This is a genomic window from Pyrobaculum islandicum DSM 4184 (assembly GCF_000015205.1).
In the GTDB taxonomy this organism is placed as follows: Archaea; Thermoproteota; Thermoprotei; order Thermoproteales; family Thermoproteaceae; genus Pyrobaculum; species Pyrobaculum islandicum.
In genome coordinates, this window is sequence record NC_008701.1 from 166262 (window position 1) to 391997 (window position 225736).

General features: G+C 51.0%; 237 protein-coding genes, 2 tRNA genes and 9 pseudogenes (1 of these 248 only partly in view). 117 read left to right on the plus strand and 131 right to left on the minus strand.

Going from position 1 to position 225736, the window contains the following annotated elements; genetic code table 11:
- Positions 1-294: 294 nt before the first annotated feature.
- The gene (locus PISL_RS00900) at positions 295-1710 is read left to right on the plus strand and encodes a (Fe-S)-binding protein (RefSeq protein WP_011761933.1); all 1416 of its coding nucleotides are present in this window, start codon (positions 295-297) and stop codon (positions 1708-1710) included.
- Positions 1711-1801: 91 nt separating this feature from the next.
- Positions 1802-2404, plus strand: a complete 603-nt coding sequence (locus PISL_RS00905) for a hypothetical protein (RefSeq protein ID WP_011761934.1) — start codon at positions 1802-1804, stop codon at positions 2402-2404.
- On the opposite strand, the gene PISL_RS00910 is transcribed toward PISL_RS00905, so the two are convergent.
- Together PISL_RS00910 and PISL_RS00915 are read right to left on the minus strand one after the other, a co-directional pair.
- Positions 2401-4005: a (Fe-S)-binding protein gene (locus PISL_RS00910; RefSeq protein WP_011761935.1), complete on the minus strand. Its 1605-nt coding sequence runs from the start codon at positions 4003-4005 to the stop codon at positions 2401-2403. The genes PISL_RS00905 and PISL_RS00910 overlap by 4 nt on opposite strands.
- Positions 4002-4910, minus strand: a complete 909-nt coding sequence (locus PISL_RS00915; RefSeq protein ID WP_011761936.1) for a respiratory nitrate reductase subunit gamma — start codon at positions 4908-4910, stop codon at positions 4002-4004. Before PISL_RS00915 ends, PISL_RS00910 begins: the two co-directional genes overlap by 4 nt.
- A 108-nt stretch (positions 4911-5018) precedes the next feature.
- Between PISL_RS00915 and PISL_RS00920 the strand changes: the two genes are divergently transcribed.
- The 4 genes from PISL_RS00920 (at position 5019) to PISL_RS00930 (ending at position 9294) form a co-directional block, all read left to right on the plus strand.
- Positions 5019-6362 (plus strand): cobyrinic acid a,c-diamide synthase CobB, encoded by a 1344-nt coding sequence (locus PISL_RS00920; RefSeq protein WP_011761937.1) that lies wholly within the window; start codon positions 5019-5021, stop codon positions 6360-6362.
- Complete coding sequence (locus PISL_RS00925; RefSeq protein WP_011761938.1) at positions 6347-7015, plus strand: SAM-dependent methyltransferase; 669 nt, start codon at positions 6347-6349, stop codon at positions 7013-7015. Before PISL_RS00920 ends, PISL_RS00925 begins: the two co-directional genes overlap by 16 nt.
- A 489-nt stretch (positions 7016-7504) precedes the next feature.
- Positions 7505-7672, plus strand: coding sequence for a hypothetical protein (locus PISL_RS10460; RefSeq protein WP_167827589.1), 168 nt, complete (start codon positions 7505-7507; stop codon positions 7670-7672).
- A 380-nt stretch (positions 7673-8052) separates the two neighbouring features.
- Positions 8053-9294 (plus strand): ATP-binding protein, encoded by a 1242-nt coding sequence (locus tag PISL_RS00930; RefSeq protein WP_011761939.1) that lies wholly within the window; start codon positions 8053-8055, stop codon positions 9292-9294.
- A 26-nt stretch (positions 9295-9320) separates the two neighbouring features.
- Here PISL_RS00930 and PISL_RS00935 read toward each other — a convergent pair whose 3' ends face one another.
- Both PISL_RS00935 and PISL_RS00940 read right to left on the minus strand, forming a co-directional pair.
- On the minus strand, positions 9321-10169 hold the full coding sequence (locus tag PISL_RS00935; RefSeq protein ID WP_011761940.1) for a hypothetical protein: 849 nt from the start codon (positions 10167-10169) through the stop codon (positions 9321-9323).
- Positions 10170-10171: 2 nt separating this feature from the next.
- Positions 10172-10939 (minus strand): ATP-binding cassette domain-containing protein, encoded by a 768-nt coding sequence (locus tag PISL_RS00940; RefSeq protein ID WP_011761941.1) that lies wholly within the window; start codon positions 10937-10939, stop codon positions 10172-10174.
- Positions 10940-11030: 91 nt separating this feature from the next.
- On the opposite strand from PISL_RS00940, the gene PISL_RS00945 reads away from it, so the two are divergent.
- The 3 genes from PISL_RS00945 (at position 11031) to PISL_RS00955 (ending at position 13193) form a co-directional block, all read left to right on the plus strand.
- Positions 11031-11600 (plus strand): hypothetical protein, encoded by a 570-nt coding sequence (locus PISL_RS00945; RefSeq protein ID WP_053240240.1) that lies wholly within the window; start codon positions 11031-11033, stop codon positions 11598-11600.
- The gene (locus PISL_RS00950) at positions 11597-11920 is read left to right on the plus strand and encodes a transcriptional regulator (RefSeq protein WP_011761943.1); all 324 of its coding nucleotides are present in this window, start codon (positions 11597-11599) and stop codon (positions 11918-11920) included. The genes PISL_RS00945 and PISL_RS00950 overlap by 4 nt, the downstream gene beginning before the upstream one ends.
- Before the next feature lie 511 nt (positions 11921-12431).
- Positions 12432-13193 (plus strand): hypothetical protein, encoded by a 762-nt coding sequence (locus PISL_RS00955; protein ID WP_011761944.1) that lies wholly within the window; start codon positions 12432-12434, stop codon positions 13191-13193.
- A 7-nt stretch (positions 13194-13200) separates the two neighbouring features.
- Here PISL_RS00955 and PISL_RS00960 read toward each other — a convergent pair whose 3' ends face one another.
- Positions 13201-13563, minus strand: a complete 363-nt coding sequence (locus PISL_RS00960; protein ID WP_011761945.1) for a hypothetical protein — start codon at positions 13561-13563, stop codon at positions 13201-13203.
- A gap of 10 nt (positions 13564-13573) precedes the next feature.
- Positions 13574-14155 (minus strand): annotated as a pseudogene (locus tag PISL_RS11240) (zinc ribbon domain-containing protein); the annotation flags it as partial.
- Positions 14156-14307: 152 nt separating this feature from the next.
- On the opposite strand from PISL_RS11240, the gene PISL_RS00970 reads away from it, so the two are divergent.
- Complete coding sequence (locus PISL_RS00970; RefSeq protein WP_011761946.1) at positions 14308-14547, plus strand: hypothetical protein; 240 nt, start codon at positions 14308-14310, stop codon at positions 14545-14547.
- Between the two features lie 51 nt (positions 14548-14598).
- Entirely contained in the window at positions 14599-14859 is a 261-nt protein-coding gene (locus PISL_RS00975; protein ID WP_011761947.1) for a winged helix-turn-helix domain-containing protein, read from the plus strand.
- A 69-nt stretch (positions 14860-14928) separates the two neighbouring features.
- Here PISL_RS00975 and PISL_RS00980 read toward each other — a convergent pair whose 3' ends face one another.
- From PISL_RS00980 to PISL_RS01045, 14 genes are all read right to left on the minus strand, one after another.
- The gene (locus tag PISL_RS00980) at positions 14929-15990 is read right to left on the minus strand and encodes a radical SAM protein (RefSeq protein WP_011761948.1); all 1062 of its coding nucleotides are present in this window, start codon (positions 15988-15990) and stop codon (positions 14929-14931) included.
- Positions 15991-16572: 582 nt separating this feature from the next.
- Positions 16573-17169 (minus strand): hypothetical protein, encoded by a 597-nt coding sequence (locus tag PISL_RS00985; RefSeq protein ID WP_011761949.1) that lies wholly within the window; start codon positions 17167-17169, stop codon positions 16573-16575.
- The gene (locus PISL_RS00990; RefSeq protein ID WP_011761950.1) at positions 17166-17891 is read right to left on the minus strand and encodes a P-loop NTPase; all 726 of its coding nucleotides are present in this window, start codon (positions 17889-17891) and stop codon (positions 17166-17168) included. The genes PISL_RS00985 and PISL_RS00990 overlap by 4 nt, the downstream gene beginning before the upstream one ends.
- Positions 17888-18298 carry a hydrogenase maturation nickel metallochaperone HypA/HybF gene (locus PISL_RS00995; RefSeq protein WP_011761951.1) on the minus strand — a complete coding sequence of 137 codons (411 nt, stop codon included), beginning with the start codon at positions 18296-18298 and terminating at the stop codon, positions 17888-17890. Before PISL_RS00995 ends, PISL_RS00990 begins: the two co-directional genes overlap by 4 nt.
- A gap of 29 nt (positions 18299-18327) precedes the next feature.
- Positions 18328-18726, minus strand: a complete 399-nt coding sequence (locus PISL_RS01000; protein ID WP_011761952.1) for a CopG family ribbon-helix-helix protein — start codon at positions 18724-18726, stop codon at positions 18328-18330.
- A complete protein-coding gene (locus tag PISL_RS01005) occupies positions 18719-19039 on the minus strand; it encodes a hypothetical protein (RefSeq protein WP_011761953.1) in 321 nt (106 codons plus the stop codon). Before PISL_RS01005 ends, PISL_RS01000 begins: the two co-directional genes overlap by 8 nt.
- Positions 19036-19290 carry a hypothetical protein gene (locus PISL_RS01010; RefSeq protein ID WP_011761954.1) on the minus strand — a complete coding sequence of 85 codons (255 nt, stop codon included), beginning with the start codon at positions 19288-19290 and terminating at the stop codon, positions 19036-19038. Before PISL_RS01010 ends, PISL_RS01005 begins: the two co-directional genes overlap by 4 nt.
- Positions 19277-19792, minus strand: a complete 516-nt coding sequence (locus PISL_RS01015) for a hydrogenase maturation protease (protein ID WP_011761955.1) — start codon at positions 19790-19792, stop codon at positions 19277-19279. Before PISL_RS01015 ends, PISL_RS01010 begins: the two co-directional genes overlap by 14 nt.
- The gene (locus tag PISL_RS01020; RefSeq protein WP_011761956.1) at positions 19792-21708 is read right to left on the minus strand and encodes a nickel-dependent hydrogenase large subunit; all 1917 of its coding nucleotides are present in this window, start codon (positions 21706-21708) and stop codon (positions 19792-19794) included. Before PISL_RS01020 ends, PISL_RS01015 begins: the two co-directional genes overlap by 1 nt.
- A 61-nt stretch (positions 21709-21769) precedes the next feature.
- Positions 21770-23065, minus strand: a complete 1296-nt coding sequence (locus PISL_RS01025) for a (Fe-S)-binding protein (protein WP_011761957.1) — start codon at positions 23063-23065, stop codon at positions 21770-21772.
- A 49-nt stretch (positions 23066-23114) separates the two neighbouring features.
- Positions 23115-23888 (minus strand): hypothetical protein, encoded by a 774-nt coding sequence (locus PISL_RS01030; RefSeq protein ID WP_011761958.1) that lies wholly within the window; start codon positions 23886-23888, stop codon positions 23115-23117.
- A complete protein-coding gene (locus tag PISL_RS01035) occupies positions 23885-25201 on the minus strand; it encodes an NADH-quinone oxidoreductase subunit B family protein (RefSeq protein WP_011761959.1) in 1317 nt (438 codons plus the stop codon). Before PISL_RS01035 ends, PISL_RS01030 begins: the two co-directional genes overlap by 4 nt.
- Positions 25188-25811 (minus strand): hypothetical protein, encoded by a 624-nt coding sequence (locus PISL_RS01040; RefSeq protein WP_011761960.1) that lies wholly within the window; start codon positions 25809-25811, stop codon positions 25188-25190. Before PISL_RS01040 ends, PISL_RS01035 begins: the two co-directional genes overlap by 14 nt.
- Entirely contained in the window at positions 25798-26265 is a 468-nt protein-coding gene (locus tag PISL_RS01045) for a Ni,Fe-hydrogenase maturation factor (protein ID WP_053240525.1), read from the minus strand. The genes PISL_RS01040 and PISL_RS01045 overlap by 14 nt, the downstream gene beginning before the upstream one ends.
- An 83-nt stretch (positions 26266-26348) precedes the next feature.
- On the opposite strand from PISL_RS01045, the gene hypE reads away from it, so the two are divergent.
- Genes hypE through PISL_RS01080 form a run of 7 tightly spaced genes read left to right on the plus strand, consistent with a single transcriptional unit; the run spans position 26349 to position 32824 of the window.
- Positions 26349-27380: a hydrogenase expression/formation protein HypE gene (gene hypE, locus PISL_RS01050; protein WP_011761962.1), complete on the plus strand. Its 1032-nt coding sequence runs from the start codon at positions 26349-26351 to the stop codon at positions 27378-27380.
- The gene (locus PISL_RS01055; protein ID WP_011761963.1) at positions 27374-27946 is read left to right on the plus strand and encodes an MBL fold metallo-hydrolase; all 573 of its coding nucleotides are present in this window, start codon (positions 27374-27376) and stop codon (positions 27944-27946) included. The genes hypE and PISL_RS01055 overlap by 7 nt, the downstream gene beginning before the upstream one ends.
- A 20-nt stretch (positions 27947-27966) precedes the next feature.
- Positions 27967-29247, plus strand: a complete 1281-nt coding sequence (hypD, locus tag PISL_RS01060; RefSeq protein WP_053240243.1) for a hydrogenase formation protein HypD — start codon at positions 27967-27969, stop codon at positions 29245-29247.
- A 1-nt stretch (position 29248) separates the two neighbouring features.
- Positions 29249-29596, plus strand: a complete 348-nt coding sequence (locus PISL_RS01065) for a HypC/HybG/HupF family hydrogenase formation chaperone (protein ID WP_011761965.1) — start codon at positions 29249-29251, stop codon at positions 29594-29596.
- Positions 29589-31835 (plus strand): carbamoyltransferase HypF, encoded by a 2247-nt coding sequence (hypF, locus tag PISL_RS01070; RefSeq protein ID WP_011761966.1) that lies wholly within the window; start codon positions 29589-29591, stop codon positions 31833-31835. The genes PISL_RS01065 and hypF overlap by 8 nt, the downstream gene beginning before the upstream one ends.
- A complete protein-coding gene (locus PISL_RS01075) occupies positions 31825-32523 on the plus strand; it encodes a hypothetical protein (protein WP_167827590.1) in 699 nt (232 codons plus the stop codon). The genes hypF and PISL_RS01075 overlap by 11 nt, the downstream gene beginning before the upstream one ends.
- A 4-nt stretch (positions 32524-32527) precedes the next feature.
- On the plus strand, positions 32528-32824 hold the full coding sequence (locus PISL_RS01080) for a hypothetical protein (protein WP_011761968.1): 297 nt from the start codon (positions 32528-32530) through the stop codon (positions 32822-32824).
- Here PISL_RS01080 and PISL_RS01085 read toward each other — a convergent pair.
- The 9 genes from PISL_RS01085 to PISL_RS01125 all read right to left on the minus strand — a co-directional run bounded on the left by PISL_RS01085 (position 32816) and on the right by PISL_RS01125 (position 40455).
- A complete protein-coding gene (locus PISL_RS01085) occupies positions 32816-33487 on the minus strand; it encodes an ABC transporter ATP-binding protein (RefSeq protein ID WP_011761969.1) in 672 nt (223 codons plus the stop codon). The two genes, PISL_RS01080 and PISL_RS01085, sit on opposite strands and share 9 nt — an antisense overlap.
- Positions 33468-34052 carry a hypothetical protein gene (locus PISL_RS01090; protein WP_011761970.1) on the minus strand — a complete coding sequence of 195 codons (585 nt, stop codon included), beginning with the start codon at positions 34050-34052 and terminating at the stop codon, positions 33468-33470. Before PISL_RS01090 ends, PISL_RS01085 begins: the two co-directional genes overlap by 20 nt.
- Positions 34033-34344 carry a PDGLE domain-containing protein gene (locus tag PISL_RS01095; protein WP_011761971.1) on the minus strand — a complete coding sequence of 104 codons (312 nt, stop codon included), beginning with the start codon at positions 34342-34344 and terminating at the stop codon, positions 34033-34035. Before PISL_RS01095 ends, PISL_RS01090 begins: the two co-directional genes overlap by 20 nt.
- Positions 34341-34949 carry an energy-coupling factor ABC transporter permease gene (locus PISL_RS01100; protein ID WP_011761972.1) on the minus strand — a complete coding sequence of 203 codons (609 nt, stop codon included), beginning with the start codon at positions 34947-34949 and terminating at the stop codon, positions 34341-34343. The genes PISL_RS01095 and PISL_RS01100 overlap by 4 nt, the downstream gene beginning before the upstream one ends.
- A gap of 72 nt (positions 34950-35021) precedes the next feature.
- Positions 35022-35774 (minus strand): ABC transporter ATP-binding protein, encoded by a 753-nt coding sequence (locus PISL_RS01105; protein WP_011761973.1) that lies wholly within the window; start codon positions 35772-35774, stop codon positions 35022-35024.
- Positions 35761-36777: a FecCD family ABC transporter permease gene (locus PISL_RS01110; protein ID WP_011761974.1), complete on the minus strand. Its 1017-nt coding sequence runs from the start codon at positions 36775-36777 to the stop codon at positions 35761-35763. The genes PISL_RS01105 and PISL_RS01110 overlap by 14 nt, the downstream gene beginning before the upstream one ends.
- Entirely contained in the window at positions 36765-37946 is a 1182-nt protein-coding gene (locus tag PISL_RS01115; protein WP_011761975.1) for an iron ABC transporter substrate-binding protein, read from the minus strand. The genes PISL_RS01110 and PISL_RS01115 overlap by 13 nt, the downstream gene beginning before the upstream one ends.
- A 22-nt stretch (positions 37947-37968) precedes the next feature.
- Complete coding sequence (locus PISL_RS01120) at positions 37969-38694, minus strand: Rossmann-like domain-containing protein (protein ID WP_011761976.1); 726 nt, start codon at positions 38692-38694, stop codon at positions 37969-37971.
- Between the two features lie 42 nt (positions 38695-38736).
- Positions 38737-40455, minus strand: coding sequence for an AMP-binding protein (locus tag PISL_RS01125; protein ID WP_011761977.1), 1719 nt, complete (start codon positions 40453-40455; stop codon positions 38737-38739).
- Between the two features lie 75 nt (positions 40456-40530).
- Between PISL_RS01125 and PISL_RS01130 the strand changes: the two genes are divergently transcribed.
- Positions 40531-41247, plus strand: a complete 717-nt coding sequence (locus PISL_RS01130) for an FmdE family protein (protein ID WP_011761978.1) — start codon at positions 40531-40533, stop codon at positions 41245-41247.
- Here PISL_RS01130 and PISL_RS01135 read toward each other — a convergent pair.
- The 4 genes from PISL_RS01135 to PISL_RS01150 all read right to left on the minus strand — a co-directional run bounded on the left by PISL_RS01135 (position 41207) and on the right by PISL_RS01150 (position 43179).
- On the minus strand, positions 41207-41479 hold the full coding sequence (locus tag PISL_RS01135) for a hypothetical protein (RefSeq protein WP_053240244.1): 273 nt from the start codon (positions 41477-41479) through the stop codon (positions 41207-41209). The genes PISL_RS01130 and PISL_RS01135 overlap by 41 nt on opposite strands.
- Positions 41480-41506: 27 nt before the next feature.
- On the minus strand, positions 41507-42286 hold the full coding sequence (locus PISL_RS01140; protein ID WP_053240245.1) for a hypothetical protein: 780 nt from the start codon (positions 42284-42286) through the stop codon (positions 41507-41509).
- A gap of 297 nt (positions 42287-42583) precedes the next feature.
- Complete coding sequence (locus PISL_RS01145; protein ID WP_167827591.1) at positions 42584-42820, minus strand: hypothetical protein; 237 nt, start codon at positions 42818-42820, stop codon at positions 42584-42586.
- 92 nt (positions 42821-42912) lie between these two features.
- Complete coding sequence (locus tag PISL_RS01150; protein ID WP_209319997.1) at positions 42913-43179, minus strand: ATP-binding protein; 267 nt, start codon at positions 43177-43179, stop codon at positions 42913-42915.
- A gap of 175 nt (positions 43180-43354) precedes the next feature.
- Between PISL_RS01150 and PISL_RS01155 the strand changes: the two genes are divergently transcribed.
- From PISL_RS01155 to PISL_RS10470, 3 genes and pseudogenes are all read left to right on the plus strand, one after another.
- Positions 43355-43837: a PaREP1 family protein gene (locus PISL_RS01155; RefSeq protein WP_011761981.1), complete on the plus strand. Its 483-nt coding sequence runs from the start codon at positions 43355-43357 to the stop codon at positions 43835-43837.
- Between the two features lie 335 nt (positions 43838-44172).
- On the plus strand, positions 44173-44307 hold the full coding sequence (locus PISL_RS11490; protein ID WP_280531768.1) for a hypothetical protein: 135 nt from the start codon (positions 44173-44175) through the stop codon (positions 44305-44307).
- Positions 44288-44413, plus strand: a pseudogene (locus PISL_RS10470) (ATP-binding protein); the annotation flags it as partial. The gene PISL_RS11490 and the pseudogene PISL_RS10470, both read left to right, overlap by 20 nt.
- 21 nt (positions 44414-44434) lie before the next feature.
- Here PISL_RS10470 and PISL_RS01160 read toward each other — a convergent pair.
- The 8 genes from PISL_RS01160 to PISL_RS11500 all read right to left on the minus strand — a co-directional run bounded on the left by PISL_RS01160 (position 44435) and on the right by PISL_RS11500 (position 59171).
- Positions 44435-44992 carry a hypothetical protein gene (locus tag PISL_RS01160; protein WP_245218411.1) on the minus strand — a complete coding sequence of 186 codons (558 nt, stop codon included), beginning with the start codon at positions 44990-44992 and terminating at the stop codon, positions 44435-44437.
- A 78-nt stretch (positions 44993-45070) separates the two neighbouring features.
- Positions 45071-45877 carry an anaerobic ribonucleoside-triphosphate reductase activating protein gene (locus PISL_RS01165; RefSeq protein ID WP_245218413.1) on the minus strand — a complete coding sequence of 269 codons (807 nt, stop codon included), beginning with the start codon at positions 45875-45877 and terminating at the stop codon, positions 45071-45073.
- A complete protein-coding gene (locus tag PISL_RS01170; RefSeq protein ID WP_011761984.1) occupies positions 45790-47610 on the minus strand; it encodes an anaerobic ribonucleoside triphosphate reductase in 1821 nt (606 codons plus the stop codon). Before PISL_RS01170 ends, PISL_RS01165 begins: the two co-directional genes overlap by 88 nt.
- A gap of 111 nt (positions 47611-47721) precedes the next feature.
- Positions 47722-49770: an ABC transporter substrate-binding protein gene (locus PISL_RS01175; protein ID WP_011761985.1), complete on the minus strand. Its 2049-nt coding sequence runs from the start codon at positions 49768-49770 to the stop codon at positions 47722-47724.
- 29 nt (positions 49771-49799) lie between these two features.
- Entirely contained in the window at positions 49800-53363 is a 3564-nt protein-coding gene (gene bchH / locus PISL_RS01180; protein ID WP_011761986.1) for a magnesium chelatase subunit H, read from the minus strand.
- Complete coding sequence (locus PISL_RS01185; RefSeq protein WP_011761987.1) at positions 53360-55273, minus strand: ATP-binding protein; 1914 nt, start codon at positions 55271-55273, stop codon at positions 53360-53362. The genes bchH and PISL_RS01185 overlap by 4 nt, the downstream gene beginning before the upstream one ends.
- Positions 55273-56784, minus strand: coding sequence for a cobaltochelatase subunit CobN (locus PISL_RS11495; protein WP_167827592.1), 1512 nt, complete (start codon positions 56782-56784; stop codon positions 55273-55275). The genes PISL_RS01185 and PISL_RS11495 overlap by 1 nt, the downstream gene beginning before the upstream one ends.
- Positions 56781-59171 (minus strand): cobaltochelatase subunit CobN, encoded by a 2391-nt coding sequence (locus PISL_RS11500; protein ID WP_167827593.1) that lies wholly within the window; start codon positions 59169-59171, stop codon positions 56781-56783. The genes PISL_RS11495 and PISL_RS11500 overlap by 4 nt, the downstream gene beginning before the upstream one ends.
- A 99-nt stretch (positions 59172-59270) precedes the next feature.
- On the opposite strand from PISL_RS11500, the gene PISL_RS01195 reads away from it, so the two are divergent.
- The 6 genes from PISL_RS01195 to PISL_RS01220 are packed head-to-tail and all read left to right on the plus strand — an operon-like array spanning position 59271 to position 65761.
- A complete protein-coding gene (locus PISL_RS01195; protein WP_011761988.1) occupies positions 59271-61442 on the plus strand; it encodes an ABC transporter substrate-binding protein in 2172 nt (723 codons plus the stop codon).
- Positions 61433-62473: a FecCD family ABC transporter permease gene (locus PISL_RS01200; RefSeq protein ID WP_011761989.1), complete on the plus strand. Its 1041-nt coding sequence runs from the start codon at positions 61433-61435 to the stop codon at positions 62471-62473. The genes PISL_RS01195 and PISL_RS01200 overlap by 10 nt, the downstream gene beginning before the upstream one ends.
- Positions 62466-63227, plus strand: a complete 762-nt coding sequence (locus PISL_RS01205) for an ABC transporter ATP-binding protein (protein WP_011761990.1) — start codon at positions 62466-62468, stop codon at positions 63225-63227. The genes PISL_RS01200 and PISL_RS01205 overlap by 8 nt, the downstream gene beginning before the upstream one ends.
- A complete protein-coding gene (locus PISL_RS01210; RefSeq protein WP_011761991.1) occupies positions 63220-64116 on the plus strand; it encodes a nucleoside recognition protein in 897 nt (298 codons plus the stop codon). The genes PISL_RS01205 and PISL_RS01210 overlap by 8 nt, the downstream gene beginning before the upstream one ends.
- Positions 64107-64871, plus strand: coding sequence for a class I SAM-dependent methyltransferase (locus PISL_RS01215; protein WP_011761992.1), 765 nt, complete (start codon positions 64107-64109; stop codon positions 64869-64871). Before PISL_RS01210 ends, PISL_RS01215 begins: the two co-directional genes overlap by 10 nt.
- Positions 64853-65761: a nucleoside recognition protein gene (locus tag PISL_RS01220; protein ID WP_011761993.1), complete on the plus strand. Its 909-nt coding sequence runs from the start codon at positions 64853-64855 to the stop codon at positions 65759-65761. The genes PISL_RS01215 and PISL_RS01220 overlap by 19 nt, the downstream gene beginning before the upstream one ends.
- A gap of 238 nt (positions 65762-65999) precedes the next feature.
- Here the strand turns inward: PISL_RS01220 and PISL_RS01225 are convergent, their stop codons facing one another.
- Entirely contained in the window at positions 66000-66659 is a 660-nt protein-coding gene (locus tag PISL_RS01225) for a DUF4143 domain-containing protein (protein ID WP_011761994.1), read from the minus strand.
- Positions 66660-66951: 292 nt separating this feature from the next.
- Entirely contained in the window at positions 66952-67110 is a 159-nt protein-coding gene (locus PISL_RS11155; protein WP_209319999.1) for a hypothetical protein, read from the minus strand.
- 354 nt (positions 67111-67464) lie between these two features.
- Between PISL_RS11155 and PISL_RS01230 the strand changes: the two genes are divergently transcribed.
- Together PISL_RS01230 and PISL_RS01235 are read left to right on the plus strand one after the other, a co-directional pair.
- Positions 67465-67746, plus strand: a complete 282-nt coding sequence (locus tag PISL_RS01230; RefSeq protein WP_053240527.1) for an AbrB/MazE/SpoVT family DNA-binding domain-containing protein — start codon at positions 67465-67467, stop codon at positions 67744-67746.
- Entirely contained in the window at positions 67718-68173 is a 456-nt protein-coding gene (locus tag PISL_RS01235) for a type II toxin-antitoxin system VapC family toxin (protein WP_011761996.1), read from the plus strand. Before PISL_RS01230 ends, PISL_RS01235 begins: the two co-directional genes overlap by 29 nt.
- A 547-nt stretch (positions 68174-68720) precedes the next feature.
- Here the strand turns inward: PISL_RS01235 and PISL_RS01245 are convergent.
- The 4 genes from PISL_RS01245 to PISL_RS01265 form a co-directional block, all read right to left on the minus strand.
- The gene (locus PISL_RS01245; RefSeq protein WP_011761997.1) at positions 68721-68996 is read right to left on the minus strand and encodes a hypothetical protein; all 276 of its coding nucleotides are present in this window, start codon (positions 68994-68996) and stop codon (positions 68721-68723) included.
- A 385-nt stretch (positions 68997-69381) separates the two neighbouring features.
- Positions 69382-69924, minus strand: coding sequence for a nucleotidyltransferase (locus PISL_RS01250; protein WP_011761998.1), 543 nt, complete (start codon positions 69922-69924; stop codon positions 69382-69384).
- Positions 69902-70090 carry a hypothetical protein gene (locus PISL_RS01255; RefSeq protein ID WP_053240249.1) on the minus strand — a complete coding sequence of 63 codons (189 nt, stop codon included), beginning with the start codon at positions 70088-70090 and terminating at the stop codon, positions 69902-69904. Before PISL_RS01255 ends, PISL_RS01250 begins: the two co-directional genes overlap by 23 nt.
- Before the next feature lie 250 nt (positions 70091-70340).
- Positions 70341-71591, minus strand: a complete 1251-nt coding sequence (locus tag PISL_RS01265; protein ID WP_053240251.1) for a zinc ribbon domain-containing protein — start codon at positions 71589-71591, stop codon at positions 70341-70343.
- Positions 71592-71796: 205 nt separating this feature from the next.
- On the opposite strand from PISL_RS01265, the gene PISL_RS01270 reads away from it, so the two are divergent.
- On the plus strand, positions 71797-72363 hold the full coding sequence (locus PISL_RS01270) for a DUF1122 family protein (RefSeq protein ID WP_245218415.1): 567 nt from the start codon (positions 71797-71799) through the stop codon (positions 72361-72363).
- On the opposite strand, the gene PISL_RS01275 is transcribed toward PISL_RS01270, so the two are convergent.
- The 4 genes from PISL_RS01275 to PISL_RS01290 form a co-directional block, all read right to left on the minus strand.
- On the minus strand, positions 72339-73667 hold the full coding sequence (locus PISL_RS01275; protein ID WP_011762002.1) for an FAD-dependent oxidoreductase: 1329 nt from the start codon (positions 73665-73667) through the stop codon (positions 72339-72341). The genes PISL_RS01270 and PISL_RS01275 overlap by 25 nt on opposite strands.
- A 42-nt stretch (positions 73668-73709) precedes the next feature.
- On the minus strand, positions 73710-74012 hold the full coding sequence (locus PISL_RS01280) for a 2Fe-2S iron-sulfur cluster-binding protein (protein WP_011762003.1): 303 nt from the start codon (positions 74010-74012) through the stop codon (positions 73710-73712).
- Complete coding sequence (locus PISL_RS01285; RefSeq protein WP_011762004.1) at positions 74012-75739, minus strand: succinate dehydrogenase/fumarate reductase flavoprotein subunit; 1728 nt, start codon at positions 75737-75739, stop codon at positions 74012-74014. Before PISL_RS01285 ends, PISL_RS01280 begins: the two co-directional genes overlap by 1 nt.
- An 83-nt stretch (positions 75740-75822) precedes the next feature.
- On the minus strand, positions 75823-77319 hold the full coding sequence (locus tag PISL_RS01290) for a 4-hydroxyphenylacetate 3-hydroxylase family protein (protein ID WP_011762005.1): 1497 nt from the start codon (positions 77317-77319) through the stop codon (positions 75823-75825).
- 123 nt (positions 77320-77442) lie between these two features.
- On the opposite strand from PISL_RS01290, the gene PISL_RS01295 reads away from it, so the two are divergent.
- Positions 77443-78864, plus strand: a complete 1422-nt coding sequence (locus PISL_RS01295) for an aldehyde dehydrogenase family protein (protein ID WP_011762006.1) — start codon at positions 77443-77445, stop codon at positions 78862-78864.
- Between the two features lies 1 nt (position 78865).
- Positions 78866-80755, plus strand: a complete 1890-nt coding sequence (locus tag PISL_RS01300; protein ID WP_011762007.1) for an acetate--CoA ligase — start codon at positions 78866-78868, stop codon at positions 80753-80755.
- A gap of 125 nt (positions 80756-80880) precedes the next feature.
- Here the strand turns inward: PISL_RS01300 and PISL_RS01305 are convergent, their stop codons facing one another.
- Positions 80881-81969 carry a zinc-binding dehydrogenase gene (locus tag PISL_RS01305; protein WP_011762008.1) on the minus strand — a complete coding sequence of 363 codons (1089 nt, stop codon included), beginning with the start codon at positions 81967-81969 and terminating at the stop codon, positions 80881-80883.
- Between the two features lie 101 nt (positions 81970-82070).
- Here PISL_RS01305 and ppcA point away from each other — a divergent pair, with 101 nt between their 5' ends.
- Genes ppcA through PISL_RS01320 form a run of 3 tightly spaced genes read left to right on the plus strand, consistent with a single transcriptional unit; the run spans position 82071 to position 84267 of the window.
- The gene (gene ppcA, locus PISL_RS01310; RefSeq protein WP_011762009.1) at positions 82071-83456 is read left to right on the plus strand and encodes a phosphoenolpyruvate carboxylase; all 1386 of its coding nucleotides are present in this window, start codon (positions 82071-82073) and stop codon (positions 83454-83456) included.
- 2 nt (positions 83457-83458) lie between these two features.
- The gene (locus PISL_RS01315; RefSeq protein WP_011762010.1) at positions 83459-83881 is read left to right on the plus strand and encodes a CBS domain-containing protein; all 423 of its coding nucleotides are present in this window, start codon (positions 83459-83461) and stop codon (positions 83879-83881) included.
- Positions 83857-84267: a CBS domain-containing protein gene (locus tag PISL_RS01320; protein ID WP_011762011.1), complete on the plus strand. Its 411-nt coding sequence runs from the start codon at positions 83857-83859 to the stop codon at positions 84265-84267. The genes PISL_RS01315 and PISL_RS01320 overlap by 25 nt, the downstream gene beginning before the upstream one ends.
- Before the next feature lie 87 nt (positions 84268-84354).
- Here the strand turns inward: PISL_RS01320 and PISL_RS01325 are convergent, their stop codons facing one another.
- The 6 genes from PISL_RS01325 to pstS all read right to left on the minus strand — a co-directional run bounded on the left by PISL_RS01325 (position 84355) and on the right by pstS (position 89080).
- Positions 84355-84783 carry a CBS domain-containing protein gene (locus PISL_RS01325; RefSeq protein WP_011762012.1) on the minus strand — a complete coding sequence of 143 codons (429 nt, stop codon included), beginning with the start codon at positions 84781-84783 and terminating at the stop codon, positions 84355-84357.
- A 59-nt stretch (positions 84784-84842) separates the two neighbouring features.
- Positions 84843-85394 carry a carbonic anhydrase gene (locus PISL_RS01330; protein ID WP_011762013.1) on the minus strand — a complete coding sequence of 184 codons (552 nt, stop codon included), beginning with the start codon at positions 85392-85394 and terminating at the stop codon, positions 84843-84845.
- A 123-nt stretch (positions 85395-85517) separates the two neighbouring features.
- Positions 85518-86072 (minus strand): pyrimidine dimer DNA glycosylase/endonuclease V, encoded by a 555-nt coding sequence (locus tag PISL_RS01335; protein WP_011762014.1) that lies wholly within the window; start codon positions 86070-86072, stop codon positions 85518-85520.
- A 22-nt stretch (positions 86073-86094) separates the two neighbouring features.
- Positions 86095-86937, minus strand: coding sequence for an ABC transporter permease family protein (locus tag PISL_RS01340; RefSeq protein WP_011762015.1), 843 nt, complete (start codon positions 86935-86937; stop codon positions 86095-86097).
- The gene (gene pstC / locus PISL_RS01345) at positions 86934-87812 is read right to left on the minus strand and encodes a phosphate ABC transporter permease subunit PstC (RefSeq protein ID WP_011762016.1); all 879 of its coding nucleotides are present in this window, start codon (positions 87810-87812) and stop codon (positions 86934-86936) included. Before pstC ends, PISL_RS01340 begins: the two co-directional genes overlap by 4 nt.
- Positions 87809-89080 carry a phosphate ABC transporter substrate-binding protein PstS gene (gene pstS / locus PISL_RS01350; RefSeq protein ID WP_011762017.1) on the minus strand — a complete coding sequence of 424 codons (1272 nt, stop codon included), beginning with the start codon at positions 89078-89080 and terminating at the stop codon, positions 87809-87811. The genes pstC and pstS overlap by 4 nt, the downstream gene beginning before the upstream one ends.
- A gap of 144 nt (positions 89081-89224) precedes the next feature.
- On the opposite strand from pstS, the gene PISL_RS01355 reads away from it, so the two are divergent.
- Positions 89225-89722 (plus strand): hypothetical protein, encoded by a 498-nt coding sequence (locus PISL_RS01355; RefSeq protein WP_167827594.1) that lies wholly within the window; start codon positions 89225-89227, stop codon positions 89720-89722.
- 30 nt (positions 89723-89752) lie between these two features.
- Positions 89753-90064 carry a hypothetical protein gene (locus PISL_RS01360; protein WP_053240253.1) on the plus strand — a complete coding sequence of 104 codons (312 nt, stop codon included), beginning with the start codon at positions 89753-89755 and terminating at the stop codon, positions 90062-90064.
- Here PISL_RS01360 and PISL_RS01365 read toward each other — a convergent pair.
- The 7 genes and pseudogenes from PISL_RS01365 to PISL_RS01390 all read right to left on the minus strand — a co-directional run bounded on the left by PISL_RS01365 (position 90029) and on the right by PISL_RS01390 (position 100642).
- Positions 90029-91741 carry a ferrous iron transporter B gene (locus tag PISL_RS01365; protein WP_011762018.1) on the minus strand — a complete coding sequence of 571 codons (1713 nt, stop codon included), beginning with the start codon at positions 91739-91741 and terminating at the stop codon, positions 90029-90031. The genes PISL_RS01360 and PISL_RS01365 overlap by 36 nt on opposite strands.
- 297 nt (positions 91742-92038) lie before the next feature.
- Positions 92039-92155: pseudogene (locus tag PISL_RS10490) on the minus strand (aldo/keto reductase); the annotation flags it as partial.
- A 419-nt stretch (positions 92156-92574) separates the two neighbouring features.
- Positions 92575-94209 (minus strand): acyl CoA:acetate/3-ketoacid CoA transferase, encoded by a 1635-nt coding sequence (locus PISL_RS01370; RefSeq protein WP_011762019.1) that lies wholly within the window; start codon positions 94207-94209, stop codon positions 92575-92577.
- A 518-nt stretch (positions 94210-94727) separates the two neighbouring features.
- Entirely contained in the window at positions 94728-95861 is a 1134-nt protein-coding gene (nrfD, locus tag PISL_RS01375; protein ID WP_011762020.1) for an NrfD/PsrC family molybdoenzyme membrane anchor subunit, read from the minus strand.
- Positions 95858-96556, minus strand: coding sequence for a 4Fe-4S dicluster domain-containing protein (locus tag PISL_RS01380; protein ID WP_011762021.1), 699 nt, complete (start codon positions 96554-96556; stop codon positions 95858-95860). The genes nrfD and PISL_RS01380 overlap by 4 nt, the downstream gene beginning before the upstream one ends.
- Entirely contained in the window at positions 96553-99729 is a 3177-nt protein-coding gene (locus PISL_RS01385; RefSeq protein WP_053240254.1) for a molybdopterin-containing oxidoreductase family protein, read from the minus strand. Before PISL_RS01385 ends, PISL_RS01380 begins: the two co-directional genes overlap by 4 nt.
- A gap of 100 nt (positions 99730-99829) precedes the next feature.
- Complete coding sequence (locus tag PISL_RS01390; protein WP_011762023.1) at positions 99830-100642, minus strand: hypothetical protein; 813 nt, start codon at positions 100640-100642, stop codon at positions 99830-99832.
- 26 nt (positions 100643-100668) lie between these two features.
- On the opposite strand from PISL_RS01390, the gene PISL_RS01395 reads away from it, so the two are divergent.
- On the plus strand, positions 100669-101724 hold the full coding sequence (locus PISL_RS01395; RefSeq protein ID WP_011762024.1) for an anthranilate synthase component I family protein: 1056 nt from the start codon (positions 100669-100671) through the stop codon (positions 101722-101724).
- Positions 101725-101931: 207 nt separating this feature from the next.
- Here the strand turns inward: PISL_RS01395 and PISL_RS01400 are convergent, their stop codons facing one another.
- The 6 genes from PISL_RS01400 to thrC form a co-directional block, all read right to left on the minus strand.
- Complete coding sequence (locus PISL_RS01400; RefSeq protein ID WP_011762025.1) at positions 101932-103998, minus strand: MFS transporter; 2067 nt, start codon at positions 103996-103998, stop codon at positions 101932-101934.
- Positions 103995-105998: an acetate--CoA ligase gene (gene acs, locus PISL_RS01405; protein WP_011762026.1), complete on the minus strand. Its 2004-nt coding sequence runs from the start codon at positions 105996-105998 to the stop codon at positions 103995-103997. Before acs ends, PISL_RS01400 begins: the two co-directional genes overlap by 4 nt.
- 86 nt (positions 105999-106084) lie before the next feature.
- Positions 106085-106996 (minus strand): homoserine dehydrogenase, encoded by a 912-nt coding sequence (locus tag PISL_RS01410; protein WP_011762027.1) that lies wholly within the window; start codon positions 106994-106996, stop codon positions 106085-106087.
- 28 nt (positions 106997-107024) lie between these two features.
- Positions 107025-108041, minus strand: coding sequence for an aspartate-semialdehyde dehydrogenase (gene asd / locus PISL_RS01415; RefSeq protein ID WP_011762028.1), 1017 nt, complete (start codon positions 108039-108041; stop codon positions 107025-107027).
- Positions 108029-109036, minus strand: a complete 1008-nt coding sequence (locus PISL_RS01420; protein ID WP_011762029.1) for an amino acid kinase family protein — start codon at positions 109034-109036, stop codon at positions 108029-108031. Before PISL_RS01420 ends, asd begins: the two co-directional genes overlap by 13 nt.
- The gene (thrC, locus tag PISL_RS01425) at positions 109033-110028 is read right to left on the minus strand and encodes a threonine synthase (RefSeq protein ID WP_245218416.1); all 996 of its coding nucleotides are present in this window, start codon (positions 110026-110028) and stop codon (positions 109033-109035) included. Before thrC ends, PISL_RS01420 begins: the two co-directional genes overlap by 4 nt.
- A 327-nt stretch (positions 110029-110355) precedes the next feature.
- On the opposite strand from thrC, the gene PISL_RS01430 reads away from it, so the two are divergent.
- The 8 genes and pseudogenes from PISL_RS01430 to PISL_RS01460 form a co-directional block, all read left to right on the plus strand.
- Positions 110356-111033, plus strand: a complete 678-nt coding sequence (locus tag PISL_RS01430; protein WP_245218417.1) for a hypothetical protein — start codon at positions 110356-110358, stop codon at positions 111031-111033.
- Complete coding sequence (gene argC, locus PISL_RS01435; RefSeq protein WP_011762032.1) at positions 111030-112088, plus strand: N-acetyl-gamma-glutamyl-phosphate reductase; 1059 nt, start codon at positions 111030-111032, stop codon at positions 112086-112088. The genes PISL_RS01430 and argC overlap by 4 nt, the downstream gene beginning before the upstream one ends.
- A complete protein-coding gene (locus PISL_RS01440; protein ID WP_011762033.1) occupies positions 112085-112870 on the plus strand; it encodes a [LysW]-aminoadipate/[LysW]-glutamate kinase in 786 nt (261 codons plus the stop codon). The genes argC and PISL_RS01440 overlap by 4 nt, the downstream gene beginning before the upstream one ends.
- Positions 112871-112939: 69 nt before the next feature.
- Positions 112940-113125 carry an alpha-aminoadipate/glutamate carrier protein LysW gene (locus PISL_RS01445; protein WP_011762034.1) on the plus strand — a complete coding sequence of 62 codons (186 nt, stop codon included), beginning with the start codon at positions 112940-112942 and terminating at the stop codon, positions 113123-113125.
- Positions 113126-114328, plus strand: coding sequence for an argininosuccinate synthase (locus tag PISL_RS01450; protein WP_167827706.1), 1203 nt, complete (start codon positions 113126-113128; stop codon positions 114326-114328).
- Between the two features lie 57 nt (positions 114329-114385).
- A complete protein-coding gene (locus PISL_RS10495; protein WP_167827596.1) occupies positions 114386-114544 on the plus strand; it encodes a hypothetical protein in 159 nt (52 codons plus the stop codon).
- Positions 114545-114555: 11 nt separating this feature from the next.
- Positions 114556-115845 carry an argininosuccinate lyase gene (argH, locus tag PISL_RS01455; RefSeq protein WP_011762037.1) on the plus strand — a complete coding sequence of 430 codons (1290 nt, stop codon included), beginning with the start codon at positions 114556-114558 and terminating at the stop codon, positions 115843-115845.
- 792 nt (positions 115846-116637) lie between these two features.
- A pseudogene (locus PISL_RS01460) lies at positions 116638-117000 on the plus strand (transposase family protein); the annotation flags it as partial.
- Between the two features lie 270 nt (positions 117001-117270).
- On the opposite strand, the gene PISL_RS01465 reads toward PISL_RS01460, so the two are convergent.
- Both PISL_RS01465 and PISL_RS01470 read right to left on the minus strand, forming a co-directional pair.
- Positions 117271-117567 (minus strand): hypothetical protein, encoded by a 297-nt coding sequence (locus tag PISL_RS01465; RefSeq protein ID WP_011762039.1) that lies wholly within the window; start codon positions 117565-117567, stop codon positions 117271-117273.
- The gene (locus PISL_RS01470; protein WP_011762040.1) at positions 117539-118081 is read right to left on the minus strand and encodes a DUF998 domain-containing protein; all 543 of its coding nucleotides are present in this window, start codon (positions 118079-118081) and stop codon (positions 117539-117541) included. Before PISL_RS01470 ends, PISL_RS01465 begins: the two co-directional genes overlap by 29 nt.
- A gap of 84 nt (positions 118082-118165) precedes the next feature.
- On the opposite strand from PISL_RS01470, the gene PISL_RS01475 reads away from it, so the two are divergent.
- Genes PISL_RS01475 through PISL_RS01485 form a run of 3 tightly spaced genes read left to right on the plus strand, consistent with a single transcriptional unit; the run spans position 118166 to position 120647 of the window.
- Entirely contained in the window at positions 118166-119152 is a 987-nt protein-coding gene (locus PISL_RS01475) for an ABC transporter ATP-binding protein (protein ID WP_053240255.1), read from the plus strand.
- Positions 119149-119880: an ABC transporter permease gene (locus PISL_RS01480; protein ID WP_011762042.1), complete on the plus strand. Its 732-nt coding sequence runs from the start codon at positions 119149-119151 to the stop codon at positions 119878-119880. Before PISL_RS01475 ends, PISL_RS01480 begins: the two co-directional genes overlap by 4 nt.
- Positions 119877-120647 carry an ABC transporter permease gene (locus PISL_RS01485; RefSeq protein WP_011762043.1) on the plus strand — a complete coding sequence of 257 codons (771 nt, stop codon included), beginning with the start codon at positions 119877-119879 and terminating at the stop codon, positions 120645-120647. The genes PISL_RS01480 and PISL_RS01485 overlap by 4 nt, the downstream gene beginning before the upstream one ends.
- A gap of 164 nt (positions 120648-120811) precedes the next feature.
- Here the strand turns inward: PISL_RS01485 and PISL_RS01490 are convergent, their stop codons facing one another.
- Entirely contained in the window at positions 120812-122074 is a 1263-nt protein-coding gene (locus PISL_RS01490) for a zinc ribbon domain-containing protein (protein WP_011762044.1), read from the minus strand.
- Positions 122075-122142: 68 nt separating this feature from the next.
- The gene (locus PISL_RS01495) at positions 122143-122346 is read right to left on the minus strand and encodes a hypothetical protein (RefSeq protein WP_209320001.1); all 204 of its coding nucleotides are present in this window, start codon (positions 122344-122346) and stop codon (positions 122143-122145) included.
- 140 nt (positions 122347-122486) lie between these two features.
- Here PISL_RS01495 and PISL_RS10500 point away from each other — a divergent pair.
- A pseudogene (locus PISL_RS10500) lies at positions 122487-122967 on the plus strand (zinc ribbon domain-containing protein); the annotation flags it as partial.
- Here the strand turns inward: PISL_RS10500 and PISL_RS01500 are convergent.
- The 4 genes from PISL_RS01500 to PISL_RS01515 all read right to left on the minus strand — a co-directional run bounded on the left by PISL_RS01500 (position 122953) and on the right by PISL_RS01515 (position 126532).
- Positions 122953-124338: an acetate--CoA ligase family protein gene (locus PISL_RS01500; RefSeq protein WP_011762046.1), complete on the minus strand. Its 1386-nt coding sequence runs from the start codon at positions 124336-124338 to the stop codon at positions 122953-122955. The pseudogene PISL_RS10500 and the gene PISL_RS01500 sit on opposite strands and share 15 nt — an antisense overlap.
- Before the next feature lie 103 nt (positions 124339-124441).
- Complete coding sequence (locus PISL_RS01505) at positions 124442-124690, minus strand: hypothetical protein (RefSeq protein ID WP_011762047.1); 249 nt, start codon at positions 124688-124690, stop codon at positions 124442-124444.
- Between the two features lie 41 nt (positions 124691-124731).
- Positions 124732-125184, minus strand: coding sequence for a hypothetical protein (locus tag PISL_RS01510; protein WP_011762048.1), 453 nt, complete (start codon positions 125182-125184; stop codon positions 124732-124734).
- A gap of 100 nt (positions 125185-125284) precedes the next feature.
- Positions 125285-126532, minus strand: a complete 1248-nt coding sequence (locus PISL_RS01515; protein WP_011762049.1) for a DsbA family protein — start codon at positions 126530-126532, stop codon at positions 125285-125287.
- Between the two features lie 35 nt (positions 126533-126567).
- On the opposite strand from PISL_RS01515, the pseudogene PISL_RS01520 reads away from it, so the two are divergent.
- Positions 126568-126876, plus strand: a pseudogene (locus tag PISL_RS01520) (S8 family serine peptidase); the annotation flags it as partial.
- Between the two features lie 238 nt (positions 126877-127114).
- Positions 127115-127322: pseudogene (locus tag PISL_RS10505) on the plus strand (zinc ribbon domain-containing protein); the annotation flags it as partial.
- Between the two features lie 83 nt (positions 127323-127405).
- Here the strand turns inward: PISL_RS10505 and PISL_RS01525 are convergent.
- From PISL_RS01525 to PISL_RS10510, 4 genes and pseudogenes are all read right to left on the minus strand, one after another.
- Positions 127406-127825: a CBS domain-containing protein gene (locus tag PISL_RS01525; protein ID WP_011762050.1), complete on the minus strand. Its 420-nt coding sequence runs from the start codon at positions 127823-127825 to the stop codon at positions 127406-127408.
- Between the two features lie 20 nt (positions 127826-127845).
- Entirely contained in the window at positions 127846-129135 is a 1290-nt protein-coding gene (locus PISL_RS01530) for a vWA domain-containing protein (RefSeq protein WP_011762051.1), read from the minus strand.
- A complete protein-coding gene (locus tag PISL_RS01535) occupies positions 129135-130241 on the minus strand; it encodes an AAA family ATPase (RefSeq protein ID WP_011762052.1) in 1107 nt (368 codons plus the stop codon). The genes PISL_RS01530 and PISL_RS01535 overlap by 1 nt, the downstream gene beginning before the upstream one ends.
- Before the next feature lie 213 nt (positions 130242-130454).
- Positions 130455-130996: pseudogene (locus PISL_RS10510) on the minus strand (zinc ribbon domain-containing protein); the annotation flags it as partial.
- A gap of 416 nt (positions 130997-131412) precedes the next feature.
- On the opposite strand from PISL_RS10510, the gene PISL_RS01545 reads away from it, so the two are divergent.
- From PISL_RS01545 to PISL_RS01560, 4 genes are read left to right on the plus strand one after another with little or no spacing between them, the layout of a single operon-like run.
- Complete coding sequence (locus PISL_RS01545) at positions 131413-132684, plus strand: DNA double-strand break repair nuclease NurA (RefSeq protein WP_011762054.1); 1272 nt, start codon at positions 131413-131415, stop codon at positions 132682-132684.
- Positions 132681-134507, plus strand: coding sequence for a helicase HerA domain-containing protein (locus tag PISL_RS01550; protein ID WP_053240260.1), 1827 nt, complete (start codon positions 132681-132683; stop codon positions 134505-134507). The genes PISL_RS01545 and PISL_RS01550 overlap by 4 nt, the downstream gene beginning before the upstream one ends.
- A complete protein-coding gene (locus PISL_RS01555) occupies positions 134504-135664 on the plus strand; it encodes a DNA repair exonuclease (RefSeq protein WP_011762056.1) in 1161 nt (386 codons plus the stop codon). Before PISL_RS01550 ends, PISL_RS01555 begins: the two co-directional genes overlap by 4 nt.
- A complete protein-coding gene (locus PISL_RS01560) occupies positions 135657-137765 on the plus strand; it encodes an AAA family ATPase (RefSeq protein WP_011762057.1) in 2109 nt (702 codons plus the stop codon). The genes PISL_RS01555 and PISL_RS01560 overlap by 8 nt, the downstream gene beginning before the upstream one ends.
- Positions 137766-137768: 3 nt before the next feature.
- Here the strand turns inward: PISL_RS01560 and prf1 are convergent, their stop codons facing one another.
- Positions 137769-138926, minus strand: a complete 1158-nt coding sequence (gene prf1, locus PISL_RS01565; RefSeq protein ID WP_011762058.1) for a peptide chain release factor aRF-1 — start codon at positions 138924-138926, stop codon at positions 137769-137771.
- A 73-nt stretch (positions 138927-138999) separates the two neighbouring features.
- Between prf1 and rpsJ the strand changes: the two genes are divergently transcribed.
- Together rpsJ and surE are read left to right on the plus strand one after the other, a co-directional pair.
- On the plus strand, positions 139000-139320 hold the full coding sequence (gene rpsJ, locus PISL_RS01570; RefSeq protein ID WP_011762059.1) for a 30S ribosomal protein S10: 321 nt from the start codon (positions 139000-139002) through the stop codon (positions 139318-139320).
- A 29-nt stretch (positions 139321-139349) separates the two neighbouring features.
- Positions 139350-140147: a 5'/3'-nucleotidase SurE gene (gene surE / locus PISL_RS01575; protein ID WP_011762060.1), complete on the plus strand. Its 798-nt coding sequence runs from the start codon at positions 139350-139352 to the stop codon at positions 140145-140147.
- A gap of 13 nt (positions 140148-140160) precedes the next feature.
- Here the strand turns inward: surE and PISL_RS11255 are convergent, their stop codons facing one another.
- Positions 140161-140343 (minus strand): hypothetical protein, encoded by a 183-nt coding sequence (locus tag PISL_RS11255; protein ID WP_245218421.1) that lies wholly within the window; start codon positions 140341-140343, stop codon positions 140161-140163.
- 34 nt (positions 140344-140377) lie between these two features.
- Between PISL_RS11255 and PISL_RS01580 the strand changes: the two genes are divergently transcribed.
- On the plus strand, positions 140378-140935 hold the full coding sequence (locus PISL_RS01580; RefSeq protein WP_245218433.1) for a hypothetical protein: 558 nt from the start codon (positions 140378-140380) through the stop codon (positions 140933-140935).
- Here the strand turns inward: PISL_RS01580 and PISL_RS01585 are convergent.
- Genes PISL_RS01585 through PISL_RS01595 form a run of 3 tightly spaced genes read right to left on the minus strand, consistent with a single transcriptional unit; the run spans position 140913 to position 142757 of the window.
- Positions 140913-141155, minus strand: coding sequence for an ArsR/SmtB family transcription factor (locus PISL_RS01585; RefSeq protein WP_011762062.1), 243 nt, complete (start codon positions 141153-141155; stop codon positions 140913-140915). The two genes, PISL_RS01580 and PISL_RS01585, sit on opposite strands and share 23 nt — an antisense overlap.
- Before the next feature lie 43 nt (positions 141156-141198).
- Complete coding sequence (locus PISL_RS01590; RefSeq protein WP_011762063.1) at positions 141199-141852, minus strand: tRNA(Phe) 7-((3-amino-3-carboxypropyl)-4-demethylwyosine(37)-N(4))-methyltransferase; 654 nt, start codon at positions 141850-141852, stop codon at positions 141199-141201.
- Complete coding sequence (locus PISL_RS01595) at positions 141852-142757, minus strand: dihydrodipicolinate synthase family protein (RefSeq protein WP_053240262.1); 906 nt, start codon at positions 142755-142757, stop codon at positions 141852-141854. The genes PISL_RS01590 and PISL_RS01595 overlap by 1 nt, the downstream gene beginning before the upstream one ends.
- A 79-nt stretch (positions 142758-142836) precedes the next feature.
- Between PISL_RS01595 and cyoE the strand changes: the two genes are divergently transcribed.
- On the plus strand, positions 142837-143673 hold the full coding sequence (gene cyoE, locus PISL_RS01600; RefSeq protein WP_011762065.1) for a heme o synthase: 837 nt from the start codon (positions 142837-142839) through the stop codon (positions 143671-143673).
- Here cyoE and PISL_RS01605 read toward each other — a convergent pair.
- Positions 143668-144618, minus strand: a complete 951-nt coding sequence (locus PISL_RS01605) for a hypothetical protein (RefSeq protein ID WP_053240263.1) — start codon at positions 144616-144618, stop codon at positions 143668-143670. The two genes, cyoE and PISL_RS01605, sit on opposite strands and share 6 nt — an antisense overlap.
- A gap of 43 nt (positions 144619-144661) precedes the next feature.
- Between PISL_RS01605 and PISL_RS01610 the strand changes: the two genes are divergently transcribed.
- Together PISL_RS01610 and PISL_RS01615 are read left to right on the plus strand one after the other, a co-directional pair.
- Positions 144662-146035 (plus strand): TldD/PmbA family protein, encoded by a 1374-nt coding sequence (locus PISL_RS01610; protein ID WP_011762067.1) that lies wholly within the window; start codon positions 144662-144664, stop codon positions 146033-146035.
- Positions 146032-147318, plus strand: a complete 1287-nt coding sequence (locus PISL_RS01615; protein WP_011762068.1) for a TldD/PmbA family protein — start codon at positions 146032-146034, stop codon at positions 147316-147318. Before PISL_RS01610 ends, PISL_RS01615 begins: the two co-directional genes overlap by 4 nt.
- Here the strand turns inward: PISL_RS01615 and PISL_RS01620 are convergent.
- The 3 genes from PISL_RS01620 to PISL_RS01630 are packed head-to-tail and all read right to left on the minus strand — an operon-like array spanning position 147311 to position 150076.
- Positions 147311-148015, minus strand: a complete 705-nt coding sequence (locus PISL_RS01620; protein WP_011762069.1) for a branched-chain amino acid ABC transporter ATP-binding protein — start codon at positions 148013-148015, stop codon at positions 147311-147313. The genes PISL_RS01615 and PISL_RS01620 overlap by 8 nt on opposite strands.
- Entirely contained in the window at positions 148012-148752 is a 741-nt protein-coding gene (locus tag PISL_RS01625) for an ABC transporter ATP-binding protein (protein ID WP_011762070.1), read from the minus strand. The genes PISL_RS01620 and PISL_RS01625 overlap by 4 nt, the downstream gene beginning before the upstream one ends.
- Positions 148724-150076 carry an ABC transporter substrate-binding protein gene (locus tag PISL_RS01630; protein WP_053240264.1) on the minus strand — a complete coding sequence of 451 codons (1353 nt, stop codon included), beginning with the start codon at positions 150074-150076 and terminating at the stop codon, positions 148724-148726. The genes PISL_RS01625 and PISL_RS01630 overlap by 29 nt, the downstream gene beginning before the upstream one ends.
- 50 nt (positions 150077-150126) lie before the next feature.
- On the opposite strand from PISL_RS01630, the gene PISL_RS01635 reads away from it, so the two are divergent.
- Both PISL_RS01635 and PISL_RS10515 read left to right on the plus strand, forming a co-directional pair.
- Positions 150127-151098: a branched-chain amino acid ABC transporter permease gene (locus PISL_RS01635; protein ID WP_011762072.1), complete on the plus strand. Its 972-nt coding sequence runs from the start codon at positions 150127-150129 to the stop codon at positions 151096-151098.
- Positions 151095-152219: a branched-chain amino acid ABC transporter permease gene (locus PISL_RS10515; RefSeq protein ID WP_011762073.1), complete on the plus strand. Its 1125-nt coding sequence runs from the start codon at positions 151095-151097 to the stop codon at positions 152217-152219. Before PISL_RS01635 ends, PISL_RS10515 begins: the two co-directional genes overlap by 4 nt.
- Here PISL_RS10515 and PISL_RS01640 read toward each other — a convergent pair.
- A tRNA-Phe gene (locus PISL_RS01640) sits at positions 152198-152290 on the minus strand. The genes PISL_RS10515 and PISL_RS01640 overlap by 22 nt on opposite strands.
- A gap of 207 nt (positions 152291-152497) precedes the next feature.
- Between PISL_RS01640 and PISL_RS01645 the strand changes: the two genes are divergently transcribed.
- The 14 genes from PISL_RS01645 to PISL_RS01710 all read left to right on the plus strand — a co-directional run bounded on the left by PISL_RS01645 (position 152498) and on the right by PISL_RS01710 (position 164121).
- Positions 152498-152908, plus strand: a complete 411-nt coding sequence (locus tag PISL_RS01645) for a hypothetical protein (protein WP_167827598.1) — start codon at positions 152498-152500, stop codon at positions 152906-152908.
- The gene (locus PISL_RS01650; protein WP_011762075.1) at positions 152901-153137 is read left to right on the plus strand and encodes a hypothetical protein; all 237 of its coding nucleotides are present in this window, start codon (positions 152901-152903) and stop codon (positions 153135-153137) included. Before PISL_RS01645 ends, PISL_RS01650 begins: the two co-directional genes overlap by 8 nt.
- Positions 153130-154407, plus strand: a complete 1278-nt coding sequence (locus PISL_RS01655) for a complex I subunit 5 family protein (RefSeq protein ID WP_011762076.1) — start codon at positions 153130-153132, stop codon at positions 154405-154407. The genes PISL_RS01650 and PISL_RS01655 overlap by 8 nt, the downstream gene beginning before the upstream one ends.
- A complete protein-coding gene (locus tag PISL_RS01660) occupies positions 154395-156011 on the plus strand; it encodes a proton-conducting transporter transmembrane domain-containing protein (RefSeq protein ID WP_011762077.1) in 1617 nt (538 codons plus the stop codon). The genes PISL_RS01655 and PISL_RS01660 overlap by 13 nt, the downstream gene beginning before the upstream one ends.
- Positions 155999-157099, plus strand: coding sequence for a proton-conducting transporter transmembrane domain-containing protein (locus PISL_RS01665; RefSeq protein WP_011762078.1), 1101 nt, complete (start codon positions 155999-156001; stop codon positions 157097-157099). The genes PISL_RS01660 and PISL_RS01665 overlap by 13 nt, the downstream gene beginning before the upstream one ends.
- A gap of 82 nt (positions 157100-157181) precedes the next feature.
- Positions 157182-158120 (plus strand): 2-oxoacid:acceptor oxidoreductase family protein, encoded by a 939-nt coding sequence (locus PISL_RS01670; protein WP_011762079.1) that lies wholly within the window; start codon positions 157182-157184, stop codon positions 158118-158120.
- Positions 158117-159325 (plus strand): transketolase C-terminal domain-containing protein, encoded by a 1209-nt coding sequence (locus PISL_RS01675; RefSeq protein ID WP_011762080.1) that lies wholly within the window; start codon positions 158117-158119, stop codon positions 159323-159325. The genes PISL_RS01670 and PISL_RS01675 overlap by 4 nt, the downstream gene beginning before the upstream one ends.
- Positions 159326-159371: 46 nt before the next feature.
- Complete coding sequence (locus PISL_RS01680) at positions 159372-160382, plus strand: thiamine pyrophosphate-dependent enzyme (RefSeq protein WP_011762081.1); 1011 nt, start codon at positions 159372-159374, stop codon at positions 160380-160382.
- Positions 160379-160777 (plus strand): NADH-quinone oxidoreductase subunit I, encoded by a 399-nt coding sequence (locus PISL_RS01685; protein WP_011762082.1) that lies wholly within the window; start codon positions 160379-160381, stop codon positions 160775-160777. Before PISL_RS01680 ends, PISL_RS01685 begins: the two co-directional genes overlap by 4 nt.
- Position 160778: 1 nt before the next feature.
- Positions 160779-161741 carry an NADH-quinone oxidoreductase subunit NuoH gene (gene nuoH, locus PISL_RS01690; RefSeq protein ID WP_011762083.1) on the plus strand — a complete coding sequence of 321 codons (963 nt, stop codon included), beginning with the start codon at positions 160779-160781 and terminating at the stop codon, positions 161739-161741.
- Entirely contained in the window at positions 161729-162076 is a 348-nt protein-coding gene (gene ndhC / locus PISL_RS01695; RefSeq protein ID WP_011762084.1) for an NADH-quinone oxidoreductase subunit A, read from the plus strand. Before nuoH ends, ndhC begins: the two co-directional genes overlap by 13 nt.
- 120 nt (positions 162077-162196) lie before the next feature.
- Positions 162197-162640 carry an NADH-quinone oxidoreductase subunit B gene (locus PISL_RS01700; protein WP_011762085.1) on the plus strand — a complete coding sequence of 148 codons (444 nt, stop codon included), beginning with the start codon at positions 162197-162199 and terminating at the stop codon, positions 162638-162640.
- Complete coding sequence (locus PISL_RS01705) at positions 162627-163850, plus strand: NADH-quinone oxidoreductase subunit D (RefSeq protein WP_011762086.1); 1224 nt, start codon at positions 162627-162629, stop codon at positions 163848-163850. Before PISL_RS01700 ends, PISL_RS01705 begins: the two co-directional genes overlap by 14 nt.
- Position 163851: 1 nt before the next feature.
- Entirely contained in the window at positions 163852-164121 is a 270-nt protein-coding gene (locus PISL_RS01710; RefSeq protein ID WP_011762087.1) for a hypothetical protein, read from the plus strand.
- Positions 164122-164290: 169 nt separating this feature from the next.
- Here PISL_RS01710 and PISL_RS01715 read toward each other — a convergent pair whose 3' ends face one another.
- On the minus strand, positions 164291-165547 hold the full coding sequence (locus tag PISL_RS01715; RefSeq protein WP_011762088.1) for a zinc ribbon domain-containing protein: 1257 nt from the start codon (positions 165545-165547) through the stop codon (positions 164291-164293).
- 48 nt (positions 165548-165595) lie between these two features.
- Between PISL_RS01715 and PISL_RS10520 the strand changes: the two genes are divergently transcribed.
- Both PISL_RS10520 and PISL_RS10525 read left to right on the plus strand, forming a co-directional pair.
- Positions 165596-165754 (plus strand): hypothetical protein, encoded by a 159-nt coding sequence (locus PISL_RS10520; RefSeq protein WP_167827599.1) that lies wholly within the window; start codon positions 165596-165598, stop codon positions 165752-165754.
- A gap of 386 nt (positions 165755-166140) precedes the next feature.
- A pseudogene (locus PISL_RS10525) lies at positions 166141-166516 on the plus strand (zinc ribbon domain-containing protein); the annotation flags it as partial.
- A 429-nt stretch (positions 166517-166945) separates the two neighbouring features.
- Here the strand turns inward: PISL_RS10525 and PISL_RS01725 are convergent.
- From PISL_RS01725 to PISL_RS10530, 3 genes are all read right to left on the minus strand, one after another.
- Complete coding sequence (locus PISL_RS01725) at positions 166946-167479, minus strand: NADH-quinone oxidoreductase subunit C (protein ID WP_011762090.1); 534 nt, start codon at positions 167477-167479, stop codon at positions 166946-166948.
- A 1-nt stretch (position 167480) separates the two neighbouring features.
- On the minus strand, positions 167481-168032 hold the full coding sequence (locus tag PISL_RS01730; RefSeq protein ID WP_011762091.1) for an NADH-quinone oxidoreductase subunit B: 552 nt from the start codon (positions 168030-168032) through the stop codon (positions 167481-167483).
- Positions 168033-168355: 323 nt separating this feature from the next.
- Positions 168356-168616 (minus strand): hypothetical protein, encoded by a 261-nt coding sequence (locus PISL_RS10530; RefSeq protein WP_011762092.1) that lies wholly within the window; start codon positions 168614-168616, stop codon positions 168356-168358.
- A 334-nt stretch (positions 168617-168950) separates the two neighbouring features.
- Between PISL_RS10530 and PISL_RS01735 the strand changes: the two genes are divergently transcribed.
- A tRNA-Gly gene (locus PISL_RS01735) sits at positions 168951-169042 on the plus strand.
- A 3-nt stretch (positions 169043-169045) separates the two neighbouring features.
- On the opposite strand, the gene PISL_RS01740 is transcribed toward PISL_RS01735, so the two are convergent.
- From PISL_RS01740 to PISL_RS01750, 3 genes are all read right to left on the minus strand, one after another.
- Positions 169046-170101, minus strand: coding sequence for an alcohol dehydrogenase catalytic domain-containing protein (locus PISL_RS01740; protein ID WP_011762093.1), 1056 nt, complete (start codon positions 170099-170101; stop codon positions 169046-169048).
- On the minus strand, positions 170098-170514 hold the full coding sequence (locus PISL_RS01745; RefSeq protein WP_053240265.1) for an SCP2 sterol-binding domain-containing protein: 417 nt from the start codon (positions 170512-170514) through the stop codon (positions 170098-170100). Before PISL_RS01745 ends, PISL_RS01740 begins: the two co-directional genes overlap by 4 nt.
- A gap of 323 nt (positions 170515-170837) precedes the next feature.
- On the minus strand, positions 170838-171596 hold the full coding sequence (locus PISL_RS01750; protein ID WP_011762095.1) for a hypothetical protein: 759 nt from the start codon (positions 171594-171596) through the stop codon (positions 170838-170840).
- Between the two features lie 56 nt (positions 171597-171652).
- Here PISL_RS01750 and PISL_RS01755 point away from each other — a divergent pair, with 56 nt between their 5' ends.
- Positions 171653-172177 (plus strand): THUMP domain-containing protein, encoded by a 525-nt coding sequence (locus PISL_RS01755; protein WP_053240266.1) that lies wholly within the window; start codon positions 171653-171655, stop codon positions 172175-172177.
- Positions 172174-172761 carry an alpha/beta fold hydrolase gene (locus PISL_RS01760; RefSeq protein ID WP_011762097.1) on the plus strand — a complete coding sequence of 196 codons (588 nt, stop codon included), beginning with the start codon at positions 172174-172176 and terminating at the stop codon, positions 172759-172761. The genes PISL_RS01755 and PISL_RS01760 overlap by 4 nt, the downstream gene beginning before the upstream one ends.
- On the opposite strand, the gene PISL_RS01765 is transcribed toward PISL_RS01760, so the two are convergent.
- Positions 172735-173634, minus strand: a complete 900-nt coding sequence (locus PISL_RS01765) for a dihydropteroate synthase (protein ID WP_011762098.1) — start codon at positions 173632-173634, stop codon at positions 172735-172737. The genes PISL_RS01760 and PISL_RS01765 overlap by 27 nt on opposite strands.
- Before the next feature lie 31 nt (positions 173635-173665).
- Here PISL_RS01765 and PISL_RS01770 point away from each other — a divergent pair, with 31 nt between their 5' ends.
- Together PISL_RS01770 and PISL_RS01775 are read left to right on the plus strand one after the other, a co-directional pair.
- A complete protein-coding gene (locus PISL_RS01770) occupies positions 173666-173968 on the plus strand; it encodes a hypothetical protein (RefSeq protein ID WP_011762099.1) in 303 nt (100 codons plus the stop codon).
- 23 nt (positions 173969-173991) lie between these two features.
- Positions 173992-175239, plus strand: a complete 1248-nt coding sequence (locus PISL_RS01775; protein WP_011762100.1) for a tRNA (N(6)-L-threonylcarbamoyladenosine(37)-C(2))-methylthiotransferase — start codon at positions 173992-173994, stop codon at positions 175237-175239.
- Here PISL_RS01775 and metG (PISL_RS01780) read toward each other — a convergent pair.
- Genes metG (PISL_RS01780) through PISL_RS01805 form a run of 6 tightly spaced genes read right to left on the minus strand, consistent with a single transcriptional unit; the run spans position 175236 to position 181448 of the window.
- A complete protein-coding gene (gene metG, locus PISL_RS01780) occupies positions 175236-176939 on the minus strand; it encodes a methionine--tRNA ligase (RefSeq protein WP_011762101.1) in 1704 nt (567 codons plus the stop codon). The two genes, PISL_RS01775 and metG (PISL_RS01780), sit on opposite strands and share 4 nt — an antisense overlap.
- A gap of 25 nt (positions 176940-176964) precedes the next feature.
- Positions 176965-177585 carry a DedA family protein gene (locus PISL_RS01785; protein ID WP_011762102.1) on the minus strand — a complete coding sequence of 207 codons (621 nt, stop codon included), beginning with the start codon at positions 177583-177585 and terminating at the stop codon, positions 176965-176967.
- Positions 177586-177591: 6 nt separating this feature from the next.
- On the minus strand, positions 177592-178308 hold the full coding sequence (gene uppS, locus PISL_RS01790) for a polyprenyl diphosphate synthase (RefSeq protein WP_011762103.1): 717 nt from the start codon (positions 178306-178308) through the stop codon (positions 177592-177594).
- Complete coding sequence (metG, locus tag PISL_RS01795) at positions 178286-178612, minus strand: methionine--tRNA ligase subunit beta (RefSeq protein ID WP_011762104.1); 327 nt, start codon at positions 178610-178612, stop codon at positions 178286-178288. Before metG (PISL_RS01795) ends, uppS begins: the two co-directional genes overlap by 23 nt.
- A gap of 23 nt (positions 178613-178635) precedes the next feature.
- Entirely contained in the window at positions 178636-179031 is a 396-nt protein-coding gene (locus PISL_RS01800) for a hypothetical protein (RefSeq protein WP_011762105.1), read from the minus strand.
- A gap of 5 nt (positions 179032-179036) precedes the next feature.
- Positions 179037-181448 (minus strand): hypothetical protein, encoded by a 2412-nt coding sequence (locus PISL_RS01805; protein WP_011762106.1) that lies wholly within the window; start codon positions 181446-181448, stop codon positions 179037-179039.
- A 61-nt stretch (positions 181449-181509) separates the two neighbouring features.
- Here PISL_RS01805 and PISL_RS01810 point away from each other — a divergent pair, with 61 nt between their 5' ends.
- On the plus strand, positions 181510-182262 hold the full coding sequence (locus PISL_RS01810) for an HAD family hydrolase (protein WP_011762107.1): 753 nt from the start codon (positions 181510-181512) through the stop codon (positions 182260-182262).
- On the opposite strand, the gene PISL_RS01815 is transcribed toward PISL_RS01810, so the two are convergent.
- Genes PISL_RS01815 through PISL_RS01825 form a run of 3 tightly spaced genes read right to left on the minus strand, consistent with a single transcriptional unit; the run spans position 182249 to position 183558 of the window.
- Positions 182249-183013: a CpaE/TadZ family protein gene (locus tag PISL_RS01815; RefSeq protein WP_011762108.1), complete on the minus strand. Its 765-nt coding sequence runs from the start codon at positions 183011-183013 to the stop codon at positions 182249-182251. The genes PISL_RS01810 and PISL_RS01815 overlap by 14 nt on opposite strands.
- Positions 183010-183222 (minus strand): hypothetical protein, encoded by a 213-nt coding sequence (locus tag PISL_RS01820; RefSeq protein WP_167827600.1) that lies wholly within the window; start codon positions 183220-183222, stop codon positions 183010-183012. Before PISL_RS01820 ends, PISL_RS01815 begins: the two co-directional genes overlap by 4 nt.
- Positions 183223-183249: 27 nt before the next feature.
- Complete coding sequence (locus tag PISL_RS01825) at positions 183250-183558, minus strand: hypothetical protein (RefSeq protein WP_011762110.1); 309 nt, start codon at positions 183556-183558, stop codon at positions 183250-183252.
- Positions 183559-183610: 52 nt separating this feature from the next.
- Between PISL_RS01825 and PISL_RS01830 the strand changes: the two genes are divergently transcribed.
- Entirely contained in the window at positions 183611-184747 is a 1137-nt protein-coding gene (locus PISL_RS01830; RefSeq protein WP_011762111.1) for a hypothetical protein, read from the plus strand.
- Here the strand turns inward: PISL_RS01830 and PISL_RS01835 are convergent.
- Positions 184710-184904, minus strand: coding sequence for a hypothetical protein (locus PISL_RS01835; RefSeq protein ID WP_053240268.1), 195 nt, complete (start codon positions 184902-184904; stop codon positions 184710-184712). The two genes, PISL_RS01830 and PISL_RS01835, sit on opposite strands and share 38 nt — an antisense overlap.
- Before the next feature lie 251 nt (positions 184905-185155).
- Between PISL_RS01835 and PISL_RS01840 the strand changes: the two genes are divergently transcribed.
- The 6 genes from PISL_RS01840 (at position 185156) to cobB (ending at position 189533) form a co-directional block, all read left to right on the plus strand.
- Positions 185156-185968, plus strand: coding sequence for an ABC transporter substrate-binding protein (locus PISL_RS01840; protein ID WP_011762112.1), 813 nt, complete (start codon positions 185156-185158; stop codon positions 185966-185968).
- The gene (locus tag PISL_RS01845) at positions 185953-186339 is read left to right on the plus strand and encodes a DUF192 domain-containing protein (protein WP_011762113.1); all 387 of its coding nucleotides are present in this window, start codon (positions 185953-185955) and stop codon (positions 186337-186339) included. Before PISL_RS01840 ends, PISL_RS01845 begins: the two co-directional genes overlap by 16 nt.
- Positions 186340-186829: 490 nt before the next feature.
- A complete protein-coding gene (locus PISL_RS01850) occupies positions 186830-187420 on the plus strand; it encodes a hypothetical protein (RefSeq protein ID WP_053240269.1) in 591 nt (196 codons plus the stop codon).
- Between the two features lie 84 nt (positions 187421-187504).
- The gene (locus tag PISL_RS10535) at positions 187505-187741 is read left to right on the plus strand and encodes a hypothetical protein (protein WP_011762115.1); all 237 of its coding nucleotides are present in this window, start codon (positions 187505-187507) and stop codon (positions 187739-187741) included.
- Positions 187742-188226: 485 nt separating this feature from the next.
- Complete coding sequence (locus PISL_RS01855; RefSeq protein WP_245218436.1) at positions 188227-188838, plus strand: hypothetical protein; 612 nt, start codon at positions 188227-188229, stop codon at positions 188836-188838.
- Positions 188769-189533, plus strand: coding sequence for an NAD-dependent protein deacetylase (gene cobB / locus PISL_RS01860; RefSeq protein ID WP_053240270.1), 765 nt, complete (start codon positions 188769-188771; stop codon positions 189531-189533). The genes PISL_RS01855 and cobB overlap by 70 nt, the downstream gene beginning before the upstream one ends.
- Here cobB and PISL_RS01865 read toward each other — a convergent pair.
- The 7 genes from PISL_RS01865 to PISL_RS01890 form a co-directional block, all read right to left on the minus strand.
- Positions 189514-190032, minus strand: a complete 519-nt coding sequence (locus tag PISL_RS01865; protein ID WP_011762118.1) for a DUF309 domain-containing protein — start codon at positions 190030-190032, stop codon at positions 189514-189516. The two genes, cobB and PISL_RS01865, sit on opposite strands and share 20 nt — an antisense overlap.
- Positions 190029-190448, minus strand: coding sequence for a CBS domain-containing protein (locus PISL_RS01870; protein ID WP_011762119.1), 420 nt, complete (start codon positions 190446-190448; stop codon positions 190029-190031). The genes PISL_RS01865 and PISL_RS01870 overlap by 4 nt, the downstream gene beginning before the upstream one ends.
- A gap of 27 nt (positions 190449-190475) precedes the next feature.
- Positions 190476-190805, minus strand: coding sequence for a hypothetical protein (locus PISL_RS01875; RefSeq protein WP_011762120.1), 330 nt, complete (start codon positions 190803-190805; stop codon positions 190476-190478).
- Positions 190802-191227, minus strand: a complete 426-nt coding sequence (locus tag PISL_RS01880; protein WP_011762121.1) for a hypothetical protein — start codon at positions 191225-191227, stop codon at positions 190802-190804. Before PISL_RS01880 ends, PISL_RS01875 begins: the two co-directional genes overlap by 4 nt.
- Positions 191224-191361: a hypothetical protein gene (locus tag PISL_RS10540; RefSeq protein WP_011762122.1), complete on the minus strand. Its 138-nt coding sequence runs from the start codon at positions 191359-191361 to the stop codon at positions 191224-191226. The genes PISL_RS01880 and PISL_RS10540 overlap by 4 nt, the downstream gene beginning before the upstream one ends.
- Positions 191358-191570, minus strand: a complete 213-nt coding sequence (locus PISL_RS01885; RefSeq protein WP_011762123.1) for a hypothetical protein — start codon at positions 191568-191570, stop codon at positions 191358-191360. The genes PISL_RS10540 and PISL_RS01885 overlap by 4 nt, the downstream gene beginning before the upstream one ends.
- Before the next feature lie 314 nt (positions 191571-191884).
- A complete protein-coding gene (locus PISL_RS01890) occupies positions 191885-192328 on the minus strand; it encodes a transposase (RefSeq protein ID WP_209320003.1) in 444 nt (147 codons plus the stop codon).
- Positions 192329-192594: 266 nt separating this feature from the next.
- Between PISL_RS01890 and PISL_RS01895 the strand changes: the two genes are divergently transcribed.
- Genes PISL_RS01895 through PISL_RS01910 form a run of 4 tightly spaced genes read left to right on the plus strand, consistent with a single transcriptional unit; the run spans position 192595 to position 196387 of the window.
- Positions 192595-193278 (plus strand): nucleotidyltransferase family protein, encoded by a 684-nt coding sequence (locus tag PISL_RS01895; RefSeq protein WP_011762125.1) that lies wholly within the window; start codon positions 192595-192597, stop codon positions 193276-193278.
- The gene (locus PISL_RS01900) at positions 193268-194980 is read left to right on the plus strand and encodes a glutamate--tRNA ligase (RefSeq protein WP_011762126.1); all 1713 of its coding nucleotides are present in this window, start codon (positions 193268-193270) and stop codon (positions 194978-194980) included. The genes PISL_RS01895 and PISL_RS01900 overlap by 11 nt, the downstream gene beginning before the upstream one ends.
- The gene (locus PISL_RS01905; RefSeq protein WP_011762127.1) at positions 194973-195974 is read left to right on the plus strand and encodes a DUF354 domain-containing protein; all 1002 of its coding nucleotides are present in this window, start codon (positions 194973-194975) and stop codon (positions 195972-195974) included. Before PISL_RS01900 ends, PISL_RS01905 begins: the two co-directional genes overlap by 8 nt.
- 29 nt (positions 195975-196003) lie before the next feature.
- Entirely contained in the window at positions 196004-196387 is a 384-nt protein-coding gene (locus PISL_RS01910) for a hypothetical protein (RefSeq protein ID WP_011762128.1), read from the plus strand.
- On the opposite strand, the gene PISL_RS01915 is transcribed toward PISL_RS01910, so the two are convergent.
- Genes PISL_RS01915 through PISL_RS01930 form a run of 4 tightly spaced genes read right to left on the minus strand, consistent with a single transcriptional unit; the run spans position 196365 to position 199264 of the window.
- A complete protein-coding gene (locus PISL_RS01915; RefSeq protein WP_053240271.1) occupies positions 196365-196937 on the minus strand; it encodes an adenylate kinase family protein in 573 nt (190 codons plus the stop codon). The genes PISL_RS01910 and PISL_RS01915 overlap by 23 nt on opposite strands.
- Positions 196912-198207 carry an asparagine--tRNA ligase gene (gene asnS, locus PISL_RS01920; RefSeq protein ID WP_011762130.1) on the minus strand — a complete coding sequence of 432 codons (1296 nt, stop codon included), beginning with the start codon at positions 198205-198207 and terminating at the stop codon, positions 196912-196914. The genes PISL_RS01915 and asnS overlap by 26 nt, the downstream gene beginning before the upstream one ends.
- A complete protein-coding gene (locus PISL_RS01925; protein WP_011762131.1) occupies positions 198207-198461 on the minus strand; it encodes a hypothetical protein in 255 nt (84 codons plus the stop codon). The genes asnS and PISL_RS01925 overlap by 1 nt, the downstream gene beginning before the upstream one ends.
- Positions 198458-199264 (minus strand): NAD(P)-dependent oxidoreductase, encoded by an 807-nt coding sequence (locus tag PISL_RS01930; protein ID WP_011762132.1) that lies wholly within the window; start codon positions 199262-199264, stop codon positions 198458-198460. Before PISL_RS01930 ends, PISL_RS01925 begins: the two co-directional genes overlap by 4 nt.
- A 46-nt stretch (positions 199265-199310) precedes the next feature.
- Between PISL_RS01930 and PISL_RS01935 the strand changes: the two genes are divergently transcribed.
- Genes PISL_RS01935 through PISL_RS01945 form a run of 3 tightly spaced genes read left to right on the plus strand, consistent with a single transcriptional unit; the run spans position 199311 to position 201994 of the window.
- Positions 199311-200360, plus strand: a complete 1050-nt coding sequence (locus PISL_RS01935) for an L-threonylcarbamoyladenylate synthase (protein WP_011762133.1) — start codon at positions 199311-199313, stop codon at positions 200358-200360.
- Positions 200335-201108: a class I SAM-dependent methyltransferase gene (locus tag PISL_RS01940; protein ID WP_011762134.1), complete on the plus strand. Its 774-nt coding sequence runs from the start codon at positions 200335-200337 to the stop codon at positions 201106-201108. Before PISL_RS01935 ends, PISL_RS01940 begins: the two co-directional genes overlap by 26 nt.
- 28 nt (positions 201109-201136) lie before the next feature.
- Positions 201137-201994, plus strand: coding sequence for a ribose-phosphate diphosphokinase (locus PISL_RS01945; RefSeq protein ID WP_011762135.1), 858 nt, complete (start codon positions 201137-201139; stop codon positions 201992-201994).
- On the opposite strand, the gene PISL_RS01950 is transcribed toward PISL_RS01945, so the two are convergent.
- Entirely contained in the window at positions 201989-202999 is a 1011-nt protein-coding gene (locus PISL_RS01950; RefSeq protein WP_011762136.1) for a histone deacetylase family protein, read from the minus strand. The two genes, PISL_RS01945 and PISL_RS01950, sit on opposite strands and share 6 nt — an antisense overlap.
- Positions 203000-203058: 59 nt before the next feature.
- Between PISL_RS01950 and PISL_RS01955 the strand changes: the two genes are divergently transcribed.
- Positions 203059-203244 (plus strand): hypothetical protein, encoded by a 186-nt coding sequence (locus tag PISL_RS01955; protein WP_011762137.1) that lies wholly within the window; start codon positions 203059-203061, stop codon positions 203242-203244.
- Here the strand turns inward: PISL_RS01955 and PISL_RS01960 are convergent.
- Positions 203241-203861, minus strand: a complete 621-nt coding sequence (locus PISL_RS01960) for a creatininase family protein (protein ID WP_011762138.1) — start codon at positions 203859-203861, stop codon at positions 203241-203243. The two genes, PISL_RS01955 and PISL_RS01960, sit on opposite strands and share 4 nt — an antisense overlap.
- Positions 203862-203949: 88 nt before the next feature.
- Here PISL_RS01960 and PISL_RS01965 point away from each other — a divergent pair, with 88 nt between their 5' ends.
- The 3 genes from PISL_RS01965 to PISL_RS01975 are packed head-to-tail and all read left to right on the plus strand — an operon-like array spanning position 203950 to position 205946.
- Positions 203950-204615 (plus strand): GTP cyclohydrolase IIa, encoded by a 666-nt coding sequence (locus PISL_RS01965; protein WP_011762139.1) that lies wholly within the window; start codon positions 203950-203952, stop codon positions 204613-204615.
- The gene (locus PISL_RS01970; RefSeq protein WP_011762140.1) at positions 204612-205265 is read left to right on the plus strand and encodes a 2,5-diamino-6-(ribosylamino)-4(3H)-pyrimidinone 5'-phosphate reductase; all 654 of its coding nucleotides are present in this window, start codon (positions 204612-204614) and stop codon (positions 205263-205265) included. The genes PISL_RS01965 and PISL_RS01970 overlap by 4 nt, the downstream gene beginning before the upstream one ends.
- 39 nt (positions 205266-205304) lie before the next feature.
- The gene (locus PISL_RS01975) at positions 205305-205946 is read left to right on the plus strand and encodes a 3,4-dihydroxy-2-butanone-4-phosphate synthase (RefSeq protein WP_011762141.1); all 642 of its coding nucleotides are present in this window, start codon (positions 205305-205307) and stop codon (positions 205944-205946) included.
- Positions 205947-206268: 322 nt separating this feature from the next.
- On the opposite strand, the gene PISL_RS01980 is transcribed toward PISL_RS01975, so the two are convergent.
- A complete protein-coding gene (locus PISL_RS01980; protein WP_011762142.1) occupies positions 206269-206694 on the minus strand; it encodes a YkgJ family cysteine cluster protein in 426 nt (141 codons plus the stop codon).
- 60 nt (positions 206695-206754) lie between these two features.
- Between PISL_RS01980 and PISL_RS01985 the strand changes: the two genes are divergently transcribed.
- Entirely contained in the window at positions 206755-207840 is a 1086-nt protein-coding gene (locus tag PISL_RS01985; protein WP_053240531.1) for a geranylgeranyl reductase family protein, read from the plus strand.
- On the opposite strand, the gene PISL_RS01990 is transcribed toward PISL_RS01985, so the two are convergent.
- Positions 207829-208989 carry a nicotinate phosphoribosyltransferase gene (locus PISL_RS01990; protein ID WP_011762144.1) on the minus strand — a complete coding sequence of 387 codons (1161 nt, stop codon included), beginning with the start codon at positions 208987-208989 and terminating at the stop codon, positions 207829-207831. The genes PISL_RS01985 and PISL_RS01990 overlap by 12 nt on opposite strands.
- 32 nt (positions 208990-209021) lie before the next feature.
- Between PISL_RS01990 and PISL_RS01995 the strand changes: the two genes are divergently transcribed.
- Positions 209022-210764 carry an ATP-dependent DNA helicase gene (locus PISL_RS01995; RefSeq protein WP_011762145.1) on the plus strand — a complete coding sequence of 581 codons (1743 nt, stop codon included), beginning with the start codon at positions 209022-209024 and terminating at the stop codon, positions 210762-210764.
- Here PISL_RS01995 and PISL_RS02000 read toward each other — a convergent pair.
- Positions 210736-211194: a hypothetical protein gene (locus PISL_RS02000; protein WP_011762146.1), complete on the minus strand. Its 459-nt coding sequence runs from the start codon at positions 211192-211194 to the stop codon at positions 210736-210738. The two genes, PISL_RS01995 and PISL_RS02000, sit on opposite strands and share 29 nt — an antisense overlap.
- A 68-nt stretch (positions 211195-211262) precedes the next feature.
- Between PISL_RS02000 and PISL_RS02005 the strand changes: the two genes are divergently transcribed.
- The 5 genes from PISL_RS02005 (at position 211263) to PISL_RS11610 (ending at position 216999) form a co-directional block, all read left to right on the plus strand.
- Positions 211263-213077: a DNA topoisomerase gene (locus PISL_RS02005; RefSeq protein WP_011762147.1), complete on the plus strand. Its 1815-nt coding sequence runs from the start codon at positions 211263-211265 to the stop codon at positions 213075-213077.
- Positions 213064-213975 (plus strand): diphthamide biosynthesis enzyme Dph2, encoded by a 912-nt coding sequence (dph2, locus tag PISL_RS02010; protein ID WP_011762148.1) that lies wholly within the window; start codon positions 213064-213066, stop codon positions 213973-213975. The genes PISL_RS02005 and dph2 overlap by 14 nt, the downstream gene beginning before the upstream one ends.
- A 64-nt stretch (positions 213976-214039) precedes the next feature.
- The gene (locus PISL_RS02015; protein ID WP_011762149.1) at positions 214040-214342 is read left to right on the plus strand and encodes a hypothetical protein; all 303 of its coding nucleotides are present in this window, start codon (positions 214040-214042) and stop codon (positions 214340-214342) included.
- A 476-nt stretch (positions 214343-214818) separates the two neighbouring features.
- On the plus strand, positions 214819-216390 hold the full coding sequence (locus PISL_RS02020; RefSeq protein ID WP_011762150.1) for a helicase HerA domain-containing protein: 1572 nt from the start codon (positions 214819-214821) through the stop codon (positions 216388-216390).
- A gap of 216 nt (positions 216391-216606) precedes the next feature.
- Positions 216607-216999: a hypothetical protein gene (locus PISL_RS11610; RefSeq protein ID WP_011762151.1), complete on the plus strand. Its 393-nt coding sequence runs from the start codon at positions 216607-216609 to the stop codon at positions 216997-216999.
- A gap of 28 nt (positions 217000-217027) precedes the next feature.
- Here the strand turns inward: PISL_RS11610 and tuf are convergent, their stop codons facing one another.
- Entirely contained in the window at positions 217028-218362 is a 1335-nt protein-coding gene (gene tuf, locus PISL_RS02030) for a translation elongation factor EF-1 subunit alpha (protein WP_011762152.1), read from the minus strand.
- A 79-nt stretch (positions 218363-218441) separates the two neighbouring features.
- Between tuf and PISL_RS02035 the strand changes: the two genes are divergently transcribed.
- Genes PISL_RS02035 through PISL_RS02045 form a run of 3 tightly spaced genes read left to right on the plus strand, consistent with a single transcriptional unit; the run spans position 218442 to position 220359 of the window.
- Positions 218442-218696: a 50S ribosomal protein L34e gene (locus PISL_RS02035; protein WP_011762153.1), complete on the plus strand. Its 255-nt coding sequence runs from the start codon at positions 218442-218444 to the stop codon at positions 218694-218696.
- A gap of 6 nt (positions 218697-218702) precedes the next feature.
- Positions 218703-219257, plus strand: coding sequence for a (d)CMP kinase (gene cmk / locus PISL_RS02040; RefSeq protein WP_011762154.1), 555 nt, complete (start codon positions 218703-218705; stop codon positions 219255-219257).
- Between the two features lie 52 nt (positions 219258-219309).
- Positions 219310-220359 carry an FAD-dependent oxidoreductase gene (locus PISL_RS02045; protein WP_011762155.1) on the plus strand — a complete coding sequence of 350 codons (1050 nt, stop codon included), beginning with the start codon at positions 219310-219312 and terminating at the stop codon, positions 220357-220359.
- Here PISL_RS02045 and PISL_RS02050 read toward each other — a convergent pair whose 3' ends face one another.
- From PISL_RS02050 to gatE, 3 genes are read right to left on the minus strand one after another with little or no spacing between them, the layout of a single operon-like run.
- The gene (locus tag PISL_RS02050; protein ID WP_011762156.1) at positions 220360-221067 is read right to left on the minus strand and encodes a fibrillarin-like rRNA/tRNA 2'-O-methyltransferase; all 708 of its coding nucleotides are present in this window, start codon (positions 221065-221067) and stop codon (positions 220360-220362) included.
- Positions 221068-221119: 52 nt separating this feature from the next.
- Complete coding sequence (locus PISL_RS02055) at positions 221120-222382, minus strand: Pre-mRNA processing ribonucleoprotein,-binding region (protein WP_011762157.1); 1263 nt, start codon at positions 222380-222382, stop codon at positions 221120-221122.
- A gap of 21 nt (positions 222383-222403) precedes the next feature.
- Entirely contained in the window at positions 222404-224227 is a 1824-nt protein-coding gene (gatE, locus tag PISL_RS02060; RefSeq protein ID WP_011762158.1) for a Glu-tRNA(Gln) amidotransferase subunit GatE, read from the minus strand.
- A gap of 32 nt (positions 224228-224259) precedes the next feature.
- Between gatE and rsmA the strand changes: the two genes are divergently transcribed.
- Both rsmA and PISL_RS02070 read left to right on the plus strand, forming a co-directional pair.
- Positions 224260-224967, plus strand: a complete 708-nt coding sequence (gene rsmA, locus PISL_RS02065) for a 16S rRNA (adenine(1518)-N(6)/adenine(1519)-N(6))-dimethyltransferase RsmA (protein WP_011762159.1) — start codon at positions 224260-224262, stop codon at positions 224965-224967.
- On the plus strand, positions 224955-225736 hold the 5' portion of the coding sequence (locus PISL_RS02070) for an MBL fold metallo-hydrolase (protein WP_011762160.1). 82 nt of this gene lie beyond the right edge of the window; the window shows 782 of its 864 coding nt (coding positions 1-782); the start codon lies at positions 224955-224957; the stop codon falls past the right edge of the window. Before rsmA ends, PISL_RS02070 begins: the two co-directional genes overlap by 13 nt.

The window sequence follows — 225736 nt, forward strand, 5'->3', positions numbered from 1 at the left end:
AACCGCCGTAAACCCGTTTTTAACTCACTTCCCCTAGGTCTGTACAAATCAAAACGCCTCACCTGAGTTTCACGTTGAAACCCAGGTGTGTCGCACCGTTTCACCTTTCACACACCGTCAACACAACACTGGCTTTTCTCTCCCACGCCACATACGCCTATGAACACATACAGACTTCTGTACCAAGGTGCCGAGGGGCGAGGTTTTCAATTGTAATCTGCCCCCGTCCTGATGGGCGGTAAATTTCTCATAGTTGAATAAGAAGAGAGAAATAATAAATAAGTAGCTTCAGTTATGCATGCGGCAGAGTTTAAGTTGGGAGATACTTCGGCTATTAAGCCTCTTAAAGCCCCGGAGTCTTTAGTTAAGAAGCTTCACGAGCGTATCGGGCTTAAAATCCCTGAGGACAAGTATAAATACTTCCTAGATAGACTTAGAGAGGAGTATAAGAAAAATAGAAATATCAAAATCGCAGTAGATACATGTGTACACTGTGGTGCATGTATAGACGCCTGCCCAACCTATCTGACTACTAAAGATCTAAAGAACTCACCTGTGGGACGTGCTGAGCTTATTAGACGTGTATTGAAGAAAGGCTCTGTTACAGACGCCGAGCTTGAAGAGATATACACCTACTACTGGCAGTGTCTCACCTGTAGGAGGTGCGGTTATGTCTGTCCCTTCGGCATCGATCAAGCGGATATTACTAGGTTTGTCCGTGGCGTGTTGTATGAAATTGGGATGGTAAACAGATTTGCGGCTATGACAATAGACGCTCACGAGACTACTGGTAATGCTATGAGGATAACGCCGGCGGCTGCAATAAATATATTAAACTACTTTGCAGAAGAGATAAAGTCTGAGAAAGGCGTCGAGGTTACTTACTATGTATACCGCCATGACCAGAAGAAGATGATTAAGTTTGTTGGTAAAAATGCAGTTGGCGAAATAGCTAGAGACAGCCCTGAGTGGCCTGAAGCAATTCTCTTCCTTTCTTCTGCAGATCTTTTCCTCAACACAGAGACTCTCAAAGGTTATCTCACATTTCTAAACGCTGTAAAAATAAGATTTGCCGTCCACACTGGATGTAGCGAGGTGGCGAACTTCGGATTGTGGACTCACGAAAAACATATGGAGTATATTGGGAACATATATTACAACGCTGCGAAAGAGCTCGGAGTAAAATATGCGATATTTGGTGAATGTGGACACGGCTGGAGGGCGTTTAAAAACGTGGTAGCTCCAAGACTTGAAAAAGAGGGTATCAAAGTCTACCACATACACCACCTTGTGGTCAAGGCAATTAAAGAGGGTAAAATAAAGCTGAATCCTGAGGCTAATGGAGATAAGGTATATATGTATCAAGACCCGTGTCAATACAGTAGAGGCGGCGATCTTTACGAAGAGCCACGGTTTATTATGAACCACGTAGTAAAGAAGTGGGTTGAATGTCCACAAAACCGTCAGCTCAACTGGTGTTGTGGCGGCCAAGCAGGCATGCTTGCAGATGAAATGAAGCCTTTGAGACTTCAGTACGCAAAGCTATGGTATGAATGCGCCATTAACGCAGGCGCACAACACGTCGTAAGACCGTGTTCAAAGTGTAAAGGTACTCTAAATGGTATAATTGGCGATCTTAACAAAATATATGGACGTAATATAACATACGGCGGGCTGATGGATCTGGTATATAGAGCACTTGTAATTTAGTATACATTTTGTACACAACAAATACTTTTTTATCTTTCTCAACAAGCAATATAAGAATAAGATATTTACAGCTCAATTATTTAACGACATTATGGCATATGAAACTCTCGACCATTTTACAATTAAAATTTTAGACACTGTACTTAGCGAGGAGCTTAGGGGAGAGCCGGGTTTAACGCCATATCAAATAATGCGGAAACTTGGAGTGTACCCCTCCTTCCTCTATAAAAATATCAAAGTCTTAGAAAGACGTAACTATCTAGTCTGTAAAGAGGCGGGGAGAGGTAAAATATGTTCAACAACAGTTGGCGGGTTGTTAGCTTTTCTAAAAGTTGTAAAAGACTACGACAAGTATGTGTATCTATTCTTTAGAAAGCTGGGTTTTGGCTCTCCTCCTATGGATTTGAGAGATGCAAAAACACTCCTCTCACTTATTATAGACGGTGGTACAACTCCAAAAGATATTTACGATTTGTTTGTATGGAGTCTTCTACATTGTGAAAATAGTGTTGTAGCTAAATTTTTAAAAGCGCTCTCGGGCGTTTTGGGTATTACGTTAGTAATGACGCCGCATATGGTGTATGTAAAAAGGAATGGCACGGAGATTTGTACATGTAGGTATAGTAACTGTGGACTTGAAATGTGTAAGTTAAAATTGGCGGTGAGAGAATTTTTGGAGATTCAAAAAAGCTAAGATTTCTTTTCTTTAAGAAAGTCTAGATAGGGCTCTTTTAAGTCAACCATGGCGTTTACTATTAGTTCTACTAAGCCTCCGTAATGGATATTATAGAGCTCGGTGGCTCTGTAGTGAGCTAATACGTCTCTGATAGCGCCTTTACAATTGGAACAAGGCGCACATACATACTTCGGTATTTTTGGATCTAATACATCTTTGAATGCTTCTAGTATCTGTTTAAACTTCATCCTGCTGGCAACTTTATTTCTCCATTCGGGGAAGTTTAACGACTGCATTATCGCAAACCCACTTCCACCGCCACAACAATAGTTATACACGCCATGTGGCACCATCTCTCTAAACATAGGTGCTATTTTCCTTAAGATCTCTCTCTGCGGCTCTACAATACCTGAAAGCCTCACTATGTTACATGGGTCGTGTAGAGTCACAGGAAAGTTGTTTTTCGAGGGGTCTAAGTTCAGCTTGTTGCTCATGACGATATCTCTCAACAGTGGCAGAGCGCTTTCCCGCGGTATTCTGTTCTCGTCTGTGAGTATTCTGTCTGCAACCACAACGAGAGCTTTAGTGGCGTGTCCACACTCTCCTACTACTATCTTCTTAACTTCAAGCTTGCGGGCGATTTCTATATGTTTTAGAGCTATTCTAGCTAACTGTACGTCGTCGTACCATGCGCCGTAGTTAACTACGTCGTATCCCAGAGGCTCGCTACTTAACGTCCAGCTTAAGCCCGCCTCTTCGAATATTATGGCGAAGGCAGCGACGTTCTCAGGCCAGGATAGAAATTCGCCGGCGTTGTGGATTAATAATATGTCTGCACCTTTCTGGTCGACGGGTATTTTTATCCTCTTGCCGGTTTTTTCGTATATGAAGTCTTCTATGTATTTCACCATTTTTAACAACGCCTTGGGTGTCATTCCTGTTGATGAGCCTACTTTTAGGTGTTGTACTGTGCCTTTTTCGTGGAGATTTTTCGGAGCTATGCCAAGTTCTTGGGAGAATAATTTTCTTATCTCTCTTGCGATCAAGCCGTTGTCTATGCCAAGCGGACACACTTGGACACAACGTCTACATAAGGTACATCTATATGCCAGTTCAGCAAGTCTCATCAAGGTGAATATATTTAGTTCTATATCTCCTCCGGGTTTTTTAGCTATGTACTTATTGTATATCCTCCGCAGAACCTCTGCTCTATATGTCGGCCTATAGATATCTTTCCTGCCGCTGGCTATATATATGGGGCATGCCTCTGCACAGTTTTGACATTTTGCACAGTATTCTAGTGATAGGAGTAGCGGTTGGAGAAACGTCCAGTTGCTCTCTCTAGAAGTCAGCTTTTTCAGCCCTTCGAGAAACTTCTGTATAAGTCTCTCCTCTTCTTCTTTAGTCTTCGGCTTCCACGGCAGATCTATAGCAATATAGCCGTCAAGCTCTGTTACATAGGTTTCTTCCCACTCTGGCTTTGGCGTTGTTAAGGGGGGCTCTGAGCCTGACTTGTCGTAGGGCGGCGGGAGGGGCATTAAATCTTCTAGCTTTAGTTGAACTAGCCTTTTGACCGGTTTGCTTATATCGTTGATCTTAACTACTTCCTTACGGCTCATAGCCCTGCTGCGTTTTTCTCCCATGTTTCTCCTGACCTTATGTGAGGCGCCGACCACCTCAATGGGAGTTTTAAAAGTTCACTTACTCTGCCGTCTAACTGGCCTGTGTTAGGCTCATCGTCCCAAAGAATTTTGTGATATGTGAAGTATTTTCCTATGAAGTGTGTTATTTTAGAGAACGGTATATATACGAGAAGTAGTTGTATTAGTGCTATATTCACCGTTGTTATAGTGGGTAGGGGCGGGGGTTGTGAAAATGTAACTAGGCTTAGCATAAACTTTCTAGCTAAGTCAAAGGCAGGGTCGTAAATCCAAGCGGCTAGGCCTGTGGCTACAGTTATTAACACTAGGACTGTGTTTAAATAATCGGGCCAAGTTGTATAGTCTCTCAGCACGGGATCTGACAGTCTTCTAATGAGAAGCCCTATGCCACCTATTATTGTCATTATGGCGCCTAGACCGCCGGTTATCAACGTGACATAGTATAAGAAGTACGCCCAGGGGTTGCTTGAAGGTATTTGCACACCTAGTGACATAATTATCGCACTGAGGAAAAGCGCAAGGAACCACACTAATATTAAGTATATTCCGAAATGGAAAAACCATGATAAAAACCATAGTCTCTTATTCATTAGGTATATTCTTTTTATAAAGAGCATTTCTTCTAACATTTCTTTTAGCTCTCCTATTTTTGTAACTTCGCGTGTTTTTTTAGCCCAGTCGACTTCTTCTAGGTAGCTACCGCCGTATTCAGCTTTTTTCTCATGTGGAACTGGATATAGCTCCCATCTGAGATGGATAGGCATAGAGGCCCAACGACTCCATTTATATATGATGCCTATTATAAATATTGTAAATGTTATATATGATGTGTAAAATATTATTGATTCTATATTATATGACATTACGGACTCTCTTTATTTAAAGATAAAAATATTATTACACAAATTTATGAAACTGTTGTTACTGCAGTCAGTGTAACAAATTCTTATAATAGAAGACTCGAAGTTTATGTGATCCCGCGTGTAGTTATCTCATCTTTCAGAGGTATGTCTGGGAAGACTATTATCTCTCTTGCATTGATATATGGTCTCTTTAGGCAGGGGCTTAGAGTTGCCCCCTTTAAGGTTGGGCCTGACTATATCGACCCGAGCTACCACACAGCGGCGGCGGGGAGGCCCAGCAGAAACCTCGACGTGGTGTTGATGGGAGAGAGGGGGGTGGTGGAGCGTTTTGTAAAATTTTCAAGAGGCGCAGACATTGCCGTTGTGGAGGGCGTGTTAGGCCTCTACGACTCCTTCGACGGCGTTTCTGAGCTCGGCTCCACGGCGCAGGTGGCTAAGCTGTTGAAAGCTCCTGTTTTGTTAGTGTTAAACGGGGAGAGAGTAAATAGAACTCTTAGGGCTATCGTTAGGGGGTTAAGGCAGTTTGACCCCGAGATTAAAATCCCGGGAGTAGTTTTAACAAACGTCACTAGGAGTCAGGCGGAGAAGCTGAAGAAGTCCCTCCCCGAGGAGGGGGTGGAGGTGTTGGGCGCAGTGCCTAAGAGTGAGAAGTTGGCAGAGGTATTTTCCTATAGACATCTCGGCCTTACGCCAGTGGGCGAAAGAGGGGATGTCCCCCGTATTTTTGAAGTTGTTGAAAAATATGTGTTGCCGTATATAGATTTAGATGGCGTTATTGCTATTGCCAAATCTGCCGGCGATTTTGCAGTAGATATTAAAGAAGAAGATCCTGGGGGCTTGGGCGGGTGTAGAATTGGGATTGTGTTTGATAGAGCTTTTACCTTCTACTACCCCGAGGTCTTCGAGGAGGCTAAGTCGCTGGGAGAGGTGGTGTTTTTAGACTCGCTGAAGATGCAAGAGTTGCCTCAAGTAGACGTGGTTTTTATAGGCGGGGGCTTTCCTGAATCTCTAGCAGAAGAGTTAGAACGTAACAAACCGTTTAAATCCTCGTTGTTGAAATTTATAGAGCGGGGGGGCAAGGTATATGCCGAATGCGGTGGCCTTATGTATCTTACCTCTTCTATAGTGGTAGAGGGCTCGGAGTACGAGATGGTTGGCGCGATAGACGGCATAACAGTTATGATGAAGAGACCGGTAGGGAAGGGATACGCTTGGGGCGTGGTGGAGAGGAGGACGCCTATAGCCCCTCCGGGGACTAGGCTTGTGGGACACGAGTTTCATTACTCCAAGATTATCCTCAGGGAGGAGGTAGAGACCGCTATAAGGCTGGAGAGGGGGGTTGGAATCGGCGGCGGTAGAGACGGCATTGTAAAGGGCAATATGCACGCACAATATCTCCATATACATCCCTACACCTACAGCGTGTTGAGGACGCTATGCCGCTCTACGTAGTGGGGGCAGGCCCTGGCGACCCTAAGTTATTGACTATTAGAGCTAGAGAGCTACTTGAGGAAGCCGACGTGGTGGCATATGGCGACCTCGTGCCAGAGGAGGTGGTGAAAATCGCCAAGAAGGCGCGTGTTGTAAAAATTGGCCATAGGAGAGTGGAACACGACGCCGCTATAGAAGCTCTAATTGAAGAAGCGCGGTGGAGAAACGTAGTGATTTTAAAAAACGGCGATCCCACAATATTTGGGAGGGGGGTCAAGGTGTGTAAAATGGCAAGAGAGAGGGGGGTGCCCTGCGAAATTGTGCCTGGCGTCAGCTCTTTTACAGCCGCGGCCGCCCTCTTCCAGATAGAGCTTACAGACGGCGAAAATCTTAGACATATAGCTCTGTTGTCATATCCACATTTCTCAGCTGACATACTTAGAGAAATAAAGGCAGACACTCTGGTTATATTTATGATGGGAGATAAACTACAAGAGGTGAGCCAGGTGTTAGCTCAGGTCTGTAACCCAGAGAGAGTATACCTCTGCGTCGGAGTGTCCCTAGGCGGCTATTGCGAAGAAGTCTCCCCTGAGGTTTTAGGAGAAAAGAAAGGCCTACGACCAACTCTTGTCATAGTACAGAGATGTACATCTTCAAAGAGTATAAAAATGTAACCCTCACAGAGTTAGGCAAATTGCCTAGAGACGGTCTATAGCCCTCTGTCCCTAGGTGCTTATCGCCAATGACACGCCTAGGAACTTCCTCCTCGCTCACGCAGTCATGAGCACCCAGGGTGTCTTGGGCGTGGGGCCGGGCGGCACACTGCCCTCCGCGGGCGCCCTCTTTTTGATGATTATCATGGCGGCTGTGTTATTTTAGAGAACGGTATATATACGAGAAGTAGTTGTATTAGTGCTATAAACTTTACAAACTGTTTCACAGTGAGGTATTGGGTTTGGCCCATGTCCACACGTGACGCGGAGGAGAAAAGTTAGAAACATACTTTCAACTACTTCGGTTCACCTGCCTGACAGCGACGACGTGAGACAGGTGAGTCGAAAGAGTGGATGGCGCTGACTCTATCATACTCTCCGCCAAACTTGGCTGAATTCGGTGAATTCGAGACTGTTTTGTGTCTGCTACCGCTTTTCATTTCGCCTTTTGTGCCCATCGTTGCGTTCGATATACTTGCGCTACCCTTTGCCACAATTTTAGAAATTGACCAAACCAACGACGCTAGAGTGGCAATCATGGGTCTGATGGCCATCACAAGCGTCTCTGTGGTCAGCAACCTCAGAGCGCATAGAGACATCACATTTTTAACCTCGTAAGTACTTCTCACCCATGAACGGCATCTACTTGGCCCCTGGGGCGGCTGACGGGGCGCGCAAAGTGATACGGAACAAACGACCAGCGGCCGGCCCCCGGTGAGCCGCCCCCTCGCCCCGGTGTACCGGGGGCGGGCCCTTAAGTCCCCCGGGGAGGGGCCAAGAGAGAGATAGGGGGACAACCTACTCCACCCGCACCACAGGCAAGTGGTGTAGTTTGCCGCCAGTTAACCATGTCAAGATAGCGCCGAGACGGAGTTAAACCTTATATGTTGCAAGACTTGTGGTATGTTTCGGCGTCTTTTTGTTTCCTATAGGAAACAGTTTCTGCAGAATGTTGTTTCTCGCGAGAAACAAATTTTAATTAGAGTATATACTACTTTGTGGAGCGCGTCTTTAGAGAGGTTATTGAAGAGTGGCTTAGCTGGAAGCCTCCTCCCATGGTAGAGAGGGAGCTGGAGGTACCTCTGGAGACCGGCTTGGCTACAGCCGTAATTGGGCCGAGACGCGCGGGGAAGACGTACCTCTTGTATCAACTGGCAGTGAGACACGGAAGGTCGCTCTATATTAACTTCGAGGATGTGAGATTTGTAGGCTTGAGACCAAGGGACTTCAGTGTGTTTTTAAAGACGTTGGCAGAGCATGGGGACTTCAATTTATTGCTCTTAGACGAGGTACAGAACGTCCCTCACTGGGGGAGGTGGATTAGATCTCTGCTGGACAGAGGCTACCTGGTGGCTGTGGCCGGCTCGACGTCGAAACTAGGCGCTAGGGAGGTGCCGACGGAACTGAGGGGGAGGTATCTATCCCGCCTCCTCCTGCCCTTCTCCTTCAGGGAGTATCTAAAGGCCGTGGGGATCCCGGCGTTGGCGGGACACGCCCCGGCCTCCCGAGGCAGACTGCTGGGCGCGCTGAGGGAGTACCTGGAACGGGGTGGCTACCCCGAGGCCGTCCTAAGGCCTCAGCTGGCGCGGGAGCTCTTGAGGACATACCGCGACACCGTGGTCTACCGCGACGTCGTGGAGAGACACAGGGTCAGAGACGCCAGGGGGTTCGAGGTCTTTCTCTCCATGGTGGAGTCCAGCTTCTGCAACGTCTTCTCCATATCCTCAGCCCACAGGAGGCTGGCCTCCCTGGGGCTGGAGAAGAGCAAGAAGACACTGGCCAACTACCTAAAGTACCTCGAGGAGGCCTTCTACGTGGTGGCCGTCCCTAAGTGGGGGCCCGGCAAGACGCCGCTGACGCAACCCCACAAGATCTACCCAGTGGATCCCGGCTACATACCCGAGGGGCAGATCGGCAGAAAGATGGAAGCGGCGGTGGCTGTGGAGCTCCTCCGGAGGGGCGCGAAGTTCTACTACTACAGGGGGAGGAGGGAGGTGGACTTCGTGGTGGAGGGCGAGCCGCCCCTCTTGATTCAGGTGACCTACGCCTCGGCGCCCGACGAGGTCGACAGAAGAGAGCTTGACGCGCTCTCGGAGGCCGCGGCCGCCGTTGGGGGAAGGCCGCTGTTGATCACCTGGGACCTAGAGGGCCAGATCGCGCGGAGCGGCCTTAGAGTCGACGCGGTGCCGCTCTGGCAGTGGCTGTTAGGCGGCTGGGCCAAGTCGCCGGCCTCTACCTAGCGACTAGGCCGCCAGGCGGCGGAGGGTCAGATCCCTTCTCTCAACAGCTCGGGAGGGGCGTATCTCACCTTCGAGACCAAAAGCGCCGCGGCTAGGCTCAACGCGGCGGCCCACCCCGAGATGCTTGTCGCCAGCGCCCAGGCGGGCACATCCAGGGTGTTTGAACTCGCAATGGCGGCGTACGGCCTTTCTAGCCCGGCGTATGCCGTGATAATAAGGGCCTGGGCCGCCGTGAATGGGTTGGCCGCAAGAGATAGAGGACTCTGCTCCACATAGAGGTAGCTGAAGTAGAAGAGCATGTTGAAGATCAGCGGGGTGAAGGGGAGCCAGCTGGCCGCCTTAACAGCCTTCAACGCGAGGAGAGATAGGAGGAACAGAAGAGCCGCCGCAAACGCGGTAAACACAGCCACCGCCCCGGCCGTATGGAGCAGAGCCAGCGCGTCCTTTGGAGCGGCGTCGGCTAGAGAGACCGAGATCCCGCTGTCGTTTAAGCCGCGCCACATGAGCAACCAGTTGGCCGCCCCAACCGCCGCCACTAAGATGAGGCTTGTGGTAAACATCGCGCCGTAGTATGAGGCAACGTATTTCAAAGGCCTCAGTCTCCCGAAGCGGAGCAGATAGGGCACAGCCGCAGTGCTGTAGATCATGGAGTACAACAGGGCTACGGACACAGCGGCGACCACCGTGATCACAACGCCGTCGAGCCAGCCTGCGACATAGGACCTGGCGTACTGAGCGGCGTAGGGCGACTTGGCGAAGCCCTTGGTGAAGATAAACGCGCCCATCGCCACCCAGAACAGAGGCCAGAGACCTCCCCACAGCAACACCCACCTGTTCTTCAACGTCCTGACCACTAGATATCTGGCGAGGCCCATGGCTATTCCACCAGGCCGTAGATCTTGTTCACCGTGCCCATCTCGCTGAACTTAACCCCGGCGCCCTTGACTACCGAGTACTCCACGCCGCCGACCTTAAGCGTTAGAAGAGCGCCGCCGGCCCTCCCTCTGACCAGCCCCGAGGCCAGCAGATCGTCGACTAGGACGGGGCCGTAGAGTCTGCCCTCCAGCATGAAGTAGGCGTCCCAGCCCCTCATGGCCTTGAGGGCGTCGAGGTCGTGGGTGGCGACGATTCCAGACTCCCCGCGCTCCACTAGAAGCTTCAACACAGCGCCTCTCCTTGCGGGATCCACGTTCTCGAAGGGCTCGTCCACCAAGATGGTCTTCGGCCTAGAGGACAGGGCGAGGGCGAGCCTCACAAGAGACCACTGGCCGGCCGAGAGGGCGTGCACCGGCCTCCTCATGACCTCGCGCCCCAGCCCCAACCGCCCCATGAGGGCCTCGAACTCGCCCCGGTCAACGCCCTTCAAGTCCTCAAACACCTCCAGGAGCCCTGCCACGTCGTAGGCAATACGGTATATCTCGGGGAGATTCGACGAAACTGTGAGGAGCCCCCTGGCGGAGTCCACCTCAACGCCGTCGATCTTGATGCTACCCTCGTAGGGGATCACCCCGCTTACAGCCCTCAACAAGGTGGTTTTCCCAGAGCCGTTGGGCCCCAGAAGCACCGCCTTTCCCACCACCTCAGCCCCATCCGCGAGGACCTCGAAGGTCCCCGCCCTCACCTTCACACCCCTAATCTCAATCATGTGTGGTGAGAACAAGGCGATATAAACAGCTCTCGGAAGTTCAGAATTATGAACTGGCGAGACGCTTATAAATAGAGCTCTACCTGGAGAGGTGGATGCCACAAGAGCAATTCTGGAGGAGAGCCTGGCGGTGTCGAGGGAGATCCTCAGAAGGGAGCTGAGGAAGGCGTTGGGGCTTTACTATGCGGCGTGGGGCACCTACCCAATGGCCGCAGTGGTCCTCTACTACGTCGTGGAGAATCTAGTCGCTGGAGCTCCCAAATCCGCAGTTGCGCTCTCCGCCGCCGTCCCCTACATTGTCCTCACGGGGAGGATCTTTGCGTCCTTTTTCAAGGCCATGAGACTCCCATCGAGACGCCGCAAGGGGGGGATCGCGTGGTCGATCATGATCCTAGCCTACTTCGCCGTCCTGCTCTTCGCCATGGCGTTCATAAAAACGCTGGCCTTCGCAACCACAGCCGCATACGCCGCCAGCGTAACCCTCCTCACGTATCTCCTCTTCCGGAGCAACGCCACGGAGCCCAGGTGGTACGACCACCTAGCCCTCATATCCTTCTCGGTGCTTCTCCCACTCGGCGTATACGTCGTGGCGCTCTACTACGTCATCGGAATTATTTGGGTCTACGCCGGCATTAAGTCCCTCCTCGACGCGATGGAATGACCGAGTTCGACGAGCTGATGAGGCTCCTGGGGACAAGGGCGCTCTCCAGCGGCGTGAGGCTGGGAATACTGATCGCTCTGTACGTGGTAGACGGCTACATAACCTTCGCCGACTTCCAGAGGGCGCTTGACATCCCCAAGAGCACTCTCCACGAACACCTCCAGATCCTCGCCAGAGAGGGCTACATAGAGTACAAGAGGGCGATCACCGAGAGGGGAGTTAGAGCCGTAGCGAAGATCACCGACAAGGGGAGGGGCATCGTAAGGCGCTACCTAGACCTACTAAGGCGCATATACCAGAAGCAGGGGGAGCCCCCATAGCAGTATGTACCTCGCCACCGCGCCCAAGCCCCCCTCGCACACGTCCCCACAGCAAGATACCCCAGTCGGGGTTTTGGCCGGCGGCACACGGCCCGCCTCTAACCATGCCGAGGTGCCTCGTGAGGCGCCCCCACCACGTCGGTAAATGCGCACATCTACATCTAAACCGCCTGCGTCGAAAGCGCAGGGCTTTGCTCGCCGAGTACGCCCCACCGACCGCCCCCGGCGGCTCTCTACACGCTGGAGACGCCCTTGCTGAGGGCAGAGGGAGCCCCTTGAGATCTGACTTTCCGCCGTGTATCTCCGCAATCCGGCGCAATACCCCTACACCACAATTCACTCGCCGCCACCGCCTACACTACTCTTCTAGGAGTTGGGGGCGAAGCCAGCCGTCTGGGGCCAGGAGCTTGACCTGGGCGCCTCGGGCAAGCTGCCCCCAAGGGCGCCTTTGGGCACAATGCCGTAGAGGGTAGGGAAAACAATTTATTTAGTGAACCAACACCAAAGTGTGATGTCCGTTGACCGCGACGCCTTGAAGAGAGTGGTGTTAGATCTGCTGAGGAGCGATGAGGAGTTTAGGCTAGCTGTCGCCGGCTTGATCGGGCTAGGCGCAGTCCTTGAAGAGCTTAGGAAGCTGAGGGAGGACTTCAATAGGTTTGCCAAAGAGCAAGCAACGAGGTGGGAAGAAAACGACAGAAGATGGGAGGAGAACAACAAAAGGTGGGAAGAAAACAACAAGCGGTGGGAAGAGACATATAGAAGGTTCGAGACGATCGAACTAGAACTAAAGAAACTAAGAGAAGACTTCAACAAGTTCGTAAAAATAGAAGAGAAAAGGTGGGAGGAGGCTGAAAATAAGTTTAGGTGGCTCATAAGCGCCCTTGACGACATCCGGAGGGCTTTGGGCGGCGGCTTTGAGTACTACACGGCGAGGGTCGTCAGCCTACTGCTTAGGGAGAGGGGGATTGAGTGCGACGTCAGAGTCAACGTGACGTTGCCTATCGACGGCTTTAAGGAGGTGGATCTGATATGCTACGACCCGTTGGTGGTCGGCGAGGTGACCATCGCGGTGAGGAACATCGAAGAGGCAGATAGGGAGATTGGAAAACTGCTCGAGGCAGAGAGGGCGGCAGAGAGGTTCACCGGCAGAAAGACCTACATGAGGGTCTTAGCAGTTGAGTTCGCGAGCCAAGACGTCGCTGAGTACCTACGCAAAAAGGCCCAGGAGATGGGCATACTGTTGCTCCTGGGTAGAGAGTACGAAAAGCTCTAAGACATTATCACACGAGGCTGGAGTTTTTTATCTGCATCCTCAATAAACATAAACACATTCTCAGATTATATAATTTTTTAAACTCCACAACCTTCGCGCCTCTCGAGACGATCGAGACCCCTATAGTGAATTCTCTCACATCGAGACAGAGGAAGAAGTAGGGAAGTAAGATCAACTTATAAGTGATTGAGACAATTACGTTATTGTAAGTGAGCGCCTCAACTACAGCTAGCAATAAGTAGTAGGCTGAGACGAGTGACAAGTTGCATAAGAGATCCGCCTTAACTCTAGGCAGGAGAATAAAACCAAGTAGCTCGACGATGCTTAATATTAGCGTGAGCGAGCCGAGCACAGAACTTATGCTGAACATGGCATTAGCAGCGCCTCAGTTGTCCGAGGCCGTCTAGGAGGTGTTTCCTCATGCCGTTTCCGTTACACTCTTTCAGTTCTCTGTGACTCTCGTCCTCCACCGTGTCTACGACTATGGCGGCTTGATGCTCTCTGGCCAGCTTTATGATTTCGCGGCGGCGTTTATAACGATGTCGCAGATACGAGGCCGACCTTTATGTAGTGGTCAAGGCGGTTCACGTCGACGACGGTGGCCTTGGGCTCCGTTGGCTTGACTTCTCTAGCGAACACCAGGGCGATATATAGGCCGCCGTAGGTAGGATCCTCCTTATCGTCTCTCTTCTCTACGCCAAAAAACGCCAACTTCAATTTGGCTCCCTCCTATAGTCTCTCTCTTATCCAAGAGATACCGCCCTTTTTCAACTCGACGGCAAAAGGCGGTATGCCCAACTTCCACACTCTGACAATTCCGCTCTTTAAAAAGCGGCCCTACTCACGTCTCTCTCATTTTCCACTCTCAATCGAGCGTTTAACGGAACCGCCCTGTAGAACACTGCGTCGCGCTAAAACACCTTAGCTTGCTTTACGAAGTACCTCCCCAACCCGACTTGGGGAACACCTCATCTCGAGGGCTGTGCCAATGACCGCCACTGCGATACCCACGGCATAGATCAACAAGTTCTGCACAGGCCATACAAGCTTCTCTCTCCCTACACCACGCCGAGACACGAGACTATGGCTCTTGCCTCTTCTTTACTTCGTAGTCGTGATAGTGCTGATATCTCTCCTTAGGAATCTATTGCTTATTTTGGCAGCTACCTACGCCGCCGGTGTGGCCTACTTCACCTACCAGTTCTTTAGAATTGCTGAGGCAAAGGCCAAGTGGTTCGACCACCTAGCTCTAATCTCCTTCTCCCCGGCCCTCCTCGCCGAGGTGCTTTTCTACGTCCTCTCGCTGATTTGGATATACGCCGGAGTCAAATCCCTCCTAGAGGTCGTCTCATGACAGACCTCGACAGACTAGGAGATCCTTAGAGATAGAGCTCTTTCAAACGGCGTGAGACTCGGTATCTTAATCGCTCTGTACGTGGTAGACGGCTACATAACCTTCGCCGACTTCCAGAGGGCGTTTGACATCCCCAAGAGCACTCTCCACGAACACCTCCAGATCCTAGCCGAGGAGGGCTACATAGAGTACAAGAGGGCGATCACCGAGAGGGGAGTTAGAGCCGTAGCGAAGATCACCGACAAAGGAAAAGGCATCATAAGACAATACATAGTAAAATGTATATATCAGCCGCAGGAAGAGTTGTCATAGTTCTGAACGACCAAAACTCATCATCTTTTAATTTAACTGGCTGGATATATTTGTGATGAGGTGACCCGTTTACGACAGATGACGTGCTTTCCCCTGGCTGACCACCGGCACTCTGAGGGCTTGTTCCAGGAAGATCTTATCCCCCCGCTTCAGCCTTACCTTAACCACGACCCGCCGGCCGTCGAAGTGGGGGTCGGCCCCCCTGTAGCCCCGGTACTCTAGGAAGTCTCGCACGTCTTCCACGTCTACCTCTGGGACGCCGCCGCATGGGCCCCAGCTACAGAGGGCGCATTTCTGGCCATGGGCGAGGATGTTGGAGGCGCAAGAGGCGGGAAGCACCTCGAAGCCCCACTTCCTCGCTGTCTCCACCAGTCTCTCCTTCGGGTACTTTATTGGGACCTGCCTCCCCTCCTCTAGCCTGCGTATATACGGCGTGATATCTACGCCGAAGGATCTAAGTCTGGCGGCAATAGCCGGTGTAGCCCGTAGCGTGCCGAACACCACACGCCTAATGCCTGCGTCCCATGCCAAGGCCAGAAGCCGCTCTAGGTCGCGGTCGGTCACCCCCGGCACTATCGGCCTCACGAAGAGAGTGGCCGAGCCGCCCCTTTTGACGAGCTCCCCGGCGCCTCTGATCCTCTCCACAGGCTTAGGCGCCTTCGGCTCCAGCCTCCCCTCCACGTCTGTCACGCTGATTAAGACATCTGCCCTATACTTGGCGAGCTCCAGTGGAGGGGGGTACTTCGTCGCCACCTGGACGGGGTTGCCTAGATGTTCCACGACGGCTGCGATGTAGCCCAGGGCCAGCTCCCTGGTCTCGGGGAGGAAGGGCTCTGTGACGGAGCCCACAGCCACTAGAGTGCCCCGCTCCCCCACGGCGACATGGGGGTTTGCGGCTATGGCGTAGGCCATCTCCAGCGGCGTGAGGGGGTATGGCCTCACGGAGCCGGGGAAGCCCATGTCGTAGATGTAGCAGTAGGCGCAGGCCAAGGGACAGCCCACCCCCGTGTGGATGGTGATCCCGCAAGGCCTGGGCAGCCTTTTGGCATGGTGATCACGCTCTACCCTCTTTATATCTACCATTGTCCTCAGCTTCTCGACAACCCCTAGCTTCCTACGCCACGCCTCCATAAAAAGACCCTACATAAGTCTTTAAGTAGTTTTGAAAGTAAATATGATGTCTGCGGAGGTTCTCGAGAGACCTCTCCCAAAGCACACCAACGAAGGCTATATCACATGCCGCGTTGATGAGACTTGAGCTAGAGAGACTCAATGCCGTCGCCAGAAGGAGTAGCTTGCGCCAAGGGCCGTGCCTAGGGTGCCGACAGAGAGTATGAAGAGACTTTTACAGATGCTTGAGGACGTAGGGCTGGTCTCTCTTTGCGATAGCTCTGGATCTCTACGACTATTAGTACCACGGGCCTGACCCTTGCGGCAAGTATTCAAAAATATCAAGAGAAAGAAGCGGCGAGAGACATGGCGATGTTATTCGCCGAGTTGGCTAAGCTGGTTTTAAAACAGCGTATCAAGGTCAGACGAACTTGAGGAGGCTCTATAAGAGGTTAGAAAGGCGTCGAATTTTTGATGAAAAGTCTCGCCATTTAGGGCGGGGTGTCATACTCCGGCTGAAAGAAAGGCTAAGATATAGACATAGCTACGCGCCGCTTGGCCTTGGATATCGGTGGGGTGTGGACGGAGAAAAGACGTGGGTTATTAATTACATGATGTGAAAAAGTGTATGGCGCCGTTGATAATATCTCCTATTCTTTTTGCATACGTCACGACGTAGCTCCAGCTTCCGCCTACAATTATATAGGCTATATATCTTCCGCCTCCTGTAGGTGTGATAGCTATATAAATCCCCTCTCCTCCCTGTGGTTGGCCAGTCGTAAGTATATAGCCGTCTACCGCCATTTCCACATCGCCAATTTTTACAGTTTGTCTTCTACAATTTTCAGCTTTTAGCCCTATGGATGTGTGAAACTCCGCCCTGGGAGGCTCTGGAAAAGACAGCTCTATAAAAGCCCTGGAGATATCGGCAACGCCTCTCATAGTGAGTTGGTAATTATCGCCAGACGTGCCCACAGCCCACCTCGCCGTGTCTATATAAATTTTGACCTCCCCCTCTTCATATACTCTCCGGGCCGCATAGCCGCCGGGCAACGGCTCCACTTGGATAGAACCAGATCTATAATACGCCTTCCCCACCTCGTATCCAAGCCCCACAAGCTTGTTTAAAAAAGCCGGTATGTCTACCTCAGAGCCGTATATAGCCCAGAAGAGATACGACGAACTATATACAAGGCTCATAGCCTAACTTTCTGAAGCTCTCTATATATGGGCCCTCTATACTCATGTATTTTTCCAACATAATTTTCGAAGTCGGGGTCTATTGGTAGTTCCACTATGGTAGAGCCGAGGCGCTCTGCGAGTTGTCTAGCCTCCTCTCCCCGGCCAAATGGGTAGACCTTGACCCCGCCACATTCGACATATGCCATATTTAAAACAAAGAGGGGGGGCTTGACCCCTCTTTCAGATAGATAATCTGCGAGGTGTCCGACGACTTTTATAGACATTTTTGAAGGCGTCGACACAAGGACAGGCTTAAACTTGGCGACTCTCTCTAGGGCTAGGAGAGCCTCCCCCATGCCCGGCGGCATATCTATAACGACTCTCTTCACGCCGTCTAAGTCGGCAAAGGCGAGGAGAGCCTCTACAACCCCTCCCTCATTGGCGCCGGGGAGCACTACATATCTATCGCCTACTATGCCGCCGAGACTAAACAGTTTTACACCGCCTATTTCAAAAGGCTTAATACCCTCTTTCTCAACCTCGTGTAATCTACCCACAACGCCGAAGAGCCTTGGGATAGACATGCCAAATATGTCTAGGTCTATCAAGGCGGTGTCCTTATGGAGGAACGCTAGGAGTGTAGCTACTGTAGACTTCCCAACGCCCCCCTTCCCACTCATTACAGCTACTACCTCTTTGTCACGTAGATTGTCCCTGGCCCTCTCCAAAAGAGGCCTCATACCGTCTCAATCTGTTCTACTTGTATTGAGAGGTCTGCCTCAATATCATGCGAGCCGCATTTTGGGCATTTTACAAACGCGGGGAGCAACTCGGGCACGAGATGTAGGGGGTACTCCTCGCCATATTTCCCAACTAAAGCCTCTATCTGAGAGGCCACCTCCTCATGACCAAACATATAGCCACATGCCCTACATCTATATCTGGGAGTCCTAACTTTTACCTCCAGCTCTGCTTTTTCAAGTCTAGACTCTTTCTTAAGCATGTCAAAAGCCTCTCTCAATATGGAGATGTCTAGTTGTGACACTATGGGCACAGAAAGAGAGATCTTTCTAACCTCTACATTGTGTTCTCTCGCCCATTTATCTACAGTTTGAATTACAGAAAGCGCAAGTGACCATTCGTGCATGGGAAAGAGACGTTTCCTATATTAAAGTATTATAGAGCCTCCCTCGGGATATTTACCACTTTGAGATAGCGAATCCCCCTGCCGATTCTAGAGATTCTCGAGGTGAGCTCTCTGATTCTCTGCGCATCTCCAACGGCGTGTATCACCTCTAGACAATTTCTCTCGTCTAGGTGAACGTGCGTCGCTACTCTAATAATATCGTTAAAGTCGTGCTGAACCTCAGTTAAGTGCTTCGCCACATCTCCAACTTCATGGTCGTAGACAATAGCTATAAGCGAGGCGACAGGCGTTTTAGCCGCCTCCCCCACCTTCTCGGCTATGAGCGAAGCTATAAAACGGGAGCGGTTCACTTCGCCAATTTCAGTCATATATCTCTCCATCTCTTTATAAAGCTCGTCGTCTAAAACTATCGAAATTCTCCTAACCATACTTCAACAACACTTGGACGGCTTTCCCAATTTCCAAAGTGACATATTTACCAGTTTCTGCGTCATAGGCAAGTAAAACGCCGTCTGTCCCCCTCAAGACGAAATACCTAAGCTCTTGGTCGTGCCAAACGTTTGGAAGTAGAGAGCCAAACATAGATATTAATTCGCCAGCCGCCTTGGCGTAACATATCCCAGGCTTACTCCGTGAAATACATTCAACATACATCTTTCTAATCTCCCTAAGGCCCTCTGTAATAATGTCAATTTTTAAATCCCGAGGCGCAACGCCGTCGTCCATTTTAAACACAGTCATACCCTCAACTGGCGTTTTACAGTCTCAAGCAATTTAGCCGGGTCGACATTTGAATCAAGTTTATGAGCCTCGCCGAAGGTAGTTAACTGTCTATATACCACTTCGCCTATTGTGTCTCTAAGGGCGTCTTCCAAAGGCTTTGTAAATATAGAAAACAGTTCTTGGGCAGGCTTGAGGATTTCTTCTACAGGGCCTAAGAGATCTTTCTTCAAGACGCCAAGAGCCTTGCCAATTTCTTTAAACTCGCTCATACCTCAATGCTCTGCGGTAGCAGTTTTTAAACTCTTCTACCACATTCTCTCCAATTTTAAGTTCGACGCCAAATTGAGCAAGCAATTTTTTTAACTCCTCTACTGCAATAGGTACAGCCTTTATAACCTCTTGCGACGGCGGAGAAAACGGCTCGAGTGTCTTAGGCCCCACCGCGATTATATAGGCCTTGGGATCTCGCCCCATCGCCCTGAGATAACCGACAAGTAAAGAAGGCGGCGTCCTGTGGGCATCTATAAGCCTAGTCTCTTGGAGAGTAAGAGAGCCCTCGACTCTCTCTATAGCTACAGCACCAGGGGGCAATCTAACGTCTATGTCTAGAAAAACTAAGATGTCGTAATCCGCTAAGGTTCCTAAAACGCCTATGCCGTGGGCATTTCCATCAAAAACAAAATCGTTGTAATGTGAGAGGACTTGAGCTAGACAACTACCAAAACCGTCGTCTCCGTAGACTACGTTGCCCAGCCCGACGACTAGTAGCATTAAATGGCGCAAGCATTCCAGATCACCTTCTCGATTACGTTCATAACTCTGCCCCCTTCGCCCTTGGCCTCAAAATGTACAGCACACGCCAGACAGGGGTCGAAGCTCCTGATCGCCCTCACTTGGTCAAGGCCAGTCCACTGGTCAGGCGGGAGCTCCTCCGTCACTACGCTGTTCCGTACAGACATTTCGAACGGCCCGGCGCACTGGCCCTTCCACGGGTCGGTACAACGGTTGTTAGACGGGCTGACGTTGGGCGTCGTCGGAGCCTCGTACTGGTAGTTCACGATCCTCCCGCCCTTCTGCACGAGCCAGTGCATACAATTGCCGCGCGGCACTTGCCACCAGCCGAAGCTATAGCTAAAGTCGGGCCACTTGCCGTAGCTCCACGGCCTAGAGGTCTGCACCTTCCCGGCGTTTACCAACTGGAGGCCATACAGCAGGTTGGCCCAGGCTATGGCGTTCACCACGGCGAGGTGAACCGCGCGGGCCAGCAGACGTTCAAACGTCGTCGAGTACTTGGGCAAATTCCACGTAATGACAAGCTCGTCCTTTGTGCCAGGCGGCAAGTCAGGCGCCACAGTCCCGCCGGGGAGATAGATCTTCATCTGACTGCCGTTGGACTCCCAGGCCTTAAAGCCAGCTAGCTCAAACTTTGTGGCGTGTAGCGTGTCAAGCCACAGTTGCGATATGGGGCCGGTCTCGATAGGCGCGATGCGGCCGTCCTTAAGCACAAGCCTAGGCTCAGCCGCCCAGCTGTACTTCTCGGCGAAGTTAATGGCGCCAGGCTTCGGGATAGTGGTCCTATTCCACATGTGGTACTTGAAGAGCTCTGTTCCATTTACCAACGGCCGGCCGATGGGATCTTCCTTTATCCAGCCGGTGGGCGGCGCCACGTTGCTCTTCACCCAGTCCTCATAGAAAGAGGAGTCTGCAAACTCCACATAGCCGAGCTGGATCTCCGTCGGGTTCTTGCTGTATATATCGTGGCCGATGGCAAAGCCCGGCTTCTCGCCCCTCGCGTTGTAGGCCTGGTCAAGCCTCGCATAGAGCTCTCTCCAGTTGCCCCTCGCCTCGTCGGTGATGTTGCTGTATACCTCGGGATCGTCTGCGAAACCACCGGCGAGCATCACCGGTGGGTCGTGGGTCTTGCCTTGGGTAGTGGCGTAGGGCTTCCCGTCCGGCGTAGTTACGTGGTCACGGTAGAACTCATAAAGGTCTTGCCAGACGGCCCAGACGAACTTAACCCAGGCAGTCAGTTGTGAAAGTCTGGCGTAGTACTCCTGTAGCAGGGAGGGCAAGTTAGTAATATCTGTAGAGATTCCGCCGGGGATAAGGGTAGATGGGTGGGCATGTCTGCCGTAAATTAATGCGCCAGCTTCTCTCGCAATTCTTTGATATTTTACCGTTAATTGCCAAATTTTGCCTGTGATAGGGTTGAGATCTTTCATTATGTCAGCAATTGTGCGGTAACCGTGAATCGCCGTGTAATTGGCCGGCGTTTCCTGGGCAACCTTCCACACAGATGGAGTAAGCTTGCTTATAATCACCTCGCTGTAGTCCGGCCCCTCCAACATGTTTAAAATCAATGGGTGGTCATAGATGTAGTCTGTCATGGAATAGGCAAGAGTCCTCAATACACTCCCCATTGGATACGGTGTCATACCTGCGGCGATATCACAGGCAATCACAGAGGCGTTAGCATGAGCTGCGCCACAGACTCCACATGTACGAGAAACTATGTGGGGGGCGTCCTCGGGAGGTCTACCCCTTAGGAATACCTCAAAGCCACGGAATGCCATCACTGTGGTTCTAGCAGTTTTCACAGCTCTGGTGCCGGTATCTATTTCTGCATACAAAGCTAGATGTCCCTCAATACGCGTAATGGGGTCAATCCAGATCTTTACCGTAGACATAGGACAATCCAGAGGGGGCTTTAAAAAATCTAGTTTTCTCAACTGTGAAAAATTAAGGGCCTTACTCCAGGGCCTCAGCGACTAGGTCTACGATGTGTACTACCTTGGCATTTACGCCGTAGAGCTGTGTGCCCAACCTAATAGTTTCTATACCGACTGGGCAAGCAGTGACGACAACCTCCGCACCGCTCTTCTTCACGTCGTCCATCTTCCTCCTTATGGCCTTCTTATAGGCATCTTCACTCTTCTCTACAAATTCCTTCTCCCGGGCGCTCAACATCCCCCATATGTCCATCCCCAGGAGCTTGCCCATGGCCATGTGCATCTCCTTCGTGAGACAGTTTATGCCATCTCCGCCGCCACAACAAAGGCTGTTAGCTCTGTTGTGAGGAAGATCGCGGTAGTCGGTAAACGCCTTCAGCACCTCCCTCGGCTCTTCAAACACGCCGGCTCTCCTACCCAACTGACACGGGTCATGCCAAGTGACTTTGGCACCTGTCTTCTTAAGCTTCAACTTGCCCTCCCTGAGATACTCGGCGAGGAGCTCTGTGATGTGATAAACCTTGAAGCTGAACTTCCTCCTCAGTAGGTTTGTAGCCTCGAACCTGAGGTTGGGGTAGACGAAGCCCCCATCTATTGTGACGAGGATCTGCGGCGAAATAGACTCGGCGTATTTAACTACGTCTTCTATAGCTGTCTTCTGTGCCGCCGGGTCTCCCACCACTGCCCCAATGGGCGGCCTAACGCCTAGTGGCCGTGACGGAATCGTAAAATCTTCGCCAACCTTCTTTAAAATCTTTATAGTGTTCAAAACAGTGTCCTTCAGCAACACCACGTCCATAACTGAAATCATGAGGAGTACCCGGGCGCCCTTCTTGTCAACGGGAGCCCCAAGCTTGGCGACCTCGGTCATGAAGGCTTCCCACATAGCTTTTACAGACGGGTGCTGTAGATACTGGCCGCTTCCCTCGAAGCCCGCAAATTGCTTCATTAAAGTTGGCGCTATTCCGGTCGAGTAAAGCGCCTGCCTTAGCAAGCGCACCATCGCGCCGCTATCTATGCCAAAAGGACATGTCACATAGCAGTGGCCGCAGTTGGTGCATCTATAGGCAAACTCCAAGATCTTCCACATCTCGTCCTCGCTCTTGGGCATCCTCGCGCCGACGAAACGGCCGAAAAGCCTCCCAGCTAACGTATACTTCGCCCTAAGCATCTCTCTTAGGAACTCAGCCTTCTCCACGGGGCTGTACCTCTCGTCTACGTAGAAGTAGGGGCAAGAGGGGGCACATGCGGCGCACCCTACACAGTTTTCAAAATAGTGGAGTGTGACCGAGTTCAGCTTAGGCACCGTAAGCATGGGTAGAAGTGGCAGGAGTTAAAAAAATATAGTTTTCAAAAAAGCGAAATTAGTGAGCCCCCCGCTTTATAACAACGTCGTACCACTCGTGGAGCTTCCCGTACCAGTAGCCCCACAGGAAGTGGAAGAACTTGGTAAACGGCCACACGGCCACGAACAAGGCAGAGGCGGCAATGTGGAGACCGAGCACTAGCCTGTAGTTCTCGATGCCAGGCGGGTAGTGGTGAGCCGCAAGCCATCCAGTCACTACGATGGTAAAGAGGAGCGGCCAAATGAGTAGATCACCGACACGGACATTCTTAGCGCCATGTGCCTTCTCCCAAAGCTTCTCGACGATCTTGTAGCCAATGCCGATCAGCGAGAAGATAGTGAGGATGTCGCCGTTTAATACTATAGTCAGCGGGCCCCATATGGGGCTAACTCTGATCTCCCCCCCTATGGGAGATGTCACAGTTAGAGTTCCAGTGATCGAGCTTATTGGAAGCGCGAAGGGCCAGAGCAAGGAGTAGAACGGTATAATCGCCGATAGATACGCCACGTGTTGCGCCAGTAGAAATATCAGGAGGATGAGACCTACGAAGTGAAGCGCCAACAGCCCAGCAAAGAAGTCGATTGGCTTTGTCCTAATGTTGAATATTATGGGGTTGAGGAAAGACATAATAAGCCCCTTGATCTTCGCCCCAGCGCCGGTCTTCCTATGTATATAGACGCCCTTCTGATAGAGAAAGACGTACCGCAGTATTCTATAGGTAGCTCCGAAGGCGAAAATCACCAACGCGGCAGGGAGAAAGACCCAGAGCGAGAGCTCAAGTAGCTCCTTCATTTCTTCTCCTCCTTAGGCTTAGCCGCCTTTGAGGCTAGGTATGCGCCTGCGACGCCAAGCAAGGCGGCGCCTCCCAGCGCAACCCCCAGCGTCTCTAAAGTGGGTAGCCTAGGCGCATTCAACGGCGCGTAGAATGGCTCAAAGGCGTCGGTAAAGCCCGGCATGGTGCAACCAATACAGACACCGCCTGTCCTAGTCGGCCCGCCGACACCGTTGACCCAACCCACTTTATTCCACGGGCAGTTAGCTATCGGCCCCTTGCAACCCACGGCAAATAGACATCTGTAGTCGCCGGCGCCGGGGTACGGCCTTAGGTCGCCAGCGGCGTAGGAACCGGCGCGTGGGCATTGTTCATGAACTGTGTTTTCAAATATAAAGCGCGGCCTGGCGTACTGGTCTAGGAAGGCCTTCCTCTCCAGGACGTCCGGCTTAAGCAATCCGGCGGCGACTAAAGTCAGAAGCGCAAGCGTCCGCAGTATGCCGTTGCCATTCGCTGGGCAACCGGGCACGGCGACGGCCGGCTTCATTGTCTTGAAGTCGGGCACGCCGCCCTCGTCTATGTACTTCCTAAACGGCTCTACCTCTGGCTGGAAGTAACTGATGTGTATCATGCCCTTTGTTCCCCTCACCGGATCGTCGAACATGCCAACGGCGCCCGTCGGCGAGGGGGACCAGCTGGGGTATTTGAAGCCTGGCGGCGGCTCCAACACCTTGTTCGCCACGAGACCGCCATAGGATGAACAGTTGCCAACTGTAACTACGGCAATGGCATTCTTAAAGAGAAGCTTTGCCCACTCTGTACAGGTCCTATGGCCTACGTGACAGTAGTAGCCGCCCTTCTGCTCGATGTTTGTGCCAGGTATTCCGTACTCCTGTGGGAAGCTACCCTCTAGAACCAACACGTAGGGGCCGTATTTGCCCTCTGCTATCTCCTCGAGGAGCTTCATGGCGTCACCGGGAGGTGGTTGCTTTGTTACATAATTCTCAAGGATTTTATGATCCGCAACGTCTGTAGTCTCTTTTATATGGTAAGTGCCCCACTGCGGCATAACTGCTTCGTGGAATATTAGACGTACCATGCCAGGCCCTACTAGCGGCGTTGTACCCAGCAAAACGTCTAACAGCGAGGGGTCTGTGGCCTGGATTATAGAGACCGTGTCGCCCGTGCAACTCTGCGCTTCGAACCAGACGATGTTTACCAACCCTTCCTTTACGGCTTCGCCTGCGGCTTTTACAAGCGCCGGCCAGTTTAAAGCTGAGAGAGCTGCCGCTAGAGAGCCAGCTCTAATTAGATCGCGTCTAGTTATCTTCATGGCTCTTTCCACCGCCCTTGTTAATAAATACTTTTTTCACATTGGAGAAAATTTCCGCCACATGGGGGCAGTCAGGTAGAAGCTCATAAGTCCCCCCATTGCATAGTTTACAGTAGGCCGCCACGATGAAGCCGTTGCCGAGGACGTAAGACCCCTTCTCTGTTTCTATACGGCAGGGCTTGCAAAACTCTAGCATCAGCTTTGCCGCGAGCCGCTCAGCTACTGTGTTTTTATAACGGTATAGATTGCCTATGTCTAAAAGCTTGACCACATCTGAAAACTTCTCCAGCGGGATGTATTCGAGAGCCACTGCGTTACATATTTCGTCTATTACATATTTCACAGCCTCTGGCGGTTCGCCATAGCGCCGTGCTAACTCGCTTAAAGCTACCGAATCGCCAGCATATGCGAGCGCTATTAAACCCTTATCTGTTATATAGAGTTGGCTTTCTCTCTCAGTAAGAAACCCAAGCATAACCAGTTTATTTGTCCTCCTCCAGGCGGTAGCTAGAGGAAGTCTAACCTCTTTATATATACCGTAGAACTTAGCCCCCCTCTTGTAGAAGGCAACTCTCAGGATTTCAACGTCCTTCTCTTCAAGCTTGCACATAGAGCTCCTCCGCCCTCTTCGCCAGCTCCTCCGCGCATTTCTCCCCCTCGGGCGAGAGGCCGATGACGGGGTCGGGCCTCGGCGGTTCGCACTCCACGACGTATATCTCGTCGGTGGGCCTCCCCAAGACGCTGAGGCCGATGAGGAGGTCCTCCAGCGAGATCCTCCCCTCTAGCGAGGGCCTCAGGGCGTCGTTTATCTCCAGGGGGCTGCCGAAGCTTCTCGGCGTGAACTTGTAGACTTCCACAGTGCCTGGCCTGCGGCCTCTCTGTACTGCGCCGATTAAAATCAATTTGTCTGGCTTCAGCTTCATAAGCTCGTCTACCATGGTAAATACATCGCCTGACAGCTCCACAGCCTCCACCCCCTTGCTACGGAGTAACTCCCCAGCCCTTAAACCCACGGCGCAATCTCCTTTAAAAAGATATCCTATGTAGCCGACCAAAACACGCATATATCTCAACTTAACCGTATATATATACATTCTCCCCTATTTTGCCATAGGTAAATATTTTAGCTCTATAGTTCATACGTTTGATGATTAAGCTTTCCCACGGATCTGGAGGAGTTGAGACAGCCGAGATAATTGAAAAGCTTTTCTTAAAGCGTTTACCAGAGAGTCTTAAAAAGGTGGCCGGGGGGCTTGGGCTTGATTTTCCTGATGATGCGGCAGCTATACCTATGGGAGATGGCCGGTATCTCGTAGTGACTATTGACGCATATACAGTCAACCCGCCCTTTTTCCCCGGGGGCGACATCGGGGTGCTCGCCGCCTCGGGCTCTATAAACGACGTGTTAATGCTCGGCGGTAGGCCCGTCGCCATGTTAGATTCGATTATAGCAGAAGAGGGACTCCCCTACGAGACGCTCGACAGAGTAGTCAAGTCCTTCCTCTCTGTCCTAGAGACGGAGGGCGTGGCCCTTATCGGCGGAGATTTCAAAGTAATGCCCAAGGGCCAGCTCGATAAGATTGTGATCACGACCGTGGGGATAGGGGTCGCGGAGAGAGTCATCGTGGATAGGCCGAGACACGGTGACAAGATCGTGGTGAGCGACTTCGTGGGAGATCACGGCGCTGTGATCCTTATGTTGCAGATGGGGGACGTGGATAAGCCAGAGCAACTCAAACTAAAGAGTGACGTGAAGCCGCTTACCAAGCTCATGGTGCCGCTGGTGGAGAAATACGGCGAGTATATCCATGCGGCTAGAGACCCCACGAGGGGGGGCCTCGCCATGGTGTTGAACGACTGGGCTAAGGCTGGCGGCGGCGTAATAGTGGTAGAGGAGGAGAGTCTCCCTGTGAGACCAGAGGTGGCGTCATACGCCGGGATGCTCGGCATAGACCCGCTTTATTTAGCAAGCGAGGGTGTTGCAGTCCTCGCTATTGATCCCTCTGTCGCAGAGGAAGTGGTGAAGTTCGTGAGGGGGCTGGGCTTTCAAAACGCGAGAATTGTCGGCGAGTTTAGAGAGGCGAAACAACACAGAGGGTATGTCTTGCTTAAAACTCTCGCAGGCGGGCTTAGGATTCTGGAGCCTCCCAGAGGCGACATAGTGCCGAGGATATGCTGAGACTAGTCTTTAGAGACGTGAGAATCGTGCGGTGGGACTACGCTGGGGTTGAGATATCGGCAGGCGGGGAGTCACTCTGTATAGACGTGTTGAAGCCGCCCTGTAGACATGTCCTCTACACCCACATCCACCCGAGACACTACGGCGGCGTCGGGGGCTTGGCACCTCCTGCGGTAAAGCCCGGAGATAGGCTTGAGCTCGGGCCCTTTGCCGTATCTGTTGTGGAGGCTTATAACATGACTAAATTAATAAATGGAGCTCCAGTACATCCAAAGGGGTTCGGCGTCGGCTATCTGGTAGAGGTGGGCGGCGTATCCCTATACCACCCGGGAGATACTGATTTAATAGGGGAGATGGCAAAAATTAAGACAGACATCTTTCTAGCCCCCATCGGGGGGGATGGCACTATGACAGCAGAAGAAGCCGCCGAGGCTGTTAAACTCATCCGTCCAAAGATCGCAATACCCATCCACTTCGGGGAGATGCGGCCCTACGTTAAGTTTAGAGACATTTCCCAGCCCTATACCCAAGTGGTGTACCTAGATGCCTCCCCCTCAAATATATAAATGACAAATATCTCTAGCTCATGTCTTGTCTATCTCTGAGCGAGTTTCCTGGCCCCGCCCCCTCTCCCGATTGTTTCAACTGTTCTATGATGCGTAAGGAGATGGCCGCCCTCGAGCTGGCCTTTAGGCGGAAGAGCAAGATCACGGGCATGTTGATCCAGTATATTAAGAAATACGCCAAAGAACTCAAGAAGAGAGATGGGGACTACGTATATAAGGTCATGGACTTCTGCGGCACCCACGAGTGGACTATTGTCCACTTCGGCCTTAGGAGCGTCCTAGAGATGGCTGGGGTGGACAACGTAGAGCTTGTGGCTGGGCCAGGATGCCCCGTCTGCGTCACCCCATCCTACTACCTAGAGGAGGCGATCAAACTGGCCTTTGAAGGAGTAGTGATATATACATATGGAGACGTCTTCAGGCTCCCGGCTCTCCAGAGGGTGAGGGGGGCCAGGTCGCTGGCTGAGGCTAAGGCGATGGGTGCCGACGTGAGACTTATACACACCTTCCTCCACGCGGCTATAGACGCCAAGAGGCACAACAAGCCCTCCCTCTTCCTGGGCATTGGGTTTGAGACAGTGGCGCCGGGCTACTCCGAGGCCATCTTGAGGGGGCTTGTGCCTCCTAACCTCAAGCTGATGTCTCTAGTCAAACTGACCCCGCCGGCGATGTTCTACGCCCTTGACATGGTTAAAGAAAAGCCTACCGACTATCCCATCTCTGGCGTCATCGCGCCGGGCCACGTCTCAACAATAATAGGGGGCAAGGCCTGGGCCCCCGTGGCTGAGCAATACCGTGTACCTGTAGTTGTGGCGGGGTTTGAGCCTAACGACGTCCTTACGGCAATTGCCGAAATTTTAAGACAGTTAAAAAATGGCGAACATAAAGTCGTAATTGAGTATGTAAGAGCCGTAAAGTGGGAGGGAGATTTAAAGGCGCAGTCTTCAATACATACAGTGTTTGAAACTGTAGATACGGCGTGGCGAGGCATAGGCTATATCCCAAAGAGCGGCCTCGCGCTTAGGGAGGAGTTCAAGCAGTACGACGCCTTTGAATACTTCGGAATCCCAGACCTAACGCCGGAGAGATGGCGCTACGACTTGCCGCCTGGTTGTAAATGTGCAGAAGTCAACCTTGGCAAAGCCAAGCCTACCGACTGCCCGCTCTTTATGAAAGCTTGCACGCCGGATCACCCCGTCGGCCCCTGTATGGTTTCTGTAGAGGGGACGTGTGCCATATGGGCGAGATTTGGAGGCGGAGGTCTCGCCGTGGAGGTTGCAAAAGAGATAGGCCTGGCGTAATATGTGTTGGGCAGTCCCCTCAGTAGTTAAAAAAATAGAGGGGGGCATCGCCTTTGTAGATCCTGGAGATGGCGTAGAGAGGCCGGCGGTGATAGGCATAGAGGAGGGACAACTACAAGTGGGCGACCTCGTAATGGTTCACGCCGGCGTTATAATTGCGAAAGTAGATCTAGAGACTCTAAAAGAAAGTATGGAGATGTGGAAACAGATGGCTAGAGAACTGGCAGCTTCAACAGGGGAGGACCCCGAGGCGGCTGAAAAAATTATCGAAGAGGAGATGTGGCGTGTGTTAAAAATCGCAGAGGAGGTACGGCAAGGGAGGAGCCAGGCTTTGAGAGAACTTGCCTAAGGCCTACCTAATACATATAATCGGCATTGTCCAAGGAGTAGGCTTTAGGCCATATGTCAAAATTCTGGCAGATCAACTGGGCCTCAGCGGCTATGTAAAAAACTTGGGGGGTGGAGAGGTGGAGATATACGTCGAGGGGGAGAGAAGCAGAGAGTTTTTAGATAGTCTTCTAAACGGGCGGCCAAAGGCGATATATATAGAAGATATAAGAGTTATAGAGGTGGCCCCCAGGGGAGTGCGCGGCTTTACTATTGAAAAAAGCTCGCAGGAGGTGGAGACTGTATCTATGATCCCCCCAGATTTAGCCATATGTGATGAATGTCTCAGAGAGGTTCTCGAAGGAGATGAGAGGAGGAGACGTTACCCCTTTAACTCCTGTAGCTTCTGTGGGCCGAGGTTCTCCATAATTAAAAAACTCCCCTACGACCGGGAAAACACAAGTTGGACTGCCTTCCCCCTATGTGATAAATGCACAAGGGAATATAACGACCCTAAAGTAGGCGGCATTAGGCGTTTCTACTACCAGGGTATATCTTGTAAAAATGATGGGCCTCAAGTCAAATTATTAGACTCAACTGGGGAACCTATAGATGTGGGAGATCCCATCTCCGAGGCCTCTAGGCTAATAAACGAGGGCTATATAGTGGCGGTAAAGGGGGTTGGGGGTTTCCACATATTTGCTCTCGCCTCAGACGACGACGTAGTGGCTAAGCTTAGGAAGAGAAAGAAGAGACCTACCCAGCCCTTTGCTATAATGGCGCTTGACCTTGAGACGGCGGGGCGGCTGGCAGTAGTTAATAAAACTGCAGCCGAGCTTCTAACATCGCCTCAAAGGCCAATAGTTCTACTCTTCAAGAGAGAGGATAGCCCGGCGTCTCCTCTAGTGTCGCCTGGGTTGGACAAAGAGGGCATATTTCTCCCCTACACGGCGCTTCAATATCTCCTCTTGTCTGAAATAAGGGATAAATTCGCCATTGCCACAAGCGGGAATATACACGGCGAGCCGATGTGTACAGATTGGCGGTGTGTTGCGAAGTTGGGCGTGGCAGATTATATCCTAGACCACACCCTGGAGATTGTTCACAGAGTAGACGACAGCGTAGTCAGATTCACAGCCGGTAGACCCACGCTACTGAGGAGAGGGAGGGGCTACGCCCCTGTGTGGATAAAAACGCCTTTACGCTTGGGCAGAGCCGCAGTGGCCTTTGGGGCAGATCTTCAAACAGCAGGCGGCGTGGGCATAGGCGATAAGGCTATTTTAACTCAATACATAGGCGATTTAGATAGCTTCAAGGCACTTGAAGATCTAGACCGAGAGCTCCGTTGGCTAGTCCAGACGTATAGACTAAGAGAGTTTGTCCTCGTCTGTGACCTCAACCAAACTTATAACTCACATAGGTTGTGCCGCGAGTGGGCCGAAGAGTTTAACGCAGAGATTTACATGGTACAACACCACCACGCCCACGCCTTGGCGACTGCTGCAGATGTAGGAGTCGCCGAGCCTTTCGTAGCCGTGGCTATAGACGGCGTGGGGCTTGGAGAAGATGGCGCCGCGTGGGGCGGCGAGGTTTTATATGTAGACGGGGCGAGATATGAGAGAGTCCGTCACCTCGCCTACGTCCCCATGCCGGGGGGCGACCTCGCCGCCCTGAGGCCAGCTCGAATGGCGTTGGCCTATTTATTTAAATACTTTGGCGAAGACTGGGATCTCGTAGAGAGACTGAAACTTGCCGAAAGACTCCCTGGCGGTTTGTCAGAAGCTCAAATCGTAGCAAGAGAAGTGAAAAAGTCTCGGCTCTACACCTCTAGCGTAGGGAGGTTTCTAGACGCCGTGGCGGCAGCACTCGGCGTGGCTTGGGAGAGGACGTATGAAGGAGAGCCAGCCATTAGGCTTGAAGCTACGGCGGCTGGCGGGAGGCTAATTGAGCTAGAGGCTGAAGACCAAGTGGAGTTGTTTGGGCAACTCATAGAGCTGTATCTAAAAGGCGCCGATGTAAAAGATCTTGCATATACAGCCCAGTATAAGTTGGGGCAGATCCTCGGCAAGTGGGCTTGTGAGACGGCGGAGAGGAAGGGCGTAAGACATATAGTGGTTGGAGGCGGAGCTGCCGTAAATGATTACATAATCGCCGGGCTGGAGTCGGTGTGTGGAAGAGCGGCTCTCCCGTCGAAGACGCCGCCTGGCGACGGAGGCATAGCCCTCGGCCAGCTGTACTACCTTGCCCACCTTGGAGTATAAACTTCTCTGTGGCAATAGCCCCCTCCGCTACGAGGGCGGAGACGGCGAGGTTAAAAACGGCACATATAGATTAACTAAGAGTGGGGGGACGGTGGAAGTTGAAATAGACGGGGCAGTGGTCAGCTTGAAAGAGGCAGTGGTAATATGCGGAGTGAGAGATAGTCGCGTGAGACCCGGCATCTACCTAATCGACGTAGCACGTAGATGGAGGCTCCCCAAGTTGTTAGGCAAGCTCTTGAGGCGGGGCATTCCGCCGGACAGAGCCATAGATAGAATAGATAGAAAGCTGGCGGCCACAGCCGCGTTGAACCAAGAGCCGCTTTCAAAAATTAGGCTAGGCGGCGACGAGCCCCATGTCGCGTACTATTCAGCGAAGTGGGTAGCCGGGGCGTTAGAGGGGGTTCTCTTCTTCGGATGGAGGGGAGACGGCGGCATTTATGAATACGAGCCCCTGTATTTTAGATATAGAGACGGCGAGGTGAAAGAGGTATATATCAGGCTCCACTACATACCTGCAAGAATTCCCCCTGCCGTAATTGCTTTAAGAGATCCCTTCGACCCCAAGAACCACTTCTTATTTCCAGCTCCCGGCGACAAGCCAATAGATAGATTTAATGTCTCTTTTGGCTTGCCTAGAGAGCCGCCGGAGAAAAAAGTAGTGGGTTATATATTTAAAATTCCGATGTAAAAACATGGCGCTCCACCTTTTAGCCCAGAAGGGGGGCAAAATATATACATACGGCGAGAAGATATATATATACGTAGAAGAGACTTGGCTCTCTTTAAATTTACGACTGCTTATATGGAGAGTTGGCGAGAGGCCGCCGCCTAGGGCAGAGCTTATTGCAGAGGGAGAAGAGGCAAAGGCTATAGCAACAGAATTTGCACAACTTCTTGAAAGATATACGGAGGCGAAAGTTATGAAAGGCACTGCGAAAGAGGCGCTTATGAGGAGTATTAAGGAGAAGACTCTCTATGTCTTAACATAGCTTTCTACGCGGCGTATATGGAGTGAGCTTCCCCTCGCGTAGTTTATAAACAGAGTCTGCAAGTCTGACAGCAAGTTCTTCGTCGTGTGTGGCAATTACTGCAGAGACGCCGCCGGCTTTAAGTTTCGCAAGATAGTTAACTACAACTTCATACGCGTCTTCGTCTAGATAAGTCGTCGGCTCGTCCAACAGGAGTAGCCTAGGCCTGTGGACAGTGGCAGCCGCCAGGGTGACAAGCCTCTTCTGCCCTCCGCTGAGTTTGTAGGGGGGCCTATCTAGGAGACCCTCTATGCCAAGGGCCTTGGCCGCCTCCTCGGCGAGCTTAAGCCCCTCCTCTCTGCCGTAGATCCTCACGGCTGTGTAGGCGATTTCGTCTCTCACTGTGTGGTTGAAAAACATGTCGTCTGGGTTCTGGAACACCACCCCCATCAGCCTCCTAGCCGCTGGGAGTTGCCCCTCCAGGGGCTCCCCCATGAAGTACACCTCCCCCCTCCGCGGCTTGAGGAGACCCGCCAGCACCAGGAGGAGGGTGGTCTTGCCCGAGCCCGTAGGCCCCATCACCGCCATGAACTGCCCCTCCCCAACCGATAGGCTAACTCCCTTCAGCACGTCCTCTGAATAGCCGAAGTAGACGTCGACGGCCTTAAGCACTTCGCGCCTCATATGCCATCCTCAAGCTTACCCCCCTCTGTATGCCGTATATCAAAACGTCTCCTATAGCCGCCGCCACAGCCCTCTTGTCCTCCCCCCTAGCCTCCTTAGCCGCCGCTATGACCACCGCCGCCTGGCCAATGGCCATAACAGAAAGCGGCATAAGCTCAAACATACGCCTCAAGTCCCCCCTCAGCCTGAGGGATCTCACGAAGCCCCACCAGCCGGTGAGGAGAAGGCCTCCCGTGGCAACCGACGCCGCGGAGACCGTCCTCGCCACGAAGAGGAGAGGGTCTGTCTTGTTGGGGAGAAGACCTAGGGCGGCCGGGAGGGAGACCAGTCCCGAGAAGAAAAGGGAGAAGAAAGCCACTAGAGCCCACGGCTTCACCTCCCTAGCCGCGGCGGCGAAGAGAAGGCCCAGGGCGAAAAACGCCGCGGCGATGTAGACAGAGGGGGAGAAGGAGGCCGCCGCGGTGGAGACGAGGAGGAGTATAGAAAAGGGGGTGTTTTCCACTCTGGGGATCCGCTCAAACGCCGCGACGGCCTCAGTAATATCTTCAACGAGTTTTCTTAACACGTCTAGCTACCAGCCAGAGGGCTATAAATATTGCGAGGCCTATATACGCCGATATGATGTAGCCAAGCCAATCAGGTAGCCCCGGCACCGTGTAGTCCTTCAGCGGGGTCCAGTTCATCTGGTCGCTGACGTCCTGCAGTATTACCTTGTGCAACGTCTCGTTAGCCACTTCGTTTATCATGTCCGCGGCCACGTCAAGCGGCTCGTGGTAGCCCACCAAGTTGGCTAGCCACACGCCGAACACCGGCGACACAAGCGCCATCAACGCCAGGAATATGTACAGCTTCTTCATACCCTCACGTACTGGGGAGCCCTCTTGAGCAGATACTCCACCACGGCCGCCGTTATAACCCCCTCTACTATGCCCAACAGCGCGTGCCACGTAGTCATCACAGGCACGCTGATCGTCCAGGCATAGGGGAAGTAGGGGCTTACCCCGATCTCAAACCCCGCCGCCATCCCCGCCACAGTGATGCTAGCCCACCCAGCCACAGCCGCCGCAAGCGGCTTGTTGTATCTGGAGAGTAGCCTCCACGCCGCCCAGCCCACAAGCGGCGCGACCACGCCCATGTTTATCACGTTGGCCCCAAGCGTTGTAATCCCCCCGTCGTGAAAAACCAACGTCTGCACGAGGAGGACGAGGAGCAATACGAAAAACGCCTCGAAGGGCCCCAGCATAATAGCGGCGAGCGCCCCGCCGACGAGGTGAAGAGAGGTCCCGCCGGGGATAGGCCAGTTAAACATCTGCGCTATAAAAATCGCGGCAGCTAGCCCAACCACAACCTCCAGGTTTTTCCCAAGCGCCGCCTTCTTGTACGCAAAAAAGCCGTAGATTAACATTATCGCCCAGGTCACGCCAGCCGAGATGGGGTCTAGATACCCGTCCGGTATGTGCATAAGAGGGAGATTTCACACCTATAAATACTTTCACTGTAATAAATACATCTTGGTCATGTATTACGGTATATGTTATCCCGGCGGCTGCTGGGGGATGACGGCGGGGATTTCCCAAAGTATTTTCGTCTTGACGCCGTAGACGTCGTATATGACGTCTTCTCTAAAGACGGCTTTTGTAGGCCCCGCGGCGTATACCTCCCCGCGGGACATAAATATGGCGTAGTCGGCGTACCTCAGTGCCATGTTTAAATCGTGTAGAACAGCCACCACAGTGACGTCGCTAGAGAGCTTCCTCAACAGCGAGGCCACCTCCAGCTGGTGTCTCAGATCTAGGTTGTTGAAGGGCTCATCCAGCAGGAGGACCCTCGGCTCCACCGCAAGTGCCCTAGCCAGGAGGACCAGCTGGAACTCGCCGCCGCTCAGCTCCTCCAGAAACCTATCCCTCAGGTGGCTGACTCCAACGCGCTTGAGGGCCTCCTCGGCGGCTTTGTAGTCCCTGGCGGTGGGGAAGAAGCGGAAGTAGGGCTTCCTAGAGCTCACCACTAGGTCGATAACCCTCAGCCGGCCCCCCGGGGTGGCCCTCTGCGGGACATAGCCCACCATCTTATACAGCTCCTCCCTCCGCGGAATCCTCCCGTCGAAGTACACTGCCCCCCTCCTGGGCTTTAGCACAGACGCCATGATCTTCATGAGGGTGCTTTTCCCAGCCCCGTTTGGCCCAAGCACTGCCGTAAAAGACCGCGGCGGGATCTCCACAGTGACCCCCCTAAGCGCCGGCCGCGAGGGGTAGCTGAACTCAACCCCCTCTATCCTAATACTCACCATACCTCCTCAGCCTAAAGAGCAGAGCCAATATGAAGGCAGCCCCCACGAAGCTCAAGGTGATCCCCACCGGAATTATCACGGGAGGCTTCGCCAGCCTCCCCACGATGTCTGCCCCCAGCACAAGGGCGGCGCCGGCCGCCGCGGAGGCGGGGATAAGCCTCGTGTGGTTTCCCCCCACCAAGAGCCTCGCTATATGCGGAGCCGCCAGGCCCACGAAGCCGATGACCCCCGTGAAGGACACCAACACCGCCACCGCCAGCGTCACGGCCACGAGGGTGGTCAACCTCAGCCTGGCGGGGTCCACCCCCGAGGTCTTCGCCACCTCCTCCCCCACGGCCACCAGGTTGTACCCCGCCGAGTTGGCGAGGAAGTAGAGAGCTGAGGCGGCCGCCACGGCGAGAAGCATAAAGCTCTCCCAGTAGCCGGGCCTCCCCACGTCTCCAAAAGTCCAGAAGACCACAGCCGCCGTCTGTATATCGTTGAGGTAGAGGTACTGGAGGAGGGCCAGCGCCGCCTGATACACAGAGGAGACCACCACCATCGCCAGAACCACAGAAGCCACGCTGAAGCCGGTCAACGAGGCGAGGAAGAGCACGAGGAGGCCGTTCAAGAGAGCCGAGAGGAAGGCCAACCCCACGACGAGGTAGGGGTTGGATATGTCCAACAGGCCGCGCGTGACTGTCCCCGCCCCCGCCACCATCACCGCCACAGCCACGCCCAAGGCCGCCGCCTGGGGGATCCCGAGGGTGAAGGGCGAGGCGAGGGGGTTCCTCAAAACCGCCTGTAGAGCAGCCCCCGCCACAGCGAGGGCGGCCCCCACCGCCACAGACGCCACAGCCCTCGCCAGACGCATCTTCGCCACAAGCGCCTCAGGCCCAGACCCCCACAACGCCGCCTTAAGCACATCCAGAGGGCCGTAGCTGTACGCTCCAACAGAAAGCGAGTAGAGGAAAAGCGCCGCCAACACCCCAACCAACAGGAGATACGACGCTAAGACCCGCATTTGAACTCTGTCAGCTGTCTAAATCCTCCTTTGAAATCCTTGGCTATTGCCGTGTAGAGGGGCGTGCCGAGGAACTCCCTATAGATCTCGTCAGCCTTAGCCACAGGATCCACATCCCTAAACGCCTCCGGATAAAGCACCTTACCCATAAAGTAGGCATCAGCAAAAAGCGTAGCGATGTTGCTCCAGTAGTGGTTAAAGGGCAGTATCCCGTATATCCTCCCCTCTTTGAATGCCTTAAGAGCGCAGTACTTATCCCGGCTCTTGTTAAAGTCCTGCGCCACCAGGGCGTAGTTCCCCAAGTCGATGAAGATCACGTCAGGCTGCTCCTTCAAGAGCGCCTCCCAGTCGATCTTGGCCCCCGGCTGTATGCCGTATCTATCTGCGACCCCCGGCGTGTTTAACAAAACCAGCGGCGGGAACTTCGACATGGTGCTCTCGAAGGGCTGGCCGCCCTTGTAGGAGATTGCGCCTACGTACACCTTCGGCTTTTGGGTTATGTTGGCGGTGCGTCTCTTGAGATCCTGGATCAAACCCTCCATGTATCTAACCAGCTCCTCAGCCCTCTCCTCTCTACCCAATACGACGCCTAACGTCCTCAGCGACTGGAAGAGAGTGGTAAAGTTTACCCCGCCCACGGCGTTGCTATACGAGACCACCACCACGGATATGCCAGTTTTCTCCTGTACTTGGTCGGGAGAGTTGGCCAGCACTGGAGACATAACGATTACGTCGGGGCCCACCTTCATAATAGCCTCAAAGTTGACGGGGCTGTCGGGGCCGCCCTGGCCAATCACCGGGAGCGAGGTGAGGTTTTTTGTCCAGAGGATGTAGCCGTAGTCTCTACCCCGCGGTGGCCTCTTCTCTATCTCTTCTATCCCGGCTAGTTTGTCTGTGGCGTTGAGATATACCACGAGCCTAAGCGCCCCCGGCCCCAAAGCCACAACTCTAGACACAGGCGCCTTCACAGACACCCGCCGCCCCAACACATCCACCACCTCCACAGCACCGGCGGTGGAAGGCGGCGTAGTCGTCGTGGTTGCGGCGGCCGTGGTTTGTGCTGTGGGGACTGTAGTTTGTGGAACAGCCCCCGGCTGTTGGGAGAGGTAGTAGGCTGAAAGAGCTAGGATTACAAATACGGCGATTCCCAGATAAATGGCTTTCCTCATGGCTGTAGTATGTTATGTGTATTTAAGTATTAATGGGGATTGTGTATGGAATGCCTAGATCTTTGTGTAGCGCTAGGGAGATGTAGTGGCCTAGCTTGAGGTGGCGTATCGTCGGCTCAATGTTGAACTTTATGGAGGCCACCACGTGTACCCCTGTGCCCCTCAGCGCGTCTGGGTGTACCCCGGCTGTGGGGCCGGTCAGTATGTTTACCCCCCGGGAGACGGCCAATACGTCGTCGATTGTAAAGTTCAGCAAGGTCATGCCAGTGATTATGACCGTCTTGCAGCGGGGGAGGAGGATTCTCTCCTCCACCTCAGAGTATGCACCGAACCTGAGGTGAGGCGACTTCTCGAATACGTACACCTGGTGGCCCCTCCTCCTGAGGGCCTCTGCTAGGGGTCTCATGTTGCCTATTAGACACACCGGGTCTCCCGCGTAGTACTTCATCAAGTCGCCTGGCTCCACAGGTCCCAGGTGGTACTGAGACACGGCGTTTACCATCGCCACCCCCAACGCCCTGTTTATGGGGTGTAGATCCACGACGAAGTCAGCCATCTCCTCCAACGCGGGGGGTCTCACCTCACCAAGCTCGTGGAGGTCCTCCCTAGGAATGTGGGCAAAGCCCAGCGCCTTCCCCCGCGGCCCCTTAACAACTACATATACGCCAGAAAAACAGACGCAGTAATCCACAATCTCAAGCCCCTCGGCCATCTGCGATACATACTCTGCAATTTTCTTAACAAGCACGTAATACAAAAATTCTAGATATATATTTCTCGTGTCTAATACTTAAGATAGGCCTACTTCAGCCGGCTCGGCGATGGGGCCTACCATCTCTCTTACCAACCGCTTTATGTCCTCTGGCTTATAGCTACCCCTAATTTTTACAATTGGAACTTCAAACTTCAGGGGATCTCTGCCCTTTTCTACTTCAACTTCGACGCCCAACGTCTTAGATATAGCCTCTTTGATCTCGCCGGGGCTGATCCTATAACCGTTTACCTTAAGCACGCCGTCTCTCCTCCCCAACGGGAAGATATACATGTCGTTGTCCATAACCGCCAGGTCCCCCGTGTCGTATACGCCGGAGAACTCCAGCTCCACTGGCATGGCAGGCCAGGGGGCCTTTGCCACCAGCCTACCCGGCCTCCCCCTCACGGAGTTCCCCAGCTCGTCCACCACGTCTAATACAAAACCCGGCATCGGCGGCCCCGCGGAACCCGGCTTCAACGGCGTGAAGACGTAATCTGGCAGAGGCCCCGTGACAAAGGTGCCGAACTCAGTCTGTATAAAGCTATGTATCACCGGGATCCTCCCGCTGAGTTTCTCCGGCAGAGAGTCGACTGTGGGCACCGTCCCAGTACCCACGTATTGGTATGTCCACCGCCAGATCTCCACCTCCATGGGCTCCGCGGTGGTTATGATCAGGCGGAGGGTGTCCAGGTTGTGCCTCCTCAGCAGCTCAGGGTCCTGCCTGGAGAGATAGCGGAGGGCCCCCGCCGTAGTGACGAACACAGTCACGGCGTACCTCTCTATGATAGACCACCACCTATCCCAGTGGGGGTAGTCCGGCCCCCCCTCGTACACCACCACAGACGAGCCCACCATCAGCGGGCCGAAGAGGACGTAGGTTATGCCTGTAATCCACCCCGGGAGAACCGTACAGAAGTAGGTGTCCCTCGGCCTAACCCCCAGCCATCTGGTGGTGGCGTAGGTCTGCGTCAAATACCCCCCGGCGCGGTGGGTAAGCGGCCTCGGCCCCTCGGGGTAGCCGGCGTGGAGGCCGAAGAGCGGGTGGCCGCTGGGGACAACCGCCTCCTCCCACGGCGCCCGCTCCACCTCCTCTAGAAATACGTCGTTGCGACGCCTCGCCACCCCCACGCCCATCCTAGGCACCACCAGCACCTTGACCTCCTCGGGCACGGCCTTATCCACCGCCTCCTTCACCCTCACAGGCCTCCCCCGCCTGGGGAAGGCGTCCACCGTCACAACAACCTTCGGCTGCCTGTTGGCGACTCTCTTAGCCAGGGCGTACCACCCCCAGCCCGTGAAGACCGGCTCAAAAGGCGCCCCCAGCCTAACCGCCGCCAACATCAAAGCCACAACCTCCGGCGTAGGCGGGGCGTAGAAAACCACCCAGTCCCCCCTCCCCACCCCAAGCCCCCTCAACACGCCCGCCATCTCCCCCACCAACCTATCCAAATCGCCGTAGGTGTAAACCCTCACCTCCCCCTCCTCGCTCTCCCACACCAGCGCCACCTTATCCCACACCCAAGACCCCCTATGTCTCCCAACCACGTTCTCGTAGGGAGAGAGCTCCCCATCTGGAAACCACACGCCCCCCTCATACGCCTTAGACGGCGGCCGTCTCCACACAAGCCGCCCCGCCTCCCCCATCCAGAAGCGGAATACATCTCTCACGCTCTCCCCATAGAGCTTGAAATAGAGGGAGAAGTCCACAGTCTTCCACTTGAGACTAGGCGGCACAACCGCCTCCCCCGATGACATGGCAGATGGTTGCCACAGCCTTAAAAAGCTATGTCCCAGCCGCAACTCTTAATAATACATGTCCTGTGTTAACGTATGAGGTTTCGAAAACAGATAGTGGAGCTCCTCCAGAGGAGAGACCTCTGGGGGCTTTTAAACAAAGCGGCGGAGCTACACGGCCACATATGCGTAGGGCTGGCACTAGGCGTGAAGACAAGCGCGGTGGCGCTGGAGAGGCTGGGCGTCTTGCCGGCCGACGACACCGACATAATCGCTGTAACCGACAACAACACCTGTTTCGCAGATGGGGTCCAGGTGGTCATGGGCGCGACGCTGGGCAACAACAGGCTGATCTACAGAGACGCGGGCAGATTCGCCCTAATCCTCGTCGACAGAAGAGGTGGAAAAGCCGTCAGGATCTCGCTCGCCGGCCGCCTCACCACTCCAACCATGGAGAACCCCCGATACCGGGACTACTGGAGCCGCCTACCCCAACTCACGGAAGAGAAACGTCAAGAGTTCCGAAGCCTAATGGAGAAGGCCTCGGCAGAGGTGCTGGAGGCTCCAGACGCCATATTCAAGATAGAGGAGGTGCCCCCAGACCCCATCCTCGACGCCCTAAAAAGCACCACAAGGCCGAGCTGGACCGTCTGCGAGAGATGCGGCGTCGCAACCCTAGCAGAAAGGGCGGTCGTCGTGGGGGGCCGCCACTACTGCCCAGACTGCGCAGGTCTAAAGACATATGCGGTCGTGGGGAGAAAAATCACCGAGTTTAAGCCCCCCTCCTCCTCGCCGACTCAAACAGCTTTTTAAACTCTTCACAAGCCTCCCTATCCCCCGCGCCGCATCTCCACCCAATGGCGAACCCCCGCCGAAAGCCCTCGCTCCCCGAGAAAACGACGTAGAGCAGTATGTACCAGCCGGCGGCGAAGCTAACGGCTCCCAGAAGCAGAGTAAAGGGGAATAGCAGAACGCCTATAAACATGAGGAGAAGCGCCCCAAACGCAACCCAAGCCTTAAGAATCCTCAACAGCCACTTCCCCACGTAGAAACTTGACCACAAATATAAACCTTAACAAGGACAGCGGGTTGGACAAGGGAGGACGACGAATAGCGCCCCCATCTCTGGACGGTCCTCTACCAAGACCGCCTCTCTTGGAATTTCCAGCTCGTCAACCAACTTCGCCAACTCCTTGACTACACTTGGGCTGAGACACTTTGGCTGGACATATATATTGACTAGGTTTCTAGCTACGTCAAAGTTTGCCCAAAATGCTCTCGTGTAGTTACACATCTGCGACAACCTCCCCCCATTCTCCTCCCTATACAGCCTATCCTTCAACGCGTCTGCCCATTGGATCAGCTGTTTGTATGTGTATCTGCCCTTTAGGAAGACAACCTCGGTGCCGAACTGCTTCGCTAGATCGCCGATAGTCCCCGCTATCTTCTCCTTACAAGCGTGGTCGGTCACCACGATGTATATCCTCGCCGCGTCTACAAACATCCCCCCGTAGCACCTCTCGTAGACCTCTATGCCGACCGGGTCGTTGTTTAGCCATTGACGAAGCTTTTCTGAAATATTGAAAAAGCCACACGGCGTGCCAAAAACGCCCGTTGGTTTATCTAGAATATGTTTAACCGCGTCGTCTAACTCGATATTCAACTTCTTCGGCAGTCTGCCATATATGTACCAGAAATAGTCACGGCAGTCCCACTCAGCCACGGCCAAGCCCTCAATTACGGACACGCTCCTCTGCCCGCCAACCGCTTGGAGACCGCCTACAGCTACGTACACCACGAAGGCCACCAAAACGGCCGCCACAGCTACCGCGATTTTGCAAGCCCATCTCATGACAAAATCCGCCATCCAGTTTCTTAAACATAATGTACTGCAAGTACATACCTACGGCGTCAAGATGGTGGAGCGCATAATGCGTTGTTTAACATTGTATTGGACTAGGAGCAGCCCCCGTTGCTCTGGGCTAAGTGGCGGGTCATGAAGTTAAAGCACACTTTTCCAAATCCCGAGCCGTCTCACTTTCGACGCTACTCCACGAACAGCCCCTTTGCTCTGGGGCTCGTCAACAGCGGCGCCGGCGTGGTCCAGCTCCGGACTGTCCCAAGAGGCTCGGGGCGGGAGCGCTCCTGCTTACGGGGTGAGGGCTTTTCTCACGGCCTCTCTGTGGAGGGGGGTTTGCCAGGCGAAGCTCCTCCCCACCCCAATGTCTGGGTCCCTCTCGGGGGGCGGCTCGTCGATCCAGAGGCGGCCCTCCCTCTCCGATAGCCAGTCGATGATGAGGTTTCGGTCCACCAGCGCCTCCACGAGCTTCAGAGCCTCTGCCCCCTCCTCGGCCATGTGTCTCTCCACGGCGTCTGGGTCCTCCAAGGCCTCTTAGAGAACGGCGCGTTGCCTCTGGCTAAGCGAGGCGGCCAGCTCCCGTATCCTTCTCTCCGCCGCGATCTTCGCCACGGCCCAGTCTACGTCCCAGCCTCTGCCGCGAGCTCGCCGGCTACGTCGGGGTTGCCTCCCGTGAGCCTCCACGCCGTGTCTAAATCGGGCTTGGAGTGAGGTATCTGACTGAGGAGCTCCCCAAATCCAGCCCTAGACATATTCCACATAACCCTCACCCCGGCCATCAGTGTCTGCCAACCCTCCAACAAGTCCTCTGGCCAGCTCCCGCGGATCGTCAGTGGACAGTAGCCGCCCGCCGGCCCACTCCGCCGGGCTGTAATAGATCGCGCCACACCCCTCGAGGTCTCAAAGCGCCGTCTTTCCATAGTCCTCCGGTTAGTATATCAACATGGGCTTATGGATCCCGTTTGTCTCTAGGCACTCATTGTTTTCCATTCGTCACGCCTAGGGACAGGCGGAAAAAACGGTCTGGCGCCAAATTTATAATTTTCTACATATAGAAATGTTGTGGGGGTTTTGCCTAAACCTTGGCTTGACTTGGCAGGGTACAAGAGGGTGAGACTTGAGGAGGCTAGGGCTGAGGCTGAGCTGGCTAGAAAGTTCCTTGAGCAAGGTCTATTGCGGAACGCCGCCGGTAAGGCGTTTCAAGCGTGGAAGGCTTTAGTGGCGGCGCTTGCCACAGAGAGGAGGGAAGAGCTGGCCAAGCTGTACCCTGGCAAGGTCAGGCTGAGAGGCAGGAGGGCGAGGGTCGACAGGGTAGATTGGATTATTGCAGTTATGCCGACGACATACCTCAAGGAGGTGGCCATGGCGATAGGGGGGAGGGTAGACGCCTTGACAGACAAGGCGCTCTGGATACATCAGTATCAGTACAACGGGCCCGACCCCGAGGGGGTGTTGAGCCCGTATAGAAGCGACGAGACGGCGAGGAGAAACATCGAAACGCTGTTGCGTGGCATCGAGGAGATCCTCTCGTCGCTGGGCCTCTAGGGTAGGAAACGGCCAGCTCTCCAACAACTTTTGAAGGTCTCTTGATCTGTTGATTCCCCCGGCGCCCGATCTCTCCCGCTATATAGACAGAGAGCCCATATCTTTGTATCTAAAGACTCCGAAAAGCTACGATTCCAGCTGGCGTAAATAGCTGGATATCGTCTGGACAAGTCTTTTTATATCGTCAGCTACCAACTCAATACGTGGATATCTGCCGAACCCGGATTTGTCAAGTCCGTTGTATTAAAAATTGTGGAAGTTGATGGCCACGTTTGTCGTAGAGCTTTGCCCCGTGGTGTGCGCCTTCGCCACGGCGGGCATAGAGACCGTCTCTAGTGGCAGGCCTTCAGAAGCTACGCGGCTTTGTTGAACACGCCCGCCTGGGTTCTAGAACAGGAGACATCCGCGGCGCAGAGCTGGCGCGAGGTCTCCCTATAGGCGAAGGGCTCGGCGAGGTATTCGGCAGTTAGAACAGCCAAGGCCATAGCCGCCCTCGACGGCCGTCTCAAGGTCAACCTAGACGACGTGAAAAAGGCCATGGAGCTCGCCCTACCCCACCGCCTCAAGGCAACACCTGCCCAGCTTCTGTAGGACCGCTTAGTAGAGCTTCTGGTCGCATGGCTTCTGCTCGAGTAGAGTTAGCTCCTCCACGATCCTGACCCCGTTGGCGTATTTTACGTCGTAGATGAAGCGCGTCAGCACATTTCCACTCCACTCGTATCTCGCGTAGCCGCTGGAGGAGTACCTGGTAACTATCACCACCTTGCCGCTCTCCCTCTTCACCTCGTAAGGTGGGGGTAGCTGCCCCCTGAGATACTGTAGATAGATGTCGCAGGCAACGTCAAGCGTGTAAATGAGTGGTTGATAGTAGCCGGTGATGTAGAAGGCTCTGTCTTTTTCTGCTCCCGCTATCTCCACAGACCTCCTCGTGCCGTTGCTGTATTCCAGCTCCAGCCACCCCATGGCGAAGTTCCTGGCCCCCATGGCTACTAGATACCACCCGCGTCCCCTATATATCAAGCTCCCGTTCCAGTACTCGACATACATAGTATAGTTCAACATCGTGTTGTTGAACACAAATTTACAAGTCCCCGGCGGCGCCTCACCTACCGAGAAGCGTACCGAGACCGGCAGGAAGAATAGTATGGGCACCATGAGGAAGACTATCACGAAGATAAGGATTGTTACGGTTCGGATGCCCATAGAGGTCAAGAATTTTTTAAAATTTGAGACTTAGTTAGTGAAGATGCCGTAGTTCTTTATCACCACTTTTCCCAGGGCGGCGGCTAGTTTAGCTATCTGCTGGAGGTGGCTTGGGGGTGGGTTGCAGTGTTGTCTACACCACTGGGGATCTCTTGGGTCTGTGGTGGGTGGGCCGAGGAGCGGCTGTATCACTACCGTGACCTCGGTCTCCGCTAGGGCGTTGCTCACCTCCTCTATCCTTTTTGCGTAGGTCTCTAGGGGGAGGTTCGCGGCGGGGATTCTGAGCTCGATGGGGATTTTTCTACTTGAGGCGGTTTTTAGGGAGGTGAGGAAGTTCTGCCACAGCTGTTGCCAGTGTGGAACGCCGTACATCTGGTCTGGTATTTTTAGGTCTGTGGCTAGGTGGTCTACCTCGTCTATGACTTTTTCTAGGGCTTTGGTGAGGGTGGCGTTGGTGTTGAGGCTTCTGGCCACGCCGGCTTCCCTAGCCCTTTTGAAGAGGTGTCTCAGCTCCTCCGCCTGTAGCAGGGGCTCTCCGCCTGTGACGTGTAGATAGTCTATGTAGGGCTTGGCGCGGGCGAGCTCGCCCAGGAGCCTCTCCACGTCTAGCTCGCCGCAGTTCTGCCGCTCGGCTATCCTCCAGTTGTGGCAGAATGGGCATCTTAGGTTGCACCCGCAGAGCCAGAGGGTGAAGGTCACTGCGCCGTGGACGTCGACTGTGGATATGCCCTTCCAGCCGGCGGCCAGCATTAGTAATGCCTCCTGAGCCAGAACTCCCTCCTCCTGTATGGGTTCCAGTTCTTGAGAGGTCTGTAGTAGCCGATTATGCGGCTCCACACCTCCACGCCCTCGTAGCCGCAGGAGGGGCACCTCTTGTAGAGCCCGGTGTAGGTTCTGCCGCAGCGGGGGCAGTGGGTCTGGGCTGGGGTGAAGCTCCAGTAGACCACCTCCGTCTCTGTTATCCTCCTGGCTAGCTTGGCCAAGGCCTCGGGGTCAGGCTCCTCCCCTAGGAATATGTGCATCATGACGCCGCCGGTGAACTCCCTCTGCACCTTGGCCTCCACCTCCACCCTCTCCCACAGCTCCATGGGGGCGTAGTAGGGGGCTACGGAGGTGCTGTATATGAGGTCTGGGAGGTACTGCGCCAGCTCTGGGTACCTCCTGGCGTCTTTAATCGCCAGCTTGGCGGCGGCGCTCTCCCCCGGCACCTCCTCCACGTTCCAGGGCGTTCCCTCCTCCGACATCCACTCCCTAGCTTTCTTTACGGCGAAGGACACCATCTTCTTCATTAGGTCGGCCGCGGCTGCCCAATCTCTGTGGGAGCCCTCTGTCCAAAGGTCGGGCTTGCCCATGTATATGGCGGCGGCCTCCGGGAGGCCTATTATGCCTATGGTGTTGAAATGCGACGTGGGGAACTCGGGCAGATACCTCCTGACGAAGCTGTACATCTCCGTCTTGAGGAGCTTGACGTACCTCTCCCTGAGCCAGTCCAAGCCCCTCTTGACAAGCTCCAGCCTCTCTTCGTAGAGCTCCCAGAACCTCCCGTCGTCTCCTCTGGCGTCGAGGGCTATGCGGGGGAGGTTGACGTCTATAACGCCGACTGACCCCGTGACGTCGGGGAGGGCCCAGACGCCGCCGAACCTCTGCTTCTCCATGCGGCTCCAGAGATCCTCAGTCGCCAGCTTCACATCTCTCTTGAGGGAGATGCGTGCCCCTCTGGCGTACATGAGCTCGTTCCTGTCTATGTTTATCCTGCAACACATGGCGAAGGACCCGTCTGGGTCGACAACCCTTGTGTTAAGCCAGTAGAAGCTCCCCCTCTTCGCGGCGGTGGTGAAGACCGCCTCGAAGATCTCCGGGTCTTCCCAGAGCCAGGTGGCGGTGGTCATGAGCGTAGGTATGGGGAAGGTGAAGGGCTTCCCCTCGGCGTCTCCCTCCTTTAGAACTGAAGCTAGGGCTTTTAGGAAGAGCTTAGCCTCCTCCTCGTAGACGCCAAGCGGCTCGACCTCTTTTCCGTCGTACACAGCGCGGTCGCCGTCCAACATCTTCCTCGGCGCGTTCATCGTCACTGTGAAGTTGGTGAAGGGCGTCTGGAACCCCACCCTGCTTGGGTAGTTTAGGTTGTAGACGAGCCTCTGGACGCTCTGCCTCACCGCCTTGAAGTCCAGCTTGTCGTTTCTGATGAAGGGCCCGGCGTACCACTCAACGCTTGAGAAGGCTTGGGCCCCCGTGAAGTAGTGCTGCGCCGTGGAGAGGAAGTTGGCCACGTGGTCTACGAAGGTGTCGAGGTGCCGCGCCGGCCGCGAGGCGATTATCGGCGTGACCAACCCCTGCTTCAACAGCCTACTTATCGAGTGGCCAGAGCAGTAGGGCAGGTAGGCCGAGTAGGGGAGCTTGTGTACATAGATAAGCCCCTCCTGGTGCGCCTCGGCTACCTCGGCGGGTAGATCCACGGGCATGTGCTCCTCCAGTAGGTAGGAGAAAAAGCCGGTTGGGCTTGGGTACCTATTCGCGTTTTCATTCACCTCCAGGGAGTTCCAAGCCAGGTACTTCTGGATCACCTCCTGCATAAATAAGGGACAAATTTCCCATATTTATTTCTTACGTTTAAAATAAGTTGATACGCTGGATCGAAATTTTCAGCCTACTCCGGCGGAGGCGAAAAGGGGGTTAAGAACCCGTTACCCCCAGACCTGTGTGTAGGACACGCCGTACCACCTCCTGTAGTAGTAGTCGGCTACCTTGGTGAAGTTTACGTCTCTGAAGAGGTCTGGGTAGAGCTTTGTGGCTGTCCACAACACCGAGAGGGCGGTGTCTGGCGTGTACTCCGAGAGGATGGGCTTTTTGTATACTCTGCCGTTTTTCACGGCGTTTACCCCGCGGTATACCGGGTTGTTCAAGACGGCAGACTCGTTGTATCTCGCCTGCCAGGCGATGATTATCACGTCTGGGTTCCACTTAAGTATCCGCTCGGGGTCCACCTTCACGGTGCTCATGGTGGGGTAGTCGGCCGCGGCTACGTTTACCCCGCCCGCCAGCTCTATGTTTTGGCTAAAGAGGGAGGCGCCTCCCGCCACCGTCAGCGGGTCTACCCAGAGGTATAGGACCCTCGCCTTTTCTCTCACCGACGCGGTTCTGTTGGCGACAAACTTCACTATGTCCTCCATGTCGTTGACGATCTGTCTAGCCCTGGGCAATCTGTCGAAGACCACGCCGTATAGCCAGACGAGCCTCTCGGCGTCTGTGAAGTTGTTAACCACCACCTGTACCAGGGTTAGGTTAGCCCTCTGCATTGTTCTTATATCGTCGGGGTTTACCACCCAGTTAAACACCACCTGCGGCTTCAGCTGGACAAGAGCTTCGACGTTTACCTTGAAGCGATCTCCAGGCGTCGGCAGATTTACCACGGCGGGGAAAGCCGCCTTCATCAGAGGGGCGAAGACGCCTTGGACAGCGTCTCTCCCCACGGCGACGAGCCTAGAGGTGACGTTGAAGGCGATGGGGAGTTGATATGTGACAAAGGTGGCGAACCTCTCCACCCTGCTGGGGATCTTCACCACGTTCCCCGCCAGGTCTACCACCTCCTTCCAGTTTATGTTGTACACGGCGTAGGCCTGCGGCGGGATAGACACGCCGTACATATCTCCTAGGCGCTTTAGATCTCCCCGCCAGTCAAAGGCGTAGACGTCGGGGTAGAGCACCTCCGCGATGTACTCCCTGCCGACTACGCCCCGGGGCCCCCAGTTGAGTATATCCCCTATCTTAGACCCCCAGGGGACTAGGTATATCTCGCCGTTTTTATACGCCTTTAAGACGCGCCACCTCTCGTCTGACCTGATCTTGTCGAATATCCTCCCGGCGTCTTCCGCCGATGCCGCTATTAAAACCACGTCGGGGTCCCACCTCATCAACGTCTCCATGTCTATCTTAGGCCAGGCCTGGTTTGGGAACTGCTCCAACGCCACGTTTACAGCGCCGGCCTCAACCAACGCCATGCCGAAGGACGAGTTGGCGGCTAAAGACAGCGGGCCGCCGGCCAGTATGCTACTGCCGAAGATCAACACAGCCCTCTTCCTCTCCTTTATCTTCGCCGCCCCGGCCCCCAGCTCTTCAAACCTCTTGGCCATAAAGGCCTTCAGCTCCCTCGCCTTATCCACAGCCCCCGTGAGGTTGCCCAATACCTCCACAGCCTTCAACTCGTCTGGAGTCCCCCGCATAAACAACGCCACCACCGGGACGCCCGCCTCCTCAAGTCTCTTTATCACCTCGTCTGCTTTTCCATAGCCGTAGTCTGTCACCACCACGTCAGGCTTGAGAGCCACCACCGCCTCCACGTTAACACCGCCGAATAGATCCCCAACCACCGGCTTCTTCCTCACCTCCGGCGGCAGATACTCGTCGGCGTCTACGTATCTCCCGATGCCGACGATCTTATCCCCAGCCCCCAACGCCACTAACACCTCTGCCCAGTAGGAGTTGAGCACCACGATCCTCTCGGGAGGCTTAGGAAGCACAATCCTCTTACCTCGGAAATCAACGACGACGATCTGCCGGGAGACCGCCGGGGTCTGAGTAGGCGGTTGCGTAGCGACGGCCGTGGGAGAAGCCGTAGGCGAGACAGCCGCCGTAGGCGCCGTCTGAGCGGGGGACGGCCCCTTTGGCAAAAGGAGGTATACTGCGGCAATAGCCGCCAGTATTACCACCAATAGGGAAATTATTTTCCATTTCATACGACTATGATAATAATACGTTTTAAGTATTACTCCTCTAATATGCCCTCTAGCTCTTCTGCAATTTTTCTAATTTCTTCGTCGCCTTCCCAGTAGCCTCTTCTGTGGGCTTCCTCTAGCCGTTTTATAATTTCATAAAGCGCCCATGGGTTTACTGTTTTGATTCGTTCTCTCATCTCAATATTTTTTACATACATCTCAGCTATTTGACGCCAGAACCATCTATCCACCGTGCCTGTTAACGCGGCATGCCCTAGCACATATTCCACCCTCTTGGCGATCTCCCGCGCCCCGTCGTAGCCGTGTTTAAGCATCTCCTCAGCCCACTTGGGGTTTAGTAATCTTGTCCTTAGGGCGAAGTCTACCGCCTCTTCTACCGTCCTAATTCTCATCTTTTCTCCAGTGGCGTCTACCCAATAGGCCTCCACCCTCCTTCCGGCTAGAGTCTCCACGGCTTTTTTAAGCCCGCCGAGAAATTCGTAGTAGTGGTCTAGGTCGGCTATGTCGTACTCCGTAGCGCTTCTCACTTGGCTCACCACCTCTACCTTCTTAAGGAGCTGTACGAAAAGCTCTCTCATAGCTTCGCCGTGGATATCATCGCCGTATCCATACATCATGTCTCCCACGTACACCTCGACGAGCTCCCCCTCGTTTTTCCAACTAGAGCTCTCTATAAACTCGGGGAGACGGGTGCCGTATGTCCCCGGCTTAGGGCCAAATATCCTAGTGATGCGGCCTATTTCAAGGTAGTGTTTTCTCACGTAGTTCATCTCAAGCGGTTCATCTAAGCTGGCAACTAGCTTCACCGCTCTATCTATGAGAGAGATGAGGTTGGGAAACATGTCGCGGAAGAAACCGCAGATTGTTACAACCACGTCTATCCTCGGCCTCCCGAGCTCCTCCAGAGGAATAGGCTCAAGCTCGGGGGCCCAAGGTCCGTGTTTTCTCACAAGTCTCACGCCTAAGAGCTGTAAGATTTGGCCTACCGTCTCGCCTCTGGTCTGCGCAGTTTCAAAGCCCCATAGGACGACAGCGACACTCTCTGGGTAACGTCCGTACTTCTCCCTATACCTCTTTACCAACTCCTCGGCGAGGTTTATCCCGCGTATATACGCGGCTTTCGTAGGTATAAGCCTGGGGTCGAAGGCGTAGCCGTGGGAGCCTGTGGGGAAAACCTCTGGCGTTCTCAACGGCTCTCCGGCGACTCTAGGCTCTACATATCTCCCATCTAAGGCCTTTAGTAAAGAGGACACTTCGTCAGACTCTAGAATTCTCTTGGCTAAATCACGTACATATCTAAACACCTCCTCGGCCTCTCTCCTCCTCTTTTTGAAATACTTAGCCGGGTCTCCCCCCGAGAGAGCTTCTTTAATCATCCTTCTCGCCTCCTCCTCCGCCTCTACAAGCAACCTCCCCCCTCCCGCCTTCTCTACTCCGTCGTAGTTGACCCCCCTCTCCTCTAGAATTAGCCTATGTAGCGATGGGACATCCCCCTCTCTCCTAAGGACAAAGGTTATGTAGTTCACTACGTCTTCTACACTCCACCTACTGCCAAAGACGTGGAGGCCCCGCGGGATCACCGCCCGTTTCATCTCCATTAGGTAGTCGTGTAACCTCTCCAAGTCGCCGCAGGGGAGATTTAGTTTTCTACACTTCTCCTCTATTAACCTCCTCACGTCTTCTCCCCCCTTCTCGGCCTCCTCTAGGAGCTCCTCAAGCTCCACATATTCGCCGTAGAGATCTGCGTGTGTAAACGGCGGAGTGCCGTGTGTTATAATATAGGCGTAGCTCCTCCTCTTGGCGATAGTCTTCTCAGACGGGTTTGTCACATGGTAGATGTATATGTGGGGGGTGTCGCCGATGAGAATATCAGGCCAACACCTATCCGATAACCCCACCTCTTTCCCTGGCATAAGCTCAAGCGTGCCGTGTGTACCTACATGTATTATTGCGTCTGCCTTAAAGACCTCTTTAATCCAGTAGTAGAAGGCCAAGTACTGGTGGTGAGGCGGGATGTCCTTTGAGTGATACAGTTTAGATGGATCTTCGTGGAAGCCTCTGGGGGGTTGCACGCCGATGAAGACGTTGTCGAGTACTACGCCGGGGATTAAAAAGCTGTCCCCCTCTACGTTTACACCGCCTGGGGGCTCGCCCCACGTTTTTATAACCTCGTCTCTGTTGGCCAGTGTGTTGAACCACCTTAAGTATTCAGACACCGGCAACTTTGGCACATCGCCATGGCTTCCCCACTGCGGCGAGTTGACTAAAAACCTCTCTGCTATAAGACGTCGAAGCTCCTCTTTATCTAACGCCCGGGTCCTATAGCCGGCTTCTCTCAACGCCTTTAGAATTACAGCAAGGCTAGCCAAAGTGTCTAAATATGCGGCATTGCCCACATTATGCTCCCCCGGTGGGTAGTTGTATATCACAATCGCCACCCTCCTCTCTGAGGGGGGCTTCTGCCTGAGCTTTATCCAGTTGGCCACTCTCCTAGCCTTTTTCTTTACTCTCTCCTCTAAGACTACCATTTCTGCATATATGCTGTCGTCTAAACCCGCCGAGATAATAGGCTCTATTGCCCCATCTATCTCCGGCAGGGCGACGCCCCCTACAACTTCCACGGGAGAGAGACCTCTGGGATCTTTCTCCCACTGCGAAATCCTCCGCGTATAGGCGACCAGGCCGTTGAAGAGGAGAGAACCCCTTTCTTTAAACAGCTCGCGGGTGGGCTCCGGAGATCCGCCGTAGGGCCCGCCGTTTATGACAAACCACTGGAGGTTTATGACGGCGTCTACAGACCTCCCCCCTACGAGGGTGTACTTCCTCAACGCTTCCAGTTGTTTAAGTAGCCCATCTGTGACTCCTCCTGTCGCAATAAAGGCATTTACGCCGAGTTTCTCCAACTCCTCCTTTAGTTTGAGGGCTACGGGCAGAGTTTCATCGAAGTGCATACCTGCGTAGGTAAATATCAACACTACAGGCCCTTTCGTCTCTGGCGGCTTATATGTAAATCCTATGCCAGGGGTATACACTGCGAATTCTCCCACTAGCTTAGGCTCGCCGTATTTTACCCCTGCGCCGAAATACTCGGCGAGAATAAGCTTGAACAAATTAGCTAAGTTTTCCCTACCCCAGTAGGCCCAGTATTTCGTGGCCCAGATCCAATTTCTTAGATGTCTCAACGGCCCCACTGGCAACACCCTGCCCGCAGTTTCTACGGCGGATAACACCTTGGAGATCTTTGAGAAGTCTACGCGGTCTGTGTCGAAGTCTTGCTCCGGCACTCTCTTCGCTATTTCGACTCCGCTGAAGCCTCCAAGTCTTAAAAGCGCAAGTGTTCCAGGCGAGCCGCCCACCAATGGGATGACTACTTTAGCTCTGCTTTTCTCCACGGCATTTATAAGCTCCCTAGGCGCACCCCCTCTCACGTCTATTAAGATAACGTCGGCGTTTTCAACAGCGGCATAGTCCACAGAGCTGTGTATATAGTAGGTCTGTAGCTCTATGGATACGCCGGCCTCTGCCTCTACTTCCTTCGCCGCGTCAAAAAGCGTACGAAGGGAGGGCTTGGTGGAGATAATTACTATCTTCACACCTCTACTACCTTGGCCGAGGTGATGCTCGCTATTAGGTCTATGTAGGTGGGGGCTGGGTCGAAGCCTCTGCCTCTGGTGGCGTATATCTCCAGCTCCACACCCGCCTTCTTTAACAGGTGGGAGAGCCTCTCCAGATCCTCTCTTACGTTTCTATACAGTGGGACGTTGGCTTTGCCGTCTGTTATCAAGACCCCCACCACCTTGGCGTCTCTGTATTTAGCCCTGAAGCTTTTGGCTATCCTATAGAGGGTCTCCAGGGCGTGGGGCAACGGCGTTCTGCCGCCGGTGGGTACTGCGGATAAGGCGGCGAGGATCTCCTCGTATTTCCTCACGGGGGGCACCACCACCTGGGCTCCGCCTCCTCTGAAGACGATCAACGAGATGTACTCCCTCCCCCTGTAGGAGGACTCCGCTAGCTTTCTCACTAGCCCCTTCGCCACCGCTATCCTCCTCAAGGCGGCCATGCTCCCACTTGAGTCAAGCAGGACGACGCGGAGGACGGGCACTCTAGCTCTTCTTACGTTTATCCTAAGATCCTCATTATCTACGGCCAAGGGGAGGCCGGCGCCTAGCCTTCTGAGCGCTGCGGCTGTCAACGTCGCGGTGATGTGTATATCCACCGCCTCCCCCCTTGGGATCGCGTAGGTTGTAACTACGCCGTGGCTCCCGCCGATTTTAAGCTCGTAGGCTCTCCTAGCCCGCCTCCCGCCGCCCCCCTCCTCCTCCCCCCTAAGGCGGACGGGCGTCTCCCGGGGCTCGTAGGGGGGCTTCTCCTCGCCGAACTGCTTCCCCCCGCCTCCCCTCCCGCCGCCTGCCTCTCCCCCTCCCTGTCCCCCTCCGCCTCCCTGCGGCCCTCTGTCGCCTCCGCCGTCGTTCTGCTGGGGAGATGGCGGAGGGCTTGCGGGAGGCGGGGGAGGCGGCTCGAAGGGTGTTGCCTTGAGGCGGTGGGGTAGGGCGAGCTCCATGGCCTTTTTCACGTCGTCTAGGTTGACCTTGAGGCGGCCGTCGAGGGCGGCTATGGCCTTGGCTGTTCTAACGACCGTAATCTCTGCCCTGTGGCTTCTGATCTTTAGGTCTGTTATAGTCTTGACTATGAACTTCATGAGGTCTTCGTCTATTTGGACGTCGTTGACGATCTGTCTAGCTCTAGATATAGCCTCCCTAAGCCTGTTCTGCTCGGGCTCCCACTTTCTGTAGAAGGCTGTTGGGTCTCTGTTGAACTCCTCGACCCTCCTGATTATCTCTATCCTCTCCTCCGGGTTCATGGAGGCCTCCACCTTCACATATAGGCCGAATCTGTCCAACAGCTGGGGCCTAAGCTCGCCCTCCTCTGGGTTCATACTACCGATTAATATGAATCGGGCTGGGTGTTTCACGGATATGCCCTCTCTCTCCACGATGTTCCAGCCCATCGCCGCAGCGTCTAACAAGACGTCTATTATGTAGTCGTCTAGTAGGTTTACCTCGTCTATATACAGTATGTTTCGGTTAGCCTCGGCGAGGAGGCCCGGCTGAAGCGCTCTTATCCCCTCGGCGAGCGCCCTCTTTATGTCGAGCGTCCCCACCAACCTATCCACTGTGATGCTTAGGGGGAGGTCTATAACGCGCATCTTCCTCTTCGCCACCTTTATCTCGCCTCTTTTCCACTTCAGGTAACACTCGTCGCACATCTCCGCCGGGTTGTGCGGGTTGCAGCCGAAGGGGCACCCCTCTACCACCTCTATCTCAGGGAGGAGGTCGGCGAGCGCCCTCACCATAGTCGATTTGCCCGTCCCCTTGTCTCCGGCGAGGAGAACCCCGCCAATGGCGGGGTTTACCGAGACCGCCAATAGAGCCAGCTTGGCCTTTTCCTGGCCTACAATCGCGGCGAAGGGGTAGACAACCCGGCGTTCCCTCGCCTCCTCCATCACCTCAGCTTTATCCACAGTTTTTCTATCTTCTTGACCGTCTCTTGGTTTTTCCACACATCTACGTCCTCCGCCGTGTATATCTCTATGGAGCCTCCCTGCACCTCTCCCTCCCCCACCTCCTCCTCAAGAACGCCCTCTATCTCGCCGTATGCCTCCCTCAGCTTGTCCAACAAGTCCTTGTCGGCTTTCCACAGGCCTCTCTGGGCCGCCTCTATGAGCCTCCTCGCGACCTCCTCAGCCGCCCATGGGTTGTTCTCGAGGAACCACTTCCTCATCTCTGGGTCTAGGATGTAGGTTTTGGCAATTTCGTCGAAAACCCACTTCTCGACGACTTTGGCCGTGGCCGACCAGCCGTAGAGGTGGAGTATCTTCCTCTGGAACTCGTTGGCGCCTCTATAGCCGTGTTTCTTCATCTCGGAGATCCAGACGGGGTTGAGGAGCTTGGCTCTCACTATGCGCTCCACCTCCTCCCTCATGTCTCTCACCTCTACGTTAGAGACGTCGCGGGTGTCGACGGTCACGATCTTCACGTTTTTCCCGCTTACCGCCTTGGCGGCGTTGTAGAAACCGCCGTGGTAGGAGTAGTAGCAACAGCAGCCGAATATGTCGAACTCGTCGCTTTCGTGGTTTCTATTTACCACGTCGACGTAGCGGAGGTTCAACATCAGAGCCTCTGGCGCGGGCTTCCCGTAGTTCCTCCTGGTGTACATATAGCTCGACCACTGGATCCAGACCTTGGCTAAATCCTCGTCTGTCCTCCAAGCCGAGGCCTCCACCGCGTAGTTTACCCCCGCCCCGTAGGCGCCTGGAGGCTCGGCGAAAACCCTCGCCTTGGCCATCTCCTCCACGTCGCCCTCTACCCCCTCCGCCTTGAGCTTCATCAGGTTCTCCAGGTAGTGCTTCTTCACGTAGTTCATCTCAAGCGGCTCGTCCAGCGCCACGACCTTAGCCACCGCCTCGTCTATTAGGTGGACGTAGTTGGGCAGGGTGTCTCTCACGATGCCGCTTATTCTAACCAACACGTCTATCCTCGGCCTCCCCAGCTCCTCCAGAGGGATGGGCTCGACCCCCCTCACGCTCCCGCCGGAGTCCCACACAGGCCTTACCCCCATTAGGTAGAGGATCTGGGCCAGCTGCTCTCCGTCTGCCCTATACGCGTCTTTCGACCAGAGGACCTCCCCCACGGACTCGGGATACCTCCCCTCCTCCTTGAGGTAGTACTCGAGGAGCTTCTTGGCGGACTGTACGCCTATTTCCCAAGCCGCGGGGGTGGGCATTTGGGTTGGGTCGACGGCGAAGAAGTTGCGGCCGGTGGGGAGGATCTCGAGCTTCCCCCGGGTCAACGATCCGGCGGGCCCCGGCTCCACGAAGCCGCCCTCCAGCCCGTTTAGAAAACCTCCGTACTCCGCCTCGCCGCTTTCTCTAACGAGCTCCACAGCCTTAAGCACGTTTTTAAACGCCTCGGCGAGCCTCTGCGCCTGTCTATAGATCGCCTTGGCCTCGGTCATAGCCCAAAGGCCGTCCTCACCTCCTCCACCGCCTTCACCACCGCTTCTTCTGTAAGCCCCGCGCTTGTGTATCCGCTCTCCACTAGCCTCTTCGAAACGGAGTACGCCATCTCCTTCAACTTCTTGAGAAGCTCGTCGTTTGTCATACCGAGTTTGTTCACGTCCCAGGGCCTCCTCCTAAGCTCGTCGTAGTCGAAGCCGAGGTACTCAGCCAACGCCCTCACGACCGAGGGGTACCTCGCCGTGTCCTTGAGAAATATGGTGATCCCATATCTGGCGAGTTTCTCCACGTCGCTTGTGGGGTGGCCGAAGATGTGGAGCCCCAGGTTTATCTCGGTGTCGCTCACCATCCGTAGGTAGTTGTGGACCTCCTCCACGTAGTCGTCTGGGTCGTCGGTTTTCACCCTGGGCTTGATGTGGGCCTTCTCCGCCTCCTCCCTAATCTTGGCGTATAGGATCTTGGCTTGCTCGTAGTTGCCGTTCTGCTTTGCTCTCCAGTAGTCGTTGACCAACTTCTCCAGCTGTTCAAACACCTCTGCCGTGTCCATCGGCGGGTAGAGGTGGTCTATAATCACGGCGTAGCTCCTCCTCTTTGCAATCACGCCCTCCATGGGGTTGGTGAAGGCGTAGACGTAGAGGTGGGGGACGTCGTCTACGCTTATCTCGGGCCAGCTTGAGACGTCTAGGCCTACGCCTTTGCCTGGGCGGAACTCCAAAGCGCCGTGTGTGCCGAAGTGTATTAACACGTCTGCGCCGAAGACTCTGGTGGCCCAGCGGTACGCGGCTAGCCACTGATGCGGCGGGGAGATGGTTGGGTCGTGGAGGATTCTACAGACTCTCCCATCGCACCGAGGACCTGCGCAGCCGAACTTAGGCTGAGGCATTATCAACACGTTGCCGAAGACCACGCCGGGTATTACGAACTTGCCCTGGTAGACCATCCCCACAAACAGCTTGTTGAACCTCCCGCCTAAGACGTCGGCTGGGTGGCCCCAGTCTTTCACTATCTTCTCTCTCACGTCGGGGGGAAGCTCGTTAAACCACTGCATGTATGTGTCTAAGTCGACGAAGCCCACGGCGCCGCCCGACTTGACTATAGTCTCGACGGAGGTCCACCTAAACTCGCTGATTGCCTTCCTCGAGAGGATGAGCTTTATCAAGGCCTGCCCGTTCTCCGGGATCTCCCCCCCTACGTTATAGCCTAATTCTCTCAGCCTCTTTAACAACCTCACCACGGACTCGGGCACGTCCAGCCCTAGGCCAACCCCCACGTTGGCCTCAAGGCCTTTACATGGCGGATTTATGAGCACTATGGCGATCTTCCTCTCGCTAGGCGGCTTCCTGGAGAGCCTTATCCACCTCTTTACCCTTCTGACGAGGTAGGACACGTGGGGTTCGTAGACGTCCGCCACCTTAGCCCCGTCTCTGTTTACCCTAGTGCCGACTAGGAAGAAGGGCTCGATCCCGCCGTCCACCTCCGGCATAACGACGTAGTAGACTTGGCTCATGTAGTCGATTCCCTCGGGGCTGTCTAGCCACTCCCTCACAGTCTGGCGCGAGGACTGGGCGGGCGTAATGATGGGGACGTTGAGAATCTTCAGGAGACCAACGCCGTCTGCCACCCTCATCCTGTTGGGATCCAGAGTCCATCTACCTCTGTCGAGGATGAAGAAGGAGGTTAGGTTCACCACCGCGTCTACAACAGGTCTGCCGCCGCGTATGAAGTACCTCGCCGCCGACTCCTCCTTGGAAGGCGCCTTCAATATGTCGTCGCGGAAGCCGTAGGTGAAGACGGCGATGACGTTGACCCCCTCTTTCTCAAACTCCTCTATGAGCCTATCTACGTGTTTTGTGTTACCGTAGAGCCAGTTTGTTCTGTAGAACAGTATCCCCACCGTCTCCTCCCCCCTCTTCTCGTACCTCCTCGTGTACTCCTCTAGGTCTGTGAAAACGCCGTATTTCGGGTGGTAGATGCCGTCCCAGGGGATGGGCTCCACGTCCTGTACCTCCACAGCCACGCCGAGCTCCCTAAGGAGGAGACGCACAACGTTTCGAAGGTTTTTCTCTCCCCCGGTTACGAAGTACCGCCTAGTCTCGATCCAGAGGTCCGGCCTACCTCTTGCGATGTCTGGGTGGTACTCGGGGTTTAGAGAAACCACGACCTTAGCCCTGGACCTTCTTATGGCGGATTCCACCTCTGGGGCAAGCTGGTACGTATAGATCAACACGGCGTCGCTCTCCTTTAAAAAATCGGCGTGGGCGGAGGCGGCCGCGTCGGAGGTCACGAGGTATTCAAAACCCAACTTCTTCGCCTCCTCCTCCGCCACCTTAGCTAAAACCGGCAACATAGAGCCGCCGTAGCCCACGATAAAAGACAGCCGGAGCATAGCTGTATTACGTTACTTCTATTTAAGTATTAATGCCTAAATCCTCCGCACTTCTCCCGGCCTTAAAACTTTAAATTTGTAATATTACTTCTGGATTTTATGAATACAAGAGTTGTAATAGGGGTTCTCCTGGCGGTAATCCTAGCTGTTTTCGCCCTCTATCTGGCGAAATCCCCCACGGGGGGCGGCGTCTCCAACGCCACGGCTCCGCCTAGAGCCGCCGGGCCCTCCCCCGTCTCTGTGGTGGACTCTGCGGGGCGCGTGGTAGTTTTTGACAAACCTCCCGAGAGGGTGGTGGCGTTGACTCACGCCGAGTTTCTCTACGTGTTGGGGGTGTGGAATAGGGTTGTGGGGATTGGGAAATCCGTCGCCGACGTGGTCTCTCTGCCGGCTTCGCTTAGGAACAGAACCGTCGTGGGAGATACCTACTCCGGGATAAACTGGGAGGCGGTCGCCGCCTTGAAGCCGGATTTGGTGGTGATGGGGTACTGGGGCGGGGTTTTCGCCGCCGGTGAACAACAGGTCTTAGAGAAGTCGCGGGAGCTGGGATACAAAGTCCTCGCCTTTGGATATGTAGCGCCCAGCGTAAACAGCTCCTGGCCGTATGAAAACATCAGGATAGTCAGAGTGCTCGGCAAGGTCTTCAACGTACGGGATAGAGCCGAGGAGTTGGCCAGCTGGCTTGAGGAGAGGTATAGAGAGGCTCTAGATATCGCGAGGAGGATCCCGCCGGAGAAGAGGTTAAACGTGCTCGTGATCTCGGCCTACTCCCTCGCCACAAGCGGCGATATCTACATATCGGGGAGAGGTAGCGCCTCCGGCGAGCTCGTGGAGCTTGTAGGCGCACACAACGTCGCTTTTGATTACAACCTGAGCCAGACCCGCAAGCTGGACCTGGAGAAGCTCATCACCCTATTTGGAAACAAGACAGATGTCGTAATAGTGAGAGATTTCCACGGGGGGAAATACGTCGATAGGGCGATCAAGAGGATCTTGGGCGATCCGAGGTGGAGGGCGATAAAGGCCGTGAGAGAGGGGAGGGTCTACGGGGTGAACTTTTCATACTACGACTTCAGCTACCCCTACGAATACTCGCCTAGGTTTATCTCCGCCATCTACGCGCTAGGCCATTTGATCTACCCACAGTACTACCCGGACTGGAGACCTATACATGTAGAGTTGCTCAGGAGGTTCTACAACATGTCTTGTCACGTAGAGGGCGGGCTTAGGTGTAACGTGGCTCAACTCTACCCTGTTACAGTTATGGATTCCATGGGAAGGGAGGTGACTTTCGAGTCGCCGCCTAGGAGAGTTATTGTGTTATACAGCGGTTGGGCCGAGGCGCTTTATGTATTGGGGGTCGTAGATAGGGTCGTGGGGATCAGCCCCTCTGTGGCCAGGGCGTCGTTTTTACCTAAGGAGGTCAGGGGCGCTCCGGCAGTGGGCGAAACCTTCTCGGGTTTAAACTGGGAGGCAGTGGCTGCTCTACGGCCCAACTTAATTATCATGGGCCGCTGGAAAGGCGGCTTTGAGCCCGGCGAGAGACAGGTGTTGGAGAAGTCGCGGGAGCTTGGGTATAAGGTCTTGGCGTTCGGCATCACCGATGTCAATAAGACGGGGACGAAGATGCCTTATGAAAACATCAGGATCATCAGAGCGCTCGGCCGTGTGTTTAACGTCACCGAGAAGGCGGAGGCTCTTGCGGACTTTCTAGAGAGGGAGTACAAAAAAGCTCTTGAAATCGCGAGGGGGATCCCGCCGGAGAAGCGGAGAAATGTCCTCGTGATTTACCCCACAGGCGTGTTGGAGAGGGGGCCTATCTCCGTGTCCTACAGGGGGTCTGCCTACGCAGAGACCGTGGAGCTGGTGGGAGGGCACAACGTGGCTTTTGACTACAACTTCACGGTGCAGTACCCCAAGTTTGACCTGGAGAAGCTCATCGCCCTATTTGGAAACAAAACCGACGTCTTGATCGTGGCGTGGTCTGACTACAACAGAACTGCGCAAGCGGTGAAAGCTATCCTGAGCGATCCGAGGTGGAGGGCGATAAAGGCCGTGAGAGAGGGGAGGGTCTACGGGGTTGTCCTATCTGCATATAGCTTAGACTTCCCCGAGATCTACGGCCCTAGGTTCGTAAGCGCCATCTACGCCTTCGGCCGCGCCATATATCCAGAGTATTATCCAGACTGGAGACCTATACATGTGGAGCTGCTGAGGAGGTTCTATAATGTGTCGTGTACATACGTGGGCGAGGGGTTGAGATGTGGGTGAGGTATCTCGTCTACGGGCTACCCCTGGCGGTGTTTCTTGTGAGTATCTCGGTGGGCGCGTACCCCATACCTATATATGACGTGGTTATGGTGGTGTCGGCTAAGTTGGCTTCTCTTCTCTCCACAGCCGTTAGCGTGGTTACATTTGGCGTCGTTTCGCCTGCGGTGAATCTGCACTACCCCACGACCTATGAGGTTGTTATCGTTGGAATTAGGATGCCGAGGGTTGTCTTCTCTATGGCGGTGGGCGCGGCGTTGGCTCTCTCCGGCTTGATTCTTCAAGCCATGTTTAAAAACCCGCTTGTCGATAGCTACATCTTGGGCATCTCCTCCGGGGCGGCCTTCGGGGCCACGTTGGCTATAGGCTTCTTGGCTGTCGCCAGCGTGACCCCCATAGCGTTTGTCTTCGCCTTGTTGGCCGTCTTCATGACCTACAGCCTGGCAAGGATTGGAGGCTCTGTCACCCCCGTCTCTCTTGTCTTAGCCGGTATAATCGTCAACGCGCTTTTCACGGCGTTGACGTCTCTCCTCAAGTTTCTGATGGAGCATAACAGACTCGCGGCGGCTGTGTATTGGCTAATGGGTAGCTTCTCGGGGGTGGGCTGGGACGCCGTCGTTGTCGCCGTTCCGGTAATCTCGGTGTTGGGGGCTCTGGCATATCTCTTGAGGTGGCGCCTTGACGTTCTTAGCTTTGGGGAAGAGGCTAAGACCCTCGGCGTAGATGTGGAGAAGCTGAAGGCGCTTTTCGTCTTCGTGGCTACTCTACTCACGGCGGTTTCTGTGGCATACAGCGGGATCATCGGCTGGGTTGGGCTCATGGTACCACACATAATGAGGATGGCCTTTGGGCCAAGCCACAGAGGTCTAGTGCCGCTGACTATTGCAGGGGGCGCCGCCTTTATGGGCGCCGCGGACACTCTCGCGCGGACTATAGCCACTTTTGAAATCCCCGTGGGTATTTTAACCACGGTGCTTGGGGTGCCCTTCTTCATCTACCTCCTGAGGAAGACGGGCGGCAGGTGGCATGCTTGAGGTAAAAGGCCTTGAGTTTAGCTACGGCGAGTTTACAATCAGCGGCGTGACCTTTTCCGTGGGGAAGGGCGAGGTGGCGGTTCTGCTGGGGCCAAACGGCAGCGGCAAAACCACAATTTTGAAGGCTATCTACGGGTTGTTAAAGCCGAGGGCGAGGTGCGTATACGTCGATGGGGCAGACTTCCACTCCCTGCCCTTTAGGAGGAGGTCTCAACTCGCTGGCTATGTGCCGCAAAGCCACCACCCGCCCTTCCCCTATAGGGTGATAGACGTAGTGGTCACCGGCTTTGCCCCGCGGCTTGGCCTCTTCCAGAGCCCGGGGAGGGGGCACTACGAGAAGGCGTTGGAGAAGCTACGGCTCTTGGGTATAGAACGCCTCGCCGAGAGACCCTACACTCATTTGAGCGGGGGGCAGCTACAGCTTGTCCTCATAGCCAGGGCGCTTGTACAAGAGCCTCAGGTCCTCCTCCTAGACGAGCCCACAGCCCACCTAGATTTTAAAAACCAGCTGAGGGTTCTCTCCACCGTTAGAAGGCTGGCGAAAGCCAGCGGCGTGGCCGTCTTGATGACTCTCCACGACCCCAACCTCGCCGCAGCGTATTCGGACAAAATTATCGTGGTGAAAGACGGGAGAGTGGTGGCGGTGGGGGCTCCCCGAGATGTAATTAAAGACGACATAATTAGGGAGGTCTACGGCGTAAGCGTTAAAGTGCTTGAGGTAGACGGCAGAGTGGTGGTACTCCCCCATGATTAACCCGGCGGCTCTTCTACGCGACGTCTTATTCCTCGCGCCTAGCGTAATCGGGGGCTCTCTCCTCGCCGCATTTCTAATGGAGAGGGGCGTGATGAACAAGTTGAGACCTCTTGCGGCGCCTTTTGTAAAACTCAGCGGACTTGGCCCCGAGACCGCGGCGGCATTTATCACGGCGTTTTTCGACGTAAGAAGCGCAAACACTCTTCTAGTCACACTACATAGGGAGGGTAGGCTTAGCCGGAGGGAGATGTATCTAGCCTCTCTTATGAACGCCTTCCCAGCCGCCGTGAGACACTGGGACTCTATGCTTCCACCTCTTCTAGCTCTCCTCGGGCTCTGGGGCGCTCTCTACTTCGCCTACTTCCTCCTCGTTGGCTTAGCCCAAACGCTCCTCTTCGCGTTGTTATCTAGGCTTTTAGTCGCGGGGAGCGGCCGCGTGTCCGCCGTCGTAACGGAAGGAGGCGGGGGGCCTAACGCGTTAAAGAGGGCGTTGAGGAGGGCGGTTAAGATCCTCGCAACCTCTGCCGCCGCTTTGGCAGTTGTGGAGCTCGCAACCTCTCTCGGCCTCTTTGGCGTGTTAAATAGCTATGTGAAATCCGCCGTGTCGGCCTTCCCCCTGTCTGCAGAGGAGCTGGGGGTCGCCGTGGCTTCCATGGTTAACTACGCCGCAGGCGCCGCCGCTGCAGCCGCGTTGATCAACGCGGGGCTGTTGGATGGGTGGAGAGCTGTCAAAGCCATGTTGTTGGGATCCGCCTTCTCCTTTGTCACAGCGCTGAGGGCCGTCTTGCCGTACTACGTAGGCGTGTTTGGCCCTAGAGATGGGCCCCTCCTGATGGCTATCTCCACCTCCGTGAGAACAGCTCTCATCCTTGCCCTGGTATGGATATAGACTGGGCCGAGGAGTGGGCGGCGTGGCGGAGGGAGGTTTGGACCCCACCGGATTTCTGGGATAGGGCTACCCCCCGGTTCTACAGATCTGCGAAGAGGAGAAGGGTCGAGGTGGAGAGGTTTTTAGACTGGCTCCTCGGGGAGCTGGGGCTCGGCGGGGGGAGCTCCGTGCTTGAGGTTGGGGCTGGGGCGGGGGCCTACGCCGTGCCTCTCGCCAAGAGGGTGAGCCGCGTCGTCGCCGTGGAGCCCTCTAGGGAGATGGCCCGATACCTGAGGAAATACGCCGAGGAGGAGGGCGTTAAAGTCGACGTAGTGGAGAAGAGGTGGGAGGAGGTCTCTCTTGAGGAGGTCGGCCGCCACGACTTAGCTCTGGCCGCCCACTCCATTCTAGTGGAGAACCTCAGGGGGGCAGTGGAGAAGTTGGAGGAGGCAGCTAGATGCGTCTGCGTTGTTCTACACGTCGGCGTGCCTGGCTGGGCCCAGCTCTACAGGTCGTTGGGCGTAGAGCGGCCCCACCGCCCTTGGTTCACCGCCTTCTACAACTTCCTCCTCCAGAGGGGGGTCTACGCCAACGTCAAAATCTTCGAGAGAGACGTGGTCAGAGAGTACCCAAGCGTCGAAGAAGCGGCTGAGGATCTTGGAGTCGAGGTGGAGAGAGTCGTGGAGACGTTGCCGCGTTTAGGGAGGCGGGGGGACGGCGGTGTGGTCTTCAAGTATAAAGTGAAGGAAGCGGCGGTATGGTGGTGCAGGAGGTAGCGGGGGTTCTCCTGGCTATGTTGTTGGGCTTTCTAGCGGCGGAGATGCTTCTGGAGCACGGCGTTTTGTACAAGCTGTCGTTTCTCCGCCGCGTGGCGAAGTTGGCCAACCTCCCCGACGTCTGCGGCGTTACCTTCGCCACGGCGTTTGTGTCGCCTGCCGCGTCTAACGCCATGTTGCAAAGCCTAAGAGATAGGGGCGTGTTAAACGATAGGGAGGTGCTTCTCGCGTCTTTGTTAAACGCCGCCGCGGTGCCGTTTTACGAGACATTCACGGTGTATCTGCCCGTGGTGATACCGCTGTTAGGCCCTAGGCTAGGCCTCATGTATATGTCGGCGATGTGGCTCAATGGAGCGTTGTCTTTCGCCGTAGTTGTGGCGGCCGGGAGACTGGCGCTGAATCGAAGAGAGACAGGCCTTGTGGAGGAGGCGGCGAGGAAGCTTGGTAGGAACTACAAAGCGGCATTGAGAAGGGGGCTGAGGAGGTTTGTGAAAACCGCTGTGGTTTTCGCCGCCACTGTCTCCACTGTGGAGCTTCTTCTGAGGTACGGGGTTCTGCAACATCTCGCAACCCCCCTCTCCTCCTATGCGATGGGCATTTCTCCACAGCTGCTACCTGCCATTGGAATATACGTGCTTCACCCCACCGCGGGCATGGCGGCCGTGGGCCAACTGGTGAAAACCGGCGTGGTGGGAGAGGTCGAGGCACTGGCGGCGCTACTGCTCGCAAGCGTCTTCATGCTACCGCTACTCTACCTAAGGGTGTACATCCCCCAGTGGGTCGCCATATTTGGCCCGCGGGTGGGGCTAGCCAGAGGAGCCATCGGGCTCTCTATCGCGTTGGCGGCACGCATAATAGTACTGGCCTCGGTTCTGGCTCTCGTGCATTAACGGCGTTACAACAGAAAGCCTCGCCCTTTAGGGCGGGGTAGGTTTTAAGCCATATTTTTCATGGCAGAGCGGTGAAGAGAGCTGAGAAAGGCTTAAATAGCAGTGCGCGCCATACGGCGAGGCGGGTCAACCTACGTGCAAGATGGCCCCGGCGGGGGGACACCCCGCCACGATACCCGCCCCCACTAACCCCGAGGAGGGGTAACGGGCGAGACCCCCACGGTGGAAACCCCGCCCTTTAGGGCGGGGAGGGGGTCATCTCGCGCGACGTTAGCTGGGGATTACGCCGTTCCGATCTCGACGGCGTGGGGGTTTTCAAAATCGCCAGGAGTAGGGGCTGGAATGACGGCGTCGCCGGCTTCGTCTCTGCTGACGTATATATGAACCTCTTGACCCTGCCGACGGCTCTTCTGCCGCCTTTTCTTACTCTGCCGTATTTAACCTCGACACTCCAGAGCTCTCCGTCTACCTCCGCCACTAGGTCGACCTCGCCGTTGAGCTTCAGGTAGTAGAGCTTGTAGAGGCGAGCCAAGTGGGCCGCCACGGCGGCCTCCGCCATTTTCGCCTCGTCCGGCGGGACGGCGCCTACCCACTTGGAGAATGAGTGGTATATGAAGGGGTCTAGGAGGTAGAACTTCCTCAGCTTTCTGGGCATGGGGAGGCCCGTGTTTGGATCCACGGCTTCGACGGTCTTCAGCAGGTGGAGCTTCTCCAGGAGGCCGACGTAGCTAACCGCCGTCTTAACGGTGCCGACGCCGTAGTCATGCGAGATGGTGTGGAAGCTGAACTCCGAGGAGGCCCTCTCGATTATGGCCCGGGCCGTCAGCTTGAAGAACGTCTCGCTTCTCCGTAGCTTGTAGATATCGCTGGAGATGCTACCGACAAAATCAAACGCCATCTCCTGCGAAACGGCGCCTCTCGTGAAGAAGTCCCGAACCGCGTTGGGGAAGCCCCCTGCGGCGAGGAAGTATCTAAACAGCTCAAAGAGTCTCAGCAGTAGGCCGAGGTATCTGTGAAAGTTATCTGTCCTCGTCGAGGTCGACGGCGCTGTGGTGTAGACGTAGTGGGAGGGGAGGTCCGGCGCTTCTCTCTCAGCTCGTCGTACAGAGCTTTACGGAGCGAGACCTGCCCCGTCACCCCGTGCTCAAAGCCGTATTCGACGAACTCTTTGTACTTCTCCTCAAGCTCCTTTAGGAGGTACGCCAGCTCAGCCGCGGGCTGGGGACAGCGACGGTACGCATTACGACGTGTACGTTGTCCTTCTTTTCCTTCCCCTCGGCGTCTTTTCTGCTTGTCTTGCCCACGCCTTTCTTTAGCCCGCCCTCCTCTATACTTCCCTCCGCTTCCACGTAAAATTATTGTTTTTAAGCTCCTGCCGTGCTGTAGACGACGGAGACTACTCGGCGGCTCCTTTGAGGCCGCTTGCCGACAGCAAAATTCCTCCAATGAATGAACAACCCACGTAGAGCAACCTCCACCAGACTCGCGGCGGGGCCTCCAGAGACAGCCGGCCCATCGCGTACATCCCCCACACAGAGGCTACGGCAGAGTTTAGAGAACCCCGGAAAGAGTATGACGGATCTTAGCTCAGTCTAAAACCAGCGCTACGCCGGCGTTAAAAAGACGGCAGAGCCGCTGGGGTGCAGCAAGCCGGTTTGGCCAAAGCCCTAGTTTATCCGAAGCCAATAGTTAAACTTATAAATATGAGGTTTAACTTTACCGTGACAGAGCGCGGGACGTCGAGGGCTGTGCTCAGGGTCTATAAGAAGGGGATTGTGGCCCTGCCCAAGGCTCTAAGAGAGGAGGTGGGGATCAAAGAGGGCGAGGAGGTCGTGGCGGAGGTCGTGGGAGGAGCTATCGTGTTAAGGCCGCTCAAGCCCAGGGTGGTGGATGTAAGCCCCGAAGAGGTGGAAAACGCTGTCAAGGAGGAGAAGGAGGAGTGGGACAGAAGGCTAGATGCGCTTAGGAAAGAAGTTGGTACTTGACACAAGCGTACTAGTTGAGTACATCGTCGCCAAGTCCCCCTACAGGGGCCTCGTCGAAAGCATCTTTCAGAGAGCCGCAAGGGGGGAGCTAGAGCTCTACGTAAACGCCGTCACCCTAGCCGAGACGCTGTATGTCGCGTCAAGGATCTACAACACGGCTGGAGTGGAAGACCCCAACGGAGAGGCTAGAAACTTCGTGACGTGGGTCGCGAGAAGAGCCGATGTGCTAGACATAGACATACACACGTCGACCCTAGCCGGAGAGCTCAAAAAGAGGCTAAAGATAGCGCTCCCGGACTGCCTCGTGATAGCCACCGCCAAGAGGATCGGGGGCACGCCCCTCTTCAAGAAGATTGAAGCCGAGATGCGGGACGCCCTAGATGAGCTCCGTAGGCTAGGGACGGCATTCCTCGAAGAGCTCCGCTAAGCGGATCTCCCGCAGGGACATCCATCGTCGGCCCTCGTCAGCTATGCTTCGCACCTCTCCCACCTCCCTATCGCGACCCCTAGATCTACGCCGCACAGAAATCACAAACAGTTAGGAAACATAAAAAGGAAATGTCCCAACTGGATGGGAAACCATCCCGGTGCCCTCGGTGGCCGGCCGGTGGACGGGGTACGCCGGCGCTCAGACAGACGGCAGACGGGCGGAAGGCACGGCCAGCGCAACCTCAAGAGACATCGGCAGTGAGGCTGGCTAGGGATTTTGAACCTAGTGGAGAGCGTGGTTTAGTAAAGCATTCAGCAAGTCTTACACCGGCGCGGACTGACGCCGCTGGGGCGGCGGAGGGTAACAAGGAGGCGCCCACCGCCCCCTTTACGTGGTTGACAGATCGCGGGTATCCCCCATCTGAAGGCGCTTGGGTCTTCCCCGGTGGTCCCCGGGATCCGTGTGTTGCTGGGTCTGCGGGAGGCGCCACGGGGGTCTTGGCCTTAGGTCTGCCAGAGCGCTAGGCCGCCGAGGGGTGGCTAGGTCAACGCCCGAGTGTAGAGCCTGCGCTTGCCCAAGTGACGGCGGCTGAGAGTATGAACTCTAGGCTAGACCTGTAGAAGCGCTCCCTTTTGAGGACGTGGCCGAGCTCCACGGAGGCTATGGGCGCATCGTCGTAGACCTTCAGCCCCATGTGTCTCACCACCTCCTCCACATATGTCCCCAGGACGGCCCAGTACCTCTCCATGTAGTCCACGGGGAGGTCGTGGGGTAGCTCGGGCGAGGCCGGCTCCGGGACCCACTCCACCTCCGCCTCCACGCCGAGGGCATCCAGTATCGTCGTCGGAGAGGGGCTCGCCCTTCTCTACTGGTCTACCCCCGTACCCCAGAGACACCGCAGGTCTCCTCAAGTTTGCCAAGGCCTCCCAAAGAGGAGCTCTGACGTAGTCTTGCGGGGAGAGGATGCTCAAGGCCCACACGTCGTCAACCCAGCCCAAGCCGGGAGGTAGAACATAGGCCTCTAGAAGATCCTCTTGTTCCACAGCTGGGTGAACTCCTCGAGATCCTTCAAAACCTTTCCATAACAAGAGAAGGACATAAATACTTATAATGTTTCTATATCCCCTCGCCGCGCTGAAGCGTCTATAGACGTACTCCGGAAAACCCAAACCGACCCCACGCGCCGAAGCCCCAACGCGCAGGCTCTAACCTCTGAGCCGCGCCACCTTATCCGCCAGCTCCACGAGCTTTTCCAAGACCTCCTCCCTCTTTGCCCTCTCCCTTAGATAGGCCCAGTCGATTTGCTCCCACTGGGCGGCGAGCACGGCTGCCGCTCTTTCGCAGTCAGCTGGTGAATTCCGCAAAACGCAGGCGGCGAGACTTGAGACGACGGAGTCCTCAGGCGACTGAACGTAAAGCCTAGAGCCGCAGGCCCACAGCTCCTTCACCCTACCCAAGTATTCAAGACCGACGAGGTCTAGGTAAAGAGGGCTTGGCCCCTCCCACACTCTGGACACCCTCCGCCAACCCGCCGCGTTGGCCAACGCCGTGAAAACCTCCAAAGCGGCCTGGGGGTTATGCGTATCTAACACAAAGTCGACGTCTCCGGTCCTATATACTCCGCCGCTGTAGAGCTCCACGGCGAAGCCGCCTACGATTACAACTCGGCCAAGGCCCCTTCTCTCAAGCTCCGCGTTTAATCTGGCGAGGAAGGCCACTGCAGAGCTACAACTGTTCCTCGAGGACATAGGCCCCGTCTACGTACCTCGCCCGGTACCTCACATGCGGCTCCCAACTCCTAAGCGTGAAGACGTCCCTCGAGAGCCACAGGACGTTTCTACCAGCCCTAGCCGCCATTACCACGATCTTCTTCAGCCTCTCCTCGGCCACCTGCGGCGGAAACCTCCTCACCACGTCTCCTGCTACGCCCCGCCTTAAAACTTTTTACATCCACCAATCCTCACCCATGTGGAGCTCAAGCCCATATACTGTGCCCCCTTTGTTACACCGGCCTTCCCCGGGGGAGCTCGGGGCTCGCCCCCGCCGGACGCCCTGGTGGGCGGGGCGGAGACGAGGGGGCCCGGCCGTGCCCGGGCGTACGGGCTCGCTGGATGTAGCAATCGGCCGGTGCCCCAGGGCCGGTTGGTTCATGCGGAAGAATTAGTTACGAGGTTAAAAGTGTGGTGGTCGCCGAAAAAGCGGGTTGTTTCTGGAGTAGCTCCCAGTAACGCTTTTTAGCCCATATCAGTGGCACGTTGTCTCTGTTGTCGTTGAAGCCGCAGACGGGGCATTGCATCCGCCTGTTATTCAACTCTTCCATCTTCGCGCCACAGCGGGGGCAGACGGTCGAGTACAGTCTTTCCTCAAGGTAAGGCAATCCATACCACCGTGCAAGCGTTTGCAAGCGTCTCCTCAGCTGGCCCAACCCGTCTAGGAGGTGTTTCTTCTCTCCACTCCAGTTGCCCTCCTTGAGCTCTCGATATGTTTCGTCTTCCATTGTGTCCACCACGATTGCGGCTTGGTGTTCCCTTGCTAATTTTATGATTTCGCCAACGATGTCTTTAACGACACCTCTTATCTTCCTAAACCGTCTGGATTTAAGGTGACGCGCCCTCTCCTCGAGACGTCTCCTTCTGGCGGGGTCCGCCTCCCTAGCGGCTTGCTCGTCGAGACGGCTTATCTCCTCGTGGAGTCTCCTCAGCTCTCTCACCGCGTCTTCGTCTAGAAGTCTCAATGTCTGTCTCAGCTTTCCGTCCACGAGGAGACCCATCATGACTCCATGATCCAATCTGTTCACATCAACGGCAACAACGGCCTTTGGTTCCACTTGTTGAACTTTGCGGGCAAAGACGAGCGCTATGTAGAGCTTTCCGTAGGTCGGCTCCTTCTTGCCCTTCAGCCTTTCTATGCCCAAAAACGCCAGTTTGAGTCTGGCGCCCTCTTGTAGTCTCTCTCTTATCCAAGCAACGTTGCCCTTCTTCAGCTCGACGGCGAAAGGCGGTATGCCGGTTTTCCGTACTCTGAGGACGCCGCTCTTTAGGCCGACGAAGACGGCTCTGCCCGCGTCCCTCTCGTTCTCGATCCTAAGTTGGGCGTCAAGGGGAACCGCTCGCCAAAATGCCGTCTCGCGCCAAAACATCTTAGCTTGCTTTACGAAGTACCTCCCCAACCCGTATTTGGGGAACGCCACATCTATTATCTTGACAGCCAACTCCCTCCTGTCGGGAGTAAGCAAGCGGTCTATCTCCTCTGTCGTCAGCTTCGGCTCCCCTTGCCCCGTGATTTCTTTGAGCAATGTTTTGGCGTACTCTTCAACGGCCAAGTGCATCCTCGTCACTAGGTCTAGGACGTCCGGTCGCTCTTCGACGAGACGCCACGGGATTTTGATCTTCAGTACTCTGTAGACTTGGTTCATGTGCATACAAGGCGTAGGAGAGAAAAACTAGTTAAAGAAACTCTCTTTCAGCTCTTTCGACACACCTGCCTGACAGCGCCGCTGTCAGGCAGGTGAACCGAGGGAGTAGAAAGGACGCTTCTAACTTTTCCCCTACGCGCCACGTGTGGACATGGGCCAAACCCAATACCCCACTGTGAAACAGTTTGTAAAGTTAATCGAAACTTTGCGGAAGGAGGAGGGGCTTTCGGACAACGCGTTAATTGCGTTTGAGTCTCCTATAGTCGACGCGGGCGGCGGCGTGGATACGTATTACGACGTCTCCGCCGACGAGGTCGTGAAGTCGGAAGTTGTCGTCGGCAAAGACGGCTTGACGACGCCGTCCTCGGCAAGTACCGGTGGGACGGCAAAACCGCGGGGAGAGCTAGCTGAGAAGGTAAACACCATTGTGATAAGGGGCGGCGAGGTGGTGGCCTATGCCGAGGTCTTCTTCGGGAGGTTGCCCTACGGGCCCTGGGCGGAGCTCTTCAACCTGCGGGTCTTGGGTACGCCGGTAGAGGCGGAGCTGTACCGCCTATTCGCCAAGTACATGGAGGCGGAGGACCTGCTCTATGTGGAGTACCTGGACGATGGAAAGACCGCCCGCCAGCTGGCAACCGGCGTACCCCCGGGCGAGAGCAGGATGAGGCGGCTCCTGGAGAGTTGCGGCTTCAGGGTAGTGAGGGATTGGTACCGTTGGAGGGCACCCCCAAGCTCCGGGCCGTTAGGCTACCTAAGCCTCTCCCTGAGGTAGAGCCTTGCGATTATGGTGAAGGGGTGCCAGGGCGAGGCGGTGAAGGGCATGTATGAGTACTCGGCCTTGAACATATCCTCCACGGGCCTCCCCAGGAACTGGGTGGCTAAGTCCACCAGGCCGCCCACCGAGGGGGTCCGGCCCACTATCTGCATCCCCACCAGCCTGCCCTCCCTATCCACCACGGCCTTTAGGGTGACGTCTACGGCGCCCTTCATGTACCTCGCCTTGTCTGTCGCGGAAATAGAGATAGAGCTGCCGTAGATACCCCTCCTCCTTGCCTCCTCCTCGGTGAGCCCGGTGGATCCTATGTACATGTCGAGGAACTTGGTCACCGAGGCGCCGGCCACCGGCGGGAAGGAGATGGCCCTCCTCCCCAAACCGGCGTTTGTCCCAGCGACGTACCCCATCTTGTTGGCGTAGATGGCCAGCGGTATCCACACCGGCTCCCCCGTCACCGCGTGTCTCGCCTCGGCCACGTCGCCTGCGGCATAGACGGCGGGCGCCGCCGTCTCCATGTATTCGTTTACCTCCACAGCACCCGTCTGGCCCAGCCTCGCGCCGGCCCTCAGGGCGAGGTCGACGTTGGGCCTCACCCCCGTGGCGAGGAACACAACGTCGGCGGGGTAGCGGCCACCGTCGGTCTCCACGTACCTAGCCCTGCCCCCCTCACCCCCGATTTTCACAAGCCTCTCCCCCAGCCTCAGCTCCACCCTCTCCCCCATGTATCGAGCCACCACCGCGGACATGTCCGGATCAAGCGACTTGGCCAGAGGCCTGGGGCTCCCGTCTATGAGCACCACCCTTTTGCCCATCTGGGCCAAGACGTCGGCCATCTCCACCCCGATGTAGCCCGCCCCAACCACCGCCACGTCTCTAGCCCCCTGGAGGAGCCTCTTCGCCTTATCCACCACCTCCACCCCCCTCACCGGCAGAACCCCCTCCAGCTCCACCCCCTCCACCTCGGGCACCGCCGGTCGGGCCCCTGTGGCTATAACTAACGTATCGAACTTGAGAACCCCTTCTAACTTCCCCTCAAGATATACTCTATCTCCCAACACGTCCACGGCTCGGGTCTCTGTGTACACCTCCACTCCCCTCTCGCTTTCGAACTCCTCCTCGCTGTATAGCCAAATCTCTCCTTGGGTAAGGTCTCCAATGGCATATGGAATAGCGCAAGGGGCGTGTGTTATATATCTAGAGGCCTCTATGAGTATTACTCGACATTGAGGACACAGCCTCTTGGCCCTAGAGGCGGCGGTAGCTCCTGCCGTACCGCCGCCAATAACAACCATAGTTTTCATGACTTACATATGTATATTCCTATTTTAACTTTTTTAACATGATTATTCAGTAACTAAATCTTTAATTACTTTTTTTCCTTTGAGAGGTTCTATGAAAATTTCGTCTGTCTTTAAATCAGATATTTTAACAGTACAGGCAAGTCTCGGAACGCCGTTGATTACCATAGCACACGCGCCACAGACTCCCATGCGACATGCATATCTCATGGAGAGAGTACCGTCCAGTTTTTCTCTAATTAATAACAAGAGGTCAAGTATTGTGATATTTTCAGATATCTCCACTATGTAGCTCTGGTAATATTGTGCCCCATTCCTCCCCCTCTTGACGTGCACCTTGACCCTCATCAATATCTCCTTGTCTCCGGCATCCATCTGGTGATTTCCACTTTTGTCGTTGAGACGTGCAAAGTGTCGCCATATAGATAGTACACAGTGTGTACAAGCCAGTCGTCATCGCGCCTAGGGAAATCTAGACGGTAGTGAGCTCCTCTAGACTCTCGTCTCAAAAGGGCGCCTGTCAGCACGGCCTGGGCGGCGTATAACATGCCGTATAGCTCAAGTACTTCTCTCAATTCCATATTGTAAATCCTCCCCCCGTCTGTAATCCTTACCTCTTTTAACATATCAAACAGCTTATTAAGTCTTCGTAGAGCCTCAGAGGTAACGCTACCGTGTCTAACTATGCCAGCTCCCCTCTCCATGAGGTCTTGTAGCTTAGCTCTTAAGCTAAGCGGAGTCATACCCCCGTGTTCATTTTTTATGAGCTTCGCTATTCGCTCTTCCTCCTTCTGTATCTCTAGTCTTACGACAGTAGTGCTGAGGGCCGGCCTCCCCATTGCGTAGACAGCCGCCTCTTCTCCCACAATCCTCCCCCAGACGGCGCACTCAGTTAGGGAGTTGGAGCCCAGTCTGTTAGCCCCGTGTACGCCGGTAGAGGCGGCTTCCCCAGCCGCCCAGAGACCCCGGATCCACTCACCCCTGTGGTTCAGCACCCTCCCCCGGACGTCTGTATATATTCCGCCCATGAAGTAGTGGACGGCCGGCCTCACGGGTATCAACTCCGTGGTTGGATCAACCCCGGCATAGGTCTTAGAGAGCTCCAGGAGGAGGGGTAGCCTCTCCTCTAGTCTCTTCCTATCTATGTGCCTAACGTCGAGACCTACGTAGCAGAGGCCCGACTCGTGGAGGAACCCCCTACCCTCCATGCACTCGGTGATTATTGCCCTAGACACTACGTCCCTCGGCGCCAGCTCCATCTTCTCGGGGGCGTACCTCTTCATGAACCTCTCGCCGTGTCTATTCACGAGGTAGCCCCCCTCGGCCCTGGCGGCCTCGCTTATCAATATGCCGCTTGGGACCAGCGCCGTGGGGTGCCACTGGACAAACTCCATATCTCTCAGCGCCGCGCCTGCCTTAAGCGCGTAGCCCAGAACCTCGCCCGTGTTTAGCCACCCCATGGTGGTCATACGGTAGAGTCTCCCCGCGCCCCCTGCCGCGATGACGCCGGCCTTGGCCACAAACCCCACCAGCTCTCCCCTCCTCATGTCTAACGCCACCAGGCCGTAGAAGACGTCGTTTTTCACCACTAGCGTCGTGACAAAGTACTCTTCGTAAAAATGGATATTGTGGAAAGACTTGGCATATCTATACAGCGCTGTCATTATGTAGAATCCTGTCCTATCCTTTGCAAAGACTGTCCTAGGCTTAGACATACCGCCGAACATCCTCAGACTGTAGGTTCCATCGGGGTCTCTGCTCCAGGGCACCCCGATGGAGTCCAGGAACTTAACCTCGGCGGGGGCCTCCCTCGCCAGCACTATAGCCGCCTCTTGATCTACCAGGAAGTCCCCGCCCTTCACGGTGTCATAGGCGTGGAGCTCCGGGCTGTCGCCGGTCTTCTCCGGGTGTACCACCGCTGCCATCCCGCCCTCGGCGGAGATGCTGTGGGACCGGGGGCCCGAGGTCTTGGTGACCACGGCCACCGAGACCCCCCGGAGGGCTGCGGCAACTGCTGCTCTCAGTCCAGCTAGGCCGCTGCCTATTACCACTACGTCATATATAAGTAAATCCATACATATGCTTATTTTTATGGTTTAAATCGATTTTTTATAATTACAAAAAATGAAGAAAATGTTAATTTTCTATAATCTAGTTTTTATAACTTTTCTATCTCAGACTTCCTATGCAGTTCGGACGCCCCTGGTGGCTCGGGACCCCTCATTCTAGCTAGTCTCCTTGCTATCGTCTCGGCTCCTTGGAAGTCATATAACCTTGAGAAGACTATCTTCTGCGCCGCGGGAGACCCTGCGCCGTGGACTGACTCTATGAGGAAGCCCACACTGATACTTACGTTCTCCAGTAGTCTGAGCATCCTAAGCCTATCCTCTGCCGTGAACTCCGGCACGCCCTGGAGGTATTTTTCAACGAGGTGTTTAATCTCGGAATTCTTGAGGTCGAACTCGCTAGGCGCCGTCCCGATTATGCCGCCTGCAATGTCATGTGCTAGCCTTGCTATTTCATAAGGGAACCTAGACACCAAGTGTTTCGTGACGTTGGCATACATCGGGTTTACCCACCAGCCACCGTCTTTCAGTAGCTTCTTCCCCTCCCAGCTGGCGGCGAGACCGGCGCTGTACATGCTCTCGTTTAGAAACACCATCTCGGTCAACTTATCCACGATGTTGGGCTTGTCAGCGACGCCGATCTGCTTCGCCAGGTTGTAGGCCGCCCCTATGATCACGTCGCCCAGCCCCGACTTACATCCGGCGTAGCCCTGGCGGTGGAAGGCGGAAAAGACCTCCACCAGCGGGCCCGCCCACTGCCACTCCTGGTAGAGGAAGACCCGGTCCCAGGGCACGAACACGTCCTCGAATATTATGAGGCCCTCGTGGTGGGACATATACGGCAACCCGTCGATGTCGCCCTCGGCCTTCCTCACGTCGTTTATCTGCCTACCCACTACGACCGTGACGCCGGGGCTGTCCAGCGGCACGGCGAAGGCCACAGCGTAGGGGGCATCCTTCTCAGTCATAGCCCTGGTGGGCATCACGATCACCTCGTCGACTAGGGCTACGCCGGTGATGTTGGCCTTCGCCCCTCTGACGATTATGCCGTCGTCTCTCTCCTCCACCACTCTGACGTAGGCGTCTGGGTTAGGTTGCTCGTGGGGTCTCAGAGACCTCACGCCTCTCGCGTCTGTCATAGCCCCGGCCAGCGCAAGGTCCCGTCTTTGAACCTCCTCTAAATATTGAAAGAAGCGCTCTCTGTAAATCGGCTTACCCTTCTCGGCCATCTTCCCAGTGATTATGTATAGCGTATTTAACGCGTCCCACCCGACGCACCTCTGGAAGCATGTCCCAGTCTTGTGGCTGAGGGCTCTGAGCAACTTGACCTTAGCCACAAGGTCTTGGGGGCCCTGGTGTATGTGTACAAACCTGTTTATCTCCTCGTTTATAAAGGGGCTGTAGGCCCTGGCCAAGTCGCGGGTGTCCTCCTGGAATGCGGCATCGAAGGTAGCCTTAAAGGAGAGGAGAGACGGCTTTAGAAAGAGATTTGTTGTCACGTCTTCAACTCTCTTGCCCATAACATATACCTTTACATGTCTCCTATTTCGAAGACCTTCGACGTATTGTTCCCCTGTACGTAGCCCCATGCCATTGCGGCAAGAGCCATATATAAAGTTTCTAAGAAACTTTATAATATTAAATAATTATAAAAATTTTCACATTTATATTATATCAGAAAAATTATTAAAAGACTATGGAAAGAAACTGTGATGAAAGATGTAAAAGATTTAATTGTTATAGTTAATCCAGCTACAGAGGAGGTAATCGCCGAGCTTCCCAAAGCTACGAGAGAAGACGTGAGAAGGGCCATAGATGCGGCGTGGGACGCCTTCGCCAGCTGGTCGGCCCTACCGCTGAGGAAGAGGACCCGCGTCTTGCTGAAGACCGCCGAGCTTGCCGAGACCGCCAGGGAGGACCTCCTCAAGACCCTGGTGGCGGAGTCCGGGAAGCCCATTAAAGACGCCGAGGCGGAGATCACGAGGGCAATAGAAATCTTCCGCTCCAGCGCGGAAGAGGCCAAGCTGATCCTAGAGGGGTCGGTCCCCAGGGTAGACGCCTACGAGTACCCTATCGGCAACGAAAACAGACTCGTGGTGGCCGTGAGAGAGCCCGTGGGCGTCGTCGGGGGGGCCCTCAGCTACAACAACCCCGTCTCCACTTTCGCCCACAAGGTGGCCCCCGTCATCGCGGCGGGGAACACAGTCGTCGTGAAGCCTTCCTCCTACACCCCCCTCACCGCCCTTAAATTCCTGGAGATTATGAAGAGGGCTGGGGTGCCCGAGGGCGTGGTAAACGTAGTTGTAGGCAGCGGGGAGGAGATCTTCGATGAGCTTATCCAGAGCGACAAGGTCGCTGGGATAAACTTCACCGGCAGCACCGCGGTGGGGCTACAAGTGGCAGCTAAGGCCGCCTCCAGGGGGAAGAAGTTCATGATAGCACCCGGAGGTTCCGACCCGGCCGTGGTGTTTAAAGACGCCGATTTAGACGCCGCGGCTAAGATCATCGCCAGAGCCCGGTACGAAAACGCGGGCCAGAACTGCAACGCCACCAAGAGGGTTTTCGTGGAGCGGGAGGTCTACCCCAAGTTCGTAGAGCTCCTCCTCGGCTATGTGAAAGCCATAAGAGTAGGCGACCCCATGGACTACAGCACAGACATGGGTCCCCTCATCTCCGAAAAGATGGTGAGGGCCATGGACAGCGTAGTGAAAGACGCCCTCGAGAAAGGCGCCAAACTGGCGGCGGGGGGCAGGAGGATGAACAGGAGGGGCTACTTCTACGAGCCCACCGTCCTCCTCTTCGACGGCGACGCCGAGGCTAAGGCGCTTAGGGAGGAGGTCTTCGGGCCGGTTCTGCCCGTGGTGCCCTTCGAGGGGGAGGAGGAGGCCGTCCGCCTCGCCAACGCCACCCAGTACGGCCTACAGTCTGCTGTCTTCACCTCGGACTACAGGAAGGCGCTTAGGGTGGCGAGAGCCATAAAGGCGGGGGCGGTCATGATAAACGACAGCACCAGGGTGAGGTTCGACGCTCTTCCTTACGGCGGCGTTAAGATGTCGGGCTTCGGCTGGAGAGAGGGCGTGAGGTCGACCATGATCTACTACACAGAGCCCAAGTTCCTCGTCTTCGGGCTTTGATATGTCCGCGGAGTTCATAGAGGTATACAAGAAGTCGCTGGAGGACCCCATCGGCTTCTGGGAGAAGCAGGCGGAGAGACTGTACTGGAGGGAGAGGTGGAAGAAGACCTACGACGACTCCAACCCCCCCTTCTACAGGTGGTTCGTAGGCGGCAAGACCAACATCTCCTACAACGCCCTAGATAGGCACGTTAAAGGCGGGAGGGCCAACAAGGCGGCGTTGATCTGGGTCTCGGCGGACGGCGCCACCAGGGTGCTCAGGTACTGGGACCTCTACAGAGAGGTCAATCGTTTTGCCGTGTTTTTGAAGAGCCTCGGCGTAGAGCGGGGCGACAGAGTGGCGATATACATGCCGATGATACCCGAGGCCATGGTGGCGATGTTGGCCGTGAACAGAATTGGGGCGGTGCACACAGTGATCTTCTCAGGCTTCGGCCCCCAGGCGCTCGCCGAGAGGATAAAAGACGCCGAGGCCAAGGTGGTGATTACGGCAGACGGCATGAGGAGACGCGGCAGGGTGATCCCCCTGAAGCCCACCGTAGACGAGGCGCTGAAGATTGTGGGCAACGACATATTCACGGTGGTGTACAAACACACGGGGGTCGAGGTCCCCATGAAGCAGGGCAGAGACCTCTGGTGGCAAGAGGAGATAGCCAAGATCCCCCCAAACACCTACATAGAGCCCGAGTGGGTGCCCGGGGAGGCGCCGCTCTTCATACTGTACACATCAGGCACAACCGGCAAGCCGAAGGGCATACTCCACTTACACGGCCAGTATATGGTGTGGGTATGGTACGCCTTCAACCACCTCACCGGAGCCGAGAGGGAGTTCAGAGAGGACATAGTCTTCTTCTCCACAGCCGACATAGGCTGGATCTCCGGCCACCACTACGGCGTCCACGGCCCCCTCCTCAACGGCCTGACCGTGCTATGGTACGAGGACGCCCCCGACTACCCCCACCCCGGCATCTGGTGGGAAATCGCCGACACCTACAAGGTCACACACATGTTGTTCTCCCCCACGGCCATCAGGCTGTTGATGAAATACGGCGACGAGTGGCCTAGGAGGTACAAGCTAGACAGCCTAATGGCCCTCTACTCCACCGGCGAGGTCCTCAACGAAGAGGCATACAACTGGATGAGGCGGGAGATATGTAGGGGGAGGTCCGACTGCCAGATAGCCGACATATGGGGCCAGACCGAGACCGCTTGCTTCGTCACAGCCCCCGGCTCCATGAACCTAGGCGGCTTCCGCTACAAATACGGCTCGGTGGGCATGCCCTACCCCACCCTTAACCTACAGATCCTAGACGACGACGGGAAGCCGCTTCCGCCCGGCGCCAAGGGACACGTGGTGGCCAAGCCGCCGCTGCCCCCCGCCTTCTTACACACGCTGTGGCGCGACCCGGAGAGATACGTCAAGTCCTATTGGTCCCGCTTCCCCGGCTACTACTACACTGGCGACCTCGGCTACATAGACCAAGACGGGCACCTCCACATAATGGGCCGCTCCGACGACGTGATAAAGGTGGCCGGCCACAGGCTCTCCACCAGGGAGGTGGAGGACATACTCACCAGTCACCCCGCCGTCGCCGAGGCCGCCGTGGTGGGCGTGCCAGATGAAGTCAGAGGCGAGGTGCTGGGGGTCTTCGTGGTGCCCAAACAAGGCATGAAAATCACGGAAGAGGAGGTGGTTAAACACCTCAGGAACTCCCTTGGCCCCGTCGCCGTAGTTGGAAAAGTCGTGATACTGGATAAGCTCCCCAAGACCAGGACAGGCAAGGTCATGAGGAGAGTGCTGAGGGCTATGGCCACCGGGCAACCCGTGGGCGACCTAAGCACCCTAGAAGACGAGGAGGCCCTTGAGGAGCTAAGGAAAAAACTCAGCTAAACCCCGCCAAACGTCTTTAACACGAATTTTTGAAAATACGTGTATGCCTTTCCCAACCTGTTTCTAGGTCGTTAAACAGGGTAGGCCCCAGGGGGACCGGCCTGGGGGGGGGGGGGGGGGAAGCGTTAGGGTACGACTAGAGGCCTTATGGCTTTGCCGCTTCTCAACGCCTCAACCGCCTGGTTTATCTCCTCCAGTCTATAGGTGGGGCCGGCCAGTTTCTCCGGCTTTAGAAGACCCCTCTTCACCATGTCCACAACCGCCGGCAGATCTACCCTCGGCCTAGCGCCGTAGCTCCCCACTATCTGGATCCCCCCACGCACCACCCTGGCGAGGCCCAGGGGGGTCTTGTGGCCAACCGGCATGAGGCCCACCAGCACCACCCTCCCGCCGAGCGCGGCCATGTCCACGGCCATCTGTATCGTGTCGTCGTTGCCGACGGCCTCCACCACGACGTCTGCCCCCCTGCCCTCCGTCAAATCTCTCACGGCCTTGACCGGGTCTCCCTCCCTCGTGTTCACCACCTCCGCCCCCAGCTCCGCCGCCACCTTCAGCTTGTCGGGGTTGCGGCCTACGGCGATGACCCTCGCCCCCACGGCCTTGGCCACCTGCACCGCCGAGAGCCCCACGCCCCCTGTCCCCACCACCACAACGGTGTCGCCGGGAGAGACTGAGCCGGAGTTCACCACGGCGCCGTACGCCGTCAAAAAGGCGCAGCCCAACATGGCGAGCTCCTGCCTCCCCCTAAGCCCCTCGGGGAGCTTAGCCACCGCTGTGGCGGGCACCACCGACGCCTCGGCCCATGTGCCGCCGAGAAACGCCCTCACCTCCTCGCCGCTCCTCTTCCTAAGTCTTGTAGTGCCGTCTAGAAGCGTCCCCTTTAGCCTAACCTGGGCAAAGGTCTCGCAGAGGTTCTCCCTCCCCCTTACGCAGTTTCTACAGCGGCCGCAGGGCCAGACGAAGCTCGTCACCACCCAGTCGCCCGGCTGCAAGTTTTTCACCCCCGGCCCCACCTCCTCCACCACGCCCACGGCCTCGTGGCCGGAGACCACCGGGGTGGGCACGGGGGTGGCCCCCTCTAGCACGTAGAGGTCGCTGTGACAAACACCTGCCGACTTTATCCTAACTAGAACCTCTCCCTCTTTTGGCTTTTCTATGTCTATATCCTCTATTACCAACGGAGTGTTGTATTGAAACAATACCGCCGCCTTCATAATGCGCAGTTTATTTAGTTTTAAAATTTTTACAATTTAAATTATAAATATAGATGTATATATTAGGTAAACACTTATAAACTAGGCTAGTCGGGCAGATAATGATCCCCCGCCTAATGTGTACACAACATCCAGATGCTACAGTTAAAGTAACAGCAAATGAAGAAGTTGACGAAGCACTTGTGGCATATACCGCATATGGATGCGACGAAGTTATGATAGACTACGAGGGGAAGACCACCCCCTATTCACAGCCTAAGGATATTACTGTAAAGGCGTATGAGGCCGGCCTTCCACTCGGCGAGAAGTTCTTCTTAACTCCACGTATGCCAAATCCACGGCTGGAGGAATTTGAAAGATCGATGCTTACCCTCGAGGCGGCGATACTTGCCAACTACTTCTCTGTAAAACTTATGGGTAGACAAGCAATTAGATGGATAGTTCTGCCAATGGTAACGGATATCGAGACTCTCGGGCTGGTTTATAGGATGTTGCTACATAAGACAGAAGCTTATATAAAAGAAACTGGGGTAAAGCTAGAGCCCCCCGAGCTCATACCGTTGATAGAAGACGCAATTGCACAACTTAAGGCAGATGAGCTAATCAGCGGCTTGTTAAAACAAATGGCGCAACAGCCGCAGTATATAAGGCTTTTCCTCGGGAAGTCGGACTCTGCCGTTAGACACGGCCATTTAGCTTCTGCACTAGCTATAGTGGCAACACTTTCAAAAATGAGAAGTGTTGAAAAATCGCTAGGGATAAAGATCTACCCCATCTTAGGCATGGGATCTCCGCCTTTTAGAGGCGGGATAAACAACCCATCTCTTTCACACCTAGAAACTATACAGTACGTAGGATATTACACAGTCACTGTTCAATCTGCTGTGAGATACGACACGTCATATGATGAATACATCAAGGTGAGAGAGACTATACTAAATGCGTGTTGTCTTCCGAGTAGAGAGATAAACCTCCCCGAGCTAGAGGAGATAATTACAAAGGCATCATCTACATATAAGTCTGTTGTTGTAAAATTTGCAGACAGAATCGTACAGATGGCGAGGCTAATCCCTGGGACTAGAGATAGAATAAGTTGGACCGTATATGGCAGAAATATCACTGCAGAAGATAGAGTTGTAAATATGCCGAGGGCTATCGTCTATACATCTGCTTGGTACGCCATGGGTCTACCCCCGACATTTCTAGACGCGCCAACTGTCGTAGAACTTGCTAAATCTGATAAATTAGATCTAGTTCTCAAAGCACTTCCGTCGTTAAGAAGAGAGTGGGAATATGACGCTCAATTTTACGACCCACAAGTGGCGTCTAGATATACGTCTGAAGATTTTGTAAAAGTAGTAAATGAAATGCTTGATTACCTCGGGATAAACCTCAGGGCCAACGGCACCTATCTCTCGCTTCTTAGAATGAATCGCAATGAGTCAAATATCTTGGCAATGGGTAAATATAGGAAATTTCTAGGCTAGATATGGGCGATAGAGTAAAATATTACATCAAGCGAGAGCCTATAACGGTCCCCCCTGGGACTACTCTGAAAGAGGCCGTAGAGATTATGGCCCGGAACAATATAGGTCTCGTAGTTATTGTCGACCAATCTAGGAGGCCTATAGGCGTTTTGTCTGAACGTGATGTAATAAGAGCTCTGGCAGCTGGGAAGTCCTTAAATACCCCAGTAGAAGAGGTTGGGACCATTGGAAATTTACTTACTGTGAGAAAAGACGACGATATATACACGGCGGTTAAAGCTATGCGAAGCCGTGGAATACGCCACATAATTGTTGTTAACGAAGATGGCACTATAGCCGGCGTGTTGTCAATAAGAGACATCGTAGAAGACCGCGCGTTAAAAGCTATTGGCGATAAGATATGGTGGCCTCCGCCAGAAGAGTAATTGAATTAATAAGACGAGAGCCAATAGTTGCGTTGCCAACAGAAACATTAGTGGGTGTTGCAGAAAAAATGGCAGAGAACAACATAGGCGCTGTAGTAGTAATCAGTCCGCAAGACCCCAAGAAGCCTGTGGGGATTATCACAGAGCGCGATATTGTAAAAGCAGTAAGTATGCACATGCCCCTCTCCACGCCAGTAGAGGCCTTTGCTACAAATAGACTAATTACGATAGACGAAAACGAAACTGTGGAAAAAGCCGCCGAGCTTATGCTTATGTATAACATTAGACATCTCGTCGTTGTCGACAACGTCGGAAGGTTGAGGGGCGTGATATCTATAAGAGATGTGCTGAAAGCACTATATGGCAAAGAGTTATTACACAGATGAAAAGCAAAGAGACGTAGGGAAGTGGCTAGTCTTGTACAAATAAAACGAAATATTTAAACACGCTGGATTCTATAGAAAACAAGACGGTTAGTCGCCAGACGGAAAAATTTCAACAGGCTCTTCGTACTCTGCTAGACTTTTTAAAACCTCCCGCTCTCTAATCAGATCTCTAATTGATATCACTCCGTACAGCCGCCCTTCTTTAGTTACTACTATATGTCTCACGTTGAAAACTCGCATTTTTCTAGCGACGTTTTGGATAGGCTCTTCGACGTCTGCTGTAATTACAGGAGTAGACATGATCTTCTCTACTGGCTCTAAGGGATTGATATTTAAAGCCACGGCTTTGACTATATCTCGTTCGCTAACAACGCCGATTATATGTGAATAATCCAGAGGGTCTACAATCACGACTAGCCCTACGTTTTTCTCTGCCATAACTCTCGCCGCATCTCTAATAGACGCCTTGTTTATTAAAATGACGGGAGGTCTTTTTGCAAGATCTCCAGCTTTCATACTGTCTACACTTTTTGCCAAATTTAAATATTTTTATAAAGTAATTATAATTTAAGTTTTTACACTAACTCGTTTAGACTAAGAGAAAGACCTAGAAACTCTGCTATCTTAATATCCGCCTTTACATCCTCTATTTTAAAGGCCTGTATTATATAGGCGCCGATCATGTCTTGAGTATAGCGGCTCTGGGGCTTGAGGAGGTGGTAGATGGGCTTCCTTGGGGGCCACCTTATCTTGGACACGTCTATTGTCTCGACGGTGATTCTGGCGTGGGGAAAGAGAGTTCTGAGGATGGCGACCTGCGTCTCCACGTGTAGTCTCTCCAGCTCCTCTAGGTCGGCGGGGCGGCGGCCTCTGTACTGAGACACCAACGCCTCCTCCACCTGGGGGTCGGCGGGCTGACCCTGGGATAGGGCCGAGTACACAAGCTTTAGGGCGGCGCAGTCGGTGTGCGGTAGGTAGAGCACCTCCTGGACCGGGAGCCCCGCGAGCGACCTCGCCACGCCTCTTACGTTGGCGCCGGCGGTTCTAATCACGAGGTCGCCTGGGCGAACCCTCCTGAGGACCTCCTCGCTTAGGCGGTAGTCCATACAAGTAATTAGCAGGCACATGGAAAAATTCTAACGTTTTTAAGTTTCACCGCCCTATCCGGCGCCTCTCAGCCCCGGGGGCCGCGGGTTTTCCGCACCTCAGGCGGATTTGCCGGCGGTGGAGTGCGGGGGCTTCCTCGTGCATCACCTCCCCCGCCTTGGGAATATGCCTCTGCAGTCCACCTGCCCTCTCTTCAGCGCCTCTACGAACTCCCTGTAGCGGCCCCATATCTGGAAGATCCAGGTGTTTACGCCGGGTATAGGGGTGGGCTCGGTTTCCAGCACCTCGGCTAGCTCCTCTTCCGTCATCTTGCCGAGGTAGTGGCAAGGGTCCTTGAGGAGGAGGATCCTTCTGTACTCCACCTCGTGGGTGTGAGTTATGGGGGTGCCAGGGGCCGAGGGGAGCTGGGCGATGAGGTGCTGCACGTCGGCTAGAGACACTGAGTTGCGGCGCCCCCTGCGCCTCCACTCCTCCACCGCGGCGTGGAAGTAGGCCACCAGGTCGTTTATGTAGGGCCCCGCGTCGTACATCAATACGATGGGGTGGTTCAGCCAGCTCTCCTCCCGTCGCGTAGAACCCCTCCGCCTCAGTATGGCGAGGATCACTTGCTTGGCCTCGGCCCTCTGTTTGCCCAGCCGCCTGTCGTCTAGAAAGGCGGCGCTCCTGGCGTGGTCTCTGTAGGGGCGGAAGATCTGCACACGCCGGGGGGCGCCCCGTTTTTTATCTCTTCGCCGCCAGCTGGGCCAGGGCATAGGTGGCCAACACCAGCAGGAGTAGCAGGGCGGCCGCCGCGTAGGCCACCTCGTGGTATATGGGGTAGGGGGCCAAGGCCGACCTGTATATCAGCACCGGGATGGAGGCGGTCTCCCTCGTGAAGGGGCCGTAGTAGTTGCTGTACCCCGCGGTGAATAGGAGGGGGGCGGTCTCGCCGGCTATCTTGGCCGTGCCCAGGAGAGCCGCCGCCGTTATGACGCGGGAGAGCACCTTCCTCATCGCCACGAAGAGGGCCTTCCTCTCGCCCCCGGAGATGGAGTACACCGCCTCCCTCAGCCCCGCCGCCACAGAGGCGTAGGCCGAAGCGGTGAAGAGCGCCACGTAGGGCGTCATGATCAACGCCAGCGCCGCGGCCCCCGCGTAGGCGTTGAAGACCGAGGGAGGCCCCACGAATAGATCGAAGGGCGGCGGAGGCCGCGGCAGAGCCCTAAGCGCAGGGGTCAGCAGACCGCTTAGGCTGTAGACAAAGAGGCCTATGGTTATGGTGGGGAACTCCACCAGCACGTTCACCCCCACCCTGGCCAGCCTGGCCGCCAGCTCCCACCTGTACTCGCCGATGTATACGCCGAGGGGGAACCCCAGGAAGAAGCCCACCAGCGCCGGCCCCACGCCACCGCTCTCGTCCAGGGGAGTCGGCGGCAAGGCGGTTAGAAACCCGGGCCCCAGCTTCCACATGGCGGCGAGCCCCCTGTAGAGGACGTCCCCCACCACGAGGGCCAGCGGCGCCAGCGACAGCAGACCCAGGGCGGCGAAGAGGGCTAGGCCTGCGGCGTTTACCGCCCTCCTCATTTCTTAAACAGGAGGTAGACCGCCGCGGCGTTTATGGCAAGCCCAGCCACGGCTAGCAAAAGGGCGGCCGCCATGAGGGCTGGCTTCATGTAGGCGGTGGCGTCGGCGTAGGGCATCTGGAGAGCGATTAGGGAGGATATCGTTACGCCGGAGCTGAGGAGGTTCAGGGTGACGCCAGAGCTTGGGTTGCCACCCACCACCATTGAGACAGCCACGGTCTCCCCCACCGCCCTCCCCAGCGCTAGGAAGACGCCGCCGAGCACGTAGTTTCTAATGTAGCGGAGCTTGACGAGGGCCGCCTCAAACTTGGTGGCGCCGAGGGAGTATATGGCTTCGGCGATCTCCCTCGGCACAGAGGCGTACCCCTCCCTAATCACGGCGGCAGCATACGGCGTAATTATGGCCGCTAGGAGGAGAGAGGCGGCTAGGAGACTTGGCGGTATGAACTTGGTGAGGAAGGCCACGCCCCACAGGCCGTAGACCACCGTGGGCACCGCGGCCGTCAGATCCATGAAGGCCGACAGCCCCCTCCTGAGGCCCGCCGGCGCGATGTCGTTTACAAACACCGCGAAGGAGACCGCCATAGCCGCCGCCAGGGGGAGGGCGACGGCGGTCGTTATGAAGGTCCCCCACAGCGCCCCCAGCAAGCCGTAGCGCTCGTCGTTGGAGGACCAGAGGGAGCTTGTGAAGAGGGAGAGCCCCTCCCTAGAGAGGGCGGGCAGAGCGCCGGCGAGGAAGACGGCGACCATCGCCGCCACGACCGCCGGCACCGCCAGGGCGAGCAGCCTGAGGCCCGCCCGAAGTCTTGTGAAAAAGAGGAAGAGGGCAGAGGCGGCGTATAGAAAAAACAGGAGTATTAACGCCTCGGCCGTCATCCCACCGCCTTAAGGCCCACCTGCGCCAGCTCCGGGGGCAGGGGGAGGTAGCCCTCGACTAGGTGCTTCTGACCCTCGGTGAGGACGTAGCGAAAGAAGCACTTCACCACGGCGGCTGTGTTCGGGTCTGGGTAGCCGCTGTAGTCCGTCCTAATCATGGCAAAGGAGAGCCCCACAATGGGGTAGCCCCTGGGCGGGTAGGCGAACAGCTGCACCACCTGCCACCAGTCGTCAGACGCGCTGGGGAACCCTCCCATCTTAGCCGCCACCTGCCTCAGCCCCTCGGAGGCAGCCTCCGCAATGGCCTCCGGCGTGGGGTCGTAGAACTTCCCGTCGTTGCCGTTTTGGACGAGGGCGTATCCGCCCACGGCGTCGAACTTCTGCCGCTGGGTGACCCAGTAGTTGTACTCAACGTAGCCTATGGAGTAGGGCGTGTTCAACACGAGCTGCGCCACTCCGGGGTTGCCCTGGCCGGCTCTGGAGACTCCCATCTGGGCGACGGGCCAGTTAACCGATAGGCCCCACCCCACTGTCTGGTTCCACAGCGGGTAGGCCTTTGTTAGGAAGAGGGTGAACCAGCCGGTTGTGCCCGACGCGTCCGACCTGTGTACCGGGGTGATGGGCTGGCGCGGGAGGCGGTCAGCGAGGGCGGGGTTGACGGCCTTGATCTTCGGGTCGTCCCAGTAGCGTATCTTGCCCATGTATATGTCGCCGATTATCTCAGCCGTGAGATTCAGCCTCTTCCCCGTCTTCTCATAGGCCACCTCGGGCACGTTGTACACCACCAGGATGCCCCCCATCACCACGGGGAACTGCAGTATCTTGCCCCTCTGCTCCTGGAACCTGGCGGGGGCCAGGGGCAGGTCCGACCCGGCGAAGGCCAGCTCGCCCTTTATAAGGCCCGCCTGGCCGGCGCCCGAGCCGAGGTAGTTGTAAGTGATCTTCACCCTGCCCCCCGTGATCTCGCTGAACTGCTTAATCCAGGCGTCGTACTGGGGGCCGGGGAATGTGGCGCCCCCAGCCACGATCTGCCCACTAACCTCGCCACAGCCGGGCAGAGAGGCTTGAGGCTGCTGAGTTGACGTCTGCGGAGGAGAGCTCTGTGGAGTTTGTGCCGTCGTTTGGGCAGGTTGCGGCGTGGTTTGTGTCTGTTGAGCGGGGGTCGGCGTGGTTGGTTGCGTCGTCTGCTGGCCCAGGTAGAGCCCAACCACGGCGACGACGATTGCCAACGCCACCACGGCCCCGATATAGAGGATTTTCCTCTCCATGGCGGGCCCTCCTTCGGGGATTTAATGCCTGGCGCATATGAACTTTGGGGTTTCGGCTCCCGTGACGGGGGAGGCGGCGCGGCTCTTTTTCATACGAAGATTGGAGCGGCGGGAGGAAGAAAATTTTTCTACCGCATTTTCTCTATGAGGTCCGCCAGTAGGAGACTGATTAGGGTAAGGGGCTCCTACGTCGTCTATCTGCCTAAGGAGTACATCTCGCGTTTTGGAGTAGAGGAGGTGGTGGTGTACTGGGAGGGGCCCTTCCTGGGGGTTAAACCAGCGGGGGTCAGGAGAACCGCTAGGTTTACGTGGCGCAGTGGGGTGGAGAAGGTGGTGGTTGGTGCCTACGCGTCGGGCTTCGACGCCGCCGTCTTGGCGGAGGCGCCGCCGGGGGCTCTCGACGCGCTGAGGCCGGCTCTGGAGGTGGTGGAGGGACGGGCGGTGGAGGCCGGCGGGGAGGTTAGGGTGGAGTTTTTCGACAGCGTGGTGGACAAGGGGGCCGTGGCAGAGATGATGCTGAGAGCGTTGAAATATATGGTAGACACCCTAGCGGCCGGAGTAGCTACTTCCAAGGGGATTTCGACCCTTGACCAAGAGATAGATAGACATAGGCTGAGGATGAACAAGCTCTGTGTGAAGTGACCCACGCCGACCTGCTCCTTCTATATACAGTTGGCTAGGTACTACGAACGTGCGGCCGACCACCTGGCCGCTCTGGCCTCCGAGGGGGTGGAGAAGCCGCTATTTAGGCTTTTAGCAGATGCCATCGCTGGACTAGAGAGGGCGAGGGGAAGCGTAGAGGATATTCTTGACTACCTCAAGAGCCTCGGGAGGTTGCGGCATATAGCCCTTGAGATGGCCCAGAGGGAGAGAGAGGCGATACATGTAGTCAGGGTTTTGGACTACCTGGAAAACTCGGCCGAGGTGTACATAGACATGGCCCTCTACTTAGTGCGCCAGTACGGAGGTAGCGACAAACACTAGGTAGGCGGCGGCGTAGGCCAAGGCCAGCTGTACAACAGCTGAAAGCGCCGTTGCCTTTGCGCCGGCTGTTCTGTAGGCGGCGGCTAGGGTGGCTACGCAGGCGGAGTAGAACGCCGAAAAGACAAGGAAGGCCAAGACCGAGGGCAGCGGCAGAGCCGCCAGTGCGTCCAAGGCCTTGAGCCCCTCCATGAGGCCAAGCACCACCTCCTTGAACACCCAGCCCCCCACGAGACTCGCCGCCACGTTCCATGGAAGGCCCAGGGGGGCAAACAGAGGTTCTATAGCTCTGCCGAACTCTGCCAGATATGACGCGGCCATGTCCTCTGTGTATCCGCTGGGGCCGAAGTGCGTCAACGGCCACAGCGCAACGACAAATATGGCGATTAAAAGCACTACTTTTATCAAAAAGTCTTTCATAGAGATGGCGAGTTTTGTTAAATATATACGGCCGTTTGGCAACATGAGGGGCGTCGGCGGCACCTCGCCGGCAGGCGCCGGCTTTACGCCCAACATTAACCTATATACAGCGGAGGCGACCCATACTATGGCAAAGGCGGCGGCGTAGGGCAGGAAGATCGCCAGGGGTATTAAGTAGGGCGTTTTTGTCAAAGCGGCGACAGCCACTGCCGTAAATATCGCCAACCTAGCCACGCACGGCACGTAGGAGACGAGGAGGGCTGTCAACAGCCTGTTTCCATGGCCCCAGAGCACTCTCGCTGTGGAGACAGCCGGCACGTTACATGACGCCCCCACGAGGAGACATACCACCCCCCTCGGCGGTATGCCCAGCGCTGCCAGCCTTCTTTCTAATTTATACGTCAATAGCCCTATGAGGCCGCTGTCTTCAAAAAACAGCACTAGGGCGAGTGCCACCAGGACGTACACCGAGATAGACACCACGGTAGAGAGGGCGTCCCAGAGGCCGTCTGCTAGCAGAGAGGCAAGGACGGGGTCGCCGACAGATGCCTTAATTGCCTCGGCCACAGATTCGCTAATAGAATCCCACGTGGGGATAAACGCATATGGAAATTCGCCAAAGGGCGTCACCCCCTCCATGAAGGCGAGTAGGAAAAACAACATGGCCAACCCAAGCGACAGTAGGGTGGCAACGGCAAAGGGGGGTCTGGCGAAGATGCCGGTCTTTAAGGCCGCAACCGCCGGCACTTCTATGTGAACATCTCCCGTAATTTTGCCCCCCGCGCCTTTTGTCATTAACTCGGTTAATTTATTTATACCAACGCGTTTTACAGCCGAGGTAAACACCACCGGCACGCCAAGTATCTTAGACAACTCCTCCTCAGTCCAAGGCGGCTTTGCCAAGTCCACCATGTTGTAGACGAAGATTACGGGCTTTTTCTGACTTACCAACTTCGCAAGCTCAATCGCCTCTTTTATTGCATGTGGTGCCGCCACTACTACAACGCCGTCGTAAGTCCCTTCAAACGCCTCGCGGAATGCAACTCTTTCATCTTCATCCACGGGACTCTTTATATTGATAATCCCTGGGAGATCTACCACTTCAATTGTAACGCCTCCCCGCCTTATCGACGCCCTTCTTATCTCCACAGTGGTACCTGGGTAATTTGCTGTTCTTACATATATCCCAGTCAAGGCGTAAAAAAGCGAAGACTTCCCCACGTTAGCCGGCCCAGCAAGAGCATACCGGAGTGTAGCCATGTCAACATTAACATTGTGAATATTTAAGCCTTTTTGTCAAAGTTAAATTCTAGAGAAAACCAGTTCTAGTTCTGATTCAAAGTTTCTCCAAAAGCTTCCATCACACAGTAAGTCTTTACCTTTCTCTAGCAAAGACTTGTGAGATAATTGAAGAGTTTTGAGTATATGCTACTTGAAGACACGACGCATGTCGAGCTTACTAATGGCTGTCCGTAACGGAAAAAAAGAACTCTATTGACGTATGGGTATTGTGTGTAATACTTGGTTTATCTCCTCCTAGTCTCTGTCTGAGGAGACTCAGCCGAAGGCCGCCGCGTTTTTCTCCACGTGTTTTATATCTGTCGCCTTTACAATAGGGACGACGTCGGCCTTTATATACCAGTTCAAGGCGACTTGAGCCGCGGTTTTACCGTGCGCCGCCGAAACTTTCGGCCTGCCTCACGCGTCTTCTATAACTAGCAGAGATCTCACTCCCAGCCGTAGAAATAGCCATGAATGCATACAGAACGCTGAGGATGGAAATTCCCTGGCAGTTAGTAGAAGAGAGGCGTTGACGCACGAGGTAATCGAGGAGACGTTTTAGAGATATTAATGTGTATGGGGACGACGTCTTGATGGCGTGGGTGTGGGAGAGGTGTCGAGAGTTGGTAGAGAAGGTGTGACAAGCCGCCTCTCCGGCGGCCTCTCTACTACACATAAACGACGTCCAGCCCCCTAAGGCGGCAGACAGAGATAAAACGACACCCAACCCCCACACAAGCCCCACCCCAAGACAGACCCCCAAACCCCCAAAAAGAGGCCAAGAAAGAGATAGGGGGATGTGTTCCCCATGTCTACTTTTTCACAATTTCTAGGGCCTCCTCTCTCAACCCCATGCGTTGTTCACAGAAGATCCTCCTATCTATCTCCTCTACACGTCTTATAATAGGCTTAAACTCCATTTTGTTAAATATATCTCTTTCTACATCTACGCCTGGCGCCACTTCTACAAGCTCTACTCCATTTTGCGTAAGTTTAAACACAGCTCTCTCGGTAATATACCATACCTCTTTCCCCTCTTCTCTGGCGTAACGCCCACTGAATACGATCTTGTAGACTTTGTTAACAAATTTGATGATAGCGCCGTCTTCCTCTATAACTAGTCTACAGTCTTTTACCTTAATTTCTCTTCTTCCTGCAGTAAATCCGCCGGCGAAAAACACTCTTGGCGAGCCAATTGCAATTATGGGAAATCCGCCGGGGCCTGGCATTCTGCCGGGGAGAAATGCTGGATTTACATTCCCCTCTTTATCTATTTGTAAAAAGCCAAGCGATGAGGCGTCTATAGCTCCGCCTTCATACAGGATAAATTGTTCAGGCATTGGAATTACGGCGTAATGGCCCATGGCGGCGCCAAAATCTACGTCTGTAAGAGCTACGCCGCCCCAAGGCCCCGACTCTACAGTCATGTGAATAAAATCGTCAAGGCGTTCCTCGCGTATTACGTCAGCAGCCAATGCAGGTATTCCAATGCCAAGGTTTACTATAACGGGTCTACCCAGGTTTTTAATTAGTCTAACTAACTCTACAACCACTCTCCTTGCGACGACTTTTTCAGCTGTAAGAGGCATTGGCTCATGAACTACTCTATATGGCGCATCTCCGCTAATCACGGGGTTTAAGTCAAAAGACGCCGTCTGCCAATGGTATTTTTCCACTTCTGTCCCCCGCCTCGCTATAACGACATAATCTACAAGAGGCCCAGGTACAAACACGTGTTTTGGATGAATCTCGCCAAGAGTTACAACTCTCAATACTTGGGCTACTACAAGACCCCCGGGATGTGCCTTAACTGCTTCTACTATAGAAAGTACAGAGCCGTAAATAGCCTCCTGCTCCATACTTAAGTTACCTATTTCATCTGCCGTCGTAGCTCTAATGAGAGCAACATTAGGCTTCGGCGCTTTGTAGAGCAGATACTCCCTCCCATCTATCTCCACTAGGTCAATTCTCACAGTCTTTCTTTCTCTAGCCAAGTCGTTTAGATAGGGGCCGTCTTGTCGCGGGTCTAAAAAAGTCCCTAGCCCCACTCTGCTAAAGACACCAGGAATTCCGACTGCAGTGGCCCTTAGCCATCTCGTAACTATGCCAATAGGCCAAGTATAGGCCTCCACCAGGTTTTTCATGACAGCTTTCTGTAACTCAGGCGCCCAGCCATAAAACGGCAGTAGAAACCCGCGGACAAACTCTTGGCCGGGGTTCTCCAATATAAGCTTGCCAATTTTATCAATACCAAAGCCAGGTACAGCCGGGATTGCGTCAGATATAATAAAGAGATTCTTTGGACGACCAGTCTCTATATATCGTTTTAACAACACGTCGATTAGATAAAACGGCGCTGTCGACGCATTAAAACCTGAAATTACAACAACGGCGCCATCTGGAATTTTAGAAACAGCTTCGGCAGCCGATACAAATTTCTTTATCACATTATATCAGCTGTAAAAGCTTAAATGTTAATTTTCATCAGAAAAAGAAATATATTAAGCCAAAATATTAAATCAACTAAAAAGACACCGAGGATTACAACCAAAAGTCTCGCCCTTTAAGACAGGGATGCCTTGTAGATTGTATTTTCCATGACAGAGCGATGGAGAGAGACTAAGAGATGTGTTTCATACGGTTGGGCGAGTCACTTAAGGAGCCCCCTTTGCGGCTCCCGGCCTCCCCGGGAGGGTCCGGGGCCTGCCCAGAGCCGCCTTTCGGCAACCACAGGCAAGAGGGCCCCGGGTCATTAGGGGCTGGCGGCGCCCCCGCTTGTGCGCCGGGCCTCAGACTGGGATTCGTTTCCATAAATAAAAGCAATACCTCTTCTAATTAAGACTGCGACGTCTGCTTCAATGAGGGACAGCGGTTGAGATACCTACAGCGACATGAAGTCTGTTGTAGAACTAAAAGCTTTCAGAAAAATATTGGATAGATTTTACACTAGGGAAAAATCGGGTGTTTACCTAAATATGAAAAGCCGACGGGGTCTCTCGTCTTCTTTTAATGCTAGAAGCATTACGGCAAGTGGGTACAGCAGAAGCCAAAGTCCAGGCGACATTAACGCAGGCATCCAGTCATATTGGCTAAAGAACTCCTCTACAGTCATTTTTAAAACGTCTGGAGGTGCTTTAAAGTCGTAAAGCCATATGGCCTGGCCTATTTGGCCATAGAGCACGTAGTAAATAAGGCTTGTAAATACCACGACTATAAGAACTAACGATGTAAATACTAACGTGCCTAAGCTTCTCTTGGCCAATGCCGCAGATGCTAACGCCAGCGAGATGAGACCTCCCAAGACGATCGTCCACAAAGAATAGTTAAACATCTCTTGTTGTGCTACATATACAGGCGGTGAGAACCAACCTACTGCAAAATACCAAAACAGTAGGAATAGAAATACTAACAACACGGTGACTATGCCCTTTGCATGCACTCTAAATAGCAAGTCTTTGACCTCAGCCCGTACGTCTCCGTAGTACACCTTTTCTGCAATAGACACGCCGACTATCTGAAATGCAAACCCTAACAAAAACGCCGCCGCTACAAATAAGACAGGCGAAAAGACGCCATACCACGCCGGGACGCCATATGACGAGCCAAATATGGCGCCTAGGTTCATAAGCGTGAGAAGTTGCACTGCCAGAGCAAATATGCCCATTCCAACGCCCATTTTATGTCTCATCTCAAGTATCAACTCGATAAGCAGAATTAGGGAGTAGATTACGTACAGTATACCCATCCAAGCCATACGCGACTCGGGGTTGACGCTGGTGAACATATACATAAATGCGCTTGGATTTAACAAATCGCCTATGATAGTGGGGAACGCGGGTAACGCTGTGATAAGAGATATAGCTATGAGATACCTCGCTACTTTCTTAAATCCGCCATTGTAGCCAAACACCGTATGCATGGCGGTTACTAAGCTACTGCCTGTGGCAGAGGCTGCGAAAAAGGCGTATGTAATAACCATAAATGACCATAGATATCCAGCGTACATGTTATTGTACCTCATGAACCACCCCCATATCCCAATGGCGGTAAGAATAACGCCAATAACTAACATCCCAAGTAGAAGTGCCGACGGCTTCATACCCCTCCCACGTAGTAGACTAGTCCTCCTGTACCTTTGCTCGGCGCTATTGGTTTTGCAATACCTCTTCTAACTAAATCTGCAACTGGATCGTTGGGGTTGTCTAAATCGCCAAAGGATCTAGCCTTGGTGGGACATACTTCTACACAAGCAGGCGTCCATAATTTGTCGTCAGATGTCTTACGGTGGTAACAGAAAGTACATTTGTCTACAGTGCGGATTTTTACAGCCCACTTGTTAGAGACAGGTGGTTGGAACATAACTCCGCCGTAATTCACTCCAGCTTCTGCATCTTTCATAAAGTCTAGATGCATAAGCTCCTTAGTCTCCATTGCAGGTGGGGTATACCTCATGCCATAGGGACACGCCATTATACAATACCTACATCCAATACACTTATCTTTATCTATTAACACTATCCCCTCTTTAGTCTTATAGGTAGCTTGAGTGGGGCACACCTCTAGACATGGCGCCTTTTCACAGTGATTACAGAGATATGGCACAAACCGCCGTGCCGGTTTTTCCTTCTCCTCTTCTTTCCAAACCACCACGGTTCTAGTCTTTGAGTGTATTGGCAGATATTTTGACGTATCCTTAGCTGCTATAAACAATACACCATTTTCAACGCTACACGCGGCGACGCATGCCATACAGCCGACGCATTTATTTATGTCTATAACAAATACCGGCCTCATAGCCCGCCCACTCTGCTTACTTCTACCACAGTGTTACCCATGGCGCCAGGCGTGCCTAGCTTCCCCGCCAGCATCGGGCCTAGGTAGTTGTCGTCGCTGTAGCCAGCCCTAACGTCGGCCAGCTTCCATGCCTTGACCCTTAGCCTACCCCTTGGCACAAGCCAGTAGTGGTAGATGGCAACAACGTCCCGCCTCACCATAGGCGTAACTCTCACCCTAAACCGGGCCGTGGGCACCTCCTTTACGCCTACTGACTCCAGCTGTTTTGCCACTTTGGGCGCAGCCGGCCTCACCTCTATCCAGTCGCCGTCTTTTACACCGAGGGCCGCCGCGGTGTCTGGATGTATCCAGGCGGACAACAGCTCACTGGAGGTTAGTGTGTCAAGCAGGAGGTTGTTCTGAGTATTGCTGTGGGTGTGGGTGTAGGGCCCATGGCGGTATACGAGCAACAGCCTCTTGGGCGGCTCCGGCGGGACCAGCCCGTTTATCTCCACGTCCTCCGTCGCCGGGCCGGTTGCCCACATGTAGTCCGGCCTAGCCATACCCGCGTAGAGCGGCACTGGCGAAAACAGCGGATCCACGCCGCTCTTCTTACCCTCTAGGTCGGAGGGGTCGATCGAGGTGGCGGGCTTGCCGAAGACCCTCCTCACGTCGTAGGCCAGGTTTATGCTGTATATCTCCACCCTGCCGCTGGGCGTCGGCAACGGCACCTCCCCCCTCGCCATCGGCGAGTTGTAGTGGATAGTCCTCCAGAGCCACTCCTCGAGGTCGACGCTGTATTTCACAGGCTTGTAGACGTGTACCCTCACCACCACGTCTCTCCCCAGCGCCTTGCTCCAGAGCTCGTCTTTCACAGCTTCAACGCGGCCCGTGGGCACCAACACCATGTAGCCCCCCATTTTGTAGATGTCCTCCACCGTGGGCGCCCTCACGTTCCCCGCCTCGTCCACGATACGAACTCTACGGAGCTGCGCGTTGATGAACCTCTCCAGGTTGGGTATGGGGAATATGCCCTCTTCGGTGATCATCCCCACGGGCATGTTCTGAGACCACTCAGTTCCGTCGCGGGGTTTGACGCCCAACTGCGAAAGTCTCCGGGCGATCATGAGCAACACCTCGAAGGCCGTCCGCCCATCTCTAGACCTAAACGCCTTGTCTAACTCGCCCGGCTTCCCGCCGGCTGCCAACTTCTTCTTGTATTCCTCGTAGTACCAGGGGAATCTAACAGATATGGCTGGAAACGGCGAGAAGGGCCCGGGAAGCGCCAGATCAAGCCGCTCGAGATAGGGCAGATCCGGCAGTATTACGTCGGCGAAGGCCGTCGTGTCGTTGAACTGGATGTCGTGGACGATTACGAGCTCCAAGTTTCTAAAGATCTCCTCCACAAGTCTGCTGTTTCCAATCCGCGGAATGGGGTTGGAGCCGGTGATGAACACCACCTTGATCTTAAACGGCTTGCCGTGAACCACGCTCTCGTAAAGCGCCTGCACTGTGTCGTAGGGGTAGAGGTAGCCCTTCTTCTCCGCCTCCTCGCCCCAGACCTCAGTTAACGACTTGACCGGCGGCGCGTCTCTATCGCTGGGGCCGGGGAGGGGGGGCGCTATGGGGATGACATATATTCCACGGAGGTTCGCGGAGACGTACTCGCCGAAGGTCAAGCCGCGGATGGTCTTGTAGGGGACGTCCTTCTTTGTATATTTCATGACTTTCGTATACACGTCTGCGTAGGGCATTATGAGGTGTGTGAGTAGGAAGAGGCCGCCCGGCTGCTGTATTCTCCCGAGAAGAGCCATCAACACTCCGACTGCTCTCCACGTCTGTGGAGAGTTGCTGTATCTCGGATCGTGCCAGCCGATGGGAGACACAGCCCTGTATTTAGCCACGATCTCCGCCGCTCTTCTGAGGTCGTTTACATCGACGTCGGCCTCTCTGGCGGCGGCCTCCATATAGTCCTTCACGCCGTGTTTTTGCGCCAACGCCGAGAGGTTCGCGTCTACCCACTCCTTTAGTATCTGCAACGCAGTCTTCGCCTTCACCACGCTCCCGTCTTTAAGCGCCACCTCATACTCGCCGAAGAGAGCCGCCCTCTGCGCCGCGTTGTCGGGGGCCGGCCCACCGGCGGCTTCGTCCCACACGACGTAGGCGAAAGCCGGCTCTTTCACGCCGTATTTGCCCCAGTCTACCTCAGAGGCCAGCAGGGGGAGGCCGTCCGGCTTTATGAGGAAGGGGGCGTTGGTAAACCGCCTCAGATATTCGGCCATGTAGTAGCCGTTGTCAAGCACGTACTTTATGAAGGCCAGAAGCACCGCGAGGTCTGTCCCCGGCTTCACCGGGAGCCACACGTCGGCGTAGGAGGCGGTTTCGTCAAACACCGGGCTTAGAACCACCAGCTTCGCCCCGCGTCTCACGGCCTCCATAAAGCGCCACGTCTCAGTGACAACCCCAGCGCCGATGACGTTTCTCCTCACCACAAGCACAGCCTCGGCCTCGCCGTAGTCTATACAAGCGACGTGGGCTTGGTGCCCGTGGCCCCAGGTGAGCCAGTGGCCTAGGTACCTCGGGTAGGTGCAGTAGGGGTTGTCGAAGGTTATCACGCCGCCGCCGTATGTATCTGCGAACCTCATGAGCGGCACCCCCGCCCTCATGCTGGCGACGGGCCCCCAGGCGCCGAAGAGGAATGTGAAGGCGTGGCGCTCGTTGTTGTCGGCCAGCTCCTTGAGCTTCTTGGCGATTATGTCTATGGCGGTGTTCCAATCCACCTCGACCATGTCGTCGTACTTGCCGCGGTTTGTTACAAGCTGTCTCTTGGCCTCCTCCCAGCTTATCTTCCCCTGGGCCCAATCCACGAGAGCCCTCCTAGCCATGGGCTTCTTTATTGCGTCTGGGTTAAGCCAGGCGTTGAAGGTGCCGGCGACTCCCCGTGCACATATGCCCTTGGCGCTCGTCGGCGCGTTTGTATTTGGCCTAATCCGCACCGGCTTGCCGTCTACGACGTCGATATAGATCGCGCACTGGGCCATACACATCCCGCAAATAGAGGGCACCGACGTTACCGCAGAGGCCGCCTCGGCCTTAGACTGTTCAACCGCCGCCTTTAGAAGAATGCCAGAGACGCCGCCGATCAAGCCAATAGTGGCGCCCGCTTTCAAAACTTCTCTTCTAGAGATTTCCATAAGAAGAAAGAATCTTGACATCTTTAAATATTGTTATACATATTGTACAAGGTTGTTCAAGATAAATGTATTGTGTACATACGTGTACAAGTTATATACACTAGATTTCGAGATGTTTCTCTATCTCTCTCAGCGCTTTTATAGCTACGTCAAGCTGGAGCGTCCCCCTGAGGTACTGCGCCATTGTTACATGCGCAGTTTCTACAAACTCCATCCAACTCCTGCCTCTCGCCGGTCTAGCCGCCTCCACCAGCCTCCTAGCCCTCCCCCTTAGGCGTTCTAAGTAGGGCGGGGGGTGCCCGTGGGCGTAGAGCGGCGCTTCGAGGAAAGCCAAGCCCCAGAAGCCGGAGAGGGCCCACCCCGCCGTGGGGTAGGGCCTGAGCTCTACGTCCAGCCCGCTGGCCCACGCGAGCCATATGTAGCCGGCGGCGTATCTGCCGGCTTTCACGCCTTCTACAAGCTCCCCGCGGCTCTCCGGGAGGCCACATCTATAAAGCCGCTTCGCCGCAGCGAGGGCCTTCTCGACGCTTCCCGTCTCGAGGTAGAGGGGGAGGAGTAGGTCTGTCACCATTGGCTCCCCCTCCTTGGCCAAGAGTCCCACTCTGCCGCAAGGCGCCTCGGTGGCATAGTTGTATAGGCCGTCTGTGAAAAACACGTGCACGTTCCCCAACAGAGGGTACATACGGCGGCGGAGGTAGCCGAGCTGTGGCGGTAGCTGGCCGGGGGGCTCCGGGGCGTATGTATCCCTGGCGTAGACCCACGGCTCCTCTATGTAGTATATGCCCTCAGCCCCGCTTTTGAACCTCCTATATAGCGTGAGGTAGTCCAACGCGACGTATCTACAGCCGAGGGCGGCGGCTATCGGCTTGAGGAAGAGGGCGTGGTACCCCTCTCTCCCGTAGAGAGTACACACAGGACTTATAGGGGGTATAAATTACTATGGGAGCCCGGGCCTACTTCGAATACGGGGGCAGACGCCTATACGTGGAGGGCCGGGCTGTCTACAGCCTAGAGGAGGCTGTTGCAGAAGCCCAGCGCGGGAGGGCGGTGGTGGGAGTCTTCGCCTTCGATGCCGTCTCCCCCTGGGACGACGGGTTTAGGCCTCCGCCCAGGCCGGGCTGGCCGACGTACCTATTCGTAGTCGGCGAAGAGGGGGAGCCGCCCGCTTGGGGCGGAGACTACGGCGCGAGGCTTGTCTACGAGGAGCCGAGGGGCCTCTTCGAGCGGAGGGTCGCGGAGGCCAAGAGGGCGTTGGAGGCGGGGGAGGTCTTCCAGTTAGTCGTGGCGAGGTTTAGGCAGTATAGATTCGCCGGCTCACCCGAGGCGTTGTTTAACGCCGTGAGGAGGGCAGTCGGCGGCAAGTATTACTACTTCGTTGAGGTGGACGGCCTCTTCCTCGTGGGGGCCTCCCCCGAGACTCTTGTCTCTTGCTGGGGCGGGAGGGCGGTGTCTGGGCCGATAGGCGGCACGAGACCGCGGGGGAGGACCCCGGAGGAGGACGCGGCGCTGGAGACGGAGCTGCGGGAGAGCGTGAAAGACAGGGCGGAGCACATAATGCTGGTGGACTCGGTGAGAAACGACCTAGGCAGAGTCTGCAGATGGGGGGCGGTGTCTGTCTCGTCTATGCTCGCGGTGGAGAAGTACAGCCACTACCAACACCTCGTCTCCTACGTCGAGTGCCAGCTGGACAAGTTCTACCGGCCGGTAGACGCGGTACGCGCCCTCAACCCCACCACCACAGTATCAGGCGTGCCAAAGCCAAGAGCGCTGGAGTTGCTCTCGCAGCTGGAGGAGCCCCGGGGACCCTTCGCCGGAAGCGTAGGCGTCGTCGCCCGAGATGGGGTGGAGTTCGCCGTGGTTATTAGGAGCGTATACGGGATAGACGGCGACCTCTACCTCTGGGCTGGGGCCGGCATTGTAACAGACTCCAAGCCCCACGCCGAGTGGGAAGAGACCGAGGTAAAAATGGCGCCTCTCGCAAAACTGTTAACCTGAAGCTGTCTGTACAAGCCCTCCCAGAGGGCGGCCGTGGGGAGTTCTGCTCAAAGCCCTAGGCTGGGAGGGGCTGTGCCGTTGTCCCCTATGCCCGGTGACCCCCGCGCCCGAGATATTATGGATGCCCGTGTTGGCGTGGGCGAGGAGAAGGCGCCTAGGGACAGACGGACAAACGAAAAGATTGGGCCTTTTACAAAAAATTGGAGTTTAGGCGACCGCCTTTAGGAGGTCGCGTACCGAGAGGACTCCGACGACTCTGCCGTCTTCTACCACCGGCAGATGTCTAATGTTGTGTTTCACCATGAGCTCCGCGGCCTCTTTCACCGGCCTTGTCTTTTCAATTGTGATAAGCTGGCGCCTCATTACCTTCTCCACCGGCGTGTCCAGCGGGGTGTTGTTCAGCAGTATTTGTACAAAGTCGCTCTCTGAGATACCGCCTACGAGTCTCCCGTCTTCAACCACGGGGACGAAGCCTATGTTTTTCTCGGCCATGATTTTCAATACGTCGCGTAGCGTCGCGCTCGGCGGCACGGTGATGGGGTCTCTAGCCACGGCATCGCCGGCGCTTACGTTCAAGGCCTTCTTCTTGTTGACTATACTCCTGAGGGCTAGAGCCTCGTTGAGTAGCTCGCGGGCCTCTATTATGCCCACCACCTCGTCTCCTTTACATATGGGGACGTCTCTAACGCCGTATTTCTCCATTGCGGCGAATACCTCAGTCAGCGGGGCGTCCTCGCTGACGCAGTCTACGCGGGTTGCGAATCTGCCTACTTCGGCCTCCGGCGTTGCGCCAGACGCCAGAGCTCTTATTAGCTGTCTCCTGCCGAAGACCCCCACAGGCTTTGAGGCGGCTATTACTACAGCTCTCACGCCTTCGGCCATCTTCTGTGTAGCCGCTCTAATCGGCGCGGTGGGCGGAAGCACCACGGCCTTCTTGGCGAATTTGCCAGCGGCGAGCTCAGCCCAAATGCGCGTGCCTAATGTCTCCCAGCCCTTGAACAGAAGCACAAGGCCCATGAGCACGGGGACCAAGGTAGACCAGAGTATTGTGGACAGGTATATGTTGTGTGTAGCTTGATATAGGGCGGTTATTATCGTTGGGGTCAGCCCGCCGGTTACGCCGTAGCCCAGGTTATAGGACAGCGAGACAGCGGAAAGCCTAATTCTGGCGGGAAATAGCTCGAGGAGGTATGCGGACATGGCGCCGCTGTATCCAATGCCGTTGAAGAGGGTCATGCTCCAGAAGAGGAGCCACATTGCGGTTAGATCCTTCTGTGGCCCCACCTTGTCTATTAGCCAAAACGCGATGGGGAACCACAGGGCGTTGCCGAAGATACCTAGCAACAGTATGGGCTTTCTCCCAATCTTGTCAGATAGGTAGCCAAAGAGCGGATACATCCACAAGGCGGCGTATGTGGCTGTAGATAGTAACGCGTTCGCGGTTGAGCTATCGACGTATTTTTGGAAGGTCGATACGTAGTAGCTATTGAACAGTTGATTTGTATACCAAACTGGGCCATGTGCCCCTACCACGCCTATCCATGCGAGCAACACAAACGGCAAGTATTTACCGGAGAACACCTCTCTCACAGGCGCCGAAGTCACCCTTCTCACAGCCTTGAGCATAGAGAAGATGGGGGTTTCCTTGTAGAAGAAGTGAATCACGAGGGCAACCACAAACACTACGACGCCTGCCACGATGAAGTTTAGACGCCAGCCCCACTGGCTAAAGGCCTCTTTGCCCACCATAGAGGCTATGATGACTTGAAGCAACGCCGCGGTGCCCATGCCAGCCGGCGCTGTTGTGAAGAGGAAACCAGTTATGAAGCCCCTTCTGTGTTCAGGGGCGAACTCGCCTAGATAGACTAGGGCAGCGCCGAAGCCTCCGCCCAACGCAAGACCCTGGATTATTCTAAGAACAAAGACGCCGATTGATGCCAGTATACCGATCTGGTCGTAGGTGGGCAGTAGGCCTATGCCCAGCGTTCCTACCAACATCAGAGTCATAGCTAGAGTAAATGCTATTTTACGGCCGTATTGGTCGCCTATTTTGCCAAACAAGATAGCGCCCAGCGGCCTAAACAGAAAGCCTATGGCGAGCGCTACAAATGTAGAGAGCAAAGCGGCAATTGGGTCCTTAGATGGGAAAAACTTTCCGGATATGAGAGGCGCCAGTGTTGCAAAGGTGTAGAAGTCTAGCCACTCCAAAAAGGCCCCGAGCCACGATATGCCGGCGACTGATACTAGTTGACGGAAGGTATATACCGTGGTCATCCTCTAGCGATCTCTCTCCTCAGCTCTTCATAGGCCTTCTTTGCCTCCTCAACAGACGTCTCGTCCTCCAAGGTAGTGGTGTCTCCCAGTGGCGCGCCTGTGGCGACTGCCTTTAGGAGGCGGCGCATTATCTTACCTGAGCGGGTCTTGGGGAGCTTCGTCACAAAGAATATGTGGGCAGGCTCCGCCACGGGGCCTATGGTCTTCCTCACGTGGTCTCTAAGCTCTTTCCTTAGCTCGTCGCTAGGCATTACGCCTTGCTTCAGCACTACGAAAGCTATGGGCACCTCGCCCTTGATGGGGTCGGGCACGCCCACCACAGCTGCCTCAGCCACTGTGGGGTGCGACACCAGGGCGGACTCGAGCTCGTATGTGCCGAGACGGTGGCCGGCGACTTTTATCACCTCGTCTGCCCTGCCGAGGACCCAAATGTAGCCGTCTTGGTCTTTTATTGCGTAGTCGCCTGCGTAGAAGACGCCGGGAAACTTAGACCAGTAGGTCTTTATGTAGCGATCGGGGTCGCCCCATATGCCGTGGAGCATGCCAGGCCACGGCCTCTTTATGACGAGGTACCCTCTCACGCCTGGGGGCGCCGGCTTGCCGTTGTCGTCAAACACATCTACGTCGAAGCCGGGGAGTGGCAGACCGTTGGTGCCGGGCTTCATGGGTATTAAATAGAGGCCGGGTGTGTGAGATATAACAATACCGCCTGTCTCCGTCATCCACCATGTGGAGGCCATGGCCACGTTTTCGTTGCCGAGCACCTTGTAGGCCCACCGCCAGGCCTCGGGGTTTATGGGCTCGCCAACCGAGTGTATAATCCTCAGGGTCGATAAGTCGTGGCGCCTGGGCCATTCCTCGCCGTAGCGCATGAACATACGTATGGCGGTTGGCGACGTGTAGAGTATCGTCACGCCGTATCTCTCTATTATAGCCCACCAGCGGTCTGGCTGTGGATAATCGGGAGCGCCTTCATATATGACCTGAGTAGCGCCTATCATTAACGGCCCTAGCACAACGTAGGAATGGCCTGTGACCCACCCGATATCTGCAGTACACCAGTAGATATCTTCTTCTCTTAGGTCAAATACCCACTTCATTGTTGCATATACATGTACCGCCCAACCGCCAGTGTCGTGGACTATGCCCTTCGGCTTTCCTGTTGTTCCGGATGTGTATAAAATAAACGAGGGGTGTTCACTTTCTAAAGGCTCTGGCTCAACATATGCGTTGGCTTTTATACCCTCCATTACCTTATGCCACCAGTAGTCTCTACCCTCTGTCATTGGCACATCTTTTAAGCCAAGTCTCCTATATACAATGACGTTTTCTACGGTACCTACCTTTTCTAAGGCTTGGTCAACTATTTCCTTTAGTCTTATCACCTTTCCACGTCTCCAGAAGCCGTCTACTGTTACTACAATTCTAGATTGTGAATCGTTTATTCTCTCTGCCAAAGCCTCGGCAGAGAATCCTGAAAATACGACGCTTGTGACAGCGCCTATTCTCCAGGCGGCGAGCATTACAATGGGGAGCTCTGGAATCATCGGCATATACAGCGTAATACGATCGCCCTTTCTAATTCCAAAGTTGTGTTTTAACATATAAGCCGCTCTATTTACCTCTCTATAGAGATCAAAATATGTCAATTTACGTTGTTCTGTAGGGTTCCCATTTTCGTCAACAGGCTCTCCCTCCCATTCAATAGCTAACTTGTTTTTACGCCATGTTTTTACATGTCTATCTAAGGCCAAGTAAGAGAGATTTAATTTCCCGCCTACAAACCACTTATAAAACGGCGGGTTTGAAGCATCAAGCACTTTGTCCCAGGGCTTGAACCACTCCAGTTCTCTAGCTATAGATGCCCAGAATTCCTCTAGCTGTTCAAGCGATTTTGTATGAAGAGCTTTATACGCATTTATGTCTATTAATCTGCTCTTCCACCTCTCATTTATTACATATTCGTTGAATGGCAATTCTTCTTTCAACACTTGGTGCATACGGCAAAAAATTTGACTTCTTTAAAAACATAACTCAAAATTATATAAAATCATCTATTCTAATTTAAAACTATTGTAAATTATAATTATGATTTTTTCAAAGCTTTAAGTGTGTCATTTATTAAGACAAATGCCGTCTCTCTCCTCCCCGCCCCCTTGCCAGAGATAAATATCGTATTTACCTCTGTTGTAATCTCTACAGCGTTAAAAGTATAATCTACTCTAGCTAAAAGGTCGTCAGGGCTTAATCTCACTGGCTCTACAACAGCTTTTCCACTCTCCCATATGGCTAAGTACTTTGTTATAGGCCCTAGAAATGCCAAAGGCTTTCTATTTACATCACTTAGTCTAGTCGAGATGCCTAATGTATTTAGGATTATCGTAAGTTTAGCCGCTACGTCAAGCCCGCCGAGGTCTAAGGCTGGGTCTGGCTCTAGGATACCCATCTTCTTAGCCTCTTCCAGCGCTTCTTGGTCTGAAATCCCGTCTTTATATACTCTTGTCAATATATAGTTAGTGCTGCCGTTTAAAATAGCTCTGATTTTTAACACCTTCTGAGGCAATAGGCCGGAAATTAAATCGAGGAGGGGGGTTCCCGCCATGACTGTTGCCTTATAATATATGGGCTTCCCTTCAAACTCGTCGAAATACAACGCCAAGGGGGCTTTGTTAGCTGTAACTACGGCTTTTCCAGAGGCGAGAGCCTTCCGGTAAAGATCCACGGCGGGCTGTCCAGTGACGTAATTTGGCGGAGAGACGTCAACAACTACTTCGGCCTCTTCAAGCGCTTCGTCTATAGAAGCTGGTTTTCCAAAAACTTGTGAAACTTTTCCTCTCGGCGCGTTGAGCAGTTTCTTTATCTCAGCAGACGTAAAACCGCCTTTTTTCAACGTCCCGCCTCCGCTGTCAAACACAGCCACAATTCTTACGTCAGTTCGTTCATAGAGCAGTTCTGCATATGTCCTACCGACCCCTCCGAATCCAAACAATAGGATCATAAGGCGGGTTGACCTCTCTTTTTAAAACTTATCGCATTTTTACCAAAAGCTCTGCCGTCAATATAGAGTTGCCGGCGGCCCCCCTCACTGTGTTATGGCCTAGTACAACAAACGCAAGTTTTCGCGGAGCCAACTTCCTAATTCTCCCAACCACGACCGCCATGCCGCCGCCAGCCCACCGGTCTAACCGCGGCTGTGGTCTGTCTATCTGAGGTCTCACCTCTATAGGTCTCTCGGGGGCTGTGGGTAGCTTAAGTTCCTGGGGGAGCCCCTTGAATTTGGCAAGAGCGTCGGCCACCGCAGTTGGGTCAAAATCTTTTCTTGTATCTACATACACCACCTCGGTATGGCCGTCTAAAATGGGGACGCGCGTAGTAGTTACATATATCTCGAAATCTGTCTTGAGTATCTTCTTGGTCTCTGCTGCGACTTTCTCTTCCTCGCCTCTTATATATGGTATTAGGTTATCTACTATCGCCACGCTGGGCACTCCGCTGTATCCTGCGCCGCTGAGAGCTTGCATAGTCACTACGTGTATTCTCTCTATGCCCCACTCGTCTAGAATAGGCTTTAGGGGGAGGTTGAGTATGGTGGTTGTACAGTTGGGTTTCTTCACCACGCCGCCGCTCCAGCCTCTCTCAACCCTCTGTCTCTCTAGGAGAGATACGTCCTCGGGGTTTATCTCAGGTACTACTAACGGCACGTCGGGATCCATACGCATGTTGCTGGCGTTTGATAATACCATGTGCCCTCTGGTGGCGAGTTGCGGCTCTACTTTAGCGGCTACTTCGCTTGGCAACGCCGAGAATACAAAATCGACACGTGGTATCTTTTCTACGTCTAATCTCTCTATTTTCATCTCGGCGATGTGGGGAGGCGGCGGCTCTTCTAACACCCACCCGGTCTGCGCCAGGGTTTTGCCTGCGTTTTTTTCCGAAGCCGCTAGGCCAACAATTTCAAACCAAGGGTGTTTAGCCAATAGTTGTACATACCTTTGTCCCACTAGACCTGTTGCACCCAAAATATATACCTTTAAGCGGTCCATATATAACTCTTGATGTGTTTTATATATGGTTTAATTAGGTATTCATGTGCTTGACGCGGCGGGATATCTATTTTTATACTGTATGCGCCAAGAGGTACACCGCCTAGTTTTGTCAACTCGTATGCCGCTAGCCCTATGACACAACTGCCCTGTCCGCATCTAATAACTATCTTATAGGGCGGCGGCGAATAGATATTGCTAATAAGAGTCCCTCTGCTGTTATAACTTCTAACTTCTACCGACATATCCGCCTCAATTACTGGTATAAATGTACGTGGGTGGAAGTTTTTGGCGCCAGCTTTAGCCGCCTCTATAGCCTCTTGTATAGACATCAGCGGCAACACCTCGGCGTCTTCCACCTCCTTGGGATCTGCCGTCATTACGCCAGGGGCGTCTGTCACAAGCGAGACCTTTCTCGCTCCTATCTCTTTACCAATGTATGTCGCAGTGTAATCACTCCCGCCCCGCCCAACTGTTGTATATCTACCCTCGCCGTCTCTACCTATAAATCCGGTAACCACAGCCACTGTATTACCATCGGCAATTTCTTCCTTTTGCTCAAGTTGTAGAGGCTCTGCGTTGCCAAATCTACTATTTGTCCTTATGGGGGCTATGAAAAGCTTGGCTGGGATCCCCTTCTTTTCACATACTGCATATAGTATTGTTGCCGAGAGTCTTTCTCCAAACGACGCGAAATAGTCAGCTGTCCACTCAGCCCGGGGTAGCTTAAGCGCCTCTTCCAGCTCTTTTAACATCGGCGTAATTTTCTCCTCTACGCCCAAAAGTCTAGCAACCGCCAGATGTTTATGTAGAATCTCCTCATAGAGTAGGTAACTTCTGGTCTTTTCCAACTCTAGTAACATGTCTGTGACTCCCTTTATTGCCGATACGACGACGACGGGGGGTTCTTTAAACAGAGAGATAAACTCGGCAGCTTTAAGGAAGTCTCCGGCTGTTCTTAATAACGAGCCCCCAATTTTTACAACTGGCTTCATCTTTCCAATAATTCAACCAACTCCTCCGCGTTTCTCACCTCTTTTGCATTTATTTCTACCACATCTGGGTCCTTAAGTGCATGTCCTGTCACCACGGCGACTACAGTCCCGCTTAACTTTAATTTAAGCGCGGCGGCTACAGAAGCCGCGCCGGCGGGCTCAGAGCCTACTCCGTCTTTTGACGCTAGCAACTTCTGGGCTTTTAAAATCTCGCCGTCTGACACAGTTGTGAAAAAGCCCTCTGACTCTCTCACTGCGGCCATAGCCTTAGGCCAATTGATAGGCTTTCCAATTTTAATAGCCGTAGCCACAGTCTCTGGCTCGTCGATAAAGAAGGGGGTTTTTAAACCTTTTTGCCACGCCGTTGCCAAGGGGGCGGCGCCTTCTGCTTGTACTCCGACCATCTTCGGGAGCTTTTTACATAAGCCGAGCTCTCCCAGTTCTTTAAAGCCTTTCCAGATTGCTGAAATATTTCCAGCATTTCCAACAGGCACAATTACATAGTCTGGACAGCCCAGCTCTTCATATATCTCAAAGGCGAGGGTTTTCTGACCTTCTAACCTCCAGGGGTTAAAGCTGTTGAGGGGATATGCATATTTTGTGCCGTAGGTCACTACATATTCCAAAGCTTTATCAAACAACCCGCTTACCATTACAAGCTCTGCGCCGTGTAACGCCGCTTGTATCAACTTGCCTCTAGCCACATTGCCCCTGGGCAAAACAACATAACACTTTAACCCAGCTCTTGCGGCATACGCTGCCGCAGATGCTGCCGTATTTCCAGTAGAGGCTACAACGACTTTAGACGCGCCACTTTCTTTAGCTATAGTAACGCCAAGGGCCATACCTCTGTCTTTAAAACTACCCGTGGGGTTCGCCCCCTCGAACTTGATGTATAAGTTTTCGCCTAGGTTTGATTTCACAAGGGGGGTCATGCCCTCGCCGAGCGAAACGCCGTTTTTAAGCGGCAACATTGAGGCATAGCGCCACACACCTCTGCCTTTTGGAGCCCAGTATTTATCGCGGACAACTACGTCGAGAAGTCCCCCGCATTTTGGACATCTATATAGCCTAAAGTTCGACGCGTATACAGCCCCGCAGTTTACACACCTGAGATATGAACTGTCCCCGAAATCCCCTCCATAGCGATTTAGAAAACAGCTCTTTATAATCTTTTCTATATAGGCGAAGACATAACACCCCCGCAACTCCGCCTTAGCCCTGTTGATATAGTATATGACACTCGGGAAGTAGGCATGAGATAGAGAGAATATATTCCAAAGAGTGAAGAAAAGATTTATATAGTGGGCTTATGTGGCGTGTATGGATCTGGGGCCAGAGGGGAAAGTGGGGCGATTTATTTACTCACAGACTCGCCCACAGTTTCTGAAAGATATATAGCAGATGCGCTTACCTCTAGAGGATTTAATACAGTTATTGTAAATATCTCCGAGACCCCTCTACATAGGATCCCAGGGGTGGCGTTTTTGAGAATAAAGAACCCATACGCCGCCGTCGTATATGGCTCTTTAGCAGAACATAGTATAAACCCGCCCAGTGGTATTATCGCGGCTTTAAACAGGCTGTCTTGGCTCCCCAAGTTTGGACCTCCATATGCCGTAGTTTTATCCGACTTCTCTGTAGAGAAGGTGGAGATCGAGAGGCCGTGGGTTCTTTTGACGGCGTGGAAACTAGCCTTAGATGGAAGTGTTACCAGCGTCGAGGGAGCGAAAAGCGTGATAGAACATAGGATGTATATGCGGAATCCGCTTGCCAAAGTCTCGGTGGTTATCCCCAAGCCGCACCGGCTTGTGTCAATATTTGCGACTATAAAACATGCGTCTGGCCTGGCGGAAGATATTTTATCACATCTAGGGCTTTTCTACGCCAAGATAACACTTGGAGACTATGGCGGGAAGTTATATGTAGTAGATATAGACCCCGTGCCACCTCTAGAGACTAAAGAAGAGGCCGCCTTGGTGGCCGAATTGATATGAAGAAGGTCTGTATCGTTGGGGCCTCTGGTTTTACCGGCGGCGAGCTTTTACGCATATTGTTACAACACAGAGGAGTAGAGATCGTCTGCGCCACCTCTAGGAGGTTCAAAGGGGAGTATGTATATAGGGTCCACCCTAACCTCAGGGGCTTCACCCAGCTGAAGTTTGTAGAGCCCTCCATAGACGTAGCGCTGAAAGCCGACGTGGTCTTCCTCGCGCTTCCCCACGGCGAGTCAGTGAAGTGGGTGCCCAAGCTCTACGAGTCGGGGGTGGCCGTCTTTGACCTAAGCGCCGACTTCCGGCTTAAAGATCCCAACGCCTACGTTGAGTGGTACAAATGGCCGCAGCCCCACCCATATCCCGACCTCCTCCAGAAGGCCGTCTACGGCCAACCTGAGCTACACCGCGACGAACTCGTCGGTGCTAAGCTAGTGGCTGTACCGGGATGTATGGCGACTGCTTCAATTCTAATGTTGGCGCCTCTGGCAAAATTCGGCTTGTTAAGCGACACACCTCCTGTGGTAGACGCCAAGATAGGATCTAGCGGAGCCGGCGCTGAGGGGTCGGTTGTAGATCTCCACAGCTTTAGGACTTACGTCGTTAGGCCTTACGAACCTGTCCACCACCGCCACATCGCTGAGATAGAACAAGAGCTCACAAGACTTGCGGGCAGAAAGGTGCGTATCGCCTTTACGCCACATGCCGTCGATATAGTACGTGGCATATTTACAACAGGCCATGTATATGTTGAAAAACTTCCAAGCGAGACAGATATGTGGAGATACTACAGAGCTCTATATGGCGATTCGAAATTTATACGGATTGTGAAAGATAGGCTGGGCATCTCGAGGTATCCCAATGTGAAGTATGTACTTGGCACAAATATAGTAGATCTCGGCTTTGAATTAGACCCACGGCTGAATAGAGTGGTCACATTTGCCGCAATTGACAACTTAGTACGTGGCGCGGCTGGACAAGCTGTACAGGCGTTTAATATAGCTATGGGCTTTCCAGAGGACGAGGGATTGAGACAAATACCTATAGCTCCGCTATGATTGTTATAAAAGTCGGCGGCTCAGTAGTTTGTAAAGACGTCTCTAAAGTAATACAGAACTTGCCTAAATATGCAGATAGAGCCATAATAGTTCACGGGGGAGGTTGTTTAGTAAATGAGATGTTAAAGAGACTTGGGATAGAGCCGAAGTTTTTAACTCACCCCGGGGGTTTAACCAGCCGTTATACAGACTTGGAGACGCTTAAGGTTTTTGTAATGGCTATGTCTTGGATAAATAAACAGATTGTCGCTTCTCTACACGCGCTTGGCGTAGAAGCGCTTGGTCTCACTGGGGCTGATCTCGGCGTTGTAAGAGCGAAGCGGAAAGAAAAAGTTCTTATAGTAGACGAGAGGGGGAGGCAGAGAGTTGTAGACGGGGGGTATGTGGGGAGGGTAGTCCATATAGCTGCCGATAGACTTAAGCCGCCGCCTCTAAAAGTGCTTTCTCCCATAGCGGTGTCAGAAAAGGGCGAGCTTCTCAACGTAGATGGAGATCAACTCGCCTTTGATGTGGCAAAGGCAGTTGGCGCCAGGCAGTTGGTTTTACTAAGCGACGTCGACGGCCTTATAATAGGCGGGAGAGTTGTGCCTCACCTAACGGCAGAGGAGGCGGAGGAGTTGGTAAAAAGCGAAGAGGTGAGGGGAGGTATGAAGAGGAAATTGCTTATGGCTGCAGAAGCTGCAAAGAGCGGCATAGAGGTTGTAATTTCCAACGGCCTTGTGGAAAACCCAATAGACGTTGCGCTTAACGGATCTGGGACTCATATTGTAAAAAACTTGTAGTAATTTATAAAAGTTTATAAAGAACATGTTATGGAGAAAAATTTATATACTAGTTAAGTCTTACTGATCATGGCGACACAAAAACTAGTGGTAAAATGCAACGTCTGTGGGACAGAGTTTGAACTACCAGAGGATGTTATGGATGGCGAAATAACTAGTTGTCCCACCTGCGGCGCGAGATATATCGTTAGAATCAAGGGAGGCGCTGTGTCGCTAGAGGAATTTAAAGGCGATGTGGAAGACTATGGCGAGTAAATCGGGGCGAGTAAGATAGTCCTCGCCTACTCCGGCGGCCTCGACACCACCGTAGCTATTAGGTGGCTTAAGGAGAAATTTAACGCCGAGATATATACAGTAACTGTTGACGTAGGCCAAGAGGAGGATTTTACAAAAATTGAGGAGCGCGCCTATAAGGCGGGGGCTACTCAACACTTCTATATAGATGCCAAGAGAGAATTTGCCGAAGAGTATATAACACGTGCCATCCTGATGAACGGCATGTACGAAGGGCTGTACCCCTTGGGCACTGCTCTTGCCAGACCTCTAATTGCAGCTAAGGCGGTAGATGTGGCGCGGAGAGTTGGTGCAGATGCCATAGCCCACGGCTCTACTAGCAAGGGCAACGACCAAGTGAGGTTTGACGTAACTGTCAAAGCCCTTGCGCCAGACCTAAAGATCATCGCCCCTGCGAGAATATGGGGTATGACGCGGGCTGAGGAAATTGAATACGCCAGGAGACACGGCTTACCCATCAGCGAGGAGCACAAGAAGTATAGTATTGACGACAACTTATGGAGCCGGTCTATCGAAGGAGGGCCTCTAGACGACCCCATGGCCGAGCCAGGAGAAGACGCCTTCAAATGGACTGTCTCCCCTGAAAAGGCGCCACAAGAGCCTGTCTATATTACCATAGGTTTTAAAAACGGCATACCAACCTCAATAAACGGGGAGAAGATGGACATGGTATCTCTCGTTACAACTCTGAACCACATAGGCGGAGCCCACGGAGTGGGGCGTATAGACCATATCGAAAATAGGCTCGTCGGCTTCAAAAGCAGAGAAGTCTACGAGGCACCCGCCGCCGTGATATTATTCCACGCCCATAGAGACTTAGAAAAGCTCGTACTGACGCCGCGGGAACTTAGGTTTAAACACCACGTCCTAGACCCCCAGTGGGCCGACTTAGTGTACCAAGGCTTATGGGTAGAGCCACTCCGTAACGCACTTGAAAAAGCCGCAAAAGAGATGGAAAGATGGGCCACAGGGGAGGTGAGAGTTAAGCTCTATAAGGGCTCTGTACAAATCGTGGGCCGCGACTCGCCATACGGCGGCTACAGCAAGGAGCTTGCTGACTACAGCGCCGGGTGGTACCCCAGCGACGAAGAAGCTAGAGGATTCATCGAGATATGGAGTCTCCACTCGCTGACTGCCCTTAGGAAGAGACAGAACAAGCTCTAAGGAATATAGTCTATATATCTGAGATAAGGTTTTATATTGTATATTTTTCTAGGGGCGATGGGGCAAAGAACAGTAGTATGTCCCAACTGCAAAAGACCTGTAAAGCCGGTAGAATGCGGTCGGAAGAACCAGACTAAGAGATATGTAGTTGTAACCTACTGCTGTCCAAAATGCGGCGTCGAGCTTCTAACAGAAAGACTAGAAATACCAACATAGTTCTTTCTATCATGTCTTTTTACAGGTCTTGGATTGGCGAAGAGGGAGAGTTGATAAAGAGATATACGTCGAGTATTAAAGACGACGTAGAAATAGCGGAGGAAGTCATAAAGGTGATGGAGGCACATGTCAAACATCTGGCTGAGGTCGGCATCATGCCTAAAGAGGCGGCAGACGCCATTTTAAAAACGCTTAAAGAGGCGACTCCAGAGCAGTTGTTAAGTAGCGAGTTTGAAGATATACACGAGGCTCTTGAAAAATGGCTGATAGACCGGCTTGGGGAAGAGACCGCGGGGTGGGTTGGATTAGGCCGCTCTCGTAATGACCACGTCGCTGCGGCTATTAGGCTAGCCGCCCTTAGAAAAGCCAGCGCGCTTAGAAAAAATGTGGAGAAGATGAGATGTATCCTTGCCAAAAAGGCGCTAGAGTATGCAGACTGCGCCATGCCAAGCTTCACCCACTTCCAGCCTGCACAAGCCATAACCTTTGGACACTACCTCTTAGCTGTAGACGAGCTGGCGGCTGAATTCCTCCACGTTTTAAAAGCCGTTGAAAAACTCCTCAAAAGATCGCCGCTTGGAGCAGGACCGGCGGGAGGCACAAGGACGCCCATAGACCGCGAGAGACTCGCCAAACTAGCCGGTTTTGAAGATGTTGTAGAAAACGCCTTGTACGCCTCTGGAAGCCGCTTTTTCGCCCTAGCCCTAGCCTCGGCTGTCGTATCTTTTCTAACAGAGCTGTCACGTACCGTAGACGACTTAATTAGGTGGAACAGCCCCCTCGTGGGGTATGTGGCGGCTCCAGACAGTCACGTCTCGACGAGTAGTATAATGCCGCACAAGAGAAATTTAGTGACACTAGAGGTGTTTAGAGCCAGAGCCGCAGAGGCCCTCGGCCATCTCACAGCGCTCAACGCCGTAGTTATGAAAATTGGGCTGGGCTACAGTTTAGACTTGCAAGAGGCCACGAGACACCTCTGGGCCGTGTTAAATATGGCGACTGAAGGCGTAGAGATATTTATAGACTTTCTAGAAAAAATGTCGTTTAACTGCGTCAAGGCTAGAGAAGATGCCGAAAGATACCACTCCACGTCTTCAGACACCGCAGAGACAATAGCTCTAAGCGGTGTGCCCTTCCGCAAGGCCTACTTCCAACTCGCAAAAGAAATCAAAGAGGGGACGGCAAGACTTATGTCGATAGAGGAGGCCCTCCAGAGGCCAACCCGCGGCTCGGCAAACCCAGAAGAGGTAAAAAAAGCCGCCTCAACACGGCTTGTATTCTGCAGAGAAAAACCACTCTAGCAATTCCTTTTATACAAACTTTTCAACTCTTTTCAGTTCCTATTTCAACAAGAATAATTATTACTACTTACTTAACTCTTGAAGCGAGTCAACTCTCTTGACCTTATAGCTTTATACGTCCAGAGATTGTTTGTACTACGCCTTTAACTTCTGGCACCCGATGTGTACACTAAACGACTTCCTCAACGTAGCAGTTGAATTAGGAGTTAATTTCGTTGCCGCGAGGCAATTGGATAAATCACGGCGACGACTTTTCTTGTTTTGGATGCCCTCTACACGTCCGCGTACATTTGTATACCGTGTGGCGCGAAATGCCGAGCGCCCATGTAGTCGAGCCCGGCGACAAGCCAAGGACGAGCAACCGACAGACGACGTCTCTGAGCTTGTACATAGGCGAGTCACCGTCGTAGAAGAAAAGCGAGAAGAAGACATGCGGGTTTGCTCCCCTGTTCTTTCACTGGCCTTCCCCGGGGAGCTCGGGGCGCGCCCGGAGCCGTGGCCCCGGACATGGGGATCCGGCTGTGCCTGGGCGGACGGGCTCGACAGGCGCAACAGCCGGCCGGATCCCCAAGGCCGGTTGGCCCATGGGCGAAAGGGCTTACGATTTTAAAAGTGGGGTGGTTCGGGGTGGAGAAGCGGGTTGTTTCTGAAGAAGCTCCCAGTGGCACTTTTTGTCCCATATCAAGGGGATGTTGTCTCTGTAGTCCGAGAAGCCGCATGTTAGACGACGCATTATGCGGTTTTTCTCCTCTGCCATCTTGGCTTCGCAACGGAGACAGACTGTTGAATACAGCCGCCGTCGTGGTTGACGCGATGGAGGACGACGCGTACCGAGAGCTCAAGGAGGATAGTTGGAGGGGAGAGAAGAAACATCTCCTCGACGGCCTCGGCCAGCTGAGGAGGAGATTGAAGAAGCTGACTCAGTGGCACGGTCTTCTGTATCTGGAAGAGAGGTTGTATTCGACCATCTGTCCGAAGCGTGGCACAAAGATAGTGGAGGTAGAAAACCGCGTTATGAAGTGCGCCTGTGGCTTCAAGGCACATAGAGACAACGTCCCCATGACATGGGCAGAGAATAGGTACTGGGAACTACTCCAGAAGACAAAACAACCCACTTTTTCTACCCTTGCGACCATCAAACTTTTAACCTCGTAACTACTTCTTACGAACAGCGTCTGGCCCCTGGGGCGGCAGACGGGGGCGCCAAACTGTTGCGATATAAACGGTTGGCAGACGTCCCCCGTATGACCCGCCCCCTCGCCCCGGCACACCCGAGACGGGCCCCCAAGTCCCCCAGGGAGGGGCCAAGAGAGAGGTAGGGAGACGCGAGGATAACTCCGTCGAGAAAATGTGAACGAAAAATCTCACCGAGAGAGTCTTGACGTGTTTTGCTGTCGGGAAAATAAAGAGAGGTAGGGGACGTTGCTATACGTTTCTTATTAGTGTATCTATTTCTCTTATTGCATCTTCTTCTCCTCCACATTCTACCAGCTGGATTTTGGCATAGCCTGGTTTTCCGTCGATTTCTTTAACACAGAGGACAACGCCTCTTCTAGTCGGGTGTGTTACTATGTCTATATATGCCCTCGCTATGCCCGCCGCGAGAGCTTCTGTAAGGACAATCACGTCGCCGCTGTCAAAAAACAAGGCCATCCTTAAATGTTTATGTCCGGTGGGTATAGCGGCGACTACTTTAACGAGTTTTTTGTCTACTGAGGCCATATCTTATGAAATACAGCAACACTGGGTATACTATTAGTCTCTCTAACCCGCCTATTCCAAGCGGAGTTTGGGTTCTAGGTATGAACAACATGAGAGCGACCAGCGATATGGCTCCCATCGCTATGCCTAGTAATTTATAAATCCCGCCTTTTCTAAACCCCATAATTATGACAGTTATTGCGCCGAAGAGAAACGCAATTAATGCAGACACTCCGTGGGGAGTGCCGTAGTCCTCTGGGAATATCCCAACTCCCACCGCCCCCATGGCTGCAATTGCGAGTATTGCAGCTCCTAAGGAGCCGAGTTCTTTTCTGAGGAGTGTAGCCGCGGCAAGACCTAATAGGCCGAGGAGAATGACGCTTGTGTTAAAAAGTGTGGATGTCGGCGCTTTTAAAGCTCCTAGGTCGCTGATGTAGTTATACATTGGGTTGTAGCCGGGGTAGAGCTGTTCTGCAATTAACATTACAACTATAAACTGTAAAGAACCTAATACTAAAAGTATTTTGCCGAGCATAGAAAAAAGTTTTTAGATATTAATAAGTATTGCAGGTATAGTGATATCGGCGTTAGTTTTTAAATTGTGTTTTTGCAAAATCGCGTGGGGCTTTCGGTTGAGCTTAAAGACGTAGCTGTGAGATACGGCAATTTTCTAGCTCTAAAGGGCGTCGACTTATTTATCGAAGCTGGCGAAAGCGTGGTTCTCCTCGGCCCGTCTGGCTCTGGTAAATCTACGCTTCTTAGGGCTGTGGCTGGGCTCATCCCCCTGGCAAGAGGTAGGGTGTATATAGGTGGGAGAGATGTCACAGATCTCCCGCCGGATAAACGGGGGGTTTCTATGCTTTTCCAAGACCTAGCCCTTTTTCCGCATCTAGATGTTTTTGAAAATGTAGCTTTTGGGCTAAGGCTGAGGAAGCTTCCAGAGAGTGAAATTAGGAGGCGGGTTAGATGGGCTTTGGAGCTCGTCCGTCTCGAGCCGTCGCTTTTTGAAAAAAGGCGGGTACACGAGCTGTCTGGAGGCCAACAGCAGAGGGTGGCTTTAGCCAGGGCGTTGGTGGTAGAGCCGGAGGTGCTTTTACTCGACGAGCCCTTTAGCCATATAGATCTAGATATAAAAAACCAACTTCTTGAGGAGTTGAAAATTCTTCACAATAGGCTGGGCTTTACAATTATATATGTGACACATGACAGATACGAGGCTGTTGAAATTGGAGATAGAGTCGCATTAATAAAAGACGGCGAGATTATACAAGTGGGGAAGCCATTTGAGCTTTATAAAAGGCCTAGGAATAGGTTTGTTGCCGAGTTTTTTGGCGAGGCTAATATACTTCCCGCCTCTGCAGTCGGTATATCCTCCGGCGGCTACGTCGTTATACGGCCAGAGGACGTAGTTATCGGCGGCGCCACAACGTATAAATTCAAAGGCCAGGTTATAGATGTCACATTTCTCTGGCATTATCTCAAGGTAGAGATTCAGAGCGATAGTCACGTGTTTAAGGCTTATGTAGATTTAGAAACTCCCGTGTCTATAGGCGATGTGGTGGAATTTGGTTTTGACGCCAAAGATGTCTATATTGTCGGAGAATGATTAAGAAAATAGCCCTTGTCGCTTTTGCCTCCGTAATTCTACTTTTCTACACCCCCTTCCTCGCCTTTGGCTACTATATCTCCGAAGGGGGCTCTTTAAAACTCCCCTCCCTCTCTATGGTGATAACTACGTTTCTCCTGGCGGTTTCTACCGCAGTTATCTCCATAGGTCTGGCATATCCAGCAGCCTATTATTTAGCAAAGAGGGGGTCAGAGTTGGAGTTTGCGCTTATAACAGCGCCACTTTGGGTCGGTACGCTTCTCAAAGCGTATTCTCTTCTTGTGCTCTTTGCCATAGTTGAGAAATTTTCTGGCATCGCCCTCTGGGGCTCCCCCCTTGGCGTATTAATTGGCATGGTTTATGAATATCTGCCATATGCGTTGCTAACGTTATATGCAGCTATTGAAAAACTCAGTGAAACGCCTGTATATGCCGCCAGGGTTCTAGGCGCGTCAAGACTACAAGCTTTCTTTAGAGTTGAACTGCCACTTACAATGCCTGGAGTTGTCGCTGCGTTTATACTAGTGTTTTTATTTGCAATGGGAGAGGTCATCATGCCAGCTGTATTAGGCGCTTGGAAAGTGTATACCTTTGGCAGCTATATATGGGACCTCTACTTTAAGGCAAGAGACATATTTAGCGGTGGCGTGCTGTCATTGGTTTTAACAGCGCTTTCGCTTCTAGCTACTTACGTAGTGGTTAAGACAATCCGCTCTTTCTCCCTATGAAGATACTCCGGATATACACTTGGGCTTTAATCGCCATGTTGTACATCCCGGTGGCTCTTATAGTGGCGTTGTCTTTTAACGATAGTAAACTGCCGTATATATGGGGTGGGTTTACATACAAGTGGTATTTGGCGCTTTTCCAGTGGGAGCAAGCGTGGCAAGCATTATTTAACAGTTTTGTCATAGCTCTAGCTGTCTCTCTCGTGGCGACTTTACTCGGGGTATTTATGGCATATGTTCTTAGAAGTGATAAATATCTCGCAATTTCCCAAGGCGCTGTAGTTATGCCTGAGATTTCTGAAGCCTTGGCTTTTGCAGCGGCTCTATGGCTTGTGAAGACTTACGTCGGCGTAGATCTTTTCGGACCTGTCGGCGTTTTTCTAGCACACCTAGCTTATACGCTGCCCATGGCCCACGTCTTATTAACGCCTTACATAGCCTATGTTGGAAAAAGCGTTGTTGAAGCATCGAGAATATTAGGCGCCTCTGAGATGAAGACTGTGGCGTTTGTAATCCTACCTATATTAATGCCGGCGTTTATTGCGACATTTCTTATAGTTTTTGTAAATTCATTTGATACATATATAAAAACGGCGTTTACCACAAGCCCAGGTTTTATAACAGCGCCTATACTTCTGTGGAACTACGCAGCTAGGGGGAGGGGCGATCCGACTATTTACGCCCTAGCTACTCTCATGCTTGTCCCCTCTATTGCCGCCGCTGTTATATACTTTAGAGCTATAAAACGCTATAGCTTGTCCCCCTAACTCTCTCTTGGCCCCTCCCTGGGGGACTCAAGGGCCCGCCCCGGGTACACCGGGGCGAGGGGGCGGGTCACCCGGGGGATGGCCGCTAGTTGTTTATTTTGCATCTGTCTTCGCGCCCCCGTCTGCCGCCCCGGGGCCAGACGTCGTTCATGAAACAAGAAAACTTACGAAGTTAAAAATGTGGCGGCCGCCGAAAAAGTGGGTTGTTTTGTCTTCTCTATCAGCTCTTGGTATCTCTTCTCTGCCCATATCATGGGCACGTTGTCTCTATGTGCCCCGAAGCCGCAGGCGGGACAACGCATAAAGCGGCCGTTTTCCTCAACCATCTTAGCGTTGCATTTCGGGCAGATGGTCGAATACAGTCGCTCCTCCAAATACGGCAGTCCGTACCACTGCGCGAGCGCCTGTAGGCGTCTCCTCAGCTGGCCGAGACCGTCGAGGAGGTGCTTCTTCTCTCCACTCCAGTTCCTCTCCTTCAACTCCCGGTAGGTGTCGTCCTCTATTGTATCTACTACGATCGCGGCTTGGCGCTCTCTGGCCAGCTTTATAATCTCACGCGTAGCGTTTATAACGATGTCTCGGATTATGCCATAGCGCTTCGTCTTAAGCTTCCACAGTTGTCTCTGGAGGTCTAACGCTTTGCGTGGGTCTCTGTCCTCGTCCACACGTGCAAGAGCTCTACTAAGCCGGCTTATGTGTACATGGACCTTCTCAAGCTTCCGTATCCGCCCCCTCTTGGGGAACTTCTGCAACTCCACAACTCTGCCGTCAACAACCAACCCAACCTTTATGTAGTGGTCAAGGCGGTTTACGTCTACGACGACAATAGCCCTGGGCTCTATTTGCGTCACCTCTCTAGCGAATACGAGAACAATATACAGGCCGCCGTAAGTAGGATCCTTCTCACCATTTCTCTTCTCAACGCCGAGAAACGCCAGTTTCAACTTGGCACCTTCCTCCAACCGCCTTTTGATCCAAGAGATGTCGCTCTTCTTCAATTTTACAACAAACGGCGGTATGCCCAACTTCCGCACTTTGAGGACGCCACTCTTGAGGTCGACGAAGACTGTCTTACCTGTGTCTCTTTCGTTTTCGGTTCTTAACTGGGTGTTCAACGGAACTGCCCGTTGAAACACTGTATCACGCCAGAGGAACTTGGCATAATCCACAAAAGCCTTCCCAAGCCCATATTGGAGAAATACCTCATCGATAATCCGGCGCGCCAACTCGCGCCTGTCGGGAGTAAGCAAGCGGTCTAGCTCCTCCGGCGCGAGCTTGGGCTCCTCTTGCCCCGCAATCTCCTTCAACAGCCTTCTGGCGTACTCCTCCGCCGCTAGGTGCATCCTCGTCACTAGGTCTAGGACGTCTGGCCGCTCCTCGACGAGGCGCCAAGGTATCTCTATCCTCAGCGTTCTGTATGCGTACATGGCCTTGTATGTGGTGGGGCTGAAATCTCTGTTGGTTATAAAAGGCGCATGGGGGCAGGCCAAAAGTTTTACAAGACAAACCCACGGCGCCGTCGTAAAGGCGGCGTTGAGAGACGCGTGCCGGCCATGTTGTTGACCTTCGCCGCCACTAGGGCTGTTGCCGTCGTAAGCAACTTGCCGACCCTCGCGTTGTCCATACTGGCGATACCCACCGCGGCGTTGGCGACACTCACGGCGAAAACCGCCGCAAACCCGTTTCTTAACCCACCCACACCTCTAAACAACGCAACCACACACCACTTTCCACTTCCTCGGTTCACCTGCCTTACGTCGTCGCTGTCAGGCAGGTGAATCGAAATAGCTGAAAGGGCGTCTCTTTAACTAGTTTTTCTTCCCCGCGCCGGGCACACACATGAACCAAGCATACAGAACGCTGAGGATAGAAATCCCCTGGCGGTTGGTAGAAGAGAGGCCGGACGTCCTAGACCTCGCCGTAAGGATACACCTAGCGGCAGAGGAGTACGTCAGAAGGCTGTTGAAGGAGTTGACGGGGCAAGAGGAGCCCAAGCTGACGACGGAGGAGCTTGACAGACTCCTCACGCCAGACAGGCGTGAGCTGGCGCGCCGGGTTATTGATGAGGTGTTTCCCAAGTATGGTCTCAAGAGGTACTTCATAAAACAAGCTAGAACGTTCTGGCGCGACATAGTGTTCTACAGGGCGGTTCCGCTCAACGCCCAACTTAGAGTTGAAAGCGAGAGAGACGTGAGCAGAGCCGTCTTCGTCGACTTAAAGAGCGGCGTCGTCAGAGTGCGCAAGCTGGGCATACCGCCTTTCGCCGTCAAGTTGAAGAAGAGCAACATCTCTTGGATAAGAGAGACTACAGGAGGGCGCCGAGAGAGGACAACACCTTGGCCGCTCTCGCCGGCGTGTTTACAACAACAAGCCTCTCCTTTAGACGTCTCTCTAATATTTTTGTCTGTTGCGACGCCCCAAAACTCACCACCACTATGGGCTTCCCGTATTTTTCATAAGAGACTAGAATTTCATCTGCCACTCTTTCGCTATAGCCAGGCGGATGTATTAAGGCGGCTACAACAGCAGCATCGACATATTTAAGACCTACCTCTAGCGCCTTGCCGAAGTGAACATCGGCGCCGCTACCTGTTAAATCTATTGGATTTGACGTCGTAGCTACAGGGGGTAGGTGTTTTTTTAACTCTAGCTGAGCCTCTTGAGGTAACTCCGGCACTGAGATACCTACGGCATTTAACGCGTCTACTATCTGTACAGCCATGCCTCCTGACGAAGATACAACAAGCGCTTTTTCAATTCTCGTAGGTTTGTATAACGCCAGCGCTTTAGCTATATCAAAAAGTTCAACAAGATCTTCAGCTTCTATAACCCCAGCTTGTTTAAAAAGAGCTCTATACATCTTATAATCTCCGGCCATAGCCGCTGTATGTGAAACTGCAGCTCTTTTAGAATCGTCGCTTCTCCCCGCCTTATATACCACCACGGGTTTTTTAAGCGATTTGACCGCTTTGATGAAACGCATGGCGTCGCCTCTCCACCTAAAGCCCTCTAGGTAGATGGCCACAACCTTTATCTCCTCAACTCCGCCCAGATATTGGATGAGGTCGGCCTCTGTTATATCGGATCTATTGCCAAAATTTACCGCAATACCGACGCCGATCTCCTCTCCAGCTGCCCAATCTAGTACAGCTGTCATAACGGCGCCGCTTTGGCTTAAAAAAGCTATAGGCCCCGGGCGAGGTCTAGCCGCCTTTTCTATAGGCAGAAACATCGTATCAAGACCGTTAAATGCGTTGTAAACCCCTATACAATTAGGCCCGAGGATTCTGACGCCATATTTCCTAGCAATTTTTATCAACTCGTTTTCAAGATCAACACGTCCAACTTCAGCAAATCCTCCAGAAACCACAATCACAGCCTTAACCCCAGAGCGGCCGGCCTCCTCTAAAATACCGAGGGCGACCTCTGCAGGCGTTGCTATAACTACAAGCTCGGGAACTTCCGGAAGGCTAGAAATATCTTTATAAAATTGGATCTCTTTCCCATAGATCTTTTCAACGCTATATTTGGGATTTACCGCATACACTCTGCCCTTAAACCCTCTGAGAAGTTGGACAAGAATTTGGCCGCCTATAGAGCTGGGGTTTGGAGATGCGCCTACAATAGCGACAGAGCTAGGGAAGAGAAACGACTTTATGAGCTCTATAGAGCTATGATTTCCCACAGACATATACTACATCAGTCGTTTTGGTTTTTAAATGATGGAAACTTTGTCCGTTCTTACGGCGTTTGTAATGTACGTAGCGGCTTGTATCGGCGTGAAGGAAACAATGTTAATTGCCGCCGGCTGTGAGAGCCATGTAAAGCGCGATTATTCTAACGTCTGCGTCTGGCTTAGGTCTAGCAGTTAGAGCGAGAGGAAGCATAAATATGTCAAACACAACGATGTATACAATCAGGGAGGAGATGTCCCGCACCAAAAGCCAAACCACCCCGTCTTTAAATACGGCGTTGGGCAGAGCCAACACGACATCGCTGATCGCCGCGGCGGCGAGCCCAACCACGAGTAACAGCGGGCCCATACCTCCTTCGCCACATATACAGAAAAGTCAGAAACACTCTTTCAACTCCCCCGACACACCTGCCTTACAGCGTCGCTGTGAGGCAAGTGAGCCGAGGTAGTAGAAAGAGGTGTGCGGGGTTGGCGGAAGACGTGGTGGGCGTTGAAAAAGGGGGGTTGGGGTTTTAGGTAGGAGACGGTGGGGGCGTAGATAAGGCCGTAGAGCTCTTGGACGTGTGGCGGCTTGGCCCTTATCTCCACTTTTCCAGTGCCCGTTATTTTTGCGTATAGGAGTACGGCGGCGGCGGTAGTTACATCGGCCTTGTCCAAGTGGACACAGAGCCCCTCCAGCCGACTCTCGGCAATCGTGGCGACTATGGCCAACACCGCCGCGGCGCCGCGTATGTCGCAGTCCCGGGGGAGGGGCGGGTTTCGCCGACTCTGAGGAGGGGCGAGTCCCGAGCCCCCGGGGAAGGCCGGTTGTGCAAAAGGGGGCACAATTATAATTTTCTCCAAAAGCGATATATGTCCGCCATGGGAATATTTCGATAATGCCTACGGTAGATACAGACATGCCAATAAGCTATACATTAATGGCGTCGCTTTATGGAGGACTTTATCCCTTAAGTGCCTTTGCAATACTGGCTGGGTCGTATCCGACTATTGTAGCGTATGTCCCATTTGGATATACCACTACAACCATAGGCGTGCCGACGTTTTGACCGGCGAGAAGAGAGGCAAGTTCCATGCCGGCTTTTGCATCTATCGGACACCGGCTCTGTGGGAGGATACTTGTGTAATTAATATTGCCATGTAACGCCAGAGTTCTGTTGTAGAGCTCTCTCAGAGTTGGGATAACCGAGGCAGGCGAGCTCTGGTATAGGCATCTCAAACTTTCATGCGCTGGGAGAGCCTCAGAATGGACTATTAGGTCGACGAGAACTAGCTTATGTCCTTCAAACAGCGTGTAGTTATACACAAAGAGACGGGCGCAGTAGGGGCATTGTAGATCAAAGAAGACTATAGCTGCAGGCCATTTTCCGTCGAAAGACATTCCAATTTTCTGCGCAACTTTTAAAATATCGAGACCTCCCCCTCTCTCTGCTGAAACATCTCGGGAGAGGTTATCTAACACCTTTTTGAGATCTGGCGTAATCTTAGTGATGTTTTTCAGTGTATATGTAAGAGTGGCGGCAACATTAGTGCCATAGGCAAGTTGGATCTTGAGCAGATATATTGTGCCGTCTTGCAGGACTTGTTTTTCATAGTTTAAAATAGCGCTTAGGCCGGCCATTATTGGAACTTCTGTCGTGTTTGAATATACAGTCGCTTGTCCATATGGCGTTTGTGAAACTCCTGACCTCTTCCAACCGCCTGTTGAAGTGGGGCCTGGGAGACCTTGTATCAATAGGACTAGTTCATCAAAAGACTTGGCAGTGGGGAGCGGCGATGCAGATGGTGTACATTGGTGATTGACAATTGTCAAATGTTCGCCAGCTATAGTCGCCGACGTAGTGGAGTTGACACAAATCTCCAAAAGCTTACCATAGTAAGTAAGTTTCTGATATCGGTCTTGAGATTGCGCTATAATGTTAATAATGCCGTTGTTTTTTAGAAAGAAATAGGTAGCGCTCTGGTTAGCAATTTGGCCATATACTAGACCGTCTTTAAGCGGTATGTAATACGCTAACATTTGTAATATCTGTGCACTCTCTAACTTTACAGAGTACACATAGACTTTTTCACTTGGAGAAGTAGTTGAAATATTACTCTGTTGCGGCGGTTTATAGACAAAAATTGTAGCAATCGCAACTGCAATTGCTACTACGGCTAGCGCCACCCCTATCAACACGTTTTTATTCATAAGGGGCTTGTGGCTGTGGTATATAAGTTTTTGTCTTTACGGCGTATCAACAGGGCGTGGTGCAGGTGGCTGCGGCTGGAAATTCTGGTGATGGGGACTCTGCTACTGACGACGTGGCGTATCCGGCTAGGTACAGCTGGGTTATTGCGGTAGCCGCCGTTGATCAAAACTACGCGGTCCCCACTTGGTCGAGCGACGGCCTTGAGGTAGACGTGGCTGCCCCCGGCGTGGATATCCTATCTACATACCCCGGCGGGAGATATGCATATATGTCGGGAACCTCCATGGCAACTCCACACGTAACCGGCGTCGTGGCGTTAATCCAGGCGGTTAGGACAGCATATGCCTTCAACTCCTGGGGCTCCGTCTTGGCGACTACGCCAGAGTCGCGGCGAAGTACGCCAACATGAAGATAAATTGGAAAAGGAATTCGGAATGGAGAGACGTGGCAAATACCCAACCACGGCGCCGGCTGTCGCAAGGACGTGGTTACCCTCGCCGTCCTCGCGGCTGAAACTTTCGGCCCGCCCCGTGCGCCTTCCATAACTAGCAGAGATCTCACTCCCAGCCATAGAAATAGCCATGTACACATACAGAACGCTGAAGGTCAAAATCCCGTGGGAGCTTGTGGAGGAGAGGCCAAACGTCCTAGACCTTGTGACATGTATGTATCTAGCTGTCGAGAAGTACGTGAGAAGACTGCTAAAGGAATTGACGAGGTAGGATAATCGAGGAGACGTTCCCCAAATACGGTCTCGGTAAATACTTCATAGATAAAGCCAAGTTCTTCTGACATGACGTAGTGTTCCACCGGGCGGTAGGACTTGTTAGAAGCAGAGGGAGGTTAGAAAAATTTACAGGAGTTGACAAGACCTATTCCATTGTCTGAGCCCATTCTCTAGCTAGTATGTTTAACACATTTTTTTCGCCTATTAAATCACGTATTGATATAACGCCGACAAGCTCTCCGTTTCTATTTACCACAACTACATGTCTGACATTGTGATCTCTCATCTTACGAGCTGCGACGGTTATGGGGTCATCGGCGTATACATATATGAAGTTATGCATAGTGCCTACCTTATCCACGGTAGTAGATAGTGGGACTTTCTTCGCTATTGCTCTTATGATATCCCTCTCAGAGATTACGCCAATGGGTTTTTTCGGGTTGTTTTTATCTACAACTACTAATAGACCTACTCTTTGGCTTGCCATTTTTTCTGCAGCATTTTCTACAGTCTCGTCTGGGGCTATTGTAACTGGGGGTTTTGTAGCCAACTCCCCACAGTTCATATATTAGATTTTTTAGATCTTTAAATATTTTTTAATGCCATTTTTAGTGATTCTAAACTGGTCGTATTTACTTTTATTGTGGGTAAATATGACTCTATAGTTTCATTGCTACCGCCGACTAATATTACTTTTACTTCTCTAAAGGCGGTCTTAGCCGCTTTTAAAACCTCTGGATGGACCATGTCGTCTTCGCCGTCTGTTATAACTATCAGCTTATAACTGTGCAACCCTTGTTGTTTGGCGTCTCTAACCGCGGTATAAACAGCGGCTGTTATATCTGTACCCCCGAGTGGGAGTACTCTGAGTAAAGATCTTATCACCTCCTTTATGTTTGTAATAGGTGGATAAACCATTTGATCGAAAAATCTTAGTATGACTCTTTTACTTCTCTTCATTAATGCTATTGCTAACGCAGTAGCCCACGTTATCTTCTGCGTCATATCCATAGCTATTCCGTCATATAGTGTGTAAAACATAGAACCTGACTTATCTACCAATAGGTAAATCTTCTCTCTTGCGTCTATTGACATTTCGTATATAGATAGAGATTTTGTTGCAAGCTTATATCCAAAGAGCTCTCTCGATTGTACATATATAGCTTTACTTAAATTTGTCGCCCTCTGGAGGTTAGAAAACGTCCTTATTCTAGTTATTCCAGACACTACACCTTTTCTCTCAGTTATAGGGCCTTGTTCCATTTCTGGCCTAAGTGATGATATTATCTCTACCAACGACTCAAGTATTTTGGCAAGTCTGGCGCGGTATGGATCTACGTCAATATCGAAGAGGAGCTCGGCAACTTCTTTACCCACTTCATCACCTAGCGCTTTTGTTACCGATTTTCTAAGCTTTTCTATGTTTTTTATACTCCCCATATAAAACCGGAGGAGGCTGTTTATCTCTTGGCGTAGTTGTTGGTCTTGGCTTAATTGTTTGTAGTCTTTCCTGTCTTCAAAATTGCCTAATGTCCCTCTCTCTAGCCTAGAGAGGAGGCTGTTGTACGCTCTGAGAAGTTTTATAGATGCCGACTTAGAGACTTGGTAATTATATCTACTTATACGCGAAACTTCTTGATATATGTCACTGGCTATATATGACTTTAGAAATATATACCATAATGCTTCGTCTTGGCTAGGCTCTTCTTTTAATATTGGCGTTCTATAGTGGACATAGAAAGAGTCTGCAATGGCGTCATTTGATACTTTTGTAAGTTTCAGCGGTATCCCTATTTTCTGCATGTACCTAACTATTTCGTGTATCCTAAGTCTGGTAAGTTCGTCGTTGTAATCTACGTTTAATAAAACGCCCATTAGAGTTGGCTTCTTAACATCTCTAGCGTGGATTTTATCTCCTCCATCTCTACTTGGAAGAAGCGGTAGGTGACGGGGTCGGCTAATGCTTTGTCTAACAGCTCATATGCCTCCTTTATCTTCTCCCTAGCGATAGACAACGCGTTGTTTGTAATGAGCGCTTTTATCTCATTAACCATGTCGTATAACACCGAAAGGTTGCCGGGCATATGTGTAGCTAGGAAGGACTCATACTCTGCTAAATCCTCCTTATCTTTTACAAGATACTTTAACACCTTTAACGTCCCCGCTCTGAGAGTTGCCACATCAATGTCAGAAGGCTTTATTCCCAGAACTGTTAAATATGAGACTACATAGAGGGGCACTTTTACACGGGTTCTATTGGAAATAACTACGTGGTCTAAATACGACGCCACTATGGGAGATATATGCTTTACCACAGTATCCATGTTTTCATAGACATAGCTCTGGATGTAGTCATTTAGCTTTTTGACTTCATCCATAGACATTATGGGAGTAAGCTTTTCGAAATCTTTCTTGAGTTTTAGGCCTGTTTTAACTAGTTGCTCTGTCTCATCTGGTTGTGCATATTTTGTAAATACCCTCAATGGAAATCTGTCGTACAGAGCTTGTAGCTCCTCCTCGTCTGGTATACGGTTTGTGGCGCCGAAGACAGTCCACGTTTTTACGGGGATTATGTTACCCCCGTCGTATATTACCCTCTCGTTCAATATAGTGAGCATAGTGTTGAGTATGGCGCTTGAGGCGTTGAAAATCTCGTCTAACAAGGCGAAGTCGGCCTCTACGATAGAGTTTGTATATATCCTCTTGACATTGCCTTTGAGAAGCTCTACTATGTCTATGGGGCCTATTACTTCCTCTATTTCGGTAAATTTTGTTAAAAGGCGATAGAACCACCTCGCCTTTAGAAGTTTAGATATTGACGCCACCAGCATAGTTTTGGCTGTGCCAGGCGGGCCTATGAGTATGAAGTTCTCTCTTACGAACACAGCTGTTAGACTTGCAGTTATTTCATCGCTAAATCTGTAGAATAGTGAGTCTAAGGTCTTCCTTACCTGGACAACCTTTGCTATCAGCTCTTCCACATTTCATCTTGATTGCATCTTAAAAATCTTTAGGGCACCCCCTATCTTTCTCTTGGCCCCTCCCCAGGGGATTCAGGGGCCTGCCTCAGGTGTGCCGGGACGAGGGGGCTCATACGGGGTTGGGCGCCAGACTGTTCGTATTGCAACAGTCTGGCGCCCCTTCTGCCGCCCTAGGGGCCAGACGTTGTTCATGAGAGAAGTGTGGTTGAGGGGTCAAAAGTAAGATAGCCGCCGGAGTAGAAAAACGGGTTGTTTTGTCTTCTCTATTAGCTCTTGGTATCTCCTCTCTGCCCATGTCATGAGGGCGTTGTCGCGGTGTGCCTTGAAGCCGCAGGCGGGGCATTGCATCTGTCTGTCTCTCTTTTCCATCTTGGCGCTACATCTGGGATATTTTGTACTGATAACCTCTCCTCTAGATACGGAATGCCGTACCACTGCGCTAGCGCTTGTAGTCTCTTCCGCAGTTGTCTAAGACCGCCGCTTTCGCCACTCTGCTTTCTTGCCAAATACGTTTCGTCTTCCATTGCGTCCATCACGAGGGCAGCTTGACGCTCTCTAGCCAACTTTATGATTTCACGCGTCGTGTTTATAACGACGTCGCGGATTATGCCGAAGCGCTTTGTCTCAAGCTTCCACAGCTGTCCCTAGAGGTCGAGGGCTCTACGCGGGTCCTCGCCCTCGTCTGCACGCGCGGGGGCCTTGCCCAATTGGCCGACGCGGGCGTGGACTCTCTCCAGCTTCTTAATCCTCTCTCTGGAAGCCGTTGTCGTCGTGAGCTACGTTAGCGACAGACGCAGTAAGAGCCACAATAAAACAAACTCGTTTTTCATATCTCATATACTTCTATTTGGTTTTATTGCTTGACATTGAGAGCTCCTAAACATCAAGTAGTGTCTTCATAACGACGGAATAACTTTACAAATTTCAGATGTAGTAGCATGGACAGAAGAGTGGCGATCTTGTTTTAAGGCGACGTCGCATTGAAAAAGTCTAAGTGTGGAGGGGTTGGAGGTAAGGTCGTTGGGGAAGGTGTCCCGCCTCTGGATGGAATTGTGGTGGTTGTGGGACGTAGTTTTCTCTACTGAAAGTTTTAGGTTACTCTCCTGCTGTATGCTTACATCGTAGCTATATAAGCACTGTAGATAAAATATGTGTGGACCACTTTTTCGATATGTTTATAACATCTGCGAGCAAGAAGTTACGAGAGTATTTAGATAGCCGTATTTACCAAGAATATCCAGTTGGAGAACTCGCCGACAGAGTTCTAAAGAGAAGTATCACGCCTGCAAATAAAGAGTTTAGAATCGCAGGGGTAGACGGCGGGGTTGGCGTTGTAAGATTAGCCAATGGACATCAGGTAATTTTGGCCAGGGCTGTTGCAGTAGGGCCGGATTTTGTAGAAAGAGAGTTTATCATCGATGTGGCTACTGTAGACTCCGCCTCTCTTCCCTGGGCGTATTTAATTATGGCGGAGTCGCTTGTTGGGATTAAAGCTTTGGAAAAACACGGCGTAGATATCTTATTAATGGACGGCTCTCTCTACGCCAAATCGCTTAGACTTGTCCACAACCTCATCTTGACTAGGGAGTTCCAGAACTTGTACTACGTGCCTGAGCTTGCAACTGCTCTCTACAGCTTGGCTAAACTTGTAGAAACAGCAAGAAACCGCGGGGGTAGACTGGTCTTTGTCTCTAAAGATTACAATTTTAAATTATTGAAGGAGCATATACTTTTTGAAAAACTGAGCGAGAGATATCGAGAGGATATCTTTCACAAGGGGCTCCTCTGGTATTCGATTCTTTGGATTAGGAAGTTTAGGAAAGAGTTGCTAAAGTTGTATAAAGTGGCTAAGAGACAGGATTACGAAGGGGCGCGGCTTATGGCTCTTCTCGTAGCTCAGTCTATCACCGACTCGGAGCTTTTGTCTAGTCTCCTCCCAGCGGGTTACTACACAATGCCTATGCTTGTAGGGGGGTGCGATGCGTATATAAACTATAAGGGGCTTGCGACAGTAGATAAGTTGGTAAAAGCCGCCGAGGATAGACTTGAAGATTCCATGATTTTTAGGCTTAAGGAGAGTTTTAACAGTGATATAATTGGAGTTATTAGAGAAGCACTTGAAGCCATACCAAAGGTATATTTCTTCTACGTGAGATTTAACGCCGAAGACATGCCTATACTTGTAGAGGTGCCGGCTGAAGATACAAAGATGTTCGACGGCTCGTCCGTCAAGGCGTTTTACCCAGCGGCGCCTATAGACGACGTAGTAGCTATATTAGCAAGTCAGTATAGAGATCCTATACATTACAATACCTGGCTTTGGTATGCACATACTATGGCGTCTTTTAAATCTAGCCAACTGTCTGAATATGCCGTCTATCTCAAAAAAATGACCGAAGAGGTAGGCGTCGCTAGGAGGATTAAGCTGGCGTGGGGATTATGAGAATTGGTTACGTCGTCGCCACCGCCACGCCTTTTGAATTTATCGCCACTCTCGACCCCGAGAGACCAGTCAGCCTATATGACTATGTGGCTGTCGACCATGTTGAATATGATGCGACAAACGGCGAATATATCAATGTGAGACTCCTCGGTCAGATTGTAAAACTTTTTAGAGACCCCTATTCAGCCAAGAGGGACCTCCCTCTCTATAGTGTGATGAAAGAGGTGTCAGACAACATTCTTGAGGTACAAATTGCAAAAGTCAAGGTGTTGGGTTATATATACAATGGAGAATTAAGACAACCGAAACATCCGCCTAGAATTGGGACGCCTGTCTATTTAGCAGAAAACGAGGAGATTGCAGAGTTATTTAAAATAGATGGCGGACTCTGCGTAGGGCGGTTGGCAAGTCGCGATTTAGAAATCTGCCTAGATTTAAATGGAGTTAAACGCCATGTTGCCGTCATCGCGGCAACTGGAAGTGGAAAAACGTGGTTCTCTGTTGTGTTTATAGAGGAGTTGTTGAAAAAAGGCGCCAAGATCGTAGTAGTTGACCCCCATGGCGAATATGTCCCCATTAAGGATAGTATATATAAGCTAGGCCCCTACTCGGCGACTGTTGTAAAATTATCTAAGCACCACGTAGGCGATTTGATGTATAAAATTGGCGTATTAGACAGCGATCCAGACGCGTTAGCAAATGCGGCGGGGGTCCCTCCAGGCGCTAAAAAAATACGCTACGCCATATATCTAGCCTGGTCCTATGCCAAGAAGGTTAAAAAGACAACAGGCAAAGCCTTAGGCCTTTCATTTCTCAGACAGGTGTTACATACGGCGCTTAGAGGGGAGACTGCGTTAAATAAGCTTTTTCAACAATACAAAGTTGAGGGAGATTTCCCAATGGAGGATTTAAAGCAGCTGGCAAAAAAAGACCGCCACTCTATATTCAGCGCGTTGATGTATCTAAAGAAGTTGCAGAGACTCGGCGTCTTCTCTTCAAAATCGACGCCGCTTTCTAAAATATTAGCTGATATTACAATTGTAAATCTGGCTGGAGTAAACGAGGAGGTCCAGGACTATGTCGTGTCTCATATTGTAAATCGTATATTTCAAGCCAGAGTGAGACATGTTAGATCTCTCAAAGGGTTGAAAATACCTTGGCCCGTCGTACTTGTAGTAGAAGAAGCCCACCGTTTTGCCCCACCTAAGACGCTTAGGAAGACTAAATCCTATGAAGCTCTATCTAGAGTGGCCTCTGAGGGGAGGAAATTCGGCGTCTATCTGGTGATAGTTAGCCAGAGACCGAGCAAGGTGGATCCAGACGTCATCAGTCAGTGTCAAAGCCAAGTCATTATGCGTATTGTAAATCCCAAGGACCAAGAGGCTGTGAGAGAAAGTAGCGAACTTTTAGCACAAGAGTTTCTAGAGAATCTACCAGGCTTAGATGTGGGAGAGGCTGTAGTGTTAGGCCCTCTCACCAGACTGCCGGTGGTAATTAGACTACGTGATAGAGTTTTAGAATACGGCGGGGCCGATATAGATCTTGCCAAAGTGTGGAGAATTGATAAGACGGCAGACGTGTTACAACTCTGGAGGAGGATATATAACACGCCGCCGTCTCCCAGCGTTATATTATCCGCCTCCAGGTTGAAGATATTACATAAGAGGAGGGAGAGGAATCGTATAGAGGTGTTGTTGCTAGACGGAGATAGAGAGGTGTCTGTAGTTATTGAAGATGGGAGACCGATATGTAGTGTCTGTGGCGTTGGCAAGCCATGTCCTCACGTATATAAGGCGTTGGAGGAGGCTGTGGAAATTATATGAAAATTCTCCATATATCAGACGCCCACTTGGGCAGAGCCCAGTACCACCTCCCTGAAAGAGAGGAGGATTATTTCAAGGCTTTTGACGAGGCGTTAAAGAGGGGGAAGGGGGCAGATGCCGTGTTGATAACAGGCGACCTCTTCGACCTTAAAAGACCATCTACAAAAGCGCTTGTCAAATTTGTAGAGGCAATAGAGGCCGTCGATATCCCTATATATATAATTGGGGGAAACCACGACTTTAGCTACGTGCGGTATAGAGCGGAGGCGGGGAAATGTCAACGGCCGGCAGAGTGTCTCTACGACACGGCACTGAGACTTTTAGACCGGCTGAAGTTGGCAAAGCTCCTCTGTTGGGAGTCTGTAGACGCCGGTGGGGTTTACATATTTGGGGCATGTGCGACGCCTAGAGAATACACGGCGGAGTACCGCCGGGCTCTCCAGAAGATGCCGCCGGGCGCTATCCTTGCCGTACATCAAGCAATTGAGGGAGTCAAAGCGAGGTACCCTGCTGAAGACGACGAATACACCATGCCTCAGGAGGTGTACCACGGATTGCCATACATACACATCGCCGCGGGCCATATACACGACCACATGGCGAAGCATCCAATAGGCGCCGTGTGGGCGGGGTCGCTGGAGGTGTGGGACGTTGGAGAGTTTGAGACCTGGGACTATAGAGGGGGCTTTGAGAAGGCGCAGGACAGAGCTGAGAAAGGCGCAGTCTTAATAGACGTGGCAGGGAAGGCGGTTTCTCTCAGAGATATCCCGCTCTCGCCGGGGAGGCCTCTGTACAGGGTTAGGCTGTACGTCCGGGAGAGGAAAGAGGCCTATGGGGCTGTGGAGGAAGCGACGAAGCTGTTTGACAAACCGGGCGCAGTGGTTAGGGTCGAAGTGTGGGGGACTTTGGAGGAGGCTCTGAGGCCTAGGCAATTGGCTACTCTGTTTACAAAAGCCCTCTACGTCGACGTAGTAGATAGGACTGTTACTCCGCAAAGGGCTGTGGCTCTAAGGGGGTCGGCCGTGGAGGAGCTATGGCGGATAATGAAAGAGAAGCTGGGGCAGCACGCCGAGGTGGTGCTCAGAGCTATGGAGCTCCTTAGAGACGGGGAGAGGGAGGCGGCCTACAGGCTTATCTTGAAGACGCTCTATGATTAGGAAGATAGAGCTGTACAACTTCAAGGCACATGCAAAAGCCGTCTTTAAATTTGGAGAGGGAGTAAACTTTATCTACGGCCCTAACGGCTCTGGCAAAACCTCAATAATGGAGGCTGTGTCAATTGCCCTTTTTGGATCTCAGTGGGTTAGAAGGGTGGGGGGTAGGTGGTCTGATTATCTAAAGAGGGGGGCGTCGGTGGGGGAGGTAAGGCTTTTTTTAAACCATATGGGGCAAGAGGTTCTTATAGTGAGAAGATTCGGCGAGGAGGGGAGTTCAACATCTGGCACATATCTCGCCATAGATGGCGCCGTTGTGGCTAGAGGCGATATAGATGTTACCAACGCTGTTGTAACAAAATTGGGCATTAGAATTGACGAGTATAGACATCTTTTATATATCAGACAGGGGGAGTTGAGACGGATTTTACAAGAGCCTGAGTATATAGACCATATATTACGCATTGACGAATTTGATAAAGTAGATGAAGTAGTTAAAGATGTACTTAAAGAACTTGAGAGGAGACGTGAGCGAGTTGGAGGGAGAGTTGAAGAGCTTGAGAAAAGAGCGCCACAACTTAAGGCGAAAGCCGACGCGCTTAGGCAAAGGCTTGCGGAAGCTGAAAGAAAAATAAAGGAGCTTGAAGACGCCGAGATAAAATTTAGAGAGGTTGAGAAAAGGTTTTTCGAATTGAGAGAGCGCTATATATCGTTGACAAAAGAAAAGGAGTCTTTAGAACGTGGGCTTGAAGAAACAGCAAGCATGGCTCTTGAGGTCGAAAAAGACATAGAGCGGTTAGAAGAGGAGCTAGAGTTCATACGCCGTGCTGAAGAGGAGTTAAGTACACTCCCAGAGCTCGGCGATGTGGAAAGAGAGTACTATGAGGTTAAACAACTAGTCGCCACTGTTGAAAAAATCCCACCTGAGGTACGTAGTTATGACCCAAAGCTACTTGAAGAAACAAGACGTAAATATGAAGAGGTAAGTAGGAGATATGTAGAGGTGAGGTCTAGACTCGGCTTGTTAAGAGATGTATTAAGAGTTGCAAAAGCCGCTGAGAGAGGCCGTTGCCCCGTCTGTGGAGCCCCTCTGACTGAAGAAACTGTGAAGAGACACGAGCTTGAGGCTTTAGGACTTGAGAAAGAAGAGCAACGTCTCTCTAGGCTCATGGAACAGTTACAAACAGAGATTAAACAGCTGGAAACTCTAGACAAGACATATAGAGCCTACGCCCAATATCTCTCTATAGATCTACAAGCTTTAAAAAAGAGGTTAGCAGAACTGGAGACTCTATATCAGAGGAAGAGAGAAGTTGAAAAAAAGAGGGCATATCTCTCGGGAGTTGTAGCTAGGAGGGGGGAGGTAGAGAGACGACTGGAAGAGCTAAAGGCTCGGAAAGCCGCATTAGAGAAGCGCATAGGGGAAATTAACGGGAGACTAAACGCTGTTGAGACTGAGTTAAAAACGCTTGCGACCGTATTGACAAATATAGAGGCTGAATATACCGCTCTCAAAGTAAAACATGAAGAGTTTCTAGCGGCAAAGATGTTTGTCTCAGAGCTAAAACGCCAACTAGAAGATATAGAGAGAGAACTTATAGAAGTTGAGAAAGAACTTGAAAAAAATAGATATGAGGTTCAGAAATTAGATAAAGCGTTAGGCATTGCCAGAAATATTAGAGTTGTAATTGGCGAACTTAAGCCTCTAGCTAGACAGATATTGACCAAGGCAATTAACGAAGAGCTTAATTCAATATTTCTAAAACTGAGACATAAGGAGGTTTTCAGATCTGTACAACTTGTAGAGATAGATGGGAAATATAGCATTAGGGTAAATACGCCCGCCGGCTATATAGACCACAGACTTCTATCGCTTGGGGAGCAGAATCTCCTCGCTATATCCCTCCGGGTGGCGCTCGCCAGAGCCCTCCTCGGCGGTGCGCCCTTTATGATGTTTGACGAACCTACTGAGCACCTAGACGAGGAACACAGGAGAAAGATCGTGGAACTCATAAGAGACCTCACCTCTATCGTGCCGACGGTTGTCGTTACATCGCACCTCGGGGAATTCGAGGAGGTGGCTGACGTGGTAATACAGCTGTAAGCACTACGCCGCCTCTGCCTGGATCTGTTGCTCCAATACCCACACTGGAGTGGAGAGAAGCGCCACGTATCCGCCGAAGGCTTGCATCAGCGTTTTAGACTCCTCGACGCCCTTTGGCACAACCTCTACCTTAACTCCCTTCTCCTCCGCCTTCATGATCACCTCTAGAACTGCGTCTTCGCCGAGTTCCTCGGCCACGACTAGAACCTCTGCCATCCCCATCTCTAGAGCTTTAAGCGCCCTCTCTTTGCCGTATACTATATAGTCGCTCTTTCTCACTGCATAGTACATCACCTTTTCCATGACCTCCTTGGCGTGGACATATTCGCTCTCCTTGAGCTGCTCCTGGGCGTTTTTTATCGCCTCTATCACGCCGTATTCGTTGGCGCAACAAGCCGGCACCACCGCTAGAACTTTGTCCTTGAGCCTGTAGTCGAGACCTCCCTCCTCTAGGAAGTCCTCCTTGGTGGGGCCTGGCCCTGCCACTATTATGCCCTTCAGCGTCGGTATCTGGAGGAAGATCTTGTTCACCTCCTCGGCCAGCACCTTGTAGAAGGTCTCCGCCAAGTGCTCCGTCTGCCGCTTGAAGCGATTCGCCGACTGGCCGCCGGCGTGGTGTTTACCCGGCACGAAGAACTCCACAGTCTTCACAACCTCCCACTGCCCTCCCTTTAGAAGCGCAATGACAGCCTCCCCCCTCTCTACGACGACAATACCGTATACAACGCCGGCGTGTATCTGGTCCTCCAGTATCTCGGTATGGAAAGCCGTATCGCATATGTACTTAAAAGTGTAGATCGGCTGAGGAGGCACGACGACGTAATAGACCCACTCGTAATTTCCCTGATTTATCATATGGAACCCCGCGAAAATAGCCATGCCGTTTTCAGGTGCCTTAGCCTCCCCCTTCAGGTTGTTTATTATACGCTCTAGTGTGTCCTGGACATGGGTCCTGGTGGTCTTGTCTTTGATGTTAGAAGCAGTAGACCACTCCGACCTGAGAAGGTTGACCACGTCTGGTATCGGCCTCTCCGAGTTTATATAGAGGGTGATCAACGTCGTGGCGTAGCCTCTAAATTTCTTCAAGAGATTTATGAAAGCCCTAAGTTCCACTGGCGTCTTGATGTAGTAAACGCCATTTGGCGGCCTTTTAAAACTCATGGCACACACTCACAACCCCTTATAAATAATTTTGGGAAGAAAAGATTTAAAAAGTCTCCTTCTAGGAGTTCCCATGTCTTTAGCCGCTAGAAGAAAAGTGAGAATTAGGCTCTACGGCACTAACCCCGCCGATGTGGAACAAGTTGCTAGGGAGATTGTAGACTTGGCAAAGAAAATGGGCGTCCAAGTGAAGGGGCCTATCCCATTGCCGACGCGAAGACTTGTGGTAACTGTGAGAAGAGCGCCGTCTGGCCAAGGCTATCACACATTTGACCACTGGGAGCTGAGAATTTCGAAACGTCTTATCGATATAGAGGCTTCTGAGAGAGTTCTTAGAAGACTTATGACAATTAGAGTGCCGGATACTGTAAAAATAGAGCTCCAACTTATATAACTAATAAATACCTCTAGCGACGTTATTACGTGATACTCGTTACAAACGATGACGGAATTCACAGCCCTGGCCTCCGCCTTCTCTACCAATTTGTCTCAAGTCTAGACGAGGTAGACGTCGTTGCGCCAGAATCTCCTAAATCTGCCGTAGGCTTAGGTATAACGTTACACAAGCCACTCCGTATGTATAAAGTCGACATCTGCGGCTTTGTGGCATATGCGACTTCGGGCACGCCCTCGGATACAATATACCTCGCCACATACGGCCTAGGCCGTAGCTACGACCTAGTGCTCTCTGGCATAAACCAAGGAGACAACACCTCACTTCAAGTCATACTATCCTCTGGGACTTTAGGCGCCGCCTTCCAAGCGGCGCTATTGGGGATACCGGCAGTTGCATATTCTGCCTATATCGAAGATTGGGGAGAGATCTTAAACGACAAAACTGCGATAGAGATTATGGAGACTGTCGTACGGACAACCGCAGAGTATGTGCTAAAGCGAGGTATGCCCAAAGGCGTTGACGTAATAAGTGTAAACTTCCCACGTAAGTTAAGAAGGGGGGTGAAGGCACGTTTAGTAAAGGCGGCGAAAATGCGATATGCCCAACAGATAGAGCGGCGAGTAGATCCACGTGGCGCTTATTACTACTGGCTATATGGAGTAAATCTAGATCCAGAGCCTAATACAGATGTATATGTTGTGTTAAAAGAGGGCAACATAGCCGTGACCCCCCTCACTTTAAACCTAAATGTTTTCGATAGCGAAAGATATGTAGATCTAGAGAGCTTAAAAGAGCTCATGGAGTTAATAAATAGCGTCATATGACTACTGTTGTAAATTACGCAATAGCTATAGCCGCTACTATATTAATCGCCGCAGTTGCTGTGTTGATGTATATCTTATATTTACAAGCCGCAACTTCGGCCTTTGGATCTGTTACTACAATGCCAGTAGTCACAACTACAACACCTACGACGCCTATGACTACCGTCACTACGCCAGAGACATCGAGTTCGCACATAATCTCAACAGTTCTCTACATAGCCACACCAAATGTGACAGAGTGTGTAAATTTGGGAAGACAGTACATTTACTATTTCAATATAACAGTAGATAGGAAAAGACTAGAGGATCCAGTTGGCCATTATATTTTCAAAGCTGTAGTTAGAAATGTCACATATAACCTCACGACAGCAACCCTACTCCCCCTCAAGAGTGTGTATTTCAAGCCGTATAGCCAGGCCGATGTTAGACGCTTAGGTATCATCAACATTTACCTAGAGCTCACTAGTAGAACCCCTCTCCAGATAGATGCCGTGGAGTACCTAGGCAAGAGATACCCAATAGATAAGATTGTCTACATTGTTTGCATAAATGGGATAAGGTTTAGGGGAGCTTTTAACAAAATTGTATCCAATTCTACGATCCTCATCCCTACTGACATCCCATATGCGATAAACGTCGCCTTACCGTCGGGCACCTACCGAATAGCAGCGCCGCCAGACGTTGAGGTATCTCCACAGATGTTACAAGGCGGCAACATCACAGTGATGATAAAGTTCGTCAATAAGCCGCTTGTCTACAACCCGCTTATTCTAGAAGTAAGTCGATAGACGCATTAGCTGAGACGTAGTAGGTTACGCCGTCTTTTACGACCCTCCTCACCTTCCTATCTCTCTCTAAGACGTAGAGGTGCCACTGCACCTGTCCCCACGTCATGCCCATCGCCTTGGCGATCTGGCTCTGGGTTAGAGGGCCGTTTTCCTCGATTAACTTCAGGATTTCGGCCCTCCTCGGGTCCGAAAGCGAAGTTGCCGACTTTGCCCTCGCCATGTGTACGGCGTGTATCCATTTTAAAAAATTTTGCGTAGCGCCGTTACCCGAGGCAGTTTGCCGCTCGGCGGATGGCCCTCCTGATCTCGTCGCTCTCCGGCGCCTCTAAGCCGAAGAGCTCCGCCTCTAGGCGGGCCGCCAGCCAGTACAGCCGTAGCTTTGCCAACACCAGAGTTTTGTTGGCCATATCTACCGCCGTCTCTAGGTCTGACACGTAGACACCGCCTCTCTTTAACGGTACGTCAAGTCTCTCCTCACCCAGTATCTCGACAAAGATCCCGCCTCTGTTTATTGCTATTATGCCGCTGTGTTTATGCCCCGTCTCCCTACCCACCTCAACCAGCCGGTAGGCCGTCTTGGCGTCGACGGCCGCCAGATGTAGTATAGCCCCCCTCACCATGAGCCACGCGTTGTCCACCTGGTCGGCGGCCGCCCTCACCAGGTCGGGCGGCACTGGATGGTGCCACTTAGCCACCGGCCTAAACCCCTTGCCCTTGCTGTAGCTCGGCCTCACCGCCTCGGCCACCATTATCCTCCCGCTGCAGCTGGAAGTAGTGTATATAGCTGGGTGCCGGTTCAGGAGACGGAGGAGTGGGAGGATATCGCCGTCTACCCTCTCCTGGAGGGCCTCTCTCTCAAGCCGCTCTATGAATACGCGCTTCCGGGCCTCAAAAACCTTCCTATCTACAACTCCCATTAGATAAGGCCTAGGTCTTTGAGCAACTTCTCTAGCTCCCTTCTATCTTTGTCGTCTATCGGCGGCAGCGGCTCTCTAGGCGGCCCCATGTCTATCCCCCGCACTATCTGGGTGGCCACCTTGTAGAGCGTGGGCCATTTGCCGCCGAGCTTCCCCACGAGGCCGCAACCACCCATGAACCTCCACAGCGGCATAAGCTTGTTGTGGAGCGCTACTGCCTCTGCGATTTTGCCCTCCTTCACCAGTCTGTACTGCTCTAGCGTGATTCTGCCGAGGAAGTTTGGCCCCGCCAGAACGCCCCCTTGCGCCCCCATGAGAAGAGAGGGGACAAATAGAAGGTCTAGGCCTTGTAGCACCGAAAGTCTCTTGCCGAGGAGGTGTATAAGGTCTAGGTGATAGCGGAAGTCCCCCGAGCTGTCTTTCACCCCCACCACCTGGCTGTACTCGTTAGCAACTAGCTCGAAGACCTCCACGGGTATGTTGTATCCGGTGGCGAGGGGGATGGTGTAGAGGATGGTGGGCATATCCACCTTGTCCAACACCCTCTTATAGAAGGCGTAGATGGCGGCCCAGTCGTACTGTATGTAGTACGGCGGCGTGATGAGAAGGGCGTCTACGCCCACGTCTTTGTACCTCCTGGCGATTTCGATTGTGGAGAGGTGGTCCCCCGTGCCGGTGCCCGCAACTACTAAAGCCCTCCCCCCGGCCACCTCTTTGGCTACCTCCATCACCTTGACCCTTTCCTCGAAGGTCAACTTTGTGACCTCTCCAGTTGACGAGGTGGGGAAGACACCTTGGTACCCCTCAGACACAATTTTAGACAGGAGGGTTCTTAGACTTTCATAATTTACGCCGTCTTTTGTAAATGGAGTTACTGTTGCCACAATTACACCCTCGATACGCATAGACACTACATCTACCCTCCTTATTAAAGTTGTCTTTAGTGGAAAATAAAGTTTTAATTATAGAAGATGTGATTGGTTTGTGAATCCCTATATAGTTTTACTTAAACCGAGAGTGATATGGCTTCTTATTCTTTCCAGCGTAGTTGGGTATATATACGCGGCGCAGACAGTAGATTGGAGTAAACTCATAGCGCTTATCGCTGTTGCTACCCTCGCCGTCGGGGGCTCCGCCGCATTCAACCACTATTGGGAACGCGATATAGACGCCGCAATGTCTAGAACAGCGAGACGGCCTCTGCCGGCTGGCCTAATACCTGAGTTTAACGCCCTCGTATACTCCCTAGCTCTTTCAGCCGCTGGGATTACCCTCAGCTTTTACCTCCTCGGGCCTCTCCCCGGCTTATTTGTAGCCCTGGGGTGGTTTTTCTACGCCGTGGTCTATACGATTTGGCTCAAGAGGAAGACATGGCTAAATATCCTAGGTGGGGGGTTCGCTGGAAATGCAACATTTCTCGGCGGCTACGCCCTGGGCAAGGGGACTGTGGACCTCCCCGCTGTGCTCATCTCTTTCGCCATATATCTGTGGATACCCTCACATATATGGGCTCTGGCGTATAAATACCGACATGACTATAGAAAAGCCGGCGTGCCTATGTTACCGGCTATCATAGACGAGAAAAAATCTGTAGTTATAATCTCTATCTTAAATATAGCAAGCGCCGTATATATCCTCTGGCTTTATCTAGCCTTTGGACAGAGCCTTCTGGGACTTGCGTTAGTGTTTGCCGGCGTCGCCGGGACAGTAGCCACGAGCATTTTGGCGTTAAAAGAAAAAAGCGATAGAGCGATGTGGAAAATGTACAAGGCGTCTAGCCCCATCCTCACTCTTTTCCTACTCGCCCTGGTATTCTCATAGAGGCGGATAGTACTTCTCTCTCAGCGAGCGCACAGCCACATAAATGACAAGCGCTATTGTAAGCAAGGCGGAGGCCCACATCACCTCTATGTTTCTCAACAGAAAAGCGACGGCAGCTGTTGCGACCAACTCCCACTTGTAGTTAGGCACCTGGCGGTAGAGTATGGCTGGTATAAAATATGGTACACAAAGCGCTGACATAACTACTGCAAACGCCATATAGACAAAATGTGCGCCCAAGGGGGCCAGCGCTATTGCCCAACGGAAGAAGAAGGCCCCAATGCCGTAGGCATCATTCAGCCGCGGTCTGGCATAGAGCGTTAGTGCTAACGATGGCAAAGCCATAGCCCAACTAAGGCCCACTTTTGTAGCCACGTATGCCGCTAAATATAGCGCCGTCAATAACAACGCGCTTGGCGCAGTAAATCTCTTTCTTGCCCGAGAGAGCTCTATCCTATAGAGTAGAGAATATACAGACGCCAGCGGGAAGGAAAATACCGCGTCTAAATGCGATGTAGATAGCGGCAATAAGAACAGGCCGGCGGCTGTTATTACATTGGGATAGTAGGTAGGTTTTCCCCAAAGCCCTCTTAAATACAACACTATGTGTAGAAGAGAATAGGGCAGATATGCCAAATAGCCAAAGCTGATATAGCCGATAAGACCTAGGAAAAAGAGAGCGAGGAGAAGCCATGTGACAACTCTGCGGGGCGTTGCGTTTATAAAACCAGGTAGTTGCATATACATCACAGCGTGGTAAAAGGCGAGAAGGCCGGCGATCATTAAATAACCATGGAGTTGTTGCATATGGCCGGCTGTAGATACGCCAAGTATAAACAACGCCCCGGAAAGAAACAACGCTATACGTGTAGATAGAACTAAGTCGAGAGTTGCCTTGAAAAAGGCAGATTCGTCAGATTTGCCAATTACATGCCACATCGACATCACAATAAGCTATATTTTTATATATAAATCAATACTCTCGACTATGGAGCTACTTGTAAAAGCGCTCGACTACGGTCGTTCTCTAGGTGCTACATATGTTGAAGTGAGGTGGCAAAAAGACTATGGCTCCGTGGCGGCTGTGAGAAACGGTCAGTTTGAATTCTTAGCTACGTTCTCTTCCGAGGGGATTGCAATAAGAGCAATTGCAGAAGGCGGCTTGGGATTTGCGGCTACTCCAGAGCTAGAGCTAGACAAAGTTCTAAAAGCTGTTGAAAAAGCTGTAAAACTTGCTAAAGCCGCCGGCAGAGTTAGAAAAACGCCTGTGACTTTGAGCGAGGAGAAACTAGCAAAAATCAACTACAGCCTACCTGAGCTAGATCTAGACCCTCTAGACCTCGTAAAAACTCTTGATAGCCACACAGCGCCGGGATTGTCGGTGAGAAGATTCTATACCTCTGTTTGGATAACTGAAAAACATATTTTAACAAGTGATGGGGCGGATGTATACAGCAGGGTGCCCAGGGTGTATCTCTTCGGCATGTTTATAGCCCATGAGCCCTCTCTAGGTAGTCTCCAGAGGGATATATTCCTCGGCGGGACCTCCCCCGACTCCCTTAGAAACGCTGAAAAGATAGTAGAAGAAGAGTCAAAGAAGACTCTAGTCCTTCTAGAGAAGGCCAGATCTGTTTCGCCGGGGAGATACGACATTGTTTTTGGCCCCGAGATGACTGGCATATTAGTACATGAATCAGTGGGGCACCCCTTTGAGTTAGATAGAATCTACGGCCGCGAGGGCGCCGAGGCCGGCGAGTCATATATAAAACCAAACAATCTAAAAGTTAGAATAGGTAGCGAGTTTGTTAATATCACAGACTACCCAGCTGTGCCAGGTACATACGGCTTTTATCTTGTCGACGATGAGGGGGTTGTAGCAAGACCGAAGAAACTTGTCAGCAACGGGTGGGCCACGGAGTTTATTACAAATAGACAATATGCAGCGGCGATCGGCGCCCATAGCAACGCGGGAGCTAGAGCCTCGGCATTTGACAGAGAGCCTATCCCCAGGATGTCTAACACATATCTAGAGCCAGGCGATTGGCGCCCCGATGAAATAATTAGAGACACACGCCGCGGGATTTATGTAGTGTCTTACACAGAGTGGAATATCAACGACACTAGATACTCTGGGAGGTACGGAATTTTTGAGGGATATTTAATCGAGGGGGGCGAGCTTAAACAGCCAGTGAAGGGCTTTATAGAGGTGGACACGCCAGAGCTTTGGGGCGGCGTAGACGCCGTCGGCAGAGACTTCCAACTGTTTATAGGTACATGTGGCAAAGGCAACCCACCCCAAGGCGTGCCAGTTACAATGGGAGGCCCCACGTTTAGAAGTAGGGGGCTTAGGGTAGTGGTATGATGTTACTTAAGCTCATTAGGGAGAGAGTAGACGAGGCGGCAGTTGTAAAAACCGTAGTAGAAAACTATATGGCTAGATTTGCCAATAATGAAATTACTGTATTTAAAAACTGGACTATAGAAAATACATATCTATACCTTGCAAAAGGTAGAAAAACGACATTTCTTAGCGCCACCGGGTCTCTCTCTGTAGACCAAGTGGAGAAAGCCATCTCCCGTCTCATGTCGTTACCTGAGGACCCTCTATATGTGCCAGTAGGCGGGCCTAAGCCGTCTGACTACAGCGAGCCGCCTGAGGATTTTGAAAAAATACCTGATCTTGTCAAAAAGGCGATAGACGCCGCCGAAGGAGTTGAGAGAAACGCCGGAGTTATCCACTTGACATATACCAAGGCCTGGTATGAAGATACAACTGGGCGTGAGGGGTCTTATTCGGTGAATAGAGTATATATGACTGTTAGGTCTTTCCTCGGAGAGCTCTCTGCGACTGGCGCCATCGCCGGCCGTAGGCTTTCTGAAATCAGAGCCGAGGCTGTGGGTAGGGAGAATTCACAAATTCTCTCACTGGCGAGAGGCCTACCACATATACGTGTAGAGTCTGGCGTCGTTGATCTTGTACTTTCGCCGCTGGTCCTCGGCCACTTAATAGGACAAGTTGTCCAAATGTGGGCAAATGGGCTTGAGATCTTGAGCGGAAGCTCGCGATATTCAAAAGAAGATTTGGGGAAGGAGGCAGCGTCTCCCCTTCTCACTGTAGTAGAGAAGACATACGACCCCTCTGTATATGGTTATGTACCTTTTGATTTTGAAGGCATAACGCCGAGACTTGTGGAGGTATATAAACGCGGCATACTCGGCGGATTTATACACAACAGAAGGACAGCTAATGCGTTTGGCACAGAATCTACAGGACACGCCTTATATGGCTGGGCAAGGCCAGCTGCTGGACATATAGATATAGCGCCGGGAGACGGGCCTAGAGAGCTAGACGCGCTTTTCTTAGATCTAAAAAACGGCTTCTATATCCACAACAATTGGTATACTAGGTATCAAAATGTAAAAACAGGCCAGTTTTCAACTGTAGGTAGAGATATAGCTCTACAGATAAAAAATGGAAAGCCGGCGGCTGTTGTTAAATACATCAGGATTGCAGACACGCTTGAAAACGTAGTAAAAAACGTGGCAGAGCTTTCTAAAGAGGCCAGACAGATATATTGGTGGGACATGCCAGTCCCCTCGACAGCCCCCTACGCAGTTCTGAGAAATATCGGCGTAACTACTTAATAAACCCTAGGTAAAGTCTCCCCAACTCTTTTTCCTCCAGAAGTTTGTCTGCTGGGCCTACCCAATGGACGCGGCCGCTGACTAATAAATAGGCTTTATCTGAAACCTCAAGCGCCTTTTTCGCATTTTGCTCTACTAAAACAACAGTATAGCCCGCTTCTCTTAATTTCAAAACCACGTCCAAAACTTGGTTCGCCATCTTAGGCGCTAGTTGTGCCGTCGGTTCATCTAACATAAAAATAGTGGCACGTCTTACAAGAGCCATAGCTATTGCCACAAGCTGTCTCCAACCGCCGCTTAACTCGCCGGCACGTCTATTTAGAATTTCGCGAAGCGGCACGATATCTGAGACTTCTCTTAGCCTTTCTTCAAACTCTACGCTAGACATCTGATAGGCAGCCATACGTAAGTTTTCTAATACCGTAAGTGTGGAGAATACGTTTCTAAGTTGGGAGACGTACGCAACTCCCAGCCTCGCTCTCTCATGTGTCGGAAGTTTTGTCACATCTCTATCTCCTATGTATATGCGGCCGTTGTATACCCTTGCTATACCGAATATTGCTTTAAGTAGTGTAGATTTTCCAGAGCCATTTGGGCCTAGTACTGCGGTTATCTCCCCCGGAAATGCCTCGAAATTTACATCGAATAACACTTGTAGCTTTCCATATCCTGCCTCTAAGTTTACAGTCTTGATCATAGCATAAACGCCTGAATTACCTGTGGATTAGATAAGACTTCGGCCGGCTCTCCCTCTGCTAACACTCTGCCGTTGTAAAGCACATACATATAATCGCCATAATCAGCTGCTATATCTAGCCTATGTTCCACAACAAGGAGAGAAAAACCTCGGCGTGATAAATCACGCATAAATTGGAAAAGCTCATGTGCAAGAGTGGGGTTTAGCCCTGCGCCAGGCTCGTCCATTAATATAAGCTTAGAGTTAGCCATTAAAGCCCTAGCTATTTCCAAAAGCTTTAACTGGCCGCCACTTAATTGACTTGCCGGCCTATCCCACATATGGTCAAGTTTTACTAATTTTAAAACCTCAAATGCCCTCTTGACAAGTTCTCTCTCTCTCGCTTTCCACCTAAAGTCAAGAGGAGCATCTTTACTTACATAGCCAAATATAACGTTGTCAAGCACAGACATTTTATATGCAACACGCGGCGTTTGAAAAGTTCTCGCGATGCCGAGTTGCGCCCTTATATACGGCTTTGTGTATGTGATATCACGCCCTTCAAATATCACCTTGCCTCTGTCTGGTTGATAAATACCGGAGATTACATTAAGTAAGGTGGTTTTACCAGAGCCGTTGGGGCCTGCTAAAATAACAAAAGAGTTGAGGGGTACTGCGATGGTTGCACCGTCAAGCGCCGTAAGCCCGCCGAATTTTTTTACTATATCACTAGCTACCAACAAGTGCCCAGAGTGCATAATCTGCGGTGTCTCTATCGTGGTTTTGGTTAAGCTTTGTTAATCCAGAGGCGCCAAAGTAGTTGGCGGCTACCTCTGGGAATTTGGCAAAGAACTTCGTCGTGTCCGAATCTCCACCGTTTTGTAATATAGTGTATGTTATTAGCCAAACTGCATCATATGCATTATAGGCATACGCGTCTGGCTCCCTACCGTATTTGCTTAATATATAGTTTCTAACACGGTCGTAATACTGGCTTTTTGCTGGGGCAAATTTCGTGCTAACAAAACCGCCAACTTTCAATGCAAATTGACAAACCTTGGGGTCTGTCAACTCTTTTAGGCCTGTAGAGCCGTCAGTGCCGTACCATCTCACTTGACTTAATACTGGATAGTTAGCTGCAGTTAGAAAGATTGCTTGTAATTCTGCAAAACCTGGCGCCACAACAGCGACTTTATCCGCGCCGTATTTATTAACTGCGTAAGATACCTTTTCTGCCAAAGTGCTTACCTCTGCAGAAAATTCTGACTTCTGAGGGTCATATGCGGCCGCGGCGATAACTTCCATTTCGTCTTTTAGGAGATTCTGCAACTGTGTGGCTATGCCGCGCCCCCAGTCGTCGTTGCGGAATATTAACACAACGGCCTTAGCGCCTTGTTGTTTAAGCACCGCGGCTAAAGCCTTTGCTTGTCTTGTGTCGTCTGGCGGCAGACGGAAGACATAGTCACTCGATGTTACTAAGCCAGGCGCTGTAGAAGAAACAGATATTAAAACTAGTTTGTTCTCATTTGCATAAGGCTTCATCTGTCTAACTTCGCCAGAGGTTCTCACGATATAATACTTCACGCCTTTTGCATGTAGCGACTTTAACTTCTCTAGTGCTAGAGCGGGATCTGCCTGTGTGTCATCTGCCAAAATTCTAACTCTAAACGGCGCGCCAATTTTAGTAAGATAGCGGTTGACGTCTTCAGCCGCTAATTCAGCCGCGGCTCTCGCAAGCTCGCCTAACGAACCAAGCCTACCTGAGAGAGGTTGAAGCACGCCAATGTCAATAAACTTGTCGGCAGGTGTTACAGTGATGTTTACAATGACCGGCGTCAATACGCCTTGAGGCGGTGTTACTGGTTGAGGCTCGCCATATATAACTCTGTCCTGAGATGCTATATACATGCCGACGAGCTTCCATGTACAATTCAAAGCCTTAGGCGTCTGAGCAATAGCCGTAGTAGGCTGTGGAGGCGTAGTGGTTTGTTTGGCGGCAGGTGTTGTGCCAATTAGTAAAAATGTCGCTACTGCTAGAATTACTAATATACCAATTATTATGCCTAGAGTTTTTGAACTCATAGAAAGGATAATGAAAAATATTTTAAAGTATTTTCTTCTTTCGCGCACTTATGAACAAATCTACTGTCTTTTGGCTTATTGTTATTCTACTGGCGGCGGGTTGGCTTTTCTCACTTATATATTCCACACGTTTGGCGGTCGACGGTGTGATGTACTCAAGCATATTGGCATTAGCTGCCGTAGGTTTGACAATGACCTACATCACTACAAAAGTTCCCAACTTTGCACACGGCGCTATAATGGGAGTAGGCACACTTACTGCGCTTGCGTTAAGCCAGAAATTTGGAATCTCGCCCTACGTCGCTGGACTTATTGCATTGCCTTTTTCTATCGCCATCTCGGTTGTATTGTATTATACACTCATGCCAATATATAAGCGCGGCGCCTCTCCCACAATTCTCATGATGGCGTCTATGGCGTATAACATCATAATTCTAGGCGCGTTAAATGCAATAGCAGATTACCTCGGCAGAATATGGGGTATCTTCACCAGAGGCTATACGCTTAGGAGTATGGATTTTAACATAGGAGACTTTCCAGGCCTTGCAATTATTGGCCCGCTTTCTGTTGCCCTCACCTCAGCGGTTTTATATATTTTTCTCGTAAAAACTAAGCTTGGCATAGCGTTAAGAGCTGCTGTAGAAAACGAAGAACTCGCCAGGTCTTTAGGTATAGACGTAGATAGAGCCTATCTAGTGGCTTGGATTATCGCCGGCGTATTAGCTGGATACTCCGGTGCTGTGTTAACTCTTTATCTCTCCGTAGAGCCAGATACAGGTTGGATGATTCTTGCAAATATCTTCGCCGCTAGTATAGCCGGCGGCCTTAGTAATATATTTGGAGCTGTATTAGGCGCCTTCTTCATGGGCTTTGTGGAAGTACCACTTGCCACATATATTGCGTCTATTGTTGCCATAGAACCGTATGTAGTACTTCAGTATAGGCCTCTCCTACCGCTTATAGCAGTGGCTCTTTTCCTAATTATAATACCACAGGGATTGACCTCTCTTAGAAGGAGATGAAGCCGCTTAGTTTAATTGGGCTGTATATCTACCTCCTTTCGGTTCTAGCCGTCGCTTTAACGGGTTTAGACGTCGTATCGTATGTATTAGGTACTATCATAGACGTGGCAATATTCACAATTATAGCACTTTCAGTAAATCTAGAGGCGGGAATTGGTGGGATACCAAATTTTGGAAAAGTTCTAACAGTAACAGCAGGCGCTTTTATAGTCGGCGGAGTTATATCTAGGATAGCTATGGCTATGTATGGCGTAAGTGGCGACTTTGTCTACGACAATCCAACTATCGTATCTACTTTGTCGAGAGTAATGGACTTCCAAGGCGCTTTTCTATTGCTTCTAACCTCACTCGTAATATCGCTTATTGTAGGCGCTGTTATTGGCGTCGCTATGTCAGCGCCGGCGGTTAGACTTCGCGAAGATTATCTCGCAATTACTCTACTTGCCTTTGGCGATTTTCTATTCTACATCGGGAGGTATTATGAACCTCTCGTGGGAGGTACTTTTGGCGTATCAATTCCGCCTATATTTGAAAAAATCTTTGGCGGCGGCGTTGCTAGATATATAGGTGCTGCAGCTTTAAGCGGCGCTATCGCACTCCTCATATATCTAGCGCTAGAGAGAATTATACAATCTCCCTACGGCAGAGCTCTCAAAGTACATAGAGAAGATCCTGAACTTGTAGAGGTATTCGGCCGCAAAGCCACGGCGCTGAGACTATGGGCTATGGCTATAGGCGGTGCTGTGTCTGCTGTAGCAGGGGCTTTATATGCACTTTATGCGGGGGCTGTGCACCCGAGTTCTTTTACTAGAATAACCTTCACCTTCTACCCATGGCTTATAATGATTCTAGGCGGCATGGGTAATAACCTCGGTGTCGTAAATGGGGTTTTCATTTTTGTAACTATGCGCCGCCTGGTAGACATGTATAAATATGAGCTATCTGCAGTGTTGGGCTTCGACCCCGTGTGGTTGGCGTATATGGTTTTCGGCGCACTTGCGCTAGCGATAATAGCCATAAAGCCAGAGGGCTTGGTGCCAGAAGAATCCACGCCACTTGCAGTTAAGAGGAAAGTAACAAAATTAGATAGACAAGGAGGTGGTGCGGCCGCCGGGATTTGAACCCGGGCCCGCCCGTTGAAGGCTCGGCGAGCTGTCTTCAGCCGGGCGCTCTCCCGCTGAGCTACGGCCGCCTATATGTTTAAATCTTGTAGATTTTTAAGCTTTTTACGCCAATTTATAACTCAAGCCGCCGAAAGTTTTGTAATTTGGCATACGACGAGCGACAGCTAAACCTCTTTTATCTATAGTGATATTTCATTCAAATATTCTCAGTTGGCCACTATCTATTTTTCGAAATGTATTTAGACGAATTTTTAAACAGATCTTTGAGAGACACCATGCTCTGGGTTTTTCTAGTTACTACGGTGCTTTTAGTCGCCGCGGTTTTAAAAACCAGAGATAATGTACTGGCCTCTATCTCCTTAACTTTTCTAGGGGTAGTTGTAGCAGGGGCTGTCTGGGCTTTTCATCCTGCGCTATCTATAGCGTTTATACTTATAGCTCTAGTGTATATAGTTGCTGCTTTAACTCTTGTAATTATCGCCGCTGCGTCAATTGCCGAAGATAGAAGACCTACCGAGGCAAGAGCCATCGCGCTTGCCTCATTGGCTGCCATTCCCTTAGTTCTATTGCCCACTTACCCCATTCAAAAAACGCCAAATGTCACACTAGACATTTGGCTTATCCCTCTTCTAGCGGTGTTACTTCTCTACTCCTTCATAATAGCCGCTAGGTTAACTCATGATTGAGGTGGCGTTAATTATAGTGCTTTTGGTCGGCGGCATGGCTGTTGTAGCAACAGCCGTATCACTTGTACGTGTCATAATCGGCGTCGAGATGGCGGTAATGGCCGGCATATTGGGCGCCGCTATGTCTGAAGATATCTCGCTTGTGGCTATAGCATCTGTAGCCGGGGTTGCCGAGACTGTGCTCATGGTAGCCGCGTTATTTAAAATGGCAAAGGAGGGCTATGTATAGCGAATTGTTCATATTGGCTACAGCACTATCGGTATTGTTAGCACTTGTCGCATTAAGGCTGGGACACTTGGCGGCTCTCGTGTCTATAGCGTTAATGCTACTCTTCCTAACCCCCGGCTCCGCCGTCTTAACCACCCTGCCGTATGTAGGACAAGTTACAGTAGCCATGGATGGACATAAACTACCCTTTATAGCCACCGCAATACTGTTGGGTCTGCTTGTGACTTTCTACGCGCCTCGGTATCTAAAACACTTGGGCGCCCCCAACTGGTACTACGGCGTCCACGCGTTATACGTCCTCTCCTTCGTCTACATTATACTGTTTGAGAATCTCTTCTTCGTCTTCCTGGCGCTGGAGCTCAGCATCGTCACTAGCTTCCTCCTCATATGGTACTTCGGCTACGGCAACAGAAGGTTTGTGGGACTGCTATACTTCATATGGGCCCAGATTGGGTCGATACTATTCTTAATAGGGGTCGCCCTCACTGGCAGATTTACGGCGGGAGAATTCACGGCAACTAGCCTAGCCTCTTTCCTCGTGTTGCTGGGCCTTCTGGTTAAGATGGGCACGGCGGGCGTCCACTTCTGGCTTCCATATGCACACGCCGAGGCGCCCACTCCCCTCAGCGCGCTCTTGTCGCCTATACACGTGGGTCTCATGGCCTACTGGATATGGCGTCTTAAGACCGGCGCCGGGTGGCCGCTTGAGGCCTTGTTTTTATACGGCTTGGCCACCGCCGTCTACGGCTCCCTACTTGTGTTTAGAGAGGCCGACTTCAAACGCGCGCTGGCGGACTCAACAATCGCCAACATGGGCCTACTGCTGGCGGCGGCCTCTATTAAGGCGGACTTCGGCTACACGGCCGTTGCTCTCCTCTTTGTAGGCCACGCCTTCGCCAAGGCGGCTCTCTTCATGTTGGCCGGGATTTACATTGTCTCTTTACATACTAGAGAGATAGACGCTGTCAGGTGGGACCGCCACCTTCTGGCTGTCGGGATTCTCGGCTTCGTGGCTCTGGCCGGTCTTTTTGGCATAAACCTCCTAGGCAAGGCGTACGTCGCCGCCGGGGTTCCCGCGACCTTTTCGGCAGTGGCTCTGGCTGTCTTTGCGTTTCTCTCCACCGCGGTCTATAGCTTCTACCTGCTCAACCGGTTGTATAGAGCCGGCGAAGCACAGGTGGAGTACCCGCTTGACATGTACGCCGCAACTCTAGCGGCGGCCGCCGCACCTTACGTCCTGCTAGCGGCTCTGCCCCTATGGCTACACTAGAGCTTCTCTTGGCGCTTGCCTATACCGCAGCGCTAGCTGACCTTCTAGTCTCTAGAGGCTATGCCGCGGTGGCCGCAGGCACCGCCTTTCTCCTAGGCGTCCTCCTAGGTGCCAACCCCTCCACGCCGTATCTAACGGCAAAGTACCTAGAGCCAGCGGCCTTCGTTGCCGGCGTCTACCTAGCCATTGTCGTCTACTCCCACTTCTACATGAAAGGCTTTGAGAGGCCCGGCTGGTTCTGGGGGTGGATGGGGGTGTTCTTCGCCTCCATGGAGCTGTTTCTCCTCGCCGACCACTGGGCCCTTCTGGTGGCGGGGTGGGCTGGACTGGATCTAGCCAGCTGGGGCCTCATCTTGACGTATAGAGACGGCTACGAGATGGGCTATGTGGGTGACGGCGAATACGCCGCCGGGATGAGGTGGCTGTGGCCTCCCTCCGCGTCGGCGTTGCGCGCCATATTGACTGTGGAGGTGGGCACCGCCGCCATCCTCATCGGGCTGGCCACCACGGCAGTCCAATACGGCGACTACTTGAGCAGGTGGGGGCCCTTGGGGGACGTAGCCGCGGCGCTTATACTGCTAGCCGCCTTTGTAAAAGCCGCCCAGCTACCCTTCACTGACTGGCTTATGACGGCCATGTCGGCCCCCACGCCTGTGAGCGCTCTGTTGCACAGCTCTACCATGGTTAAGGCGGGGCCCATCCTCCTCCTCAAGCTTGGTCACGTGATGCCACACTGGACCGCGGGGGTTGCACTAGCGGTGGGCGCCGCAACTGCCTTTATCTCCGGCTTAATCGCGCTGGGTCAGAGGGAGCCCAAGCTCACATTGGCCGCGTCGACAGCCTCTTACCTCGGCATGATCACAGCACTAGCCCTGGAGAAACCCCACGAGGCGCTCCTCCTTATATACGCCCACGGCTTTGCAAAGGCGACGCTGTTTATGGCAGTTGGTCACGCAATTCATGTAAGCCACAGCCGCTTCCCCCAGGCTTACCCTTTAGTTGCTAAAGTCGCGATAGCGCTTGCCATGTTCACGCTCCTTGGCATAACGCCTGTGGGGGCATTGGCTAAAAACGATGCACCTCTGTGGACTGTGGCAGTTTCAGTCTTGACTGCTGGCTACCTCGGAAAACTATTGATAAAGCCGACAGAAGGAGATTGGGAACCTATGTGGATGCCCTATCTAGCCCTAGTAGTAGTGCCAAATTTCTTCCTCTTCACATTGCCAAAGCCTATACTCCTGGGGTCACTCGCCGGTTTTATATTGGCATTTGCCGGAGAGCCTAATTTGCTAAGGCGTAGGCTTTATCTGCCGATCCTCTTTGATAAAATAGCGCCTGTGTTTTATACAGCGTTGTGGAAGGCGGTGGCAGATTTCGACCACTTTGTAGATGAGGTGTTGAAAAGAGTTGCGCCAGCTTGGCGTCTTTTAACAGATGTTGTAACCATAGGAGACAAACTCTTAGACACTGCGCTTCACGGCGGTTTTGTTGAAATAGTGCGTAGAGTTTCGGCTAGAGTATCTAGTTTAAGCCTTGACTACTATCTCTACCTAGTGGGTATCGCAACGGCATTTATCCTATTGGTGGCACTATGGCAAGCATAGAGCTTGTTTTACCAACTTACTTTGCCATAAGAGTAGCCGTCGGCTTTAACAGATGGGGGGTTGTCGCCGATGTGACATATATAACATTAGTCGCCTTCCTCATGTGGCAGAACTCCCCGCTATACCTCCTGTCTCTACCATTCTATTTGGCTGTCGTAGCTATAGGCGGCGTGTTTAGGAACTACGCCGGCCTTGCCTCAGCCCTATCTATAAGTGGAGTCTACTTGATGTTTCAACAACCGACATATCTAAAGGGGCTTGGATTTCTTTTTGCAATACTAGCACCGGCGGCACTTGTCGCAACTGTTAGAGACAGGGGAAGTTTAGAGGGCTTTTTTAGATATCTAGTAGTATCCACCTTCGCTTCTTCTTTCTTATTCATTGGACTTGGCCAAAGAAGCACGGCAATGGGCGAAGCGTTTATATTAATGGCGGTAGCGTTAGAACTAGGCGTAGCCCCTATGTTTCTATGGGTTCCAGATGTCTACGGCAGGACACATCCAGCTGGCCTGGCCATACTGGCGAGTTTGCCCAAGCTTTCCGCAACTTTTGCACTACTTGCAATAAGACCAGAGACGCCGGCTGTTTTATTTTACGCACTGGGCGCTCTCTCAATGGCCGTGGGTAACCTCGGCGCTTTGACTAGCGTAGAACCTAGGCGGATACTAGCCTACTCCACTGTGACACATACAGGTTTCGCCATTTTTATATATCCAATTGCGCCCGAGGTCACTTTGGCATTAGTATTAGCCGACGCATTCGGAAAAATGGGCTTGTTCTACGCGTTAAACACAGGAACGTACCGTTGGACAACGAGAATTCTGGTGCTACACCAGATAGGCTTGCCCCCGCTCTTTGGCTTTTGGCCTAAAGCCGCCCTGGTGATTTTAGTCGCAGAAAAAATGGGCACTGTTTATGCACTCTACGTCTTGGCTAATATTGTGGCGATGGCCCCCTACTACTTTAGACTTATGGAAGTAATAACAGAGGGCAGAGACGTCTTTCCAGCCGCCGTCGGAATAATTATAGCCGCTATAGGCGTAACCGCACCTCTTTGGTTTATTTATCATGTTAGTTCGTTATTATAAAATAAAATTTCTACTAGGTTATCCGTAGAAATAAGAAAACTAAGAACTTAACATATTTTAAATCTACACGCCTTCTTAACACGTGCGTATAGAAACTCTCTGGCTTGGCCGTGGGGGTCAGGGAATCGTCACTGCTACATACATCATCGCAAATGCCGCTGTTATGGACGGATTCTACGCCATTGCAAACCCAGAGTTTGGCGCAGAGAGAAGAGGCGCGCCTGTCAAGGCCTTCCTCACTATAGACAAAAACCCCATTGAGGATTTAGAGCCCATCAAGACGCCGGATGCCGTCATTATATTTGACGATAAACTTATCGACTCCATGAGATTTGCTATAGATGCTGTAAAGCCCGGTGGCTATGTCATTGTAAACAGCGCTAAGCAACCCGAGGAGGTGCGGAAGATTGTAGGGAGAAACGACGTCTATATCGTAGTGGTGGACGCAGTCGGCATCGCCATGAAACACGTGGGTCTCCCCGTTCCAAACGGTCCGCTGGCTGGCGCCTTCTCCAAGGTGATGGGCTTCCCCAGGCTTGAGTCGATAAAAACCGCGTTTGAGAACCAGCTGGGCAAGGCCGTGGAGGAGAACTTCGCCGCCACGAAGGAGGCCTACGAGGTGGCCGTTGTCCTCAAGCCCGAGAAGGTGGACACCTCCGCGAAGCCGAAAGGGGTAATATCCACCACATCGGCCTTCTTGACCGGGCCCTACGAGCTGGTGGGTTGGCAACAGGTGAACAAGGGCGGCGCCGTCGGTCCTGGCAGCAGCTTGCAGTATCTCACGGGCGGCTGGAGGATAGAGAAGCCTATTATAGACCACTCCAAGTGTATAATGTGCAGAAAGTGCTGGCTGTATTGTCCAGACGACGCCATAATAGAGGCTTGGAGGGAGGCGCCGGGGCCGAGAGGCCGCGTCTTTAGGACTAAGGTCATCGACTTCGACTACCAGTACTGCAAGGGCTGTGGGATCTGCGCAGAGGTCTGTCCAACAGGGGCAATACAGATGGTGAGAGAGATATGACAGCCCAAGCCCTGGTCCCGAGAGAGAAGAAAATAGCCCAGAAGAGGATAGCGCTAACTGGAAACCATGCAGTTGCCCTAGCCGTCAAGATGTGCAGACCCGATGTCATCGCAGCCTACCCAATCACCCCACAGACCCCAGTGGTGGAGAAGCTGGCCGAATATGTAAACAACGGCGAGCTAGACGCCGAATATATACCGGTCGAGAGCGAACACAGCGCGATGTCTGCTGTTATTGGAGCATCGGCAATGGGCGCCCGCACCTTTACAGAGACCTCATCACAAGGCTTGATGCATATGTATGAAAACCTCCCCATCGCTGTAGGTCTAAGACTGCCAATAGTCATGGGGGTTGCGGCAAGAACAATATCTGCGCCTATCAATGTGTGGGGCGACTACAGCGATGTGATGACTATGAGAGAGCTGGGTTGGATCATATACATAGTCCAAAATGCTCAAGAGGCCTTTGATACAATCATACAGGCATACCGCGTTGCAGAAGACCAGAGAGTCCACCTACCTGCCGTAGTGGCTTACGACGGCTTTTGGACAAGCCACGTCCTTCAGCCGCTTGATGTACCGGAGGATGAGGAAGATGTCATAAGATTTTCCCCAATTACTAGGTCTTGGGTTAAGCTCGATGTCGACAAGCCGCTTCAACTTGGTGCTGTAGGGACGCCTGAGTGGTACTGGGAAATAAGATGGCAAGCAGTTGAAGCCTTGAGAGAGTCTCTTAAAGTGATAGAGGAGATAGATAGGGAGTTCGACAAGTGGTTTGGCAGGAGCTATGGCCTTTTTGACACATACAGACTAGAAGATGCAGAGCTGGCCATAGTGACGTATGGCTCTATCTACGGCCTTGTTAAAAAGGTGGTCAATAGGCTTAGGGAGGAGGGCGTCAAGGCCGGCGCCTTGAGGTTACGCGTGATTAGGCCTTGGCCCGGCGACAAGTTACGTAAAGCGCTAGACAACATAGAAAAAGTCTTTGTGATAGATAGGGCAATTAACCACGGCGGACCTCTTATAGGGCCGATGGCAACTGAAGTTGCGGCTACTCTACAGAGGCCTGTCTACAACGCGTTGGCGACTATCGGCATGAGGGCGATAGACAGCGACATGATATACGAAGCGGCTGTAAAGGTTGCCAAGGGGCTGTGGGCCCCTAACCAGACCTACACAATCGGCTTGAGGGGCGGCTATGAGTAGCGGAGGCCGCTTCGCTAAGATCCCTGTCTACATCCGAAAGAACTACATGGTGAAAACTGCGGTGAAGGCGGCTGAGGAGTACGAGGGACAGTACGAATATGCAACCTTTGAGCTTCCAAATGAGGAGCTCTTCCTGCCAGGGCATGGGCTTTGCGCCGGCTGTACTATCGGAGTAATTGCAAGGCACATGCTGAAGGTCTTCGGCCCAGACACCGTCATTATAAACCCGACGGGTTGCGCCGAGGTCTCCACGGTGGTCTACCCGCGCACCAACTGGGCCGTGCCATGGATCCACGTCGCTTTTGGAAACGGCGGATCGGTGGCCTCTGGCATAGAGGCTGCGATCAAGGCATTGAAGAGGAGAGGCGTTATTGACCCCAATAGGAGGATAAACGTGGTGGTCTTCGCCGGCGATGGAGGGACAGCCGACATAGGCTTCCAAGCCCTCAGCGGAATGTTGGAGCGGGGCCATAAGGTGATTTACGTCATGTACGACAACGAGGGCTATATGAACACCGGCATACAACGTAGCGGGACAACGCCCTTCGGCGCCTCTACCACCACCTCGCCTGCAGGCAAGGTGGTTCCTGGCAACATAAGGCATAAGAAGCCCATGGCGGCGATCGCGGCCGCCCACGGCATCCCGTATGTCGCTACGGCGAATCCTGCCTACGTGCACGACATGGTATACAAGTTTAAGAAGGCAATGGAGGTGAACGGCCCCTCCTTCATACACATACTACAATCCTGCACCCCCGGCTGGCGCTTCGAGCCGAAGTACGCCATCAGGGTGCTGGAGTTGGCAACGGAGACCGGCTACTGGGTAAACTACGAAATAGAAAACGGCGAATTCAGAGTCACACTGCCGGTACCCAGGAGAAAACACGTCAAGTGCTTCCTCCAGCTTCAGGGCAGATTTAGACACCTTAAGCCAGACGAGATAGAGTACATACAGAAAGTAATTGATCGCGACGTCGAGGAGATAAACCGGCTCATGGGGAGGGAAGTCATAGGCCCCCTCGACCCTTCTCTGCCCTGTCTCACCGAGCGGAAATGATAACCCACCTAAAGATGTTTGGAGTAGCGCTGAAGTACGTCTTCCAACGCCCCATCACAGTAAGGTGGCCGGAGGAGAGGAGAGACTACGGAGATCGTATTAGGGGCTTCATAATAAACGACAGGACTAAGTGTATAAGTTGCCAGCTGTGCGAAGCCGTCTGTCCCGCCAAAGCCATAAGGTTCCACTTGGAAGCGGATGGGAAGAGATATCCTGGCATCGACTGGGGCCGCTGTATCCTCTGCGGCTACTGTGTAGATGCGTGTCCCACTGGCTCCCTTAGACATATAAATAACACAGAGATTGTCTGGACAGATCTAAATGTATATCGCAAACCAAACGAAATGGATCCCGACGACGTAAGTCCTATCGTTGGCACAAAATCGCTTGTGTAATATGTTCATTCCAAGCGATATATTTGCCGCCGTTGTATTTCCAGGGGTAATGGGAGTCTTCGGATTTTTAGTAGTGGCTATTTGGCTAGAGAGAAAACTTGTGGCTAGAGTCCAATGGCGCTACGGTCCCCTATATGTGTCTAGAAGATTTGGCGGATTTCTCCAGCCGATCGCCGACCTTGTCAAACTTGTTTTTTCCGAACTTGTGCTACCTACTCACACCAATAGAGCTCTCTTCGCCGTCGCCCCCATTATCTTATTTTTCGCAGAGGCCATCCCCCTGGTTTTTATAGCGGCGGCGCCGGGGTTTGTCGTTGTTTATCATCCCCACGGCTTAGCTATCGCCCTGGTGTTAATACTGCTTGTGGCCGTGCTTGTGGTGGCCATGGCTTGGACTGAAGCAGATAAGTTCACCTACATTGGGGCGGTGAGAGAAATACTTCTAACCGCGGCGTATGAAGCACCCCTCCTCCTATCGGCTTTAGCCATGTTTCTACTCTATAAATCTGCAGATCCCTTTGGCGTTGTAGAGACCCAGAGAGAGCTATGGGGCATCTTCTTAAACCCGCTGGCGTTTGTCACATATTTTGTGACTCTACTCATGGCTACGACTAGGCTACCTTTTGAAATACCAGAGGCCGAGCCCGAGGTAGTGTTAGGGCCATATACAGAATACGGCTCCACACTTTTTATCTACGCCTTTGGCTCTAACTATGTCAAACTATACACTCTTTCGTTACTCGGCACGGTGTTATTTCTCGGCGGCTGGACTCCAGCAGATGGCCTCCTTGGCGTGGTTATTACAGCAGTAAAAATGGCAGTGTTTATCATCCCTGCCCTCTTGGTAAGAGCTATCTACCCTCGCTACAGAATTGACCAGGCGCTGGAGTTAGGCTGGGGCAAGTTATTAGTGCTCTCAATAGTTGCTGTGGCCTGGTCTCTTGTATTGCTATGGTTGCGTTAGTACTCTTCATACTCCTCTTTATAACACTTCTAACGGCTCTTGTGGCAATAAGCTACTTTCTAGCCCCCCGAAGGCCCTCTGAGGTAAAGCAGAGGAGGTTTGAGGCAGGGGGGCCGCCTTATGGAACTATTCAGAGGAGGTTAGTTATGCAATACATCGGCTACATCTACCTAGTGACTACTGTAGAAGCCACACTAGGCCTGGCCATAGTTGCCGTTTTAACAAATGAAAATATGCTACCGCTTAGTCTCTCCCTAGCGCTCCTAATGGCTATACTAGCCGCAATTGTAGCCAGATATCTCAAAATCCTAGCTGACGTGAGAAAATGGAGTTAGCGACCTCTGTATCAACCTCTAGAATATTAGACAGTTGGCTGATATCTATCTCGAATTTGACGAATTTTTAATTATATAAAATTTCAGAAATTCTTATATAAAGAAAAAGAGGTGAAACTAATGAGGGGGGCTATCTCTCAAGCTGTTTCTAGAGTGGCCAGATGGGGCACGAAATGGTCTCTCTGGCCGCCACATTTAGTTACCGCTTGTTGTGGCGTCGAGTTTGCACACACCTTTGGCCCCGCTTATGACGCCGAGAGATTCGGCATGTTGCCTATAGGTAGCCTTAGGCAGAGCAATATCCTAATCTTGGAGGGCACTATAACGCTTAAGATGGCTAAATTTGTAAAATATATATACGACCAAATGCCTGAGCCTAAGTACGTAATCGCCATGGGGGCCTGCGCCATTAAGGGAGGCGTCTTCTACGGGAGTTATCACATGGTTCCCGCCTCCAAAGTTGTCCCAGTTAACGTATACGTCTCCGGCTGTCCGCCGACTCCAGAAGCTGTTTTAAAGGCTGTAGAAAAGATACAGAAGCAGATATACCATGCAGAGAGTTGAGTGGCCCTTTAACCTACAGTTTGGCAACACCTTCTATATACAGAACGAGGAGGAGCTGAGAAGAGGCGAGAGGGGACTTGTCGTGGTCGTCGGCCCGCAACATCCAGGCTCAGGCCACATGAGACTATTCGTGGTTTTAGACGGCGATATCATAAAGGAGGTGGTACCGGATCCAGGCTTCGTCCATAGAGGCATGGAGAAGCTGGCTGAAAACAGGCCCTACTGGACCCTTATCCCCCTGGTAGAGAAGGCCTCGATAATGGACAGTATGAACATAACCCTCCCCATCACCCTAGCCCTTGAGAAAGCCCTAGGTCTAGAGCCGCCTCCCAGAGCAAAGTACTTAAGGACATTAATGGCGGAGCTATCACGTATAAGAACACACCTCTACGACCTCGCGCTGTTGGGTATATTTCTCGGGCACTCCACGGCCTTTATGTGGAGCTTCGCTCTCATGGATCTCTACGCCGAGGTCTTTGCGAAGATCACCGGCGCTAGGACAACAGTGGCCTACCCAGTCCCCGGCGGCGTGAGACGAGACGTAAAGAGGGAACACCTCGAGGCCGTGGAGAGGTTGCTCAAGAAGACGGAAGAGAAGCTGAGAGACCTCAAAACTATCTTCCTCGACAACCCAGTGACCAAGGCCCGCCTAGAGGGCGTCGGCGTGATAGACGCAAAACGCGCCGCAGAGCTAGGCGTCGTGGGACCCTTCGCCAGAGCCGCCGGGATAGACTACGATATAAGAAAGATATATCCATATGACGCATACCCAGAGATAGAGTTTGAAATAGCGACAGAGAAGGAGGGAGACGCACTTGCTAGAGTAATAGTTAGATGGCGAGAGATTTACGAATCTATAAAAATAGTTAGACAGATTATAAAAGAATTGCCTCAAGGCGATGTAATAGACGAGGCTCTGTTGTTTAAAAACCCTGAATATCGTAGAGAAGGCATAGGAGGCGTATTGGGCGTCTACACCTACATATATCCTGAGCCGGGAGAGTACGCCGCAGTTGCCGAGGCAGCCAGAGGTACCACCTACATCCACCTCTGGACAACCGGTGCCCAGAGGGTCTACCGCATGCGCTACGTCACCCCGAGCTGGCGCAACCTAAAGGCCATGGCAGAGGCCATGAAAGGCGAGAGACTCGCCAACATGCCCACCGTGTACATGTCATTCGGGTACTTCCCACCAGAGGCAGATAGGTAGTATGCAGATCCGCCTCTTCGACCTAGACCAACGCCGCGAGGTAATCGTCGACATAGACGGCAAAGCCCACATCACAGAACTGATAAAACGCCTGAAGGAGATGGGCGTCTTGAGACAAAACGAGGCGGCCATGATAGGCGTCCCACTAGATGAGAAGAGGATAGCCTACGTACCAGCCGCGAACGTAGAACAGCTAGTGGCCTACGCCAACCAGAAAAAAACAGTAATCGCATTCAGACGATACCCGCTCTACGGACTCACCACCACATAGCTCCCCTTCACAACACCGGCCTTCCCCGGGGGAGCTCGGGGCTCGCCCCCGCCGGACGCCTTGGTGGGCGGGGCGGGGCGGGGGGCCCGGCCGTGCCCGGGCGGACGGGCGCGCCAGATGTAACAGTCGGCCGGGGCCCCAAGGCCGGTTGGTTCATGAGTGAAGAAACTTACGAGGTTAAAAGTGTGATGGTCGTTGAGACGGAGGAAAAAACGGGTTGTTTCTGGAGTAGCTCCCAGTAGCGCTTTTTAGCCCATAACAACGGCACGTTGTCTCTGTTGTCGTTGAAGCCGCAAGAAGGACAACGCATCCGTCTGTTACTCAGCTCCTCCATCTTTGCTCCACAACGGGGGCAGATGGTTGAATACAACCGCACTTCTCTATACGGCTGTCCGTACCACTCAGCGAGCGCTTGTAGGCGTCTCCTCAACTGCCCAAGCCCATCGTAGAGGTGCTTCTTATCGCCGCTTTCGCCACTCTGCTTCCGCTCTAGATACGTCTCCTCCTCCATCGTGTCCACCACGATCGCGGCTTGATGCTCCCTCGCCAGCTTAATTATCTCACTAACGACGTATTTAACGACGCCTCTTATCTTCCTAAACCGCTTTGATGCAAGGTGGCGGGCTCTGTCTTCGAGACGTCTCTTTCTGGCGGGGTCCGCCTCCCTAGCGGCTTGTTCGTCGAGACGGCTTATCTCCTCGTGAAGTCTCCTCAGCTCCCTTACCACGTTCTCGTCTAGTAGTCTCATCCGCCTTACGATCTTGCCGTCTACAACGAGTCCCACCACGACGCCGTGGTCGAGACGATTCACGTCAACGGCGACTATCGCCTTGGGCTCTATCTGTTGAACTTCGCGGGCGAAGACTAGGGCAACGTATAGCTTGTCATAAGTCGGCTCCTTCTCACCATCTCTCTTCTCAACGCCGAGAAACGCCAACTTGAGTTTGGCACCCTCCTCCAACCTCCGCCTAATCCAGGCGACGTTGCTCTTTTTCAGCTTGACGGCGAAAGGCGGTATGCCGAGTTTTCTTACTCTAACAATACAGCTCTTTAGGTCGACAAAGACCGCCATACTTATGTCTCTTTCGTTCCCAACTCTAAGTTGGGCGTTGAGCGGAACCGCCCTGTGGAACACTACGTCGCGCCAGAAGAACTTAGCCCACTCTGCGATATATCTCTTAAGTCCGTACTTGGGAAACACCTCCTCGATAATCCGCCGTGCCAGCTCCCGTCTGTCGGGAGTAAGCAAGCAGACAAGCTCCTCCGGCGCGAGCTTGGGCTCCTCTTGCCCCGTCAACTCCTTTAACAGCCTTCTGGCGTACTCCTCCACCGCTAGGCGCATCCTTACGGCGAGGCCGAGGACGTCCGGTCGCTCTTCGACGAGGCGCCAGGGGATCTCAACCCTCAGCGTCCTGTATGCGTACATGGCCTTGTATGTGGTGGGGCTGAAATCTCTGTTGGTTATAAAAGGCGCATGGGGGCAGGCCAAAAGTTTTACAAGACAAACCCACGGCGCCGTCGTAAAGGCGGCGTCGAGAGACACTTGTCGGCCATGTTGTTGACCTTCGCCGCCACTAGGGCGGTCGTCGTTGCTAGCAACTTGCCGACCCTCGCCGGCGTCATACGCCGCTGATGCCGCCCCTCGCGTTGTTCATACCGATATTCCCCATCGCCGTGTTGACGGCGCTCGCGGTAAAAACCGCCGTAAACCCGTTTTTTAACCCACCCACACCTCTAACGCAGTCCCCACCACTTTCTACTACCTCGGTTCACCTGCCTGACGACGTCGCTGTCAGGCAGGTTAGTCGAAATAGTTGAAAGGGCGTCTCTGGCTTTCTGCGCATGTGGCGGGGGAGGTGTGAAGATGTCGCATACATTGTAAACACCGCCTGGCGGATACTAACTGTGGTTTCCCCGTTTACCCAGCGACAGCTTTCCCAAGACCGGCGCCCTACTTGCTCAACAACGAGGGGGACCTCGACGCCTAACTAGCTTTTCTCCCCCACGCCCCATGTGCATATGAGCCAAGTCTACAGAACACTGAAGGTGGAAATCCCCTGGAAACTCATCGAAGAGCGACCGGACGTCCTAGACCTAGCGACGAGGATGCGCCTAGCGGCAACGGTCTCAAGAAGCACTTCGTGGATAAGGCCAAGGTGTTTTGGCGCGACGCAGTGTTCTACAGGGCGGTTCCGTTAAACGCCAGTTGAGAGTGGAAAACGAAAGAGACATGAGTATGGCAGTCTTCGTCGACCTAAAGAGCGGCGCTCTCAGAGTGCGGAAGTTGGGCATACCGCCGTTTGTTGTAAAATTGAAGAAGAGCGACATCGCTTGGATAAGAGAGAGACTACAGGAAGGCGCCGAGCTTAAGTTGGCATTCTTGGACATAAACCGAAACTCACCACAACAGACTTCTAACCCCCAAACCCAGACAAACCGGTAGCAACACAGCTACACATGCGCCTACTACATACCATAGATGTAGATAAACGACGGGAGAAGATTCCCCCGGGTTGCTACAGACGTACGCCTAGTGAAAAGCTATCGCGGTCTATGTATACCAAGTTAAAGCCGCCGGCCTGCAGACGCCAGCCTAGGCACCGTGTACACAATCAACGGGCGCCTGCGCTACACGATACCTACATCTCTACAAACCTACAGCAGACTCATAGATAGAAACCGCCGTGTGAACCTACGTCAAAACCTTCTTGAGCAGATAATCCAGCCATGACGCGCAGATACGACAGAGGTGAGAAAAAGACAACCCCCTCCCCACCCTAAAGGGTGAGGCTTTCGGTTATAACGAACTTTACTATCCTAGGGTTTAGCCCATCAGCCCCCAGTCTGGCACTTTGAAGTCCTTACGTAGTGGGTAGAGGGGTTTGCCTGTTTTTTCATCTATGCAACAGTCTGGGTCTAGTAAGAAGCGTTTGCCCATGTGTGGGTTTCCTTCGAACCATATGCCGAACATCTCGTGGCACTCTCTCTCGTCGTAGTCCGCCGAGGGATATATATCGGCTATAGAGGCTATCTTGGGGTCGTTGCGGGGTATCTCAGCTCTGACGTGTAGGAGCTGGTTTTTGAGGTCTGGGTTTAGGTATGAAGCGTAGACATACGTCACCAAGAACTTGCCTTCGGCCATGTAGTCCACGGCGCTTAGGGAAAGGACATGGTCGAAGCCCAACTCCTTTAGCTTGGTAGCGACTTCTCTCACCTTTCCGGGGGGCACCATGAGACATAGGTGGCCCTCTGGCGTCACGCCGTGGTTCAAGATGGCGTCTCCCAACGCCGCCTTTAGTTTCTCAAGCAACGGGTGGTCGGCAGGGGGTGGGCACTTGGGTGGTATTTTCGCCGACATATTACCCAGCCTGTTGAGCCATGGGTTTTGGCTGTGGCTTTGGCGGAGGCGGTAGGTACGGCGTTAAGTCCACCTTTGTCGGCTCGACGTAGGGCCCTGGCTGGCCCTTGATCTTGTTGTGAAGCATTATAAAGGCTCTAATTACAGCCTCAGGCGTCGGCGGGCAGCCGGCTATGTAGACGTCTACAGGCACTACTGTGTCTACCTGAACCACGTGGTAAGAGTTCCAGAAGAGGCCTCCTCTAACTGCGCAAGCTCCCATGGCGATTACGTACTTAGGCTCGGGCATTTGTTCATACACCATCTTGAGAACCTTTGCCATCTTCTTAGTTATAGTTCCCTCCACCAATATGACGTTGCTCTGGCGCATAGTGTGGAAGGGCAGAACTCCCCATCTCTCGGCGTCGAAGCCCGGGCCTGAGGTGTGCGCCACCTCTACTCCACAACAAGACGTGACTAAGTGTACTGGCCAAAGACTCCACCTCACGCCCCATTTAAATAACTTCTCAAGTTTGGCCTTCTTAAGTAAAAACTCTCTTAAAGCTTGTGACATACAGATTAGGGTAGAAAACCCTTTATATACGTTGTTATCTACATTTGATGACTGAATGGTTCGGCGCTGATATATGACGATTAGCCCTACACGAGGATAGTTAGCCCCCCTTTTGCGGCTCCCGGCCTCCCCCGGAAGCTCGGGACCCGCCCGGAGTCGCTTGGGCGATCGCGGGCGAGGGGCTCGGGTCATTGGGGGCTGGCGGCGCCGAGGCCCAGGACCAGGGATGTGGTTCATAGGTGGAAGAGTTTATAAAGTGAGATAGCCGCCGAGAGGGGAAAAGCAGGTTGTTTTACCTTTCGGAAGATTTCCCAATAACGTCTCTAGGCCCATATCGACGGTATATTGTCTTTGTGGTCGTTGAAGCTGTAGGAGGGGCGTGTCGTCTTCCTGTTCTTCAACTCCTGTAGCTTCGCGCCGTATCTCAAACAGACTGTTGAATACGACTCTAGACACGGCAACCCGTACCGCCGTGCGGGCTTGTACTCCATCACCAACTTGACGATCTCTCCGGCGATCTGCGCCACGGCGCCACATATCTTCGCGTAGCGCTTCGATTTGAGGTATCTCGCGATCTTCTCCAAACGTGCCTTCTTGGCCGAGTCCCCTACGGCTCGTTCGTCAAAAGGGGCTTTCTTCTTGCCCGTGTCTTCATTGGCATCTATGACGTCTCAGGCGTGGGGCCAGGCGGCTCTCCCCCAGCGCAGGGCAGAGCCCCACAACACGGCTGTTGCCGGGGTTAGTGGGCGGCAGACGTCCCCCTGCCAGAGCCGTCCTCAAGCGACCCGCCCAACCGTATTAAACACATCTCTTTCTTCACCACTCTGCCATGAAAAATATAGTCTACAAGACATCCCCGCCTTAAAGGGCGAGACTTTCGGTTGTAAAGCTTTAATAGTGGGGGGTATCACCTAAATGGCGGCGGTAGTCTAGCCTGGTTTAGGATGGCGGCCTTCCACGCCGACGGCGAGGAAAGCCGTTGATCCCGGGTTCAAATCCCGGCCGCCGCATCTTTACCCCCAGATCACTAAAGCTCTGTGGTGTTTTCCCTCTCTTAGGTTTTGATATGCTTGGTTTATCTCGTCTGGCGTATATCTATGAGATATGAGTCTACCCGGCTGTATTTTGCCGGAGGCCGCCAAGGCTAAGAGCTCTGGTATGTCAACTCTTGGTCTATAGCCGAGACTTCCCACAATTTTTATGCCATTCATAACTAGGTGGTTTGCTGGAATTTCTATTTTAGAAGAGCCAAGCCCTGTCACTAGGATTGTCCCGCCTCTTTTCACAACTTCTATCGCAAGTTTAAGATCGGGGGTTGGCTTGGTTTCATATACCACGTCTGCGCCTTGTGGCAATATGTCTCTTATGCTCGATGTTGGATCCTCCGTTACAGCGTTAACAACATGAGTAGCGCCCAGCTCCTTTGCTTTTTTAAGCGCCATCTCTCTTATATCGATTGCTATTATAGGATAAGCGCCGAGAGCATTGGCAAGTTCTACCGCCGCCAGCCCAACTCCTCCTACGCCAATTACCACAAGCGAAATACCTGGCCTTACCTCAGCCTCTTTTAGCGCTCTGTAGGCTGTTCCATAGGCACATGAAATTACCGCGGCAGTGTATACGTCCAGACCCTTTGGTATTGGAAAAACTGCGGTCTCAGGCACTACCATATACTCGGCATGTCCTCCATTGAGTCCGAGAATTCCAGGCATTCTTGTTGCAGCATATGGGCAGTAATTTTCTTGGCCGTGGACACACCAATAGCATTTTCCACATGGGATTATCCATGATACTACAACAGGATCTCCTGAAGATAGACCGTGCGGGTTTTCGCATCTAGGGCCGAATTCTACAACCCAGCCCGACACCTCATGTCCTAATATAAAACCATCGGGCGGCGGTATCATTTCGCCGTCTAATATATGTAAGTCTGAGTGACATACGCCGGTTGCTGCGACTTTTATAAGCACCTCGCCTTCGCCTGGCATCGGCGTTGGAATTTCTGACAATTCTAGATTGCGGGTTGACGATCTGTAGAGAGCTGCCCTTATTCTTATAGGTATTTTCATTCTATACCAACCTTTTGTGCTACTTTTATCATAGCCAGTGCTGCTGAGGCGTATTGAGCTAGCGTTGCAAAACTGCCTTTTTTGACTTTGATTTTGCCTAAAACCATGGCTGGTATTGGCTGTAATTTCCCAGATATTACATCAAGCCACGTCTTGTAATCAGCTTCAAGGATATATGGCGCGTCGGCTTGTGATATAGACTCGCCTGTGTATACCTCTACTCCGTGGCAGTAGCCATGTTTAAGATATAGTTTCATAGCCGATTTCTCGCCAACGCCAAGTTGAGAAGGTGTGTTTGTCACTAAGAAGATTATATCGCCCTCCCATCTAGTGGCAGCGCTTCTATACTCGGCAGATTCGTTTAAAGCCCTACAGAATTCTTCAGCCCATTCTTTGCTTGGAAACTTCGCCATATATAAAAATTCAGACTTATTTAAATACATTGTTTATTTTTAGAAATTTTTAAGTTGAGAAATTGCTAAGGTGAAAAATTTTGATACAGTAGCATATCCGTTTTCACGTGGTATTTAGGACATATATATCTTATAGGTGCTTTAGAAAATAATTTCTGACGGAGATTTCCGTCTCTCTAGTTTACTTTGTTTTAGCTGAAGATGTTGTATATAACATGGACGTGTGAGGGTCTCTCTTATACACGGCAATGTGTCTACCGTTCGATCGATCTTGCTATCTTATCTATGATTACCGCCACGACGCTTAAATCTAGGCAAACGCCTTAGTGTTTTCTCTCTAGTAGAAGGTCGAGAGATTTCCTCTCTAAAGTGCTGAGAGCTTCTTTTAAGGCTTTGCATCCTGCCGTATCGCTCTCTTTACATTTCTTATAGCGTGCTAACGCTTTCTCTGCCAACTCTTTGTTAACCTCTGTGCTTCTCCTGGCCAATGCTTTGAGAATCATGGCTGTCTCTGTGACGCACTCCAAGTCGGGGCCCTGCGTTTTTTCAATTGTGCCGTCTCTTCTATAGGTGGTTAGATATACTGAGCATGTGTCGTAGTCGTAAGAGATCTCGACTTTTTCTGTCTTAGACCTCGCCGGCAGCTCAACGCCGGTTTTAAAAGTCTCTTCTATTCCAACGGCATATTTAAGTAGCTTCATACCTAATCTCACAGATTTCTTGTCTAGTCTACCGAGTAGTTTATACGCCACCCTTTTCAAGTCGGTTATTTCTTCAAAGGTGAGTTGAGAGGGGTCTTTGTTTAATATCTCATCTATTTTATCTAAGTCTTCTACTGTCAGAGGTTCTGTCGTAGATATTTTCTTTAGAGCATCTGCCTCTACTTGTGTAACTAAGCCTTTTGATACTAATAGCGAGGTTAAAAACTCCATTAAGATATAGTCTCTTTCTCTCTTCCTAATTATCTCGGCGTAGAGAGGAATTAGATATATCTCAAGCGATTTAACTAGCCTATACATTATGAGACCTAGTATTGTAATTGAGACAGCAATTGTAGTGATAAACAGAAGCGTTAAGTCCACAGAGAGCTACTTGTCTATCTATAAAAATGTTTTATAAAATGTCTTTAGAGAGGTCTATGAGTTGGAATTTAGTTGTAGCCACCGGCTGGCGGCAGGAGAGACTATGTTTGGAGGAGTTGTATAGAGTTGGCGATATCGTTGGAAGACGAGTTGAGGAGGTTTGGTTCACTGGGTTTGACGGCTTGTTAACTGCCAAAGTAGAGGGGGACCCTGTGGAGTTTGTCAAAATGCTCATAGATGTGGTTAAAAGCGGCTATTATATACCTAGGTATATCCTTAGAGTGACGCCTATTATGACTGTTGTAAAGACCGATTTAGACGAAATACAGAAGGCCGTGGGCGAGCTGGCCGAACGCTATATTGCGCCACAGGAGAGTTTCAAAATTGAGCTTAAGAAGAGGGGCGTGAAGTTCGACCGCATGTCGGTTATTGAATATGTCGCCAGAGCGGTCAACCGGAGGGTAGATTTGACAAAACCTGACAAAGTCGTGTGGATTGAGATGTTCCCTAGCAGAACCGGCATCTCTGTAATTAGAGAGGATGAGACCTTCTCACTTATGAGATCTAGATCTGCCACATGAGAGAGGAATACGTAGAGGTCGGGGGTAGGAGAGTGAGATATATCGCTGGGGGAGTTGGCAAGCCGTTGGTCTTGCTACATGGCTGGTCTTTTAATGCAGATACTTGGGTTGAAAGCGGGATTTTTCCCGCTCTGGCTAAACACTACACTCTATATGCAATAGATATGCCATATGGCGCAAAGACAAAAAGCGAGAGATTTAGCGCCCCCCGCCGGGAATATGCCGAATTTCTCCGAGGAATTTTAGACGCGCTGGGTCTTGTAGACCCGCCGCTCGTAGGGCCGAGCGCCTCTGGTGAAGTTGTTTTATGGTATGTAGCGCGGCGGCTTCCGACAAAGGCTGCAATTGTAGTAGGCCCAGTGGGTCTCGCAGAGGAGTTGCTCACGGCAGTTGCAGAAATAGATGTGCCTATTCTAGCCATATGGGGTGAGAGAGACGAAATCTCGCCCCCCTCTAATGCCAAATTGTTAAGGGGTAAGAGGGTAAAGATAGCGATTTTAAAAGAGGCTGGACACGCCGCATATTTAGACAAGCCCGGCGAGTTTATAGACGTCGTCTTAAGCTTTTTGAAAGAGTTTTACTAAACTCTCGGCAAGGCGAACTGCCTGTCTAGTCTCGCGGGGATTGTGCGTCCTTACTACGTGGGCGCCGTTAAGAACGGCTATTGTCTCGGCGGCTAGAGAGGCCGGTAACACTTCGTCTGGGCTTTCTACGCCAGTTATCTTCCTGAGAAAGGATTTTCTAGACACGCCTATTAAAATAGGCTTATTTAACGCCCTGAGTTTGGCTAGATTAGCTATTATGTATAGATCCCACCTCCACCATGGCCATTGTTCATCTCCGTGTCTATACTCGCCTCTGACTACATAAGGTTCGTCTCTCTGTGGAAGTAATGGAAAGCCTATCCCAGGGTCTACGACTATTTTTCTCTGATCTACGCCACATTTTTCAAAATGTTCTAGGGATTCTCTTAACGCATAGACAACTCTAGCCACAGGGTCTACGCCTCTTCTCGCCTCTTTTTCTCTAGCTACTACCACCACCGAGGCGCCGTAATCTGCAATAATGCGGCATATCTCTGGGTATAGCTTCCCCCCTGTGACGTCGTTTATTATAGAGGCGCCTACCTTCAAGGCGTATTCAGCCACTTGGGGCCTGTATGTATCTACGCTTATTGGAACCTTTACGTTTTTTATAATGTCTGGCAAAACGGCCTTAAGTCTCTCTAGCTCTTTTTCCGGCGGGATCCATGTCTCTAAATACGGCGCCGTCGACATTGCTCCAATGTCTATTACATCGCTATATTTCTCTAATTCCATAGCTTTTTCAACGGCATTGTGTATCGCCACAGAGCCTTTGAAAAACGACTCTGGCGATATGTTAAGCACAGCCATTATTCTCACTGGGTGTCCATCTCCGACTTTAAGACCACCTAGTTCACCCGCTATCATATGCATAAACTATATATTTTTGTTGTAGATAAAGATTATGCAAAAAGTTATTCGTAGTAAATCTTATGTATTTGAGGGAGAGTTGCCAGAAGAGATATCAACATTACTAGAGAAGTGGGGGAGGTTAGTAAAAAGAGGCGAGGTCGCCGTTTATATGATAGACTCCGGTGAGATAAAGATGCGTAAAATCTCTGAAAATCCGACGCAAGTAGTGAGGAGGATCTATATCCACCCATCTTGTGGATGTATGTTAGAAATTGACGAAACTAGAGATTTTGAACAAGGGAAGACAACCTACACCTTGTATATGAAAAAGCTCTGTCAGGAGCATAAATCTTAAGTTTAGAATTCCCACACTCTCCCGTGGGCCGTATCTATGTAGAGACATATGGCTGTTGGCTAGCTAAAGCAGATGCCGAAATTTTACGACAGAGACTAGGCTACGAACAAGTTTCTAATGTAGATGAGGCAGACGTAATTTTAGTATATACATGTGCTGTTAGAGAAGATGGAGAAGTGCGACAGTTGGCTAGAATTAGAGAACTTGTAAAACTGGGGAAAGAGCTTATAGTGGCTGGGTGTCTCGCAAGACTTAGGCCATATACAATAAAATCTCTAGCCCCACATGCCAAGTTGATCTACCCCTCGGAGATAGAGGGCGGGAAAGAGCGCAGCATGAAGACATTGCCTAAATACGAGAGGGGGCTTATATATACAGTGCCACTACAAGTGGGTTGTCTTGGCAATTGTACCTTTTGTGCAACTAAATACACTAGGGGAGGCGCGGGGTATGTAAAAAGCGCAGATCCAGACGATGTAGTACGCCATATAAAAGAGGCTGTAGCTAAAGGCGCGCGCGAGATTTATCTAACGGGACAAGACGTTATTACCTACGGTTTTGATGCCGGTTGGAGAGGCGGCTGGACGCTTCCAGACCTACTCGATAGAATCCTAAAGGAGGTCGAAGGTGAGTATAGAGTGAGAATTGGAATGTCTGAGCCTTGGATATTTGAAAAATTTGTAGACCAGCTATTAGACATTATAAAGAGAGACCACAGAGTCTATAGATATTTCCACCTCCCTGTCCAATCTGGAAGCGACAAAGTGCTTGTCGCGATGGGTAGGAAGTACACTGTAGAGGAATATAGAGGTCTCATACGTAGGATAAGACGGGAGCTCGGCGACAACGTCTTTATAGCCACTGACATAATTGTGGGATTTCCCGGCGAAACAGAAGAAGACTTTCAGGAAACTGTCAAGCTTGTGGAGGAGCTACAGTTTGACAAAATCCACGTGGCGAGATTTAGCCCCAGGCCTTTTACAGAAGCCGCAGTAATGCCTAGACAAGTGCCAGACGCCGAGAAGAAGAGGCGGAGTAAAATCTTGTCGGAAGTAGCCATGAGGATTGCCCATTTGAGAAACGGCGCTCAAGTGGGAAAGAGAGATGTTGTGTTAATAGATGAGGTAGACCACGGCCTTGTGGTGGGGAGGGCGAGCGACTATAGACAAGTGGTGGTTAAGAGAGGAGCCGGCGACGGACTATTGGGAGAGTTTGTAAACGTTAGGATAGCCGCAGCAAGTCCAGTGTACCTTTACGGCGAAATCCTCTAGAGCAACACTTGTTCCCAGGGGTATTTCTTAGAGGCTCTCTGGCTTCTCAACTCCTCAAGCTTCTTCAACATGTCTTTTACCTCTTCCTCTGTGAATTTTCTAAACAACGGCCTTACATCCCCCAGCGGAGTACCTGGCGTCGGTGGTTTATAGGCCTCGTCCCAACTTGGCTGTGAAATGCCAAGCATCTTCCAGAGCTCAGCGGCGCTTCTCGGCGTAACTGGCGTTAAGCCGGCAGCTATAGTTTTAAGCGACCAATAGGCGCGGTACATAACTGCGTTTGCGACTTCTATGTCTCTACGTAGGAGCTCCCAGGGAGCTCTGGCGTTAAGATACCGGTTGCCCTCTCTAGCTATTTCTACCACGGTGTGGAGGGCGTCTTTTAGCTCTATGGCGTCGTAATGTTTCTCTGCCTTCTTAAACAACTGTATTACTCTATTGATAAACTCCTCATCTTCTCTAGTAGGCGCGCCAGGCGGAGGCACAACCCCACCCATTCTATTTTTGATGAAAGTAAGCACTCTATTTATGTAGTTTCCCACGTCGTCATTCATGATTTTATTTATGATCTCCAACGCAAGAGCCCAGGTAAAACTTGTGTCTCTATTTTCTGGGCGGATATAGATGAGGATAAAGCGCCAGTAGTCTGGCGGCATAAGTTGGAGAGCTTCGTCTATCCATATACCCCACCTCCTGCTTTTAGAAAACTTGTCACCTTCATATAAGAGATATTCGGTAGATGCAGTAGTGGTCGGGAGGGTGTAGCCTTCGCCATTTGCAAGAAGAAGCGCAGGTAGTATAATGACGTGAAATGGAATGTTGTCTTTGCCTACGAAAAATACAATTTTTGTCTCTGGGTCTTTCCAATAGCGTTCCCATTTACCGGCGTCCTCTCTAAAGAGCTCAACTACGGCGGATATATACCCAAGCACGGCCTCAAACCAAACATATATAGTCTTACCCTCCGCCCCTGGAAATGGCGCAGGTATGCCCCATTTGTTATCTCTTGTAATTGCCCGCGGCTTTAGCCCCTCTTTCAACATCCCTAGAGACATCTCTTTGGCATTGGGCGGAAGATGGGGGTTCTCCTCTACATATTTCCTTATTCTATCCTCTAGTTTTCTCAAGTCGAGATACCAGTGTTTTGTAATACGCCACTCTGGTCTTGAGCCACATATGGCGCATCTCGGCTCTATCAACTGTTTGGGATCTAGAAGGCGGCCGCAGTTTTCACATTGGTCTCCCCTAGCTCTCTCGTAACCACAGTAGGGACATTTGCCAATGATAAATCTATCGGGTAGATATATCTTGTCTCTGGGACAGTATGGCACCTCTTCTTCTTTTGTAAATATATAGCCATTATTATATATCTTTAGAAAGAAGTTTTGGACAAATTTTATATGGGTGTCTGAGTGAGTGTGAGTGTAGAGATCGAAAGATATGTCCCATCTTTTAAAAAGTTCGGCGACGATCTGGTGCATTTTTTTCGCATACTCCTCTGGGTCTACCCCCAGTTGTATAGCCTCCACCTCTATCGGCGTTCCATGCATATCGCTACCAGATACAAATACCACGTCGTGGCCACGGAAACGTAGATATCTGGCGTATACATCTGCAGATAGGACAGAGCCTATTAAATTGCCGAGATGGGGCACCGTCTGGACGTAGGGCCACGCAGATCCAATTACGTATTTAGCCACGGAGAGAGAAACGTCGAAATTTAAATTACTTCTGCCTTACTATTGATCTAAGAGCTTCACGTATAGCGCTCTTTAGCCCCCCGCTTTCATACGCCACGAGAACTCTTGACCACTTTATCCTAAGTACTAATATCGTCACCACTAGAGTGGCCACAGCTACAATCGCCATAGACAGCCTAACGTCGCCTAGGTATCTATCAACGGCCATTAACGCCGCGTCTGTAAATAACGCTATGGCTGAGGCGAGAAGAAGCTTTCCAGCAAATACAGCGAGGAAAAACCGCCTTATGCTATAGCCGGCGGCTCCCAGAGGGATATATAAAACGTCGTCTGCCAACGGAGATGTCGCAAATATAAAGACCGCCACGTCTATGCCCCATTTCGATATTTTATCAAAAAACTTCTTTGCGTATTGAAACTCCTCGCCCATGACTACTCTCCCAATTCCATAGCCGTAGAAAAACACCAACACCTTTCCAAGAGTTGCGCCAAGCGCCGTCGTTAAAACGGCGGCTGTCACACTGACGGCGTCACTGTGTGTAGCAACATAGGTCACTGTGGCCAAGTAGCCGGGGAGTGGGATAAATGGTATGAAATGCGATATAAAAACCGCTAGGAAGACGCCGAGTAGTCCGACGTAATCCACGGCGCGTTATTTACCAAACCTCCTTTGTCTTCTGGAGTATTCCTCAACTATGTAGACAAGATCCTCTCTCTCTATCTCAGGCCATAGCTTGTCGAGGAAGATAAGCTCGGAGTAGGCAGATTGATAAAGTAGGAAGTTGCTTAACCTCTTCTCGCCGCCTGTTCTTACAACTACGTCAGGCTCGGGGTTTGGTAAATCTCTAGTGTCTAGACACTGAAATAGCGTCTCTTCGTTTATATCAGCGATTTTAACCTCGCCGTTTAAAAGCCGTTTTATACAACGTACAATTTCTGCCCTACCGCCGTAGCCTAAGGCGAAGGTTAAGTTATACGACGAATAACTTCTTGTGACAGATTCCAACTCCTCCATTAGCTTCACTACCCTCCCAGGTAGTAACGATCTGTCGCCAATAAACCTAATTCTCACCTTATTTTCGTGGATCAAGGGGTCTTCGAGAGATTTTCTAAACTCCTCCTCAAATATCCTAAATAAAATCTCCAACTCTAGCCTACTCCTCTGGAGATTCTCTGTAGAAAGCGCATAGAAGGTAACGTTTCTAATTTCTCTAAACTCAAGCGCCCAGAGAAGAAAACTACGCACTTTTTCCACGCCGCGTTTGTAGGCGTGGTAAAAATCGAGCCCTGCTTTTTTTGCAAATCTCCTATTGCCGTCTGGAATTACAGCGATATGACTGGGTATTTTAACAGACCCGCTCTCCCACATGTTCATCACCCCCCTTCTCTATTGTAAGAAGCACAGGCTTGTCACAAGTGGCAAGTAGCATTCCTTGACTCTCCACGCCCATTAATCTCTTGGGCTCTAGATTTGCCACAACCACGACGTATTTACCCACTAGATCCTCAGGCTTGTAATACTCAGCCAAGCCGGCGACGATCTGTCTCTTTTCGGCACCTAGGTCGACCACTAGTTTTATAAGCTTTCTAGAACCCTCGACTCTCGCCGCCTCTAAGACCTTACCCACGCGAAGGTCAATACGTCTAAATTCGTCAATTGAAACTAACGACATCACAACGCCGTGTATACGTATATTTAAAGGTTTAGTTTAAAATCTCGGTAGGCGTTGCCAACGCTGTATATTACCACCTCCGCCAACTTAGGCCCGGCGCCCAGTTCGTATTTAAAATAAACAGCAACACCTTGGACTAGATGGATATAACTCCTTTTCTCTACAAACCCCTCTTTAATCTCCTCACTGGGCGGGAGGACGTTTACAAAGTCTCCGTTGGCAGTCGCTAGATATACATCTACCCGCTCCACGACATCTCTAGTTACTTTACATTCTAAATATAGCGGGGTGTCTAAATGCATATGTCTAATAGATGCACCTATTTGCTTTAGTCTGCCAACTACATAGTTCACAGTCTGTAGTACTTGCTCTTTTGATGCAAGAGGCAAGACTATCACAGCCGGCGGGACTGCTAACACACTGTCTAAATCCCTCTCTTTAATATTCGTTTCGTTGCCACTGCAGCAATAAAACCTATGGCCAACGGCATTAGGTATACGGCTAGGAGAAACACGGGTATACCAAAGTAGCTCGTCTCTACAGTTACAACAACGACGTTAGATCTATTTGATAAGAGATAGTCATTACCTAAAAACTCCGCGTATATCATATACACGCCGGTGTTTTTAAACCTAAGTGTGACAACCGTCGATTTGTCAACCAATACATCTTCAACATCTGTAGAGTTGTATGTTTTATTTATCTTATATATCAAAACGCGGCCTTCCTCCTGTCCCACCGGGCTTTCTAAATTAACCACAAGCGGAAGGCCGCCGTCTATAAGCGCCATTTTTCTCTCGGCTCTAATCTCTATTTTGGCAGGGTTTTTAACCGCTAAATAGAATTGGGAAGTCCAACATGGGTAGTAACTATCATCGCCTGGGAAAAAGACTGTAATATTGTATACCCCAGTTTTGTTAAAAACAAGCTGAGGCCCTGCTACACTTCCGTTGATGTATATATATGTTGGAAAAGAGACTAACGGTTGGACTACGTATCTCCTAAGTACATATACTGTGTTATTAACGACTTCGCCTCTTAAAACAAAATGTATTACACACTGCGCCCTGTCTATAAATACATATGTGATGTTTTCCACACTTGAATAGTTGGGATCAAAGCTATCAAATCTTGCAGTAATCTTAAAAACGCCGCCGCGTGGAGGCAACCACATGCCTTGGTAAGACGAGGAGTTTCCTGAGTAGACCACCGTGCCGTTTATTATGAGGTATAGTCTACCAGCCACCCCGCTGGGTTGTAGAAACATTCTAACGGGCAACGCCTCTCCATAAACACCTCTCTTTGGCACGTCGAGAATTAGTTTAACAATTGCACTACTTACAAAAACGTTAAATGTGGCCTTTGTACTAAGAAGCCCAGGGGCCTCGGCTATAGATACTGTACCGAGATATGTGCCGGCGGGTATGCCAACTATTTTCAAAACGCCCACGCCGTTTATCACTCTGACCGTGTAGTTAAAGACGTGGAATCTCCCCATTAGCTCTACACGTGCCGTGGCGTTTATAGGCCTTCCATATAGCCGTAGAAATATCGGTATGTCCAGTTCTTGTCCATAGACCGTAGAGAACGTTTTGTTAACTATAATCTCCGGCGTCGAGGGGGCGACGAAAACTAGCATAGAGAGTTTTGCATTTCGAAAGTTCCTAGTGGTCGGGGTAAATACGACTGTCAAATTGTGAAGGCCAGGCCCGATCTTTAGCGTATCAACAAGGGAGCCGCTTGGCGCTCCGTTTACAAACACCGTCAGTAACCCACGCGGTTCTACTAACGATAGAGCCTTTGCTGATATAGACAACAGCTTGCCATACTCTACCACATAGGGGTTAGAGAAAGTCCTATTGATTTTTACATCTAGTTGAACAGGTGCTGGAGATACCCGGAGAACTCTGTTGACGCCTATCGACGTAATATTTCTATCTTCTGCCACAGCCACATAGAGCTGGTAGACGCCTACGTCTAAGAGTCTAAATATTAGAGAGCTTGGAGACTTCACTAGAATTGGCGACGACCGATTCATAACTATAGAAACAGTAGCTCTATAGTCCCTACGTCCTACAAATACTCTCACTGTGATGTTGATAGACTCGCCGTATGTATATTCATCTTTATGAATCACCTGTAGGTTTGGCACAGCCTTTATGACGGTCAGGTTGTAAGTCGTAACTATGTCTCCCATAGTTAACGTCAATGTGTAATTACCCGCGCCAAGACTCCACGTGTCTACTGCAATAAGCTCAGACGCAGGTAATACAAAAGTACCTATTGAAACTAAGCCGCGTCGGGGCGGCGGATGGAGGTTTATTTTCATCACCTCTCCAAAGACATTATTGACAACTGAGATATTCGGAATGACTACGACTTTTGTCTTTTGGTAAAATACGCCGTCTGTAGCCACTAGGTAGTACAGCCCGGAGTATTGTGGAACAAATGCCGTAGTAGGAGCCTTAGACCCATTTACATAGAGCATAACTGTTCCACATCCCCTCTCTGTCATATTAACCGAAATTTTTGAAGTCATATTTGCTGCGTTTATCTCTATTCTACATTTATCAACGACAGGTAGTTTAACAACTTTGCCATTTATCCTCAATGTGATATCGCCTGTTGTTTTCAATGGCCTCACGCCGAGATAGATCGTACTACCAGAAGTAATATTGAAATCCACGACGACGCCCTCTACTACCTCCACTTGTTTAGCCCCGCGGATTGTGAGATTTGTATATGTATATGCGTTAACGTACTCTGGCTCGATACTTACAGCGACGACTATAGCCACTATTGCCACTGTAAATATGAGACAGCGACGCACATACATCTATATGGTCTGTTATAAATTTTTCGCGGCACAAAATTAAATATATTGAAATTTACATGTCGTGGCTAAGATAATTACAATAGATGTGTGGGGCACCTTAGTGCCTGTGGAGCCGGCTATAAAAGCTGTCGTCGATGTATTACACAAGAGTCTTGGGGGGAGGATCCCCTACCAGACTGTTCAAGCTCTTATAAATGAGGAGAGGAGAAAGATGAAGCTTGCAAGACGGGAGAAACACGAAGTTGTGCCACCCATATACACATTACTTGACATACAGAGACAACTACGTAATAGGGGTATAAATACATTTTTTGACGTATATCAAACACAAGATGCTATAGACGACGCTATTTCTCGTCTTGAAATTACGCCTTATGAAGACGCTGTTGAGGCGATAAAACACGCCAAAGCCGAAGGCTATAGAATTGGAATAATTTCAAATGTCCTACTCTGGAGATCTCGCGCAACTAGAAAGTTATTGGAAACCCTCGGCATTTCACAACTAGTAGATTTACAGCTATATGCCGACGACATTGGTTATGTAAAACCTGCTGTACAAATTTTTGAAGCTGCCAAAACGCTTTTATTAGGCGATGTAGAACCCGATGTATATCTACACATAGGTGACGACTTCTATGAGGATTTCCTCGGCGCGTTAATGGCTGGCTACGGCGCTGTGTTGATAGATAGAAGAGAGCAACACACAAAGAGAGAATTGACAGAGGCAGTGCCCTGTAGGGCATATATCGTAAGGAGTTTAAAGGCTCTACCGTTAGTGCTACATGAAGCAGAAAGCTGTATTAAGCCAAGTTAGACATCAAATATTTCACATATTCAATAATCGATTTTACAGCCGGCGACTCCGTAGGCTTAAGTTTTAACACCTCTATTTCCAACGCTTGTCTCGCAGCTTGTAGAAGTTTATCAAAAGGTACGATGTGTGGAGGCTCTCCAAACGTCTTTTCTACTACACGTTCCCACGGCATTGAGTGGACGGCACTTATGGAGTACTCGGGGATATACATATTGAGCACTGGCCTAAGCCTTCTGCCTCCTAACAACTCTACGTAGCTCTTTGTCGTTTCAATAGCCGATATATCGGGCGTTACAACAGGCACTACATAATCCACAAGACCCGCCGCCAAACTCCCAAATGGAGATGGGGGCATGTCGATAATAAGCACCCCCGGCTTTAGCCTAGATTCAACTATCTGTAAGACATGTTCTAATTGCCGCTTGGTGAGAAAGCCGTCTCTACCTAGAAATGTAAAGACGAGTTGAAAAGCGCCCTTTTCTGTATTCCACCTCCTTAGGTAAAACGCCCTAATTGGGTCGGCAAGTTTACCTATGACGTAGTCAGATAGAGAGGGCCTTCCCCAAGTTGCAAGAGACTCCCCTATGAGTATAAGCGCCGCCGTACCTATATTAGGCGTGAGATCTATAAAAACTACGGGGTAGTAGGACACATTTCTCCAGGCATAAGCTAATAAAACCGCTGTGTTTAACGCTAACGTAGTCTTGCCAGTGCCTCCCTTAGTTCCAGAGGAGAAGACAAGCCTCTTCATACCTCTGGCGCAGAGACAGGCCTCCTCTTTATTTCTTCCGGGGTGATCTCCCTCTTGGTTTCTACTTTCTCCTCTTTCTTCTTTTCTCGCCTAGGCATTATTAAAACAAGACTAGCCACATAGAATAAAATTGCGGCAATAGGCCATTGACATAAGACGGCCAGTGTAAACGCCGTGATATTGAGCACTATGCCTATGGCGAATTTCACGTAATCTACAAGCGACAACTTATTTATCTATTTAACTACTTTAGAATAGTTGTATAACACGCCTTCTATAATTTCACAAAGCCCCTCTACGTCCCCCGCCTTGGCTTTCACCCACAACGGCGTGTCTCTCCTTAGTATATACTTTTTCCCGATTTTCTCAAGATATCCGGCTACGAGCAAGGCCTCAGACATATTAGCTACTTTAAATACTATAGATCTCGTTGGCCTTATCTTTGTCTCAGCCCACTTTGAGACGTCGCCAACGACAAAACTAACTACATTGCCGCGGGCCCCCTCTACAAGTTCTACTAGAAACCTAGCCAATATCTCGCACATTCTCACATTTTAAAAACGCGTATCGTATATATATATCTTTCTATCGGCTTATATGCGCGTTCTTATCATCGGCACCACAGGCCTAAATATGAAGGCCTTGGCGTCTTCACTAGAGAAGTTCCATAGAGAACAGAGCCGTGGAAAGCTCGGCTTGTACTTCGTAGAGGAGGAGTTAAAGAAAGAAGTAGACTGGGTTATTTTTCTTGACAGCGACGATTATTATTGGCAAGAACGCGTCTGGAGAGAGGCAGTGGCTAAAACAGTTGCTAGAGTAGAGGAGGAGGCGCCAGACCACGCGGCCATATTTATGAACTTGCCATATTTTCGCAAAAGCCGCTTTTTCCCAGCTGTCGACATCTCAGTATTACGGGCATTTAAGCCAGATCTCCTCATGACTTTGATAGAGGAGGCGCATGTCATTTGGCGTAGAATACAGATACGGGAGGGCCGTGAGAAAACTGGCGCAACTCTCAGACTTAAAGACGTATTTGCTTGGCGTACAGCCTCTATTCTCATAGGCGACACAATAGCTAAGGCGCTAGGCGTACAAAATGTAGTGGTTGCAGTAAAACACCCAGCTAAGACCATATACGGCATAGCCATAGGCGCCGCAAGACCTAGGTTCTACCTCTCGTTTCCAATAACATATACTAGAGGAGATCCAGAAGCGCGGCGGGAGATAGACGCCTTTAGAGCCGAGATGCACAAAAGATTTTACGCCTTCGACCCTTTGACAATAGACGAAAGAGTACTGCGGACGGCGAAAAGACAGGGAAATATCGTAGTCATAGAGGCGGAGGACCGCTGGCTTCTGCCAGAGGGCGTGAGGCCGGCTGTCGAAGACGAGCCAGAGCTCTATCCAATGGAGATACCCGTGGATCAAGTAGAGGAGGTTTTAATAGATATAGACAACTTAATCAGATTTAAAGACTTCCGCTTTATACTCCAGTCAGACGCCGTCGTCGTTTATAGACCATTTATGAAAAAAATGTTTCACAAGGGGGTCTTCAGCGAGATTATGTACGCCTCAAATACCGCCCACAAGAGACTTTTTATCTATCTACCACCTGACGACAGAACTACAGGCATGGACTCTCCCTTTGATCCCGGCGTTGGAACAATTGAGGAGAGATTAGAAAAGTTTTTCGAAGTTATTGAGAGATTTGCCGCCCGTTTTTCAGCTGAGTGATAAACTCAACAATTTTCTCACGGCCGCGAATCTCGAGGAACCCCCTTCTCTCATCTACCACATAGAGCACATCTTCGTCTACGAAAGGCATATACAACACCTTGATCTCCCCCGGCCATTCCCCCTGGGGATTTCTAGTTACTAAATAGGCTCTCACGACGTATGTATCCTAAAACAAGTTAATAACTCCATTGTTTATAGACAGAATCGCCAAGTTAGATAAAACTTTCAGCGTCGTCTAGCCTCTTCATCTATCAAGCCGACCGAACCTCAACATCAAATTATAGATTACCCATATATAAAAACTATGAGAACCCCGCCATTAATCTGGCAAGAGTTCTACATTTCGGCCATAATGTCTTAACTCTGGGGAGAACAAAAATACTTAAAATAAGCGTATATACCTACATGGACTACAAACTTGCCGCGGGGGTTGCCATAGGGCTTATAATCGGAGTTATAGCGACCATGTTATTTATCCCCCAGCCACAGTCTCAACAACAGAGCGCTCCGCCTTGTCCAACTTCTCTAGATTTGATAAAGAAGAGGGGGAAACTTATAGTTGGAACCTCCGCCGACTGGCCGCCTTATGAATATGTAGAAAGTGGAAAAATCGTAGGTATTGATATAGATATCGCCAGAAGAATTGCAGATAGTCTCGGAGTCCAGCTTGAAATACGTGATATGAAGTTTTCAGCACTTATAGAAGCTGTCAGAAAGGGAGATGTCGATTTTGTTATAGCCGACATGGCTATAACACCTGAGAGAGAAAAACAAGTCCTCTTTTCTATTCCATATCAGGTAGATTCGTCTACTGTTGTTGTAAAGAAGGGAACACAAATTAGAAGCGTAGAGGATCTAAGAGGCAAGACCATCGGCGTACAAGTGGGAACTGTACAAGAGGATTGGGCTGTTAGAACCCTCGGCAACTATTCAAAAATTGTGAGATATGACAGAGTGTATCCCTATATGGTTGAGGCTTTGCGTAAAGGCGATGTCGATGCGATTGTCGTCGGGGGAGTTGTTGGAGATGCAGTAGTTAAAAGATTTCCAGAGTTTGAAAAAGCGTTTTCAGTAGGAGTGCGCTACAGCGCTGTTGCAATGCCGATATGTGCCTACGATTTAAAACTACAAGTAGATAAAGTGATATACGACATGTTACAAAGCGGCGAAATGGAGCGGCTGATAAACAACTGGGTAGAGAAATGGCTCTATGGCTAATTATTAAACTTTCTCTCGTTTTAATATCCCCCTTTTCTACAACAACAACGTTTGAACTAAATAACGTTGTATATACAGTATATGTCGCAGATAACTTTGTAAAGTGGGTTATTGGCTATATGAATGTGACCTCTTACGACCCACGCGGCGTTGGGGCCGTCGGTATGTTATTTATATTTCCCAGAAATTCTACATACTGCTTCTGGATGAAAAACACTTATATCCCCCTTAGGATTGTCTGGGTCAGCGGAAGTAGAATTACGGGACAGGCCTTGGGAAGGCCTCTAGACAAAACTCCGGTATGTGGCTACGGCGACAAAGTGCTAGAGCTTAAACCTGAGATTACACTTGGCGAGCAACAACAAAAATAGGCCTTTCTCGTTTTCAACTCACAACTAAGCGGGAACCGCCCCGGGAGAACATCACACCGCATTAGCTACAAACAACCGAAGGCCGCTATGGTATCTCTATCCTTGGTGTTCTATGCACGTTCATATGGGACCTCTGGAGTAGGGGAGAAAAGTCAGTGTCTACACCGTGGCGGCGCTATTCTAAACGTCATAACTTGGCAATTGACAGTGACATAGGCTAAGATACGACGAAAAACAGAACGTCTAATAAGACCGTTTCACGTAGACACCGACAAATACGCCAAGTCAGCACTCTGACCAACTCCGCCGCAACTGAATTACGTGCCAGACCTACTTCAACCCACGAGCCTCTGGAATAGAACCTCTATAACACATTATGCCTAGATATCGCCGATATCGCAACGCTGAGAAATCGCGTGGCATGTATCCAAGGACGTGGGTATACACCGGCAGTACATCAGGTATAAAAAGCCGGGTCTCGGCCTCGGCCATGAGGTTGGGCGTGGTGGTGGCTGCGGCGGCTTTGGCGCTGGCTCTGGCGGTATACATCGCGGCGGCCGCCGGCTCGGACAGCAAAGCGCAGTCCGCGCAAGACGCGGCGATCGAGGGGCTGGCGATTGTGGAGCCCGACTACTACGACTCCTTCTGGTACATGTACGGCAGACTGCCGAGGAAGATGAATATTGAGGTTGACGACGTGGTTAGGCGTATTTTGGAGAGGCCGGTTGGGGCTCCCGGGCCTGCGAGAGGCGAATTTCAGATTGACGAGAGACAGTGGTTTCACAGCGACGCGGCGGGTAGGGAGGTTTACGAGAGGTGTTTTGGGGGGATTTTTGTAGACGCGGCGAGGATATACATCGTGGTGACAGACAGAGCCTGCGGAGAGAAGATAATGAGGGCCGTGGAAGACCTTGCGAGCCAGTACGGCGCCGAGCTAGTCTTCCTCAAAGGCAAATACACATACAAACAGCTAAGCCAGTGGGCAGACGCGCTGTTTCATAAGGTGTCTAAGGAGGGGCTTCAGGATAGGCTGAAGCAGATATGTGGAAAATACGTCGTCACTATGCTCATGGTAGACTAAGCAACTAACCAGATCATCGTAGGTGTAAACCCAGACTGCATAAGCCGGGCCGTCATCAGAGAGCTAGCCAAGGCTCTCGACGAGTTGGGAATCCCGAAAGACGCCGTAATCCTAGAGAAATTCCCCGGTGTTGCGCCGTATCCGTTGCCAGTCGGCGTTGTGGAGTCTAAGGATTGTTCTCTTGTGTTTACTGGGGTTCGCGGTGTTGGAAACCCCTTCGCCCTTACGGCTGGCGGCTGTGTGGTGTCCTACATAGATGTGTTAGACCACCGTAGATGTGTGATATTACCGCCTGGTGTCTGGGATATGTTGGGTAGTTAGGGCTGTGTGGCAATTCTGCATTGGTGCTGTACCACTGCGATAGCCACAAAGGGAGGTAGCGGCACACCCGTCCTCACGCCTTGGGTTGTTCTATCTTTCGTCCGCTGACTATTTTGTGACTCCGATATCGGTAGCTCTTCGAGATTTTTGAGGCGGTGTAGATTAAATTCCTCGTTGAGGTAGAATTTAATAGTGCCCCCTTACGGCTCCCGATCCTCTTCGGGAGGCCGCCGGAGTCGAAGGCCCGGCCCTGGAGTCTAGCGGCTGGGAGCGCCGCCAGCCCTAGTGACCTGGCTCCTCTCTGTCCGCGATCGCCCTAGCGCAGTCACGAGTGGGTCAAACCCCTAGGGAGAGTCGGCGCCGGGGAAGGGGGATGTAACGATGTTGTCCCGCCGACTTTTATAGTCGGCGAGCAACGACATCGTCACTAGTCAGAGGGGTTCCTCCTCCTCACCAAGTTTAAATATATGACCGCTTTTAAAAACGTGCTTCTGTGGGTTTACCTCGCCTTGGCGTCTTATGTTGTCTCTATAGGCTTTGGGCTCGCGGGCATGTCTGCGGCTTCAGCTGCGGCTGGCGCTATTTCCACTGTTCTTGTGGGAATTACACTCACTAAAGCCTACCGGGAGTTGCTTAATATCAGAGATATGTATTGGGATAAGCTCGGCGGCGTGTGGCTCGGCGGCGAATACGTCGTTGCCATCTGGCTTTTTGTAATCTCGGGTGTATCGTCACAACCAATTGCTCTGTTTCTAGTACATCAATTTGAAATTCTTGCAGACAGAAATGTGGAACAGATAGATTTTACAAAGTTGATGGGCTTGGGGGCGCTTGTCTTGGGGCTTCTTCTTCTAGTGGCAGTCTGGATAGTTGCTTGGGCCTACTTGATTGAGGTTTTTACACGGGATATATACATCGTTAAAGTCGCAACGGGAGTCGGCACTTTTAGACCCTCTAGCGCCACGTTTTATATCGTGCTTAGTGTCATTACAATAGGTTTTTTATACTTCTACTGGTTATATAGCGTATGGAAGTGGATTTCTCAACTGAAGACATCGACGAAGTTGCCGCACTTATCGCAAAGTCGGACTGTGTAGTGGCGCTCACAGGCGCAGGGGTTTCTACAGCAAGCGGCATTCCAGACTTCCGAGGGCCTCAGGGCATTTGGAAGAAAATAGACCCTGAGAAATTCGACATAGAATACTTCTATAGAAATCCAGATGAGGTTTGGGATCTCTTTATCGAGTTCTTTCTCCCCGCCTTTGATGTAAAGCCTAATCCCGCCCATTATGCTTTAGCCGAGCTGGAAAAAATCGGCAAATTGTGTGCTGTGATTACACAAAACGTAGACATGTTACATCAAGCCGCTGGCAGTAGGAATGTAATTGAGCTCCACGGCGCGCTCAGAGACGCCGTATGTGTTAAATGCGGTGCTAGATATCCACTTAGAGAAGTATTAAAGTGGCGTAGCAGCGGGGCGCCTAGGTGTCCCAAATGTGGAGGAGTTCTTAAGCCTGATGTAGTATTCTTTGGAGAGCCTCTTCCACAGAGTGCACTAAGAGAGGCTCTTATGCTAGCCGAGATGTCTGACGTATTTATCGCAGCGGGGACTTCGCTAGCTGTATATCCTGCAAATCAACTGCCGGTAGTCGCTAAGAAAAGAGGTGCAAAACTCGTGGTTGTAAATGCCGACGAGACTTATTACGATTTTTTCGCAGACTATGTGCTGCGGGGTAAAGTCGAAGAGATCTTGCCCAAGCTCGTGGAGAAGGTTAAAGACATTCTATTTTAAACGGCTTCTTTTCTACAAGAGCCTTTTCTACTTTCTTGCGGAGTTTTCTAATTTTTATACAACCTACGTCTTTTTCTAACAGCTGTATCGCTTCTTTTATCAACCTCTCAAATTTGTCCAGCTGACCCTCCTGGAGTTTTACAAATGATGCGGCCAACATTATTAAGCCTTGTAACGTCGGCTCTCTAGTTTTTCTCCAGACGCCCTCTAGTACGTTATGCGCCTCCCAAAATCTCTCTTTATTAAAAAGCTCTACGTATTTCTCAACGTCTCCACCGACTTCTTCAAATGTTATATCTATGACGTCTAGAACTCTGCCTATTTTCCTCTCTACCTCAACCACGGCCGTTTCTAAATCGTCGGTTTTAACATCAACTTCTACATGCGATGACGCAACTCTTATAGTTATAACTGGGAGAGACGCCCTCAGCTGCTTAATTAGAAACTCTCTATGAGACGGAAGATAGCCTGGGTTCTCCGCTATTATTAGATACCTCATTTAGCCAGTGAGAATAACATAACAACAAAATCTACTACGTCTCTAAATGATAACATTCCAACAAGTCTTCCCGATGTATCTACCACGGGGAGATGTCTAATATTTTGCACACGCATTTTTTCCATCGCCTCTGTAATTAGAGCGTCTTCTCTGATTACTATTGGATTCTCTGTCATTACCATCCAGGCTGGCGTATCCGGCGCTAGAGACCGGGCTACTACATACACTAGATCTCTTTCCGTAATTATGCCCACGGGTTTTCCCTCTTCATCTACTATAACTACACTACCAACTTTGTTTTCATACATTTTTATAGCTATGTCTTTTATTTTGTCGTCTTTTTTCGCAGTAATTACGTTTCTCACCATTACATCTGACACTCTGAGTGGGAGCTCTCTACGTTTTAACAGTGGCATAAATTCTGTCTTGTCCCCTCTATTTAACTATATCTTTACTAGCATTTTTCTCACAGAGAGGTCTAGATCCACTATTACTTTTACATCTCCGTAGACCTCTCTCATCTTTCTAACTGTAGATATCAGTCTGTCTAATCTTCTTATGAAGTCTGCATTGTCTGGTAGGGGTCCGCCGGCATAAAACTCGACACCCTCTGCAGGTTTTAAATCGATGCCAAAGGCAAAGGCAAGCTCTTGAAACTTCAGCCACCTCTCTTCTAACGCCTCTAGAGCTAGTCTATTTGTTCTATACTTCTCGGCGTATTCTCTAATTGACGTCAACAACGTCTCTAGCTCAGACAGCGTAATTAATATCATCTCGAAAGGTAGTACGCTATCTCTACGTTGTCGACACAGAATTTAACCATGCCTGGCGTAAGGTCGTGGCATCCAAATGTGTTGAGTCTAGTCTCTTCTCTTGGCAACGGCGGGATTTCTCTAGGTTGTGGAAGCGTAGGTATTACCTCTGGAAGAGAGGCCGGCGTTATATAGCTCTCGTCCGGCCCTATCACCACTGTGTAATCTCTTAACTTGAGATCTTCAGCCATTTTGTCAGCTTCAACAAGTGTTTCTAAGACAGAAGAGAGCGCTGTGTAAATATAACCGAGGGTGCCGAGGCCTATTGTGTAGTTGCCAACTTGTCGGCGTGCTAGTAATATCGGCGTTGATTCTATCTGTGGCACAAGCGACCTTAAATGCCAGATGAGCTTCTCAATATTTGTTGAGCTTACTACGATCATATTATTATCCTTGTCTTACCGCCAGCTATTTCTATGTACACTTCTTCGTTTGGACCAAGCACCTTTAACAACACCTCTTTTATACGTGGGTCTATCTGTAGCTCTGCAACTTTTTTCTTCTGGAGCGTTCTCATGGCACAACTATGAGCGTATTTCTGCCCCTAAATACAACATACATATCTGGCGGAAAATATCGTAGTATATTCAACGGCACTCCAGTCGGCTGCGGAGGCCAGTAAAAATTTACCCTGGAGCCTCTTATAGCAACTGGCTTTACCTTATATCTCTCTAGGATAGATTCCACATCTTCTATAATATGGAGTTGCGACGTATGTAAAATCATATCTGCACCCTCTGGCGTATTTATATATTTTACTTTAAAGTATCAAGTCTTTGTCGCTCTGGAGTTAGGAATCCCAGCCCCCTTATGCGGCGTCGGCCCTCTCCGAGAGGGCTCGAGACCCGTCCGCAGCCGCCGTTTAGCAACCGCAGACAAGGGGGCTGGGTCATTGGGGCTTGCGTTCGTCACCGCGGTATGCCAGACCCTAGGCCGGGGGATGTCGTTCATGAGAGAGAAAGTTTTCTGAAGAGAAAATCTAGATAGTTGTCGAGACGGAGGCGAGGGAAACGAGTCATTATGGCTTTCTCTAAGAGTTTCTAATATCTCCTCTTGGCCCATATCGACGGTATATTGTCTTTGTGGTCGTTGAAGCTGTAGGAGGGGCATGTCGTCTTCCTGTTCTTCAACTCCTGTAGCTTCGCGCCGTATCTCAAACAGACTGTTGAATACAACTCTAGATACGGCAACCCGTACCACTGTGCGAGCTCTTGTAACCTTTTCCGCAATTGGCCTAGCCCGTCGAGGAGGTGCTTCTTCTCTCCGTCTCCGTCGCCCTCCCTCAACTCCCAATAGCTCTCGTCTTCTATCTTGTCGACGACTACGGCGGCTTTGTACTCCATTGCCAACTTGACGATCTCTCCGGCGATCTGCGTCACAACGCCCCCTATCTTCCTAAACCGCTTGGACTTGAGGTGGCGCGTCCTCTCCTCAAGCCGCCTCCTTCTGACGGGGCCCGTCTCCCTTGCGGCCCGTTCTTCCAACCTACTTATCTCCTCGTGAAGTCTCCCCCGACTCCCTCGCCACAGAAAGGTCAGAGTGCTTTGGCGCCTAGTGGGAGAGACCGGAAATCCTAGACATCGCCACGGGGATGCACTCAACCGTAGAGGGATACGTCAAGAGATTGCTTAAGGAGGCTACGTGACTAGAGGAGCCAAAGCTCACGACAGAGGAGTTTGACAAGGAATCCCACACCGCTTTGTATACTCCTCTCGGCTAACAGATTTTAACCTGGGAAAACTTCTTTTCTATGCAAGCTGTGATTTTAGCCGGTGGGTTTGGAAAACGGCTTGCGCCACTGACAAACGAATTACCTAAGCCGCTGTTGCCAGTTGGCGGAAAGCCTATTCTTGTGAGACAGATCGAATGGCTTAGGAGATATGGAATTGTCGATATTATACTGGCCGTGGGTTACCTAAGGCATAAGATCTTTGAGGCTCTGGGAGATGGGCGTAAATACGGCGTTCGTCTCTTCTACAGTGTTGAGGAGGAGCCCCTCGGCACTGGGGGCGCTATAAAAAACGCCGCTCCCTATCTAACAGACGATGTATTTATAGTAGTGAACGGCGACGTGTTGACTAACCTGCCTGTAGATAGAGTTGTTGAAGCTCTAGAGAACGCAGATGGGGCAATTGCGCTTGTGCCTCTCAGAAGTCCCTACGGCATTGTTGAGTTTGACTCTAACGGCTATATCTCTAGGTTTAGAGAAAAGCCGCTGTTAGAGGGCTTTTATATTAACGCAGGCGTTTATGCTCTAAGGAAAAAAGTGCTGTCGGAGTTGCCAGACAGGGGGAATATAGAGGAGACTCTCTTCCCCTCGCTGGCGCAACAGAGACGTCTTAAGGCTATTGTATTTAGAGATGTCTTTTGGCGTTCTGTAGATAGTCTAAAAGACTTAGAAGAAGTAGATAAGTATTTTACTAATGAATCTTGAAGAGCTAGTTTTAAAATACGCCTTAGCTAACGCCGTTAAATACGGAGGTAAGGCAGATGTTAAAGCTGTTATGTCAAAAATCATGGCCGAAGTGCCAGAGCTCCGGCCGAAGGCTAGAGAGGTGAAGAGTATGGTAGAGGCCGTTGTGGCTAGGGTAAATTCTATGTCTCTAGAGGAACAACTTAGGTTGCTACGGGAGAGGTGGCCTGAGACTTTAGAGGAGAGGAGAGTTGAACAAAAGAGGCCAGGCATTGAAAATTTGGCAGAGCTGCCTAATGTAAAAGGCGGCGTGGTTGTACGTTTTGCGCCTAATCCGGACTTTGTGCTTCACTTAGGTAGCGCTAGACCTGCTATTTTAAACTACGCATATAGACTAAAATACGGCGGTAAGTTCATACTACGGTTTGAAGATACCGACCCCCGAACGAAAAAGCCGCTTGTAACCAGCGAAATTAATGCCTACGAAACCATACGGGAAGACCTCAAGTGGCTTGGCATCAAATGGGACGAGGAGTATATACAGTCTATGAGAATGGAAATCTACTATGAACATATCAAAAAACTATTGGAAAAGGGAGCTGCGTATGTTGACCTCTGCCGCCCCGAGGAGTGGAGAAAGTTGAGAAACGCCGGTAGAGCTTGTCCACATAGAGAACAAAGTCCAGAGGAGAACTTAGAGCTGTGGGATAGGATGTTGGAAGGCCGTTTTAAAGAGGGAGAGGCGGTGGTGAGGATAAAGACCGATCTGTCGCACCCAGACCCAAGTGTGCGAGACTGGGTTGCGTTTAGGATAATTGATACGTCTAAAACACCCCACCCTCTGGTTGGGGATAAGTATATCGTCTGGCCTACGTATAACTTTGCTGTTTCTATAGACGATCATTTAATGGGCATCACCCATGTGCTTAGGGCACAGGAACACAGCGTGAATACAATAAAACAGTCTTACATCTTTAAACACTTTGGCTGGGAGCAGCCTGTCACTATACACTTTGGGAGACTTAAGATTGAGGGAGCTTCTCTTAGTAAATCTAAGCTAAAGGCGCTTGGCGTTAGATACGACGACATAAGTCTGCCGACTCTCGCAGGTTTGAGAAACAGAGGTATTCTCCCCGAGGCCATCTGGGAGCTTATACTCACGGTGGGAGTAAAACCATCTGATTCAACTATAGCGCTGTCTAACCTCTTTGCTCTTAATAGAAAGAGGATAGAGCCGATAGCAAATAGGTATATGTATGTGGCAGACCCTATCAAACTCGTGTTTAAATCTGATAGAGAGCTTTTAGCAAAAATACCTCTACACCCAAGTTTTAGAGAGCGTGGAGAGAGGATCTATAAGTTTGGGCCAGGTACAATAGAGCTGTTTGTACCTAGGCAAGATATAAAGCCTGGAGCTGTCGTCAGACTGATGGAGCTTGCCAACGTCGAAATCATAGCCGTAGAAAACGGCGTTGCCCATGGCCGTTTACACAGTGTTGGCATTGACGAGGCTAGGAAGGTGGGCGCACCTATAATCCAATGGGTTTATGAGCCCATCGAAATACATGTCGTAAAGCCTGTGGCCGTGGGGAAAAAGGTAGAAGAAATAGGGCTTGGAGAGAGCGCTCTTGAGAAAGTAGAGACCGGCGCCTATGTCCAATTTATGAGATATGGCTTCTTAAAAAAGGTGGGGCCTTCGGCTTTTGTCTACGTTCATGATTAAGTTAATATTTGACGCCCTCACGCCTAAACAAGCAAGGATTGCTGCTGTTTTATACCAAGAGGGGAGTAGACGTGGTATCAACGTTGTTATTACATGTCGTAACTATTTCCATTTAGCTGATATACTTAGAATATATGGAGTTCCTTACGTATGTATAGGTAGGTATGGAGTTACGCCATATGAAAAACTGGTCTATGGCTTGGAGAGACAGAGAGAGCTTGTGGAGTATGTAAAAGACGTAGATGGCATGCTTAGCTTTCCCTCTCCAGACCTAGCCCGAGTGGTATTTGGACTTGGTAAGCCAGTTATTGTGATGAATGATACTCCTCATGCAAGTCATGTGAATAGGCTTGTCATACCGCTTTCCGAAGTGTTGATAGCGCCTGCCGCCATACCTCAGGAAATTTGGAAGTCGTATTGCCCAAGGCGTGTTGTGACATTTGATGGTGTGTTTGAATATATGTGGATTTCTAAATTTGCGCCTAATGAGGAGGTTATCAAGAGACTGGGGCTTAGGAGAGGCGAATACGTAGTTTTTAGACCTGAGGAAGAACATGCGTCTTACTATCTGTGGAACACCGCCACAATAAGAATGAGACTTGTGGAAGAGTTTAGAAAGAGGGGCTACGTTATAGTAAATGTGCCTAGATATTCGGATCAAATTATAAACGGAGTTTTTAACTTGACGGAGGCTGTTGACCATTTACAACTAGCCTATTTCTCCGCAGGCGTTGTGACAGGCGGCGCAACTATGGCGACTGAAGCAGCTCTCCTAGGCGTGCCGGCTCTCTCGTATTTCCCAGGTGACTACTATTTAGACAGATACATAAGAGATAGAGGCGCGCCTCTATTTAGATGTAGAGATCTAGAGAGTTGTCTTGTTGCAGTTGAGGAGATGTTAAAAATTGGAAGGACTTCACCGCCAAAATTTGAAGACCCCACCCCTCTAATATTGGAAACTGCCACCGAAGTTGTTTCACTTCGTGAGAATTAGATTTAAAAGTCTCAACGTAACGACAATCAATGAGAGCTGTCGCTCTGCTTAAGGTGGGCCGCGACTACGGCGTAACTTTTCTAGACCTTAAAATTGCGGGTCTTAGAGAAACTGATACAAAACTTGCTAAATACGCTGAGGAACTTGAGATGATACAAAATGATCTCATCGGAATTATGCCAAAACTAAAGGAAATGTATGTCTTAGATATAACACTTGAAGATACAATGGGGAGGAGGTATATAGCTAGGTTCTACACCTACGGGGGAATTGTATATTATGCCATCCTGATATCTCCAAAAAGTACCATGGGGACTGTGCTTAAGAAATTAACGCAACAAGGTTGGAAACTTCTTATACTAATAGAGAGGAAAGCTGTTAAAAAGAGCGCTAGCGAGACAGACGTTCGATAAACTCTAAAAATCCCGTCTTCTCTGAATATTCAAGCCAATCTACTCTGTCGCTTCTACACCGCTTAGTTATACATCGTTTTAATACCTCAAATGTCTCCTCTGGGCTTCTTAATGTTACATCTATCTGGAATACTCTATGCCATCTTTCACTAGCAGATGTATAAACTATGTCTAAAATCTCGGCCCAAACATTATCCACTACCTTCTTAAGAGGCCACCCCCTGTTTAACAACTCTTTGAAAAGGACGTCTGGCGCTTTGCGCAACACTATAACAATTTCTGGATCTGGAGACACTTCTACTACGTGTGTATCTATGATGCTTCCAGGCCTTGTCGCTTTATATACGACCTCCTTTGCCCCTTCTAAATCCACTATTTCGTATGTATCTAGCTCTGGGATATATTTCACATATGGCGTATTTATCAACAACTCTCCCACAGATATGCACCACGTCGAGAAATACGCCGCAAGTTTTCTACACTGGCTAGTTTTTCCAACTCCCGGCGTGCCTGTAATTAGGGCCTTAGGGCTTTGTCCTTCTGATGTCACGTGGAAACGGCACTACATCTCTTATATGATCCGCGCCCGTAATCCACATAACTAGGCGGTCAACGCCAAGGCCAAAGCCTGAGTGTGGAACTGAGCCATACCGCCGTAGGTCGATATACCATTGGTAATCCTCAGGGTTTAGCCCGAACCGTATTATTTTATCTATAAGTTCCTTTGCGTCATAAATCCTCTCGCCGCCGCCAATAACTTCTCCATAGCCCTCTGGCAGAAGTACGTCAAAACTTAGCGTCACTTCAGGCCTTTGGGGATTATTTCTATGGTAGAAAGCCTTTAGTTTTTCAGGAAATCCATACAAAATAATCGGCTTGTCAAACTCTAGCGTTAACGCTCTTTCTTCGTCCGCACCTATGTCGTCGCCCCAATTTATATTCAAGCCTTTTTTTCTCAAAATCTCTATTGCCTCATCGTAACTAACTCTATAAAACGGCGGCTTGGCCTTTTCTAACGCTTCAGTCTTACGTCCCAAGAGCTTAAGCTCTTCTCCCCTCTCCTGTAAGACTTTTTCGACTGTATAACTTATGACTTCCTCGCCTACGCGCGCGGCGTCTTCCATACTTGCCCACGCCATCTCCATTTCTGCATGCCAAAACTCTGTGAGATGTCTTCTCGTTCTAGAAGGCTCAGCTCTAAAACTAGGCGCTATTGTATATACTTTTTCAAGACTATATATGAGGGCCTCTAGATAAAATTGTGAGCTTTGTGTTAAATATACCGGCCGTCCAAAGTAATCTACTCTAAAGAGCGTCGCACCTCCTTCTACTGCAGCAGTTATAAACATGGGGGCTTGTACTTCATAGAAACCGTTTTTTCTAAAGTAGTGGTGTAACGCCTCAAATACTGTATGTCTAATTTTCAGGACTGCTTGCATTTTTCTACTTCTAAGCCATAAATGTCTCACGTCTAATAGATATTCGCTATCTGCAGTTACGGCATCTTCATTTATTGGATACGGCTCTCCTATATAAACCCAATCTATGCTTTCAACGTGCAATTCTACGCCTCCAGGAGCTCTCGGCTCTTTTACCAACAACCCACTTACCACAATAGAGGACTCTATATTGAGCTCTTCGGCTATTTTAAACCGATCTCTCGGAAAGACAAGTTGTATAATTCCTGTCGAGTCTCTAAGCACTACAAACACCTTCTCTTTTAACACCCTTTTCCGATACACCCAGCCTCTAACTGTAACGTATCCGGTGCTGAGCTTTATAGCCTCAGATATTGGAATGGCTTTCTTAAACACCTCCATCACGTCTGTAGAGGAGCTTCTTTAAAAATTCCAATTATGACCCCGCCCTCACATTCGGCGGTCTGTTTTCCCACGTAGTCTCCCTCTTGGTAACGTCTCTTTTTTTCAGTCCCGTCGCCGCAACGAACTAATGTAAATATCTCTGCTGGTCTCTCTCTGTCTCTAGTCGCTGTCACTCTCCAGAACATGTACATAAAGAACAGCAATACTAACAGGGATGTTATAAGTACAACGAGGTAATCCCACACATTCATTTTCTGCCTGCGAGATATCCGGCTTTTACATAGTCTTCATCTCCGTACCCCAGTGCAGTTAAAAGTTCGTATAGCGCCTTGACTCCGCTTATGGCTACTGACCCGGACTCAGCCTCGCCTGCGGCAGTGGCGGCGTAGCGCATATCTTTTGCAGCATTTCTAATAGTAAACGTCGGTTGTCCGCTGCCTAACATTCTATCAATATAACGCGCCGCCACTTCTTTAAACACAGTCATAGACAAAAGTTCTTTAAACACCTCGGGTTTAATGCCGTATTTAACAGCCAGAGAAAGAGACTCGCCTAATGTAGCCACTGTAGAAATCAGTAGAGAATTAAAGGCTAGTTTAAGAGCAGTGGCTTTTACGTTATCTCCAACGTAAAACAACGTGCCAAATTTCTCAAGCGTCGGCCTGAGTTTTATATATAACTCATCGGGGGCGCCTACGATATATATAGCGTCTCCCCCTTCCACATTGCGCGGACTGCCTACTACCGGCATGGCAAAAACTCTCTTTTCTCCTAGCGTCTCCACCGCTTTTTTAACAGCACCGATAGAATATGTGCCACAAAGCGCTATGTAATCACCGCCGATATTTGGGAGCACGTTGAAGAGAGCGGTATCGTCCGCGACAAAAATAGCCACAAATCCTCTTGCCTCCTCTGGCTTGTTTATAGCTTTGCCAGGCGCGTCTTTAACCTTCTCTCTAGTTCTATTCCACCAATATACATTATAGCCTAGCGATGCAGCGCGTTTTGCAAACGCCTTACCCATATTTCCCATGCCAATAATAGTTATATCCATATGGCGGGGACTGTACAAGTTTATATTTCTACATCCCTCTGCTACTGTGCTTTTACTACGTACAGATCCCCTTAAGCCAGACGCCGACGTAATTAGATTTGCCGCCGAGGTGTTAAAAAGAGGGGGCATAGTGGCGGCGCCCACAGAGACTGTCTACGGCCTTTTTACACATGCATATAGCGATGGGGGGTGCGCCAAGGTTTTTAAAGCCAAGGAGAGACCCCCCGACAATCCCTTGATTGTCCACGTAGACTCGGTAGAAATGGCCGCACAAATCGCCTATATTCCAGAGGAAATTGTAGACGTACTCAGGCGCATATGGCCCGGCCCGATAACACTTGTAATGAAGTCTAGAGGGGCCGTCTCACGTTGTGTAACCGCCGGCTTAGATACTGTCGCAGTCAGAGCGCCGGCACATCCCATACCTCTGGCAATAATAAAAGAGTTAGAAGCTCCTATAGCAGGCCCTAGCGCAAATAAGGCGGGGAGGCCCAGCCCGACGACTGCAGAACATGTCGTCGAGGATTTAAATGGCGAAGTCGACGTAATTATAGACGGGGGGCCTACGTTTTTCGGTGTCGAATCGACAATTATAGATGTTACTAGAAAACCGCCTATCCTCCTCCGCCCAGGCCCCTTTACAGTTGAGGAGCTTGAGAAGTATTTTGGGCCTGTGGAGATACCACCCGTCGCCCGCGGGCTTATTGAAACAGATGTGGCGTTAGCCCCCGGCATGAAGTATAAACATTATGCGCCAAATACGCCGCTTGTAATAGTCCATTTTGACCTCTCTCTGGCAGTTGAAACGCTAAGGTCTAAAGGGCTTAAAGTAGCTGTGTTATGTGCAACTGGCCGGTGTACTAATGCAGATGTTGTAATAAAAATGGGCGATGATTTATACGAAGTTGCTAAAAACCTCTATAGATCTCTTAGAGAGTTAGATAGATTTTCTGTAGATATTGGAGTTGTACCTGCTGTTGAAGAGACAGGCATTGGTCTCGCTATTATGAATAGGCTTAGAAAAGCTTCTGGGCATAGAGAGGCTTTTAACCTAGGCCAATTGTTAAAGTATGGACTGGCTCAGCCAGTTTTTTGACGATATATATCTCGATTTTATACAACATTATAAAGGCGAGTGGGAGTCAAAAACTGAGGCGTTATTTATACAACGCGCCCTCCGTATTGAGCCCGGCATGAGAGTATTAGATGTCGCTTGCGGACATGGGAGACATATGGCGTATATGCCTAAAGATACTGTAGTTGGCGTAGATATAAACCTGAAGTATCTAGAGATTGCGAAAAAACATGGAGATGTTGTACAGGCAGATGTAAGAAGCCTCCCGTTTAGAAAAGGAGCTTTTCACGGGGCGTATATAATGCACTCTACATTTGGCATGTTTGGCGTTGAGACAGAAGTAGAGATTTTAACTTGGCTCTCTGGCATATTAAAACAAGGCGGACGGCTGTTAATCGACGTAGCAAATAAGGAGAAGATTGAAGACATATACCACTCTCTAGGCGAGGTGTGGAACTTCTGGATCTCGGCAGGCCCCTATAGAGTCTTAAGTACGGCATATTACAACCCTCTTACCTCACGTATTAGAGAGGTGAGACATATATACAAGAGCGGGCAGTATGTCGGCGAGAGAGTACTCGAGCTTACTTTATACAGCCTTGGCGAGTTACGTGTAATGTTTTCAACAGTCGGCTTCTCCATTGAAGATATTTATGGCGGTTTCAACGGCGAAAAATATGATAGACACGCAGATAGGCTTATCGTAATCGCTGTAAAAACCGGCGGTATATCAAGGGCGTTAAAAGAAGCTGTCGTATGGAATGTATAGCTTAAAACTCACGTCGGTTTTCTAACTTATGGATATCTTAGCTTTTCAAAACGCGGTCGACCTCGTAACAGAGTTAGAGAAAGTGGGAGTGGTAAAACAGGTAGAAGAGCGGGTTTTTCCAGATGGCGAGGTCTTAATTCGTCTCCCAGAGACAGGTCCAGAAGTCGCACTTGTCCTTCGGCTCTATCCCAGCGTCAATGACAACATAATTAAATTGGTTTTAGCGCTTGACGCGCTTAGCGATATAGGCGTGCGTAAAGTGGTTTTGCTAACGCCATATTTCCCATATGCCAGACAAGATAGGAGGTTTAGAACAGGAGAGCCGATCAGTTCTAAGACTATTCTCAAGCTGTTGGCTAATTACCCCGTCTTCGCTATTATTACGCTGGATCTACACAAGCCTTACATTGCCGAGTACGTACCGCGTATTACTACAAGAAATATATACCCAGCCGTAGAGTTTGCTGAAAGACTTAAAGACGTAGACATAGTACTAAGCCCAGATTTTGGCTCTGTCTACCGTGCTGAGGCTATAGCAAAAATATTGGGGGTGTCATATACATACTTCGAGAAGTATAGAGATAGAGACACTGGAAGCATCACACTTGTCCCACGCTATGATGTTAATCTCAAGGGTAAAAACGTCGCCATTGTCGACGATATATTATCGACAGGGGGCACTTTAGTAGACGCTTGTAAATCTGCGCGGGCGCTTGGCGCAAATAAAGTATATGCCGCAGTAACCCATTGCCAACTTCTTAGAGATGCTAGAGAAAAAGTGAGGGGGTGTGTTGACCGCTTAATATGTACCGACAGTATACCTAATGAATTTGCAGAAGTGAGGACTGGCCCTATTTTGAGAAGAGAGTTGGAGCGTCTCCTATAATCTCCAATATCGGCCGACGTAGCTCTTGACCTCCTTTATAATTTCTTCAAACTTCTCTAAGGTGTGTACGTCTGTAGAAGTTTGGCTTTCGCCTGGGGCAAACTCCCCAGCGTCTGCTAGTCTAATGAGAGCTTTTGTACCTCTTCTTATCACCTCACGGTTGTAGCCGCCTTCAAGTAGAAATATTACAGGCTTCTGTAGACGTAATACTGTTTCAAAGACGTAGAGATAGCTTTTAAGCGATAGTTTCATATCGGCTAGGGGATCTTCCTTATGCGCATCCCAACCTAGTGAGATTATCACAAGACGAGGGTTGTATTGTCTCAACACAGATGTTATAATCTCGTCAATTACTTTGATGTACACATCGTCGCCAGTATGAGGCGGCAGTGGGATATTTATATTGTAGCCCTCCCCCTTGCCCTCTCCCACCTCTTCGGGATATCCCGTGCCTGGGTAGAGCGTGAGCGGATGTTGATGTGTAGAGATATACAACAGATCTCTGTCATATAGTATTTCCTGTGTGCCATTACCGTGATGTACGTCTATGTCTAATACGGCTACTCCCTCTTCTCCATAAAGTGCGCCTATAGCAGCTGTATTAAAGATACAAAACCCTTGACTTGGCGCAGAGAGAGCTCTACCGGCAACCCCGGCGTGGTGACCCGGCGGTCTTGCCGCAATTAACGCCGTCTCTTTTCTCTCCACTGCGTTTATAATCGCGGACACGGCTAACGCTGCGGCATCGCATGTACCGCTTGATATGTATGTATCGCCGTCGATTTCGGCATGTCCTTCTCTACAAAGTCTACGTACTAGCTCTACATAGCTCTTGTCGTGTATAGACTCTATAATGTGCCAGACGTCTTCGCGCATAACGGGCTCCTTTATCTCGGCCCCGGCCTCCCGAGCCCCCTCTAACAAGTGGTCTAGTCTATCTGGCGCCTCTGGATGTCTAAACGGCGGCGTGTGTTTTTTAAATATTGGCGAATAATACACAAGCATAAGTCTATCAGATAAGACATTATTTAAGCCTTCAGTTAGATTTAAAAGTTGTATAAAATGTGTCTATTTTGAAAAGAAAGAAGAAAGAAGAGGAGGAAGACGATTTAGAGAAAATTCTTTCTGAACTGAAGGAAAATGATGAAGGCAACGACGTCACTACTGTCACTATTCAAATAGCTGGACTTAAGGAGTTGACTAAGGCCATACAAGAGTTAGCTGAAGCTATGAAGAAATGCAATAGCTAAACTTTGAGAAACTCCTCTACTTTTTTTAAAATCCTCCCTAGGGCGTCTTCCAACATCCTTCTCCCCCTTTCGGCTGAGACTTCTCCAGATTTGAGACAGCCAACGATGCCGCTTTTCGAAAATTTATCTACAGACATCTTTCCGAATAGGGAGATGTCCCCCTCGCATATGTCGACTAAATCGCCTGTTAGTTTTCCGCCTATTGCAAGATATATACTAGTTTCGTCACTACCTGCGTGATCTCTTACAAAGATGTACGACCAAACTTTTATGGCTAATACCCGGGGCCCCAGCTCGTAGTTTAATTGTTGCACCAAGAGACTAACGGCTTCCCACACTCCGCCGTGGCCTACCACAGCTACTACCTTGCCACATTTCTCTACTGCAGATCTAAGCACATCCTCTAGGTATGGTATGAGACTTCGGCACCTTACAGAAATTGTATTTGGAAACGCACGATGTTCGTCGCTACAGGTATACCAAATCGGAGGTAGTACCTGTGCCGTAATTTTTTCAGCTAATTTCAACGCTATATATTGCGCTATCTCTGTATCAACAGTAGGGGGGAGGTGGGGGCCGTGTTGTTCATATGAACCTATTGGCAATATACAGACCACACACAGAGATTTTGTTCATTTATTCTCTTCGCCGTAAACTAAAGTTTACAATACACAAGTATTTATATGATCGGTAGTTTACCACCATGTGCACGGCATCGCAGTGATTGAGCTCAAAGGATATAGAGAGTGGACAGAAAGCTTGGGCCCCCGTAGGGAACATATAATCCAACAGATTCAAGCCAAGCTACACGCGACGCTTTGGAAAAGTTTTACCACAGTGGGGGCCCTGCCCCATCATTTTAGATACGACTTTTTTATAGCGCTTGTTAACAACATAAGTAGTGCAGCTGTAGAGTCGGCTGTTGCAAAAATAGCGAGACACTCCCCAGTACCTATAGACTTCTGTATAGGAACAGGCGACACTCCCTACAGCGCGTATCTAAACTGCAGAGGTAAAGAGGTAGAAGCTACAAGTTTCTCTATCGTAGCCCATATGGATATTGTAAATAGTACCAAGACTACAAAACTCAACGGTCCGTTAGACGTATATTCACACATAGTAAGGTTGATAGACACACTTTTAGATGTGTGTAAAGAATATGGATGTCTAGTTTTTTACCTAGGTGGAGATAACACAGCTCTCTTCTTGCCAACGCCTGATGTAATCAACGAAATTGTAAGAAATATAGATACAAGAGTTAGAGTGGGCGTCGGCGTGGCGAAAAAACCATACAACGCGTTTGTCAAAGCAACTAGAGGTCTTGACTACCTCCGGTCAACAAATAGAGAGGGGATAAAAATAGTGAAATGAGACCATACGTCTATCTAGTTGCCGCAACTACGATAGACGGTAGGATAGCTAGTTATACAGGATATTCACGTTTGTCATGTCCATACGATTTAAAAAGACTTCATTCGATAAGGGCTAGTGTAGACGCAATAATAGTGGGGGCAAATACCGCCATTGTAGACAACCCTAGGCTAACAGTGAGGTATGTCGAGGGAAAAAACCCGATGCGTGTATTGATAGACGGGGCGCTTCGCGCCCCCCTCACGCTCCGTATATTCGACTCCTCGGCGCCGACTGTTGTATTTACTACACATAAAGCGCCGCAAGACAAGATACATGAGCTGCAAAAACGTGGTGTGAAGATCTATATAACGGAAGGCGAAACAGTCGACCCCGCTTATGTGTTAGATACGTTATATAAACAGGGAGTGAGGAAAGTGTTACTAGAGGGGGGCGGCAGGACGAATTGGGAATTTCTCTCCAAGTGTCTTGTCGATGAAATAATTCTAACTGTAACGCCATATGTATTTGGAAGAGGGGTCTCCCTAGTAGAGGGGGCCGGATTTGCCACTACTGAAGATACGCCGTTTGCTCTTACGCTACATTCTATAAAGCTTTGTGAATGCGGCCAAGAGGTAGTGTTGAAATACCACGTATCTTGTAAACATTAGTTTACAGAAAAGTATATTAGCAGTGACAAAAGTTTACTTATGCCAATTGAGGAGGCCATTAAGGCTTTAAGAGAGGGACGCATAGTTATGATATACGACGGAGATGAGAGAGAAAACGAAGTAGATTTTGTCATACGTGGCGACGCTATAACTCCGTCGTTAGTGCGATGGTTGCGTAAAAACGCCGGGGGACTGCTGTGTTTTGTTACTACTGAAAAAGTGGGGAGAACCCTAGGCTTAGAATTCCTAAGCGAATATTACGGAAGAAGAGGCTATGTTACTAAGGCGCCATATGGCGATAATCCAGCGTTTATGGGATATGTAAATCACATCAAGACTAAAACTGGCGTAAGAGATGCAGATAAGGCGTTGACTATAAGAGAGCTAGCCAGAATTGTAGAGCTAGCTCTTAGAGACCCCGATGCGGCTTATGAAGAGTTTAGAAAGAACTTCTACCTTCCCGGCCATGTGCCGATTCTCGGCGGCAGAGTTGGAACAAGATGGGGGCATACAGAGCTTGCGCTTATATTAGCCAACGCGGCCGGGATACCTCCGGCTTTGGCTATAATAGAGGCGTTAGGCGATTATCAAGAAGCTATGCCACTAGAAGAGGCTAAAGAGTTGGCATCTATACTGGGGATACCTCTTGTCACAAGTAGGGAAATTAGACCTTTAGCTTAAGTTCCACGACCCGTCTGTCCCTAGGCCGTTATGCCTAGGGACTTTCTCCTTGCCCACGCCTTCACGGGCATCTATGATGCCTCCGGCGTGGGGTCATCGGGCATGGGGCTGGACGGCGCGCGGCCCTCCGCGAGCGTCTTCGGAGCAGAGCCCCTCATTTAGGGAGGGGCGTGTACATGTATTTAAGTCTTCTGCCTGTATTCACAGCAACCGCTTCCTGCTCATGCGGGGTTTCCACCGCGGAAGTCTCGGCCGTTGTCTCTTTAATGTCACGTAATATACTCTATCTTTACTGTCTCAACCTTGGCTTATGTTCTTTGTTTTATGGCTTAAAGTGTCTACGAAGTCTAAGCTTTATCTTTGTTAATTTAGTCTCCTTAACAAACTCGATAACATATGGAGCTAAACGTTTAACCTCACTTTTTGAAACTGTATACCAAACTGGACATGTCCTATCTATATCTACTTTCTCTCCGTCGAAAATAAGTGGATATAAACGACAGCCGATGGGCCTTATGTCGTATATCTTACACATCTTGGTGTCTGGGTCGTAGAATACACAGTGGCCATTCACGTTTTTCAGCCTATATACGCCGTCGCGCTCCTCTGCAAAATCCTCTAACTTATAGCCCTTTGATGTTATCCGCAGTATATCTTCGACAAGGAGCTCCATTTCAGTACCTATACAACAGATGCCACATTTAATACAGCGAAATTTTACCTCAAACCAACTGGCGTCTTCCCACATTGTTTACGACTCTCCAACAGTGGAAAAAATATTTTTTGAAATAAAAACAGCGACAATGTGATATATGACGTTATAATAGTAGGAGCTGGGCCCGCCGGCTCTACGGCTGCGTTAATGGCAAGAAGACTCGGGCTAAAGACGTTGGTAATAGATAGGGCGCAACCGCCGCGCGAAAAGCCTTGTGGAGGGGGGCTAACGCCACGTACGTGGAAACTATTGGAGAGACTTGGCATAGAGTATCCTGTATATGGCTCTTGTAAAAGTATAGAGACTAGAGCGGCAGGCTATCGCCATGTGTTAAAAAAAGAGCCTATACTTATCACCAGAAGGCCGGACTTCGATTACGCCATACTTAAACAAAGCGGCGTAGATTTTATAAAAGACCATATATTAGGCGTAAGAGAGGGAGGTGTAGTTGGTAGAGCTGGCGAATACCAGGGCAGAGTTATAATAGGCGCCGACGGCTCGACAAGCGTAGTGGCAAAATCTATAGGCGTAAGAAATTTCCGCGGTGAGAAAAGCCACGCCATCGCATATGTGACAATCGCCAAAGGGCCTACTTCCGATATATGTGTGATAGACTTTGACGCCGTGGTAAACAATACTGGGAGAGTTGGCTACGCTTGGATTTTCCCCTTAGACCAAGGCGCTAATATCGGCGCAGGTGTGGGGTGGGGTAAATGGCTAGACCTCAGAAAGTTGGTTGTTGAATATGCAGAGAAAGAAGGCTATAAGCCAGGCCCAGTACTAGGCCACCCAATATCTCTAGGCTACATAGCCGGCTTGGGGAGGCGAAATGTAATACTTGCAGGAGAGGCGGCGGGTTTTGTCGACGCCACAACAGGAGAAGGCATCTATTACGCTATAGCAACTGGAGCCTTGGCAGCAGTAGCGGCATATACTGCGCTTAAGATATATGGCAATGAGAAATGGACTTTTGACATATATAGCGAACTAGCTAAGCCATATGTAGAAGAAGTTAAAAAGACAAGATGGCTTTCACATATGGCGAGAACCCTCGGCGCAAGGAGATGGGTAGTTAAACTATTAGGTAGGCGGTTGGTTGAGTTATATTCGAGAGTGTACACAGGCGAAGCAACCTATAGCCTAACGCTAAAACCTGTGGAAAGACGGCTAAAGCTCTAATTCTTTCAACTGTCTCAACACATACTCCCTAATCTCTATATCGCTGGGGATACCTCTCATAAGTTTTCCATCTTCTATCCACTTAATTAATAGAGGTTCTCCACATGGCGGCGGCTCATCCCACCGCACAACTACATGTCTAGACCCACACTTATATATCTGCTTAAAACCAGGGAGTTTGCCCCTTTTGGTAATTGGAACCCACCTCCCCTCTACCTCAACCTCCACAATATCCATAGATAAGTCTACAGAAGGCGGAAAGGCGATTGATGTGCCGACACCAAATCCATCAGCTACATCTCTTAACATCGCTATCTGAGACTCGTCTAACCCTCCGCTGACGAAAATCTTGACATCTTTATACCCATGTAGGTCTAGAGTCCACCTCACCTCCTCTACAATACGCCTTATGTTCCCACGTCTGCTACCCGGCGTGTCTAACCTAACGCCATAGAGCCGGTTTCCCAACAACCTAGCGGCTATCAAGGCCTCCTCTCTCTCGTCTAAAAACGTGTCTACAAGTATAATACGGGGTACGTCTTGAGGCATTGTCTTATCAAACCATAGCCAAGCAAGTGTGTGATCTCCCATCAACGCCCTAAAGATTATCATTAGGGCGTGGGGCATTGTGCCCGACGGTTTGATTCCAATCATTTCAGCCCCTAGTACTGTAGCCACGCCGTCGCAACCGCCTATATAGGCGGCTCGGTCGGCCATAGGTTGAACAGCTGGATGCAAAGCTCTGGCGCCAAAGAAAAGACATGTTTTATCGCCAGCTAATTTCTTAATACGCGCAGCTTTAGTAGATATACTTGAGTAATGACGTAAAATTCCTAAAATTGCCGTCTCTAATATTGCAAACTCTAAATATGGGCCCTCTATTACCATTACAGGCTCGTTTTCATAAAAGGCCGTCCCCTCCGGCAGAGCGTATACAGTGACCTTTCTATTTTTTAACAACTCTAGAACCTCCTTTAAGCCAGTAAACAACGCCCATTTATACCCCCTTGGGAGAGACGCTACGTGAAACTCGGCTCTTACTCTTACGTCAGAAAGACCGGCGTTTTTTAAAACTTCAACTGTCCTGAGAAAATATACATCTGCAGTCCTACCCAACGAAATGTCTTGAGGAGAAGCTACATGAAACATTAAAGATAAAGGTATTGCCGAGTTTTAAAACTGTGGAGCTTTTTCCATATGAGGAATTTAGGCCTTACCAACGTGAGATCTATGAGAAAACATACACTACCTTACTTACTGGGGGGACTCTTTTAATTAATGCACCTACAGGTCTTGGCAAAACAGCCGCAGTTATAAGCGCCGCGGCGAAATATATCTTAGAAACCGGCGGCGTAGTACACTATACAGTTAGAACAAGGACAGAGCTAGAGCCCCCCGTGAGAGAGTTGGCAAATATAATGAGGCGGGGAGTGGAGTTAGACTATGTAGTTATCAAGAGTAGACAAGACATGTGTTGTTACCAACAACTGAAGAAGCTCGACTACTTAGAGTTTCTGGCAGAGTGTAATCTCCTCAAAAGTATGGACAAATGTGTATACTATCCGCCAAGAGATGTAAGCATTCCCTTAAAAAACGTCTCGGCCTACATAAAGTTTCTCTGTACTGCATATAGTTGTCCTTATGAATATGCAAAAGCTAGGCTAAATCGTGCAAAACTCATAATTTCTACCTATTACTATATACTGGGACGAGAACATATAGATCTAAAAGATAGAGCTGTAATAATAGATGAGGCACACTCTATATTTGATGCAGTAATACATTTATATACAGTTAAAGTATCGGAAACAGATGTTAAATCCGCATATAGAGAGGCGAAAAAATACGGCTTTTTAGAAGAAGCTAGCAAAATATATGCCTTACTCACATTTATTAGAAAAATGTCGGGCGTTGTAGATTTAGGAGATCTCCTAGGCATCGTCGAAGATTTAGACCTAGAAAACGCCATATGGGAAATTATAAAGAAGAAAACAGATGAGAAGATAAATCCATATACGCCGTTGATACTACTTAGAGAGTTAAAAAATGCGTTGAAAAGCAGAATAAAATACTTCTCTGAGATACGCGGCGAAGATGCCACAAAAGTTTTAGTTCTCCAACCGCTTGACCCCACGTCGTTAGTAAAAGAAAAGCTAAAAGAGGCAAAAAGCGTTATTTACATAAGTGGGACATTGCCGATATCGCTTTTTTCTACAACTCTAGGTCTGATAAAATACAGCCATATAGATATATCATTTAGTGAGTATATCCCACGTCAAAACTATCTATCGATAGTAGATTTGGGCGTTACGACAAAATTTACAGAAAGGAGCGAGGATATGTACGTCAAAATAGCGCAGAGAATAGCCGATATAATCAACATATCTCCCGGAGGGGTCTTGGCGGTGTTTCCTTCATATGAGGTATTAAAAGGCGTTAGGAAGTACCTGAGTATTTCAATACCACATTGGTACGAGGGGAGCCAGGAGGTGGATTTACATAATCTCCCAGATAGATTTTTCATAGGGGCAGTGGCCAGAGGTAGATATGCAGAAGGCGTTGAGTATGTACGAGACGGAAAGAACCTCCTCAGTACAGTAGCAGTAGTCGGAGTACCATATCCTGAGCCGTCGCCATATTTAGAAAAAAGAGTAGAGTCATTAAGGCCACGTCTGGGAGAAAAAGCGTGGAACTCTGTGTACCTCTATTATGCAATTATCGCCGTTAGACAAGCAATAGGCCGGCTATTTAGAGGACCTGGAGATAGAGGCGTATTGATATTTTTAGATAGACGCTATGCCGAACCAGACATATGGAGTAGTCTTTCAGATATATTAAGCGGTTCTCTAATAGTAAACGAGCTAGGCGAGGCCAAAGAGAATATTATACACTTCTTCACCTCCGTGTTAAAAGTCGCCAAATAGCTACAGCAATTATAATAATCGCAGCATTTGTGCCGGCTATTGAAATAGCGAGTAAAGAAATACCCAAAGTCTCATTAAATACTGAGAATACGGCAGTGATGACACCCATTAACGCCGCCACCATTGCAATAATTATACCAACGAGGGGGAGCGGCTGAGTCTTCTCTGCCTGCTTCAAAGGTCTCTTAGTTATCTGCGTCTCTTGTTGGGGGGCCAACGGCGGAGGAGGCGGAGGGGGGGTCGTTCTCTGAGTTCTAACAGTAGCTGATGGCATTGGATAGCCCGGCGGAGGAGGCGGCGGCGGGATTGGCTGTTGATACTGTATAGGCGGGGGAGGCGGAGGAGGAGGTGGTATTGGCTGCACAGGAGGTGGCCGTGGCGGAGGTGGTCTTCTAAGCGGCTTCTCTTGCTCCTTATCATCTACGGCCATACGTTCCCCTATGTCTCATTATATAAATGTTTCTACAACTGCTTAAATACGCCAACGCGTCTTGATATGTGATTTTGATTGTTGCTGAAAAGAGGTCTGTAGCTCAAGCAATCGCCAGATATCTAGGGGGGACGTATAAAGTGGAAAAAATCTATGGAGTATCTGCCTATAGGTTTCTATATGGCAATAGAGAGGCCGTGGCGCTTGGCCTCAGCGGCCATATCATGGACTACGATTTTACAGCTAGACAAAACGTGTGGAGTTGGCTACCTCCAGAAGAGCTCTTTAAGACAAGCCCCATACTTGTCCTCCGAGAAGAGGCTATTAAATACGTAAGAGCGCTTAGATCTCTAGCTCGTAAAGCCGAAGAAGTCTACCTAGCTCTTGATGCCGATTCAGAAGGCGAAGCAATATCATATGAGGTTGCACTAGTGGTAAGACTTGTAAATAAAAATGTAAAGATATACAGAGTACGTTTCAATGCTGTCACATATAAAGATATAAAAATAGCATTTCAAAATCCGACAAAACTCGATTTAAAACAGGTAGAGAAAGTTTTTTCAAGAATGCAAATAGATCTAACACTTGGTGCTGTATTTACGAGATTTCTAACTCTGACTGTGAGAGATTTGTTAGAGAAAGGCCAATTCTTGAGCTACGGCCCTTGTCAAACCCCCGTTCTCGGCATAGTCGTCACCAGAGAGCTACAACGGAGAAACTTCAAGCCTGAGAAATACTATGTAATTAAGGCCGTCGTTGAAATAAGAGGCTATAAAATCGAGATGTCAGCTGATGTTAGATTTAAAACTAGGAAAGAGGCCGAGGCCGTTGCGACTACAATTAAACGCGGTGTTGTAAAAGCCGCCATATATAGACCACATTATATACAACCTCCCGAACCTCTAGAAACCGTAGAATTAGAAAGGAGAGCAAGCAGATGGCTTGGGATAAACTCCAAGAAAACTCTCGACATAGCCGAAGAGCTCTACCGCGCGGGGTATATATCATACCCTAGGACAGAGACAACTATATATCCACCAACGTTAAATTTACGAGAGATTTTACAAGAGTTAATAAGGGGAGAGCATAGCCGGTATGTAGAAGAGCTTCTACTACGTGGTTTCAGGCCTACTAGAGGAGATTCAGACGATGGGGCACATCCGCCCATCTATCCAACAAAAGGAGCTACAAAAAGCGAGATATATAAGACCTTTGGAAAAATAGGCGATAACGCTTGGGCAATTTACGACTTTGTAGTACGTCACTTTTTGGCCACTTTAAGCCCGCCGGCGCAAGTTGAAAAACAAAAGATTGTCGTAGATTTTGGAAAAATACAGCTTGAGGTAGAGGGCCAGAGGACAATAGACGAGGGCTACTGGAGGATATACCCCTGGGAGAGACAATCTGATAGGCCTCTTCCACGTGTATATGTCGGCGACGAAGTACATGCAATTAAAGTGGAGGTAGTGGAGCGAGAAACCGAGCCCCCTCCGCCGATGTCAGAATCCGAGCTACTCGCCTTAATGAAGAAATATGGCATAGGCACAGACGCCACAATGCAAGACCACATCTATACCAATATAAAGAGAGGTTATATGAAGCTCCAAAAGGGTAAATGCATACCTACAAAACTCGGGGAGACTCTGGCAATAACGTTGTTTCAATATACGCCGGAGCTTATAGAGCCCACAGTACGCGCCAGAATAGAAAGAGCCATACAGGGCATTGTTAAAAACGGCATTTCTCCCAACAGGTTAATTCAGGAGATAAAATCTGAATTTGAGAAGTATTACAATGATCTCAAGAAACATAGAGATGAAATAAGAAGAGCCCTAGAAACGGTTTTAAACTCTAAAGCTAGGGAAAGGAGTGGAACATATTGAGGTACACCCTTTTGTATGGAAGGCGGGGCCAGACACGTTAATAGAGGCCCCACCAGGTTTTAAATGGGTGGCGATGGAAATAGCCCGTAAGACTGGGGCGACGGTATCTGGTAGACCGGTATGGGGTGCGTGCGACATAAGACCAGACCCACGCTTTAGGAAGATATTCCACTTGGGACATAGCGTGCCCCCCAATGTAGCTTATCTCCTACAGAAAAATCTCGGCGGCGAAATAGAGAGAGTAGAACAAGACTTTTACAGATTTAAAACCGACGGTACAGAGATTTACTTCATTCCTGTGTACTACAAGCCGCCTCCAGATCTCCCGAGGCTTGAGAAAGTGGGAAAGATATACTTCCCCCTGCCCTATAGGAAAATAGCAGAGGTAATACACAAAGAGACAGGGTTTCCTATTGCTAGAGACCCCGTCACGGGATGTTGGGTGGGAGAGCAACCTGGCGACGTAGCATATGTAGTGTCCACAGGGCTTTTCTACCCGCTTACGTTGAAATTCTTCTACCCAGATACAACAGTTTATCTAGTAGATCCATTTCGCAGAGAGGTCAAAGATATTGAGCCAGAGTTTATGAGATTGATAAAACTGAAGGCACGCGCGCATATATCTACGCCAAAGCGTGTCGCCGTGTTGTTAACTACGAAGCCAGGCCAAAGACAAGATGACAAAGCTTTGGAACTCTCGTCGCGGGGACTAGTTATGGTACTACTAGATGAGATCTCCCCGGAATATATTGACGATTTACAATTTGACCTAGTTGTAAATACCGCATGCCCACGTATAGGTATAGATGACATAGATAGAATCAAAACACCGATTTTGAACTACTATGAATATAAAAGAGGCGTCATTGATCCAAGACTTTCAATTAAGCTTATATAACAGAGAGAAGAGAAAGCCTCATAAACCGATTAATAGATAAAAAACTTGATATAAATACTATTCGGTGAAGTTTAAATGTCCAGTATGTGGGAAAGAGGTAAACCTAGAACCCAGATTGGAAGGAGAGCCAATAGGCGGTCTATATGAGGTAATAGTACAACACGAAAGACATTTCGTAAAGGTGTATATAGACAAAAGTGGTTTTATAAGACGAGTTTTCCCAATAGAACATCTCGTTATAATAGATCCTCCGCAATACACTATATATATATACGAAGATAGAGCGGAAATAATAGATCACACCGGAAACATATACATAACAGACTCAGACTATTTATTAAGTGTCGTAAAAAAGATAATAAAGTAATCAATATAGTACAGTCATAGATAGCCCCCTTGCGACGCCGGTCCTCCCGGGAGGGCTCGCCCAAAGTCGAGGGCCCTGGGCAAGAGAGTCTGGGCCACTGGGGTCTGGTAACGGCCCCCTCGGTGGTGAGCTTGGGCCCCTCTTGCCTCGTGACTTCCTTAAGCGATCTCTCGACGTTCTCCTCGACAGCCAACTGCATTCTCGTCACGAGGTCTAGGATTTCCGGTCTCTCTTCGACAAGACGCCATGGTATCTTTAGATTCCGTAGACGTACATGGCTATGTCTAGTGGCAGAGTCGAAATTTCTGTTGGTTATGAAGACTACAGGAGACCACACTAAAAGTTATAATATCAGCTTCAATTAGGCGTAGCCGTATGCTCGGATATTCTGTAAGGTAATCGAAAGAGTGGAGACGCGTCTCTCCCACGCCACATTTTAGCTCTCAGGCTTAAATTGTGGCGCCGGGATTAACTACGTGGAAAAAATAGGCGTAGTTGTCAAATCGCCCTCTATATACTACTATATATTTAGACCATTTCGAGGCGTTGAAATAGATGTCGGCTCTTTTGTAGCTACAGAGGTAGATGGACTACGCGTCATTTCTCGCATCACAGCTATTAGACACAGAAATGCCGCGACAGATCCAAGACTTATCGCACAGTTTGACGACGAGAATGTAATAAGGGAAATTAAGGAGACTCTAGGCATAGAAGACGTCTTGTATTACACAGAGGCGAGAGCTGTCGTATTAGGCGCTAGAGTCGGACGTAGGATATTGAAACCTCAAAAGCCAGTGAAACCTCTCAGCTACGTCTATAGAATTGTAGAACGTGAATTAGAAGAGTTTTTCGCACCGCCTGAAGACGGAACGTATATCACTATAGGTAGAATAAGGGGCACGAACATATCTGCAAAAATCAACGCCGAAAAACTAGTTACTCACCACTGCGCTATATTAGCCAGCACAGGAGCTGGGAAGAGTTGGCTCGCAGGAGTCATAATAGAACGCCTTAGTCTCCTAGACATACCAATAATAGTTGTTGACCCACATGGCGAATACTCGGCAATGTCTATACCTCTGACAGAAGAGGGAAAAGCCGTCGCAGAAAAAGTAAGGATATATGTAGTGGGGAAAGTAGATACTAGACCCGTAGACGACGCATTTGAAAAAAGATATGGCACAAGGCGTGTGTATACAAGGATCGGGATAAACCCAAGAAGTTTACCTCTACGCACACTTGAAAAACTTCTTGACATATTATACGGGCTCACAGACGCACAGAAGAGAATTCTAGAAGAGGGTTGGCAAGTTGCTACAAACTACGGCGAGAGACAGCCCCTTACTACAGTTGAGGAATTGATACGAGAGGTTTTAGAAGGGGGCAAACACGCGGCGCCTCCCGGCTACGCTGGCGAAATGGCGCTCCGCGGATTAGAGGGTAGACTCAGATCTCTTTTCTATACAAGCCCTATATTCATAACTAGATATGGAGAGGTGTACCAAGGAGAGCCTATTAAGTTAATTGACCCACAATCTTTTGTCACCACGCCTGCTCTGCATATTTTGGACATATCTGGACTAGACAGCGTTGACCAACAACTGTTTCTAGCCGTATTTCTAGATCAGATATACAGAGTTGCGACACAAAGGAAAAACCTCACAACTTTTATCGTAATAGAGGAGGCTCATATTTTCGCCCCATCTACCCCCAACGCGCTTAGTAAAAACTATGTTGTGAAAATAGCGAGAGAAGGTAGAAAGTTTGGACTCGGCCTCTGTCTCATCACACAAAGACCCACTAAACTAGACCAAGACGTAGTTTCACAAGCTATGACCCAAATATTCAAAAGAATGATTAACCCAAGCGACTTAAAGTACGTAGCTACAGTTGCGGAACATCTCGAAGATCCACGTCCATTACGGACGTTAGATGAAACAGAGGCTATGATTACAGGGATCTCTGTGCCCGTGCCTCTACTAATTGTCGTCGGTCAAAGATGGACACACCATGGGGGAATAACTCCTAGAATTAAGAGGGAGATGTAGATAGATATATAGGATTTACTTGTATCCCCTTCGCGGCGCCGGCTCTCTGGGAGCTGGGGCGGGCCCGCCCCTTGCCGACGCGCCCTGGTTGACGGTCGCGCTCAACGTCGGCATTACAATGGCGATACTATACACAAGAAGGTGGGCCTATTCGGTGGAGGGGGTCGGCGTTGCTAGACACGTCGCGGCGGTCTTGGCCACCGTCGCTAAACTGCCGTGGTAAACAACGCGCTCGTCCTTGCCTGCGCCGTAAACATACCACTACTACCGCCCCAAGCCCTACTCCCACTGGCAATACCCATCGTGGCGTTGACAATAGACGCCGTGAGAAGGGTAGAACAAACCCGCTTCCCCCTACTTATATTTAAAAACACCCGACTCTCGGGTCTATATCTTTTTACTTTTTCTCTACAACGCAACTACGAACGCATACAGAACACTAAAAGTGAAAATCCCATAGCAGTTAGGGGGACTAGACGTCCTCGACTCTGTGACGCGCAGACACTTAGCAGTGGAAAAGTATGTCAAAAGACTGTTGAAAAAGTCACGGGACGAAAGGAGCCCAGACTAACGACAGAGGAAATAGATCGGTTTGCCCACGCCAGATAAGCGTGAGCTAGCGAACTTGTGCAAGAATTTACTTAATCTGCACTTGCGCAGGCTTTACCTCAATTATCTGGCCAGCCGCAATAGTTCTGCCCATGTCGCGGAGAGCAAAGCGGCCAAGCGCTGGGAATTCACTGAACTTCTCCGCAACTACAGGCTTCAGAGGCTTAATCTTTACAATTGCCACATCGCCCTGCTTTATAAATTGAGGCTTTTGTTCAACTGCTTGACCAGTGCGTGGGTCGAGTTTAGATACAAGCTCTACAATTTGGACAGGTACCGTGGCTGTATGTATATGCATAACTGGCGCGTAGCCTGGGCCTATAGCTGTGGGATGCCATAGTATAACTACACGGGCTACTATCTCTTCAGCGACAGTCGGGACGTTGTCTACTTTACCTAATACATCTCCACGTCTTACATCCTCTTTGCTTATACCTCTCACGTTAACACCTATATTATCGCCTGGTTGCGCTTGCTCAAGTTTCATGTGGTGAGTCTCTATAGATCTCACGTCGCCTACCTTAGCAGGAGGTACTATGACAACTCTATCGCCAACCTTTAACACGCCGGTCTCAACTCTACCAACTACCACAGTGCCCGCGCCTGTAATTGTAAATACGTCTTGTATCGGCATTCTAAGCGGTTTGTCAACAGGTCTTGGAGGCGGTTGGAAGGTATCAAGAGCTTCAAGTAGCGTGGGCCCGTTATACCACGGCGTGTTGGAAGACTTAGTTTTGACGTTATCTCCCTTTATCGCACTTACTGGGATAAAGTGTATTTTGCTTGGGTCGTAGCCCAATAGTTTTAATAACTTAGAGACTTCGGCTTTAATCTGTTCATACCTCTTCTGGTCGTAGTTTACAATATCCATCTTATTAACAGCAACTACTATTTGTTGAACACCCAATGTCCTAATGAGAAATAGATGTTCTCTGCCCTGTCCCTGAGGCCCTATGGCTGTTTCAAACTCTCCAGGACGTGCAGAAATTACAAAGAGAGCTGCATCTGCTTGGCTAGCTCCAACAATCATGTTCTTTATGAAGTCTCTATGGCCAGGTAAGTCGATGATTGTAATGAATAATTTATTAGTCTCAAAACCCACGTGTGTAGCCTCGATAGTTACGCCGCGTTCACGCTCTTCCTTAAATCTATCAAGAATCCATGCAAAAGCGAAGTCTTCCTTCCCCATCTTTTTAGCCATCTCTTCAATTTCCTTAAACGCTTTTTCATCTACATAACCTGTCTCATATAGTAGACGGCCTACCAATGTCGATTTGCCATTGTCAACGTGGCCAATAACTGCTAGGTTTAAGTGCGGCTTTTGTAGAGCTGTTGGTTTTGGTGGTAATATTATCGACGGCATAGGCGGCTTTTATTCTTATTCTTATAAATTTTTCGAGCTTTAAATACCAAAGTTTTTAAACTGAAGTAAATCTCAGCATATGCCGCGGCCTGCATATCGCTCTAGAAGTCTTAGGAGAGTAAAAGTGAGGACTCCAGGCGGTAGGACCGTAGTACATTATGAAAAAAGAGCGAAGGGCGTCCCCAAATGTCCCGTGACTAATCTGCCGCTAGGAGGTATGAACCATAAAGTATACAGATTTGGCATATCGATAAGAGCGCCCAGTAGACCATATGGAGGCGTTTTTTCTCATAAAGTCTTAGCTAGGGCGTTGAGACTGGCCGTGAGAGGATAGACATACATGGTTGTTATAGCTATCTCTGGACAGCCAGGTAGCGGAAAGACTACAGTAGCTAGAGAGGTAGCTAGGGTGTTAAATTTACCACTTGTCTCATCCGGGTCACTTTTCAGAGAGTTGGCGGCCAAAATGGGCATAGATTTCATAGAGTTTCATAAATATGCCGAGAAAAACCCCGATATTGACAAGGTAGTAGACTCCATGGCTATAGAAAGAGCGAAAGCCGGTAACGTAGTTCTCGAAGGCCATCTAGCGGCGTGGATTGTGCGACCTTATGCGGACATATGTATATACTTAAAGGCATCTAGCGAAATACGTGCAAGACGAATTTCTATACGTGACAAAAAAAGCTTCGAAGATGCTCTACGGGAGGTAAGAGAGCGTGAGGAACTTAATAGGAGGCGATATCTTTCTCTCTACAATATAGACATCAACGACCTCTCGGTGTTCGATCTTGTCTTAGACACTTCATATCTCTCTATAAACGATGCCATTAGAATTAGCTTAGACTACATTTGCACAGTGTTGGGATTTAAGTACTCCAGAAAATTCTGTTGATATTCGACAAATACAATAAATACGCATTTAATATATCACATTTCCAGCTACTATGAAGTTCTTGCTTCGATGCAAACCCAATACGAAAAAACCGCCGACAGGGAAAAGAGTTGCAATAATAGGCGCAGGGCCTGCGGGCCTAGGCGCTGCAGGCGTGTTGTTATGCGACGGACATGAAGTCCATATATACGACGCATTGCCCGAGCCCGGAGGGCTGTTGATATTTGGCATTCCACCTTTTAGGGTCCCAAGAGAGAGCGTGAGAGAGGGGGTGAGGGAGCTGATAGAAGCCGGCGCGAAGTTTTACACATCTACGTTTGTATACTGCGGCGAGAAACCACATGAACACGAGGCTCTCCTATTAGTGAAAGAGTTTGTAAATCTTGAGGATCTTGTAAAGAGATACGACGCCGTTATAATTACGACCGGGACTTGGAAGAGTAGATCGTTAGGCGTGCCAGGGGAGAATTTACAGGGGGTTTACAAAGCGCTTGACTACCTCTTTAGAATCTACGCCAATCAGTTGGGGTATCTACCTAAAGAAAAAGTCTATCCAACTGGAAAGAAGGTGTTAGTAGTAGGCGGAGGCTTGACTGCCGTAGACGCCGCAATTGAGGCCAGGCTACAAGGCGCAGAAAAAGTAGTAGTCGCCTATAGGCGTACTATTAACGAGGCGCCTGCCGGCAAGAAGACTATAGAAACTGAGCTTATAGCGAGAGGCATAGAGTTTCGAGAGTTAATAAACCCCGTGGCTTTCCTAGGCAGAGAAAAAGTGGAAAAAGTCCGGTTCATAAAGATGAGACTAGGGCCGCCAGATAAATCTGGTAGGCCCAGGCCTGAGCCTGTGCCAGGCAGCGAGTTTGAAGAAGAATTCGACACCGTGTTAATAGCCATAGGCGAGGAGCCAACGCCGCCAGGGCCCTGCCTAGGTATAGAATTTAACCCCGACGGCACCATCAAGGTAGATGAAAAAATGCAAACAACTCACCGCGGCATCTTTGCAGCAGGAGACGTAGTTACAGGGCCTTCTCTCATTGGCAAGGCATTAGGCTCCGGGATGAAAGCTGCACAATTTGTAAACGAATATCTCTCCTCCCACTGACTACTTCTTTTTAGCTATGACCATCGCATGTGCTGTATCATAAGGCTCTAAGTGGACAGTCTCAAGAATTTCAAACCCCCTTTCTTTTAGCGTGTTTATCTCTTGTTTAAACGTCTCAGTTGCCGGGGCTGTCACATCAATACTCATGGCTTTTATCACTAACATGACGTAGCCGCCAGGCTTAAGGAAGTAGTCGGCGTTGTCTGCAAGTATTTTTGCTTGCGCCGGCTGTGCCACGTCAATGTAGACGACGTCTACGCCTTTTACATAATGTGCGTATTGGTATGGAAATCTGGCATCACCTAAAATCGGTACTACATTTCTTCTGCCCTGGTCTACCAATTTTTCTATAAATTCTCTGAAGACCCGTGGCGAAAATTCCACAGAGTATATCAGACCCCTCTCTCCCACTATGTCACTTATATGGCTTGGCGTCGTACCAGAGGCAGCGCCTAGATAAAGCATGTGCGTACCCTCTTGAATTGGGATAAATTTTATGCCATTGACTATTGCGGCAGCAAGCTTAGAGCGATAGGGGTTCCATTCTCTATATTCCTCATCTCTCCATTTTATCAACCTCTCCCCATACACTCTCTTGCCTGGAGTTAGATTTTTCGTCGCCAGACGCTCAGTCCCATCTTCGAATTTAACTACATATACGCCGAAGTGATGTTCATGTTTACGCACATCTACCACTTCAATAGACATGGAAAAATACGTCACTTTACGATTTATATACTTATCGCCGTGGCGGATATAATCAGCGCCGTCCTCTCCTAGGCGGAGGCGGTCTCTTCCCCCCTCCGCTTGGAGGAGGCGGCGGTGGAGGCGGGGTCTTTGTAGCCGGTTGCTGAGGGGTCTTGGGAGGCGGCTTTGCGTAGAGAGTCTTGATCTCTTGTATTCTTTTCATTAGTTCCTCCTTTAGTCTGGGGGCGATGAAATTACCAGTAAAAGCGTCGGCTTTAGCCGCAATCGCCAACTTAGCCGCAAGAGCTCTCGCTATCTTACCTCTCTGCCACCTCGGCGATCTAAAGATCTCGGGATATTGGAATATTACGCCGTGTTTAGGAGGCTTCCCTCCAGTACGTAAAGCTCTAAATAAAGCCTTCTCAGCGCCGAGAACCTGTATTGTAGATGCGGGAAGAAACGCCATCCTCGTCAGCCCACCGGCAAGTTTTATCAATCTGGCGCCTAACAACGGCCCGACTAACTCCCTTATGTTAGGCGCAACCTCTTTCATTGCCTCGTCAATATATGTAGCCAAGCTTTCTCTATATGACTCCAGTTTGATAAACGCCTCTGCGTACGATTTTAACTGAGCTAAATCCCACTCTGACATCTCAGCGCCTATGCTTTTCTTTGCAGACTCGACTATTTTCTTCACTCTCTCCGCAGGCATATCCGGAAATACCTTCCTTATACTCTCCTCGCTTATCCCAGATCTATGTCCTATATAGTACACTATCCTTACATACTCCTTATTGTCTCTCACCAACTCCTCCAACTCAGGAAAGTGCAAGCCGTACCACTCTCTAATTCTTGACGCTATTAGATTCAGTATTTTATCTACATCATCAAGTGTACTAATAGCTTGGGCAATAAATAGGTCTCTCTTTTCAACAGCTTGTCTTAGCTTACGCCTGGTTACCAAATCGCTTATTTCAAATAGGTAGTTTCTATAATCTTCCCAGCTTAAGCCCAACGCCTGGAGGTACTTAGAAAAGTTTTGTCTAAATGTCGTGAGCACGGGGGAGGGGCTCTCGGCCACGATCTCTACGCCCTTGATAACAGACACAAGCTTCCTCGCAAGCTCAGGATCCTCTACCACGATTTTCTGCGCCTTTGTCTTCACCCTCTCGATTATTGTAAGGAGTTCTGGTACGTAATTTGACTTTTCAAGTTCTATCAATCTCTCAGCTACTAGGTCGGGTTTTCTCTCATAAAACACCTTATCTACGAGATTTCCCGTCTCGTCAAGCGCGAAAAACCCCAGTACATCTGTCGCTATGTATATTTTCGTCATTAAGCCCTTTGAAAAATATACTTAAAAATATAACTCAGAGAGGGCACGTCTTACGTCTTCTACATCAATCCTCCCTCTGTATCTCCTCATGACCTCGCCTAAAGCCCTGTCTTTCCCAACCTCCCGCACCACCTCTCCCACCACTTTTTTCACCTCTTCATAAGACATTCTAACTAAGCCCAACCTCTTAGCAACTTCCTCCGCAGACTCCCCAGCTTTCATATTTCTAAGCACCTCTTCTACAGCCTCCTTTGTGATAATCTTTTTCTCAAGAGCCTCGAGAACTGAGGCAATTTTCTCGTCTGTTATCTCAACGCCCTCCCTAGCGAGAGCTCTAGAAATATTTAGAAGAATAGTGGCAATTTGTTGAGGCGGCACTTTATATTTCGAGACGTAGTCTTCAAATTTCTCCAAGTATGGAGATTTAATAAGCTGAAGTGCCAAATCTTTACTAAGGCCTAGCGACGTTAATTCTGACAGCTTCCCCTCTAGACTTACCTTTGCGATCTCCTCAGACTTTTTTAAAATTTCAAAGGTGATTCTAATTGGCGGAATATCAGTCTCAGGGTACATCCTCGCGGCACCAGGCCTTGGCCTTAGAAAACGCGTCGTGCCGTCCGGATTAGCCCCCCTCGTTTCCTCTGGCACGCCTTGTAAAGCGGTATTTAGCCTATCAACTACAACAGTAGCTGCTTCCTCTAACTCCCTATCGTCTACGCCCATGAGTAATATGAAAGACTCGACGCCAAGTTTACTTATTATATCTCTCACCTCCTCTGCCGTTATTCCATATCCAGGAAGCTCGTCGCTGTGAAGAAGACCGCCTAACTCTGTCCAGGCTCTTACATAATCAGCAAGCTCTGTGCCAAAGCGCCGGCCAGGTTGCACCTCAACTCCAAAGATCTTCTGAAAGCCGGGCGTTTTGACCGCCACCACCTTACCCCCTGTCTCAAGCACCCTCTTTACAATCTTCGACTTTGTGTTTGTAAACACTTGAGTAACATCGACAGTAGAAAGCTCTAGTTTGCCCACTCCCCTTCTCCTCAACTCTTCAGAAATCTTCAGAAGACTGAGCTGTCTCTGTACTTCATACTCTATGACTTTCGGTATCAAGGAGAGGTCGGGCACCCCCTTAATCTCAGTTTTGGCACCTCCGGCAATTGAGACATTTACATCTTGTCTAACTGTGCCGAGACCTCTCTTAGCTCTCCCCGTGATTTTTACACTATATCCAATGATCCAAGCCACCTCCTCAACTTGTTGTGGCGGGTAAGACATAGGCTCTGTGGCAATCTCTATGAGGGGTATCCCCAATCTATCAAGCCTGTAGACAACTGTCTTCCCCTCCTCCGCTATTTTCCTAGCGGCGTCTTCTTCAAGCGCTATAGTCTCTACGCCGATATCATAGCCAAGAATCTTCTTCTTGCCGCCGTATGCGATCAACATCGTCCGTTGGAAGCCGGAGACATTAGAGCCGTCTATCACAATCTTCCTCATTACGTGTATCTCGTCGAAAATTTTTGCATTAAACATCTTAGCAACTGCGACAGCTGTGGCAAGCGCCTCCTCGTCTGGAAGATGCGGCGGCTCTTCATCTAGTTCCACTAGACAGGTAGTGTCGCGATAGCCCTCGTAAATATACCGCCTCCTTTTCCTCACCTCCCACAACACAGCTGGGTCAACGGCGCCGAGCTCGCTTACAGATAGGTGTAGCCTCCTCTCTATTCTAAAGTGGGGCTCGTCGTCTCTCAACACAGGGGGGCAGTGGCAGAAGAGCTTACGTTTAGTGTTTAACTGGATATGTATTTCAAGACCTACCTTTAGGCCAAGCGACCTATAGTCCACATGGCGATATAAATATTGGGTTTAAATATATCGTGGGAAAGAGGCGGTGGAGTCAACATTTCTTAAGAGATACGTCAGTGGCGCAGTTTATAACAGAGCTTGTCCCAAGCGGACTTGACATAATTGAAGTCGGGCCGGGGAGGGGGGCTTTAACATTACCTCTAGCAGAGAAGTCAAAAACTATATACGCCATCGAAATCGACCCAACGCTAGCGGAGTTTTTAAAGAGACAAGCCCCTCCAAACGTCGTAGTAATTGTAGGCGACGCGCTTGAGATAGAGTGGCCTAGGGCAGACTTCTTTGTGTCAAACATCCCATATTCTATAACCTCCCCGCTACTTCTAAAACTCGCCAAATACAGACTCCCGGCGGTAGTTACTATACAGAAGGAGGTCGCCGAAAGACTTGTAGCTGCGCCAGGTACTGAAAACTACGGGAGGCTAACTGTGGCAATTCGGTGTCACTACGACGTAGAAGTGTTACGTATACTCCCACCCCATGTATTCAGCCCGCCGCCTAAGGTTTATTCCGCCGTGGTGCGTCTCACGCCGAGGCGGCCTTGTGTAGAAGATTTTGAAAACTTCCAACGATTTACAGCTCGGCTTTTTTCAACACGTAGAAAAACTCTCCGCCGTCTGAAACTTGGAGAGACAGAAAAGCGGGTGTACCAACTCACACTTGAGGAAATAGTTGAACTATATAAAAAACACTTCGACACGACAGAAACGTGCCGCTCTTAAAACTCGTATTTCTAGGCACAGGCGGCGCAGTGCCTAAATCAGATAGAATGTTGCCAACTATATACCTAGAGGATTGGCTAGGCCATAGAGTTTTACTCGACGCAGGAGAGGGGGCTCAATATAGACTGTTGCAAATAGACGTCTCCCCCGCCTCTCTCACCCTAGTCGCAATTACACATCAACACGAAGACCACACATTAGGCCTACCCGGTTTAGTAATCACTAACAAGTTTCTGGGCGGAAAATTGAAAGTACTAGCTCCGAGATCTATGCATAAGATCTTAGAGAGACTTGGCGTTGAGGTAAGCGACAGCTACGAAGAGGGGCGCTTCAAAATAACATGCGTAGAGGTGTGCCACACTGTAGACGCGTGTGGGTGGCTCTTTCAATGGGACGTCGGCTATAAGCTAGATCTTTCTAAAGTCGCCGGATTGCCCAAGTGGGCGCTTACGAATTTAATAAGAGGAGAGGCTGTGAAAGTAGGCGGTAGGTTAATAACCCCAGAAGAGGTGGCAGATCTTACACATAAGAGATTCCGCCGGCTGTTATACACTGGAGATACTGCGCCGTGCCCCCAGATGTGGAAAACCGTCGGCGAGGTAGACGTGTTAATACACGAGGCCACTTTTGCCGACGACGTAGAACCTCAAAAAGCACATGACGAGGGCCATTCAACAGTGGCAGACGCCGTTGAGGCCGCAAAGACGCTTAAAGCTGACGTACTTATACTTACACATATAAGCGCTAGATACCCCAGTAAAGAGAGACA

Excerpts from the sequence above, each read along its gene's own strand:
- PISL_RS01340 (WP_011762015.1), bottom strand. The coding sequence starts at position 86,937 with ATGAGGAGGGCGGTAAACGCCGCAGGCCTAGCCCTCTTCGCCGCCCTG.
- PISL_RS01685 (WP_011762082.1), top strand. The coding sequence starts at position 160,379 with ATGATAACCCACCTAAAGATGTTTGGAGTAGCGCTGAAGTACGTCTTC.
- PISL_RS01140 (WP_053240245.1), bottom strand. The coding sequence starts at position 42,286 with ATGAGATGGGCTTGCAAAATCGCGGTAGCTGTGGCGGCCGTTTTGGTG.
- PISL_RS01895 (WP_011762125.1), top strand. The coding sequence starts at position 192,595 with ATGCAAGCTGTGATTTTAGCCGGTGGGTTTGGAAAACGGCTTGCGCCA.
- PISL_RS01615 (WP_011762068.1), top strand. The coding sequence starts at position 146,032 with ATGATGTTACTTAAGCTCATTAGGGAGAGAGTAGACGAGGCGGCAGTT.
- PISL_RS01470 (WP_011762040.1), bottom strand. The coding sequence starts at position 118,081 with ATGCTCGGCAAAATACTTTTAGTATTAGGTTCTTTACAGTTTATAGTT.
- PISL_RS00905 (WP_011761934.1), top strand. The coding sequence starts at position 1,802 with ATGGCATATGAAACTCTCGACCATTTTACAATTAAAATTTTAGACACT.
- PISL_RS01725 (WP_011762090.1), bottom strand. The coding sequence starts at position 167,479 with ATGTCGGCGAAAATACCACCCAAGTGCCCACCCCCTGCCGACCACCCG.
- PISL_RS01440 (WP_011762033.1), top strand. The coding sequence starts at position 112,085 with ATGATTGTTATAAAAGTCGGCGGCTCAGTAGTTTGTAAAGACGTCTCT.
- PISL_RS00985 (WP_011761949.1), bottom strand. The coding sequence starts at position 17,169 with ATGAGCCTTGTATATAGTTCGTCGTATCTCTTCTGGGCTATATACGGC.
- PISL_RS00960 (WP_011761945.1), bottom strand. The coding sequence starts at position 13,563 with ATGTTCAGCATAAGTTCTGTGCTCGGCTCGCTCACGCTAATATTAAGC.
- PISL_RS01280 (WP_011762003.1), bottom strand. The coding sequence starts at position 74,012 with ATGAGGGTCAAGGTGCACGTCAAGAGGGGGAGGAATGGGGCACAATAT.
- PISL_RS01045 (WP_053240525.1), bottom strand. The coding sequence starts at position 26,265 with ATGCGTGTTTTGGTCGGCTACATAGGATATCTTTTTAAAGGAGATTGC.
- PISL_RS01380 (WP_011762021.1), bottom strand. The coding sequence starts at position 96,556 with ATGAGGCCGGTATTTGTTATAGACATAAATAAATGCGTCGGCTGTATG.
- tuf (WP_011762152.1), bottom strand. The coding sequence starts at position 218,362 with ATGCCGTCGATAATATTACCACCAAAACCAACAGCTCTACAAAAGCCG.
- PISL_RS01940 (WP_011762134.1), top strand. The coding sequence starts at position 200,335 with ATGGACTGGCTCAGCCAGTTTTTTGACGATATATATCTCGATTTTATA.
- PISL_RS10540 (WP_011762122.1), bottom strand. The coding sequence starts at position 191,361 with ATGAGAACGCTCCAGAAGAAAAAAGTTGCAGAGCTACAGATAGACCCA.
- PISL_RS01085 (WP_011761969.1), bottom strand. The coding sequence starts at position 33,487 with ATGAGGCGCGAAGTGCTTAAGGCCGTCGACGTCTACTTCGGCTATTCA.
- PISL_RS01125 (WP_011761977.1), bottom strand. The coding sequence starts at position 40,455 with ATGTCATCGGGGGAGGCGGTTGTGCCGCCTAGTCTCAAGTGGAAGACT.
- PISL_RS10520 (WP_167827599.1), top strand. The coding sequence starts at position 165,596 with ATGGGGGCAGGCCAAAAGTTTTACAAGACAAACCCACGGCGCCGTCGT.
- nuoH (WP_011762083.1), top strand. The coding sequence starts at position 160,779 with ATGTTCATTCCAAGCGATATATTTGCCGCCGTTGTATTTCCAGGGGTA.
- PISL_RS01305 (WP_011762008.1), bottom strand. The coding sequence starts at position 81,969 with ATGAAGGCGGCGGTATTGTTTCAATACAACACTCCGTTGGTAATAGAG.
- PISL_RS01395 (WP_011762024.1), top strand. The coding sequence starts at position 100,669 with ATGGGAGCCCGGGCCTACTTCGAATACGGGGGCAGACGCCTATACGTG.
- PISL_RS01620 (WP_011762069.1), bottom strand. The coding sequence starts at position 148,015 with ATGATCAAGACTGTAAACTTAGAGGCAGGATATGGAAAGCTACAAGTG.
- PISL_RS01160 (WP_245218411.1), bottom strand. The coding sequence starts at position 44,992 with ATGGTGCCCATACTATTCTTCCTGCCGGTCTCGGTACGCTTCTCGGTA.
- PISL_RS01035 (WP_011761959.1), bottom strand. The coding sequence starts at position 25,201 with ATGAAGATAACTAGACGCGATCTAATTAGAGCTGGCTCTCTAGCGGCA.
- PISL_RS01365 (WP_011762018.1), bottom strand. The coding sequence starts at position 91,741 with ATGGCTACACTCCGGTATGCTCTTGCTGGGCCGGCTAACGTGGGGAAG.
- PISL_RS00910 (WP_011761935.1), bottom strand. The coding sequence starts at position 4,005 with ATGAGCCGTAAGGAAGTAGTTAAGATCAACGATATAAGCAAACCGGTC.
- PISL_RS01930 (WP_011762132.1), bottom strand. The coding sequence starts at position 199,264 with ATGGATATAACTATTATTGGCATGGGAAATATGGGTAAGGCGTTTGCA.
- PISL_RS01530 (WP_011762051.1), bottom strand. The coding sequence starts at position 129,135 with ATGGGCGTTTTATTAAACGTAGATTACAACGACGAACTTACCAGACTT.
- PISL_RS01980 (WP_011762142.1), bottom strand. The coding sequence starts at position 206,694 with ATGTGGGAAGACGCCAGTTGGTTTGAGGTAAAATTTCGCTGTATTAAA.
- PISL_RS01480 (WP_011762042.1), top strand. The coding sequence starts at position 119,149 with ATGATTAAGAAAATAGCCCTTGTCGCTTTTGCCTCCGTAATTCTACTT.
- PISL_RS02035 (WP_011762153.1), top strand. The coding sequence starts at position 218,442 with ATGCCGCGGCCTGCATATCGCTCTAGAAGTCTTAGGAGAGTAAAAGTG.
- PISL_RS01990 (WP_011762144.1), bottom strand. The coding sequence starts at position 208,989 with ATGTTTCATGTAGCTTCTCCTCAAGACATTTCGTTGGGTAGGACTGCA.
- PISL_RS01315 (WP_011762010.1), top strand. The coding sequence starts at position 83,459 with ATGGGCGATAGAGTAAAATATTACATCAAGCGAGAGCCTATAACGGTC.
- PISL_RS01730 (WP_011762091.1), bottom strand. The coding sequence starts at position 168,032 with ATGTCACAAGCTTTAAGAGAGTTTTTACTTAAGAAGGCCAAACTTGAG.
- PISL_RS01815 (WP_011762108.1), bottom strand. The coding sequence starts at position 183,013 with ATGAAGAGGCTTGTCTTCTCCTCTGGAACTAAGGGAGGCACTGGCAAG.
- PISL_RS01080 (WP_011761968.1), top strand. The coding sequence starts at position 32,528 with ATGGCGCTCCACCTTTTAGCCCAGAAGGGGGGCAAAATATATACATAC.
- PISL_RS01925 (WP_011762131.1), bottom strand. The coding sequence starts at position 198,461 with ATGAATGTGTGGGATTACCTCGTTGTACTTATAACATCCCTGTTAGTA.
- PISL_RS01900 (WP_011762126.1), top strand. The coding sequence starts at position 193,268 with ATGAATCTTGAAGAGCTAGTTTTAAAATACGCCTTAGCTAACGCCGTT.
- PISL_RS01325 (WP_011762012.1), bottom strand. The coding sequence starts at position 84,783 with ATGAAAGCTGGAGATCTTGCAAAAAGACCTCCCGTCATTTTAATAAAC.
- PISL_RS00940 (WP_011761941.1), bottom strand. The coding sequence starts at position 10,939 with ATGATTGAGATTAGGGGTGTGAAGGTGAGGGCGGGGACCTTCGAGGTC.
- PISL_RS00990 (WP_011761950.1), bottom strand. The coding sequence starts at position 17,891 with ATGAGGCCTCTTTTGGAGAGGGCCAGGGACAATCTACGTGACAAAGAG.
- PISL_RS01005 (WP_011761953.1), bottom strand. The coding sequence starts at position 19,039 with ATGACTGTGTTTAAAATGGACGACGGCGTTGCGCCTCGGGATTTAAAA.
- PISL_RS01185 (WP_011761987.1), bottom strand. The coding sequence starts at position 55,273 with ATGGAGGAGGCGAGGGAACGCCGGGTTGTCTACCCCTTCGCCGCGATT.
- PISL_RS01755 (WP_053240266.1), top strand. The coding sequence starts at position 171,653 with ATGAGTTGGAATTTAGTTGTAGCCACCGGCTGGCGGCAGGAGAGACTA.
- PISL_RS01025 (WP_011761957.1), bottom strand. The coding sequence starts at position 23,065 with ATGCTTACGGTGCCTAAGCTGAACTCGGTCACACTCCACTATTTTGAA.
- PISL_RS11495 (WP_167827592.1), bottom strand. The coding sequence starts at position 56,784 with ATGACCGAGGCCAAGGCGATCTATAGACAGGCGCAGAGGCTCGCCGAG.
- PISL_RS01410 (WP_011762027.1), bottom strand. The coding sequence starts at position 106,996 with ATGATCCTATTGTTTGGATTCGGAGGGGTCGGTAGGACATATGCAGAA.
- PISL_RS01330 (WP_011762013.1), bottom strand. The coding sequence starts at position 85,394 with ATGTGCCTGCTAATTACTTGTATGGACTACCGCCTAAGCGAGGAGGTC.
- PISL_RS01525 (WP_011762050.1), bottom strand. The coding sequence starts at position 127,825 with ATGAACTGTGGGGAGTTGGCTACAAAACCCCCAGTTACAATAGCCCCA.
- PISL_RS01745 (WP_053240265.1), bottom strand. The coding sequence starts at position 170,514 with ATGGCGAAGTTTCCAAGCAAAGAATGGGCTGAAGAATTCTGTAGGGCT.
- PISL_RS01825 (WP_011762110.1), bottom strand. The coding sequence starts at position 183,558 with ATGTGCGAGATATTGGCTAGGTTTCTAGTAGAACTTGTAGAGGGGGCC.
- PISL_RS01020 (WP_011761956.1), bottom strand. The coding sequence starts at position 21,708 with ATGTCTACGGTAAAGATCTGGATTGACCCCATTACGCGTATTGAGGGA.
- PISL_RS01845 (WP_011762113.1), top strand. The coding sequence starts at position 185,953 with ATGGCTCTATGGCTAATTATTAAACTTTCTCTCGTTTTAATATCCCCC.
- PISL_RS10495 (WP_167827596.1), top strand. The coding sequence starts at position 114,386 with ATGGGGCAAAGAACAGTAGTATGTCCCAACTGCAAAAGACCTGTAAAG.
- PISL_RS01265 (WP_053240251.1), bottom strand. The coding sequence starts at position 71,591 with ATGAACCAAGTCTACAGAGTACTGAAGATCAAAATCCCGTGGCGTCTC.
- argC (WP_011762032.1), top strand. The coding sequence starts at position 111,030 with ATGAAGAAGGTCTGTATCGTTGGGGCCTCTGGTTTTACCGGCGGCGAG.
- PISL_RS01230 (WP_053240527.1), top strand. The coding sequence starts at position 67,465 with ATGAGGTTTAACTTTACCGTGACAGAGCGCGGGACGTCGAGGGCTGTG.
- PISL_RS01680 (WP_011762081.1), top strand. The coding sequence starts at position 159,372 with ATGGTGAAAACTGCGGTGAAGGCGGCTGAGGAGTACGAGGGACAGTAC.
- PISL_RS01175 (WP_011761985.1), bottom strand. The coding sequence starts at position 49,770 with ATGAAATGGAAAATAATTTCCCTATTGGTGGTAATACTGGCGGCTATT.
- PISL_RS01105 (WP_011761973.1), bottom strand. The coding sequence starts at position 35,774 with ATGGTGAGTATTAGGATAGAGGGGGTTGAGTTCAGCTACCCCTCGCGG.
- PISL_RS01220 (WP_011761993.1), top strand. The coding sequence starts at position 64,853 with ATGGTGGTGCAGGAGGTAGCGGGGGTTCTCCTGGCTATGTTGTTGGGC.
- cmk (WP_011762154.1), top strand. The coding sequence starts at position 218,703 with ATGGTTGTTATAGCTATCTCTGGACAGCCAGGTAGCGGAAAGACTACA.
- PISL_RS02055 (WP_011762157.1), bottom strand. The coding sequence starts at position 222,382 with ATGACGAAAATATACATAGCGACAGATGTACTGGGGTTTTTCGCGCTT.
- PISL_RS01000 (WP_011761952.1), bottom strand. The coding sequence starts at position 18,726 with ATGGTTAGGAGAATTTCGATAGTTTTAGACGACGAGCTTTATAAAGAG.
- asd (WP_011762028.1), bottom strand. The coding sequence starts at position 108,041 with ATGGACCGCTTAAAGGTATATATTTTGGGTGCAACAGGTCTAGTGGGA.
- PISL_RS01595 (WP_053240262.1), bottom strand. The coding sequence starts at position 142,757 with ATGCGTATCGAGGGTGTAATTGTGGCAACAGTAACTCCATTTACAAAA.
- PISL_RS01700 (WP_011762085.1), top strand. The coding sequence starts at position 162,197 with ATGAGGGGGGCTATCTCTCAAGCTGTTTCTAGAGTGGCCAGATGGGGC.
- acs (WP_011762026.1), bottom strand. The coding sequence starts at position 105,998 with ATGCACCAAGTGTTGAAAGAAGAATTGCCATTCAACGAATATGTAATA.
- cobB (WP_053240270.1), top strand. The coding sequence starts at position 188,769 with ATGGAAGTGGATTTCTCAACTGAAGACATCGACGAAGTTGCCGCACTT.
- PISL_RS02000 (WP_011762146.1), bottom strand. The coding sequence starts at position 211,194 with ATGGCCGTAGATGATAAGGAGCAAGAGAAGCCGCTTAGAAGACCACCT.
- PISL_RS01130 (WP_011761978.1), top strand. The coding sequence starts at position 40,531 with ATGAGGTTTCGAAAACAGATAGTGGAGCTCCTCCAGAGGAGAGACCTC.
- PISL_RS00980 (WP_011761948.1), bottom strand. The coding sequence starts at position 15,990 with ATGGAGGCGTGGCGTAGGAAGCTAGGGGTTGTCGAGAAGCTGAGGACA.
- PISL_RS01975 (WP_011762141.1), top strand. The coding sequence starts at position 205,305 with ATGCCAATTGAGGAGGCCATTAAGGCTTTAAGAGAGGGACGCATAGTT.
- PISL_RS01910 (WP_011762128.1), top strand. The coding sequence starts at position 196,004 with ATGAGAGCTGTCGCTCTGCTTAAGGTGGGCCGCGACTACGGCGTAACT.
- PISL_RS01400 (WP_011762025.1), bottom strand. The coding sequence starts at position 103,998 with ATGACCACGGTATATACCTTCCGTCAACTAGTATCAGTCGCCGGCATA.
- PISL_RS01655 (WP_011762076.1), top strand. The coding sequence starts at position 153,130 with ATGTATAGCGAATTGTTCATATTGGCTACAGCACTATCGGTATTGTTA.
- PISL_RS01765 (WP_011762098.1), bottom strand. The coding sequence starts at position 173,634 with ATGCATATGATAGCGGGTGAACTAGGTGGTCTTAAAGTCGGAGATGGA.
- PISL_RS01195 (WP_011761988.1), top strand. The coding sequence starts at position 59,271 with ATGAATACAAGAGTTGTAATAGGGGTTCTCCTGGCGGTAATCCTAGCT.
- PISL_RS01840 (WP_011762112.1), top strand. The coding sequence starts at position 185,156 with ATGGACTACAAACTTGCCGCGGGGGTTGCCATAGGGCTTATAATCGGA.
- PISL_RS00995 (WP_011761951.1), bottom strand. The coding sequence starts at position 18,298 with ATGCACGAATGGTCACTTGCGCTTTCTGTAATTCAAACTGTAGATAAA.
- PISL_RS01635 (WP_011762072.1), top strand. The coding sequence starts at position 150,127 with ATGAACAAATCTACTGTCTTTTGGCTTATTGTTATTCTACTGGCGGCG.
- PISL_RS01300 (WP_011762007.1), top strand. The coding sequence starts at position 78,866 with ATGTCCGCGGAGTTCATAGAGGTATACAAGAAGTCGCTGGAGGACCCC.
- prf1 (WP_011762058.1), bottom strand. The coding sequence starts at position 138,926 with ATGAGTTTTAAAAGGCCGCCAAATGGCGTTTACTACATCAAGACGCCA.
- PISL_RS01200 (WP_011761989.1), top strand. The coding sequence starts at position 61,433 with ATGTGGGTGAGGTATCTCGTCTACGGGCTACCCCTGGCGGTGTTTCTT.
- PISL_RS02045 (WP_011762155.1), top strand. The coding sequence starts at position 219,310 with ATGAAGTTCTTGCTTCGATGCAAACCCAATACGAAAAAACCGCCGACA.
- PISL_RS00955 (WP_011761944.1), top strand. The coding sequence starts at position 12,432 with ATGTCCGTTGACCGCGACGCCTTGAAGAGAGTGGTGTTAGATCTGCTG.
- PISL_RS00950 (WP_011761943.1), top strand. The coding sequence starts at position 11,597 with ATGACCGAGTTCGACGAGCTGATGAGGCTCCTGGGGACAAGGGCGCTC.
- PISL_RS11500 (WP_167827593.1), bottom strand. The coding sequence starts at position 59,171 with ATGCTCCGGCTGTCTTTTATCGTGGGCTACGGCGGCTCTATGTTGCCG.
- PISL_RS01945 (WP_011762135.1), top strand. The coding sequence starts at position 201,137 with ATGGATATCTTAGCTTTTCAAAACGCGGTCGACCTCGTAACAGAGTTA.
- PISL_RS01465 (WP_011762039.1), bottom strand. The coding sequence starts at position 117,567 with ATGGCCTCAGTAGACAAAAAACTCGTTAAAGTAGTCGCCGCTATACCC.
- PISL_RS01100 (WP_011761972.1), bottom strand. The coding sequence starts at position 34,949 with ATGCACATACCGGACGGGTATCTAGACCCCATCTCGGCTGGCGTGACC.
- PISL_RS01850 (WP_053240269.1), top strand. The coding sequence starts at position 186,830 with ATGAGGTTGGGCGTGGTGGTGGCTGCGGCGGCTTTGGCGCTGGCTCTG.
- PISL_RS01950 (WP_011762136.1), bottom strand. The coding sequence starts at position 202,999 with ATGCTTGTGTATTATTCGCCAATATTTAAAAAACACACGCCGCCGTTT.
- PISL_RS01235 (WP_011761996.1), top strand. The coding sequence starts at position 67,718 with ATGCGCTTAGGAAAGAAGTTGGTACTTGACACAAGCGTACTAGTTGAG.
- PISL_RS02050 (WP_011762156.1), bottom strand. The coding sequence starts at position 221,067 with ATGTCTATTGAAGTGGTAGATGTGCGTAAACATGAACATCACTTCGGC.
- PISL_RS01830 (WP_011762111.1), top strand. The coding sequence starts at position 183,611 with ATGCGCGTTCTTATCATCGGCACCACAGGCCTAAATATGAAGGCCTTG.
- PISL_RS01555 (WP_011762056.1), top strand. The coding sequence starts at position 134,504 with ATGAAAATTCTCCATATATCAGACGCCCACTTGGGCAGAGCCCAGTAC.
- PISL_RS00915 (WP_011761936.1), bottom strand. The coding sequence starts at position 4,910 with ATGTCATATAATATAGAATCAATAATATTTTACACATCATATATAACA.
- PISL_RS01740 (WP_011762093.1), bottom strand. The coding sequence starts at position 170,101 with ATGAAAATACCTATAAGAATAAGGGCAGCTCTCTACAGATCGTCAACC.
- PISL_RS01210 (WP_011761991.1), top strand. The coding sequence starts at position 63,220 with ATGATTAACCCGGCGGCTCTTCTACGCGACGTCTTATTCCTCGCGCCT.
- PISL_RS01095 (WP_011761971.1), bottom strand. The coding sequence starts at position 34,344 with ATGAAGAAGCTGTACATATTCCTGGCGTTGATGGCGCTTGTGTCGCCG.
- PISL_RS01515 (WP_011762049.1), bottom strand. The coding sequence starts at position 126,532 with ATGAATAAAAACGTGTTGATAGGGGTGGCGCTAGCCGTAGTAGCAATT.
- PISL_RS01110 (WP_011761974.1), bottom strand. The coding sequence starts at position 36,777 with ATGCGGGTCTTAGCGTCGTATCTCCTGTTGGTTGGGGTGTTGGCGGCG.
- PISL_RS01490 (WP_011762044.1), bottom strand. The coding sequence starts at position 122,074 with ATGTACGCATACAGAACGCTGAGGATAGAGATACCTTGGCGCCTCGTC.
- PISL_RS01285 (WP_011762004.1), bottom strand. The coding sequence starts at position 75,739 with ATGGATTTACTTATATATGACGTAGTGGTAATAGGCAGCGGCCTAGCT.
- PISL_RS01665 (WP_011762078.1), top strand. The coding sequence starts at position 155,999 with ATGGCAAGCATAGAGCTTGTTTTACCAACTTACTTTGCCATAAGAGTA.
- PISL_RS01905 (WP_011762127.1), top strand. The coding sequence starts at position 194,973 with ATGATTAAGTTAATATTTGACGCCCTCACGCCTAAACAAGCAAGGATT.
- PISL_RS01760 (WP_011762097.1), top strand. The coding sequence starts at position 172,174 with ATGAGAGAGGAATACGTAGAGGTCGGGGGTAGGAGAGTGAGATATATC.
- hypE (WP_011761962.1), top strand. The coding sequence starts at position 26,349 with ATGATTAAGCTTTCCCACGGATCTGGAGGAGTTGAGACAGCCGAGATA.
- PISL_RS01590 (WP_011762063.1), bottom strand. The coding sequence starts at position 141,852 with ATGGGAGTTGTAGATAGGAAGGTTTTTGAGGCCCGGAAGCGCGTATTC.
- PISL_RS00900 (WP_011761933.1), top strand. The coding sequence starts at position 295 with ATGCATGCGGCAGAGTTTAAGTTGGGAGATACTTCGGCTATTAAGCCT.
- PISL_RS01055 (WP_011761963.1), top strand. The coding sequence starts at position 27,374 with ATGCTGAGACTAGTCTTTAGAGACGTGAGAATCGTGCGGTGGGACTAC.
- asnS (WP_011762130.1), bottom strand. The coding sequence starts at position 198,207 with ATGGAGGTGTTTAAGAAAGCCATTCCAATATCTGAGGCTATAAAGCTC.
- PISL_RS01770 (WP_011762099.1), top strand. The coding sequence starts at position 173,666 with ATGCAAAAAGTTATTCGTAGTAAATCTTATGTATTTGAGGGAGAGTTG.
- PISL_RS01705 (WP_011762086.1), top strand. The coding sequence starts at position 162,627 with ATGCAGAGAGTTGAGTGGCCCTTTAACCTACAGTTTGGCAACACCTTC.
- PISL_RS01115 (WP_011761975.1), bottom strand. The coding sequence starts at position 37,946 with ATGAGGAAAGCCATTTATCTGGGAATCGCCGTATTTGTAATCCTAGCT.
- PISL_RS00935 (WP_011761940.1), bottom strand. The coding sequence starts at position 10,169 with ATGGGCCTCGCCAGATATCTAGTGGTCAGGACGTTGAAGAACAGGTGG.
- PISL_RS01040 (WP_011761960.1), bottom strand. The coding sequence starts at position 25,811 with ATGTGCAAGCTTGAAGAGAAGGACGTTGAAATCCTGAGAGTTGCCTTC.
- PISL_RS01320 (WP_011762011.1), top strand. The coding sequence starts at position 83,857 with ATGGTGGCCTCCGCCAGAAGAGTAATTGAATTAATAAGACGAGAGCCA.
- PISL_RS01225 (WP_011761994.1), bottom strand. The coding sequence starts at position 66,659 with ATGGCGTTTGATTTTGTCGGTAGCATCTCCAGCGATATCTACAAGCTA.
- PISL_RS01715 (WP_011762088.1), bottom strand. The coding sequence starts at position 165,547 with ATGTACGCATACAGGACGCTGAGGGTTGAGATCCCCTGGCGCCTCGTC.
- PISL_RS01545 (WP_011762054.1), top strand. The coding sequence starts at position 131,413 with ATGTTTATAACATCTGCGAGCAAGAAGTTACGAGAGTATTTAGATAGC.
- PISL_RS01010 (WP_011761954.1), bottom strand. The coding sequence starts at position 19,290 with ATGAGCGAGTTTAAAGAAATTGGCAAGGCTCTTGGCGTCTTGAAGAAA.
- PISL_RS01675 (WP_011762080.1), top strand. The coding sequence starts at position 158,117 with ATGACAGCCCAAGCCCTGGTCCCGAGAGAGAAGAAAATAGCCCAGAAG.
- PISL_RS01420 (WP_011762029.1), bottom strand. The coding sequence starts at position 109,036 with ATGAAGCCAGTTGTAAAAATTGGGGGCTCGTTATTAAGAACAGCCGGA.
- pstC (WP_011762016.1), bottom strand. The coding sequence starts at position 87,812 with ATGACGGCCGAGGCGTTAATACTCCTGTTTTTTCTATACGCCGCCTCT.
- PISL_RS01295 (WP_011762006.1), top strand. The coding sequence starts at position 77,443 with ATGAAAGATGTAAAAGATTTAATTGTTATAGTTAATCCAGCTACAGAG.
- PISL_RS01630 (WP_053240264.1), bottom strand. The coding sequence starts at position 150,076 with ATGAGTTCAAAAACTCTAGGCATAATAATTGGTATATTAGTAATTCTA.
- PISL_RS01650 (WP_011762075.1), top strand. The coding sequence starts at position 152,901 with ATGATTGAGGTGGCGTTAATTATAGTGCTTTTGGTCGGCGGCATGGCT.
- PISL_RS01275 (WP_011762002.1), bottom strand. The coding sequence starts at position 73,667 with ATGAAAACTATGGTTGTTATTGGCGGCGGTACGGCAGGAGCTACCGCC.
- PISL_RS11255 (WP_245218421.1), bottom strand. The coding sequence starts at position 140,343 with ATGTGCGAACTCGATGTCTCTGGCGTAGTGACGGTAGTCATAGGCGTC.
- PISL_RS01485 (WP_011762043.1), top strand. The coding sequence starts at position 119,877 with ATGAAGATACTCCGGATATACACTTGGGCTTTAATCGCCATGTTGTAC.
- PISL_RS01875 (WP_011762120.1), bottom strand. The coding sequence starts at position 190,805 with ATGATATTAATTACGCTGTCTGAGCTAGAGACGTTGTTGACGTCAATT.
- PISL_RS01610 (WP_011762067.1), top strand. The coding sequence starts at position 144,662 with ATGGAGCTACTTGTAAAAGCGCTCGACTACGGTCGTTCTCTAGGTGCT.
- PISL_RS01500 (WP_011762046.1), bottom strand. The coding sequence starts at position 124,338 with ATGTCTGTGGGAAATCATAGCTCTATAGAGCTCATAAAGTCGTTTCTC.
- PISL_RS01865 (WP_011762118.1), bottom strand. The coding sequence starts at position 190,032 with ATGAGGTATCTAATAATAGCGGAGAACCCAGGCTATCTTCCGTCTCAT.
- rpsJ (WP_011762059.1), top strand. The coding sequence starts at position 139,000 with ATGTCTTTAGCCGCTAGAAGAAAAGTGAGAATTAGGCTCTACGGCACT.
- PISL_RS01170 (WP_011761984.1), bottom strand. The coding sequence starts at position 47,610 with ATGCAGGAGGTGATCCAGAAGTACCTGGCTTGGAACTCCCTGGAGGTG.
- PISL_RS01250 (WP_011761998.1), bottom strand. The coding sequence starts at position 69,924 with ATGTCCTCGAGGAACAGTTGTAGCTCTGCAGTGGCCTTCCTCGCCAGA.
- PISL_RS01505 (WP_011762047.1), bottom strand. The coding sequence starts at position 124,690 with ATGGGCCCGCTGTTACTCGTGGTTGGGCTCGCCGCCGCGGCGATCAGC.
- PISL_RS01215 (WP_011761992.1), top strand. The coding sequence starts at position 64,107 with ATGGATATAGACTGGGCCGAGGAGTGGGCGGCGTGGCGGAGGGAGGTT.
- PISL_RS01445 (WP_011762034.1), top strand. The coding sequence starts at position 112,940 with ATGGCGACACAAAAACTAGTGGTAAAATGCAACGTCTGTGGGACAGAG.
- metG (WP_011762104.1), bottom strand. The coding sequence starts at position 178,612 with ATGTCGTTAGTTTCAATTGACGAATTTAGACGTATTGACCTTCGCGTG.
- PISL_RS01870 (WP_011762119.1), bottom strand. The coding sequence starts at position 190,448 with ATGCCACTGTTAAAACGTAGAGAGCTCCCACTCAGAGTGTCAGATGTA.
- ndhC (WP_011762084.1), top strand. The coding sequence starts at position 161,729 with ATGGTTGCGTTAGTACTCTTCATACTCCTCTTTATAACACTTCTAACG.
- PISL_RS01030 (WP_011761958.1), bottom strand. The coding sequence starts at position 23,888 with ATGAAGGAGCTACTTGAGCTCTCGCTCTGGGTCTTTCTCCCTGCCGCG.
- PISL_RS01585 (WP_011762062.1), bottom strand. The coding sequence starts at position 141,155 with ATGGCGAGGGCAAAGTCGGCAACTTCGCTTTCGGACCCGAGGAGGGCC.
- PISL_RS01385 (WP_053240254.1), bottom strand. The coding sequence starts at position 99,729 with ATGGAAATCTCTAGAAGAGAAGTTTTGAAAGCGGGCGCCACTATTGGC.
- PISL_RS01625 (WP_011762070.1), bottom strand. The coding sequence starts at position 148,752 with ATGCACTCTGGGCACTTGTTGGTAGCTAGTGATATAGTAAAAAAATTC.
- pstS (WP_011762017.1), bottom strand. The coding sequence starts at position 89,080 with ATGGAGAGGAAAATCCTCTATATCGGGGCCGTGGTGGCGTTGGCAATC.
- PISL_RS01065 (WP_011761965.1), top strand. The coding sequence starts at position 29,249 with ATGTGTTGGGCAGTCCCCTCAGTAGTTAAAAAAATAGAGGGGGGCATC.
- PISL_RS10515 (WP_011762073.1), top strand. The coding sequence starts at position 151,095 with ATGAAGCCGCTTAGTTTAATTGGGCTGTATATCTACCTCCTTTCGGTT.
- PISL_RS01560 (WP_011762057.1), top strand. The coding sequence starts at position 135,657 with ATGATTAGGAAGATAGAGCTGTACAACTTCAAGGCACATGCAAAAGCC.
- PISL_RS01645 (WP_167827598.1), top strand. The coding sequence starts at position 152,498 with ATGCTCTGGGTTTTTCTAGTTACTACGGTGCTTTTAGTCGCCGCGGTT.
- PISL_RS01205 (WP_011761990.1), top strand. The coding sequence starts at position 62,466 with ATGCTTGAGGTAAAAGGCCTTGAGTTTAGCTACGGCGAGTTTACAATC.
- PISL_RS01805 (WP_011762106.1), bottom strand. The coding sequence starts at position 181,448 with ATGTATGTGCGTCGCTGTCTCATATTTACAGTGGCAATAGTGGCTATA.
- PISL_RS01660 (WP_011762077.1), top strand. The coding sequence starts at position 154,395 with ATGGCTACACTAGAGCTTCTCTTGGCGCTTGCCTATACCGCAGCGCTA.
- hypD (WP_053240243.1), top strand. The coding sequence starts at position 27,967 with ATGTCTTGTCTATCTCTGAGCGAGTTTCCTGGCCCCGCCCCCTCTCCC.
- ppcA (WP_011762009.1), top strand. The coding sequence starts at position 82,071 with ATGATCCCCCGCCTAATGTGTACACAACATCCAGATGCTACAGTTAAA.
- PISL_RS01710 (WP_011762087.1), top strand. The coding sequence starts at position 163,852 with ATGCAGATCCGCCTCTTCGACCTAGACCAACGCCGCGAGGTAATCGTC.
- PISL_RS01290 (WP_011762005.1), bottom strand. The coding sequence starts at position 77,319 with ATGGGGCTACGTACAGGGGAACAATACGTCGAAGGTCTTCGAAATAGG.
- PISL_RS00925 (WP_011761938.1), top strand. The coding sequence starts at position 6,347 with ATGCCGCTCTACGTAGTGGGGGCAGGCCCTGGCGACCCTAAGTTATTG.
- PISL_RS01970 (WP_011762140.1), top strand. The coding sequence starts at position 204,612 with ATGAGACCATACGTCTATCTAGTTGCCGCAACTACGATAGACGGTAGG.
- PISL_RS01355 (WP_167827594.1), top strand. The coding sequence starts at position 89,225 with ATGAGGTCCGCCAGTAGGAGACTGATTAGGGTAAGGGGCTCCTACGTC.
- nrfD (WP_011762020.1), bottom strand. The coding sequence starts at position 95,861 with ATGAAGCCGTCGGCACTTCTACTTGGGATGTTAGTTATTGGCGTTATT.
- PISL_RS01015 (WP_011761955.1), bottom strand. The coding sequence starts at position 19,792 with ATGCTACTAGTCGTCGGGCTGGGCAACGTAGTCTACGGAGACGACGGT.
- PISL_RS01880 (WP_011762121.1), bottom strand. The coding sequence starts at position 191,227 with ATGATCGTAGTAAGCTCAACAAATATTGAGAAGCTCATCTGGCATTTA.
- PISL_RS01605 (WP_053240263.1), bottom strand. The coding sequence starts at position 144,618 with ATGTCGATGTGGCATGTAATTGGCAAATCTGACGAATCTGCCTTTTTC.
- PISL_RS01885 (WP_011762123.1), bottom strand. The coding sequence starts at position 191,570 with ATGATTTTACATACGTCGCAACTCCATATTATAGAAGATGTGGAATCT.
- PISL_RS01550 (WP_053240260.1), top strand. The coding sequence starts at position 132,681 with ATGAGAATTGGTTACGTCGTCGCCACCGCCACGCCTTTTGAATTTATC.
- argH (WP_011762037.1), top strand. The coding sequence starts at position 114,556 with ATGTCTTTTTACAGGTCTTGGATTGGCGAAGAGGGAGAGTTGATAAAG.
- uppS (WP_011762103.1), bottom strand. The coding sequence starts at position 178,308 with ATGTGGGAGAGCGGGTCTGTTAAAATACCCAGTCATATCGCTGTAATT.